Below are 228,458 nucleotides of genomic sequence, written 5' to 3' on the forward strand. Positions count from 1 at the left end.
TACGGCGATGCGGGCAACACGGTGCACTTCCGCCAACTAGTGCCGCTTAGTGGGCGATTGAGTACTGACCGTAGCGGCGGCTCAACTAGAATCGCAAGCAGTCCCAGGGAAATAAATCCCCACGGGTGCTTGCCCCGCCACTTCGGCGCCCTGCACACTGACCGCAACCCGGGAGGTAATCCGACGTGACCGCAGGCCAGTTCATTCGCGGCAACCGCGTATCTACGGTCCTCGCCCGCAAGCTCGGCGGCGAGCTGCTGCAGTTGCGCGACGCGGCCGGCCTCACGCAGCCGCAGGCCGCGGAGGCTCTGTCCGCGACCGCGGCCAAGGTCGCCAAGATGGAGCGCGGTTGGGTGCCCTTCCGTGACCCCGACATCCGGATTCTGTGTGATCGGTACGGCGTGACCGACTCGAAGGCCGTGGAACGGCTGCTGAGCCTCGCGAAGACCGACCGTGAGCGCCGCAAGGCCAAGGGGTGGTGGAACCAGTACCCCGAGCTGCGCTCACTCGTGGAGTACGTGGCGCTGGAGGACATCGCGACCGGCGTCCGCACGTGGCAGGGAGCCTTCGTTCCCGGCCTGTTGCAGACGCCCGACTACGCCCGGGCCCTCGCGATCGGCAATGCCGACTGGGACGACCCGGACGAGATCGAGCGCTTTGTCGAGGCGAAGATCGCGCGACAGGCCCGGCTGACGGACGCAAGCCCCGTCAACCTGTGGGCTGTAGTGGGCGAGGGAGCACTGCGCCAATTGGTCGGCGGTCGTGAGGTCATGCGCGGGCAACTGGCGCACCTGATCGAGGCATCCCGCCAGCCCAACATCAAGCTCCAGGTGGTCCCGTTCCTCGCGGGCTCCCACCCCGGGATGACCAGCGCCTTCAGCGTCGTGTCGTTCGCGGAACCCGGCGCAATGGACGTGGTCTACATGGACACCACCTCGTCTACCCTGTGGCTGGAGAGCGAGGCCGACGCCGCACGTCACAACACGAAGTTCGAACGGATCGCCAGGGCCGGACTCGCTCTTCGCGATTCCGTCGACCTGATCGAACGCATCCGCAAGGAGCTGTGAGCCGTGCCGAACTTCGAGTTCGCGAAGTCCAGTTACAGCAGCGGAAACGGCGAGTGCGTCGAAGTCGCCCGCAACATTCCAGGCGCCGTTGCCGTCCGAGACTCCAAAGACACGGACGGACCGATACTCCAGCTCATACCCGGCGCCTGGACGGCCTTCCTTCGCCTGGTCTCACATCACCGCTGAGGCGCCCTCGGGCGAGGGCGGCACGTCACCGGTCCCGTCGGCGTTCCCGCTACTCGCCCGCTCGAACCCGTTGCTGTGCTCGACCCTGGCGATGTGCAGCGAGTAGCTCGCGTACCAGTGCGCACGGCCGTACGCCTTGGCCGCCCGGTGCTCCGCATGGTCACGCCACTGCTCGATGCCGGCGAGGTCCCTGAAGTAGGCGACGGTGATCGAGAGACCGCCGGGGGTGCGGGCGGAGTCCTCGCCGAGGAACCCGGGGATCTCCTTGACCAGTTCGCCCATGCGCTGGGCGGTCGTGCCGTATCCGCCGTCGCCCTCGGTGCGTACTGAGGTGAACACGACGGCGTAGTAAGGGGGTTCGTGGGCGGGAACGGGCACAGGAATGACAGGTGTCACGTGGTGATCGCTCATGTCACCCACGGTCGGCCCCCGCACCATGCGGCGTCCAGGTTCCTTGCCGAAAGGGATCCCGGAGGGATCCAACTCTTTACCTCCGGTGCGCGGCGCACCCGTCCCGGCCCGGCTGTCAGCCCTCCGGCCGCACCGCCTCCCGCAGCCCCATGACATCCGCCACCGCCATCAGCCAGCGGGCCATCGCCTCGTCGCCTTCGAGTGAGGGGTCGTGCGCGGCGGCCGTCGTCAGCCAGTCGAGGACCAGGGCGTTCGCCTGCGCGCCGGGGAGCACTTCGGGCAGCGCTGCGGCATGGCGGACGCCGCCCGCGCGGACCAGCCTGGCCAGGTACGCGACCGCGCGCGGCCGTACGCCGAGGCCGTCGAGGGTGACGGCGGCGCCGACCGCACCGTCGCCGAACAGCGCGGTGCGCTGCGGGCCGGGGCGGGTGAGGCCGTAGCGGAGCAGCACCGTGAGGTCTCGTTCGGCGAGTTCGGCTTCGGTGCGGGGAGCGGGGGCGGGGGCGGGGTGCGGGGCCATGGCGGGTTACCTCACGGTGACGGTGTAGGTGTAGTAGCGCGGCTGGGGGTCGGTGGTGGTCTGCCGAGGGCTCGCGACGGGTGAGGGGGAGACCGAGGCGCCCGAGCCGACGCAGGTACCGACGGGGCAGTGCAGGATCCGGATCTTCGTGGTGCCTGGCCCCACGGCCTCGAAGTCGAAGGACTTGGTGCCGTCGGTCCCGCCGTCGAGGTCCGATCCGTCGAGGTCCTGGTGCTCGCCGCCGATGCGGACGACCGCGTCGTCGGGGCGGGGGTCCACGCGGTACCACCACTCACCCTGCCCGGGGGAGTACGGGACGGTGATGCTGAACTCCTCCCCGGCCTCGGCCTCGATGGTGCGCGTCTCGGTGTCGTACTCCGCGGGGCCCACCAGGCCGCAGCCGGTGAGCAGGAGTACGGCGGAAGCCGCGGCCGGCAGGAGGAGCCGCCGGAGGCGGGGCGGGCGGAGGGTGCTGGTCATCAGGGGTCCTGGGCTCAGTCGGCGGGTGCTTGGCTCAGTCGGAGGGAAGGTGAACGGCGTAGGCGTCCGGCATGCGGTTGTCCGACGCCTTGCCCATCCGGCCGTTGATGAAGTCGTCCTCACTGATCCAGGTGGTGCGACCCCAGGGGTTGTAGACCTGGAGCATGTCGCCTTCCTGGCCGACGATCATCATCGCGTGGCCCGCGCGTTCACCGTCCGGATACCCCTCGACGCCGATCGGCACCGGCTTTCCTTCGGCAACCGCCCTCTCGATGTCGGGCAGGACATCACGGCGGGCGTCGGCGCTGCGGGTCTCCTGGAACTCGTACGAACTGCCCGTGTGCGGGCTGATCTCCTCGTTGACGATGTCAGTCTTGCCGTCGTTGTCCATGCCGGAGGGAGAGCGACCCCAGGGGAAGTGGTACTCGTAGTTCCCGTCGCCCTCTTCGTGCACCCGTTCCTGCTCCGCCGTCAGGCGCTCGCGGAAGGCCGCGGGGTCGTCCTCCTGACCTGACGGACCGCCGGTCAGCTCCAGTGCGTAGATCGGGTCGACCATGGCGCGGGCGTTCACCGTGGAGGACGGGACGCAGGTGTTGCCGTCCTGGGACCACTTTTTCCCGTTGAAGGTGACCTCGTCGTAGTTGGTGTTCGCACCGTCGGGGTTGAGGCCCTCGTTCTTCATGCTGTCGCCCTGCGTGACCACCGGGGTCAGATGGCGCTGCAGCCAGGCCGGGTCCTTGCCGTGGATCTTGTCGCGGAACTCGCCGAGTTCGTCCATCCCGTATCCGGCGGCGAGGGCCTTCATCAGATACGCGCGTTCCTGCGGCGACTTGGCCTCGGAGAGCATCCGCTCGAACTCCGCCCGGTCCTTCGCGTTCATGCTCTCCATGCGCTTCCCGGACCGCTCCAGATCGGTGGCGGTGAGCAGCTCGTTCCACTCCTGCGGGCCGCCGGGGACGGCGGTGTCGGCGAGGACGAGGCGGTCGGCGGCGGATATCTCGTCGGTGCCGAGCCGGCCGGCGCGCGCTTCGGAGGCGTACTTGTTCAGCTCCCGGGCCGCCGCCCTGGCGGCGTCGTCGGCCGCTTCGGCGGCCTGGTGCATACGCTGCGCGCCGGTGTCGGCGATGGAGCGGGCGCGCAGCCGTTCCGCCTCCTCCTCGTCCTTCTCGATCATGTCGTCGAAGAAGCCGTCCTCCGCGCCGAGGATGGTCAGCGCCTCACGCAGTTGCCCGCGCCCGCCACTGTCCTCGGTGCGGGCCGACTCCAGCGCACCGGAGAGGCGGATCAGCTGGTTTCCCACGGCGCGGAAGGCTATGGCCATCTGGTCGGCGTCCCGATAGGCGGCCGCGACGACCTCGGACGCCTGGGCGCCCGTCTGGCCCACCCATACGCTCGGCAGTCCCTTGGTGCCTACGGCCTTGACGTCGTCGTGGATCTTCTCGGCGTCGTCGGCCTTCTTCTGGTAGGTCACCCCGAGGTCGTTGAGGACTCCCGGGTCGCCGACGGGCGCGGAGATGCCCAGGGCCCTGTTGATCGCCCCGACGAGGTCGTTCTTGCTGTCCGCGCCCGCGATGTCCTTGCGGCAGGCGGCGAGTTCCTCGCGGCGGTCGGTGGTGGATTCCCCGGCGTCGGGCATGGCTGACTGGTACCCCATCGGTGCGGTGGGCAGGAAAGTGGCGGGCGACGTCGGAGCGACGCCGTCCAGGTCGGCGAAGGCCTCGGGCGGCCTCGGGTTGCCTCGGGTGGCCTCGGGTGGGATCCGGCGGTCCAACGGTCCGGCGGGATCCGGTGGTCCAACGGTCCGGCGGGATCCGGTGGTCCAACGGTCCGGCGGAATCCGGTGGTGTCCGCCGGACCTAGTACTCCGGCGGTCCAAGAACTCCGGCATTCTCCGGCAGGATCCGGCGTCTACCCGAAGGGAGAACTCGTCGTCACCGGCACGCCCCCGGCCGGCGCCGGCGTCGGCCCCGCGCCGCTGCCGGCGACAGCCGACCTCAGCCCGGCCACGGCCTGCTGCTCGGCCCCGCCATAGGCCTGGCTGGAGACGCGGACCTTGTCGGCGAGCTCGTGCAGCGCCTCTTCCAGGACCTTCGTCTCGGCCTGCCAGGCAGCGGCGAAGCGGGTGTAGGCCGGGCCGCTGTCGGAGCCGCCGAGGGCGTCCGAGGAGTAGCAGGGGAGTGCGGAGATGGCGGTGCGGATGTTCCCGGTGTCATCACCGGCGCTGTCGAGCTTGTCCGCCTCGCTGCTCATCCCGCTTCGCTGGACGTCGTATCCGCCCGAACCGCTCATGCTGTGCCCCCGCTTCAGCTGCTTGATCGCCGCGTGAGCTTAACATGACAAACCGCAGCTCAAACGCCCTTTGCCCGGCGTCATTTCGACCTGAGCGGGCGCCCGGAACCGCGGCTCACCGCGGCTCAGAACAACTCGTCCTGCACCCCCGCGTCCTGGCTCCTGAACTCCCGTACCGGAAGCGTGAGTTCACTGTCCTCGCTCACCGGAACCAGTTCCCACCCCGCCATCAGCCGCGTGTCGACCACGACCACCCCGCCGCCCGTCTCCACATGAAGATCCGGCCCGGCAGCCGCCACCAACCGCCCGCTCACCGCCCCGCCCGCGACGAGCCCGCTCACCTCACCGACGGCGGCCGGGAGGTCCGCGAGGCCGAAGACCCCCGCGTGGTCCACCGGTTGGCAGGGCTCGCGGTCGAGCGACTCGGGCCAGCCGGGGAGCGCCGCGGCCCGGGCGTGCAGGTCCGCCACCTCGGCCGCCCGCTCCACCGCCGACGCCGGCAGCGCGGACCGTACCGCCCGCTTGTCGCCGTACGGAATCCGGTCCGGCACCCGCAGCGCCGCGCGCAACAGCTCCTCGGTGCGCCGCGCCGCCATCAACGGGCCGACGCCCAGCCAGCTGAAGCAGACCGCGCCCTGCTCCAGCAGCCGTGCCGAGCCGCGCTCAAGAGCGGTGATGCCGACCTTCGTCATGCCGGGGCCGAACCACGCCAGATATACGTGATACGGCCGCGGGTCGTCCGCGATCGTGTCGGCGGCCACCGAGTGCGCCCGATCCAGCCGCGCACACTCCTCGCACCGCGCCCCCGTACTCCGCCCCGGCACGACCGCCCGCACCGGACACGCGTGCCCCCGCGCTCCCACGCATCTCCGCACGCCCCCTTCCGCGACCCCGAAGGCCACCCGTTTCCCCCAGGTCAGCGCCGAGCGCCGCCCACCGTCCCACGCCAGCTCAGGACCGCTCGCCGACCAGCGCAGCCCCTTGCATCTCCATGCCTGTGCCATCGCCCTTCGAGCGTAGGGGCTGCCACTGACAACGGCGCCGCGACAACAGCACCCGCCTCAGCGCCCGGCCTCAGCAGCACCGGCAGCACCGGCAGCGGCAGCAGCACCGGCAGCAGCACCGGCAGCGGGCTCGGGTTTCGCACCCACACGGCCCGCCTCGGACGCCACCGCGACCGCCACGACCCCCGCCGCCGTACGCCGGCCACGCCCCGCCAACCGGCATCCCCAGCAGTCCGGGTGCCCGTCCCGCGCGCTCAGGTCGCGCGTCCCCATCCGCCACTCACCGCGCGGCCGGACGCCCGGCGGCTTGCCCCACCCGGCGAGATGCAGCGCCCAGGTGACCAGGACGCTCGCCGCCAGAATCCCGGTCCCGCCCGCGATGAACACCGCCGAAACCATGCATATCCCCGCGCCCAGCACGGCGGAACCGACGGTCGCGATCGCGGTTCCGGTCCATCCTGCGACCGTATGCCCCTCGTCATACTGGCTCATGTACCTGCTCCCTCCGGACCAAGACCTCTCACCAAGACCTCTCACCTTGTAAGAAATTTAGCGCATAAACCTCTCACTAACTAAGGCAATCTGGAATGCAAGCCAAGCCGCGCCCCGCCGCCTCCCCGGTCCAGGCCCTGACGGCGATGGACGACCTCATCGCGACCGCCATGGTCGGGCAGCAGGAGATCGCCGCGCAGGTCGGCCTCAACGTCACGGACCTCACCTGCTTCGCCTACGTGCTGCAAGCGGGCGAGGACCTGCTCACGGCCGGCGACCTGGCGGCACGCGCCCACGTCACCACGGGCGCGGTGACCGGCATCCTCAACCGCCTGGAACGCGCGGGCTACGTCACCCGCCGCCCCGACCCGACGGACCGGCGCCGTGTACGCGTGGCCGCACTGCCGGACGCGGAGGCCCGTATCCGTGAGATCTACGAGCCGTACTACGCCCGCCTGATGGACCTCTTCGCCGACTACTCACCCGACGAGATCGCCGTCCTGACCGACTGGTTCACCCGCGCCAGCGCGCTGGCGGCGGGCTACCTGGAAGAGCACTGCCGCACGGACTGAAGCACCGGCCGACCCACCGCCCGCCACGCCGCACCTCCTCACCGGCAGGCTCAACGGCCGCGCCCCCGCCCGGGGCCATCCTCCCGGGCGTCGTACGCCACCCGCGCACGCTCGACCTCGCCCAGATTGACCGACCACTCCGACAGCGCGGCGAACAACGGCGCCAGGCTGCGCCCCAGTTCGCTGATCTCGTACTCCACGCGCGGCGGGACCTCGGGGAAATAGGTGCGTACGACCAGCCCGTCCCGCTCCAGCTGCCGCAGCCGCTGCGTCAGCACCTTCGGCGTGATCGTGGCGATACGGCGCTCCAGCTCGACGAAGCGCTGACGGCCGTATTCGTGGAGCGCCCACAGGATCGGGGTGGTCCAGCGGCTGAAGACGATGTCGACGACGGGGGCGATCGGGCAGGCGTTCTCGGGAGCGACCTCGCCCGGAACCCGCTTCATTGTGTCCTCGGTCACAACTACCCCCGCTCGCCAATACTTTCCTCTAGGTACCTACTACCTCCACAACAGTAGCGTCGCCGTACGAGACGAGCCATGAGATCCGAACTCGGAACGGAGACCGAAGATGATCGTGGTGACCGGAGCAACGGGCAATGTCGGACGGCCACTTGTACGGGCCCTGGTGGACGCGGGCGAGCAGGTGACCGCGGTCTCCCGCCGGATTTCCGCGCGGGACGTGCCGGCGGGCGCCCGCCACCACCAGTCCGACCTGACCGAACCCGAGCGCCTGGCGCCCGCGCTCGACGGGGCGGGGGCCCTGTTCCTGCTGACGTCCGGCGACTTCATGGCGGCCGGCGGTGACCTCGGTGCCGTCCTGGACGTCGTACGGGACTCGGGCGTCCGGCGTGTGGTGCTGCTGTCCTCCCAGGGCGTCGGCACCGGGGACCACCCCCCGTTCCTGGAGGAAGCCGTCAAGGCGACGGGGCTGGAGTGGACGATGCTGCGCCCCGGCGGCTTCCACTCCAACACGCTCCAGTGGGCCGACATGGTCCGCACCCGCCGGGAGGTGGCCGCGCCCTTCGGCGACGTCGCCCTGCCGACCGTCGATCCGGCCGACATCGCGGAGGTCGCCGCCGTGGCGCTGCGCGAGCCCGGGCACTACGGCGAGGTCTACGAGCTGACCGGCCCGGCACCCGTCTCGCCCCGGCAGCAGGCGGCCGCGATCGGGGAGGCGCTCGGGGAGGAGGTGCGGTTCGTCGAACTCAGCCGCGCCGAGGCCCGGGAGCGCATGCTCGGGTTCATGCCGGAGCCGGTCGTCGAGAGCACCCTCGACATGCTGGGGGCCCCGTCGGCCGCGCTGCGGAGGGTGAGCCCCGATGTGGAGAAGGTCCTCGGGCGGCCGGCGCGGTCGTTCGCGGAGTGGGCGGGGCGCAGTGCGGGGGCGTTCAAGTAGGGAGCGGCCTGGTGGCCTTCAAGTAGGGCGCGGCGTGAGGGCGTTCGGTAGGGCGCGGTGCAGGAGCCGTGGTGGTGCCTGCCCCACCTTTCTTCCGGCAGGTCACTCCATCGTTTCCACGCGCGGACAACGGAATCGTTGACCTCGGTTGATCCCGGCTGAAGCCCGACTGAGGCAGCGCTGAAGCCGTGCCGGGGTGAGCTGTGGATCCGTCAGAGGTCCAGGTCCGCCCGGAAGGAAACCGCCATGGAGTCGCAGCTCCCGTCGAAGCCGATGCCGTCGACGTCGATGCCGTCGACGCCAGGACCCTCGAAGCCCGGCGCCCTCTCCTCCTTCGTCCGGTTCGTGGTGTGCGGCGGCGGTGTCGGGCTGCTCGCCGGGGCCGCCGTGCCGCTGCTGGCCAGGGCGATGCCCTGGGCGCTGGCGAACGCCCTGATCACCGTCGCCTCCACCCTCCTGTGCACCGAGCTGCACGCCCTGTTCACCTTCGGCACCGGACGCCGCGCGGGACTGCGCCGGCACCTGCAGTCGGCGGGTTCGGCCACCGCCGCCTACCTCGTGACCACGGCCGCGATGCTCATACTCCACGCCGTCCAGCCGTCCCCCTCGCTGCTCCGCGAGCAGGCCGTCTACCTCACCGCCTCCGGCCTGGCCGGCATCGGCCGGTTCCTGGTCCTGCGGCTGTTCGTCTTCGCCGACCGGAAGAAGGAGACGACGGCCCCGGTCCAGCCCCGCGCAGCCCTGTCCACCGACGCCCTCAACACCGGTCCCCAGCTCACCCCGCTGGTCCCGTCCGTCGCATGACCGCTGCCCCTCCGAGGGTGCCCGAGGCGGCTTTCGGGTTTTCGGCGACCACCGCTGCACTCAAGGCCGTTCTCCCCGCGGGGCCGCCCCCGCGAGATAGCCCATGACCCGCTCCAACGGCCACACCTCCCCGATCTTGTGCCGGATGTCGAAGAGGTTCGCCGCGTGCACGTCCGGATCCCGGTCGCCGACCGCGTCCTCCACGACGACCGGGACGAACCCGTGCTGCATCGCGTCGAGCGCGGTGGCTCGCACGCAGCCGCTCGTCGACAGCCCGCCGATGAGGAGCGTGTCGATGCGGTTGGCCGTGAGGTACGCCGCCAGCGACGTGCCGAAGAATGCGCTCGGGTACTGCTTGGTGACCGTCAACTCGTCCGGCGTAGGGGCGAGTCCGTCGATGAAGTCGCCGTACGGACTGCCCTCGGCGAACACCCTCAGCGTCGGCACCTTGCGGAAGAAGACGCCGCCGTCACCGCCGTCGGGTCGGAACCGCACCCGGGTGACGACCACGGGAATCCCCGCCCGCCGCGCCCCCGCCAGCAACGCCCTCATCGCCTCCACGGCCGGTTCGACCCCGGCGTACAGAGGGCAGTCGGGGTCCACATAGGCGCGGGCCGGGTCGACCAGGAGCAGGGCGGGGGAGGTGCCGGGGGTGAGACTGCCGTCCAGGCCGGCCCGCTCGTAGTCGTTCTCCTGCGACTCCTCCCGCACGGCCCGCCGCCGTAACCCGCTCATCCCCGCCGGCACTTCATCAGCGGCTGGATCCGCGTGCCGAAGTTCTCGATGCCCGCCAGGAAGTCGTCGAAGACCAGCATGATCCCCTTCGTGCCGTCGACTTCGGCGACCTCGTCGAGCATCCGCGCCACGCTCTCGTACGACCCCACGAGCGTGCCCATGTTGAAGTTCACCGCGCCCTCCGGCAGCACGATGGTCCGGGCCGTCGAGGAGTCGTCGGCGGTGGTGTCCGAGGCCGACTCGCCCGCCATGTAGGCGAGGGCCGCGTGGTCGGCGTTGTCGTGGTAGTCCCGCCATTTCGCCTGGGCGGCCTCGTCCGTCTCGTCGGCGATGACCATGAAGAGCGAGAGCGCCCCGACGTCCCGGCCGGTCTCGCGCGCCGCGTCCACGAGCGTGGCCGTGGTGTCGGCGAAGGCGAGCGGGGTGTTGACGCCGCTGCCCAGGATGAAGTTGTAGTCGGCGTGCTCGGCGGCGAACCGCATGCCGGTGTTGCTCTGGCCCGCGGCGACGATGTCGATGTGCCCGTTCGCCGGGCGCGGCGACAGCACGCAGTCGTCCATCTCGTAGAACTCGCCCTTGAAGTCGCTGACGCCCTCGCCCCACAGCTCCTTCATGACGGTGACGTACTCGACGGCCCGGTCGTAGCGGTTGCCGAAGTGCTCGTCGCCGGGCCACAGGCCCATCTGGGAGTACTCGCCGGGCGCCCAGCCGGTGACGATGTTGATGCCGAAGCGGCCGGGGGCGATCGAGTCGACCGTCGTGGCCATGCGGGCGACGATCGCCGGGGGCAGCACGAGGATCGGCGTGGAGGCGTACAGCTTGATCCGCTCGGTGACCGCGGCCAGGCCCGCCATCAGCGTGAACGACTCCAGACAGTGGTCCCAGAACTCGGTCTCGCCGCCGAACCCCTTGAGCTTGATCATCGACAGCGCGAAGTCGAGACCGTGCTCCTCGGCCTTCTGCACGATGGCCTTGTTCAGCTCGAAGGTGGGCATGTACTGCGGTGAACTCTTCGATATGAGCCAGCCGTTGTTGCCGATGGGGATGAATACGCCGATGTCCATGCCGCTCCTCAGCGGGTCGGGGGTACCGGGTGATGCTAAGTCGGGGAGGCCAACTCCGCGTTGGATACGGGTGGTTGACGGCCTGTCGAGCAGCGGGAACGGCGGCGTAAGGATCTTGCGAAGCACCGAATCGGTTGAGCCCGGAACGGTAAAGTCCGCAGCATGAACGCTCGGCTGGCACTGCTCGGCACGGTGGCCCCCGGTGTCGCGGAAAGCGAAGTCTTCCGGCTGGCCCTGCAGCATGCGGTGGGCGAGCTGGGCGCGCTCGGCGGGATGATCCATCTGCGTGGCCCGATGTCCGCACTGCGCCTGGTGTCGACGGCCGGGCTGCCGCCCGCCCTCACCCTCTGCTGGGAGATCATCGACCAGGAGGGCCCGCTGGCCCCGGCCCGTGCGCTGCACGAGGGAAGCGGCGTCTGGGTCCCGCTGAGCCCGTCCGGCGCGGTCGACACCCCGGACGCCACCTGGCCCGGCACCGGCCTCGCCGCGCTGCCGATGCACAGCGGCCACCGCAGCACCGGCGCCCTCAGCGTCCTGATGGGCGACCAGGGCGAACCGACGCCCGAGCACTGGGAGTTCCTGCGCGCCCTCATCGCCTGGACCGAGGACCGTATGGTCCAGGCTCCGCCGCCCATCGGACCGGTCCTGCCGGCGAAGAACGGCGAGCGCCTGCGCCAGTCCCTGAAGGAGGTCAGCGTCGGCTCCTGGGACTGGAACATCCGCACCGGCGACCTGCTCTGGGACGAGGCGGCCCTGGAGCTCTACGGCACCCGGCCGCAGGACTACACCGGCAAGGTCGAGAACTGGATGCGGTGCGTCCACCCCGACGACCTCGCGCCGACCCTGGCGGCGGCGGACCGGGCGATCGTCGACGGCGGCGTCTTCGAGGCCGAGTACCGGGTGCGCAAACTGGACGGCACCTGGGGCTGGACGCAGGCCCGCGGCAGGGCGACGTACGACGAGCACGGCGAGCCGCACCGGATGATCGGCGTGGGCTGGGACAGCGACGAGCCGCGCTCCGCCCGCGACGCGCTCGGCCGGGCCCTGCGGCACATGAGCGACGGCTTCCTCGCGATGGACGACGACTGGCGGATCACCTTCGCCAACGTGGAGGCCGAACGCACCCTGGGCTACTCCGAGGAGGAGCTGTTCGGCCGTCTGCTGTGGGACCTGCCCGCCGCCGAGCAGGTGCCCGGCCTGGAGATCCGCTGCCGGCAGGCCGCCGCCGCGGAGAAGTCGGTCAGCTTCGACGTACGGCTGCCCAACGGCCGCCTGTGCCACCTGCGGCTGGTCCCCGGCCCCGATGGCCGCACGATCTACTTCACCGACGTCACCGAGAAGCGCCGCCTGGAGGAGGAGCGCCGGTCCGCCGAGCGGGCCGCCATCGAACGGGCCGCGCGAATAGCGGAGTTGACGACCGCGCTCGCCAAGGCGACGACCTCGAAGGACGTGGTGGACGCGGTCGCCCGCCGGGTGCTGCCGCCGTTCGAGGCGACCGGCCTGGTGGTGCAGACCGTGGAGGGCGACCGGCTGCACACCGTCGGCTCCGTCGGCTACCCGGACGACGTCCTCGCCGCCCTCGACGGCCGTGAACGTACGGAGCCCAGCCCGCTGTGGGACGCGATACTGGCCGGTGCGCCCCTGTTCCTGTCCTCCCGGCAGGAGTTCGTCGCCCGCTACCCCGACGACGCCGACCTGCCCGCCCGCGCCGACAAGCAGGCCTGGGCGCTGCTCCCCCTCACCGCCTCGGGCCACACCTTCGGCATCTGCGCGGTCACCTTCGACCACCCGCGCCGCCTCACCGACGAGGAGCGCACCCTGCTGACCGCGACCAGCGCCCTGGTCGCCCAGGCCCTGGAACGCGCCCGCCTCTTCGACGCCGAGCACACCCGGTCCCGCGAACTGCAGCGCGGCCTGCTCCCCCGCGACCTGCCCACCCTCCCCGCCTGCACGGCCGCGGCCCGCTACCTCCCGGCGGGCCAGGGCATGGACGTCGGCGGCGACTGGTACGACATCATCCCGCTCTCGGGCGGCCAGGTGGCGCTGGTCGTGGGCGACGTCATGGGCCACGGCCTGCCGGAGGCGGCCACCATGGGCCGCCTGCGCACGGCGGTCCACACCCTGGCCGACCTCGAACTGCCGCCCGACGAGATCATGAGCCGCCTCAACGACATCGTCGGGGCCATGGGCGAGGAGTCGTACGTGACCTGCCTGTACGCGCTGTACGACTCCACGACGAGGATCTGCTCCATAGCGAGGGCGGGCCACCCGCCCCCCGCCCTGCTCCACCCGGACGGCACGGTGGTGTTCCCGCCCCTCGCGGCCGACCCGCCCCTGGGCGCGGCGGAGCCCCCCTTCGAGACGACGGAGATCCAGGTCCCCGAAGGCAGCGTGCTCGCCCTCTACACCGACGGCCTGGTGGAGTCGTCGAAACGCGAGATGGACGAGGGCATGGCGGCCCTCGCCGACGTCCTCGCCACCTCCCACACGGACGGCACGGCGAAGGACCTGGAGCTCCTCTGCGAGCGGATCACGACCGCCCTCCTCCCCACCGAGCACCAGGCCGCCGACGACGCGGCCTTCCTCCTCGCCCGCCTCCACGCACTGCCCGCCTCCCGCATGGCCTCCTGGCCCCTCCCCCAGGACCCCAGAGCAGCCGGCCAGGCCCGCGCCCTCATCCGCACCCAACTGGCGGCCTGGGGCCTCGACGCCCTCACCCCCACGACCGAACTGCTGGCCAGCGAACTGGTCGGCAACGTCATCCGCCACGCCAGAGGCCCCCTCCGCCTCCGCCTCCTGCACGGCGCCGACCTGATCTGCGAGGTCTTCGACGGCAGCCTGACGATGCCACGCATCCGCCGGGCGACCGAGACGGACGAGGGAGGCCGGGGGCTGCAACTGGTCACGGCGCTCTCGCAGCGGTGGGGGACGCGGTACACCCCGACCGGGAAGTGCATCTGGACGGAACAGGCGGTACGGGGGGAGGTGGGGGCCGATCCGCTGGAGGGGATGTTCCTCGGGGTGGCGGGGTTGGGGGAGGACTTCGACGGGGACTTCGATGGGGACTTGGACGGGCTGGGCTTCGGGGGCGAGGAGTTGTTCGGGGCCGACCAGGAGTTGTAGGCAGGGCTGGGCGCCGGCGCGGGGCTGGGCCTGAGGATCCGGGCTCGGGCTCGGGGCCCTACCCGGCCGTACGCCGTTGGGCCAACTCCCTGATCTCCTCCGGCAGCGCGTCAGCGGCCAACAGCAGCGGGAGCAGATCCGGTTCGCGGGTGACCGCGCGGAAGGAGACGGCGACGGTCACGTCGTGGTCGGGCCGATGGACGACCTCGACCGGATCGCCGGCCCGGATGTCACCGGGCTCGATCACGCGCAGATACGCGCCTGGCAGGGCGGCCTGCGTGAACCGCTTGATCCAGCCGTCCTGCTCCAGCCACCCCTGGAACGTCCCGCACGGGATCCGCGCGCACGACACCTCCAGCACCACGTCGGCCCCGATGCGCCAACGCTCACCGATCACCGCGCCGTTGACGTCCACCCCGACGGTCGTGAGGTTCTCACCGAAGACACCGTTGGCCAGCGTCCGCCCCAACTCGGCCTGCCACCCGTCGAGATCCTCACGGGCATACGCGTACACGGCCTGGTCGCCACCCCCGTGGTTCCGCACGTCATAGACACGGTCACCCGCGAGTCCCACCGCACCGGTGCCCTTGGGCCCGGGAGCACTGACGGCAACCGGCCCGTCCACGGGCCGCTTGTCGATACCTGTCGCACCGAGCCCCTTCCAGGGGTTGGGGCTGGGATTGCCTACGTTGACGGAGAGCAGCCTCATCCGGACGACGTTACGGGCCTGCCGCGGCTCGCGGCGACATGTTTTCCCCTCCCGGCCGGGAGGGGAACAGCCCCCTCGGGGTGCAGCCGGCTCCACCCTCGATCGGGTGGGCCGCCCCATGGCTGCGCCACGGCAACGACGGCAAGGTTGATGCAACGGAACCCGAACGCAGGGCCCGCGGCCCCACCCGGAAGGCAGTCGGCCACGACATCACTGCCGTCCTCGACGCCCCCCCCCCGCACGACCTGCCCGAGCCGGACCTCACCCCCCTGCTCACCGCCTGGGACCTGGCCCACTCCACCACCGACCCCGAGTGGCGCCACCTCCTGGACAAGCTCGCCCGTCCCCACACCACCGAGGTGTTCCACCGGCTGGCGCGGGCCGCGGCCTGACCGCACGCCCGTCCTAGGCGACGCGGAGCCCTCCCACGCCTCTCTTGTCACGAACATCCCCGCATCCCCCACCACCGTGCGAGGCTGGAGCGAAGCGTCGAGTGAGCGGGACACGGGGGGGGCGAAGGCGCCGTATGGAGCACGGTGGGATCCGTCACCGACGGCTGTGGCTGGCCGTACTGACCACCTGCTGGGTGCTCGTCCTCGGGACGATCGTGTGGGCCGCGAGCGTGCTGGCCGAGGGAGGCCTGAAGCCTCAGGACACCGCCGGGCTGATCGGGCTCGTGGTCGGCGCGATGAGCCTGGTCGCGGCGGTCGCCGCGCTCCGCCGGCGGGCGGGGCAGGAGGCCGACCCCGAAGCCGCGGCCGCACGCCTGAGACACCGGGTCCGGGTCGCCGAAGGCCGCCAGTGGCGTCAACTGCTCGGCGGTGACCGGGCCTTCATCGACCTCCGCTACGACGTTCCGCACTCCTCGTCGCGCAGCGCGAGCCCGCCGCCAGGGTTCGCGGGCCGGATGTCCAGGGCTACCGACGACTTCCTGGTCTTGAGCGACCGGCGGCTGGTGATCACCGGCGCCCCGGGGGCCGGCAAGGCCGTGCTCGCGCTGGCCCTGCTCCTGGGCCTGACCGAGAGGAACGGAACGGACCTGCCCGTACCGGTACGCCTCTCGCTGTCCGGCTGGGACCCCCAGGTCGACTTCGAGGAGTGGCTGGTCGAGCGGCTCGTCCAGGATTACGACCGCGAACCGCGGGTCGCCCGCGACCTGGTCGAGCAGCGGCGAGTGCTCCCGATCCTCGACGGCCTGGACGAAATGGACGAGACAGTAGAAGCCGGCACGGGGCCCGACCCCGCCGACGCGACCCGGGTGGAGACCTCACGCGCCCGCGCCGCGGTCGAACGGATCGACGAGTACCAGGACGGAGCGAGAGGGCTGCCGCTGGTGGTCACCTGTCGCACCGCTTGGTACGAGCGTCTGGAGTCCGTCGGCAGCGGGATTCCCGACGCCCTTCGCATCGAGATCCGGCCCGTCGCCGCCGACCAGGCCCGGGCCTACCTCGCCCACCGGATGCCGCAGGCCCAGGACCGCTGGAGCGGCGTGCTGCGCATTCTCGGCGAAGCCACCGGCTCGGGGCAGTTCCTCGCCCGTGCGATGTCCACCCCGTGGCGACTGACGCTGGCGGTGACGGCGTACGGGGAGCGGGGCGACCCCGGGGAACTCCTCCGCCACGACAGCCCGGCCGCCCTGGACGAAGACCTGTTGCGCCGCTACATCCCCGCCGCGACCCGCCTCCATCCCCCTCGCCGAGGCTCCTGCCGCCCTCACCAGGTGCACCACTGGCTCCGCCAACTGGCCCTGCACGCCCAGCGTCAGGAGGCGTCGGGCGCGTCGCCCGGACTGGCTCCCCATCAACTCTGGCCCCTCGCCGGGCGGCGCCGTGTGCGGGCCGTCGATGCCGCCCTGACCTCGTTGGTCATCCTCGCCGGCGCCGCGGTACTGCTGCTCAAGACGGGCGCGGGACCGGATATGAGGCACCTACCGGCCGCCACCGGGATCGCCGTACTGGTGCTCGTCCTGCTGCTGCGAGCCGGCAGCAGCGGCGTGCCCGCCCCGCAGGGCGGCAAGCTCCGCCGTATCCGTACCCCGGACGGCAGAAGGCTGCTCGTTCACCGGTTGCGCGGCGCGGCCGTCGTCGCCCTGGCCGTACTCGTCTTCCACGGAGTCGCTTCGGGCGGCCTGGTCGCGGTGGTCCTCGCGGTGCTCACCGCCGGTCTCGTGCTCAGCCTCGTCTCCGAACTGGCCGCCGGCACGAGGGAGCGCCACGAACGGAGCGCCTCGCACCCCCGCCAGTTGCTGCGCGACGACATCAACTCCGGGCTCAGCTTCTCGGCCCTGTTCAGCCTCACCTTCGGCACCGTCGTCGGCTACAGCGGTGACTACGTCGTCGGCGTCGGCGCCGGCGTGCTCGGCGGCCTGGCCTGCGGCATGGTGTGGTGGACCGGCGCAGGCCGCCGCTACTTCGCCTTCCTCCTGTGCGCCTGGACACGCCGTCTCCTGCCCTGGCGGCTCGTCCGCTTCCTCGAGTGGGCCTACGGGGCAGGGCTCCTACGTGTGTCCGGCAGCACCTACCAGTTCCGCCACAAGGAACTCCAGACGTGGCTCTTACGGCATCCGACGGCACCGTCCGGCTGAGCAGAGCGGCCACGGGGACGGCGCGTTCAGGGCGCGCGCTTACATACCCGCATGCTTCAGTGCGCCCCTCCATACCGCACCGTTGTCAGCCTCATACTGCCGCCGAGGCGAGCGCGTTGAGGGCGAGGGGGATGTGACGGTGGCCAACGACGACGGCGACACCCGCAGCGGTTCCGAGGACACGTCGAAGGACGGCACGAAGGGAAAGCAGCCGGAGGAGAAGCGGGAGTACCCGAAAATAGACGTGCGACGGCGGAACTACCTCACGAAGTGATCCCATAGGTGTCCGCCGGCGACGAGATGAGCGAGCTCGTCAAGAACCAGCTGGAGATCGTCCGCGCCAGGAGGGCTTCGCTCGAAGGCCGGGCAGTTGCCGTCATCAGCTCCGCGGGAGTGCTGGTCACACTGCAGCTCGCCCTGGTCACCGCCTTTTCCGGCGGCCAGGATCTGTCCGTTTCATCTCGAGTTCTCGTCGGCATTTCGTCGACCTTTCTCGCATTGTCATGCCTCGGGGCAATACTCGTGAATCTGCCGCGTCGGTCTCATGATCTGGACCCTGACAGCATTGAGCGTGCCATTGACTTCGACCACTGGTCCGCGCCGAGCTATCAAGCAAGCAGGGTGATCGTGCGCGCGAGACTCAACGTATTGAGGTCGGAGGACAATGCCGCCCAGCGGCAGGCCCTGTGCCTCATGGCCGCCTTCGCGTGCGAGATGCTGGGCGTCGGGACGGCGTCCTCGGCGGTCGTGACACAGATCTTCACCTGAAGCCGCGGACCACCGCACACACATTGCCAGCCATGCGGTGCCGCCGTCCGCCGCGCACGACGCGGTCATCTGCGTCGGCTACCACTCGCGGGCCGGAGCGCCTGGCGTACTGAGTCGGGGCGAGATCGGGCCGGCCCACGCCACCGTGGCCGTGAGGTACGCGCGGGACCGCTTCGCGGCGGACTGACACACGCTCCCGTGAACACATCTGTAGGAGACCCTGCAATGCCGGAACCTGCCTAGACTCTAAGATCATGTCGACGTCCCCCACGCATGGCCCCGCTGCTCCCGCCCCCACCGCCACAGTCATTTCCTATGCCCAGCGAATCACCCGAAAGGGGCTCGTGCTCGGGGGGATCTTCATGGCGATGGGCGTCCTCTTCGTGGTCCTGGCGGTGATCATCACGGCCGGGCTCAACGGCAACGACCCCCAGCCGGTGGGACTCGTAGCCCTGCTCTTCGCGACCATCGGCTACTCCGGCCTCAAGCTCTTCCGCTCGGCTCTCGCGCTCCGCCCGCAGTCCGTAAGCATCGACGACACCGGGCTTTGGCTGCGCAACAGTGCTGGGCAAAACGTCATTCGCTGGGACAACCTCGCCGGGGTTGCCGTGCATTGGAGCGAGAACGACCGGAATGTCAGACAGTACTCAATCGAGCTGTGTCCGTCCGGCCCTATCGACCGGGACGACCCGGTCCTTTGGGGCCTGGTCCGCGACGACGAGCCCCTCACGCCCGGCCTCCCGCGCCTGCGCTATCGCTTCGTGACCTCGGGCGAGTACGCCAGATACCGGGGCCCCCTGGTGGAGGCGATCCGGAATTACGCCCCCCACCTGTGGCTCGGCGAGACGCAACGCGAGCCGGGCCACTGCGGCTCCCCCGACTACGACGGACACCGGGAACGCACCGCCGGCACCGTGCGCTGAGACTACGGGCCGACTCGTACGAGTGGGTCACCCTGGGCGACTCCTCCGCCGGGGCCATCCCGGACTCGGGCGACGCCTTCGAAGTCCCCCGCGACGGCTGCGAGCGCACCGACCGGCCGTCTCCTGGCGCCCTTCTCCCAGGACCCTGACTACCCGTTCTCTCCGGTGCCCCCAGTCCGCGGCGGCGGGCCCGGCACCGACGTGATTACCGTCGGCGCCGACGGCAACGCCATCAGGTTCGCCGACATCCTGCACACCTGCCTGGAGTTGGGCTCGGGCAGCGGTGGCTTGGGCACCCCGTGCCGGGACAGCCGACCGACGACATCCCCCCCGGCTGGCTGGCCGGCTGACCAAAATGGGCAAGGACTACGACGAGATGCTCACCGTGCTCCGCGACGCCCAGTGAGGCGGTTGTCGTCAAACACTGCCGTCAAGGCATAAAGCAAAGGCCCTGTGGATCACTCCACAGGGCCTTTGACGTGCTGTGCACTCGGCAGGATTCGAACCTGCAACCTTCTGATCCGTAGTCAGATGCTCTATCCGTTAAGCTACGAGTGCTTGTTCTGTTTTCTTCGCCGCTCCCGGCCCTTCCGGCCCGCTCGCGGCGACAGGAAGAACATTACATGACCGGCGCCGCCATGTGAAATCCGTTAGCCGTACCCCTTGTGACCTGCGGAAACGCCTCTGAGGCGGTAGTCGGCAATGAGCCGTCGAACGGCAGCCGGCCAACGACGAAGCCCCGGTCCACAGGACCGGGGCTTCGTGATCGAGCGCGGAGGCGGAGGGATTTGAACCCTCGATGGGCTTTAAGGCCCAAACCGCATTAGCAGTGTGTTGCCTCCCGTCCGACACGGACGGGAGGCAACCCCTCAAAACTCGATCACGCACGTCAGGGGGCGTACCCCACCCGGGCCCGTCGGAACCCATCGGATGCCTTCCCCGCCTCTTGGTGCCATCGCTGTGCCATCAGCCGGAGGCGGGGAGCGGCCTACGAGAGGTCCGTCCTGGCCCCCTGGCCTGGGCGCTTGAAGTCGACGATCGTGGCCGGCTTCCACACGGGCGAGCGACCGAAGACCTTGTCTGGATCGGGCAGCTCCCCGCGGCCACGCGAGCGGTACGTGCGGATCGTCTGGGCACTGACGCCCCAGTATTCGGCGACGTCCGCGATCGTCCAGTAGTCGGCATCCGGGTCGGCCATTCTTCGTCCCCTTGTCAGTCTGGCGTGGACAAAGTCTATGCCGGACCCGACTTCCCGCCGCTTCCACAACCTCGCTCGTTTCATGTTGACAAGGTTGCCCGTCGCCTCCTAACCTTGTCAATGTCAGACGGACAAAGTGAGGGGTGGGGACATGGCTACCAGCAAGAACACCGAGCAGGCGCACTGCCTGCGCTGCGGTCGCCGCCTCTTCAGCACGTCGAGCATCGCCAGCGGCTACGGCCGCAGCTGCCGCGCCAAGGTCAACGCCGCAAGCACCGCCGCCGACCTCACCGACTTCAAGCCGGCTCAGGTCGACTCGGCGCGCGAGCTGATCGAGGACGGGGCGATCGTCCCCCTCCGCGGTCAGGTCTTCGCGGCCGTCTCCTCGGACGGCAACGAGACGTACCTGTCTCACCCGACGAACTGCAACTGCCCCGGCGGCCTGAAGGGGCGGCGCTGCTACCACCAGGCGGCGGCCCGTCTCCTGATCGCCGCGTGAGGAGAACCGCGATGCCCGAGGCCAGCTGGAACGGCCCGACCGTCCGCGAGGCGGCCCGAGAGGACGCCGCCTACTGGGACGACCTCTACGACCAGGACGACGGCGACGACGCCGACGACTAGAAGCACAACGGCCCCGGGGCCGGCGACCCTACCGCCGCCCCGAGGCCTAGATCCGATCCCTTCACCTGCGAGGACTCAGGGAGTCAGACCATGCAGGACACCGTACAGACCGCCCGGGAATCGTCCACCGAGAAGACGCCCGCCCTCGAGCCGCGCACCATCACCTACCCGGTCAAGACCGGTGGGTCGCTGACCACGCCCTGCCCGGCCTGGTGCACGTCGGACCACTCCGACGACGTCGCCCGCGGCATCCACCCCGCCGACCTGCTCCACCAGGGCGAGCCGGTCCGTCTCGACTACAACGCGGACGGCATCCCCGTGAGCGTCCTGCAGGCCCGCCTCGGGCAGTGGCCGTTCTCCGGCGACCCCGAGGAGTCCGTTCCCTACGTCGAGATCACGCCCGAGGTCGGCACTGGCGCGAGCGTCTACTGCCACAACCGGCTCGAGCTCGACGACGAGATCCGGAAGGTGCGCGCCCACCTGCAGGCGCTCATCGACCTGGGGGACCAGCTCGCCGAGGCGCAGGCCGTCGACCACTCCCGCCACGTCACGGACGGCGGCACGGCATGGTCGTCGCTCGGGCGTACCGACGTGCAGTCCCTGCCGATCGCGTACCTGCTGAAGGTGTACGGGGTGAAGGTCGTCGAGACCGAGGACACCGGCCGTAAGGCTGTGGCCGCCCTGTACGGGGAGCCCGGGGCGATGGAGCTGCGCGTCAAGCCGGACATGTCGCAGTACATGCGCGAGGACCAGGCCCGCCGCCTGCTCCTCGACTGGTACGAGGCCCACATCGGTGGTGCGGCGTGAGCGAGCGCGAAGCGCTGGCCCTGGTCCGGCGTCTCCTCGCGGAGGCGCTGGGCCAGCCCGACCAGCCCACCACCTACGTGCGCGACCTGGCCGCCCGGAACGGCGCCCTCAAGGCGTCCATCCGCGCCGCCCTGATCGTCATCGACGCCGCGGGGGTGGACCAGTGACCGCCCGCCGCTGCCCCGCCGCCCACTTCGAGGACCCGACGCCGTGCGATGGTCCGCCCGTCGTGACCGTGCTGGACGCGCAGAACGCGGGTGCGGACGGGTGCGAGCACCACGGCGCCCGGCTGCTCGCCTCGCTGGAAGGTGGCCGCGTGTACGCCCTGCCGGACGCCCCGGCAGGCGCAGCTATCCGAGTGTTCAAGGCCGCCGCCGGCATCCGGCCGTTCCCTTGGATGACGGAGGCTCCGCGGACCGAGCCGTCTCAGCTCAGCCACGCGGAGAATCGCCGCGCTCAGTTGCCCGTGTACGGGCCGACGGAGCCGCTCGGCGACGAGGAGCACACCCCCGACGTGGTCGTCCGGGTCGACTTCCTGATGTCGCGTGAGCAGATCACGACGGCGCTCGGGATCGCCTGGGCCGAGATGGCCGGGGATCGTGACCCGGAGTCGCTCACCGTCCGCGAGGTGCGGCACGAGGTCGAGGCGTACCTGTCCGTGCAGGCGTTCCACGAGCTCGACGCGCAGATGGACCGCGACCGGCAGCGGACGTTCCCGCCCGCCCAGCAGGCCGTGATGCAGCTGCTCGCCGACGCCTTGGAACGGGCCTACCCGCCGCGCCGTGCGCCGGCCGCTGTGCAGGAGCCTCGGTACGGCGAGGGCACGGTGACCCTCACGACCCTCGACCGCGGCGAGATCACCATCCCCGAGCCGGAGTGGTGCACGGGCCATGAGGGCCAGCTCGTCGGCCCGCTTGCGGAGGTGTCGCACGACGGGCCGCACATGACGGCAACCGTCGAGTCGCAGGACGTCGGCCCGGTGCCGCTCATCAGGGCCAACCTCACCCACGCCCCCTACCTCGTACAGCAGCCCGAGCCGCACCCCCTCGCCTACGTGGAGGGCCTCGAGGCCGCATCGTTCGACGCCGCCGGGCTGCGCGCCCTGGTCACCGCGGGCCGCACCTACCTCGACCGTCTCGAGGCCATGGCCGACCAGCTGGACGACCTCGCCGAGGAGGGACCGCAGTGAAGAAGAAATGGCCCGTCCCCCGGCCGACGGAGAACGCCGCGTTACGCGCCATCGACCGCGACAACCGGCACCGTCGCCCCCGCCAACTCGCCCCTGTTCCCGCCCTGATGGCCGCTCTGGTCGACGCTGTCGCCCAGCAGGACCGAGAGGGCATCTGCCTCAGCTCGCACCGTGTGGTGCGGGCCGCCGCCCCGGAGGTGGCTCAGTGAGCACCGAAACGAAATACGAAACGAAACCCCCGACCCGTACCCGCCTCACCAAAGGTCAGCGGATCGTCCTCGGCTCCGCGGCCGGCATCATGGTCGCCGTCGGCGTCGCCGGCGCCGTCGGCACCTTCTCCAACGCGCTCGCCGAGTTCGGCCGTAAGGCCACCGCGGCCGGTGTCGTCGCCGCAGGTGAAGGGCTCACCCTCGTCCTCGCGGTCACCATGCTGGGCCTGACCCTGCTCGGCCAGTCCTCGCCCGTCTGGGTCCGCATCGGGCTGTGGGTCGCTCCTCTCGCCGCGTGCGGGATGGGGCTGTCTCTCGCGAGCAACGTCACCGAGGGCGTGGTCTACGCGACCACCCCGCTCGGCATGAGCGGTGCCGCCGAGGGTCTCGGTCTGATCGCTCGCCGCGTCGTCATCTACACGACCGGTGTGGACGCCGAAGCGCAGCGCCGCAACGCGGACGCCGTGCAGCAGCTGGCATACCACCAGGCCGCCGCCGAACGGCACCCGGACGAGGACACCCGGGCCGCGTCGCTGCGGACGTCGTGGGAGCTCGCCAAGAAGGTCGGTGTCGGCGACCAGGTCCTCGGGGCCGGCCTCGTCGAGGTGCAGCGGGTACGGCTCCGCGAAGGGGCTGATGCGGCCCTCGCCACGATGTACGCCGGACAGACCGACAAGCCGTCGGTCAGTCCCGCCCGTTCGGCCAGCGCGACGGACGTCCTGCGGGCCCGGTTCGCTGGTATGGATCCGGCGGACGCGATCCGGTTCGCATCCGAGGCCCGACCTGATGCGCCCCCGGCCGAGCTCGCTGCGATCCTCGGCACCTACGACGTCCACGTCGACCCCGTCGCCGTCGCACTGGTCCTCGGCCAGCGGCCCGCCGAGTACACCGTCGACCGACCTGATGCGGGCGTTGCGCTGCAGCTCAGCGAGCTGCCCGCGCTCGGCGTGCAAGGCGCCGTCGAGGAGGCCGCAACAGCCCTCGGCGAGGACGCATCGGCCCGCGACATTGCCGAGCACCTGGAGCGGCACCGGCGCCTGGTCGTCCCCGAGAACCACGTCCGCGCGGCCCTGTCGAGGGCCGCGAAGAAGCCCCCCGCCGCCCCTGCCGACGACGAGATGAAGGACGGGTACAACTGATGCGCTACATCCTGATGGGCGTCCTGCTGGGCCTGCTCCTGCTCTTCCCGCAACTGCGCGCCGTCGTGGCCGTCATCATCGCGGCCCTGTTGTCCCAGCCCCTCATCGTCGCTTTCGGCCTCGGCCTGGTGGCTGGCCTCCGGATGCGCGGGATGCGGAGGTGGGCGCGATGAGTGACGAACTCTCGGGCCTGCCGGAGCAGTACCGGCGGTACGCCAACCCGCTGGTCGGCGAGGTGTCCGCCCACCACCGGCCGCCGAACGTGCTGTATGACGAGCAGGGCAGGCCAGTGCACTTCACCATCGGCCAGCCCCTGCCCCCGCCGCCGGTCGTCGTGCAGGCCCCGGTTCAGCAGGGCATGGACCCGGCCCTGCAGCGGCTGATCATCGTCACGTTCCTGATCCTCGCCGTGATCGTCGTCTGCACGGCTTCCGTCTGCGCCGTCGTCGTGATCATGGGCGGGACGCTGATGGGCATCATCGGCGCCGTCGGCCAGAACCTGACCATGCTCACCCTCTGCCTCGTCGGTGCGATCGTCGCCGCCGGATGGGCCGCCTCCAAGATCCGGCCCGCGGTGAAGAGCGAAGGCTCGAAGCGAAAGGGGCGCTGACCATGACCGTCCAGCTCATGCACTTCCAGTGCCCGAAGTGCCAGCCGCGCCTGATCCTCGGCACCACACCCGCCATCTGCGGAGCCACCATCCAGGGCCTCACCCGTGGTCAGCCCGTGAAGAAATGCCCGTCCTGCAAAGCAGCGCTCCGCGACCACAACCGAGGGCACAGGCACTGACCTGCCCTTCCGTCCTCCGCCAGTCGTTGCCCGCTGAGCGACGACTGCGGGGGTGCGGTGGGGCCGGATAGCCCGGCCCGAAACCCGAGGAGGCAGCAGGTGAGCGCAGTGTTCCGACCGCGGACCCGGCAACGGGACGCCCGTGAACGGGAGATCGCCGCCTATGTGCGGCAGCAGCGCGGCATCCACGGCGGGCTCGGCGCCGCCGACGTCGCCCGCCTCGCCCGCCAGGACGGCCGCGACTACACCGAACTCGAAGTCGCCCACGTCATGAGCCTGATGAGCACCACCCTCAGCACCCCGCCAAGGAGGAACCCGTGAACCGCGAAGAAGCCCTCACCGAGGCCCGCATCGCCGCCGGTAAGGCCGAGTCCCTCGCCCGCAAGGCCGAGGCCTCGGCGGAGAACCTCGACCGCAAGCACCTGACGCCCAACCTCGCGGCCGCCGGCGCCCTGTGGGCGGACGTCGCCCGCGCCTACGCCGACATCGCCGCCGCCACGACCGACACGGAGAACTAACCCATGGCCAGCGACCTCAACTTCTCTGACTTCACGCGCGGCGAGAAAGCAGCCATCGCCAGCCTGACGGCCCGCATGGCCCTGCCCCGCGCCAACCTCACCAAGTTGAAGCGCCGGATCGAGCGCATCGAGCAGGACGCGCTCCGCCGCAAGAAGAAGTAGCAACGCCCCGGGGGCGGCGCACCACGACCAAGCAGTCGCCGCCCCCGGGCCTCCCATCCCTCCGCAGAGAGAAGGAAGCACCAGCATGACGGACATCACCAGCCGTCCATCCATCGAGGCCGAGAAGACACCCGAACCGGTGTCGCTCGCTAAGCCCGAACAGCCCGTCGACCAGGCCGAACGCGCTTCGGGGCCCCGCCGCCGTGTTCGCATCGACTCGCTTCGGCGGGTGTTCATCGACGTTCGCCAGAAGCCCACGTACCGGTTCACCGTCCGCCACGGCGCCTACGTGTGGGGCGGCGCACGCATCCTCACCCGCCGCGGCTGGGAGGCCCGCACCACGGCCGTGCACGCCCGGATGATGCGCATCGCCGAAGCCTCCGGGAACGAGGAGCTGCTGCGCACGTGGGAGCAGCGCGCCTACGCCTACCGGTTCGCCCGGCACAAGCGGCGCATGGACCTGCTACAGATGGCGATGAACGCCCCGCGGGCGATGGCCTCCGCAGCCATGGGCTTCGGCGGGCTGCTGCTGATGCTCGGAATCATGCTGGCCGTCTACAACCACGACGTCCGCGACGTCCTCGCCCCGACGAACGCCGTGATCGAGTTCGTCGGCTGGGTGGCGTTCCTCGCCGGCGTCATCTGGGAGCCGCTGCTGTACTCCCTGCCCGTCCTGGCCTTGGGCGGCGCGTGGGCGGTCGGCAAGAACCAGAAGACCGCACCCACCTGGGCCCTGCCCGCAGACACGGGTGAGCAGGGCGTCATCCCCGACGAGAACGCCATCCTGCGCGCACTGGGCAAGCTGTCGATTCCGCAGCTCAACGCGGCCATCAAGGAAGGCTGGCAGCCCCGTTGGGTGCAGCCCACGACCAGGCTCGGCAACGGCTATCACACGCAGCTTCAGCTGCCGATGGGCGTCACTGTCGAGATGGTCAACGCCAAGAAGAACGTTCTTGCGCACAACCTGATGCGCAAGCCCGTCGAGACCTGGCCGACCGAGCCGCCCAACATGCCCGGCGTCCTCGACCTGTGGGTCGCTGACCAGGGCTCACTGAACGGCCCGGTACCCGACTGGCCGCTGCTGCACGAGGGCACCACCGACTACTTCAAGGGCGTCCCCGTCGCCGTCTCCCAGCGCGGCGAACCCATCATCGGCAAGCTCATGGCCGCGAACTGGATCGTCGGCGGCATCATGGGCTCCGGCAAGACGTCCATCGTCGTCTCGCTGCTGCTCGGAGCCATCCTCGATCCGCTGGTCATCGCCGAGGTGTACGTGATGGCCGCGAACGTGGACTACGACCCACTCAGGCCGCGCCTGCGCAACCTGGTCAAGGGCGACGACCCCGAGGAACTGCGGGCTGCCCTGGACGCGCTGCGGGGCCTGGCGAACGAGGTGACCGAGCGCGGCAAGCTGCTGGAGGAACTCGGCGGCGAGTCGACCAAGCTCACGCGCGAACTGGCGCTCAAGGACCCGCGGATGCGGCCGAAGGTCGTCGTCTTTGACGAGTGCCACGAGCTGTTCATGAACAAGGAGTACGGCAAAGAGGCCGCTGAGCTGGCCATTCGCGTCATGAAGAAGGCCCGCAAGGTGGGCATCACCCTCATCTGGGTCACGGTCTCTCCGACTGCGGACAGCATCCCGCGCGACGTCACCCGCAACACCTCCCACCGTGTGGCGTTCGCGGTCGGCGACCAGGTCGCGAACGACGGCCTGCTCGGCTCCGGCAAGTACAAGGCCGGCATCCGCGCCACCGAGCTGGTGCCTGGCCAGGACGTGGGCACAGCGGTCACCTACGGGTTCACCTCGAAGCCGTTCGAGATCATCCGGTCCCACTACGTCCAGCGAGACGCCGAGCGAGGCATCGACGAGGTGACGCCGGTCGTCGAGCGCGCCATGGCGCTGTACGAGGGCGGGCCGGCCGACGCGCCCGCGTTCGCCCCCGTCGACCACCTGGCCGACATCGCGGCCGTCTTGGGGCACGAGACGAAGATGCTCACGCTGGACGTGCTGCGCGGCCTGCAGGACCGCAACGCAGTCGAGTACGGCAGCTGGTCGTTCCGCGATCTGAGGAGCGTCCTCGACGACGCCGGGCACGGCGAGTACAAGACGGGCGGCAAGATGCACGTCAGTCTCGACCGGATTCTCGACGCAATCGCGGCCCGCGAGGACGACCTCGACGACGAGGGAGGCACCGAGGAGTAGGGGAGTTCTCCCTACCCGCCTCCCCACCCTGCCTCCCTATACATGACCTGCGGAAATGGCCAGTCAGGGAGGCAAGGGAGGCAGCGCCGGAGAGACGCGCCGCCCCCGGAAAACGGGGGGCTGGCCTCCCCTCCGCTGCCTCCCTCCCCCACGTCTTGAGAGGACACCTGTGACCGCCATATTCGACTCGCCGGCGGAGACGCTCGGTGAGCACATCGGCCGCCTCGCCGCCATCGAGGGCGAGGCCGACACCGTGCAGGCATGGCAGCCGATGCTCATACCGGGGCTGCTGCAGTCCTACGCCTACGCGTGCGCCGCGATCCACGCGACCGCTCCGGCACTGCCGCTCGAGGTCGTCTCCGAACGAGCCGAGGCACGCCGTCATCGCATCGACCGCCTCGGCCGGCCCGGCGCCCGCAGCGTCGCCGTCATCGTCGACGAGAGCGCCCTGTACCGACCCGTGGGCGGCTACGCAGCACTCGCCGACCAGCTCGAGCACCTGCTTGCCCTCGAGGCGCTCCAGCCGTCGCTGAGCGTGCGCGTGCTGCCGCAGGGCATTGAGGCCCATCCCGGCCTGGCCGGGGCGTTCACGCTGTACCGAGCGGCTGGGCAACGGGCCGTGTTCGTCGAGTCGTTGACGTCTTCCGAGATCACCACCCGCCCGGACGACGTCGCCGCCTACAGTTCCACGTGGGATCGGCTCCGCGGCCTCGCGCTTTCGCCCCAGGAGTCGGTTGAGCTCATCGACGGTACGAGGGAGACACTGTGCCGCAGGCTGCAGAAGAGCCGCTGATCTGGAAGACGTCGACGTACACCGACTCCGGGTCATGCGTGGAATGGGCACGGCCCGCCGCGGGCGTCCTCGTTCGCGACACCAAGGCCCGTGAGCGGGCGCGCGTACCGTTCGGCCCAGCCGCCTGGCAAGGCTTTGTCGACTGGGCGAAGCAGGGCCAATAGGCGCCCTGTTGCTGTCGGCGGACTGCCGCCAGGATGATCCCGACAGCCGTCGACGAGGGGCCCGTACATGGACGATGTGGAAGTGCCTTACCGAACCTTCGAGTACCTGCTGACAGGCTTCGTTCATGGTGAGGCGGTGGACGCTGGCCAGCGCTACACGGGCGGAAACGTGGCCCACCCGGGCGATCCCTTCGGTGACGTGTTCGGCTGGCTGTGGGACAACTGGCGTGACACGGCAGTGTCGTCTTTCGCGCAGCTGCTGGCCACGGCGCGGGACAACGCTCCCGACGGCGTAGAACTGCGGATGGACGCCTTGATCAAGGGCCTTCAATTCGCTTTGCACCGGTCTCGCTTGTCGGATGCCGGAGAGTTCGACGATGTGGAGCGCACACTCCGCGCGAAAATGCCCGAGCACTTCGGCGGCCGAACAGACCTCTAGCTGAACGGCAAACGGCCCCCTGCATGGTCATCGCGACCGAGCAGGGGGCCTTTTCTTGTGTCCCCGCGTGTGCCATATCAGTGCCATCGCTGCCAGAAACCCGCAGGTCAAGGCCATCAAATCGCACACCTTATGCGGTTAGGAGGTCATCCGTGCTCGCCCATCGCCGCGCGAAGCCAGTCGAGGGGGGCCTGCGCCAGAAGCTGGTCGGCGAGCAGCTGGCCGGACTTGGTGACGATCCGGGCGCGGCTGTTGTCGACCCACCGCTGGGCCGCCTCGTATCCCTGGCCCTTGTACTCCAGGCCCTGCAGCATGCACTCCAGCTTGTCCGCGTCGCGTGCGCAGATGGCTTCTGGTGTCTCGCGCGCCTCGTACTCGGCGACGACAGCGCGGACAGCGTCGCGCAGCACCTCGGGCATGCCGGCCGTCTGGTCCGCCGTTACCGCCACCGGGTCGCCCGGGGCCGCGTACTTCTTGCCCAGGTGGTTCACGTCGCCCGTGCGCGTCTCCTGCGAGTCGTGCCACACCGCGAGGTGCGCGGCCCGCGCGGCGTCGGCGCCCTCCAGGGTTGCGATGACCGAGGCGATGACGGACGTGCGCCATGCGTGCTCGGCGACACTCTCGGGGTCACGAACGCCCGCCATCCACCACCCTGTTCGGCGGGCCGTCTTCAGCGTTCCTGCCTCCCACAGGAAGTGAGCTACGTCCGCCAGGTCCTGGTCACCCACGGGTGTCCCCTTTCACGCCTCGGCGAGGCGGATTGCGTACCGGATTCCCTCCAGCTCCCGCCGAGCCTGCGGCGACAGCCCGGAGTCATCCAACATCACCGGGAGGCGTTCGCGTAGGGCATGCCCGGCGGCCGACCGCGCACGCAGCAGGTTCGGGCGGGCGGCCAGCAGCGTCCAAAGGGTGTGGACGTTGAGATCGAAGAAGCCATGCTTCGGTGTGAGGCCCCGGACCAGGTGGGCCATCAGCCGTTCACCGTGCCAGGGTCCGGGCGTCGCCTCGCCGATGAAGTCGTCCGACAGTTGGACGTGCGGGGACTCCCCGATCCAGTACGCCCAGTAGTTCAGGTTCGCCGCCTCGGCCCGGTCGTTGTCGCCGAGGGTGCGGCCGATGAAGTGGGCCATTCGGTCTCGGTCGCCCTGGCGCGCGGCTACGGCGGCCACGGATCGGGAGTTGAGCCACTGCGTCAGCCAGTCGTCCGGCCGCTCGGTCCGCTGCTGGTGCGCCAGCCACTCGGAGGTATCGGCGTCCTGGTCGAACCCGGCGAGGTAGAGGGCCTGCCGGCGCAGAAGGAAGTCCCGGCCGCCTCGGGCCTGCTCGGCGGTCTCCCGCATGCGGCTGAAGAAGCGGCGCCGGTCGACCGTGGGTAGTTCCGGCGCCGTCGGCACCGGGCCGCGGCGCGGGCGAGGGGGAGCCGGGAGTTCGCGCACGGGGCTGGGTGGGACTCCGTTGAGGGGCCAGGTCAGCACCTCGACGAGGTCGCGCTGCATGACCCAGGCGCCGAGCGGGTTGGGCCCGGCGGGCGCCTCGTCTTCCAGCGCGCTGGCCAGCAGCATGTCGGCTTCCATCGCGCGTTCGAGGGCGGCGAGCAGGGCGGGCGCTGTACCCATCTGCATAAGCCGGTGGCGATGCACCAGCATCTGGCCCACCGGCAGGGAGGTGAGCGGCCGGCGCCCCGTCTCCCACCCGGCGATCGTGTCCGGCGCCACCCCGAAAAGCTCGGCGAGGCTGTCCTGCGTGTGCCCCAACTGCTCACGGATGACCCGGAAGACGTAGCCCGAGATGATGCCCGCGCGCCCTCGTCCGGGCGTTCCCTGACCCCCGGTCGGGGTTCCGTTCGCCTGCTGCCCCATGGCGTCCCCTTGCCCGCCCACAGCGGGCCCGTTACCCGTACTCACGGTCACTACAAGCGGTAATCACGACTACCTACTGTCATGGGTGATTACCGGGCAACTCAGCGTAGTGGGAGTGATGCCACCATGACCGCCCCCAGCGGAGAACTCGCGCGCACGGCGGGGACAGACGTGCATCCGCCGGACATCGAGACGATGCGCGCCACTGCAGCCCGAGCCCTCGGCCCGGACGATGGGCCTGACGCCCTCCCGCCAGGCTCCGAAGAGATCGAGATCCTCGACAGCACCCTGCGCGGCCAGCTGGCGCTGATCCTCCCCGAGGTCGAACGGGCAGTCGGCCCGCGGCCCAAGGACGTACAGGCGTACTGCGCCCTCGCCTGCGTCGGCGAAGCGCGCCGGAAGCTGACGGTCACGCCACGCCCTGTGCTCGATGCCCGCGTCGCCCACGCCCGGCGCCTGGCCCGGTCCCTGGCAGCCCTGTGCGACCACTACGAGCGGATCAACGCTGGCACGGCCAGCCATTAGCCCCCCTTCTGCCAGGGGCCGCACGCCTCTGGCAGAAGGGGTCTGCAAGACCCCCGCCCCGGTGTCCACGCCCCTGGACAGGTCGAGCACCGAAGCGGGGCGGCAAGTCCCCGTCAAGAGACCGACCGGCTTTGACCGTAGTCGGCCCGAGCAGCCGAAGGAGGTAGCCATGCGCAGCACTCTGGGAACCGTCGCCACGTGGCCGCCCGTACCCAAGCCCGACGACGACCCGCCCACCCCGCCGCCCAACGACAACCAGTAGGAGCAGCAGGCCATGGCCACTAGTAACAGGTACCGCCCGCCCACACCTCGGGACATCGCCGAGGACGACTGGCAGACCGACCAGGCTCGGGGCCGGCGTTACTGCCCGGTGCACCCCAGCCAGCAGATGATCCCCATGCTGGCCGGACCGGACGTCGACATGTGTCCGCTGCCTCACGGCGAGGACGACTCGGCAAGCTAGAGCCCTGGCTGATCCCGCTCGCCCTCGCTCCAATCCCCCGGAGGGCGGGCGGCCTCGAGAGCCCCGGCCGGTGGGGTGCATCCCGGCCGGGGCTCCTCTACGCGACGTTGGGTCACAGGACAATCACTCACCCTCCGCGCCCTGTGCTCGCCGCGCATGATGCTCACCATCCGCACCATTGGGGGGATTCATGCGCACCCGCACAACTGCCGCAACCGCGGCCCTACTTCTCGCAGTGCTCACCGCCTGCCAGAGCAGCGACGAACCAGCAGCCGGCGACAGTAAGGCCAGCAAGCTGAAGGCCCCGGCCGCCGCAAAGACGAGCGCCGCGCCCAGCCCGACCGAGGACGAGACGAGAGACTTCGGCGAGGTACTCACCTTCAACGACTCCGTCGGCGACGTCACCGTCAACGTCACGGTGCTCAGCTACGAGCAGGGCATCAAGGCGCAGAGCTCCGCAGACCAGGAGTTCAACACTGACGGCTACGAGTGGGCCGCCGTCGAGATCAAGACGTGCATCACGAAGGGCACGGGCGGCACGACCCGCTACCCGTGGACCCTCGCCTACACGGACGGCGCCCGCATCGAGCCGAGCAGCGTCACCTACGGCGACTTCCCCAAGCCGGAGTACCCCTACGAAGCCACCGTGAAGGCCGGCGACTGCGTGCGCGGGAAGACGGTGTTCGCCGTGCCCGGCAACCAGCGTCCGGAACGCGTGCTGTACACGCCTGAGGCGCTCCCTGAGGGCGCCGAGTGGAAGGTCCCCAAGGCGTAACGGCTACGCCTCGCCGAGGGCCTCGCGGGTGCGGCGGGCGGTGTCGGCTGCCGCCCACCGCGGAAAGCGTTCCTCGCTCCACCTGTGGCCGTTCAGGCAGGACATGGGCGACGGATCGGGGTCGAACACGTAGGAGTCGTACACGGCCGCCAGGCCCGACGTGGCGCGGCACTCGGGGCAGGCGATGGGCTGCTCGTCCGGCCCGCTCGCGCCGTCCGGCAGGTGGATCCATCCGGTGTCCCGAGGACGTAGCAGGCCCTCGCCGAGCGGGTGGATGCGGTCGAGGAACTCGGGGTCGTGTTCGAGGGCGCGGCGCAGCATGCCGGCGCCGAGCAGCCGCGGGAAGCACGGCTCGGGCCACAGATGGCCGTCCGGGCAGCGCATGTACGACGGATCCGGCCCGGCGTCCTCGAGGTCGAGGGCCACTGTGATGCCCTCCACGGCGCCGCACGTCGGGCAGCTGAAGCCGCCGCCAGGCAGCGGCCAGTGCACGACGCTGTTCGTCTCCGGCATCAGCGGCGCCTGCCCTTCTGGTACGTGAGGAGGGCGTCGTTGGTCTCCTTGGCGAGGAGGTCGGCAAACGCCTTCCGCTTGGCCGAGCTGGTGAGCAGGTCGTTGCTGGAGACGTTCACCGTCAGATTCACGACGGGCGCCATGGTCGCCGTGGCCGCGCCGCCAGATGCTCCGGGCATCAGGGCCGGCCGGACCCTCAGCCCCGCAGTGTTCCCGGACAGCAGCGTGTCGCCCTTGGCGAGGCGCTTGGTCCAGCCGGCTTCGACACCCATCGCGGAGAACTCGCCGATCGGCTCCATCAGCTTGGCCGGGGACTTGATGCCGAGCGCAGCCTTCAGGCTCTTCTCCATGCCCTTCGCGATGGCCATCATCGCGGCCTCAATCGCCTTCTGCTGCGCCGTCAGGCCCTTGACCAGACCCTCCGCGGCCTTGATGCCAGCCCCGTACATCGCATCGGCCGTGGTGGTCCCGGCCTTGTTCGCCGAGGTCTCCAACTGCTTCTGCAGCTCGTTGATGTGCTTGATCTGCTCGGGGGTGGCCGTGAGGAGTGACTGCGCGGTGGCCATACCGCCGCCGGTGATGCCGGCCCCGGCGATATCCGCGATGGCCGTGGCGTTGAGGCCCTTCGCCTTCAGGGCCTCAAGCTGCTTGGCGAACTCCGTCGTCCGGCCCGCGTCCATGGACAGCTGCTTGATCAGGGTCTCGGGGCTGGTCCCGTATTCCCCGATCTTCGTGATGTTCCCGAACGACACCAGCGACGACGACACGGACGTCTTGAGCTGGTCGAACTTGCCCTTCAAGTCGTCCAGCTTGCCCTTGGCCGACTCCAGCGCCTTGTTGACCCCAGCGAGCTTCTTCTCGTTGGCAAGCAGCGCCTTGCCCGCGCCGTCGAGCTGCTTCAGCAGCTTCGTCTCCGCCGACCCGTGCGTCGCCTTCTTGATCTGATTGCGCCAGTTGTTGAGCGTCCCGACCAGATCGTTGAGGCTGTCCGGGCGCGCCATGTCCCCGGCGAACTCAGTCGTCTTATAGCCCGCCATCTTGCCGAAGTGCGAGATCGTCAGGTCGGGCGTGGCCGACTTGCGGGCGTCCTTCTCCGCCTTCGAGACCTTGCCGCCCTTCGCGAACCCGGCCAGGCGCAGCCGGCCCGCGTTGAGCGCGTCCAGGAAGCCGACGCCGTACTTCGCGACAGCCGCCGCCCGCACCACGTACTCCGTGTTAGAAACCATGGCCGCGGCGCCCGAGCCCATCATCGCGAGGATGCTGTCCGACGTGCTGGTGCCGGGCCCGTCGACGTAGCCGCCGGACGGGAACGCCTGCACATCCCCGCCGGAGGCGTATCCGCGCACACGACCGCCCGAGGCGTAGCGGCCAGACGGGCCGAGGAAGGACGCGCCGTCGCTGCGGTAGTGGTAGGTGATGTTGTGGTTCGTGTACGTGTTCGCGGTCTTGCCGTTGAGGTTGTTCAGCGCCTTCGCGACCGCGGCGATGTCGCCGAGCGACTGCCCGTTCGCAGTGAACACCTCGGTCCGGCCGTCGGGCAACTGTTTCGTCTTCAAGCCCACGGCCTCGAGCGCCTTGATAGCCGCGGCGTTAAGGGTGTCGACCTTGACGCTCTTCGCATTGGGCGTCTTCTTGATCGCGGCCTGCACTTCTTGCAGGCCAGTGATGGCCGCCTGGCGCTCCAGCCTGATGCTCGTCTCGACGCTTTCCGGCGTGCCGAGGAGCCGGTTGACGTACTCGGTTGCGGCCTTCGTGTTGCCCTTGAACCCCTTGGTCGCGAGCTCCATCATCGTGGCGCGGAGCCCCTCAGACTCCGACTTCATCGACGCCATCGAGTCCCCAGCGGCGAGCGCAGACACGATCATCTCGTCATGCCGTTTCGAGACGTTCGACATGGCCTCGCCGTTCCGGCGGCCAGCCTCGGTGTGCTCGTCGAGGGTGGCGCCGTTCTCCTTGAACGACGCGGTCAGGTCGTCGATGCCCTGTTCGAAGGCGAGTTGCGCATCGTAGGCGGACCGGTTGGTGTCGTTGAGGGCAATGAGACTCGCCCGCAGCCCGTCCGCCGCGCTCTTCTGGGCGTCGAGCTTCGCCTTGGTCGCCATGGCCTGCTGCCCGAAGGCACCCATGCCGGCCGCGGCGAGGTCCGCTTCGGCCTTCAGCCCGGCGGCTGCCGCCCGATACCCGGGGAATGCGGCGTTGAACTCCTTGAGGGACATACCGCCCGCGAGCGCCGCCGCCTTGAAGTTGCGGAAGTGTTCGGCTGCCTGGTTGGCGTAGCCGTTGGTGGCCATCGCGGCGAGCTGCTGGTCGACCGCTTTGAAGTCGTCCTTGGTGGCGCCGACGCTTTCCGCGCCGCGCACCAGGTCGTCGAGCTTGGTGATCGCCGTGTCGGTGAAGGCTCCTAGCCCGGAGAACGCCGTGAATGGCTTCGCCTTCTCGAGGGCGGCGGACTCCGTCTTCAGCTTGCCCAGCTTGGCGACGAATCCGTCCATGTCCCCGAACGTGGCCTTCAACTCGCCGGTGAATTTGCCGGTGGTCGCAAGGGTCTTCAGTGCGGTGTTGAGCTTGTCGAGGTCCGGCGGTGCGCCGCGTGACGCTTCCGCCAGCTCGTTGATGGCGAACGCCGCAACACCGAGGACACCGAGCCCGACACTGGCCTTCTGAACCCGGGTCATACTCGCGGCCGTGGCCGACAGCGTCGGCCCCACACCGGCCGTGCGCATCAGCGTGAAGTAGGCGCCGAGGCGGGCGATGGCCGACGAGGTGACGACCGCGTTGACGCCGGCTACGCCGAGGCTCACGAGCTTCAGTGCCGCGTACAGCTCCAGCATGGTCGACAGGACGCTTGTCGGGATTGAGGCGACGAGCTTCGCGAACGCGTTCGCAACGTCCAGGATTCCGACGCCGACGTCCGAGGCGGCGACGAGGAGATGCGCCGCAGCCTTTGCGAGATTGCCGAACGTGTCGGCGACGAGCGGCCCGTTGGCGCGCACGTAGTCCATGAACTCCTGCATGTCGCTGCCGACTTCGCCGCCGTCGAGAGCCTGCGAGAACTTCACCAGGCCGCGGGTGGCGTCGGCTATCGCGCCAGCGGACCATCCGGCGAGCTTGTTCATGAACTGGTCGAAGCCGGGTGTCTGCATGCCGCCGGCTGCGACGTCCATCAGGTGCTGCAGTTCGGCCGAGACGCCGCGCACTGTGGGTGTGAGCTGCGGCAGCATCGCCTGGAACAGGCCGAGCGACTTGGTGACCACGGGCATGGTGTCCGCTGCGAGCGCGTCGGACCAGGCGTTGTACTCGTCCTTCAAGACGGACAGGGAGGCCGCCGCCTGCTGGGTGGCGGCCGGCATCCTCGCGAGAGCGCGCTGCTGCTCGAGGGCAGCCTTCGCGGCCTCGGCCGAGCCCCGCCCGTACTGCTCGACCGCCTCGTTGTACTTCGTCTGTGCCTGCGACGCCTCAGCAAGGTCTTTGATCTGCCCTGCCGCCGCGACCGCGAACGCGGCGACACCCGCGCCGGCCGCTGCCGCCTTCGCCGCAATCGCCGTCAGGCTGGCCGCTACGGGGATGAGCGCGGGGCTGAGGAGTAGCGCGGCCTGCGTGAGCTTCTCGAGGCCCCCGCCACCTCCTCCGCCACCCGAGCCAAGCCCTCCGAGGGAGGGGCGCAGGGCGCCCATGCTTCCGCCGACGCGGCGAAGGCTGCCGTCGAGGTCGTCGAGGTCGCCTCGCAGCGTCCGCGTGTTCCCGGACAGGGTGTTGAGGCGGCCGTCCGCGGTCTGCGCCCGGTTGGCGAACGCGTTCATGGCGGTGCCAGCGCGGGCCGTGGTGTCCCGCAGGTCCCGCATGGCGTCTGCGGTGGCGGCGACCCGTCCACGCAGGGTACGCAGCGAACGGGAGGCGTCGCCAGCGGCGTTGTCGAGGAGCTGCAGCGCGGCTGCGGCGGCTGCGCTGCGGGTTGCCAGCCCGGTGAGCGGGGTGCTGGTACGGCTGGTGTCGTCCCGCAGGTCCCGCATCGCCTGTGCCATGGCGACCAGTTGGGCGGTGTCGCCGCTGAACCGGGCGCGCAGCTGGACGGGGCTCTGCCGCTGAAGGTCCCGGATGGAGTCACGCATCGCGGCAATCCCGGCGCCGGCGCGGTCCTCGAGGTCGGCGCGTAGCCGGATGTTCCCGAGGGCCTTGATGCGGCCGAGCGTGCCCTCGAGCTTCGCGGCCTGCCGGTCGGCACGGTCGAACGCGCGTGCCGCCTCGGGCCCGACCCGCTTCAGCTTGTCGATGAACCGCTCGAGCTCGTCCTTCGCCTCACGCGTATTGGCCGTGACATCGACATGACCGGAGGCGACGAGGAAGCTCATGCTGCGGCCTCCGCGAGCTCGTCACGCCAGAGCAGCCGGTCGAGGGGGACGTCGACCGCCTCGGCGAGCGCGTCGGCGACGTCGACGGGTACGGGCGTGCGGCCTTGCTCGTAGCGGTAGACCTGCCAGCAGGAGCGTCCGACGCGGGTGGCAACGTCGTGGACGGACAGGCCTGCATCGCGGCGAGCGGTCCGCAGGGCAGGGCCAGAGAAGATACGCGGCACAGGGCATCCCAGGGCGTGGCAGCGGAGAGGGCTCGAGGTCTCTCGTCCGGCTCGCATCCCGCGACGGCCCGCGGCATCACGCCGCTCTATCGCCTACCGGTGCCCGCCGTTGTCCCTGTCTGGCGTCCTGCCTGAGCGGACCATCACGGTCCGCCGGGACCTTGGCATGTGGCAGCAACCTCAATTGGCACTGTACGCCAACCCTGCCACTCTGGCCATAGAATCGAAGGCTATTTGGCCGCTGCGTCCAATGATCCTCAGGTGTTCGCATTGCTGCGCCTGCCAGGCGCTACGGTTCGGCCATGCAAGCAGGGGATTGGGCAACCTGGGTGGGGTCGACGGCGGCCACAGTCGCGGCCGTGGCATCCGTAGCGGTGTGGTGGCGGGGGCGCGCCTCCGTCGCATGGCAGCTGCAGCAGGACGGCCGCAGTCGGCATGGGTTCCGCGCCGTGAACATCGGCGATGCGACCGCCAAGTCGGTACATGTGCGCGTGGGTTCCGCATCTGACCCCACGAATGTGGAGGACGAGCGGCGAGCCGAGTCGGTCTCCCCGAGCGAATCGGTTCGGATCCCGGTAGCGACGGACAGCGATTCCCGCGAGGACGTGGCTGTCGTCATCACCTGGGACGGCCGGCCGTGGGGGCGTGAGACCTGGACGTACCCGCTGCGCTGAGAAACCCGGCCGTGCCGCATGCGTGCCAACAGCCAACGAATGCTCAGGTCACAGCGTGCCAACCGCATCACCTATGCGGTTACACCCTTGGCATTCGAGGGGTGTCGGCAGTGGCATACCCCTGCGTGGTCCTCCACACCATGGAGAGAGGCCCCATCCGCACCGCAAGCGGAACCCGCAACCGTGTCGATATCGACACGGTTGGCCCCAGCTATGGGGCAGAGCCCCATACCTGCATTGCGCAGAAGACAACGCAGACACAGCTGCGCCCGGCCACCGTGCGGTGCGGCCGGGCGAAAATCAGCAGGCAGTGAATTCAGGCAGCGGGCGGCGGCTCCTCGACATCCTCGCGGGGTGTCAGCATCCGCTCGGCCGCCCTCCGCGCCCATGCCGGCGTCGGAGGCTGCGCGGCAGTCCTCGCCTCCGCCAGCTCATCCGCCGTGACGCCGTCGCCCGTTACGCGTGATGCCAGCCGCTCAGCCCAGCTCTTCCTATCGGCCACGGTCGGCCTCCTTTCGTCCGATCTTCAACGCCGCGGCCCCCAGGGCCTCGAGCGTGGTCTCGTCCTGCTTCTTGCGGAGCGGTGGCGGCGTCTGCCGCTGCTCGGCTATGGCCAGCAGGCCCTGGCTGCGGAGGCCGCCGAGCTGCTGCTCGTACACGCGCCGAAACTCCGGGTCGTTGCGGCGCCAGGCGCGCACCGTTCTCTCGGTGACGCCGCACAACTGCCCGACCCACTCAGCGGACCGGCCCTGCGCAAGCCACCGCGCGCCCTCGGCCTTCTTCTCCGCGCTGACCCGGGCCATCAGTCGATCCCGTCCGGGAGACTGCCCGCGGCATCCTGCACCAGGCCGATCGCGAACATCGCCGCCTTCTTGCCCGGCGACTCCTGGCCGCGCTCCGCGTTGACCGTCGGCCGGCCATCTCGCACCGACGCGTGTACCGCTGCGTGCCCAGCGGCCTTCCGCAACTCCTGCTCGGCCGCGACGAGATGCTCACGGGCCCGCTCCACGCAGGCGGCGAACCGGGCGTGCGAGTACTGCCGGATCTCCTGGGGGTGCTCGCGGGAGCCCTCGAGCAGCGCCGTGTGCGCCTCGCTGGCGGCTCGGTTGGCCTCGTCGAGCGGCGCCTGCAGCTGGTGCTTGGCGTGCACCGGGGCGACCCGCTGGTCGTTGAACGCGTCGGCCGCCTTCTGGCGCGTCTCGCGGTACGCGGCGAGCAGGGGGCGCAGCTGCTCGGGAAGCTGCTCTTCGGTGATCTCAACTCGGGTCGTCATGTGGTTCCTTCCTGTGGTGGCCACGGTCCATCGCGGTCCGCGGCCGAGGGGTTGTCAGGCGGCGGGAGGCTCCTCGCCGCGACGAACAGCAACGGCGGCACGAGACGCCTTGATGACCGCAGAGGCGTCTCCGACCGACCAACCGAGCGGGCAACTACGCGCGGCCTCGGAAAGGGCCTGCGCCGCCTTCGTGTGCGGGTCCGCCTCCGGCTCGGGCAGAACCACCCCGAGGGCCTTGGCGGCGAGACGCTGAGCGCTGCTCACGGGCCGGCCGGTCACGCCGCACGCTCCGCGTACAGGGTGGGCAGGACCGTCTCGCGGACGTAGCTGGCCGCGAAGCTGGCGGCGTTGCGGGCCGGGTGCTTGCGGGCGGTCGTCCGGTCGTCGACGTCGAGGACCGCTCGGCTGTCCTGGGCGCAGGCGTAAAGGGCTGCGGCCTCGGTCGCCTCCTCGAGGGCGGCGAGGAGTTCGGCCTTGGCGCGGGTGGCCCGCTCGAGGGCGTCGTCGAAGCCGGCGGCGCTGCTGTCGAGGAGAGCGCCGCGGTGCTTCAGGCTGGCGCCGAGCAGGACGTCGAGGGCGTCCCGCTCGGCGTCCTGGGCGGCCCGGGTCTTCTTCTGGAACGCGGCCAGCTCGGGGCCGGTGCCGTGCCCGCAGGTGCGCTCCGCCTCCTTGGCTTCGTCGACCTTGGCGGTGGCGGTCTCGAGCTTGTCGAGGAGCTTGGCGAGGGCGGCGGGGAGGTGGGCGCGGGTGAGCTTGACGCGGATGGCGGAGCGTCCGGCGTGGCTGAAGGTGTGGTCGTAGTCGGTCACGGTTCTCCTCGTTGGTGGGCGTGTTTCTACGTGCGGGAGATTTCTCCCGCTATGCCCCGCTTGCGGCGAGTGTCTCGTTGCTGTCGGGGTCGAAGATGGGGGCGAGTTGCTGCCCGAATTCAGCGAGGCGGCGCAGCTTGGCGGCGTGCCTCTTGGCGAGGCCGGCGGTGCGGGCTGCAGCGAGTTCTTCGCGTTGCTGGCGCTTGCGTTCGGCCTCGGCCTTGGCGCGGGCAATGCGCGCCTGTATCTGCTGCTCGACATGGCTGGTCATGGAGTGACCTCGCTGAATTCGGCGTAGATCGCTTTGGTCTGGTCCGCAAGTTCGGCGAGCAGGCGATACACCGCGCCGAGGTGGTAGTTCGGGACGCTGGTTCGGGGGACGCGGTCGTTCACGTGCAGCCAGTCGGTGACGAGGCTGAGCAGCCGATCGGCGCTGGACGGCTTGCGGTAGATAGGTGCGCCGGCCTCGAGGTCGTCGAGCCAGTCCCGCAGGTCCCGCGCCATGTAGAGCAGGCCGCCGTTCGCGCACGCCCAGCAGGGGCAGGTGTCGTCTCCCTCGCGGTGGCGGACGTCGTGCGTCTGGCAGTCGTCACGGTCGCATTCGAGGGCCTGCCGGATGCCGTCGTCGATGTCGTCGACCTGGTGGTCGAGCATGTGTCGAACCAGCTCGATGGCGTCGTTCCAGAGGGCGGCGATACCGAGAGCGGTTGCCTCGTCGACGTTGGCGATCAGTTTGGGGTCGAGCATGTCGGTCTCCTTCCGGAGGGGGGACGTGAGGGGGGACAGGGGGGACGCTGTTTGTCCCCCCGCCTCTCGCGCGTGATGCGAGTCAGCTAGTAATTGATCTTGATCTCTATATGTGCAGGTCAGAGGCTCGTTTGATCCGTAGACCTTTAGGCGGGTGAACGACTTTCGGTATCGCCCGGGGGAGAGAGGGGGGGACATTCGCTGTCCCCCGTCCCCCCTGTCCCCCCGTCACTCCGGTGCGATCGGGCCCGCAGCAAGGCGTCCGTCCCTGTCGGTGACCCACTCGCGCAACTCGGCGTAGGCGATGGCGTCGTTGATGTGCTTCTTGTCCCGCCCGGAGAACCTGGCCCGGAGCGCCTTGCGGGTGTTCAGCTCGCCGCCCTGGACGTAGTGCGCGATACGCGTAGCGATACGCAGGACCGCCTTGTCGGACCGCTCGTTCTCGGCGCTGATCTTTGCCTGCTCGACGCGGACTTCCTCGAAGATGCGGGCCTGTGTGCGCTTCTCCTGCTCCTCCCGCCACTGCCGCTCGATGTCCTCGAGGACCGCGTCGCGAGTCGCACACGACGCCTGCCAGACCATGTCTGCCAACTGCCAGTCGTCGCCGGTGACATGAAGCCGACCGGTGAGGACCGCCAGGAGCGAAGCCACCTTGACCCGCATCAACGGGGCATGGGAGTCCAGCGGGTTGAGTTCCGCAACGGGGATCTCTCCGCGCGCTTTCGCCAGGTCAGCGCGGCGCAGCTCCGTCCGGATCTCCTCGTCGAAGCTGATCAGGGTGGGCGCCTCGACGTCGACCGCGGTCCGCCAGGCGAGCAGTTCCCCGGGCCACGGCGGCTGCTCGTCAGGGATGGACGGGTCGATGACCTGCAGCCACAGGAAGCGCTGCGGAGTCCCCTCTCCGACCTCCTCGAACAGCGGGGCCACCGTTTCCGGCTGGAAGCCGACCAGGACGCCCATGCTGTACGAGCCTTTGGGGATGTACCTGCTGGTTTCCTTGCTGGCGTTGGTCTGCCCCAGGGTCTGCCCGACGGCTGCGCTCCGCAGGGCCTCGCCCAGCGTCGAACCTGAGCGCTCTTTCATGAGCCGGGTGAGTGAGGCGCCCTCGTCGACGTAGAAGAACGCGTTGTGCCTGACCTGCCTTCGGACGCGATGGGTGATCGCCTTGCCGCGGCTGTTGACCTCGCCCGTTTCTTCCTCGACGACGTCGATGAAGACCTCGGCCATGCCTTCGCCAGATCCGATGGGGAGACCGTCGCGGAAGTCGAGGCCCTGCGGCGTGGGCAGCAACAGCTCGGCGACCTCGACGCCTGTCGACTTGCCGATGCCGGAAGGGCCGATGAGTCCCCCGAACAGGTTGAGGGAGGCGTGCCCGGCGACACCCGTGTCTGCGCGGATGTAGTGGGAGACGAGGGCAGACAATCGGGTGAGCGTGGCAAGGACAGCGACATCCCCTGAGCGGTTGCGGGAGTGCCCGGCCTGACGGATGTGCCGCAGTTCCTCGCGGCGGGCGTAGAACTCTTCCGGCAGCAGCCCGGACGGCTTCGCGGGACCGGCCGACTCGTCCGGCTCGTCCGGTGGTTCGCTCAGGTCGTCCCAGTTGACCCCCTCCTCGAGCCGGGGCGGCTTGACGTCCTCGCGGATGCAGCGGCGGCGGACTTCGTCCAGCACGGTCCCCGGCAGGGAGCCGGCGGCGCCTCGGCTGTCGCGGCCAGCTGCTGCGCGGAGGATGTCGCTGGCGGCTTCGCTGACGTCGCCGCCGTAGTTGAGGTGCGCCCACAGGTTGCCGATGGTGAGCTTCCGCCCGGCTGGCTGGGCGCCGACGGGCAGGTCTGAGCGCTCGGACCAGTTGACGGCGACGTGGTCGTCGCAGAGCAGGCTGTAGGCGCTGCTCGAGGAGTCGCCGCCGACGGTGGGGCGCTTCCACCGTTCGCGGCCGTCGCTGTGGGTTCCCTCGTAGGTGAAGCCGTGGGGCTCGAGGACGTCCGCGAATCGCAGGGTGGCGGCGAGGATGTCGAGGGGCCCGTCGCCGGTCGGCTGCTGCCACCCTGCGGGTCGCGGCCTACGGGGCGCGGGCGCGGGCAGGCCGAGCCGCTGCCGCTTCCGTTCCTGCTTCTCCCGTGCCGCCTGCTCGAGGATTTCCCGTGCGGCGGGCGCGTGTTCGGCGACGAGTGCGGCGACGTCGCGGATGTCGTACACGGTGCCGTCTCCGGGGCCGATGCTGGTCGGCCGCTCGAGGCCTTCTTTGCGGTTGACCGTGCCGGGCAGCTTCATGAGCCGGTCGAGGTTGCCGACCTCGCTGTCCCATGACCAGCCGTATTGGTAGGCCTGCGCGGCGAGGATGGCCTGTACGCCCATGGTCAGTTCCTTGGCACGGGCGCGGTCGTCCTCGTCACCGATGATGTGCGCCTCGGCGAGCAGCCATGCGGGGTTGTAGCCGCCGCCCGAGTTGGTCCACCCGCTCGGGTCGGGCATTGGCGATTCGGCGACGACCTTGACGACGGCGTCGGCGTCGGGCGGTGCGGCCAGGTCGTCCGGCCCGGGCTTGTGGCCGATGGTCCCGAAGTCTCCGTCGGCCCACAGGTAGGTAAGTCCGTGGGCCAGGTCTTCGCCGCCCCGCCCCTGCTTCCCGTCAGGGCCGATCGGGGGGTGCTCGCGCAGGGTGGTTACCTGGGCGTAGATGCCTTGGGGCTTGCGACCGTCGATGCCGACGGCGTATTTGGTGGCGGCCGCAAGGCCGGCTTCGTCGGTGGCGAATCTCCGGCCCGCCCATCCATCGGCGTCGGAGCAGATGCTGACGAAGCCGGGGCAGCCCGCGTACAGGTGCGTGAGCCACGTCCGGATCACGTCCGGGTCCGCGGTCAACGGCGGCTGCTCGGCGGTCACTCGTTCTCCGTGCTGTTGAGGGCGGCGATGACGCCGTCGGCGATGAAGTGGACGTCTCGAACCCAGCGGCGGGCGCAGGCGCGGACGGCGCGCGGGCTCGGCTGTTCGGCGAGGTGTGCGCGGATGGAGCTGATGACGAGTTCGCGGCGGGCGCGTTCACGCATCAGCTGCTCGCGCAGCGGGTCGCTGTGCATGGCGTCTGGCAGGTCTGGCTGTTCGCCTGGTAGCCGCATCGCGGGCCGCACTACACTCGTAGTCGAGGTCGATGTCGTAGCAGGCGTCGGGGTGGGGTCCGGGATGAGCGCCGGGCCCCTTTCTCGTGAGGTCACTTCGCTGTCCGTTCGCGAGGCGAGGCGGTGCGGGTGCCCGAGCTGAGGCCGTCTCGCGAGTGGATGGGGTGAACTAGGCGCCCCGGAGCTGGTGCACGACGCCCGAAGCGGCAGGGGTGCAACCGCATTGAGACTGCGGTTGGTGCACTGTGACCTGCGGCGACTCATCGTGTTGGCACTGCGATGGCACTACCGGGGGAGCCTCGGCGGGGCCGAACAGATAGGCGACGATGTCGACGGTCGGGATCTTGATGCGCCGGCCGAGGCGGAGGACGCGGGTCATCGTCCACTCATTGCGGCGGATCGCGTCGTAGATCGTGTCCTTGTCGACGCCGAGGATCTCGGCGAGGACCGGGACCGCTGTCGTCGGGCCCTGCGCCTCGACAGCCTCACGGGTCCATGCGCCCGTCATGACGCCGACACCTCGGTCCCGGAGATCTGGAGGTAGGCGAGGACTTCCTCGCGGTCGTAGCGCAGGAGGCGCGGGCCGACTCGGCGCGGCTTGGGGCCGATTCCGACGCGCGCCCAGCGCTTGATGGTGTCGGGGTGGACGCGGGCGAGAGCGGCGTACTCGCGCCGAGTTATGCCCGCGTCGCGTTCGCTGAGATGCCGAACATCGGCGGATTCGTTTTCCACAAGCACAAGGGTGCACGTGGGGGTGCAAGGTGTCAACTTCCCCATGTATTGTCATCTCAGAAAACGGTCACGAGGGTGAAGGTGGAGGCGCGTGGAGGCGGAAGAGTGGAAGGCCAGGCTCGTGAAGGGTGTCGCCCAGCAGGTACGCCGCTACCGCCTTGAGCGCGGGATAAGCGTTCAGGGGCTGGCTGACATCTGCACTGAGCAGTACGGCTTGCCCATCAAGCGCTCCGTCCTCGCCAACTTCGAAGGCGGCCGTCGGCCGGCGCTCAGCGTGGTCGAGCTGATCGTTATCGCCCGCATCCTCCGCGTCCCACCCGCGCAGCTGCTGTTCCCTGTTGGCCTTGAGGAGTTGACCGAGGTTCTGCCCGGCCAGGCTGTCGACCCATGGGCGGCTCTCAAGTGGTTCACCGGCGAGGAAGACCGTCTGCCGTTGGACAAGGAGGCCGATCGGCAGGATGCCGAGCCGGTGCAGTTGTTCCGCCGACACGACCAGCTGACGGCTGATTGGCGGGAGAACAACCTGAACCTGCAGAACCTCATGCGCAGCGCGGCAGGCGGATCCGAGCCGCACCTTGCGCAGTTCGCCGCCGAGTCCTTGAAGCGCATCGCGGACACGCTCCGCGAGGTCCGCCAGGAGATGCGCAGCAAGGGGCTCACGCCTCCCCCCATCGAACAGTCCCTGGCGTACATCGACACGCCGGGGCTCGACATCAAGTACGTGGCACTGTCCGAGGAGAGTGATGAATGAAGCCGTACAAGGCCTGCTCGTGCCGGGATCCGGAGACGAAACGGCTACTGGGGAAGAAGTGTTCTGACCTGCCGAAGAAGGGTCACGGCGGCTGGTACGCCCGGTACGAAGCACCACCGTCCGCCGAGGGGAAGCGCCGACAGCCGCGTATCGGGCCGTACACCACCGAGACGGAGTGCAAGAAGGAGCTGGCGAAGGTGCTCGGCACCGCGGCCAGCCCGAAGGCTCACGACGAGCGGAAGACGACGCTCGGCGAGTACCTCGAGCGTCGCTACGCCTGGCGCGTGTCGGAGGCCGAGACCGGCGAGGGCCTGAAGAAGGGCACCCTCGACGCCGAGCGCGAGGCGATCGACCTGTACGGCAAGCCGGGGCTCGGGCACATCAAGGTCGTCGACCTCACTGACGAGCACTTCCGTGAGCTGTACGCGGCGATGCGGAAGATCAACCGGCCGGAGGAACAAGGCGACCGGTCGGAGATCCTGCGCCGCCTGAAGGACGCCCGTGCCACCCGCGGCGGCCGGCGGGTGCATACCCGACCGATCGGCGAGAGCCGTATCCGCCGCGTCCACGCGGTCCTGCACGGCGCCCTGACGGACGCGGTGAAGCTGTCGAAGATCCGCCCGGACAACCCGGCTGACGGGGTTTGGCGGACGAAGGGCGGCAAGCGGAAGCCGGGCCGAGCGAAGCCCCTGCTGTGGACCGACGAGCGTGTCGAGCAGTGGCTGAGGACTGGCGTCGTCCCGGCGAAGGTCATGGTGTGGACGGCGGCCCAGACGGGCAACTTCCTCGACTTCGCGGACGCCTGCGAGGAACGCCTGTACCCGGCGTTCCATCTCGACGCGTACTACGGGCCGCGCCGAGGCGAGTTGGTCGCTGCCGAAGAGCAGAGCCTGAGCCTCGAGCGGGCCCGGCTGCACATTCTTCAGTCGCAGTCCGATGACGAGCTGGACGACACCAAGACGGAGGCGGGATGGCGGCAAGTCCCTCTCGACCCGGAGACGGTGCGCGTCCACAGGGCGTGGCACAAGCGGAAGCTCGAGGAGCGGCTGCGCTGGGGTGAGCTGTACCAGGATTCGGGGCGCGTGTACTGCTACGAGGACGGAACGGCGCTGAAGGCGGAGTACTTGTCGAGCCGCTTCCGGATCCTGATCGAGCGGCACAAGAACCTGCGGGACGGCGTGCGGGAGAAGGGCTGGTCTGTCGAGCGGGCCGCCCGCCACTACCGGACGACGGTCGCGGCCGTTGAGGTCGCCCTACTGATGCCGCTGCCGCCGATCCGTCTGCATGATCTGCGCCACGGTGCGGCGACGATGCTTCTCGCGGCCGGCGTTGACGACAAGTTCGTCAGTGAGGTGCTCGGCCACGCCTCGGTGTCCTTCACGAAGGACGTGTACGCGGTGGTCGCTGAGGAGATGGCGGCCGATGCCACGCGCCGAATCGCTGCCTTTATCCCGCGCCAGAATCGCCTTTCGGCGGTTGGTGCCATCTCTGTGCCATCTGGGGGCTGAAAGTGGCCCTTAACGCGACTCAGGGAGCCCAGCCGTTTCGGGCCGAACTCCCTGGTCAGGTGGCGGAGGCGGAGGGATTTGAACCCTCGATGGGCTTTAAGGCCCAAACCGCATTAGCAGTGCGGCGCCATAGACCGGACTAGGCGACGCCTCCAGCACAGCCGCTCGCGCGAGCGCGATTGGTGCGTGCAGATGATGACACAGTCGAGCGTGGTGTCACCAATCGACGTCCACGGTACTAGGCAGGGAGGCCACAGGGCAAAGCCCTTCCCGGCGCGCTTCGCCGGGTGCGTCGCGGGGCGCAACGTCGGGGGGCGTACGGCGTTAGTCAGGTCATGTTGCAGGTCAACCGTTCCGCCGCGGCCGGGCGCCTCCGGCGGCTTCTCGTCGTCGCCGCCGGATCCCTCGTCGCCGTCGGCTCCGCCACCGTCGCGCCCGCCTCGGCGTACGCCCAGGCCGCGCCCCTCCCCCTGCCACCCCTCCACGAGCCCGGCCGCTCCGACGACCACCTCACCGTCACCGTCCGCGACGCCGGCGGCGGCCACGACGGGACCTACGAGCTGTACTGCCACCCCGACGGCGGCGACCACCCCGACGTGGCCGACGCCTGTGCCGCCCTCGATCGCGGCACCCGGTGGGGCAAGGACGCCTTCGCTCCCGTACCGAAGGACACCCTGTGCACCATGCAGTACGGCGGTCCCGCCACCGCGCATGTCACCGGGACCTGGGCCGGGCGGCCCGTCGACGCGCGGTACGACCGTGGTGACGGGTGTCAGATCGGGCGGTGGGACCGGCTCGTGCCGGTGCTTCCCGATCTGAGGCAGGAGGGGCGGGTGTAGCCCACCTCCCACGGCCCACCTCCCCCCACGGCCGATTTCCCCCCACGGCCGACCTCCCCAACGACCGAATCACCCACACGGCCCACCGCCCACGACCGACGCCCCACCACCCACCGTCTCCGCCCCTCCCCGGAGCCAGGAAGCAGGGGCTCCGGTCCGCGGTCGGACAGTCTTCGTACAGGCTTTCCAAGGGGGAAGCACCGGGTCCGTAAATGTCCCGCGAAGGTCTCGCGAAGTCCGAAGGGTGCTGGAAGGGAGGCTGGCGGGACATCTGCACAGGCGGTCATACGTTCTGGGTCACTTCGTCGTGCGACGTCCCTCTCATCCGGCGTCGCGAGCGCAACCCCAGCCCTTAGACTCCCTCGCGTGACACGTCGCGGGCCGGTTGGCAAGATGGCCCGAGCGGTCGGCAAGGTGCGGTAACAGGGAGGAAGCGTCTCGTGAGCAGCAGGCCATCCCGAGGCGCTGCTCGCCTCGCAGCCATACTCGACGCGCTGCCCGATGCGTTGGTGCTGGTCAACGCCAATGGGACCGTCGTCAACGCCAACACCATCGCCCTGGAGACCTTCGAGGCACCGGGGACCGCTCTGGTGGGGCGGGGGCTGTTGGATCTCCTGCCGCATTTCGACTCCAAGCTGATTCCCGGCTCCATGCGGCGGCCCGATCACATGGACCCGCAGGGGCGGACCAAGCCGACCCGGATGATGGCGCGGCGGACGGACGGGAGCGAGTTCCCGGTCGAGGTCACGTCCGCGAATCTTGAGAACGGGCAACAGGCCTACGACGGCTACGGCTACACGGGCGACGAGCTGCTCATGCTCGTCGTGCGGGACCTCTCCGGGACCGTCGACACCGAGGCCGAGCTGGCGCGTTCGCAGCGGCAGACCGAGATGATCCTGCGGGCCGCCTCCGAGGGTGTGGTCGGGACCGACACCGACGGGCGGATCGTGCTCGTCAACCCGGCCGCAGCTCAGATCCTGGGCTATCGGGCCAGTGACCTCGGCGGACGCGAGCTGCACACGCTCGTCCTGCATTCACGTGCCGACGGGTCGCCCTTCCCGTACGAGGAGTCCCCGCTCGCCGACACCCTGCGCTCCGGACGCAAGCACCGGGTGCGCGGGCAGGTGCTGTGGTCCAAGGGCGGGGACAAGGTGTCCGTCGACCTGACGACCGCGCCCGTGCGCGACGGCGAGCAGCTCGTCGGCGCCGTGATGACCTTCACCGACCGGCGGCCCTACGACGCCCTCGCCGAGGAGAAGGACGCCGCGGAGAAGCAGCACGCCGAGGAGCTGGAGCGGCTCGCCGAGGAGCACGCCTCCGAGCTGACCGCCCTGCGGCAGAAGCACGTGGCTGAGGCCGAGGAGCTTCAGGAGCGGCACCAGGAGGAGCTGGCCGCCGGCGAGGAGCGCTACGCCGCGCTCGGGGAGCGGGAGAAGGACCGGTACGAGGCTCTGGCGGGGCGGCACGAGCAGCTGCTGACGCTGCTCGCGGGCTCGTTGCGCGGGCCGCTCGACGAGCTGCGCCGTGAGCTGGCCGCGCTCGCCGCGGACGACGCCGGGCAGTTGTGGCCCGAGGCCAACCAGGTGCTGCATCACCTCTCCGCCGGGTACTCGCGGATCACGACCCTGATCGACAACGTGCTCCAGTACCAGCGGCTCGACTCCGGTAGTGACGCCGTCTCCCGTACGAAGGTGATGCTCGACGCCGTCGTCGCCGCGGGTGTCGACGGGGCCGTCGAGCTCATCGGGCCCGGGCGGGTGCAGTTCGCCGTGCACGCTCCGCCCATCGAGGCCGAGGTCGACCCACAGCGCCTCGCGACCGCGCTCGCGCATCTCGTCGCGGATGTCGCGGGGGTCGACGCGACCGGCAACTCGCCGGTGTCGGCGGGCGGTTACATGGACAACACCGTGGTCGTCGCGGCGGCGCAGCGCGGTGAGGTCGTACGGATCGAGGTGCGCGGGCCGTACGCCGGGGGAGATCCGGTGCACGAGCCGATCGTGCGGGGGATCGTGCGGGCTCACGGTGGGGTGCTGCAGACGCACGAGGTGCCGGGCATGAGCGGCAGCGCGTTCGTCCTGGAGGTGCCGATCGGGGGTGGGGCCGGGGCTGTGTCCGCCGCTCCCGTCGACTCCCTCCCGGCCGAGGCCGGTGACGTCACCGAGGGTGCCCCCGCAGGGGACGAGCAGGGTGGCGGCAGTGGGCGGCGGCGGGCCCGGCGGGCCTCCGTCGACGCCTTCCTGGAGGGCGACACGCCCGAGGTCGACGGTGCCGACGCCGAGGGTACGGCGCCCACCGGACGGCGCCGCAGGCGCGCGGCCGCTCCGGAGCTCCCCCAGGGGGCACAGGACGGTGGCGGTGAGGCTTCCGGCGGTACGGGACGGCGCCGCGGACGACCGGCCGAGGACGGCGGGGACGGCGGAGACGGTGTCTCCGAGGGCGCCGTTGTGACGGCCGCCGAGCATGCTGCGGGCACCGCGGCCGCCGGGAACGGCCTCGGCGGGACCGTTCCGCCTCAGGGGGTGCCCGCGCCCGGTGGGCGACGTGCTCGGCGGGACGGCGGGGAGCAGCACGCGCTGCCGCCCGCGCTGCCCGCGGGCGGTGACGGCGGACAAGCGCCCTCCGGGGCCGGTACGGCCGACTCGGGTGAGGGTTCTCAGCCGACCGGGCGGCGTCGGCGTGCGCTGGCCGCGGCGTCGGAGCGTGCGGCTGAGCAGGCGCAGGCCCAGGAGGCGGGGCCCCGGAAGGTGTTCGCGCTGCCGCCCGCCGAGGCGGACCGCGGGGTCGCCCCCGGGCCGGAGGGGCGGGGTGGCACTGAGCCGGCTCCGACTCCGGCTGCGGCTGCGGCTGCGGCTGCGGCTGGGATGCCTGCGGGTGCGGCGCCTGGGGGTGCGGTTGTGGCGCCTGCGGGTGCGGCTCCGGCTTCGCCGATTGCTCCAGGGGCGGTTCCGGCGGTTCCGGGGCAGGGCGCTCCCGGTGACGTACTCATGGACGAGGGGCGGCACGACGCCGTACCGCACGATCAGGCCGAGGACCACACCCCGCCGCAGCCGCATCCGACCAGCGCGCCGACCGGGCGTCGCCGACGGGCCGTCGGCCAGCCGGGGGAGGCGGCCGGGACGCCCGCGCAGGGTACGCCCGCCCCGGGCGCTGCGGGGCAGGCAGCGCCGGGGCAGCCTCTGCCGGTGCCCGGCCAGGCCACGCCCGCGCAGCCGGTTCCGGGCGGGCCCCTCCCCGCCGAGACCCCCGGTCACGGGGTCCCCGCGCAGGGCACGCCGGCCCAGGGCGTTCCGGCCCCGCAGCCGTGGCCCGCTGCCGACGGCACCTCCGGCGACGGGATGGCCGTACCGGCGAACGGCGCCGCCACCCCCGTACCGCCGAACCCGAACGCCTCTCAGCAGACCCAGCCCCAGCCCGCCCCCGGCACCCCGGCCGCGGGCACTCCGCTGCCTCCCGAGGCCGCGGCGGCGGGCCCGGCCGCCCAGCAGCAGCGTGCGGCACAGCCCCTCCCGGCCGAAGCCGCCGCTTCGGGCGCACCCGTCGACCCGAACTCCACGCAGGGTCGGGCGATCAGTGTGCGGACGTTGGGGCAGGGCGTGCCCTTCACGCGGCAGGCGGCGCAGGTGCAGCAGCCCGCGCAGGCCCCGCAGCCGGCGCAGCTGTCCCAGGCATCTCAGCTGTCACAGGCATCTCAGTCGACGGCCACTCCTCCCCCGCATCAGACCAACGGCGGACGGCGCCGCAAGCTGGGTACGCCCCCCGACCCCGCCGCGCGGGCGTCCGCCTCGGCGGAGCAGACGGCCCGGCCGCATCCGCCGGCCGAGAAGCCGGTGCCCGCTCAGCCGGTGCCCGCGCAACCGTCGCTCGGCGGGCAGCCCCAGCCGTCGCTGGCGGGGCAGGCGCGGCTGGCGCCGATGACCGAGGGCGCCGGGCGGTCGTACGCCATAGGCGCGCCGGACGAGAACGCCGCCGAGGGGCCGGAGCCGTTGGACGGGCCGGGCGGCGCCATCGAGGTCGCCGACACACCGCGCCCGCAGCCGATGGACGACGAGCTTCCGCCGGAGCCGCTCGACAACCCGCGGCGGCTGCTGGTGTGGCCGGCGCCGGACGTGACGACCCAGCAGGCGCTGAGCGACCGCGGCTACCGGCCGGTCATCGTGCACTCGCGCGAGGAGGTCGACGCGCAGATCGCGGCGTTCCCGGCCGCGCTGTTCGTCGACCCGCTGACCGGGCCGATCACGCGGACCGCGCTGCAGTCGCTGCGGCAGGCCGCCGTCGCCGCCGAGGTGCCGGTGATGGTGACCGCGGGTCTCGGACAAGCCTCGCGAGAGGCGGCCTACGGCGCCGATCCGGCCGTACTGCTGAAGGCGCTCGCGCCCCGGGACACCGAGCAGCACCCGCCGCGCGTGCTGCTCATCGAGGAGCATGCGGAGATCGCGCTGGCGCTGACGGCGACGTTGGAGCGGCGTGGGATGCAGGTGGCGCGGGCCGCGAGCGATGCCGACGCGGTGACGCTGGCGGGCGACTTCCGGCCGAACCTGGTCGTGATGGACCTGATGCAGGTGCACCGGCGCCGGGCCGGCATCGTCGACTGGCTGCGCGCGAACGGGCAGCTCAACCGCACCCCGCTCGTCGTCTACACGGCCGCCGTCGACCAGGCCGACCTGCCGAGGCTGGCCTCCGGCGAGACGGTCCTGTTCCTCGCGGAGCGCTCCACCAGCGCCGAGGTGCAGTCGCGGATCGTGGACCTGCTGTCGCGGATCGGGACCAACTGACTTACGCCCCTCATGGGTGAGAACGTACGCGGCGGCCGGGACGAGTTCGCCTCGTCCCGGCCGCCGCGCGTATGTCAGGGCCGACCGCCCGCTCGACGCGTCAGAGCTGGGTGACGTCCAGGTCGCCCTCGGCGTACTGCCTGCGCAGCACCTTCTTGTCGAACTTGCCGACGCTCGTCTTCGGCACCGCCGCGATGACCGTCCAGCGCTCCGGGAGCTGCCACTTGGCGATCTTGCCCTCCTCGGCGAGGAAGGTGCGCAGGGTCTCGAAGTCGGTGCTGGCGCCCTCCTTGAGGACGACCGTGGCCAGCGGGCGCTCGCCCCACTTGTCGTCGGGGACGGCGACCACGGCGGCCTCGGCGACGTCCGGGTGGGACATCAGCGCGTTCTCCAGCTCCACCGAGGAGATCCACTCGCCGCCGGACTTGATGACGTCCTTGGCGCGGTCGGTCAGGGTGAGGAAGCCGTCGGGGGAGATGATGCCGACGTCGCCGGTCTTCAGCCAGCCGTCCTCGCTGAACTTGTCGGCGGGGCGCAGGGGTTCGGCGTCGGGGCCGTTGTAGTAGGCGCCCGCGATCCAGGGGCCGCGCACCTCCAGCTCGCCGGCCGACTCGCCGTCCCAGGGGAGGCGTTCGCCGCCGGGGCCGGTGAGGCGGGCCTCGACGGAGGTGGGGAAGCGGCCCTGGGTCAGCCGGTACCCGAACTCCTCCTCCGTACCGACCGCGTGGGCCGGCGGACGGGCGACCGTGCCGAGGGGCGACGTCTCCGTCATGCCCCAGGCGTGACAGACCCGCATGCCCAGCTTGTCGAAGGCCTGCATGAGGGAGGGCGGGCAGGCCGAGCCGCCGATGGTGACCTGGCCGAGGGTGGAGACGTCCCGCGGCTTGGCGGTGAGCTCGGCCAGCAGGCCCTGCCAGATGGTGGGCACCGCGGCCGCGTGGGTCGGCTTCTCGCCCTCGATCATCTCGGCGAGCGGCGCGGGCTGGAGGAAGCGGTCCGGCATCAGCATGTTGACGCCGGTCATGAAGGTGGCGTGCGGCAGGCCCCAGGCGTTGACGTGGAACTGCGGGACCACGACGAGCGAAGTGTCCTGGTCCGTCAGACCCATCGACTGGGTCATGTTGACCTGCATGGAGTGCAGGTAGATCGAACGGTGGGAGTAGACGACGCCCTTCGGGTCGCCCGTGGTGCCGGAGGTGTAGCACATGGCGGCGGCCTGCCGCTCGTCCAGCTCCGGCCAGTCGTACGTGATCGGCTTGCCGGTGATCAGGTCCTCGTACTCGTGCACCTGAACGTCGGCGTCGGCGAGTCCGGAACGGTCACCCGGACCCGACACCACCACGTGCTTCACCGTCTTGAGGTGCGGCAGCAACGGGACGAGCAGGGGCAGGAGCGAACCGTTGGCGATGACGACGCGGTCGGCCGCGTGGTTGACGATCCAGGCCAGCTGCTCGGCCGGGAGCCGCAGGTTGAGGGTGTGCAGCACCGCGCCCATGGAGGGGATCGCGAAGTACGCCTCGACGTGCTCGGCGTTGTTCCACATCAGGGTCGCGACCCGCTCGTCGGCGGCCACGCCGAGATCGTCGCGCAGGGCGTGGGCCAGCTGCGCCGCACGCGCACCGACCTCGGCGAAGGAACGGCGGTGCGGCTCGGCCTCGCCGGTCCAGGTGGTGACCTGCGATGTGCCGTGGATGGTCGACCCGTGGGTCAGGATCCTAGAGATCAGCAGCGGTACGTCCTGCATCGTGCTCAGCACGGCGTCCTCCCGGGGGCGACATTGCCTACGCGGTGGTAAGGGTTGCGGAGATTCTGCGCGCATACCGCGCGGTATGTCACTAGGGTCGGGCGATCGATCATGTCACGTTGCGTTCATGCAGCCGTGACGATAACGGGGTACGGGGCAATCGGGAGGTGGCCCCCACACCCCGATGCCGCCCATACCCCCAGGTCAGGGGCGCTCGACCGCCGCCTCACCGCCGGCTCTGCGCCGCCGCTACCGGGCCAGCACCAGCTCAGGGTCCTCGCGCAGCTTGCCCAGCGCACGGGACACCGCCGACTTGACGGTGCCCACGGACACCCCGAGCACCTCTGCCGTCTGCACCTCGCTGAGGTCCTCGTAGTACCGCAGGACGACCATCGCCCGCTGCCGCGCCGGCAGCCGCATGATCGCCCGCCACATGGCGTCGTGCAGCGCCTGCTGCTCCGCTGGGTCGTCGTGGCAGCCCGGCCTGGGCTCCGGCTCGGGCAGCTCTTCGCAGGCGAACTCGTCGACCTTGCGCTTGCGCCACTGCGACGTCCGCGTGTTCAGCAGCGCCCTGCGCACATAGCCGTCGAGAGCGCGATGGTCCTCGATGCGCTCCCAGGCCACGTATGTCTTGGTGAGCGCGGTCTGCAGCAGGTCCTCCGCGTCGCTCGGGTTCGCGGTCAGCGACCGGGCGGTACGCAGCAGCACCGGCTGGCGGGCCCGCACGTACGACGTGAAGGAGGGGTACGTCGCGTTCGGAAAGGCCCGCGTCGCGGCGTCGGAAGCGCTGGTGCAGACGGGTGTGGTCATGGCTCCACGCTATGAGCGACCCCTCCTTCAGCGGATCGGCCGCAGGTGCCGAAGCAGCGTCCGCCTCAGGTTGTAGGGGTGGGGCTGACTCCACCTCCTGAAGGTGGACGAGTGGGGGACAGGTACTGCGGGATTACCCCTGGGGGTCATCCGTCGGCGGCGACGTGGAGGGCCTTCCGTTGGCTGCGGGCTGAGGCATCTGTCGGCGGCGGGGCCGAGGGCGGTCCGTGGGCGGCGAGGGTGGGGCATCCGTGGGCGGGGTAGGCGGAGCACCGTCCGTCGAAGGCGAGGCCGGAGGCACCCGTGGGCGGCGAGGGTGGAGCGCCATCCGTCGGAGGCAAGGCAGAGAACCCTCCGTCGGAGGCAAGGCAGAGAACCCTCCGTCGGAGGCAAGGCCGGAGGCACCCGTGGGCAGCCCTCGGCGGCACAACCGGACTCACTCACCAGCGGCACCACCACGGGCAACGCTCACCGGCAAGGCTGGCGTCACCCATCCGCGGCCAGGACCAGCCCCGACGTCGGCACGCCCGTGCCAGCCGTCACCAGGACCCGTCCCGCCCCGGGTATCTGGTTCACGGACGTCCCCCGCACCTGTCTCACCCCCTCCGCGATGCCGTTCATGCCGTGCAGATACGCCTCCCCCAGCTGACCCCCGTGCGTGTTGAGTGGCAGCCGCTCCTCGGCCACGAAGTCCCCGGCCTCTCCCTTTCCGCAGAACCCGAACTCCTCCAGTTGCATCAGCACGAACGGAGTGAAGTGGTCGTACAGGATCCCCACGTCGATCTCCCCCGGTCCCAGCCCGGCCGTCCGCCACAGTTGCCGAGCCACCACGGCCATCTCCGGCAGGCCGGTGAGGTCGTCCCGGTAGAAGCTCGTCATCTGCTCCTGCCCTCGGCCGGCGCCCTGTGCCGCCGCCGCTATGACGGCCGGCGGATGGGGCAGATCACGGGCCCGGTCGGCGGACGTGATCACGAGCGCCTGGCCGCCGTCCGTCTCCTGGCAGCAGTCCAGCAGCCGCAGCGGCTCGACTATCCAGCGCGAGGCCGCGTGATCGGCGAGGGTGATCGGTCTGCCGTGGAAGTACGCGGCCGGGTTGGTCGCCGCGTACTTGCGGTCGGTGACCGCCGCATGCCCGAACACCTCCGGCGTCAGTCCGTACGCGTGCAGATACCGCTGGGCCGCCATCGCCACCCACGACGCCGGTGTGAGCAACCCGAACGGCAGCGACCAGCCGAGCGCCACGCCCTCCGCCGACGGCTCCCGATGCTGCACGCCCGAGCCGAAACGCCGCCCCGACCGCTCGTTGAACGCCCGGTAGCAGACCACCACCTCCGCGACCCCCGTCGCCACGGCGAGCGCCGCCTGCTGGACGGTCGCGCAGGCCGCGCCACCCCCGTAGTGGACGCGGGAGAAGAAGGACAGCTCACCCATCCCACAGGCCTGGGCCACGGTGATCTCCGGGCTGGTGTCCATCGTGAACGTCACCATCCCGTCCACGTCTCCCGGCGTCAGCCCCGCGTCGTCCAGCGCGGCCCGCACCGCCTCCACGGCCAGCCGGAGCTCGCTGCGACCCGAGTCCTTGGAGAACTCGGTGGCCCCGACACCGACAATCGCCGCCCGGCCGGAGAGGGAGTCCCTTGTGCGCGCGCTCATGCGGCACCTCCCGAGGGAGCGGTGGCTGTCGGCACGGTCACCCTCACCGTGCCGGTCACGTGTCTGCCGATGCCGTTCGCCCCCACGACCCGCACCGTCGCGGTGTCGCCGTCAAGCTCCTCGACCGTGCCCGTCAACACCATGGTGTCTCCCGGGTAGTTGGGCGCCCCTAGCCTTATGGCCACGCTGCGCAGTACGGCCGTCGGTCCGAAGTGGTCGGTGATGTAGCGGCCGACCAGGCCGTTCGTCGTCAGGATGTTCATGAAGACATCGGGGGAGCCCTTCTCGCGAGCCAGCTCCGCGTCGTGGTGCACGTCCTGGTAGTCGCGTGAGGCGATGGCTCCGGCGACGATCAGCATGCGGGTGATCGGGATCTCCAGCGGCAGCAGTTCGTCCCCGGCCTTCATGGGCGTTCCCGCCGCCTGTGCCACCTCCGCCGTCTCCACCACGTCCGTCGCGTCCGATGTCTCCGCCGCGTCCGTCGCGTCCGACGTGGCCACTGTGTCCGTCGCGTCCGACGTATCCACCGCGTCCGACGCCCCCGTCACCTCCGCACCGCCCGTCATGCTCCAGCCCCCTTGATCTCCCGGCTCCTCTGGATCCCCTGGACCTCCCGGATCTCCTGAACCTCCTGGGGTTTCCTGAACCTCCTGCGCCTCCTGAGCCCGCCAGACCGGCAGCACCAGTTCCTCGTCGCAGTCCTGGAACTCCAGCCGTACCGGCAGCCCGATCCGCACCTTGTCGTACGGCACGCCCACCACGTTGCCGATCATCCGCACGCCCTCGGCCAGTTCGATCAGGCCGACCGCGTAAGGGGGGTCGAAGGCCGGGAACGGCGGGTGGTGCATCACGACGTACGAATAGACCGTGCCCATGCCGCTCGCCTCGACCGTGCCCCAGTCCAGGCCGCCGCAGGCGTTGCAGCCGGGGAGCCAGGGGTGCCGCAGGGTGCCGCAGCCGGTGCAGCGCTGGATGAGCAGGGTGCGGCTGCGGACTCCCTCCCAGAAGCCGGCGTTGTCACGGTTGACGACGGGGCGGGGGCGTGCAGGCTTCTCACGCCGGCCTGGCCGACGTATGGGCGCGTACTTGAGGATGCGGAAGCGGTGGGTGCCCGCGAGGTCGGTGCCGACGCGGACGTCCATGCGGGTCGTGACGAAGTACCCCGTGCCGAGCTTCGTCGTCTTCTTCTCCGACACCGACTCGATCACCGAGTCGAAGGTGATCTCGTCCCCCGGCCGCAGCGGCCGCAGATACTCCTGCTCGCAGTCGGTGGCGACCACCGAGGTGTAGCCCGCCTCGTCGAGCAGGGCGAGCAGTTCGTCGTACGCGTGCGTGCCTCTCGTACGGCCGGAGAGGCCGCTCATGGTCCACGCCTGAAGCATGGTGGGCGGTGCGATGGCGTCCGGTCCCGAGTACGCCGGGTTGGTGTCGCCCATCGCCTCGCACCAGTGCCGGATCATGGGCACGTTGATGGGGTCCTTGCCCACACGGGCCACGGCGGCCGACCGCCCCTCGTAGACCTTCAGCCGCGCTGCGAACTCGCTGCCCGTCTCCGCGAACTCGCCGCCCGTCCGCGCTTCATGGCTCACCGTCGACTCGTGGCTCACCGTCGACTCGTAGCTCACCGTCGCCCCCTCGTCTCATCGACCTCGTCGCCCCACGACGCATCGCACTGACACTTCTGGTACACCGCGACCGCCGATCCGGTTCCCACGAGTTTTCGGGAACGTCCACGAGCACGAGGCCCCGCGAGGGTTTCTGACTGTCCGTCAGATACGACTCACTGTCAAGGCCGTCCATGAACGCCCTCGCGACAGCACCAAAACGCCTGCGCGGCGGCACCGAAGTACCGCCGCGCAGACGCGTTACACCCCACAGAGCACACCCGACACAATCCGAGGGGGCCGATGCCTGAGCACCGGGGCACCGACCCCCTCAGCTCACCACCAGAGCGGCGTGAAGTTGACGGCCGCGTTGTCGTTGCCCTGGTTGATGGCCGTGAACGCGGACCCGTTGACCTGGGCGGTGTTGCTCTGGTTGGAGGCGCCCGAGCCGGTCGCCTGCTGCTGGGTGGTGGACGAGGTGCCGTAGTTGTCGCCGCCGACCCCGCTGCCGATCAGGCCCTGGACGGCGTTCGTGACAGCCGCACTTGATCCGTCGTCCGCGAAGGCGCCGTTGTCCGCCGCCGCGACGCCGGTGAACAGAGCGGCGGCGAGCGGGAGGGCGGAGACGGCTGCGATGACGCGGGCGGTACGGATGCTTGCCATGTTTGTTCCTCCAGAACAGGTGCGCCCAGGCTCCCCGCCGGACGCATGGGTGGTGCATGAAGTACTGCTGTTTCCAAGGCAGTTGGCCGACCGCCTCGGAGTTCTGCACGACGTCGCGAGATCAGAGTTGCCCACCGAATCCCCGGCGAACCACCACGGAAGCCCCTATTCGCCCTCAAGCGTGATGACAAGTCGATAAACCCCCTTCGTAGCTCCTAGCTCGCACATGAGGACAGTTCGGAGCGGCACGGGACAGGCCCACCCCAAGCACCACAAGGGATGAAGCGTTCCTGCATCCTTCCGGCCAATCCCCGCCGACCGGCGAGTCGCCGACCGGGTCACCCCTAATCCCCCTTCCTTTTTTCGAACACTCGTACGAACATAGAGGTATGGCCACCACCGACCGGCAGGCCACGACGCTGGCCCTCGCACACGCCCTGTCAGCCGCCGAGCGCGGACTGGCCGTCATCCCCCTGTCCCGGACGAAGCTCCCGGCCCTGCGTTCCCCGCACCGTGACGACCCCGACCCCGCCCCCTGCCACGGCGAGTGCGGCCGCTTCGGGCACGGGGTCTACGACGCCTCCACCGACCCCGCCCGCATCCGAGAACTCTTCGCGGCCGCCCCCTGGGCGACGGGCTACGGCATCGCCTGCGGCCTGCCGCCACACCATCTGATCGGCATCGACCTCGACACCAAATCCGGTACGGACTCCTCGGCCGCCCTGCGCGAACTCGCCCTGCGCCACCTGTTCACGATTCCGCCCACCGTCGTCGTCCTGACCCCGAGCGGCGGCCGCCACCTCTGGCTGACCGGCCCGGCCGGGATCGTCGTCCCCAACTCGGCGGGCCGCCTCGCGCCCGGTATCGACATCCGGGGCGCCGGCGGCTACCTCGTCGGCCCCGGCTCCCGTACCGACCACGGCGTCTACAGCACGGCACCCGGCACGTCCCACATCGCCCCCGCGCCCTGCCCGCGCGCCCTTCTGCGCCTCCTGCTCCCGCCACCCCGCACACACCACCACGCACCCCCGTCGACCGGCGGCCACGGCCAGGGACTCGTCCAGTTCGTGCTCGCCGCGCACGAGGGGCAGCGCAACACCCGCCTGTTCTGGGCGGCCTGCCGCGCCTACGAGGACGGCATCGGCCCCGCCCTCGTCGACCCCCTCGTCGAAGCCGCCCTCAACACCGGCCTGACCGAACGCGAGGCCCGCGCCACGATCGCGTCGGCGGCACGCATGACAGGCCACCGGCCCTGACGCGCGCCGCCGCTCCACAGGCCCCCAGGCCCTGTCCAGGCCCCTGAACAGGCGCTTGCACTGGCCCTTGCACAGGCCTTGAAATTCACGGGAGCTCGATGCACCACCGCCCTAGAGTGCCGACCATGTCGCTGACCCGTGTCGTCCTCACGTCCGGCCGCTCGCTCGACCTCTCCGAACTGCGGCTCTCCTCGACGTACGGCGGAATGCTGGAGGGCTATCCGTGCAAGCCGGTCAACGAGATGAAGATCAAGGGCCTGCTGCTCGCCGCCGAGCGGGCCGATCCCGCCGCTCCGGTGCACCTCGTCGCGCCGCCGCGCGAGTATCCCGACCAGTACGCGGGCGCCTTCGGCCCGGTCGAGGTGCTGCCGCCGGTGGCGTGCGTCGGCGCCTTCCGTTCGACCGCCCTCGACCGCGACCACGACCCGGTCCTCTACCGCTCCGCCCTCACGATCATCTGGTTCCAGTCCACCCCGTACGTGCCGTCCGGCTGTGACGCGGAGGAGGCGTTGCGGGAGGTCCCCTGGGAGGAGCTGGCGCGGGACTACGAGCTCTAGCGGGACAGCGAGGCGCTGGGCCCGAGGAGCGGGCGGGGGCTCGGCGTGACAAAGGGTCGGCGTGTCGGCGGCTCGAAAATCGCCACACTGCTGGACGGTGCACCGAGCCGCCGACGGCACCTGGGTTCCGGACCGGGCGGAGACCGAGCCCGACCCCGTCCCCGTGCCCACGATCGCCTGCGTGAGCCGGCGCATCGGCTGGTGGTGGAGCGTGGCCACCGACCATCTGCGGGGCCGCCCGCCCCGGGAGCGGACGACGTCACCTGGTCCGGCGACGAGACGGCGGCCGTCACGCGGCTGCGCGACCTGCGCACCGACTGGCTTGCGGCACTGGACCGCCTCGACGACCGGGACCTGGACGCCACGGCCGCGTTCCCCTGGCCGAGCGACCCCGGGTACACCGTCGCCCACATGATCGGCTGGGTGAACGCCGAGCTGATGAAGAACGCCGCGGAGATCGGGCAGTTGCGACTGCTGCGGGCCCAGCGGTCGTGACGCCCTTGCGACAAAATGGATGTTATCGCCCGTTTACTCTGCTTGTGCCGGATCGGAGAGTGCTATGAAGGACCTCAAACTTGAACAGAAGCGTTCACTGTCCCGCCTGGAGGCGGCTGATCAGCTCGAGGCGCTCGCGGCCGCGCTGAGGGAGGGCGGGGAGGCCGAACTGGAACTCGACCCCTGGAAGCTCAGCCTGCGGATCCCCTCCGACCTTCGCACCGAGTTCGAGGTCGAGGTCAGTGACGGGGAGATCGAGTTGGAGATCGAGTTGAAGTGGCCGGCCGCATCGGCTGCCCGGACAGCGTCATCGCAGGCCGCGACAGGCGAAGAGAAGGCCGTGAGCGGGCGGAAGAGCACGGCAGCCGCACCCAGGCGAAGCGCCGCCGGTGGAGGCAGGACCTCGAAGCGGACCCCCGCGAAGAAGTCCTGAACCGCGCCGAGGCACGGCCTCATGGCCCGCACAGCGCACGAACCGATTCGGCCACACCGCGCGGCCGGACTGCGAAAGGGGCGCCCGGAAATCCGGACACCCCTTCCCACCTGGCCTTACGTCGCCTGGCAAGCGGTGGGTGTGGGATTTGAACCCACGGTGACATCGCTGCCACGACGGTTTTCAAGACCGTTCCCTTAGGCCGCTCGGGCAACCCACCTCGGCCCCGGCCCACCAGGGGCGGAGCGGGTACAGCGTACCGGCCTCGCGCGTTGTGCGGGGTTCCTGGTCCGGATGGGGCCGGTTGGCCCGTCCTGTACCAGGTGACGTGGCTCATGCGTCAGGTGCCGTCGCTCGGCATCCGGTGTCGCCGCCCACGCGTCAGGTGCCGTCGCCCACGCGCACCCCGTTGACGGCGGCATCGAAGGCCGGGCGGTACTCGTGCCATTGGTCGTCCGGCGCGGACAGGTAGATCACGTACTGGGTTCCGTGGGCGCTCGCGAAGGCCAGCTCCGCGGCCCGGTACTTCCGTGCCCTGCCGTCGAAGGTGAACTCCCAGTACCCAGCGGGCCCTCCCCGGAAGGTCGTCTCGGCCATCCTCACCCGCTCGTATCCGGGGTTGTCGCGAGCGGTCTGTTCCTCCTCCGTCTCGCGCCAGTGCTGCAGCGGATCGGAGCCGGCGAACTCGATGACGTTGACCCTCAGGCCCACGAGGCGCGACGGGTCTATGTAGCCGACTTCGCCGCCGGAGAGCGTCTTGCGGGTCCAGCCGTCCTGCACGGGCACGGAGATGCCGCTGTCCGGACTCTCGAGGTGGTATCCGGCCGGCACCGGCGGCACGGAGGAACTGGAGCCGGGGTCAGAGCCAGACCCAGAGCCGGTGCCGGCGCCAGGGCTGGTGCCCGTCGTGGGCGTCGACGCCTCGGAGCCGGAGGCCTGCCTGCCAGGCCCGTCGGTCCTGCCGTTGAGCCACCACACCGTGCCGCCCGCCAGACAGGCGGCGAGCGTCACGGCCAGGGCCGACAGCACCACCGTACGGCGGCGGTCGGCGCGGCTCTTGGACGCGGGAGGCGTGAGGACGTCGGTACGGTTCGGTCGCGTGGGCGGATCCAGGGGCTCGGTCCCGGTGCTGGTCACGTCGCCCAGGCGGCGTTCGACCTCGTGCACGTCCATGCGCCGGCCCGGGTCCTTGACGAGCAGGCCCTCGATCACCGGGGCCAGCTCACCGGCGTTGCGCGGCGGCTCGTACGGGTCCGTGGCGATGGCGTACGCGGTCTCGATCGCGGTGTCGCGGCGGAACGGGTCGCGCCCCTCGACCGCCTGGTACAGCGTCGCCCCCAGGGCCCACAGGTCACTGGCGGGACCGGTCTCGGGGCGCGCTCCCCGCAGTCGTTCGGGCGCCAGGTAGCCGATGGAGCCGATCAGCTCGCCGGGCTTGGTCAGCGAGGACGTGCCCGACTCCATGGCGATCCCGAAGTCGGTGAGGATGATCCGCCCGTCGTCACCGAGCAGCACGTTGGCGGGTTTGACGTCCCGGTGCTGCACTCCGACGTCGTGGGCGGCGCGCAGGGCGGCGGCCATGGCGCGGCCGATCCGGGCGGCTTCCCCGGGCGGCAGCGCACCCCGCCGCTTCAGTACGTCGCTCAGCGTGACCGAGGGCACGTACTCCATGACGATGCACGGCAGGCCCTCGTCGTCGACCACGTCGTGTACGACGATCACGTTGGGGTGGGTGATCCGGGCGGCGCTGCGGGCCTCGCGGCGGGTGCGTTCGTAGAGCGTGCGGACCTCGTCGTCCTGCAGGTGCGGTGGAATGCGCAGTTTCTTCACGGCGACATGGCGGCCGAGCATCTTGTCCTCGGCACGCCAGACGGTGCCCATGCCGCCGCTGCCCACCCGGTCCACCAGCAGGTACCGGCCGGCGACGAGCCGTCCAAGATCGGACACCGCGAGATTGTCCCCTTGTCTGCTTGCCATTCGCGGCTCTGCTTCCCGTTTGCGAAGAGTCGAGGTCGAGAAGGCACGATAGCCCATTCGATTGCATGGCCACGGTCACCGGTCGACCGGCAACTCCCGGCGCGCACCGCGCAGTCCACACCTGTGTGTGAACGAGGGCCACCCGGTGTGGTGGGACGCGGTACGCCGTGTCCTGGTTCCCTTCACTTCCCGGAATCCCGTTTCGAAGCTTGGTTCCCCTCGCTTCGCAGATCCCCGATTCCCTCACTCCCCGGAACCGGATTCCCTCACTCTCCGGAAAACAGACACGCGCGCGTGGTCGGCCCCTCAAACGGAGCCGGACCTACGCGCGCGTGGCCGTCGAACGTCAGCTGTCGCCCGTGCGGGAGCCCAGGGTCAGTTCGACCGTGCGGGACTTGCCGTCCCGTTCGTAGGTGATCGTGACCTTGTCGCCGGGCTGGTGGGTCCAGATCTCGCCGATCAGGGTGGGACCGGAGTCGATCACCCTGTCGTCGAGCTTGGTGATGACGTCGCCGGGCTGGAGGCCGGCCTTGTCGGCGGGGCCGCCCGCCTCGACCGCGTCCGCGCTGCTGTTGCCCTGGTCGACGATCTTGGCGCCGTCGCTGGTGTCCTCCGTGGAGACGGAGGCGCCGATCTTGGCGTAGACCGGCTCACCGGTCTTGATCAGCTGCTGGGCGACGTACTTGGCCTGGTTGATCGGGATGGCGAAGCCGAGGCCGATCGAGCCGGACTGGCTGGTGCCGCCCAGGCCGTTGGCGGCGGACTGGATCGCGGAGTTGATGCCGATGACGTTGCCCTGCGCGTCCAGCAGCGGGCCGCCGGAGTTGCCCGGGTTGATCGAGGCGTCGGTCTGCAGGGCGCTCATGTACGAGGCGTTGCTGCCGGTGCCGTCGCTGGAGGCCACCGGGCGGTTCTTAGCGCTGATGATGCCCGTGGTGACCGTGTTGGAGAGGCCGAAGGGGGCGCCGATCGCGATCGTCGAGTCGCCCACCGCCACCTCGTCGGAGTTGCCCAGCGTGAGCGGCTTGAGGTCCGACGGGGCGTTCTTGAGCTTGATGACCGCCACGTCGTAGCCCTGCGCGTGGCCGACGACCTCGGCGTCGTACTTCTTGCCGTTCGGGAAGGTGGCCGTCAGCTTGCCGCCGTCGACCGCGTCGGCCACCACGTGGTTGTTGGTCAGGATGTGGCCCTCGGCGTCGAAGACGAAGCCGGTGCCCGTGCCGCCCTCGCCGCTGCTGCTCTCGGCCTGGATGGTGACGGTGCTGGGCAGCGCCTTGGCGGCCACGCCCGCGACGGTGCCCGGGTCGCGCTTGACGGAGCCGCCGCTGTCGGGGGCGGAGACGGTCGTGGAGGAGGTGGTGTCGTCGTTCTTGGCCAGGGTGTAGCCGAGGCCGCCGCCCAGGCCGCCCGCGACCAGCGCGGCGATGAGGACCGCGGCGAGCAGACCGCCGCGGCCGCGGCCGGACTTCGGCGCAGGCTGCTGGTACGTGGCACCCCAGCCGGAGCCCGCACCGGCACCGCCGCCCGCGGCGCCGCCGTCGGCGTACGGCTGCGTGCCGGGCGGCGGCGGGGGCGGCCAGGAGGCATCGGGGGCCGAGCCCTGGGTGACGGGCGGCTGGGGTACGGGCGGCTGGGCACCGGCGCCGTTCGAGGCGACCGGGGCGGCGTACGGCTGTGACCCGTCGGCGGCTCCCGGGGCGGCGTACGGCTGCGTGCCGTCGGCGTTAGCGGGGGCGCCGCTCGGCACCGGCGGGAGCGGCGTGGTCGGGGCGGCGTCGCCCTCGGGGGCCGGGTGCTCCTGGGAAGCAGGAGCAGCGGGAGTATCCACCGGCACGGGGGGTGCGGACGGGGCCGGGGGTACCGCGGCGCCCTCGTTCTCGGTGCTCACAGCTTCTCTCCTCGATCCACGGCTGTTGTCTTCGGTCGCACTCGGTCACGCCCGTTCGCTTGCCACTGCTTGTCGGCGGTCGGTGCGTTTCAGCTGTGCATGCCTTTATGTATGCCGTCAGCTTTTCCCACAGGCCGTCAGAGCACCATAAGCGGTCGCTGTGGGTCCACGGCCAACCTTTATATTGCCCATGTGAGACTAAACGGGCGCAATCCCTGCGCACCCGCTGCTCCTCCGGTCGCACGCCCACCCCGGTGCGGTGGCACCATGACGCGGTGACCCACGCACGGCAGCAGCAGATCCAAGTCGTCGCCCATCGCGGAGCCTCCGAAGACGCTCCCGAGCACACCCTTGCCGCGTACAAGAAGGCGATCGAGGACGGTGCGGACGCCCTCGAGTGCGATGTACGCCTCACCGCGGACGGTCATCTCGTCTGCGTCCACGACCGACGCGTCAACCGTACGTCCAACGGCCGCGGCGCGGTCTCGGCCCTGGAGCTCGCCGAGCTCGCCGCTTTGGACTTCGGCTCCCGGAAGAACCGTGACTCGTGGAAGAACCGGGCCGAGGAGCCCGACTGGGAGTTCCGGCCGGAGGACCCCGAGGACACCTCCGTGCTCACCCTGGAGCGGCTGCTGGAGCTCGTCGCCGACGCCGGGCGGCGGGTGGAGATGGCGATCGAGACCAAGCACCCGACGCGTTGGGCGGGACAGGTCGAGGAGCGGCTGCTGCACCTGCTGAAGCGGTTCGGGCTGGACGCGCCCGCCTCGGCCGAGGAGTCCCCGGTGCGCGTCATGAGCTTCTCGGCGCGCTCGCTGCATCGCGTGCGTGCCGCCTCGCCGACGCTGCCGACGGTCTATCTGATGCAGTTCGTCTCGCCCAGGCTGCGGGACGGCCGACTGCCCGCGGGCGTCCATGTCGCCGGCCCCTCGATCCGGATCGTGCGCAATCACCCGGCGTACGTGGAGCGCCTGAAGGGGGCGGGTCACCAGGTGCACGTCTGGACCGTGAACGAGCCCCAGGACGTCGACCTCTGCGTCGAACTGGGCGTCGACGCCATCATCACCAACCGCCCGCGCGCGGTGCTGCACCAGCTCGGCCGCTGACCACGCGCGTGTGCTCCCGGCGCCGCGCGCTCGAAGCACGCGCGTGTGCCCCGGGTAAGCCGCACACCGGGAAACCCCTAGAACCTCATCAATCCCTGCACAACCTCTTGACCCTGAAGTCCCAGCAGCCTCATCCTCCACTCTCGGCCACACCGATAATTTCCAGCCATCTCGACTACGGGGAGTGCTCCGGCGCGTTCGGTCCGTATTCGATCGTTGTGAATGCGTCGCCAGACATTGGTTGGCCGGTTTCCGGTACAGGCCAATGGGGCATCCACACCGTGGCGTGGGGCAAAGGAGGTCTCGGGGGTGGCGTTGGTGGTGGCACAGGAGGTGCCCACGTCGTCGAGCATGGCCGTACCCCATGGCCCTGCGGGCGTGGGGGAAGCGAGACACCGTATGCGCTCGCAGTTGCGCAGGGGCGGGGTAGCGGAATCGGTCATCGACGATGCCGTACTGATTCTTTCCGAACTCTTGAGCAACGCGTGCAAACACGGCCGACCACTGGGTGACGCACTGTCCGGGGACGGCGACGTCCTGGCCGCATGGCGCGTGGACGCGGGCGGCAGGCTCACCGTGGAGGTGACGGACGGCGGCGGACCCACCCGCCCGGCTCCAGCCACGCCCTCGGTCACCGCGCACGGCGGCCGCGGGCTGAACATCATCACCGCCCTGGCCGACGACTGGGGGGTACGGGACGACGCCCGCGGTGAGGTCACGGTCTGGGTCGTGGTCCACGTCGACGTTCATGATCCTGATGCCGGGCACCGCCGCGACGACTTCGCTACGCGCGTTGCGGCGCCGTCCGTGAGCGCGATACCCGGCCTCGACTTCGCGGACGCCTTCGACGACATGGATTGACGGGCGCTCGGCACCGGAGGCCGTGCCCGGCACGAACCGTGGGTTGTCCACAGGCTCCCGTCGGCCATGGCCTGAACGGCTAGGCTCGCGCCGTACGAGACGAGCCGTAACCGGGAGACAACTCACGATGGCCAAGAAGCGACCCCAGACCCAGGCCAAGCGCCCGCAGCTCAGCGACGGGGAGATCCCGGTCGTCGGCGCACGCGAGCCCTGCCCCTGCGGCAGCGGCCGCCGCTACAAGGCCTGCCACGGCCGGGCCGCCGCACAGGCGGTGACCGAGCTCGTGCACCGCCCGTTCGAGGGGCTGCCGGGCGAGTGCGACTGGGTGGCCCTGCGCGAACTGGTGCCGGCCGCCACCGTCGAACTGCCCCTGAAGGGCGGTCTCCCCGAAGGCGTCCCGTCCGTCACCCTCGCCACCGTCCTGCCGATGGCCTGGCCGGCCCTGCGCCGCGACGACGGCTCGGTGCTGCTCGGCCTGCAGAACGACACGGCGTCGGGCGACATCAGCCGTGACCTCGCCGACACCCTCCAGCAGGCTCTCGCCGCCCAGCCGGGCACCCCGGTCCAGGGCCGCCGCGCCCCGGCCGACGGTCCGCGGCTGCAGGATCTGCTCGACCCCGAAGGCGCGTTCGAGCCAGTTGTGCACCCGGGCTTCGAGTTCTGGGTCCCGGACGCGGAGAACGCCACTCCTGAGGTCTCCGCCTCCCTGGAGCGGGCCAACGCCGCGGCCATCCCCACCGTGAAGCTGACCGGCGTGGACGCCGCCTACTGGTGCGAGACGCCGGAGAAGAACCACCTGCGCTGGGTCATGCCGCACCCCGAGGAGCAGCTTCTGGACGCTCTCGCGCGGCTGCACGCGGCAGGGAAGTCGAGCCTCGGCGAAGGCACCCGGCTCGTCGGTTCCTTCCGCGCTCACGGCCTCACCGTGCCGGTCTGGGACCTGCCGAGCGAGATCGGCGCGGAGGACGTGGAGAAGCCGGCGGCCGAGTTCGCCGAGCGCCTCGCCGCGGCCCTGGCCACCGACGCTCCGCTCACCGCGGACGAGCGCCGCGCGCGTGGCGGCCTGACCAACCGGCAGGTCACGCTCAGCTGACGCACAGGACGGAGATCGGGTTCGGCTGAACGGCGGTTCAGCCGAACCTGCCCTCCCCCGAGGGGTGAATCCCATCACAACTCCCAAGCGGAGCAAGGGAATCCGTGACTGGAAAGCCCAGATCGAATTTGCGAACGGCGGATCTCTTGTTACCGTTCCATTAGCCCGGTTGCTGGTGCATCCCCCGTCGCCAGCAACCGGGTCTTTCCATGTGCGCAGTCATTTACGGAATGACGCCGCGTGTCAACGTCCCGTGGCCGCCTCGGAATTGTCCGGCACGGAGTTGCTCGCGGCGCGCAGCAGCAGCGGCCCGTTCCCGGCCCGCGCGGCGAACTCCGCGACCGCCGTATAGGCGTCCAGGCCTCCCCGAGTGGGCCGCCGGGGCGTCTCACAGGTCCCCGGCTCGTCTCCGGCGCCCCCGGCGCAGCGCATCTGCACCGTGCGCCCGCCGGGCCCCATGAGGCTCAGGACGGAGTCCAGCGCGCCGCCGGTCGCATTGCGGAAGTAGGTGCGCGCCCAGGTCTCCTCGCCCTGCGTGAGGACACAGGTCTGCGCCTCGATGCCCTCCGGGGAGGTGAGCTCGGGGCCGCAGCGGGCGGCGGTGACCAGGCCCAGGCCGAGCAGCAGCGGCGAGTCGCCGGGCTCGGCGGAGGGCCCTTTGTCGTCGGCGGCGGGGGAGGGACGTACCGAAGGGCGCTCGGCCTTGCGTGACGTATGGCCGAGGGCGCGCTCCTCCTCGCCCACGGGTCCTGCGGACGCGACGGCCAGCGGCAGCGCGACCGCGCCCACCACGGCGCCGGTGAGGGCGAACAGACGGATCTTTCCTGAGCCGGGGCGGCGTGTCTCAGCGTGACGGGGCATACAGCGGAATGTAACGACCACGCACGCGTGCGCCGTTCCGCGCGCGCCGTACACCCCTACAACTCGGGTGCGCTCACACCCGTACGAGTGAGGGCCTCGACCACGGCGTCGACCACGGCCTCCACGTCGGGCACCCACGGGGAGGCCGAGCCGGGCAGCGGGGCGCGCTGCCAGCTGATGGGACCCTGGCCCGTCTCGGACGGGGGCAGGGCGAGATAGCCGCCCTCTCCGTGGAAACGCAGGGAGCCCGGGACGAAGTCCTTGGCGTACAGCAGTTCGCCCAGCTGCTCCATGGAGTACGGCTTCACCAGGATCGCCCAGCGGGTGGGCGAGGCGACGACCGGGCCGAGGCGCATGCCCATGCGGTCGAGCGCGGTGAGGGCATGGGCGGCCGGCAGGGCCGGAAGGCTGACCGCGCAGGGCGCCTGGCCGCCGGTGGCGAGGATGATCGGTGCCGCGGGCCGGTTGGACCACCACCAGCGCACCATGCGCTCGTCGGTGGTCGCCGCGAGGAGACCGGGGTCGAAGGGGTGGGCACCGGGCACCGTGCATTCGGGATCCGGACAACCGCAGCGGTCCCGCTTCTGCGAATCCGCCGCCACACCCGGGAGTACGGGCCACTGCCATTGAGTCGCGAAGGTCAGGGCCGCGCTGATCACCTCAGGCCTCCCGTCGCCGCGCAGGAGCCTGCGTCGCTTTCCGAGGATCTCGCGCATGAGCGCTCGTTCCTTTCCGTTGCACCGCTGGCAACACCGTGGGCCACATCACACCATGTGTCGATCACTTCACTGTGCGTACCTAATGGCGCATCACACCCCTGCCCTGGGCAAGGGAAACCCCTATGGGTCGAGCGTTGGCTGCTTCCGCGGCAGCCCCGTCCATACTGCGTCTAGCAAAAGCATGGGCGTGGCGTGGGGTGGCGAAGTCTGGCGTTTTGCTGTCCCGCGTATTTCTCTTCGCCTCCGCCACGGGAGGATGGGGCACGGCCGTCGGTGGCTAAGACGCCCGGGTCCGTCACCAGGTTCCGGGTGGTTGTCAACCGCCCCTGGCCTTCACCGAGTACGTACCCATCACGACCGCTGTGACGCTCCGTGGAGCGAAACCAGTCGACCGCAATACCCCGTTCCCTGCGACAGTTTTAAGCCAACTTTGCCTTTACGCAAGAGATCTACGGCAACTGCTCTGGTTGCCCACGGACACCAGGAATCCCGGCAGGACAATGCTGGACATCCCCTCACGAGTGCGTGTACATGTGGAGGCACTGCTAGCGGCGCAGAATGACATGGGGGTTTGCGATGCTTTTGAGCAATACGCACCGGTCGGAAAGCCGGACGCCATGAACGCTCCCCACCCTCCGAAAGTGGCCGGAATCGATTCGACGGTTCCCTCGCCCGCACACACTGTCGCGCCCGCGCAAGCGGCCTCCGGCGCCTCAGCCGTCCCCCCGCCCAACCCACCGGGAGTGGTGCTCCAGGACCGTCTCGCCGGCTGGGTGTCGGACCTCACGACGCTCCACGAACTCACCGAACGCCTGGCCCGCACGGACACGCTCGCCGAGGCCCTCGAGGAACTCCTGCGCGCCGGATCCGCCCTCGTGGGCGCCCGGCGTGGTCTCGTCGTACTGGAGCCGGCGGACGGGCTGGGCCCCGACACGACCATCGGGCTGGGCCTCGCCCGCGCCGACCTCGGACACATCGAGACCGTGCCGCGCAGCGCGATGTCGTACGGCAAGATCCTCGACGGCCTCCCGGGCGGCGACGGCGAGATCGCCGAGCCCGACCTGCTCGCCGAGGCCAAGCTCGACCCCCGCCACCGCGAGGTGGCCGCCCGCCTCGGCTACGCCGCGAGCTACGCCCTCCCCCTGTCCACCGACGCCGCCGGGCGCCTCGGCGCCGCCGTATGGCTGTACGACGAGCCCGCCGAACCGGCCGAGCGCCAGCGCCACCTCGTCGGCCTGTACACCCGCTACGCCACCGAGCACCTGGCCCGGCTCCTCGAAGTCGAGCGCACGCGCGCGTGCCTGCGGACCATGGCCGAGGAACTGCTCCCCTCCCGGCTGCCCCGCATGGCGGGCGTCCAGCTGGCGGCCCGGCACCGTACCGGCCCGCGCGGGGGCGGCGACTGGTACGACGCGCTGCCGCTGCCGGACGCCGCGCTCGGCCTCGCGGTCGGCTCGGTGACCGGCTCCGGGCCCAGCGCGATCGCCGCGATGGGACGGCTCAGGGCGTCGCTGCGGGCGTACGCCGTCATGGAGGGCGAGGACCCGGTCGCGGTCCTGTCCGACCTGGAACTGCTGCTGCGACTCACCGAGCCCGCCCGTTCCGCCACCGCCCTGTTCGCCTACTGCGAGCCCGCCCTGCGCAAGATCACGCTCGCCGGTGCCGGGCACACCCCGCCGCTGCTGATCGGCGACCGTCGCACGGAGTTCGTGGAGACCTCCGTGTCCGCGCCGCTGGGCATGCTGTCCTGCTGGGAGGCGCCGAGCGTGGAGCTGACGGCCGAAGCCGGAGAGACGGTTCTGCTGTACACCGACGGACTGCTGCACCGCACCGGCGACCCCACCGACCGCGCCTTCTCGCGGCTGCACGCGGCCGCGGCCGGCGTGCCCAGGGCCATCCGGCACGACCCGGACGCCGTCGTCGACCACGTCCTGCGGACCGTGCTGCCGGGCGGGCTGGACCAGGCGGACAGCGAGGAGGACGTCGTCCTGCTGGCGGCTCGCTTCGAGTAGCGGCCCGTGGCCCTCGGTGACCCACCCATAACAGGCGCGTGGCCTGCGCCATAGCAGAGGCGGCGGCTCGTCCTTCGCCCCTCGGCCCTCGCGTGCACGACCGTACGATGGACGGGGTCGAATGCCGTATCGAGGAGGATGACCGTGGCCGACGAGCTCACCCCGGAGACCCCGGAAGAGTCGGAAGAGCCGATCAAGCAGCAGAAGAACGGTCTGTACCCGGGCGTGTCCGACGAGCTTGCCGAGAACATGAAGTCCGGCTGGGCCGACACGGAGCTGCGTGACCTGGCGCCGGTCCCCCAGGCCGCCGAGACCGCCACGCGGCGTGCCGCGCTGTCGGCGCGGTTCCCGGGCGAGCGTCTGGTGATCCCCGCGGGCAATCTGAAGACACGGTCGAACGACACGGAGTACCCCTTCCGGGCGTCGGTCGAGTACGCGTACCTCACCGGCAACCAGACGGAGGACGGCGTACTCGTCCTTGAGCCCGTCGCCGACGGCCACAAGGCGACGATCTACCTGTTGCCGCGCTCCGACCGCGAGAACGGCGAGTTCTGGCTCTCCGGCCAGGGCGAGCTGTGGGTCGGCCGCCGGCACTCGCTCACCGAGGCGGAGAAGCTGTACGGCATCCCCGCGTCCGACGTGCGCGAGCTGACCGGCAAGCTCCGTGAGGCGACGGGTCCGGTGCGTGTCGTACGCGGCTACGACGCCGGCATCGAGGCCGCGCTGACCGACAAGGTCACCGCCGAGCGGGACGAGGAGCTGCGGGTCTTCCTGTCCGAGGCGCGGCTGGTCAAGGACGCGTTCGAGATCGGCGAGCTGCAGAAGGCCGTCGACTCCACCGTGCGCGGCTTCGAGGACGTCGTGAAGGTCCTCGACAAGGCCGAGGCGACCTCCGAGCGCTACATCGAGGGCACGTTCTTCCTCCGCGCGCGCGTGGAGGGCAACGACGTCGGCTACGGCTCCATCTGCGCGGCCGGCCCGCACGCATGCACGCTGCACTGGGTGCGCAACGACGGTCCCGTGCGCTCCGGTGATCTGCTGCTGCTCGACGCGGGCGTCGAGACGCACACGTACTACACGGCCGACGTCACGCGCACGCTGCCGGTCAACGGCCGGTACAGCGAGATCCAGAAGAAGATCTACGACGCCGTGTACGACGCCCAGGAAGCCGGTATCGCGGCCGTGCAGCCGGGCGGCAAGTTCCGGGACTTCCATGACGCGGCACAGCGCGTGCTGGCCGAGCGGCTCGTCGAGTGGGGGCTTGTCGAGGGGCCGGTGGAGCGGGTGCTGGAGCTCGGGCTGCAGCGACGGTGGACGCTGCACGGGACCGGGCACATGCTCGGCATGGACGTGCACGACTGTGCTGCCGCGCGCGTGGAGTCGTACGTCGACGGCACGCTGGAGGCGGGCATGGTGCTGACCGTCGAGCCGGGGCTGTACTTCCAGGCCGACGACCTGACCGTGCCGGAGGAGTACCGGGGGATCGGGGTGCGGATCGAGGACGACATCCTGGTGACGGCCGACGGCAACCGGAACCTGAGCGCTGCGCTGCCTCGGCGGTCGGACGAGGTCGAGAGCTGGATGGCTTCTCTCAAGGGCTGACGTCGGTTTGATGGCCGGGTACCGGAGGGGTGCTCGGCCATCGTTGCGGTCTGCGGGTCGTGGGGGCTTGTAGCGCAGTTCCCCGCGCCCCTGAGGGGGTTGATGTGGACCTGCATGTGGAAGTCACCGCTACCGACGGGCGTCGGGCGGGGCTTGAGCGTTCCCTGCGTGAGGCTGTGCGAGAAGGGCGGCTGGCGCCCGGGGAGCGGTTGCCTGCCAGTCGGCGGCTTGCTGAGGAGCTCGGGGTCTCCCGGAACACCGTGAAGGCCGCCTACGACCAGCTCGTCGCCGAGGGATATCTCACCGCCCGCCAAGGGGCCGGTACGCAGGTCGCCCCGCTGCTCCCGGTCCACGCCGAACCGCCGGAGGCCGCCGCACGCGCGCGTGAGCCGCGTTTCGACCTGCGCCCGGGAAGCCCGGACGTGGGGACGTTTCCGGCTGCCGCCTGGTTGCGGGCGTTGCGCAGGGCGATCGCCACGGCGCCCTCCTTGGCGTACGACTACGGCGATCCGCGGGGCCGTGTCGAGTTGCGGACGGCGTTGTCGGGGTACCTGGGGCGGGCGCGTGGGGTGATCGCGCCGCCGGAGCGGATCGTGATCACCTCCGGGTATGTGCAGGGGCTGGCGCTGCTCACGCGCGTGCTGGCGGGCGGCACGATCGCCATGGAGGACCCCGGGCTGCCGTTCCATCGGGAGGTGGTGCGGCGGGGCGGGGGCGTCGTCGTGCCCGTGCCGGTTGATGAACGAGGTGTGCGCGCGCAGGAGTTGGGGGACTGCGCGGCCGTCGTCGTCACACCCGCGCATCAGTACCCGACCGGCGTGACCCTGCACCCGGAGCGGCGGCGGGCGCTCACCGACTGGGCACGCGCGCGTGGCGGACTGATCGTCGAGGACGACTACGACGGGGAGTTCCGCTACGACCGCCAGCCCGTGGGCGCGCTGCAAGGGATGGCGCCGGGGCGGGTGGCGTATCTGGGCACGGCCTCGAAGACGCTCGGTCCCGCGCTGCGGCTGGGCTGGATGGTGCTGCCGCCGCATCTGGTCGACGCCGTCGCCGACGCCAAGCTGCACAGCGACCATCACACCGAGTCCATCGGCCAGTTGGCGCTCGCCGAGCTGATCGACAGCCATGCGTACGACCGTCACGTACGGGCCTGCCGGCTGCGGTACCGGCGGCGCCGGGATCAGCTCCTGGAGCGGCTGGGTACGGGTCGGGCCGTGCGCGGCATCGCGGCCGGGCTGCACGCGCTGGTGGAGGTCGACGACGAGGCGCGGGTGCTGGAGCGGGCGGAGACGGAGGGGCTCGCCGTGGGGTCTCTGGGGGAGCACTGGCATGCGCCCGGCGGCGGTGCGGGGCGGCAGCAAGGGCTGGTCGTGGGGTACGGGACGCCTCGGGAGCGGGCCTATCCGGAGGCGTTGGACGTGCTGAGGAAGGTGTTGGAGAGCGGCTGAATTGGGCCGGTGAAAAGGTCGCCGATTGGGCCTGATGAAGGCTCCATTGCGTCCTTAGTGTCGTCTGCATGACGAACTCCCCCGTCCCGCCCGCCGGCCCGCAACGCGTCCTGGCCCTGGCCCAGTTGAGCAACTCGATCGGCGACGGCGCCTACTACACGACGTCGGCCCTGTACTTCACCCAGGTCGTGGGCCTCGCCCCCGCGCGCGTAGGGCTCGGGCTCACCGTGGGGTGGGCGGTCGGTTCGCTGGTGGGGGTGCCGCTGGGGCAGCTCGCCGACCGGAGGGGGCCGCGCGGTACGGCGGTGCTGCTGGCGCTGGCGACGGGACTGGCGGTGGCGTCCTTCACGGTCGTACGCGGCTTCTGGCCGTTCGTACTGGCCGCGTGCGTGTACGCCGCGGCGCAGTCGGGGCTCGCGGCGGCCCGGCAGGCCCTGCTGGCGGGGCTGGTGGCCGCCGGGGAGCGGACGAGGCTGCTCGCGCATCTGCAGTCGACGCTCAACGCCGGTCTGGCGGTGGGCGCGGGGCTCGGCGGTCTCGCGTTGCATGCCGGGACGCGGACGGCGTATCTGACGGTGTTCGCGCTGGACGCGGTGAGTTTCCTGGTCTGCGCGTCGCTGCTGCTCCGGCTGCCCTCCATGACGCCTGTGGCGAGCCGGCAGCGGCACGGGGGGCTCGGTGTGCTGCGCGACCGCCCGTATGCGGTGGTCGCGCTCCTCAACACCGTGCTGCTGCTGCGGCTGCCGCTGCTCAGCCTGGTGCTGCCGCTGTGGATCACCCGCAGGACCGAAGCGCCTGCCTGGCTGGTCTCCGCGCTGTTCGTGCTCAACACCGCCGCGGTGATGCTGTTCCAGGTGCGGGCGGCGCGCGGCGTCACGGGGCTTGCCACCGCCACGCGCGCGGTGCGCCGTGCGGGCTGGGTGATGCTCGCCGCGTGCGTGGTGTTCGCGTTGTCGGCCGGTGCGTCCCTGTGGGTGGCCGTCGGGATCCTGGTGGTGGGCGCGGTGCTTCAGGTGGTCGCCGAGATGGGGCAGTCGGCGGGTTCCTGGCAGCTGTCGTTCGACCTGGCCCCGGAAGGCCGCGTGGGCGAGTACCAGGGCCTGTTCGGGACCGGCGTCACCGTCGCCCGCACCCTCGGCCCGCTCCTGCTGACGGCCCTGCTGGTGGAGTGGGGGACGCCGGGCTGGCTGCTGCTGGGCGGGGCCATGCTGGCGGCGTCGTACGCGATGGGACCGGCGGCTCGGTGGGCCGCCGGTCGCCGGGCGCGGGAGGACCGCCTCAGGCAGCCCGCGCTCGTGCCGTGACGGGCAGGGCGTCCAGGAACAGCGCCCCCGCGAGCAGCCCCGCACTCCCCCGCGGGCTCCACGCGCGCGCGTGCAGGTCGGCGTCGAGGGCGGCCAGGGCCTCGGCGCCCGGGCCCGTGGCCGTACCGCCCGCCTCCAGGACGCCACGGGCGCCGGCCTGGACCTGCCGCAGCCCGATGGGGCCCGCGGTGTAGAGGAGTTCGGTGTCCTGGAGGGTGGACATCACGGTGAGCAGGGCGTCCAGGCGGGCCTGCTCCTCCGTGGCGCCGGCCGAGCGGGCCTCGGTGAGCGCGTCCAGCGCCCGCCGTACGTGCGGGAATCCGGCCCGTGCCTCGCCCCGCGCCCCGGCGGCGCCGTACTTCGCGGACACCGAGGAGCCCCGGGAGGGCCTGCGCGGGGCACGCTTGTCGGTGTGGGCGGCGATGCGCTTGGCGGTCGCCGCTACGTCCCGTGCCCCGGCCCCCGGGGCGAGCGCGGCCGCGGCGACCAGCAGGCCGAGCGCCCACAGAGCGCCCCGGTGACCGCCGCCCGCGAGGTGCACCGAGTGCTCGGTGCACCTGCCGATGGCGCCGAGTTCACCGCGGAGCGCGGGCGTCGGCTCGCCCGTGCGCCGGGCGGCCGCGGCCATCGCCGCGAGGCCGGGCGCGAGCGCCTTGGCGGACCAGCGCAGCATGCGGTGGTCCCGGCGGGTGGCGCGGGCACCGAGGTCGCGCGGGTCGGGCAGGCCCGGCTTGGGAGCCAGGGCCAGCTGCCCGGTCAGCGCGGTCACGGCGGCCTGCGCGAGCGTGTCGTCCTCGCGGCTGCTCATGGCCGTGCCCTACGAGGACGCCGTGGCCGACGGGGCGTCGCTGGGCGGGGCGCCGGTCGGGGCGCCGCTCGGCGGCGTACCGCCCTCGCCGCCACCGCCGCCGCTGCCCGCGCCGGTGTTCTCGGCGTCGGGGTCGACACCGATGGTGAGGAAGCCCTTGTAGCCCTTGGAGGGGTCCTTCTTGTGCACGGCCTTGAGGGTGAGCAGGCCGCTGGAGGCGCCGCCGCCGTCGTAGACCATGTCGTTGTCGAGGGTGGTGTAGCTGCCGGAGTGCCTGGAGTAGGGCTCCAGGGTGAAGATCTCCTGGGCGATCTCGTCGTCGAAGAACAGCTGGCCGGTGTAGTTGACCTTGCCGCCCTCGTAGGTGCCGTCCTCCTTCTGGCCGCCCGTGTGCACCTTGAGATGGATGTGGCAGGTGCGCGGGGTGTACCAGCCCGGGAAGATCGTCTCGAACTTGACGACCCCGCCCGCGCCCGCGATCTGGTAGCCGCGCAGGTAGGTCTTGTCGTCGGCGGTCGAGCCGTCCTCGCTCTCGGCGGGCGCGGAGCCGCCGGGGTTGGCCGTGGTGTAGCCGGAGTAGTAGCCCCAGGCGTCGCAGTGCCAGATCTCCACGGCGGCGCCGGGAACCGGGGTGCAGCCGTCGGTGGCGTCGACGACGCTGAGGCGCAGGGTGAGCGGGACGCCGCTCTTGCCCTCGGTGATGTCCTTTCTCACCAGGGCGCCGTCGAGGTAGTACGGGCCCTCGGTGACACTCGACATCAGCGTCATGCAGCTGGAGCTCTCCGAGGCGGTCGCGCCGGCCGTCGCCGCGGCCTCGGTCGTGGTCGTGGTCGTGCCGGTGTCGGCGAAGGCCGCCTGATAGCCCGCGGCGGCGAGCCCGCCCGCCGCGATCGTGCCGCCGGTCACCGCGATGGCACGGCGCCGAGTGATCGACTTGTCCTTGTGGTTTCCCGTCATGGCCAGGAAGTTAGGGACGCCGCCCGTCAGAAGCTTGGGGTGGCGCTGTGCGGTGGCTGTGAGTCCTGAGGAAGCTGAAGTCGACGCCTGTCACCGTCCATTGGCGGGTCCCTCACCCGTGCGTTGGCAGGCCCCTCACCGTGCGTTGGCGGGTCCCTCACCCATAGAGCCCACCGGTTACCCCAAATGCCCCTGTTCCGGTGACTTTCCTCCTCTCCTGGGCAAAGTGAACTGGCCACTTCCGCGATCAGTCCGCCCAGGAGAGCGAAGCCGATGACCCGTTCGCCAGTACGCCCGCTGCGCCCGCGTCCGGCCCGGCCCCTCCGTTCGGTGCTGTCGGCCGTCGCCGCTGTCCTGTCCCTGGTGAGCGCACTCCTCGTCGGCGGGGCGACCCCGGCCGCCGCACTGACCAAGCCGGTCATCAACGGGCCCGTGTTCAACGACCCGCTGGGCACGGCCGCGCAGCAGAAGGCGATCTTCACCCAGCTGGTGCGGCTGATCGACGCGACGCCGACCGGGGCGCAGATCCGCGGCTCGGTCTACGAGTTCCTCGACCAGGAGGTCGCCAACGCGCTGATCGCCGCCCATACGCGCGGCGTCGACGTCAGACTCGTCGTCGACGACTCGACCTACGTGGGCCCCGGCGGCGCCGAGTTCGACAACCCGGCCTACCAGTCCCTCAGGGCCGTGCTCGGGACCAGCACCGCCGCCCGCTCCTGGATCGTCGTCTGCGACGACAGGTTCGAGGACGCGGACGGGGTGGACGACGTCCAGCGCGGCTGCCTGGCGGTGGCCCCGCCCGTACCGGCGTACAACCACAACAAGTTCTTCGTCTTCTCGAGGATCGGGCCCTTCGACGACGGCACGAGCTATTCGGGGGTCGTCTTCCAGACCTCCTCCAACCTCACCGACTGGTACAAGGTCGAGTCCTTCAACGACGCCGTCACCTTCACGAACAGCACGGTGTACAACGCCTACGTCTCCTACCACGAGCAGCAACGCCTGGGCCGCACCCTCGCCCGCGGCAACAACAACGCGTACTTCTCCACACCGACCGGCTCGGCCTACCGGGGCTTCTTCTACCCGCGAGGTGACGCGTCGTACTACAACCCGGCCACGGACACGGTCGTGGGCGCGCTGAACGAGATCAGCTGCGCCTACACCGGCGCGGACGGGCTGCGGCACCAGACCGACATCCGCATCGTGACGCACAGCTTCTTCGGCTCCCGCCGCCAGGTCGCCGACAAACTGGCCCAGCTGCGCGGCCAGGGCTGCTGGATCGACATCGTCTACGCCGACAGCGACTCCGCGATCACCAGCCGGCTGAACGCCGCCGGCATCCAGCACCGCCGATGCCGCATCCCCAACGGGCCCGGAATCGACGTCCGCCCGCACAACAAGCAGATCCTGATCGACGGCGACTACAACGGCGACATCACCCCGCGCGTCTACACGGGCAGCGCCAACCTGACCGGGTCGTCACTGCGGTCGGCGGACGAGGCGATCGTGCGGATCACCAGTGCGGCGTACCACGCGCGGTACCTGAGCGCGTTTTACAGGATCCGCTCCGCTTGCGGTGGTTGATGCCGGCGCGGCGGTGACGGCCGTACACGGTGACGGCGGCGCTACACCGCCACCAGCGGCGTACCCTCGCGCCACTTGAGGATCTTGTCGAAACTCACCACCGCCCCGCTGCGCCCCGGCTTGTTGCCGATCTGGACGTGGTCGGCGAGTTCCGCGATGAGGCAGAGACCCCGGCCGTGCTCGGCGTCGGTGGAGACCGGCCGAGGGGCGCGGGGTGGCGCCGTGAAGCCGGGGCCGGAGTCGGTGACTTCGATGTGGCACTTCTCGCCGTCCAGGTACGCCGTCACGCGATACGCCTGGGGAGAACCGTCCGGCGCACTGTCGCCGCCGTGCTCGACGGCGTTCGCACACGCTTCGCTGAGGGCGACGGAGAGGTCGTACGACACGTCCGGGTCAACGCCCGCGGTCTCCATGGTGCCGATCAGCAACCGCCGGGCGAGCGGCACGCTCGCAGCTTCCCGCCGCAGATGGAGTGACCACCAGATGCTCATGCTCCAGCCTCCTGGCCGCGGCTCGACATACCGTTACGTATTGCCACGAGTGCGGGGGTGTAAGCACATCCTTGACGTGATGCCGCCCATATGGTCGATGCGCCCACGCTTGAATCGGTGTATGTGGGGTCGGCCCACACCAGAGGGTGATCTTCCGGTTTGTACGGTCCCTATCCCCCCGTATGTCCCGAAGCACTCGTTCGTCATCTTGCGGACCTGCCGTATGGCGGTCATAAGGCCAGTGCGATGATGAGCCCGCCATGACTGCCCCCCACCCGCGCACGGTGCGCTCCGGAGGAGATCTCCGGATACTGCGGGCCGCGGTGTTCGCCGCGGTCTGCGTCGTGCTGGCCGGGGTCGGGCACACGCTGGGCTCCTGCGCCACGATCCCGCTGTGGACGCTGGGCGCCGGGTTCCTGGGGGTACTCCTGGTCACGGTGCCGTTCGCGGGGCGGGAGCGCTCGCTGCCCGGTATCGCGGCGCTGCTCGCGGCCGGCCAGACCGTCCTGCACACGCTGTTCGGGCTCGGTCAGCACGGGGCGGCCACCGGGGTCTCCGGCACGGTCACCACCGGCGCCTCCGCCTCCGACGCCGCGCTCGTCGAACAGGCCGCACGACTCGTCTGCGGGACCGCCGCTGCGGCCATCAGCCCCGCCCAGGCCCAGAAGCTCCTCACCGAGGCACGGCTCGCGCCGACCGCCGGAGCGCACACCCCGCACCGGTCGGCGGACGCTGTGTCCACCGTCACCGGCGCCACCGACGCGACCGCGTCGCTCCTGCCGTCCCTGCCCATGGTGCTCGCCCACCTCCTCGCCGCTCTCGTCGCGGGATGGCTGCTGCGCCGCGGGGACCTGGCGCTGCTGCGCGTCGCCGAGATGTCGGCCCTGTCGGCGCACTCGGTCGCCGAGGGGGCGTTCGTACGATCCCTGCGCGGGGCGCTCGCGCTGGTGCGCGCCCTGCGTGCCGGGCTCCCGGGCGCTCCCGAGGCGGGCCCGCTCGTCCAGTGCGCCGACCGGTACGGCCCGCCCGAGCCCCGCACCCTCGCACTCCAGCACACGGTGATCAGGCGCGGCCCGCCTGCCGGTGCCGCACTCGTTCTCGCCGCCTGACACGACGCGACCGCCACTCCACCGAAGTGGGGCTGAGGGGCCGCCGTCGTGCGGCACGCGCGCGTGCCCGGTTCTCCGATCGCGGGACAGCTCTTTCCTGCTCGTGCCCGACCGATCGGACACCCCTGCGCACGCGTACTCCTCATCACCACCGGAATCCCGATCACTACTGGGATCCCGAATCTCACCCACAGTGGAGTGCTCCGTATGAAGACCTCTCGCCTCGCCGCCGCGGGCGCCCTCGCCGGCACGGCCGTCCTCGCCCTGTCCGCGCCCGCGTTCGCCCACGTCAGCGTGCAGCCCGAGGGCACCGCTGCCAAGGGCGGCTACGCGGTCGTCGACTTCAAGGTGCCCAACGAGCGCGACGACGCCTCGACCACCAAGCTCGAGGTGGCCTTCCCGACCGACCATCCGCTGGCCTCCGCGATGCCGGAGCCGATGCCCGGCTGGAAGATCGAGGTCACCAGGTCCAAGCTCGACAAGCCGATCGAGATGCACGGCGAGAAGATCTCCGAGGCGGTCTCCAAGATCACCTGGACTGCCGAGGACAAGGGCGTCGAGCCCGGCTACTTCGAGAAGTTCCCGGTCGCCATCGGCCAGCTCCCCGAGGACGCCGACGAACTCGTCTTCAAGGCGATCCAGACGTACTCCAACAAGGAGGTCGTGCGCTGGATCGAGGTGCCGCAGGAGGGCCAGGAGGAGCCCGACAACCCGGCACCGGTACTCGAACTGTCCGCCGCCGAGGACGGCCACCACGGCTCGTCCTCCTCCGACCAGGCCTCCGACTCCGACGACGCCGAGGCCGCCTCCGCGAAGACCGAGGCCGCCGAACCCGCCGACAGCAGCGACACCACCGCCCGCGTCCTCGGCGTGGTCGGCATCGTCGTCGGCGCGCTGGGCGTGGCGTACGGCGTGCTCGCCGGCCGTCGGCGCACCGACGCCTGACCCACCCCGTACACCCACACCTAGGGACGCCTCCCGTGTCCCGGCCCACCGGTCTCCGGGCCGGGGCCGGGGGCCGTCCCCCGGGAGATTGCAGCAGCATGCGTAAGACAACACTCGCCGCGGCCGCCCTGCTCGCCGCCGCCACCCTGACCCTCTCCGCCTGCGGCAGCGGTGACGACGGCGACAAGCCCGTCACCGTGGTCTCCGAGGAGGCGGGCTCGGACAAGGCCGCCATCGTCCTCGACAAGCCGTTCGAGAAGCCGGACCTGGTCCTCACCGACACCAACGGCAAGAAGTACGACCTCCGCAAGGAGACCCAGGGCAAGCCGACGCTGATCTACTTCGGCTACACCAACTGCCCCGACGTCTGCCCGCTGACGATGAGCAACGTCGCCGTGGCCAAGAAGCAGCTGCCCAAGGCCGAACAGGATGAACTGCGCGTCGTGTTCATCACGACCGACCCGCAGCGCGACACCGCGTCCGCGCTCGGCAAATGGCTCAAGGGCATCGACCCGCAGGTCGTCGGCCTGACCGGGGACTTCTCCACCATCCAGGCCGGCGCCCGCACCCTCGGCATCACCATCGAGCCGCCGCACAAGGACAAGAACGGCAAGATGGTCTCCACCCACGGCACCCAGGTCGTCGCGTTCTCGCCGAAGACCGACGCCGGGTACGTCCTGTACACCGAGGACGCCCAGGTCGACGACTACACCAAGGACCTCCCCAAGCTGATCAAGGGGGAGAAGCCGTGAGGCGGTTCGCCCCGGTGACCGCGGTGATGACCGGAGCCCTCGTCCTGGCGGGCTGCGGCTCCGGCTCCGGCGACTCCCAGGCCGAACTGTCCATCAGCGGCGCCTACATCCCGCAGCCGGTCTCCGACTCCATGGCCGCGGGCTTCCTGACGATCACCAACAAGGGCGGCAGCAAGGACGAGTTGACCTCCATCACCAGCGACATCGGCGAGGTGACCGCTCACGAAACGGTCGACTCGTCGATGCGGGAGGTCAAGGAGGTCGACGTCCCCGCGCACGGTCAGCTCGTGTTCAAGAGCGGCGGCAGCCATCTGATGTTCGAGAAGCTGAAGCGCAAGCCCGAGGAGGGCGAGAAGGTGACCGTGAAGCTCCACTTCGCCGAGTCCGGCACGGTCACCGTCGAGATGCCGGTGAAGTCCGCGACGTACCACCCGACGACCGGACACTGAGGGAGAGATCGCCTTGACCCAGACCATCGCCCCGCGCGTGCGGACCCTGGCGCTGTCGCGTGTCCAGCCCTTGGTGCCGCTGCGTGTCCGGACCCTGGTGCTGCTGCTCCTGGCCGCCACCGGACTGCTCCTCGCCGGTGCCGGGCCGGTCTCCGCGCACGCCGCGCTGACCGGCAGCGACCCGCAGCAAGGGGCGGTGGTGGACAAGGCCCCGACGCAGATCTCACTGACCTTCTCCGAGAAGGTCGCCCTGTCCGACGACTCCCTGCGCGTGCTCGACCCCAAGGGCCAGCGCATCGACCAGGGCGCCCCGGCCAACCTCAGCGGCACGACGTACGCCGTGAAACTCCACAGCGGCCTGCCCGACGGCACGTACACCGTCACTTACCAGGTGGTGTCCGAGGACAGCCATCCCGTCGCCGGCGCCTACACCTTCTCCATCGGCGCCCCCTCGCAGACCAGCGTCTCGGTCTCCGGCCAGGAGGCGGGCGGCGGGGTCGTCGGCCGGCTCTACGGGTTCGGGCGGTATGTGTCGTACGCCGGCTTCATCGTCCTGGTCGGCGGCGCCGCCTTCGTGCTCGCCTGCTGGCGGCGGGGGTCGAGCGTGCGGGCGCTGCAGCGGCTCGTCGTCTCCGGCTGGCTGGCCTTGACCGCCGCCACGCTCGGCCTGCTGCTCCTGCGCGGCTCGTACACCGGCACCGGGAAGGTCGGCGACATCTTCGACCTGGACCTTCTCGGCCAGGTGCTCCAGACCAAGACCGGTGCGGCACTGGTGTCGCGGCTGCTCCTGCTCGCCGCGGCGGCGCTGTTCATCGCGGTGCTGTTCGGGGCCTACGACAAGCGGGAGGACGAGGAGAAGCGGGACCTGACCTTCGGGCTCGCGATCGGCGGGACCGTCGTGGCGGCGGGGCTCGCGGCGAGCTGGGCGATGTCCGAACACGCCTCGACCGGGCTCCAGGCCGGCCTCGCGATGCCGGTCGACATCGTTCACCTGCTGGCCGTCGCGGGCTGGCTCGGCGGGCTCGCCGCGCTGCTCGTCGCCCTCTACCGGACGCCCACGGACACGCCGCTCGAGGCGTCCGCCGTACGACGCTTCTCGCGCGTCGCCTTCGGCAGCGTGCTGGCGCTGGTCGCGACCGGGATCTACCAGTCGTGGCGGCAGCTCGGGTCGTGGTCGGCGTTCACCGGCACACGGTACGGGCAGCTGCTGCTGGTCAAGATCGGGCTCGTACTTCTGCTGGTGGGGATCGCGTGGATCTCACGGCGGTGGACCGCGCGGTTGGCCGACGCGGTCGTGGTGAGGCCGCGGAAGGCCAAGGAGCCGGCCGACGGCCAGGCTGTCGAGGACGAGTCAGCAGAGGAGGAGAAGGCTGCCGAGGACAAGGCTGCCGCCAGCGAGGCAGCCGCGGGCGGGAAGGAGCACGCCACCGCCCACTCCCGCACCTCCTCCGCCGCCACCTCGGCCGCCGGCAAGAAGGGTGCCTCAGCGGCCGTGGCCGACAAGGGCGCCTCCGCCTCCTCATCCGACCAGGGCGACTCCAAGCGCGTCGCCCAGCTCGCCCGGCAGCAGGCCGCGATCGACACGGCACGCCAGAAGCAGCAGCGGGACGCCGACCCGAACCGGTCCGGACTGCGCCGCTCGGTGCTTGCCGAGGCGGGCGTCGCCGTCGTCCTGCTCGCCGTCACCACCATGCTGACGTCGACCGAGCCGGGACGTACGGAGGAGGAGGCCAGGGCGGCCACGTCGTCGTCCGCCGCCGCCGACGGGTCGACGGCCGGGGCGCTGACCCTGGACATGTCCTTCGACACCGGCGGCGAGGATGGCAAGGGCGTCGTACGGATCGACCTCGACCCCGCGCGCGTGGGCGGCAACGAGATGCACGTCTACGTGCAGCGGCCCAACGGCCGCGCCTTCGACATCCCCGAGGTGAAGGTCGCCTTCACCCTGGAGTCCCAGGACATCGGGCCGCTGCCCGTCGTCCCCGACCACATCTCCACCGGACACTGGTCGGCGAGCGGAGTGCAGATCCCCATGGCCGGCGAATGGAAGATCGCCGTGACCGTGCGGACCTCCGACATCGACCAGGCCACCGTCTCCAAGAACGCGCAGATCGGCTGAATCTCACCATGGCTGACCAGTCCATTCCGGAGGCCCGTACTCCTCGGACGCCACGCAAGGGCAAGACGCCGCTCAACGGCAAGACGGCACTTGACGGCGAGACGGAACTTGACGGCGAGACGGAACTTGATGACGGCGTTTCCGAAGGCTCCGCCAAGGGCGCCCTCAAGGAGGGCGTTTCGCGGCGCAGGCTGCTCGGCACCGCCGGTGCCACCGGGCTGGTCCTCGGTGCGGCCGGCGGGGCCGTGGGATACGCCGCCCGGCCCGCCGAGGCGACACCGCTCACCTCGCTGGGCGCCGATCAGGTGATGTTTCACGGGAAACATCAGCCCGGCATCCTCCAGGGACTCCAGGCGCGCGGCCACGTCATCGCCTTCGACCTGGCGGCGGGCGCGGGCCGCAAGGAGGCGGCGGCGTTGCTGCGCCGCTGGTCTCAGACGGCTCGGCGGCTGATGGCGGGCGAGGGGGCGCAGCAGGACGACACGGATGTCGCCCGGGACGCGGGGCCGTCGTCGCTGACGATCACCTTCGGCTTCGGGTACGGCTTCTTCGCCCGGACCGGCCTGGAGAAGCAGCGCCCGGTCGCCCTGGACCCGCTGCCCGACTTCTCCTCCGACCAGCTCGACAAGGCACGCAGCAACGGCGACCTGTGGGTACAGATCGGCGCCAACGACGCCCTGGTCGCCTTCCACGCCCTGCGCGCGATCCAGAAGGACGCGGGCCAGGCTGCCAAGGTGCGCTGGCAGATGAACGGCTTCAACCGGTCGCCGGGCGCCACCGCGCACCCCATGACGGCCCGCAACCTGATGGGCCAGATGGACGGCACGCGCAATCCGAAACCGACGGAGGCCGACTTCGACGAGCGGATCTTCGTGCCGGAGTCCGGCTCGAAGGACCCCGCCTGGATGGCGAACGGCTCCTACGCCGTCGTACGCCGCATCCGCATGCTCCTCGACGACTGGGAGCAGCTCTCGGTCAAGGAACAGGAGGACGTCATCGGGCGCCGCAAGTCCGACGGAGCACCGCTGTCCGGCGGCACCGAGACGACCGAGATGGACCTGGAGAAGACCGACAAGGCAGGGAACCTGGTCGTCCCCATCAACGCCCACGCGCGCATCACCCGGCCCGACCAGAACGGCGGGGCGGCGATGCTGCGGCGCCCGTTCTCGTACCACGACGGCATCGACGCCGACGGACTACCCGACGCGGGCCTGCTCTTCATCTGCTGGCAGGCCGACCCGCTGCGCGGCTTCGTCACCGTCCAGCGCAAGCTCGACCGGGGCGACGCCCTGTCGAAATACGTCCGGCACGAGGCGAGCGGGCTGTTCGCGGTGCCGGGCGGGGCGGCGGAGGGGGAGTACGTGGGGCAGCGGTTGCTGGAGGGGTGACAGTGACGGGTGGAGTGACGGTACCGGCGGGCTGAGGTGCCAGGTGAGGACGGGTGACGGTGCTGGGAGCGTCGTACGGGTTCTGCACAGTCGTACGACAGTGAGGTCGCTCGGGAGTGGCCCACGGCCCAGAGTCGTGCACCGCCTTTCGCAAGGCCCATTAGGGTGAGGTCATGCCAGCGAGCTACGCCTATCTCGGCCCCGAGGGCACCTTCACCGAAGTCGCCCTGCGCACCCTTCCCGAGACCGCGACCCGGGAACTGATCCCCTACGTGTCCGTGCAGTCCGCGCTCGACGCGGTGCGCGCCGGCGAGGCCGAGGCCGCGTTCGTGCCGATCGAGAACTCGGTCGAGGGCGGCATCACCACCACGCTCGACGAGCTGGTCGCGGGCGCGCCCCTCATGATCTACCGCGAGGTGCTGCTGTCGATCACCTTCGCGCTGCTGGTCAGGCCCGGCACCAAGCTGTCGGACATCAAGACGGTCTCCGCGCACCCGGCCGCCCAGCCGCAGGTACGCAACTGGCTGAAGAAGAACCTCCCGGACGCCCACTGGGAGTCGGCCGCCTCGAACGCGGACGCCGCGCGCCTGGTCCAGGAGGGCCAGTACGACGCCGCCTTCGCCGGTGAGTTCGCGGCCGCCCGGTACGGCCTCGAGGCCCTGGAGACCGGCATCCACGACGCGGAGAACGCCCAGACCCGGTTCGTGCTGGTGGGCCGGCCGGCCCGGCCCGCGGCGCCGACCGGCGCGGACAAGACCTCCGTCGTGCTGTGGCAGCGCGACGACCACCCCGGCGGGCTGCGCGACCTCCTGGGCGAGTTCGCCACCCGCGGCATCAACCTGATGCTGCTGCAGTCCCGTCCCACCGGCGCGGGCATCGGCAACTACTGCTTCTGCATCGACGCCGAGGGACACATCTCCGACCGCCGGGTGGCCGAGGCGCTGATGGGTCTGAAGCGGATCTGCCTGGAGGTCCGCTTCCTCGGCTCGTATCCGCGGGCGGACATGAAGCCGGGGGATGTGCAGCCGCCGCGCCTCGGGACGTCGGACGAGGCGTTCGTGTCGGCGTCGGACTGGGTGGCTCGGTGCCAGGACGGGCGGTTCTGAGCGGTTCGGTGCCAGCCGGTTCCGACTGGTTCCGAATGGATCCGGCATGGGTTTCACGCCGGTACTACCAGCTGATTGTCGTTATCCACAGGAGTTATCCACAGGTACTCTTCTCGACCTGGGGACAAGTCGACAAGAAAGCATGAGTCTGTCGACAAAGCGCTCCCCAGGACCCATCGGCGTCCACCATCGCGCAAGTCACCCTTCGTCCACTCTTTTCCTTTGGGCAATCCTTTGGGGCGACCGCTTTCCACTCGAACGTGGGGATACAGAGGGTTTGTCCTGGGAATCCTCGACTCGCGCGGCGCGTTACGGAGTGATCAATTCCGACGTCCACAACCCATCCACACAGCCTGTGGATAACTCTTCAGGGGCTGGGGATTCCTGTGGACAACACGACCTCAAGTCCCGTTCTCCACAAGGGAATCGAGTCAACCGGGCGCCGCACCCCTGCCCCGTTCCAGGGAGTGAGACGCTTTTTATTGACACGTTTCGCAATTCACCCATAACGGAACGTAAGCCGCAGTTCGGAATAGCGGGTCGTGGGCTGTCACCCCGCCCCGGTAGCCTTGAGCGCGTGATTGACCTTCGCCTGCTCCGTGAGGACCCCGACCGAGTGCGCGCCTCGCAGCGCGCCCGTGGAGAGGACGTCGCGCTCGTCGACGCCCTCCTGTCTGCCGACGAGCGGCGCAGGTCGTCCGGCGTCCGCTTCGACGAGCTGCGTTCCGAGCAGAAGAACCTCGGCAAGCTCATCCCCAAGGCCTCCGGCGACGAGAAGGCCGAGCTGCTGAAGAAGGCGAGCCAGCTGGCCGCCGACGTCAAGGCGGCCGACGCCGAGCAGAACGAGGCCGACGAGGAGACCAAGCGCCTCGCGCTCCAGCTCGGCAACCTCGTCCACCCGGACGTCCCCGTGGGCGGCGAGGAGGACTTCGTCGTCCTGGAGACGCACGGCACCATCCGCGACTTCGGTGCCGAGGGCTTCGAGCCCAAGGACCACCTGGAGCTCGGCGAGGCGCTGGGCGCCATCGACGTCGAGCGCGGCGCCAAGGTGTCCGGCTCCCGCTTCTACTACCTCACCGGTGTCGGCGCCCTGCTGGAACTGGCCCTGGTGAACGCGGCGATCGCGCAGGCCACCGAGGCCGGCTTCATCCCGATGCTCACCCCCGCGCTGGTCCGCCCGCGCGCGATGGAGGGCACCGGCTTCCTCGGCCAGGCCGCGGAGAACGTGTACCACCTGGAGAAGGACGACTACTACCTGGTCGGCACCTCCGAGGTCCCGCTCGCCGCGTACCACATGGACGAGATCCTCGACGCGGAGAAGCTGCCGCTGCGCTACGCGGGCTTCTCGCCGTGCTTCCGCCGCGAGGCCGGCACGTACGGCAAGGACACGCGCGGCATCTTCCGCGTGCACCAGTTCGACAAGGTCGAGATGTTCTCGTACGTCACCCCCGAGGACGCGGAGAACGAGCACAAGCGGCTCCTGGAGTGGGAGAAGCAGTGGCTCACCGGCCTCGAGCTGCCCTTCCAGGTCATCGACGTCGCCTCGGGCGACCTGGGCGCGTCGGCGTCCCGCAAGTTCGACTGCGAGGCGTGGATCCCGACCCAGGGCAAGTACCGCGAGCTGACCTCGGCCTCCAACTGCGACAGCTTCCAGGCCCGCCGGCTGTCGGTGCGTCTGCGCGACGGCAAGAAGGTGCAGCCGCTGGCCACGCTCAACGGCACGCTGTGCGCCGTCCCGCGCACGATCGTGGCGATCCTGGAGAACCACCAGCAGGCCGACGGCTCCGTCCGGGTGCCCGAGGTGCTGCGCCCGTACCTGGGCGGCCGGGAGGTCCTGGAGCCGGTGGCCAAGTGAGCGGCACGGCTCCTGCCGGGGATCCCGAGGGCTCCTCGGGAGGCTTCCCGGACAACTCGGGCGGCTTCCCCTACCGGCTGATCGCGACCGACCTCGACGGAACGCTCCTGCGCTCCGACGAGTCGGTCTCACGCCGCACCCGTGACGCCCTCGCCGCGGCCACCGCGGCGGGCGCGGCGCACATCGTCGTCACGGGGCGCGCGGTGCCCTGGACCCGCCACGTCCTCGACGACCTCGGCTACCAGGGTCTGGCCGTGTGCGGGCAGGGCGCGCAGGTGTACGACGCCGGCGAGCACCGCCTGCTGACCTCGGTCACCCTGGACCGCCAGCTGGCCGGCGTGGCCCTGGCCAAGATCGAGGCGGAGGTCGGCCCGCTGTTCCTGGCGGCGAGCCGCGACGGCCTGGACGGCGACGTGCTGGTGGGCCCCGGCTACGCGGTCACGGGCAAGCTCCCCGCGACCCCCTTCACGGACGCGTCGGATCTGTGGACGGCCCCGCTGAACAAGATCTACATCCAGCACCCGAGCCTGTCGGACGACGAACTGGCCGAGGCCGCCCGCCAGGCCGCCGGCGGTTTCGTCACGGTGGAGATGGCGGGTGAGGGCATCGTGGAGCTCCTGCCGCTGGGCCTGTCGAAGGCGACGGGCCTGTCCCTGGCCGCCCGCCGGCTGCGCCTGAAGTCCGCCGACACGATCGCCTTCGGCGACATGCCGAACGACATCCCGATGTTCGCCTGGGCGGCCCGCGGTGTGGCCATGGCCAACGCCCACAAGGAACTCAAGGCCGTGGCGGACGAGGTGACGGCCTCCAACGAGGAGGACGGGATCGCGGTGGTGCTGGAGCGGTTGCTCGGCTGAGGGCTGCCAGTCGGCTCGGCCGAGGGCCTGCAGCGCCGGGTGCCTCATCAAGGCACCCCAACCCCTGCAGGCCGGCCAAGCCCCAGTGGCAACGTCTCGCGGAGGATGCACGAATCGAACGTGCGCGGGCTCTCAGACCCGACCACGGTTTAGCAAACCGGTGCCTTACCACTCGGCCAATCCTCCGGGTGGGCGGCCCACGCGAGAGCGACATCGCGTGCTCGAAGCGGCCGCCCCGGGCAGCTCCCCGTGCGGTACGGACTCGTCGGAGGGGTAGCGATTACTCCGGAGTCCGCCGCCGACTGCCCTGAAGGGAGCTGGACGTACTGTCGTGCATGGACATCGTCCGGCTCCTCTCCCAGAACGTGGCGCCGGACTCACCGTCCGGCGATGTGGACACAACCACTGTGCCTGTACGGAAAGTTGGACGCCACTGATTAAGAGGTCCCAAAAAGGCGGCGTACGTCCCCTACCGGCGGCGCCACTTGCGTCGGCGCCCTTTGCTGAAGAACCATCCCGCCGGCGGTTCGTCGGAGCGCCACGGCTGCGGCTCGGGTTCCTCACGGCGCCAGCGGGCGGCCAGCATGCGGGCGCGGGCGGACGGTTCGGCGGTCTCCGCGGACCGTATGAAGTCCTCGTCCAGGACGAGGTCGTCCCAGTCGTCTGCCATCCCCGGTCCTCTCAGCCCGCTCAGCAGGACGTCCCCCTTTTGCCCAGTGTGCCCGGACGGAGGTGAAGCCGCCGTCAGGAGCGAGCCCGGTCAGGGGCCCGCTCCTTTACTTCTCACCGGCGCCCCTACTCCTCACCGGCGAGCGTCAGCGACCGCAGTTTCTGGCCCGCGTACCAGGTGGCGACCACGGTGACCACGGCCAGCAGCACCGTCGCCGTGGTCAGCCCGACGTCCGACGTCACCATGTCCCCGCCGGCGACCTTCTGCGCCACCGCCAGCGACCACTGCTGGACGCTCAGCGTGCGCGCACCCGCCACCAGGGAGCCGAACAGGGCCTCCCAGACGAGCGCGTAGACGAGCCCGAAGACCACCGCGTGCCGGGACACCGTGCCGAGCAGCAGGAAGATCGCCGCGTACGCGATGGAGGCGACCAGCGCGGCCACCGTGTAGGCGACGGCGATCTGCTGGCCGTTGCCGTTGAGGATGAATCCGGCGATGAAGGTGGGCAGCGCCGAGAACACCATCGTCACGGCGATCGCCACGATCAGCTTGGTGAAGATGATCGTCGGCCGTTTCACCGGCTTGGACAGCAGATACACCACGGAGCCGTCGTCGATCTCGGGCCCGATCGCGCCCGTGCCGGCGATGACGCCGATGATCGGCACCATGGTGGCGAGCGCCAGCCCGCCGAGCAGGTCCGACGCCGTCTGGTCGTCGGCTCCGGCGAGGACGCGCACCAGCACGGAGATGACGATGAGCAGCAGCGGCAGCGCGCCCAGGATGAGGGCCCGGCGACGGCCGAGCAGGGCCCGGTAGGTGAGCCGGGCGACTGTGGGGTCGTACATCTTCGGCCTCCTACGCCGCGACGAGATACGAGAAGACGGACTCGAGGGACTCGTCGGACGGCGAGACCGTGAGCAGGCGGATGCCGTGGTCGCGTGCCACCCTCGGCAGCAGGGCGGTGAAGCGGCCGAAGTCGACGGCCTGGATGTGCAGCGCGCCCTCGGCCAGGTCGACCTCGATGCCCGACGTCGACGGGTCGGCGATCAGCGCGGCCGCGAGGGCGCGGTCGTCGCTGGAGCGCACCAGGTAGCGGTGCGGGCGGTCGGTCATCAGGCGGCGGATCTTGCGGAAGTCACCGCTGGCCGCGTGCCGTCCGGCGACCACGACCTCGATGTGCCAGGCGAGTTGCTCGACCTCTTCGAGGATGTGCGACGAGAACAGCACCGTGCGTCCCTCGTCGCCCATGCGTCGCAGCAGGTCCATGAGCTGCATGCGCTGGCGCGGGTCCATGCCGTTGAAGGGCTCGTCGAGCAGGAGCAGCGACGGGTCGTGCACGAGGGCACTCGCCATCTTCACGCGCTGGCGCATGCCCTTGGAGTACGTCGAGATCTTGCGGTCCTGCGCGTACTCCATCTCGACCGTGGCCAGGGCCTTCTGTGCGGCCTTGGCGCCCAGGCCGTGCAACTCGGCGTTGGCGACGACGAATTCGCGGCCGGTGAGGAAGTCGTACATCGCCTCGCGCTCGGGGACGATGCCGATGTGCCGGTAGATGGACTCGTTGCGCCACACCTGCTGTCCGTCGAGGGTGACGGTGCCGGTGGAGGGGGCCAGGAAGCCGCCCATCATGTTGATGAGGGTGGACTTTCCGGCGCCGTTCGGGCCGAGCAGGCCCGTGACGCCGGGGCCGATCGTCATGGTGATGTCGTTGACGGCGACCACGTTGCCGAACCAGCGGGAGACGTGGTCGATGGAGAGCGTGGTCACAGTCCGACCTTTCGGTAGCGGCGCATCAGGAGGCCGTAACTGGCGGCGATCAGACCCAGGGTGAGAAGGACGTAGACGACGCCTTCGCCGTTGCTCGGGCCCACCCCGCCCGGGAACGCGGAGCTCGCGCCCAGGAAGGCGGACTGCACGCCGTCGATCAGCGTGATGGGCGAGAACAGGCCGATCCAGGCGATGGCGCCGCTGCTGCCTTCGCCGTCGAGGGACTGGGCGTCGGCGATGGCCTGGAGTGTGGACACCGAGCCGTAGGAGATGGTCAGTACGGCGATCACGGCCGCGATGCCGAAGCCGCGGCGCGGGGTGAACGACGCGATGACGAGGCCGATGCCGGCGAACAGCAGCGAGAGCAGTGCCACGGAGACGAGCCCCTGTGCGAATCCCTTGGTCTGGTCGGCGAAGTCGAGCTTGGCCAGCAGCGCGCCCACGTAGAGCACGAGCAGCGGGGCCGCGGTGAGGAGGAACAGCGCGGAGGCCAGCGCCGCGAACTTCGCCCGGACGTAGTCGGCGGTCTCGATGGGCCGCGAGAAGTACAGCGGCACGGTCTTGAAGCGCAGGTCGCGGGAGACGGACTGGGGCGCCTGCGAGGCGACGTAGAGGCTGATCACGGCCTGCATGACGATCGCGTAGCGCGTGTAGTCCACGGGCAGGTCGCTGGCCTTGGTGGCGACCGCGACGGCGACCATGATGGCCGCGGGCACGCACATCACCACGAACAGCAGCATCGGCAGCACCTTGGACTTCACCGAGCGGCCGAGGCCGTAGGCGCCGCGCAGGGACTGCGAGTAGAGCGAGCGGGTGGCGTAGGAGCGGCCGAGGCGGGGGCCGTCGTAGGCGCGGTAGCCGATGTTGTGGATGCGGGTCTGGTCACCCGACTTCGTTGCTACGGGCTGCTCAACCGCCATGGCCGACCGCCTCCTTCCGCTGTGCGTCGGTGCTCTGCTCGCTGCCCTGGTCGCTGTCGGTGAAGACCTCGGAGATGTGGTGCCGGCGCTGTTCCATGCGCACCAGGCCGAGGCCGAGGTCGGCGACCACGTCGCGCACCAGGTCGTAGGTCTGCTCGCCCTGCGCGGTGAGCAGCAGGATGTGTCCGGCGCCCGGGAGGCCTCCGCTGCCGTCGAGAACGTCCACCCCGCGCGCGTGGAGCGCGTCGCGCACCGCGCGGGTGCCGTCCGGGTGGTCGTCGGTGTCGGTGACCTCGATGGCGAGGGTCGTCGTGGTCTGGGTGAAGTCGGTGGTGGAACTGGAGCGCAGGAGCTTGCCGCCGTCGATGACGACGACGTGGTCGCAAGTGCGCTCCAGTTCGCCCAGCAGGTGCGAGGTGACCAGGACCGAGATGCCGAAGTCCGTGTGGATGCGGCGGATCAGGCCGAGCATGTCGTCGCGGCCGACCGGGTCGAGGCCGTTGGTCGGCTCGTCCAGGAAGACCAGCTGCGGGTCGTGCACCAGGGCCTGCGCCAGCTTCACGCGCTGCTTCATGCCGGTCGAGTAGCCGCCGATGGGGCGGTAGCGCTCCTCGTACAGACCGACGTGGCGCAGGGTGTCCGCGGTGCGCTCGCGGGCGGCGGCGGGCGGCAGGCCGGACATGCGGGCCATGTGCACGACGAACTCGGTGGCCGAGACGTCGGGCGGCAGGCAGTCGTGCTCCGGCATGTACCCGACCCGCTCGCGGATGGTGGCGCCCTTGGTGGCGACGTCGAGTCCGAGCACTTCGGCTCGGCCCTCGGTGGCGGGGGACAGACCCAGCAGGATCTTGATCAGTGTGGACTTGCCGGCTCCATTGGCTCCGACGAGTCCGGTCACACCGGGCCCGACGTCCACGGAGAGCCGGTCAAGCGCGGTCACCCTGGGGAACCGCTTGCTCAGGCTTTCGGTCGCGATCACAGTCACGCTTCGAAGGTAGTGACGCGGGCCACGCCGGTCGTCACCCCGCAGAGCTGTCTTGAAGTCAGACTCCAGATGTACGGGCACCTAGGGGTCACCCTGAGGTCGAACAACGACGCCCATGTTTTCCACATCGGCAAGGTTTTCCACAGCCCGAGGCAGGCCTATTGACGCAGCCTCTAACAACTGTCACATTCGCCAGTGTCAAGTTACGGACACGTACCGCAGTCAGTGTGGACAAAGTGGGGCGGTGGCATGACTACGGCGGTGACAGGCGAACTCCGTGCGGAATCCGCGGAACTGCAGGGATTCAGACGGGTCCAGCGGCTGGCGTACGAGTGCGCGGAGGCCGTCGCGGCGCAGCTGGAGCCGGGCATCACCGAGCGCGAGGCGGCGCGTATGCAGCGCGAGTGGCTGCGTGAGCGCGGGGTGCGGGACTGGTTCCATCTGCCCTTCGCCTGGTTCGGGGACCGCACGGCGTTCGTGAAGTTCCGGATTCCGCTGCAGTTCTTCCCGACCAACCGCCGCCTGGAGCCCGGGATGCCGTTCATCCTGGACATGGCCCCGGTGTTCGACGGCTACACGGCCGACATCGGCTACTCGGGCTCACTCGGCATCAACCCGGTGCAGGACAAGCTGATGGCCGACCTGGAGGCGCACCGGGAGCTGATCCTGCGCGAGGTGCGCGAGCGGCGGCCGCTGCGGGAGATCTACGAGAACGTGGACCGCCTCATGGTCCGCCAGGGCTATGCCAACCGGCACCGCGCCTATCCCTTCGGCGTGATCGCGCACAAGGTCGACCGGGTCCGGCAGCGCCGCTGGTCGGCGCATGTCTTCGGGTTCGGCACGCAGTCCCTGAAGGGCCTGGCGAGCGACGCGCTGCACGGCCACCGCGAGGGCTGGTCCCCGTTGTGGTCGCCGTACCGCTTCTCCGACCATCCGCCGCAGCCGGGCCTGTGGGCGGTCGAACCGCACCTCGGATTCCGGGGTACGGGCGCGAAGTTCGAGGAGATCCTCGTCGTCACCGACTCCGCGGATCCCGAGGAGAGCGCCTTCTGGCTGGACGACGATCTGCCGCATGTGCGGCGCTGGGCGGAGGAGAAGTGACAGTGCCGGTGACGCTTCAGGACGCGCGCGAGCGGCGGGTGCGGACCGGCGGGGTCGAGCTGTGCGTCGCCGAGCTGGGCGATGCCGGACAGCCGACGGTGATCCTCGTGCACGGCTATCCGGACAGCAAGGAGGTGTGGTCCGAAATCGCGCCGCGGCTCGCCGACCGCTTCCACGTCGTGCTGTACGACGTCCGGGGCCACGGCCGGTCCACCGCGCCGCGGCCGCTGCGGGGCGGGTTCACGCTGGAGAAGCTGACGGACGACTTCCTGGCCGTCGCGGACGCGGTCAGCCCGGACCGGCCCGTGCATCTGGTGGGCCACGACTGGGGCTCCGTGCAGGCCTGGGAGTTCACCACGGTCGAGCGCACCGAGGGGAGGATCGCCTCCTTCACCTCGATGTCCGGGCCGTCCCTCGACCACTTCGGTCACTGGATCAACACCCGCCTGAAGCGCCCCACCCCACGCCGGGTGGGTGAGCTGCTCGGACAGGGCGCCAAGTCCTGGTACGTCTACGCGCTGCACACGCCCGTCCTGCCCGAACTGGCCTGGCGCGGCCCCCTCGGCAAGCGCTGGCCGAGGCTGCTGGAGCGCTTCGAGAAGGTGCCCGGCGACGGCTATCCGACCTCGTCCCTGCCGACGGACGCGGCGCACGGGTCATGGCTGTACCGCGACAACGTACGGTCCCGGCTGCGCCGGCCGCGCCCGGACGCGTACGCACACGCGCCCGTGCAGCTCATCACGCCCCTCCAGGACGCCTTCCTGTCGGAGAAGCTCTACGACGAACTGGAGTTGTGGGTTCCGCAGTTGACCCGCCGCACGCTGGCCGCGAAGCACTGGATCCCGCGCAGCCGCCCCGACCAACTGGCGGCGTGGATCACGGAGTTCGTGACGTCCGTGGAGGGCGGGCGGCCGGACGGGGTGACGGCGACCGGGAAGTACGCCGATCGCTTCGGCGGGCAGCTCGTGCTGGTCACCGGCGCCGGCAGCGGCATCGGCCGGGCGACGGCGTACGCGTTCGCCGAGGCGGGCGCGCGCGTGGTGGCCGTCGACCGGGATGCCGAGGCCGCCGCCCGCACCGCCGAGATGTCCCGTCTGATCGGCGCGCCCGAGGCCTGGGCGGAGACCGTCGACGTCTCCGACGAGCAGGCCATGGAGAAGCTCGCCGAGAAGGTCGCCAGGGACTACGGCGTGGTGGACGTCCTGGTGAACAACGCCGGGATCGGCCTGTCGGGCTCCTTCTTCGACACCACGCCGGAGGACTGGAAGAAGGTCCTCGACGTCAACCTCTGGGGCGTCATCCACGGCTGCCGGCTCTTCGGCAGGCAGATGGCCGAGCGCGGACAGGGCGGCCACATCGTCAACACCGCGTCGGCGGCGGCGTACCAGCCCTCGAAGGCGCTGCCCGCCTACAGCACCTCCAAGGCGGCCGTTCTGATGCTGAGCGAGTGCCTGCGCGCGGAACTGGCCGGTCAGGGCATCGGCGTGACCGCGATATGCCCCGGCTTCGTCAACACCAACATCACCTCGACCGCGCACTTCGCCGGAGTCGACGCCGAGGAGGAGAAACGGCGCCAGAAGAAGTCCGCGCGGCTGTACGGGTTGCGGAACTACCCGCCGGAGAAGGTCGCCGACGCCATCCTGCGGGCGGTGGTGCGCGGGGAGGCCGTCGTTCCGGTGACGCCTGAGGCACGCGGGGCATATCTCATGTCGCGGTTCACGCCGAAGGCGCTGCGCAGGATCGCGCGGTTGGAGCCGCCGCTGTGATCGGGGGCGGCGACGGTCAGGAGGGGTACGCGGCGCTCACGCAGCCACCACCGTGGGCAAGTTGGAACTGACGGTACGACAGCGGGCGGAGGCGGCCGAGGATGGAGCAGGCGTACCGGATCGAGGATCTCGCGCATCTCAGCGGGGCGACCGTCCGCACCATCCGCGCCTACCAGGACCGCGGACTGCTCCCCCGTCCCGTGCGCCGTGGCCGCGCCAACGTCTACTCGGACGCCCACCTCGTCCGCCTGCGCCAGATCGCCGGCCTCCTCGACCGCGGCTACACCCTGGCCTCCATCAAGGAGCTCCTGGAGGCCTGGGACGCCGGTCGCGGCCTCGGTGGTGTGCTCGGGCTGGTCGCCGAGGTGGACGGGCCGTGGACCGACGAGGAAGCGGTACGGATCTCGCGCGCCGAGCTGGACGAGCGCTTCGGCGGCACCCCGGACGACGCCGCGGTGGCCGATGCCGTGGAGCTCGGCGTGCTGGAGCCGGTCCCCGGGGATCCGGACTCCTTCCTCGTGCCGAGCCCTCAAGAGCTCGCCGTGGCCGTTGAGTTGCATGCGGCCGGGGTCCCCCTTTCCGCGATCTCCGACCACCTAAGGGAGTTGAGAGGCCAGGTCGAGCACATCGCCGCCCGTTTCCTGGAGTTCACCACCGAGCACGTCTTCGCCCGCTACCTCGACGGTCCGCACCGCCCGACGGACGCCGAAGCGGCCGAGGCGGCCTCACTCGTACGCCGGTTGCGCCCGCTCGCCCAGCAGACGGTGGACGCGGAACTGGCGCGCGCGATGCGACTGTTGGCGGTCCGGCACCTGCGTCAGCGACTAGGAGCGGACGAGGAGCCGGATCCTCGTAAAAACACTCAAACCGTGCCGATATCCGTCGAGACAATGCAGGCCGTGGAGAAACTGGTTGGCCCGAAGCAGGCGGCGGAGTTCGTCACATTGGCCGTCGAACGGGAAGTGCGGGCCCGGTCCTTGGACCGGCTCGCGGCAAATCACAGTTCATCAGCTGATCTTGACGAAACCCCTTGAAACGACGGCTCGTTGTCCACAGAATCGCCAATTCCCCTGTGGATAACACTACTTGGTTGTGGATCAAACATCCGCAGCGAAATCATTCGCGTGATTCGTGTCGCTCCCGGCAGGCTGGTGGCATGGACGAAAGACGCACCGTGAAGGTGTCGAAGTACCTATCGAAGCACCTGCGCCACCAGCCCGAGCGCATCGGGCTGGTCCTCGACGAGGGCGGCTGGGTCGAGATCGACACGCTGATCGCCGCCGCGGCCGCGCACGGATTCCGCTTCACCCGGGAAGAGCTGGACCACGTGGTCGCCGCCAACGACAAGAAGCGCTTCGCGATCGAGGGCACCCGCATCCGCGCCAGCCAGGGCCACAGCATCGAGGTCGACCTCGGACTGCCCCCGGCGACACCGCCGCCGTACCTGTACCACGGCACCGTGGCGCGCAACCTGGACGCGATCCGCAGCGCGGGCCTCAGGCCCATGAACAGGCACGATGTACACCTCTCGGCCGATCGCGAGACCGCGACCCGAGTCGGCGCCCGGCGCGGACGTCCCGTGGTGCTCTCCGTGGACGCCGACGCCATGCACCGCGACGGCCATGTCTTCCACGTCAGCGCGAACGGGGTGTGGCTGACGAAGGCCGTGCCGCCGGAGTACCTGCGCTTTCCCGAGTCGCGCTGATCACTGTCGTGGGCGTGGAGCGCCCCGGTGATCGGCTTTACTCCGCTGATCAGCCTCACTGCGTGGCTGAGCAGCCGCGTGCGGTGACCGTTTCACGTGAAACCCGTTCGGCCGCTTAGGCTCGAAACATGAGTCTGCGCCTGAGCACCGTGATCCTCCCGTACCGCCGCTGGTCCGAGGGGGGCCGCGAGGCATGGCAGCGCGCGGAGCAGCTCGGCTTCCACGGTGCGTACACCTACGACCACCTCTCCTGGCGCAGCTTCCGGGACGGCCCGTGGTTCGGTGCCGTGCCGACGCTGACCGCCGCCGCGGCCGTCACCGACCGGCTGCGGCTGGGCACCCTGGTGACCTCGCCGAACTTCCGGCATCCGGTGCCCTACGCCAAGGAGCTCATCTCTCTCGACGACGTCTCCGACGGCCGCTTCACGCTCGGTATCGGTGCGGGCGGCGCCGGGTTCGACGCGACCGTGCTCGGCCAGGAGCCGTGGACCCCACGTGAGCGCGCCGACCGGTTCGCCGAGTTCGTCGCACTGCTTGACCGGCTGCTGAGCGAGGACTCGGTGTCGTACGAGGGTGACTTCTACGCGGCGCACGAGGCACGCAACATCCCGGGCTGTGTGCAGCGCCCCCGGCTGCCCTTCGCGGTCGCGGCGACCGGCCCGCGCGGGCTACGGCTCGCGGCGCGGTACGGACAGGCTTGGGTGACCACCGGCGACCCCAAGCTGTACGAGAACGGCACTCCTGAACAGTCGGTTCAAGCCATTCGTGGACAGGCCGAGAAGCTGGCGGACGCCTGCGCGGAGATCGGCCGGGAGGTGACCGGGCTCGACAAGATCCTGCTCACCGGTTTCACGCCGGACCGCACCCGCCCCCTGGAGTCCCTCGACGCGTTCGTGGACTTCGCGGGGCGCCACCAGGAGCTGGGATTCACCGAGATCGTGATCCACTGGCCGATCCCCGACTCGGACTTCGCGGCCGACGAGAAGGTCTTCGAGCAGATCGCCATGGAGGCGGCCGCACAGCTGCGGTGAGGCGGGCAGGCGCAACGGTGCTGGTGAAGGGGCTGTCGGCGGTGTTCTCAAGGGCGTTTTCTGCTCAGGCGCGGCCTCAGATGTGCGGACTGCCGCACGGCCGTGCAGGCATATGCGGGAGAATGACCCGGTGACCTCAGCGACTCGACAGCCCCAGACCCCGGCTTCCCCCCAGCTCTCGACTTCGCCCGAGCAGGGCGGCACGCCCGTGGTCCGCCCGCGGCTCATCGCCACCGACCTGGACGGCACCCTGCTGCGGGACGACAAGTCGGTCTCCCCGCGCACGGTCGCCGCGCTGGCCGCGGCCGAGGAGGCGGGCATCGAGGTCTTCTTCGTCACCGGCCGCCCGGCCCGCTGGATGGATGTCGTCAGCGACCACGTCCACGGTCACGGTCTGGCGATCTGCGGCAACGGCGCCGCGGTGGTCGACCTGCACGGCGGCCCCGGCACCCACAAGTTCGTGAAGGTGCGGGAGCTGGCGCGGGAGAACGCGCTGGATGCCGTACGGCTGCTGCGTGAGGCGGCGCCGGGCACCGTGTACGCGGTGGAGCAGACGTACGGCTTCTACCAGGAGCCGGACTACCCCAAGCTGCACATGGAGATACCGGACGAGCTCGCGCCGGCCGAGGACCTCCTGGCGCCGGACGCCCCCGGGGCCGGCGAGCCGGTGCTGAAGATCCTCGCCTACCACCCCACCCTCGACCCCGACGGCTTCCTCACCCTCGCCCGCCTCGCCATCGGCGACCGCGCCAATGTCACCCGCTCCAGCCCCAGCGCCCTGCTGGAGATCAGCGGGCCCGGCGTCTCCAAGGCCAGCACGCTGGCGCTGTGCTGCGCCGAGCGCGGCATCTCGCACGAGGAGGTCGTCGCCTTCGGCGACATGCCGAACGACGTGGAAATGCTGACCTGGGCGGGCCAGTCGTACGCGATGGGCAACGCCCACCCGGATGTCATCGCTGCCGCGTCGGGGCGGACGGTCGCCAACAACGAGGACGGTGTGGCGGTCGTGATCGAGCAGCTGCTGGCGGAACGGCGCTAGCGGCCGCGGCGGATCAGCCCCGGGCCTACCCGAGCCGCACTCCCCGCTTGGTCAGCCACGGCACCGGATCCACGGCCGAGCCCAGCTCCGCGGTGACCCGCACCTCGAAGTGCAGGTGCGGGCCGGTCGAGTTGCCGGACGTGCCCGACTGGCCGATCCACTGACCGGTGTCGATCCGCTCGCCCTGGTCGACGGCGACGGCGGCGAGGTGGGCGTACTGCGTGTAGTAGCCGTCGGCATGCAAAAGCACGACCTCCATGCCGAAGGCGCCTCCGCACGAGACCCTGACCACGCGCCCGTCCCCGACCGCCCGCACCGGCGCGCCGATCGGCACCGCGAAGTCCTGTCCGGTGTGCAGGTTCGCCCACCGCAGCCCGCCGCTTCCGAACACCGCGGACAGCTCGTACGACTCCAGCGGAGCGACCCACTCGCTCGTGAGGTCCGTCTTCGGCTGGTCGAGCCGGACGGCACCACTGCAGGCCCCGGCGGCCACGGAGGCGTCGGCCTGCCCCTGCAACTGCCAGCGCGCCTGTTCGAGTTTCTGCTCGATGCCCTCCTTCAGCTCGGCGAGTTCGGCGTTGCGCTTTTCCAGGTTCTGCCAGGCCGCCGCGGCCCTGGCCTCGACCTTGGCAAGCCGGGCCTCGGCACGCCGGCTCTTCTCGATGGCGTTGCCGACGGCCATGTTCGTCTGGGAGAAGGCGTGCTGACCGCGCATCAGCTCGTCAGGGTCCTTCGCGAGGATGATCTGCGCGGTGAGCGGCATCCCACCGCCGCTGCGGTACTGGGCGCGTGCGATCCGGCCCAGGTCCTCGTGCAGCACGCCGATCTCCCGCCGCTCCCGTTCGAGCAGCGCCTCGGCCCGCTGTGCCTTGGCCCGCTGCGACTCGGCCTCCCGCCGGCCCTTCTCGTACCGCTGAGTCGCCCTGGCCGCGTCCGCGTACAGCTTCACCACCCGGGCGCTGAGAACGGAGTCACCACCGGTCCCGGTGCCATTGCGGCCCCGAGCGCCCTTCCCGTCGCCGACGGCACCGGCGGGCAGGGCCGCGAGGAGGGCGAGCGCGCACAGCAGCGCCGGAACGAGGAGGAGACGTCGGCGATATGAACGCATGTCAGCGATCCTGGCCCGCGGGCCGGGTCACGGTCCTGTTCAGGTCGTACGCCTGGGGGACGGGTTGCTGCGGACGGGTCAGTACTGGTGTTGACGCGGGCGCCGACAGGGGCGCTACGCCGTCCCCACCAGAAGGTCCGCCTGCTCCTCCCGCGCCAGCATCCCGCGCAACGGCCCGTCCGCAGCGGCCAGCTCCGCGAACGTGCCCCGCTGCACCACACGCCCCTCGTCCAGGACGACCACCTCGTCCACTGCCGCCAGCCCGGCCAGCCGGTGGGTGATCAGCAGGGTCGTTCGGCCCTCGGTCGCCGCCAGCAGATCGGCGGTGAGGGCGTCCGCGGTCGGCAGGTCCAGGTGCTCGGCGGGCTCGTCGAGGACGAGGACGGGGAAGTCGGCGAGCAGGGCGCGGGCCAGCGCGAGCCGCTGCCGCTGCCCGCCCGACAGCCGTGCCCCGTGCTCGCCCACAAGCGTGTCGAGCCCGTCGGGTAGACCGTCGGCCCAGTCGAGCAGCCGGGCACGCTCGAGGGCGTCGCGCAGCGCGTCCTCGGTGGCGTCCTTCCTGGCGAGGAGCAGGTTCTCCCGTACGGAGCTGTCGAAGAGGTGCGCGTCCTGGGCGCACAGCCCGACGAGCCGCCGTACGTCGTCGCCGTCCAGCGCGTACGCGTCCACGCCACCCAGCGTGTACGAGCCCGCATCGGCGTCCAGGAAGCGCAGCAGCGTCTGCGCCAGCGTCGTCTTGCCGGACCCGGACGGCCCGACCACGGCGATCCGGCGGCCTTCCTCCAGGGTCAGGTCGAGGCCGGCGAGCGCGTCCCGGTCCTGCCCCGCGTGGCGGGCCGTCAGGCCCCTGACGGCGACCGGGAAGGGCGACGCGGGCGCCTGCCGCGGCCGCTCGGGCTCCCGTACGGGTTCGGGGGCGTCCAGGACCTCGTACACGCGCTCCGCGCTCTTGCGCACCCGCTGCCGGTACTGCACGGCGAGCGGCAGGCTCAGAACGGCCTCGAAGGCGGCCAGCGGGGTGAGGACGACGACCGCCATCGTCACGCCGCCCAGGCGCCCGTCGGCGACCGCCTGGGCGCCCACGAGGGCGGTGGCGGCAACGGTGAGCCCGGAGATCAGTGCGGTGAGTCCGTCGCCGAGCGCGGTGGCCGTGGCGGCGCGCTCGGCGATCCGGGTGAGCGTCCGGTCGGCGCGCCGCGCTTCGGCCGTACGGCCGGGCAGGGCGCCGGCCACGGTCAGCTCGGCGGTGCCGGTGAGCAGATTCGTCACGCGTGTCGCGAGCACTCCCCGGGCGGGGGCCAGCCTGCGCTCGGCGCGGCGGGCGACGGCGCCGGTGACGAGCGGGACTCCGGCACCGGCCGCCAGCAGCCCGACGGCGAGCACGGCACCGGCCTCGGGCAGCAGCCAGGCGGTGAAGCCGACGGCACCGGCGGACACGACGGTCGCGGCAGCGGCGGGCAACAGCCACCGCAGCCAGTAGTCCTGCAGCGCGTCCACATCGGCGACGAGCCGTGAGAGCAGATCGCCCCGCCGTGTGCTCCGCAGCCCGGCGGGCGCCAGGCTCTCCAGCCGCCGGTACACGGCGACCCGGGTGTCGGCCAGCATCCGCAGCACGGCGTCGTGCGACACCAGCCGCTCCGCGTACCGGAACACGGCCCGCCCGATACCGAAGGCCCTGGTCGCCGTCACAGCCACCATCAGGTAAAGCACAGGCGGCTGCTGCGAGGCCCGCGAGATGAGCCACCCCGAGGTGGCCATGAGCCCGACAGCGCTGCCGAGCGCGAGGCTTCCGAGCAGCAGCGCGAGGGCGAGGCGGCCACGCCGGGGACCGGACATGGCGCGGACACGGGCGAGGACACCCTGGGCGTCCGTCGTGAGCGACATGGCCTCGGCGTCATCCGCGGCCGAACCGCCGTGCACGCCCTGCTCGATCGGCCGGGCAACGGACACCTTGGGCAGGCCTTCCGCCGGCACAGGTGCCTCGGCTTCCGCGAGCCGTACGACGCGGTCCGCCACCCCCAGCAGGGCCGGCCGGTGCACCACCAGCAGCACAGTCCGCCCCACCGCCAGCCTCCGCACGGCCTCCACGACCTCGGCCTCGGTGGCCCCGTCGAGCGCGGCCGTCGGCTCGTCGAGCAGCAGGACAGGCCGGTCAGCGAGGAACGCCCGGGCCAGCGCGAGCCGCTGCCGCTGCCCCGCCGACAGCCCGGCCCCGTCCTCGCCCAGCACGGTGTCGACGCCCTGGGACAACGCGTCCACGAACTCCAGCGCCCCGGCGTCCCCCAGCGCCTGGCGCACGGCGGCGTCGTCCGCGTCCGGGCGCGCCAGCCGTACGTTCTCGGCGATCGTCCCGGCGTACAGGTGCGGCCGCTGCGGCACCCAGGCGATCCGCGAGCGCCACTCCTCCAGATCGACCTCGGCGAGATCGGCTCCCCCGACCAGCACACGCCCCTCGGCCGGCCGAACGAACCCCAACAGCACGTTCAGCAGAGTCGACTTGCCCGCGCCGCTCGGCCCGACGAGTGCGACCGTCTCCCCGGGCGCGACGGCGAAGGACACGTCCGACACGGCCTCGGCGGACCGCCCGGGGAAGCGGACCGAGACGCCCTCGAACCCGAATGACACCGTCCCCGCCGGCACCGCCGCGGTACCCGCCACCGGCACCGGAGTCTCCAGCACTTCGAAGATCTCCTCGGCGGCCGACAGCCCTTCGGCCGCCGCGTGGTACTGCGCACCCACCTGGCGCAGCGGCAGATAGGCCTCGGGGGCCAACACGAGGATGACCAGGCCGTCGTACAGATGCATCTCGCCATGGACGAGCCGCATGCCGATCGTCACGGCGACCAGTGCCACGGAGAGCGTCGAGAGCAGTTCCAAGGCGAAGGAGGAGATGAAGGCGATCCGCAGCGTCTTCATGGTGGCCTTGCGGTACTCGCCGGTGATCCGCCGGATCGACTCGGCCTGCGCCTTGGCCCGCCCGAACACCTTCAGGGTCGGCAGCCCGGCGACCACGTCCAGGAAGTGCCCGGACAGCCGGGACAGCAGCCGCCACTGGTGATCCATGCGGGACTGCGTGGCCCAGCCGATCAGCATCATGAAGATCGGAATGAGCGGCAGGGTGCCGACGATGATGGCCGCCGAGACCCAGTCCTCGGTCACGATCCGCGCCAGCACCGCCACCGGCACGACCACGGCGAGCCCCAACTGCGGCAGATAGCGCGAGAAGTAGTCGTCGAGGGCATCGACTCCCCGCGTGGCGAGGGCGACCAGCGATCCGGTCCGCTGTCCGCTCAGCCAACCGGGCCCCAGCTCGGCCGCCCGCTCCAGCAGCCGCCCCCGCAGCTCCGACTTCACGGCCGCGCCGGCACGGTGTGCGGCGAGCTCGGTGAGCCACGCGACCACTGCGCGACCGACCGCGACGGCCGCCAACAGCAGTAGGGGAGTGCTCAGTTCAGCGGCGGACATCCCGTGTTGGAACGCCCCCACCACCGCCTCGGCGATGAGCATCGCCTGGACGATGACCAGCCCGGCACTTACGGCGCCCAGGCCGACGACCGCGATCAGGAAGAGGCGAGTGGCTCGGGCGTAACGGAGGAGGCGCGGATCGATCGGTTTCACGTGAAACATGCCCTTCGGTCCAGGGCGGGGTGTTTCACGTGAAACAACGTGAACCACCCCGCTACAGCGGACTCAGTGCGCGGATCCCGCAGCGGCGTCCGCGGCGATGTGCTGCGTGCCGATCCGCTTGCGGAACACCCAGTAGGTCCAGCCCTGGTAGAGCATGACGATCGGCGTGGCGATGACCGCGCACCACGTCATGATCTTCAGGGTGTACGGGCTCGACGAGGCGTTGGTGACCGTGAGGCTCCACGCGTCATTGAGCGAGGACGGCATGACGTTCGGGAAGAGCGTCAGGAACAGCATCGCCACGGCGGCCACAATGGTGACGCCGGAGAAGGCGAACGACCATCCCTCACGCCCGGCCTGGTTCGCCGCCAGCGCCGCCACCAGCGCGACGACAGCGACCACGAGCGCGACCAGACTCTGGCCGTCACCGTTCTCGACCTGCGTCCAGAGCAGGAAGACCAGCGCCAGCACCGCGGTGGCGAGGCCGACGAACAGAGCCAGCCTCCGCGCCCGCTCCCGGATCTCGCCGACGGTCTTGAGTGCGGTGAACACCGCGCCGTGGAAGGTGAACAGCGTCAGTGTCACCAGACCGCCGAGGAGCGCGTACGGGTTGAGCAGGTCCAGGACGGTGCCGACGTATTCATGATTCTGGTCGATCTTCACGCCCCGCACGATGTTGGCGAAGGCCACACCCCACAGGAACGCCGGAATCAGCGAGCACCAGAAGATCGCGTGCTCCCAGTTGCGCTGCCAGTTCTCCTCGGGCCGCTTCGCCCGGTACTCGAAGGCGACGCCCCGGACGATCAGGCAGACCAGGATGAGCAGCAGCGGGAGATAGAAGCCGGAGAAGAGCGTGGCGTACCACTCGGGGAAGGCGGCGAAGGTGGCACCGCCGGCCGAGAGCAGCCACACCTCGTTGCCGTCCCACACAGGACCGATGGTGTTGATCAGCACCCGCTTCTCGGGCCGGTTACGGGCGAGCAGCTTGGTGAGGACACCGACCCCGAAGTCGAAGCCCTCCAGGAAGAAGTAGCCGATCCACAGGACGGCGATCAGGACGAACCAGACGTCGTGAAGTTCCATGACTGTGCAGCTCCCTCGGCCTAGTACGAGAAGGCCATCGGCTTGTCGGCGTCACGGGAGTCGCCGCCGATCTTCGTGGGCGGGTTCAGGTCGGCTTCCGTCAGCTCGGGCGGGCCGGCCTTGACGTACTTCGCGAGGAGCTTGACCTCGACGACGGCGAGGATGGCGTAGAGCGTGGTGAAGACGATCATCGAGGTGAGGACCTCGCCCTGGGAGACGCCGGGGGAGACCGCGTCACGAGTGCGCAGGACGCCGTAGACGACCCAGGGCTGACGGCCCATCTCGGTGAAGATCCAGCCCCAGGAGTTGGCAATCAGCGGGAAGGCAAGCGTCCAGATCGCGATGCGCCAGTACCACTTGGTCAGCTTCGGGCCGAGCGCCTTGTTCGGGAGCAGAACCAGATGCGGCACCTCGTCGTCGCCGACCCTCAGGTGCTGCGGCAGCATGAACTTCTTGCGGGTCAGCCAGAGTCCGATCAGGCCGATGGTGAACGACGCCATGCCGAAGCCGATCATCCAGCGGAAGCCCCAGTAGGCGACGGGGATGTTGGGCCGGTAGTCGCCGGGGCCGTACTTCTCCTGCTCGGCCTTGTTGACGTCGTTGATGCCGGGGACGTACGAGGAGAAGTCGTCCTTGGCCAGGAAGGACAGCAGGCCCGGAATCTCTATCGCGACCTTGTTGTGGCCCTTGTCGACGTCGCCGACGGCGAAGACCGAGAAGGGCGCCGGCTCCTCTCCGTCCCACAGCGCCTCGGCCGCGGCCATCTTCATCGGCTGCTGCTCGTACATGATCTTGCCGAGGACATCGCCGCTGATCGCGGTGAGCATGCCGCCGATGACCACGGTGACCAGGCCGAGCCGCAGCGAGGTCTTCATGTCGCCGATGTGCTTCTTGCGGAGCAGGTGGAAGGCGGAGATGCCGACCATGAACGCGCCGCCGGTGAGGAAGGCCGCCGACAGGGTGTGGAAGGCCTGGGCGAGCGCGGTGTTCTGGGTCAGCACGAGCCAGAAGTCGGTGAGCTCAGCCCGCCCCTTCGCCTCGTTGATCCGGTAGCCGACGGGGTGCTGCATCCACGAGTTGGCCGCGAGGATGAAGTACGCCGACAGAATGGTGCCGATGGAGACCATCCACATACAGGCCAGGTGGATCTTCTTGGGCAGCTTGTCCCAGCCGAAGATCCACAGGCCGATGAAGGTGGACTCGAAGAAGAAGGCGATCAGAGCCTCGAAGGCGAGCGGGGCGCCGAAGACGTCACCGACGAAGCGGGAGTAGTCGGACCAGTTCATGCCGAACTGGAACTCCTGCACGATGCCGGTGACCACACCCATCGCGATGTTGATCAGGAAGAGCTTGCCCCAGAACTTCGTCGCTCTGAGGTACTTCTCCTTCTCCGTGCGCACCCACGCGGTCTGCAGCCCGGCCGTGAGGGCGGCCAGGGAGATCGTCAGAGGGACGAACAGAAAGTGGTAGACGGTGGTGATACCGAACTGCCAGCGCGCCAGAGTCTCCGGCGCCAAAGCCAGGTCCACGTCGCCGCTCCTTACCTACGCTTGTGAAAGCGTTCACATTCACAAGCAATTATGCAGCACCGGTACTCCGGCCCACGAGGGGGGGTCCCTCCCGACATCAACCCCTTGGCGCGAACTTCAACATATTGTTGAATCGAGGGCATGCAGACACACCGACCACAGCAGATCCGAATCTCCTGGCCGGCGGGACACCTCACCGCAACCCTCGACGACACCCCGACCACGCAGGCCCTCGCCAAGGCCCTGCCCCTCGCCTCCACCGCCCGCACCTGGGGCGAGGAGGTCTACTTCGACACGGGCGTCACCGTTCCACGTGAAACCAACGCCCGGCAGGTCGTCGACCCCGGCACGGTCGCCTTCTGGACGGACGGCGACGCGCTCGCCCTCCCCTACGGGCCCACGCCGATCTCGCGGGGCGACGAATGCCGCCTCGCGAGTCCGTGCAACGTCCTGGGACGCCTCGACGGCGACCCCCGGGTCCTGGCCACGGTGCGCGACGGTGACCCCGTACGCGTGGAACTCGTAGACGCCTGACCCTGCTCGCGGAGTCCTACAGCTCCTTCTGGAACCCTTCCGCCACCTTCAGGAAGATGTCGTTCGCCTCGACCTCTCCGATCGTCACCCGCACACCCTCGCCCGGGAACGGCCGGACCACCACGCCGTGCTGCTCGCACGCGGCCGCGAAGTCGACCGTGCGCTCCCCCAGTCGCAGCCACACGAAGTTGGCCTGGGTCTCGGGCACCGTCCAGCCCTGGGCACGCAGCCCGTCGACCACGCGGCTGCGCTCGCCCACCAACGAGCCGACCCGTCCGAGCAGTTCGTCCTCCGCGCGCAGCGAGGCGATGGCCGCGTCCTGCGCGAGCTGGCTCACCCCGAAGGGCACCGCCGTCTTGCGCAGCGCCGCGGCGACCGGCTCCTGGGCGATCGCGAAACCGACACGGAGACCGGCGAGGCCGTATGCCTTGGAGAACGTCCGCAGGACGCACACGTTCGGCCGCTCACGGTAGATCTCGACACCGTCCGGCACCTCGGGATCACGAATGAACTCGCGGTACGCCTCGTCGAGCACCACCAGCACATCGCCGGGCACCCGGTCGAGGAACCGCTCCAGCTCGGCCCGCCTCACGACGGTGCCCGTCGGGTTGTTGGGGTTGCAGACGAAGATCATCCTGGTGCGGTCGGTGATGGCGGCGGCCATCGCGTCCAGGTCGTGCACATCACCCGGCGTCAGCGGGACCTTCACCGAGGTGGCGCCGCTGATCTGCGTGATGATCGGGTACGCCTCGAAGGACCGCCAGGCGTAGATGACCTCGTCGCCGGGCCCGGAGGTGGCCTGGATCAGCTGCTGCGCGACACCGACCGAACCGGTGCCGGTGGCCACATGGGAGGCCGGGACGCCGAAGCGCTCGGCCAGCTCGTTCATCAGCCCCGTACACATCATGTCCGGGTAGCGGTTGAACGACGAGGCGGCGGCCGTCACGGACTCCATCACGCCGGGCAGCGGCGGATAGGGGTTCTCGTTCGAGGACAGCTTGTAGGCCACCGGACCACCCGCCGCGGCAGGCTTGCCGGGCTTATAGGTGGGGATCCCCTCCAGCTCGGCGCGCAGCTTGGGGCTCGTCTCGCTCACCGCAGTCCTCCTCGCGACCACCGGCGGCCCGTCATCACCGCCGGCTCCAATACTCCTCACCTTATGAGGATTCCCCGCCGATGCGTACAGGTGAGACGCCTTCGACTGCGGACCCCTTCTGTCACACCTGCATCAGGGGCATCACCGTACGAAGCTGTACGAATTAGGGGGCGCATCACACATATATCTACGCGCCGGTGGCTCACTCCGTGGCGCGCATCCCTCGTGAAGGTGAGTTGAGACCTCTTCGAAACATCGGGCACTTGGCAGGCCCATACGTGCCGACAAGTCAGGTCCTACTATTGGATCGTTCAACTCCCTTGCTTTCCAAGGACTTTGACGCCCCATGACCTTGCAGAAACGTGCCTGTCAACGCGTGCATATGCGTCCGCACTACCCCACCGGATGAGCCCTACTATCGGCTCGCCATGACAGCAGCAGGGAAGCACCAGGTGAGCCGCGCGGAAACCTCACGCCGAGGCAGTCGGCCCGGGCGGGCGGGGATCAGAGACGTGGCCGCCGCTGCCGGGGTCTCCATCACAACCGTCTCCGACGCCCTCAACGGCAAGGGTCGGCTCCCCGACGCCACCCGACGCCACGTCCGCGAGGTCGCCGACCGACTGGGCTACCGGCCCTCGGCCGCGGCCCGCACACTCCGTACCGGCAAATCAGGCCTCATCGGCCTGACCGTGACGACGTACGGGGATGAACCTTTCACCTTCACCGAGTTCGCGTACTTCGCCGAGATGGCCCGTGCGGCCACCTCGGCCGCGCTCGCCCGCGGCTACGCCCTCGTGATCCTCCCCGCGACCTCGCGCCACGACGTGTGGTCGAACGTCGCCCTCGACGGCACGGTCGTCATCGACCCGTCCGACCAGGACCCCGTCGTCAGCGAGCTGGTCAGACAGGGTCTGCCGGTCGTCTCCGACGGCCGCCCGGCCGGCTCGCTCCCGGTCACCGCCTGGGTCGACAACGATCACGAGGCCGCCGTACTCGGCATCCTCGACCACCTGGCCGACGCGGGCGCCCGCCGGATCGGTCTGCTGACCGGCACCACGACGGACACGTACACCCATCTTTCGACCACCGCCTACCTGCGCTGGTGCGAGAGGGTCGGCCAGGACCCGGTGTACGAGGCCTACCCGGCACATGATCCGTGCGCCGGAGCCGTCGCCGCCGACCGGCTGCTCGCCCGCCCGGACCGGCCCGACGCCGTCTACGGCCTGTTCGACCCGAACGGCACCGATCTGCTCGCCGCCGCGCGCCGCTACGGCCTGCGCGTGCCGGACGACCTGCTGCTGGTCTGCTGCAGCGAGTCGGTCGTCTACGCCAACACCGAGCCGCCCATCACCACGCTCTCCCTCAAACCGCGCCGCATCGGCACGGCCGTGGTCCAGCTCCTCATCGACGCCATCGAGGGAGTGGACTCGGACCGGCCGGTCGAGCAGGTGATACCGACCGAACTGATCGTGCGTACCTCGTCCCAGCGACGGCCGCCGCGTACGACGGTCAGCCCGCCGCGGTCGCCGGAGGAGCGCTAGCGGGAGGCCGGGGGCGGCAGACGCGGGCCGGGGGAGTCGGCCGACGCAGGCCGGGCGAAGGTGAAACGCAGGTCCGAGAGCGCCGGAGACGAGTCAGGGAGCGACGGCGAACACGGTCATCGGACGGCCGAAGCCCGGCCCAATCGGGGCGAAAGCCGCGGTGAACAGGAGTCCTGCTCCGATTCACCACCCCTGGGTCATCACATGGCGCGATCGGCATTCCTATGATGGGCCCACGACACCCGCGGGCCGCTGCGACCAGGCAGTCCGATGCGGTGCAGCTGCGGCGCGATGGTGGAGGGGTCTGATGACTCAGGGGGCCGGTCAGGGACCCGAGGTGGAGCGGACGGCGACGTTGCGCGACTTCCGGGTGCCCGCTTACGTCCACGAGACCGGTCCGTACGGCCACAGCACACACCCGGGTGACGTCGCGCCGCCCGTAGGCGAGGCCTATCCGGAGGGATACACGCCGACGCAGCGCGACCTGCCCGTCATCAATCGCGGTGACACGGTTCAGGTGCAGGTCGACCCGGCCTCCCTGCCCGCCCCGGCGTCCGGAGGCGGTGTCGGCCCGCTGTTCGTCGTCGGCGACGTGCACGGCTATCTCGACGAGCTGGTGGCCGCCCTCCAGGAGAAGGGCCTCATCGACTCGGCGGGGAACTGGAGCGCGGGCACCGCCCGGCTGTGGTTCCTCGGCGACTTCACCGACCGCGGCCCGGACGGCATCGGCGTCATCGACCTCGTGATGCGTCTCTCCGCGGAGGCGGCGGCTGCCGGCGGCTACTGCAAGGCCCTCATGGGCAACCACGAGCTGCTGCTGATCGGTGCCAAGCGGTTCGGCGACACCCCCGTCAACTCCGGCGCGGGCACCGCCACCTTCCAGGCGGCCTGGCTGCTCAACGGCGGCCAGAAGACCGACATGGACCGTCTCCAGGACCACCACCTGCAGTGGATGTCGCGGCTGGACGCCGTGGAAGAGGTCGACGGCCACCTGCTCGTGCACTCGGACACCACCGCCTATCTCGACTACGGCGACTCGATCGAGGCGGTCAACGACACCGTCCGCGAGACGCTCGCACGCAACGACGCCGACGAAGTCTGGGATCTCTTCCGCAAGTTCACCAAGCGCTTCTCCTTCCGCGACGAGGGCGGCGCCGACCATGTGCGCTCCCTGCTCGATACGTACGGCGGCACCCGCATCGTTCACGGCCACAGTCCCATCCCCTACCTCCTGGGAGAGGTCGGCTCCGACGAGGGCGAGGACGACAGCAGGCCCTTGGTCGAGGGACCGCACGTCTACGCCGAAGGCCTCGCCATCGCGATGGACGGCGGCGTGACCATGGCCGGAAAGCTGCTGGTCCAGCAACTTCCCCTGGATATCTGACCGTTCACGGGGCAGACGTCGCCCCAGGAGGCAGTGACGGCAGACGGCGCAGGCCAGGGCCCAATTTTTGGAAACCCCCTGTCACCGTGTGCCGTCACCGCTCTACCATCGGCTTATCCGTAGCAGGCTCCCCTCCGTTTCTGCCCGACGGCTCGTTGCCATGCGAGCCCCAAGCCCTACGGAGCATCGGGGGATGCACATGAACAGCGTTCCGCAGCACCTGTACAGCGAGGACCGCCAGGATTACGAGCGGATCCTCGACGAGGCGCTGCGCTCCGCACCACACCGCCCGGAACTGACCGCTGTCGGACAGCGGCTCAACCCCGAACAGCTGCGCACCATGGCGCTCAACGCCACCGCACTCATCACGGCGGCCGCGGCGACCGAGTACCAGCACTACGTGAAGGTCCGCGAGGAACTGCGCCAGCCGGCGCCGTCCACCCCGTCGTCCGCCCGCGAGTCCGGCTCCACCGAGTCGGGCACGGGTGCGATGGGGCTCGCCACCACCATGGGAGAAGTCGCCGAGACAGCCGGCCCGGGCGTCGTCGCCGTGCTCGCCGTCCTGGCACCCGTCCTCGCCGGCACCGCCGCGGCGATCTTCCTGCTCGTCGGCTACATCCTGAAGATGTTCGACCCCGAGCCGGCGTTCGCCACGACGATGCTCACCACCGGCTGGGTGTTCGGTGCCGTGGCGGCGGCCGCGATCCTGGTCGCCGCCGTCGGCCTTCTGCTCACCGCCCTGCGCAACCGGCCCGCGTTCGACGCCGGACCGTACGGCGAACTGAGCGAGGAGGTCTCCCGGGCCAGGGAAGCCTGGCGTGGGGCCCTGCTGGAGCGCGGCATCCTGCCCTTCCTTCGGGAGGCACTCGCCGACCCCGGCACGGCATCGGCACTGCACCGCACGCCACCGTCGACACCCGCGGGCCGCATTCCGAACCTCGGCTACGCCCGCCCGGGTTTCAGCAGCCCGGACGACGGTGCCTCGCGGGGCGCACGGCCGAGCTTCTCGAGCCCGGACTACACCAGCCCGGACTTCGGAGGGCCGGAACACCAGCCGGAGTAGCCCCTCGGCTTGCGCCTCCGCGTAGGAGAGCCCCGCCAGGGGAACTCCACCTCGACGGAACCCCGGGGAGACCCCTCGGGGAGGCGCAAGCCGAACAGCCGGGCAGCACGCCGGCGCCCGGACGTGCGCCGGACAACCGGACACGCGCCGGACACCAGGGCACGGCGCCCTGGGTCAGGACGTCGACGTCAGTCCGCGATCGGCAGGTACACCCGGTTGCCCGCCGCCGCGAACTCCTTCGACTTCTGAGCCATGCCCTCCTCGATGTCCTCCCGGGACTCGCCGTGTTGGCGGCGGATGTCCTGGGAGATCTTCATCGAGCAGAACTTAGGCCCGCACATGGAGCAGAAGTGAGCCGTCTTGGCGGGCTCGGCCGGAAGGGTCTCGTCGTGGAACTCCCGTGCCGTGTCCGGGTCGAGGGCGAGGTTGAACTGGTCCTCCCACCGGAACTCGAAGCGGGCGTCGGACAGCGCGTCGTCCCACTCCTGCGCACCGGGATGCCCCTTGGCGAGGTCGGCCGCGTGGGCGGCGATCTTGTAGGTGATGACGCCGGTCTTGACGTCGTCACGGTTGGGCAGGCCCAGGTGCTCCTTGGGCGTGACGTAGCAGAGCATCGCCGTGCCCCACCAGGCGATCATCGCGGCACCGATGCCGGACGTGATGTGGTCGTACGCTGGCGCGACGTCCGTGGTCAGCGGGCCGAGCGTATAGAACGGAGCTTCATCGCAGATCTCCTGCTGAAGGTCGATGTTCTCCTTGATCTTGTGCATCGGGACATGTCCCGGGCCCTCGATCATGGTCTGTACGTTGAAACGCTTGGCGATCGTGTTGAGTTCCCCGAGCGTCCTCAACTCAGCGAACTGAGCCTCGTCGTTGGCGTCCGCGATCGAGCCGGGCCTGAGGCCGTCGCCCAGGGAGTATGTGACGTCGTAGGTCGCGAGGATCTCGCAGAGCTCCTCGAAGTTCTCGTACAGGAAGCTCTCCCTGTGGTGCGCCAGGCACCACGCGGCCATGATCGAGCCGCCGCGCGAGACGATGCCGGTCTTGCGGTTGGCGGTGAGCGGCACGTACGGCAGGCGCACGCCGGCATGGACCGTCATGTAGTCCACGCCCTGCTCGGCCTGTTCGATGACCGTGTCCTTGTAGATCTCCCAGGTCAGCTCCTCGGCGCGGCCGTCGACCTTCTCCAGCGCCTGGTAGAGCGGCACCGTGCCGATCGGCACGGGGGAGTTGCGCAGCACCCACTCGCGGGTGGTGTGGATGTTGCGGCCGGTGGACAGGTCCATGACCGTGTCGGCGCCCCAGCGAGTCGCCCAGGTCATCTTCTCGACCTCCTCCTCGATGGAGGAGGTGACCGCGGAGTTGCCGATGTTGGCGTTGACCTTCACCAGGAACCGCTTGCCGATGATCATCGGCTCGATCTCCGGGTGGTTGACGTTGGCGGGCAGCACCGCCCGTCCCGCCGCGATCTCGTCGCGGACCACTTCGGGAGAAACGTTCTCCCGGATGGCCACGAACTCCATCTCGGGCGTGATCTCGCCCCGACGGGCGTAGGCGAGCTGCGTGACCGCCTTGCCGTCGCGGCTGCGACGCGGCTGGCGCGGCCGCCCGGGGAAGACCGCGTCGAGGTTGCGCAGACCGCCACGCGGCGACGTGTGCTTGATTCCGTCGTCCTCGGGACGCACGGGACGGCCCGCGTACTCCGCGGTGTCGCCGCGGGCGATGATCCAGTTCTCCCGTAGCGGGGGCAAGCCCCTGCGGACGTCCGTCTCGGCCAATGGATCGGTGTACGGGCCCGACGTGTCGTACAGCGTGACCGACTGCCCGTTGGTGAGGTGCACCTGGCGGACCGGCACCCGCAGATCGGGGCGTGAGCCCTCGACATACGCCTTGTGCCAGCCGATGGACTTTCCGGCCTCCTGGGACTTCTCGCCCTGGACGGAGGCAGGCGTGCGTGCGTCCTCGTTGGTCATGAGACCTACTCCCTACGCCGGCATTACCCGGTAACAGGTTCGGCGGTCGACGCAGCGGTTTCCGTCTGCCGACGTTTCGTGTGAAACATCACTCGCGATGGGTGATGTTTCATGTGAAACATCGCTGGGACGGAGGTCAGCGCCCTCTCAGCCCGGTGCTCCGAGCTCCCGCGTGTACAAAGGTGGCACCACGCTAGCGTCAATTCGGGCGCGGTGAACAGGGGGCCCCGGTCGTTCTTGCGATGATCGGTCGGTGACCTCGACGCATGAACCTCCGTACCCACCGCCTGAGCGGCCCCGTGGATCCGGCACCGGAAACGGCCCCGGGCGGGGCAACGGCCGTACAGACGGCCGGGGTTCGGGGGTTCCCGCGAGCAGATACGACGGTGGGTACGGCCGTGGTCCCGCAGGCGGCCACGACGATCACACGGCCGGCACCGGCGGTTGGCACGAGCACGGATCTGGGGCGGGTGGGATGCAGGAGCCTGGGAGCAGGGGCGGTGGCAGACACGAGGGCGGGCCGGGATCCGGAGGACTGAACGACCACCGTCCCGGCTTCGGTGGGCCGCACGAGCGCGGCCCAGGATCCGGTGGCTCGCCACGGCAGGGGCCCGGCCCAGGTGACGGACACGGGCACGGTTCCGGTGGTGATCACGGACACGGCCACGGGTCCGGCGGCTCGCGTGGCGGCGGTGATGGTGGCGGGTACGGGCACTCGCACAGTCACGCCCACGGTCCTGCGGCCCCCGTCTCCCAGCACCTGCGCAAGGTCATCGCAGCGATCCTGATCCCGTTCGCCGCGGCGGTGGTGGTGGGGCTCGTGGTGCTGTGGCCGGGCGGTGCCCCGTCGCACGAACGCACGGGCGTCGGCTTCGACCGGCAGACACAGCAGGCCACGGTCACCAAGGTGGTCGAGGTGAGCTGCAAGGACGTGGGCGCCTCTGGGGTGCCCCCGACCGGCGGCACCTCCACCGCCGAGGGTTCCTCCGCCGTGCAGCAGGAGAACGGCACCTGCAAGAAGGCGACGATCACCGTCGACACGGGCAAGGACAAGGGCCGTACGTTCACGGAGATCGTGCAGCCCGATCAGTCGCGGCAGTTGGAAGAGGGCCAGAAAGTCGTGGTCGCCTACGAGCCCTCGGCGCCCAAGGACCTGCAGTACTCGGTCACCGATGTGAACCGTAAGTTCCCGATGGCGCTGCTCGCCGGCATCTTCGCACTCGCGGTCGTCGTGGTGGGCCGGATGCGCGGTGTCATGGCGCTCGTCGCGCTGGCCATCAGCTTCCTGGTGCTGACCTTCTTCATCCTGCCGGCGATCCTGCAGGGCTCGAATCCCCTGGTCGTGGCCGTGGTCGGGGCCAGCGCCATCATGCTGATCGCCCTCTACATGTGCCACGGCCTATCGGCCCGTACGTCCGTGGCGGTCCTCGGCACACTGCTCTCGCTGCTGCTGATCGGGCTCCTGGGCTCGGGGTTCATCGACTGGGCCGCCCTGACCGGCAACACGGACGACAACACCGGCCTGATCCACGGGCTGTACCCGTCGATCGACATGAGCGGTCTGCTGCTCGCCGGCGTCATCATCGGTTCCCTCGGTGTCCTCGACGACGTGACGGTCACCCAGACGTCCGCTGTCTGGGAGCTGCACGAGGCCAACCCGACGATGGGCTGGCGCGGCCTGTACCGCGCGGGCATCCGCATCGGCCGCGACCACATCGCGTCGGTCGTCAACACGCTCGTCCTCGCCTATGCGGGCGCCGCGCTGCCGCTACTGCTGCTCTTCTCGATCGCGCAGAGCGGCGTCGGCACGGTCGCCAACAGTGAGCTGGTGGCGGAGGAGATCGTGCGCACGCTGGTGGGCTCCATCGGCCTGGTCGCCTCGGTGCCGGTCACCACCGCGCTCGCGGCCCTGGTGGTCTCGGCCGACCGGCCGGAGAAGGGGACGGCACCGACAGGTGCCCAGCCGGTCCCGGCGGGCGCACAGCCGGCGCCGGGGCGCGGAGGACGGGGACGACGGCGGAAGCGGTGAGACGACGGCGGACGCGCTGAGGTGACGGCGATGACGCTGGGGTGACGGCGATGGCGCTGGGGTGACGGCGATGGCGCTGGGGTGACGGTGGTGGCGCTGGGGTGACGGTGGTGGCGGTGCGGCGGCCGCTGAAGGAGTGAGCCGGCTGTGGAACGGGTGAGAGGTACGCCCGCCGATCCGACACGGCCGGCCTCGCCCATCCGGCGCAATGCGGAGCCCGCCCGGCGAGGAAGAGCTCCCACGCACGCCGTTTGCGCCTGGCGAAGCGTTACGCCACCGCCACCGTGGCTGCCGTGACTCCTCACCCCGCGCTCTGCTCCTCGGCCAGGATGCGGTCCAGGGCCTCGTCGAGATGGGCGTCGAAGTCGGCGAGCGCGCCCTCCTGCCCGAGCGGCACCAGCTTGTCGGTGCGGTCGAGGAAGGCCACGAGCGGTGCCACCGAGGAACGGAACAGCGCCTGGTCGGCGCCGACCTGAAGCCGGATCAGCACATCGCCGAGTGTCTCGGAACCGGCCGGCGAGACCCGTACGTCGCCCTCGCCGCAGGGCCTGCCCACCCCGTCGACCAGCAGTTCGCGGCCGAATGCCCAGGTCACCGGGGCATCGCCGGGCAGGTGGAAGGTCAGCCGCACGGCATAGGGATCACAGGTCTCGTAGCGCAGCTCTACCGGGATGCGGAAGGACAGCTCCTCGGACACGAGAAAGCTCATCATGACCTCTGCCTGTACGGACTCGCGCATCGCCTACCCCGTCGTTTGCCGGTCGACTGGCCGGGAACGGACCCCGACACTGGTGGAATCTTGCTGAACGTACACGAGAGATCACAAGGAGTGAGTTTTCACATACTGATAGAGATCGAGAGTGACCCCAGGAGCCGCCCGACCTCGTCCTGCAGCTGGTGTGCCGCCGACAGCAGCCGGTCGGCCTGGTGAACGGGCAGGGAGATGGCGATCGTCGCGGCCGTACTGCCCACCGTGATCGGGATCGCCGCGCACACCGTGCCCAGCGCGTACTCCTGGCGCTCGGTCACCGGCTCCATCCGGCGGATCCGTTCGAGGCGGCGCAGCAGGGTGCGGCTGTCACGCACCGTGTACGGGGTGATGGCCTGCACGGGATGGCGGTCGAGATGGTCCCGGCGGGCGTCCTCCCCCAGCTGGGACAGCAGGCACTGGCCGATGGCGTGCGCGTGGCCGGTCTCACGGAAGTCGGCCCATTCCTCGACGGCCGGATTGCCCGGGGTGTCGGAGACGCCCATGACCTCGATCTCGCCGTCGCGGTACAGGGCGTAGTACACGGGCAGGCCGAGGGCGTCACGGCAGTGGGCGAGCGCGTCGGCGACCGTGCTGCGACGTTTCTGCTCGGCTCCGCTGCTGCTCAGCCGCACAGCGGCGTCACCCAGGAAGAACAGCCCTCTGTCGCGGCGCAGATAGCCCTCGTGCACCAGGGTGCGCAGCAGGTGGTACGCGGTGGGCAGCGCCAGGCCCGTCTCACGGGCGAGTTGCTTGGCGGGAGCGCCGTATTCGTGCCCGGCGACGCATTCCAGCAGGCGCATCGCACGTTGGACGGATCCGATGAGCGTCGCTGAGTGCGGCTGCTCGGGGGGTGTCGGGGACGCCTGTCGCGGTACCTGGGGACTTGAGGACCGCGGTCGTCCGACGGATGCGTGGGGGTCTGAGGGTGCGGTGTCAACCGTGGCCAAGGGTCACTCCCTGAGCGCGAGGGGGGAGCCCGTGCGGGGGAACACGGGAGGGGTGCACGCCGCTCGCGGGGGCGTCCCCGCGTCGATTTCCGGACTCTATTGGCCCGTCACCGCTCGCTGACGCCCTGCCGGGAAAACTTCCCTCGGCCGAGGGAACCGGTGATTCCTGTTACCGCCCACCGGTCCCCACAGTCCCCACGGCCCTCACCAGTCGCTGCGCGACGAGGAGCTCGAGGTGAACTTCCTTACGACGTAGATCAGTCCACCGACCAGTGCCACGAAGACCAGCACCTTGAAGAGCAGTCCGATGACGAACCCGACGACGCTGGCTATCAGCCCGCCGAACACGACCAGAGCGATGACCGGCACCGCGATCCACTTCACCCACCACGGCAGTCCTGCGAAGATCTCACGCATCGCCCTCGTCCTTACCTCTCCGGCCCGTCACTGTGCCGGGTCCTGATCCTTCGAACCTGCCGATTCATTCGAACCCGCGGATTCCCTGCACTCGATGCTAGGGCGGGCAGGTGCCCGTGCGGGGGCCTCGCAGCCCTTGTCCTCCCCTGATCGATCCCCTAGGGAACCCTGACGCCAAGGGTCAGCTCTCGGGCGGAGAGAACACCACGAGCACCCGCAGATCCTCGCTGATGTGGTGGAACTTGTGGGCGACGCCGGCCGGCACGTAGACGACGCTGCCGCGCGCCACCTGGGTCGTCTCCATGCCGACGGTGATCTGGGCGCGGCCGCTCACAACGAAGTAGACCTCGTCCTGATTGTGCGGCTTCTGTGGATCATGCTCGCCTGCGTTGAGCGCGTACAGCCCGACCGACATGTTCCGCTCACGCAGAAACTGCAGGTAGGCGCCCTCGTTGGCGGCGCGCTCCGCCTCCAGTTCGTCCAGCCGGAATGCCTTCATCGCTGTTGTCCGCCCTCATCCCAGTGCTCATGGCCGATTCCGTCTGCCACGATCAGACACATGAAGAATTTCGTAGTCAAGACGATCGCCAACGCGGGCGCCCTGGCGGTCGCCGTCTGGCTGCTCGACAAGATCACCCTCACCGGTGACAGCACGGGCAAGAAGGTCGGCACCCTGCTCCTCGTCGCGCTGATCTTCGGCGTGGTGAACTTCCTGGTCAAGCCAATAGTCAAGCTGCTGAGCCTGCCGCTGCTCATCCTGACGCTCGGCCTGTTCACACTGGTCGTCAACGCGCTGATGCTGCTGCTGACCTCGTGGCTCGCCGACACGTTCGACCTGAGCTTCCATGTCGAGGGCTTCTGGACCGCGGTGCTCGGCGGCCTGATCATCTCGATCGTCTCCTGGGCGCTCAACGTCGTCCTGCCCGACGGGGACTGAGTACCTCATGACCTACCGCGTCTGCTTCGTCTGCACCGGCAACATCTGCCGCTCGCCGATGGCCGAGTCCGTCTTCAGAGCCCGGGTGGCGGAGGCCGGGCTCGACGGCCTGGTCGAGATCGACAGCGCCGGCACCGGCGGCTGGCACGAGGGCGACCCCGCCGACCCGCGCACCGTCTCCGTCCTCGAGGAGCACGGCTACGACGGCGGCCACACGGCCCGACAGTTCCAGCCGTCCTGGTTCGCCCGTCTCGACCTCGTCATCGCGCTCGACGTGGGCCACCTCAAGGCCCTGCGCCGCCTCGCACCCTCGCCGGAGGACGCGGCGAAGGTGCGGCTGCTGCGTTCCTACGACCCCGCCGCGGACGACGAACTGGACGTGCCGGACCCGTACTACGGCGGCCGGGACGGCTTCGAGGAGTGCCTGGAGATGGTGGAGGCGGCAAGCACGGGCCTGCTCACCGCGGTCCGCGAGCAGGTGGAGGGGCAGGCGGCATGAGCGACGCGCGGACGCAGGGGCTGCCCTCCGGTGACGGGGACGGTACGCGCGCGGTGCGGGCCGGGCTGCCCGAGCCGGTCAAGTACGAGCCCACTCTGCCGGGCCCGGTGTTCGCCGCCCACTACCACCTGCCGGGCGAGCCCACGGGGTCGTACACCTACGGGCGCGACGAGAACCCGACCTGGTCCCACCTCGAGCGTGCCATCGGCGAGTTGGAGGCGCCGGGGGAGGACGGCGTCGAGACGCTGGTCTTCGCGTCGGGCATGGCCGCGACCTCGTCGGTGCTCTTCTCCCAGTTGCGCGCCGGGGACGCGGTCGTCCTGCCCAGCGACGGCTACCAGGCACTGCCCCTGGTGCGTGCGCAGTTGGAGGCGTACGGCATCGAGGTGCGCACGGCGCCGACCGGCGGGGACGCCCAGCTCGGCGTCCTGGACGGCGCGAAGCTGCTGTGGATCGAGACCCCGTCGAACCCCGGCCTCGACGTGTGCGACATCCGGCGGCTCGTCTCGGAGGCACACGCGCGTGGCGCCCTCGTCGCCGTCGACAACACGCTCGCGACGCCCCTCGGGCAGCGGCCGCTGGAACTCGGCGCCGACTTCTCGGTGGCCAGCGGCACCAAGCAGCTCACGGGACATGGCGACGTGCTGCTGGGATACGTCACCGGCCGCGGCGCCGAGGCCATGGCCGCCGTACGGCGCTGGCGCAAGATCGTCGGGGCGATTCCGGGGCCCATGGAGGCCTGGCTGGCGCACCGTTCCCTCGCCACGCTCCACCTGCGCGTCGAGCGGCAGAACGCCAGTGCCCTGGCGGTCGCCGAGGCGCTGCGGGACTGGCCGGAGGAGCTCGGAGTGCGCTATCCGGGGCTGCCCGGGGACCCTTCGCACACGATCGCCTCGCAGCAGATGCGGCGCTATGGGTGCGTGGTGTCCTTCACGCTGCCCACGCGCGCGCGTGCCGAGCGTTTCCTGGACGCCCTGCGGCTCGTCGACGACGCGACCAGCTTCGGCGGTGTGCGGTCCACGGCCGAGCGGCGCGGACGCTGGGGAGGCGACGCCGTGCCGGAGGGCTTCATTCGCATGTCGGTCGGCGCGGAGGATCCCGAGGACCTGGTGGCGGATGTGCTGAGTGCACTGGACGCTTCGGCGAAGTGACCGGAGTCTTGTCCGCGTCCGTTGCCGTCGTCGGTGTCCTCATACATAGAACGGGCGGTCCGAGCCTCCCCCCTCGTGGCTCGGACCGCCCCCGGTTCCGCGCGCGAAGAACCGCGCGAACAAGGCTAGTTGACTCTCTGTCAGTGTCCAATCACAGTAGCGACAGCGACCTATCGACTTATTTATAGTTGGGCCCTGCCTGCCCTGGGGGTGAGGAGAAGGGCGGGGAAGGGGAGGGTGTCGCATGGATCTGGCCTTGTTGCGCACCTTTGTGACCGTGCACCGGGCCGGTTCCTTCACTCGCGCCGCCGCGCTGCTCGGACTCTCCCAGCCGGCGGTGACCTCACAGATCCGCACCCTGGAACGACAGTTGGGCCGCCCTCTCTTCCTGCGCCAGGCCCGCGGAGTGACGCCGACGACCATAGGCGACGAACTCGCCCACAAGGCCGCGCCGCATCTCGACGCCCTGGTGGAGATAGCCGAGACCGGTATCGACGACGACTTCTCGTTACGAACCCTGCACCTGGCCGGCCCGCCCGAGTTCACCGCCGAGCGAGCGCTGCCCGCGCTCACCGAGCTGACCGGCGAGGACAGCCAGGGACTCGCGCTGCGCGCATCCTTCGGCAACGCCGAGGAGACCTTGGAAGGGCTTGCCGCCGGGCATCACGATCTGGCCATCAGTACGGCCCGTCCGCGCGGCGCTCTGCTCACCGCGACTCCGCTCTGCGACGAGGAGCACGTACTCGTCGCCGCTCCCCGCTGGGTCGACCGGATCGGCGCGGGGCAACTGCGCCACAAGGGAGCGCACGCGCTGGAGGACGTTCCGGTGGTAGAGGTCCACGAGTCCCTCCCGTTCGTCTCCCGGTACTGGGCTTCGGTCTACGACTCCCGCCCCGCCGCCCCGGGCACCGCGATCGTCCCGGACCTGCGCGCGGTCCTCGCCTGCGCGGTCGCGGGGGCAGGGCTCGCGGTACTGCCCCGCTATCTGTGCGCGGACGCGCTGGAGCGCGGTGACGTCGTCGCCCTGCATGATCCGCCAGTGCCACCGCTGCGGACGTACTTCCTGGTGGTCCGCACGGGCACGCTGGCGATGCCGCATATCGCGCGGGCCCACGAGTGGCTGCTGAGAGCGGCTTCCGACTGGGCTTGAGCCGGCTTCCCACGGGGCCTGAGCAGCGGCTTCCGAGCAGGCCTGAACTGGGCGTTCGGGTCCGTCACGGCCTGAGCTCGACCGGTGACGTCTCGCGATGTTTCACGTGGAACCAGCCGGGCCACATTTCTCCCATGACCGTCCGACCCGTGGTCAAGCGCACCGCACGCGCCGTTCTGCTGGATGGCGACGACCTGATCCTGATCAAGCGCACCAAGCCTGGTGTGGATCCCTACTGGCTCACTCCCGGTGGTGGGGTCGAGCCGACGGACACGACTGTTGTCGACGCCCTGCACCGTGAGGTGTACGAGGAGCTCGGCGCCAAGATCATCGACGTTGTGCCCTGCTTCGTCGACACCGTCGAGCACATAGGCGAGGACGGCGGCGCGACCGGCGTGAAGGTGCAGCACTTCTTCGTCTGCCGCCTGGAGTCGATGGACACCTCCTTGCGGCACGGGCCCGAGGTGGACGAGCCCATCGGCGAGTACGAGATCGTGCGGGTGCCGTTCACCCGGGTCGGGATCGCCTCGGTCCATCTCGTACCGCTGTCGCTGCGGCACTACCTGGACGGCAACATCGAGGGCGTCCGCGCGATGCACGCCCCGGACCTGGGCTGATCCGACCGAAGGTCAGCTCCCTGTGACGACGAGTTCCTCCACCGAGTCGTGCCGTATGCGCTCGGACGGGATGCCGATGTCTCGCAGCGCGTCCACGCCGCTGCGAATCATGCCGGGCGGTCCGGAAACGTAGGCGTCGTACTCCCTCCAGGGCTGCCCGTACTCCCGTATGGCGTCGGGAAGCTGGAGGAGTCCGTGCCGGTCCACCACCGGGCGGACCTCCAGCCAGGGGTGGGACTGCTGGAGGCGGAGCATCGTGTCGATGTCGTAGAGGTCCTGATTGCTGCGGGCGCCGTAGAAGACCTCGACCGGTCGGCGTTCGCCGTGTTCGGCCACGTCCTCGACGAGTGCCTTGATGGGCGCTATGCCGGTGCCTCCGCCCAGACAGAGCAGGCCACTGTCCGTGGTGTGGTCCACGGTCATCGAACCGCTCGGCGGGCCGAGCCGGATGATGTCCCCCGGCCGGGCGCGGTGCACCATCGCGTTGGAGACCCAGCCGGCGGGCACGGCCTTCACATGGAACGTCAGCAGTCCGTCGGAGCGGGGCGCCGAGGCGAAGGAGTAGTGCCGCCAGATCCTCGGCCACCAGGGCGTCTCGAGGCTCGTGTACTGCCCGGCGAGGAAGGGATAGGGCTGGTCGGGACGGACGGTGACGACCGCTACGTCCCGGGTCCTGAGATCGTGCGACACGACCTCCGCGTACCACCAGGCCGGGGCACGTAGTTCGTCCGCCGCAGCCGCGTCGATCATGACCTGCGAGATCGTCGTGTACGCCCGGACCCAGGCGGCCTCCATCTCCCCGTTCCAGACACCGGCGCCGTACTTGCTCAGCGCGCCGATGAGGCACTCGCCGACCGCCGGGTAGTGCTCGGGCCGGGTGCCGTACTTGCGGTGGCCGCGGCCGAGGTTCTGGAGGTAGTCGACGAGGACGGGCTTGTTGTCGATGTGCTCGGCCGCGGTGAGCAAGGCCTTGAGCAGCCGGTCCCGCTGGGTGTCCATCGCGGCCGGGAACAGGGACCGCAGGTCGGGGTGGCGCACGAAGAGCAGCGCGTAGAAGTACGAGGTGACCTTGTCGGCGACGGGGCCCACCTCGGCCATCGTCCGGCGGATCAGGATGGCGTCCGGAGACGCGGCTTGGGGCGGGGTGGGGCGCTGGGTCGGGACGTGCACTTGGGGGGAGGCCGGGGATACGGGGGTGCTGCTCGATATCGCCTGGTGGGCCGTGGCGGCCCGGGTGGCGGCGGCCTGAACGGGAGTGGGGGGCGCCTGGCCCGGGGACTGGGGCGAGGCGAAGGCGGGGACGGGCGGCTCCTGGCCTGGAGCCGGGTCGACGGCTGGGGCACCTTGGCCTGTGGCCGAGGCCGGCTGCCCGGACAGCGGAGGCGATATATGGCTCGGGGCGGTGGCGGCTGGAGTCGGTATCGCGGCCGGTACGCCTCGTTCCGGGGCGGGATGTGCGACGGGGTCCGGCGCGCCGGGACCGGAGCCGACATCCGCGGGGGCCGACGGCGCCGGGACGTCCGTCGTGGCGGGCTGTGTGCCGTCCTGGGGCGGCGGGCCCGTGCCCGCGCCCGTCGCTGTCCTGCCGACCGGGCGCATCGCGGCCAGACGGCGGCCCTCGGCCGTCTCCTGTTCGGTGCCCGGTGTCGCCGCCGGCTGCTTGCGCGGCGTGAACCAGCCGCCCCCGCCGCCGGAAGTGCCGTTGTCGGCCGACGTGGTGGTCGGAGCGTCCATGGTGTGCCTCGCCTCGAACATCTTTCGGTCGGTCTGCGCACTTCCTCGATCGGAAGGTGCCTGCTTCCCCCGCGACGGCTTGCTCTTCCCCGTTCGTTGCCGTGGCCAATGCGGCCACATACAACCCGTATTCACGCTCAGTACGGACAAGTAAGGCGACAGTGTGACATTGGCCGCAGTACTCCCACCGAAGCATCCCACCGCGTGTGAGCGCCCCGGCCGCATACCCGAGAATGCGGGTCTTCGATCTCTCCGTCCCATTAGGCTGCTTTGCCTTGCGGCCGGTCCGGGCTGGGAGTCCGCATCACAGCTCGGACACGAACCGGAGTCGACCCTACCGGCCGACGCCCCGATCACAAGTCCCCCCTTCCTCTCTCACGAATCGGGCGCGGCGGCGAACGAGCAATTCCTTCAATTACCGGCCGCTGCGCACCAATTCATAGGCTTCCCATAGATCCATCCCCATGTAGGAGTGGGTCGCGAGTCCGGCCAGATGACGATCCGCATTGACAGCGACGGAAACCGGGACGGCTCCGAACAGGTCCTTGTCCGACAGTGAATCGCCATAGGCGACGCAGTTGGCCCGTGTCACCCCGAACTCCTCGCAGAGCCGGTCGGCAATCAGGACCTTGGCCGCGGCACTGAGCGCTCCTGCCGGGTCCACGGGCTCGGTGAACGGCACGGCTGGAAAGCGGGACCCGTACGCCGCGTGCGCTCCCCAGCCCGTCAGCCGCTCCACGAAGAAGGACGGTGAGAGGGATACGACGGCGCAGTACTCGCCCTGTCCCCTGATCTCCGCCCAGACGTCACGGATCCGGGCCAGCCAAGGAGCGCCCTCGAAAGCGGCCACCACATGGGCCTCGGTGAGATCCGCCCAGAGCGCGTGCACCCGCGTCGCGTACTCCGGTGGCCCGATCAGCCCCGCCGAGATCTCCCGGTCGAGCGCCACGGTCTCCGCTTCCAGCCCGAGTTGCCGTGAGATCTCCACGGGGGCGGATGTTCCGTGCAGGAGCGTGCCGTCGAGGTCGAAGAGGTGAAGTCTCGCCATGGGCCTTGAGGCTAACGGGACGGCTGATGCTCCCCTGTTTCGGCATGAACGCTCACCGAAAGCCCTTGACGGTCGCCTGCTGATGGACGCTCGCCGTTCGTCCATGTTTCACGTGAAACACCCGGCGTCAGTCGGCACGCTGTGCGGTGGGCCATGACATGGCCAAAAGCTCGTACGTCTCCCCGGAAACGGCTGGACGATCAGGGCAGTCGTCAGACAGCCTGACCTGCGTGCCGACTCCTTCCCTCGCCGCTCTGCCCATCCGCCGTCTGACGCTTCGCGACCTCACCTCCTGCGCCGACTTGTCCGAGGATCGAGGTTGGCCCCGCGAGGAACACAAGTGGGGGTTCCTTCTCACGGCCGGGAAGGGTTACGGCATCGACGACCCCGAGGGCGGTCTCGTCAGCGCCTGCGTGGTCACGGAGTACGGATCTCTCGGCCGTCCCGATCTGGGGGCCATCGGCATGGTCCTGGTCGCCGAACGCCATGCCCGACGGGGCGTCGGCCGCCGGCTGATGCGTCACGTCATCGCCGCGATGGGCACTACGCCGCTGACCCTGCACGCGACGCCGAACGGCCGACCGCTCTACGAAGAGCTCGGCTTCAAGGCCACCGGCCGGGCGGAGATGCTGCGCGGACACTTCCGCCCCGGCCCCTCGGCGCCCGGTGTCGCCACGCGCGCGGCCACCGCAGAGGACCTGACCGCGATCGTGCGGCTCGACGATGAGGTGTTCGGCGCGGACCGCACGCACATCATCACGCGGCTCCCCGCTTTCACCGACCAGCTGCGTGTCGCCGAGGTGAGCGGCCGCATCGTCGGCTACGCGGGAGCTTGGCCCAACATGGACACACAGGTCGTGGGCCCGCTGATCGCCCGTGACACGGAGACCGCGAAGGCGCTCATCGCCTCCCTCGCCGCCCACACCGATCGTCCGTTGCGCACTGACATCGACGTACGCCACGAGGAGCTGCTGGCGTGGGTGAAGGAGCACGGTCTGGGCTCCGTCGCCTTCAACGCGGTCATGACGTACGGCATCGCGGAACTGCCCGGCGATTGGACCCGGCGGTTCGCCCCGCTGACGGTGGCGGCGGGCTGAGGCTCGCGGCTGCGGGCTTGCTGTCAGCCGAGTGCCTCGATCGCGGCCGTCGCCAATCGGTGGTCCTGCTCGGGCGCGCCACCGCCGACCCCGATCGCGCCGACCAGCCGGCCGCCCCGATGGATCGGCGCACCCCCCGCGATGAAGAGCAGCGGCCGATCGAGCGCGGTGGGCAGGGTGTGGAAGAGGCCACCAGGCTGTACGGCGTCGACGAGATCCGCGGTGGGGGCGTCGAGCTGGAGTGCCGTGTAGGCCTTGCGGGTGCTGGTCTCCCCGGAGATCAACACGGCTCGGTCGTCACGCCGGAAGGCGAGCAGGTGGCCTCCGGCATCCAGGACCGTGACGCTGACGGTCACCCCTGCGGCCTCGGCGGCCTGATGGGCGGTGGCGACGAGGGCGTCGGCGTCCTGGGTGGTCAAGGGGGCGATGGCGGTGACGGCGGTGGTGGCAGTGGCGGTGCTCATTGAGGGTTCTCCTTGCGGTGTGGTGCTGAGGTGGCCGGTCACGGGGCCGTAGGTGCGGGGGCGGCCCTGACCCCGCACACGGATCGGCTCAGTACGGATCGGCTCAGTGGTGAACGGCAGCTCGCTGCCCGGCGGGCGCGGTACTCGTGACGACGGTGCTGGGGGATGCTCCGTCGCGGCGCTCCAGCGCTGCCGACACGAACGCGAGCAGCAGCGCGGCGGCGGCGAGGGCGGCGCCGACCCAGTTGGGGGACGTGTAGCCGAACCCGGCCCCGATCACGATGCCGCCTAGCCAGGCTGACAGGGCGTTGCCGAGGTTGAAGGCGCCGATGTTCACGGCCGAGGCCAGCGTCGGGGCACCGTGCGCCTGGTCGAGGACGCGCTTCTGCAGCGGTGGGACGGTGGCGAAGCCCAGGGCACCGATCAGCGCGATCGTGACCGCAGCGAGGATCTTGTTCTGCGCGGTGAGTGTGAAGAGCGCGAGCACGACGGCGAGGGCGCCCAGAGAGACGTACAGCAGGGGCATCAGCGCGCGGTCGGCGTACTTGCCGCCGATCAGGTTGCCGCCGACCATGCCGAGCCCGAACAGGACCAGCAGCCAGGTGACGGAGCCGTCGGCGAAGCCGGCGACGTGGGTCATCATCGGCGCTATGTAGGTGATGGCCGCGAAGACGCCGCCGAAGCCGAGGACCGTCATCGCCATGGCCAGCAGGACCTGGGCGTTCTTGAAGGCCGCCAGCTCGTGGCGCAGGCGGACGCCCTGTGGCTTGGGCATGTCCGGGACGAGCTTGGCAATGCCCGCCAGGCCGACGACGCCGAGTGCGGCGACGATGCCGAACGTGACGCGCCAGCCGAGGGACTGCCCGACGAACGTGCCCAGCGGGACGCCGACGACATTGGCGACGGTCAGGCCGGTGAACATCATCGCGATGGCCCCGGCCTTCTTGTCCGGGGCGACCAACTCGGCCGCCACGACCGAGCCGATGCCGAAGAAGGCACCGTGGGCGAGTGAGGCGACCACTCGGCCGATCAGCATGACGGCGAAGGCGGGAGCGACCGCGGACAGCAGGTTGCCCGCGATGAACAGCCCCATGAGCAGCATCAGCATCCGCTTGCGGGTGACCTTGGTGCCCAGCACGGTCATCAGGGGAGCGCCCAGGACCACCCCGAGCGCGTAGCCGGTCACCAGGAAGCCGGCGGTGGGGATGGAGACCCCGAAGTCGCCCGCGACCTCGGGCAGCAGGCCCATGATCACGAACTCGGTCGTTCCGACTCCGAAGGCCCCGATCGCGAGGGCCAGAAGCGCGAGAGGCATGTAGGGGTACACCTTCCCAGAGATTGCAGGAGCGCTTTACGCGTGACGACAATACTTGCAGACGCTGCATACTTGCAAGCGCAGACTATTTCGACCCGGCGCTACTCTTGCTTCAGTCGCTCCAGGACGGAGGAAACGCCATGACAGCGACGGACCCCGCGCTGACCGCCCTCGCCCAGGGCTGGTGCGCCCTCTCCCTGCTGCACGGCAGGATCGAGGCACACATCGAGCGCGCCCTGCAGGCCGGCCACGACCTCAGCGTGCGCGAGTACTCCCTGCTCGACGTCCTCAGCCGCCAGCACGACGGCGAAGGCGGCCACCTGCAGATGAAACAGGTCGCCGACGCGGTCGTCCTCAGCCAGAGCGCCACCACCCGCCTCGTCACCCGCCTCGAGGACCGCGGCCTGCTCTCCCGCTACCTCTGCCCCACCGACCGCCGCGGCATCTACACCGACGTCACCCCAGCAGGCCTCACACTCCTCGAAGAAGCCAGGCCCACGAATGACACAGCCCTGCGCGAGGCCCTCGACGAGGCCGCGAAGAACCCCGAACTCGTCCCCCTGGTCCGGGTCGTGGAGTCGCTCCCGGCGCCCGCATAGGGTGCGGGCATGGGAGATCTTGAGATACGCCCCGCGGTCGCCGAGGACATCCCCGCGATCGTCGGCATGCTCGCGGACGATCCGCTGGGCGCCCAGCGTGAGTCACCGGATGACGTGACCCCCTACCTGGCCGCCTACGAGCGGCTCAACAGCGACCCGAACCAGCATCTGGTCGTCGCCGTCCGCGAGAGCCGTGTCGTCGGCACGCTCCAGCTCACGGTCATTCCCGGACTGTCGCGGCGTGGCTCCACCAGGTCGATCATCGAAGGCGTACGCATCCACGCCGACGAGCGCGGCAGCGGCCTGGGCACACAGCTCATCGAGTGGGCGATCGAGGAATCCCGCCGGCAGAACTGCCAGTTGGTGCAGCTGACCTCCGACAACAGCCGCACGGACGCCCACCGCTTCTATGAGCGGCTCGGCTTCACGGCCTCACACGTAGGATTCAAGATCCAGCTGTGAGACGACGAAGCGCCTGTTTCACGTGAAACAGGCGCTCACCCGGCCGTCAGAAGGATTTGCTGCCACGCCACCCATCGGGATCCACACCGCCCGGCACGGCAGCCCCCTCTTCGTACGGCTGACGCGTGAAGACGAACGACCCTAGATCCAGATGGTCCACGGCCCCGTCCGGCCGTCGTACGGCCTTCAGGAGCTCCCCGGCGTAGTAGCCCTCCAGGCCCGTCCATGTACCGTCCCCGTTGGCACGGAATCGCGAACGGCGACCCTTGCCGGACAGCGGCTCCAGCGAGACAAGCCCGTCGGCGGTCAGCCGCAGGGCGAAGGCGTGCGTCCCCCAGTACCACTGACCCGCCAGCTCAAGAACCGCGGCCTCGACTTCAGGCAGCGGACGCCAGGGTTCGGGAATCCGCGGCTCGGCCTCGGCGACGATGCGGACGAGGTCGGCGGCGACGAGGGAGACCAGCGGACCTGAGGTGCAGTTGGTCAGCACCACGGCCGCGACATCGTCCTCCACGCTGATGGTCAGACTCGCCAGGAATCCCGGCAACGATCCACCGTGCCCCACGAGGAGCCGTCCGTCCCTGTGCTGGATCTGCATACCGAGGCCGTACGCCGCACCATCGGCCACGTCGGCGGCCTCGGGCGGCGCGGCGGGCGTCCGCATCTCCCGTACGGTCCCGGCACTCAGCACCCGGTCGTCACCCCTGGCCAGGAAGACGGCGAACCGCGCCAAGTCATCAGCTGTCGACCAAAGTTGACCCGCCGACGCCATCCGGCCCAGGTCTTCGACAGGCTCGGGAAGCATCACATCGGCCCAGGGATGCACCGCCCAGCCTCCCGCGTGCGGCGCCTGCGCTCGCGTACTCGTGCGCTTCAGGCCCAGGGGTTCGAGCACTTCACGCCGGAGTACGTCCTCCCACGGAGCCCCACGCAGCTTCTCGACCAGCGCGCCCAGGAGCGTATAGCCGGGATTCGAGTAGTGGAACCGGCGGCCGGCCGGATGCAGGATGGGCTGCTCACCCAGGACGTCGGAGAGCTCGGGCCGCAGGGATCCGGAAGTCCGCTCCCACCACGGCCCGGGCGACTCGGCCGCCAACCCACCGGTATGGGCGAGCAGTTCGGCAATGGTGGCCTCCCCCGCACCCGTGCCCGGCAGATGCTTCTCCAGCGGGTCACCGAGGTCGAGTAGACCTTCGTCGCGCAGCCGCAGGACGAGAACGGCGGTGAAGGTCTTGGTGATCGAACCGATCCGGTACTGCACGTTCCCGTCCGGCCCGTGCCCGTCCACCGAGGTGCGCGAGCCATGCCACACGGTCCTGCCCTCCCGCACGACCGCGGCGACCAGCGAGGGCGCGCGCCCTTCGGCCTGGGCCACGGCGATACGGTGCAGCAGTGCCCGGCGCGTGGCGGGGAGCAGCTCTTCCTGGGAAGTCGTCATGCCCCCAGTCCACCCCGGCGGACGCTCGGGAGTCGAGCGCATATCCCCCGTGTGAAGCGGATCAGGTCTGCGCCATGTCCACGAACCGCGAGTAGTGGCCCTGGAAAGCGACCGTGATCGTCGCCGTCGGACCATTACGGTGCTTGCCCACGATGATGTCCGCCTCGCCCGCGCGGGGCGACTCCTTCTCGTAGGCGTCCTCACGGTGCAGCAGGATCACCATGTCGGCGTCCTGCTCGATGGAGCCGGACTCACGCAGGTCGGAGACCATCGGCTTCTTGTCCGTGCGCTGCTCGGGGCCACGGTTCAGCTGCGAGAGCGCGATCACCGGGACCTCCAGCTCCTTGGCCAGGAGCTTGAGGTTACGGGACATGTCCGAGACCTCCTGCTGGCGGCTCTCGGATCGCTTCGACCCGCCGGCCTGCATCAGCTGCAGATAGTCGATGATCACGAGCTTGATGTCGTTGCGCTGCTTCAGCCGACGGCACTTCGCTCGGATCTCCATCATCGACAGGTTCGGTGAGTCGTCGATGTACAGCGGCGCGGCCGAGACCTCGGGCATCCGGCGCGCCAGACGCGTCCAGTCCTCATCCGTCATGGTGCCGGAGCGCATGTGGTGCAGGGCCACACGGGCCTCGGCGGACAGCAGGCGCATCGCGATCTCGTTGCGCCCCATTTCGAGGGAGAAGATCACGCTTGCCAGGTTGTGCTTGATCGACGCCGCCCGGGCGAAGTCCAGCGCGAGCGTGGACTTACCCATGGCGGGACGGGCCGCGATGACGATCATCTGGCCCGGGTGCAGGCCGTTGGTGAGCGAGTCCAGGTCGGTGAACCCCGTGGGCACACCGGTCATCTCCCCGCTGCGGGAGCCGATCGCCTCGATCTCGTCGAGCGCGCCCTCCATGATGTCGCCGAGCGGCAGATAGTCCTCGCTGGTGCGCTGCTCGGTGACCGCGTAGATCTCGGCCTGGGCTCGGTTGACGATCTCGTCGACGTCGTCGTCTGCCGCGTATCCCATCTGTGTGATGCGGGTGCCGGCTTCGACCAGGCGGCGCAGCACGGCCCGCTCATGGACGATCTCCGCGTAGTACTCGGCGTTCGCCGCCGTCGGCACCGTCTGGACCAGGGTGTGGAGATACGAGGCACCGCCGACCTTGTTGATCTCGCCGCGCTTGGTGAGCTCGGCGGCGATGGTGATGGGGTCGGCCGGCTCGCCCTTCGCGTAGACGTCCAGGATCGCCTGGAAGATCGTCTCGTGCGCGGGCTTGTAGAAGTCGTGGCCCTTGAGCACCTCGACGACGTCGGCGATGGCGTCCTTGGACAGGAGCATGCCGCCGAGGACAGACTGCTCGGCATCGAGATCCTGCGGGGGTACCCGCTCGAAGGTCGAGCCGCCGCCGTCCCACTCCCCGTTCTCCCGGCCGCGGTCATGCTGCTCGTCGCGCCCTCGACCACCGTCACCACGTCGGCGGGAGGCAGGCAGACGATCACTTGGACCGCTGTCGGCCCACGGGTCGTCCAAGGGCTCGGAAATGCTCACCGAGCCACCTCCTCCCGTCCGCCGAGCGGACCTCGGCGTGCCCCTCAGTTCTACGGCACGCCACTGACAAATGAGAGGCCCAACTCCGGTTGTGGCACGTCGGCTTTGTGACGGTTTCCCTGCCGACAGACGGAGTGGGCGCCGGACCACGGTAGGCCTGCGGGCACCGTCAGCCAATCTGGTTATCCACAGGCCATGTGGACGACGGCCCCGATGCTGTGGAGAACTCCGCAAAACCTGTGCACGACACGGTGGACAGCCCTGTGAACAAGCTCCCGGCGATTCCCGGACGCCGACTCTGACCTGCGCCTTTGCCATCCACCGGCTGTGCAGAAGAAAAACTTTCCCAGTCGGACCAAGATCGCTTCGAACGGTGCACGGAAGCGCACACCACGAGACGGTAAGTAAGGGTCACTACTCCATTGCATCTCTTACCTGTGGACGATTAGATTGGTGGCCATGACACAGGCTCCCGCGACCACCAAGGCCACCCGGCGACAGCACGACCGAGAGATCGTCGCACTCGCCGTCCCCGCCTTCGGCGCACTTGTCGCCGAGCCTCTGTTCGTCATGGCCGACAGCGCGATCGTCGGCCATCTCGGCACCTCACAACTCGCCGGACTCGGGGTCGCCTCCGCCCTCCTCATGACGGCCGTCAGTGTCTTCGTTTTCCTCGCCTACGCCACCACAGCGGCCGTTGCCCGACGCGTCGGCGCCGGCGACCTCCAGGCCGCCATCCGCCAGGGCATGGACGGCATCTGGCTGGCGCTCCTCATAGGCGCCGCGGTCATCGCGGTCGTCCTTCCCACGGCACCATTCCTCGTGGACCTCTTCGGTGCCTCGGACACCGCCGCCCCATACGCGACCACCTATCTACGGATCTCGGCACTCGGCATCCCAGCCATGCTCGTCGTGCTCGCAGCCACCGGCGTTCTGCGCGGCCTGCAGGACACCAGGACGCCCCTCTACGTCGCCATCGCGGGCTTCGTCGCCAACGCCGCCCTCAACGTGGGTCTCGTCTACGGCGCCGACCTCGGCATAGCGGGTTCCGCCTGGGGAACCGTCATCGCCCAGTGCGGAATGGCTGCGGCTTATCTCGTGGTCGTCGTCCGCGGTGCCCGTGAACACGGCGCGTCCCTGCGTCCCGACGCGGCGGGGATAAGGGCCTCGGCACAAGCCGGAGTGCCCCTGCTGGTCCGCACTCTCTCGCTGCGGGCCATCCTCATGATTGCCACGGCTGTCGCAGCCCGCCTCGGGGACGCCGACATCGCGGCGCACCAGATCATCCTGTCGCTCTGGAGCCTGCTCGCCTTCGCGCTGGACGCCATCGCCATCGCCGGGCAGGCCATCATCGGGCGGTATCTCGGCGCCGACGACGCCGAGGGCGCCCGGGCCGCCTGCCGCCGCATGGTGCAGTGGGGCATCGCGGTCGGCGTCGTTCTGGGACTGCTCGTGGTGGTCTCCCGCCCGGCCTTCCTGCCGTTGTTCACGAGCGATTCCTCGGTCAAGGACACCGCCCTGCCCGCCCTGGTGATCGTGGCGCTCTCCCAACCGATCTGTGGCGTCGTCTTCGTCCTGGACGGCGTCCTGATGGGAGCGGGCGACGGCCCCTACCTTGCCTGGGCCATGGTGCTCACCCTGGCGGCGTTCGCTCCGGTCGCGCTGCTCGTCCCCGTGCTCGGTGGCGGACTCACCGCGCTCTGGGGAGCGATGACGCTGATGATGACGGTGCGCATGATGACGCTCTGGCTACGTGCCCGTTCGGGCCGCTGGATCGTCACGGGAGCGACCCGTTGACCGTTTCACGTGAAACAGCGTGTTTCACGTGAAACGAACTCGATCCGCTCCCACACGGAGAACCCGCAGCGAAGGGGCCGTACCCAACGGGTACGGCCCCTTCATTCAGCTGTTCAAGCCGAGCGCGGCAATCAGGCCGCGATGACCTCGATGTTGACCTTGGCGGCAACCTCGGGGTGCAGACGCACGGACGTCTCGTGGGCGCCCAGGGTCTTGATGGGCGAACCCAGCTCGATGCGGCGCTTGTCGACCTCGGGGCCACCGGAAGCCTTGATCGCGGACGCGATGTCGGCCGGGGTGACGGAACCGAAGAGACGACCGGCGTCGCCGGAGCGGACGGCCAGACGGACCTTCACACCCTCGAGCTGGGCCTTGACAGCGTTGGCCTGCTCGATGGTCTGGATCTCGTGGATCTTGCGAGCACGACGGATCTGCTCGACGTCCTTCTCGCCACCCTTGGTCCAGCGGATAGCGAACTTCCGCGGGATGAGGTAGTTGCGAGCGTAACCGTCCTTGACGTCAACAACGTCGCCCGCGGCGCCGAGGCCGGAGACCTCGTGGGTGAGGATGATCTTCATGTGTCGGTCACCCTTCCCTTATCGCGCGGTGGAGGTGTAGGGCAGCAGCGCCATCTCACGGCTGTTCTTGACGGCCGTGGCGACGTCACGCTGGTGCTGCGTGCAGTTGCCGGTCACGCGGCGGGCACGGATCTTACCGCGGTCGGAAATGAACTTCCGCAGCATGTTCGTGTCCTTGTAGTCCACGTACGTGACCTTGTCCTTGCAGAATGCGCAGACCTTCTTCTTAGGCTTGCGCACAGGCGGCTTCGCCATGGTGTTTCTCCTGTGTGATCAAGAAGTTTGGGTACGACCCGCCCTCGACCGGATCAGGCCCGGAAAGCCGGGCCCGAAGGCCTAGAAGGGGGGCTCGTCCGAGTAGCCGCCGCCACCGCCGCCGCCGGAGTTTCCACCCCAGCCGCCGCCACCGCCGCCGCCCTGCTGGCCACCGGCGGGAGCGCCGGTCGCCCACGGGTCGTCGGCAGGAGCGCCGCCGCCCTGCTGACCGCCGCCGGAGCCACCGCCCCAGCCGCCGCCACCCTGGCCGCCACCGCCGCCGTAACCGCCCTGGCCCTGCCCACCGCGGCCGGCGGTCTTGGTGACCTTGGCCGTGGCGTTGCGCAGGCTGGCGCCGACTTCCTCGACGTCCAGTTCGTAGACCGTGCGCTTGACGCCCTCACGGTCCTCGTAGGACCGCTGCTTCAGTCGGCCCTGCACGATGACGCGCATGCCTCGCTGGAGCGACTCCGCGACGTTCTCCGCCGCCTGACGCCAGACCGAGCAGGTGAGGAAGAGGCTTTCGCCGTCCTTCCACTCGTTCGTCTGGCGGTCGAAGGTGCGGGGCGTGGACGCGACACGGAACTTCGCGACCGCCGCACCGGAGGGGGTGAAGCGCAGCTCGGGGTCATCGACAAGATTGCCGACGACCGTGATGACGGTCTCGCCTGCCATGGGGGAACCTCTCGGCGGGTTTGCTGCTGGCTGCTTGGTGCTGCTGCTACTCGAATCCCGAGATCAGCTGAGCGGGATGCTCAGTGGGTCTCGGGGCGGAGGACCTTGGTCCGGAGGACCGACTCGTTCAGGTTCAGCTGGCGGTCGAGCTCCTTGACGACCGCAGGCTCGGCCTGCAGGTCGATGACCGAGTAGATGCCCTCGGGCTTCTTCTTGATCTCGTACGAGAGACGACGACGGCCCCAGGTGTCGACCTTCTCGACCTTGCCGTTGCCCTCACGGACGACGGAGAGGAAGTTCTCGATCAGGGGGGCGACAGCGCGCTCCTCCAGATCGGGGTCGAGGATGACCATCACCTCGTAGTGACGCATGTGGAACCCACCTCCTTTGGACTCAGCGGCCACGGTCGTTCCGTGGCAGGAGGGTCGTGATGCGTACGCAACGGTATCGGCCACCACTGACAATCGGGGGCCGGCTGGCGGCTTTCCCACTTGGACTGGGCGGACTCCCTGGCATGGCCTGGGCAGACACCGGTGCAGACGGTACAGAGTACCCGCACACGTGCTTCCGGTTGAAATCAGCCCCCAGGGCCCGTCAATCTGTACACATCGGGTGTGTATGGCGCTACGATGCGCCGCCTTTCGCAGGAGGTGCCCTATGGCACAGGCATTGCGACCCAACACCGTCGGAGGCCTCTTCGCCACGGACGGAAAACCCCACCCTCTCCAGGACACCCTGCTCGCGGTGACCCTGGTGCTGGGGATCACGTCTTTCGTCACGGCGATGTTCCACAGCCTGCATCTGCTCAGCTCCTGGACCGGCCTGGTGGGCATCCTCACCGGCGCCTACGGCCAGTGGGTCTCGGAGACGACCCGCGAGCGCTTCGGACTGATCATCGGTCTCGGCGCCTCGGCGGTCGGCTTCTTCCTGGGCATGGCGCACGGCGGTCTCTTCGGCGGGGTCTTCTGACGCCAGGGGCACCGTCCTCCCCACGCCGGCATCGGAGGAAGTCCCCCGGACACCGGTAAAACACCGAATAGAACGGCACCGAACGTCTCGGCGGCCCGCAGGCCGAGGCGAAGGTGACGTACGCCCAGGCGGGGCGCTCTCAAGGCGCAGTAGGCTTCCGCGAGAGCCGGAGCCCCTGTACCCATGGGGACACACCAGCCCGAGGAGCGCCCCGAATGAGCCTGACCCTGAGGACGATCAGTCGCGAGCAGCATCTGGCATACATCCAGAGCCTGCCGTCGGCGAGCCACATGCAGGTTCCGGCCTGGGCGGACGTCAAGGCGGAGTGGCGCTCGGAGAGCCTCGGCTGGTTCGACAAGAGCGGCGAACTCGTCGGCGCAGGCCTCGTCCTCTACCGGCAGCTGCCCAAGATCAAGCGCTACCTCGCCTACCTGCCCGAGGGCCCGGTCATCAACTGGTTCTCGCCAAATCTGAACGACTGGCTGGAACCGATGCTCGCGCATCTGAAGCACCAGGGCGCCTTCTCCGTGAAGATGGGCCCGCCGGTGATCATCCGCCGTTGGGAGGCCACCTCCATCAAGGCGGGCATCCAGAACCCGGACGTGAAGCGGCTGCGCGACATCGAGGCCGACTTCATCGAGCCGCGCGCCTTCGAAGTCGCCGACAAGCTCCGTCGTATGGGCTGGCAGCAGGGTGAGGACGGCGGCGCCGGATTCGGCGATGTCCAACCTCGGTACGTCTACCAGGTGCCGCTGGCGAACCGCTCCCTGGAAGAGGTCCACAAGAACTTCAACCAGCTGTGGCGCCGCAACATCAAGAAGGCCGAGAAGGCCGGTGTCGAGGTCGTCCAGGGCGGCTATCAGGACCTCGAGGAATGGCAGCGCCTGTACGAGATCACCGCCGTGCGCGACCACTTCCGGCCGCGCCCGCTGTCGTACTTCCAGCGCATGTGGACGGCTCTCAACACCGAGGACCCCAACCGCATGCGGCTGTACTTCGCCCGCCACGACGGTGTGAACCTGTCGGCGGCGACGATGCTGATCGTCGGTGGGCACGTCTGGTACTCCTACGGCGCCTCCGACAACATCGGCCGTGAGGTCCGGCCCTCGAACGCGATGCAGTGGCGCATGCTGCGCGACGCCTACGCGCTCGGCGCGACCGTCTACGACCTGCGCGGCATCTCCGACTCGCTGGACGAGACCGACCACCTCTTCGGCCTGATCCAGTTCAAGGTGGGCACGGGCGGCCAGGCCGCCGAGTACCTCGGCGAGTGGGACTTCCCGCTGAACAAGCTGCTCCACAAGGCGCTCGACATCTACATGTCGCGTCGCTGACCTCGCGCTCCCTGCTTCGATACCGTCAATTGCTGCACCGTCGATAGCTTCCATATCTCTGATACACCGCAGCCACGAGAAAGGTTCCAGGTCCGGCCATGGCGCTCACGCTCTACGTCGACACCGCGCGCTGGCGGGCGCACCACAAGCACGTGCAGGAGCTGTTCCCGGGACTCGTCCCGGTCTGCAAGGGCAACGGCTACGGGTTCGGGCACGAGCGGCTGGCGGAGGAGGCCACTCGGCTGGGCTCCGAGGTGCTCGCCGTCGGCACGACGTACGAGGCCGCGCGCATCAAGGACTGGTTCGGCGGTGATCTGCTGGTGCTGACGCCGTACCGGCGCGGTGAGGAGCCGGTACCGCTGCCCGACCGGGTCATCCGCTCGGTGTCGTCGGTGGACGGCGTGTACGGCCTCGTCGGTGCCCGCGTCGTCATCGAGGTGATGTCCTCGATGAAGCGGCACGGCGTGAGCGAGCGAGACCTGCCGCAGCTGCACGCCGCCATAGAGAACGTCCGGCTGGAGGGCTTCGCCATCCACCTGCCGCTGGACCGCACCGACGGCTCGGACGCCGTCGAGGAGGTCATCAGCTGGATGGACCGGCTGCGTGCGGCCCGGCTGCCGCTGCACACGATGTTCGTCAGCCACCTCAAGGCAGAGGAACTCGCCCGCCTGCAGCAGCAGTTCCCGCAGACGCGCTTCCGCGCCCGTATCGGCACGCGGCTGTGGCTGGGGGACCACGACGCCACCGAGTACCGCGGCGCGGTCCTGGACGTCACCCGCGTCTCCAAGGGCGACCGGTTCGGCTACCGGCAGCAGAAGGCGGCCTCGGACGGCTTCCTGGTCGTCGTGGCGGGCGGTACGTCACACGGGGTGGGCCTGGAGGCCCCCAAGGCCCTGCACGGCGTCATGCCGCGCGCCAAGGGCGTCGCCCGGGCCGGCCTCGCCACGGTCAACCGGAACCTTTCTCCGTTCGTCTGGGGCGGCAAGCAGCGCTGGTTCGCGGAACCGCCGCACATGCAGGTCTCGATCCTGTTCGTCCCCGCGGACGCTCCCGAGCCGAAGGTCGGCGACGAGCTGGTCGCCCATCTGCGGCACACCACCACGCAGTTCGACCGCCTCGTCGACCGCTGAACGACTGCCGCGCGGCAACGCCGTAATCGGCAAAGGCCGTACACGGACTCTTCCGTGTACGGCCTTTTGCGTGCCCTTCCTACGCTCTGTTCGCTCAGAGCGAACCGTCGGTCGCCTCTCGGCTGCCCCACTCCACCTGCACCCCGTCGAAATGGGCCGCGTGCCGCGGTGGATGAGCCGCGGGGCCGAGCACGAAGACGTCCTCCGCCCGGTCGAGCACACCTCCCGAGGGATCGTCGTCGCCGGCCCTGCGTACCGGGTCCCGATCGGGCATGAGGATGTCCCGTACGACGACGGCGCACAGGTACAGCGTGCCCAGCAGGTGCGCGCCGATCGCCCAGTGGTAGCCATCGGGCGGCAGTCCCTTGTGGGCGTCCCCGCTGGTCGTGTACGCGAGGTACATCCAGATCCCCAGGAAGTACGCCACCTCGCACGCCTGCCAGATGAGGAAGTCACGCCACCTCGGCCGGGCCAGCACGGCCAGGGGCACGAGCCACAGGACGTACTGCGGCGAGTAGACCTTGTTGGTGAGGATGAACGCGGCGACGATCAGGAAGGCCAGTTGGGCGAAGCGCGGGCGGCGCGGCGCGGTGAGCGTGAGGGCGGCGACGCCGGCACAGCACAACAGCATCAGCAGGGTGGCGAGCGTGTTCACGGTCTCGGTGCTCAGCGGGTCGGTCGAGTTCTGGGCCAGGATCAGCCAGAAGGACCCGAAGTCGACGCCCCGTTCCTGACTGAACCGGTAGAACTGCGACCACCCGTCCCAGGCGAGGAGCATCACCGGAAGGTTCACGACCAGCCAAGCGAAGACCGTGCCGCCCAGCGCCTTGCCGAAGTCCCGCCACTTGCCCGCGCGCCAGCACAGCACGAACAGTGGACCGAGCAGGAAGACGGGATAGAGCTTCGCGGCCGTGGCAAGCCCCAGCAGGACCCCGAAAGCGAGCGAGCGGCCGCGCGACCACATCAGCATCGCCGCGGCCGTCAGGGCGACAGCCAGCAGGTCCCAGTTGATGGTCGCGGTCAGCGCGAAGGCGGGGGCCAGGGCGACCAGCAGGCCGTCCCAGGGGCGCCGGCTGTGCGTGCGGGTCACGCAGACGGCGATGACGGCCGCGCACACCATCAGCATTCCGGCGTTGACCATCCAGTACCACTGCTCCTGGTCCTGGATGCTGCCGCTGCCCGGCGTGAGCCAGGAGGCGACCTCCATGAACACACCGGTCAGCACCGGGTACTCGAGGTACTCCATGTCACCGGCGAGCTTGTCGAAGTACGGCACGAGCCCGTCGGCGAAGCCGCGTCCCTGGTAGAGATGCGGGATGTCCGAGTAGCAGGCATGCGTGTACTGCGAGCTGGCACCGAAGAACCAGGCGCCGTTGTAGCAGGGCGCCTTCTGGACCAGGCCGAGGGCGAACATACCGATCGCGACCAGCGCGATGATCCGCACGGGAGTCCACCAGGACGTCCCGAGCAGGGCACGCCGCCCGATGGGGCCACCGATCAGCTCACTCCCGCTCGCGGCGACCTCGTCCTCCTTGGTCGGCCGCACCGGGTCCGACTCGTGCACGCTCGTGGGTGTCGTCTCTGCGCTGGGCATGGGGGACATCCTGCCGTACGTCCCTGAGACGTCCCCAAGACTCCGACAAACGTTGGGTGCGGGTGTGCCGATCGGGCCGCCGCCCCCCAACGAAGAGTCATGCACCTGTCCCGAGGAGGGTCCGGAAGCTGAGTGTTTCACGTGAAACCGACGTTTCACGTGAAACAGTCCTGCGTCCGAGGCACCCCCAGGGAGCGGAAAGGCCAGTGGCCGGCACCCACAAGCGGGGTGCCGGCCACTGGCCTTCGTGCGCCTGGTGAGCCTCGGTCAGCCTGACGGCCCGCCGAAGATGCCTCCGTTTCCGTTGCCATTGCCGTTGCCGTCGGTCTCCGTCTCCGTGGGAGTCGGTGACGACGTCACGCCCCCGTCCGTGCCGCCGTTGTCCGCACCGCCGTTACCGGGGCACTGGAAGCCGAAGCAGGTCTCGGTCGGCGTGGGCGTCGGCGAGATCAGCGACTCGCTGGGCGTCGGGCTCGGGGACGGGCTGGCTTCCTCGGTCTGGGTGGGCGTAGGAGTGGGCGTCGGGGTCGGAATGTCGTTGACGATCTCACCGACGGGCTCCGGCGTCGGGAACGGCTTCGGCTCCGTTCCCTTGAGCGCCTGCTCCATGTAGTCGTGCCAGATCTCGGCCGGGAACGAGGCACCGTGGATCTTCTCCTGGCCACCCGTTCCGAACATCTTCAGGAACTCACGGTTCTGGTTCTTCTCGTTGTCGTCCATCCGGAACATCGAGATCGCCGTGGACAGCTGTGGGGTGTAGCCCACGAACCAGGCGGACCGGTTGCCGTCCGTGGTACCGGTCTTGCCGGCCACCTCACGGCCGGTCAGCTGGGCGTTGGTGCCGGTGCCCTCCTCGACCACCGTCTTCAGCACGTCCGTGACGTTGTCGGCGACCGGTGCGGTGAAGGCGTCCTTGGTCACGGTCTCGTGGGTGAAGACATCGCCGTCCTTGCTCTTCACCTCCGTTACGGAGAACGGAGCACGCTGCTTCCCGCTGGCCGCGAAGGTGGCGTACGCGCCCGCCATGCGGATCGCGCTGGGCTGAGATGTACCGATGGAGAAGGAGGGGTAGTCGGTACCGGTCAGACTGGGTTCGAGGATGCCCGAGTCCATGGCCGCCTCCTTCACCTTGTCCAGCCCGACGTCCATGCCGAGTTGCACGAAGGCGGAGTTCACCGACTCTCGCATCGCCTCACGGAGATCGATCCGGTAGTTCGGGGGAGTGCCGTACGACTGATCGCCGTCGTTGACCTGGTTCCACTCCTCCCCCTTCTCGTTCCGCCAGATGTCGCCCTTGTAGTCCTTGATCTTGAGCTTGTTCTTGCCGCTGAAGAAGCTCTTCGGGGAGACCTTGGTGCGCTCGTCCTGCGCCTGGTCAGCTTCGAGTTCCGGGTTCCGTACGCCCCACTTCATCGCGGCCGCGAGAACGAAGGGCTTGAACGTCGAACCGACCTGGGCACCGGTCACGTCGCAGTTGTTGGTGAAGTGCTTGGTCGCGTCCGAGCCTCCGTAGCACGCCCTGATCGCACCCGTGGCCGGGTCCACGGAGGCCCCGCCGAACTGGACGTGGGTGTCGGTCTTGGGTCGCTCCTCGGGCTTGATGTTGGCCTTGTACACCTTCGTCACCGCGGACTGGAGCTGCTTGACCTGCTTCTTGTCGAAGGTCGTGTAGATCGAGAGACCACCCTCGCGCAGCTTCTTCTCGGTGATCGTGGTCTTGTCGCTGTTGTTGACCAGGTAGCTGTTGGCAAGGTCGACGAGGTAACCGACCTGGCCGCTCAGCGCGGTGTTGAAGCGAGGGTTCTGCCACTCGGGCAGCTTGGTGTACTTGGCCCGCACATCGGGGCTCAGATGCCCGTACTCGACCATCTTGTTGAGGGTGTCCTGCATCTGGATCAGGGCCCGCTTCTGATTTGCCGCAGGCGTGGCCGCAGGGTCGATGGAGACCGAGCCCGCCGGGTCGTAGTACGTGGCGCCCTTGAGCATGGCCGCCAGGAAGGCGCACTCACCCTCGTTCAGGTCGATGGCGTTCTTGTTGAAGTACGCACGGGCGGCGGCCTGGATCCCGTAGGCGTTGCGCCCGTAATAGCCGGAGTTCAGGTAGCCGGCCATGATGTCGTCCTTCGACACCGTGGTGCCCACCTTGACCGAGACGAAGATCTCCTTGAACTTCCGGGAGATCGTCTGTGACTGGTCGTTCAGCATCGCGTTCTTGACGTACTGCTGGGTGATCGTCGAACCGCCCTGCGTCTCACCGCCACTGGCCATGTTGAACACGGCACGGGCGATGCCCTTGGGGTCGATCCCGCTGTCGCTGCGGAACGTCTTGTTCTCCTGCGAGATCACCGCGTTCTGCATGGCCTTGGGAATCTGAGACAGATTGATGATCTGCCGGTTCGTCTCACCGCCCGTGGAGACCATCTCGTCCCCGTTGGACCAGTAGTAGACGTTGTTCTGCGCCTCGGCAGTCTCATCGATCTTGGGTACGCCCACCATGGCGAACCCGATGCCCGCCACGGCCACCAGGCTGCCCATGAAGCCGATGAACATGCCCATCACGAGCTTCCACGACGGCACCCAGCGCCTGACGCCGTACTTGCCGGCCCGCGGATAGTCGATGAACCGCTTCTTTCCAGGAGGAGCGGCCCGCCCTCGGCCCCGACCGGGACCGTTCGGACCGCCCGGAGCGGCACGGCGGCCACCCCTGCCCGGCGGCTCGGCCGCTCTGCGACGGCCCCCACTTCTCTGTGCCGCGCGTCGTGCCTCGGCGCGGCCGCCGTACTGACGTTCCTCGCCTCCCGAACCGGTGGGTTCCGACCCGTACGAGTCGGAAGGAGATCCGGTGGCGCCTCGCGGTGCCGCTCGGCGGCCTGAGGACGAGCCGGACTGGCCGCGTCGGGCCGCGGCACGTCCGCCTCCCTGCGGCTGCGGCGGTTTGCGACGGTGCTCGCTCATCGAACGACTACTCCTCGGGCAGGCGCTCCCCAGGGCGCCCGGCAACGACGGCTGTTTTCCGGTCCCCCCGAAGTACGGATGCGGTCGGTTCCGCATTCACCCGTACTGCACCAAGGATGACGACGCCCTCGGACGTCACTCGGTTCCCGGTGGTGTGCATGGCGCACACACTACGCACCGTCAAAGCCCCTCTAGCTCCGAACTTCACCCCAAATCAGGCAACTCGCTCCACATGAATCGTTGATGTGATCCCGTTCACCGTTCCCCCACTTGTCGCGCCCGGGAGGTCGTTCTATCGTCTTGATGTATCGAGTCGATACATCAGCGCGAGATAAGTCGAGGAGGCGAGAGGATGAGCCGACGTTCCGGGATCCTTGAGTTCGCCGTCCTCGGACTGCTCCGCGAATCCCCGATGCACGGCTATGAGCTGCGCAAACGACTCAATACGTCGCTGGGCGTGTTCCGTGCCTTCAGCTACGGCACGCTCTATCCCTGCCTCAAGACGCTGGTCGCCAACGGCTGGTTGATCGAGGAACCGGGGAACACCGCCGAGGACACGCTCGCCGCGCCACTCGCCGGGCGCCGCGCGAAAATCGTCTACCGATTGACCGCGGAAGGTAAGGAGCACTTCGAGGAACTGCTCTCGCAGACCGGCCCCGATGCGTACGAGGACGAGCACTTCGCTGCCCGATTTGCTTTCTTCGGCCGCACGCCGCAGGACGTACGCATGCGCGTGCTGGAGGGCCGTCGCAGCCGGCTGGAGGAGCGCCTGGAGAAGATGCGCGCCTCTCTGGCACGCACCCGGGAGCGCCTCGACGACTACACGCTTGAGCTCCAGCGCCACGGGATGGAGTCCGTGGAGCGCGAAGTGCGCTGGCTGAACGAGCTCATCGAGAGCGAGCGGGCCGGGCGGGACCTGAACGGTTCCGCCTCCGGGGGGTCTGCTCAGCAGGACACCACATCTGGAGCGCCGGGCGATCTGCCCCGTCCCGGGGACACCCCCGGGACGGATTCGTCCGGCGACACCGCCACGTGAGAGCCAAGTCAGGGCCTCACTCGTACACACAGGGAGCAACCGGAATGGGTTCGGTTCGCGTAGCCGTCGTCGGCGTGGGCAACTGCGCCGCGTCGCTGGTTCAGGGAGTCGAGTACTACAAGGACGCCGACCCGGCGTCCAAGGTCCCCGGACTGATGCATGTGCAGTTCGGCGACTACCACGTCCGGGACGTCGAGTTCGTCGCCGCCTTCGATGTCGACGCGAAGAAGGTCGGCCTCGACCTCGCGGACGCCATCGGCGCCAGCGAGAACAACACCATCAAGATCTGCGACGTGCCGAGCACCGGCGTGACCGTCCAGCGCGGCCACACCCTCGACGGCCTCGGCAAGTACTACCGCGAGACCATCGAGGAGTCCGCCGAGGCCCCGGTCGACGTCGTCCAGGTCCTCAAGGACAAGCAGGTCGACGTCCTCGTCTGCTACCTGCCCGTCGGCTCCGAGGACGCGGCGAAGTTCTACGCCCAGTGCGCCATCGACGCCAAGGTCGCCTTCGTCAACGCCCTGCCGGTCTTCATCGCCGGCACGAAGGAGTGGGCGGACAAGTTCACCGAGGCGGGCGTCCCGATCGTCGGTGACGACATCAAGTCCCAGGTCGGCGCCACCATCACGCACCGCGTCATGGCGAAGCTGTTCGAGGACCGCGGTGTCGTCCTGGACCGCACGATGCAGCTGAACGTCGGCGGCAACATGGACTTCAAGAACATGCTCGAGCGTGACCGCCTCGAGTCCAAGAAGATCTCCAAGACGCAGGCCGTCACCTCGCAGATCCCCGACCGGGAGCTCGGCGAGAAGAACGTCCACATCGGCCCGTCCGACTACGTCGCCTGGCTCGACGACCGCAAGTGGGCCTACGTCCGCCTCGAGGGCCGCGCCTTCGGTGACGTCCCGCTGAACCTGGAGTACAAGCTCGAGGTCTGGGACTCCCCGAACTCCGCCGGCGTCATCATCGACGCCCTGCGCGCCGCGAAGATCGCCAAGGACCGCGGCATCGGCGGCCCGATCCTGTCCGCGTCCTCGTACTTCATGAAGTCCCCGCCGGTCCAGTACTTCGACGACGAGGCCCGCGAGAACGTCGAGAAGTTCATCAAGGGCGACGTCGAGCGCTAGCGAGACACAGCTGCGCACTGAAGCAGAACAGCGGCGCAGCGCCGCACCAGAACGCTCCTGCCAGAGCTGCCGAGGGTCCCCGGGTTGTACCGCCCGGGGACCCTTCCCATATGTGAGGCTGTGCCCCATGTCCGTCGTACGCGACCTGCGGGTCCTGCTGCGCTTCCGGAACTTCCGGCGCCTGCTCTCCGTACGCCTGCTCTCGCAGGGCGCCGACGGCGTCTACCAGACCGCGCTCGCCACGTACGTCGTCTTCTCCCCGGAGAAGCAGACCTCGGCCGCCGCGATCGCCTCCGCGATGGCGGTATTGCTCCTGCCGTACTCCCTCGTGGGCCCGTTCTCCGGCGTCCTGCTGGACCGCTGGCGCCGCCGCCAGGTTCTCCTGTGCGGCAGCCTGCTGCGCACCGTTCTGGCCTCGGCCACGGCCCTCCTGATCATCACCGAGGTCCCGGACTGGCTCTTCTACGTCTCCGCCCTGTGCGTCACCGCCGTCAACCGCTTCGTCCTGTCCGGCCTGTCCGCCGCCCTCCCGCGCGTGGTCGACGAAGAGCGCCTCGTGATCGCCAACTCCCTGTCCCCGACCGCGGGAACGCTCGCGGCGACCGTGGGCGCCGGTCTGGCCTTCGTCGTACGGCTGTTGGTCTGGGACTCCGATGCCGCCGTGGTGCTGCTGGGGGCCGCTCTGTACCTGTGCGCGGGGCTGGCGTCACTGCGTATGTCACGGGAACTGCTGGGCCCTGACCGCGTGTTGGCGCAGCCACGCCTGCGAGCGGCCCTCTCCGGCACCGCGCACGACCTCGCGGCAGGCGTGCGCCATCTCGCCACTCCGCCGCGCCGGGAGGCGGCCTGGGCGCTGCTCACCATGACCCTGATGCGCTTCTGCTACGGCGCCCTGCTGGTCATGCTGCTGATGCTCTGCCGATACGCCTTCGCCTCGAACGCCGATGACGGACTCGCGCTGCTGGGGCTGGCGTTGGCCATCTCGGGCGCGGGATTCTTCGCCGCGGCCGTGGCAACCCCTTGGTCGGCGGGACGACTTGGCCCGGGCCGCTGGATCGTGGTGTGCGCCGCGGCAGCGGCCGTCCTGGTCCCCGCGCTCGGCCTCCCGTTCGCCGCAACTCCCATGCTGGTGGCGGCATTCGTTCTGGGTCTGACGACGCAGGGGGCGAAGATCGCGACCGACACGATCGTGCAGACGTCGGTCGAGGACGGCTTCCGTGGCCGGATCTTCTCCGTCTACGACGTGCTGTTCAACGTCGCGTTCGTCAGCGCCGCGGGTGTGGCCGCCCTGATACTGCCGCCGGACGGCCGCTCGGCACCTCTCCTGGTCACAGTCACCGTTATCTACGCGGCAGTTGCTGCGGCAATGGCCCGCTATGAACACCGCACCGTGTCACATCAATGACACAGAGTCCCCCTCGGTTACAGGGCTGTCAGTGGTGGCCGGTAACTTACGTGCGTCTTATTACGCGCATTGCTCGCGTCACGCATCCATGTTCTAGGGGGACCCCCAAGTGACAACTCCGCCGCCCCAAGGCAACCCGTACGCCCAGGGCCAGAACCCGTACGCCCAGCAGGCCCAGCAGGCCCAGCAGCCCTACGGCCAGCCCCAGGGTCAGGCCCCGTACCCGCCCCAGGGCGGGTACCCGCAGCAGCCGGGCCAGTCGGGCTTCCCCCCGCAGGGGGCGGCGCCGTACGCACCGGTTCCGCCGCAGCAGCCGGGCCGCAGGTTCAACTTCAAGACGATCAAGAACGTCGGCGCTGCCGTGATCGTCGCCATCATGATCGTCGTCGGCTACATAATGAGCCAGGACGACGCAAAGAACGCCGAGGCGGGCGACTGCCTCAAGGCTCCGTCGTCGTCGGTCTCGGACGACAAGCTGGAGGTCGTGGACTGCACCTCCTCCGAGGCCGAGGTGAAGGTACTCAAGAAGATCAAGGGTCACTACACCGCGATCACCGCCGACACCGAGTGCAGGAAGGTCGAAGGGGCGACGAGCGTCTACACCGAGACGATGAAGACAGGAACCAGCGACGACGAGTTCCTGCTGTGCCTCAAGGACCTCTGATCGGTCGTTGTTTCACGTGAAACAACGAAGGGCGGCGCCATGTTTCACGTGAAACATGGCGCCGCTCTTCGTCTGGCGGCTCGACTCAGGCCTCTGGCTCCTGCGCCCACCACTCCTTGAGCGCGGCCACCGCCTCGTCGTGCTCCATCGGCCCGTTCTCCAGCCGCAGCTCCAGCATGTGCTTGTACGCACGGCCGATGACCGGCCCGGGACCGACGCCGAGGATCTCCATGATCTGGTTGCCGTCGAGGTCGGGGCGGATGGCGTCCAGTTCCTCCCGCTCCTGGAGCTGCGTGATCCGGTCCTCCAGGCCGTCGTAGGCACGGGACAGGGCGGCCGCCTTGCGTTTGTTCCGCGTTGTGCAGTCCGAGCGGGTCAGCTTGTGGAGGCGGTCCAGGAGCGGGCCCGCGTCCCGGACGTAGCGGCGGACGGCGGAGTCGGTCCACTCGCCGGTGCCGTAACCATGGAAGCGCAGGTGGAGCTCGACCAGACGCGAGACGTCCTTCACGAGCTCGTTGGAGTACTTGAGTGCCGTCATACGCTTCTTGGTCATCTTCGCGCCGACCACCTCATGGTGGTGGAACGAGACCCGGCCGTCCTTCTCGAACCGGCGCGTGCGCGGCTTGCCGATGTCATGCAGCAGCGCGGCCAGCCGCAGGGCCAGGTCGGGCCCGCTCTCCTCCAGCGCCATCGCCTGCTCCAGGACGATCAGCGTGTGCTCGTAGACGTCCTTGTGCCGGTGATGCTCGTCGCTCTCCAGGCGCAGGGCCGGCAGCTCCGGCAGCACATGCGTGGCCAGCCCGGTGTCGACCAGCAGCGTCAGGCCCTTGCGCGGATGAGCGGAGAGGATCAGCTTGTTCAGCTCGTCCCGCACCCGCTCCGCCGAAACGATCTCGATACGCCCGGCCATCTCCGTCATGGCCGTCACGACCTCGGGAGCCACCTCGAAGTCGAGCTGCGCCGCGAAGCGCGCCGCCCGCATCATGCGCAGCGGGTCGTCCGAGAAGGATTCCTCGGGGGTGCCCGGAGTGCGCAGCACACGCTCCGCGAGGTCCTCCAGCCCACCGTGCGGATCGATGAACTCCTTCTCCGGCAGCGCGACGGCCATCGCGTTCACCGTGAAGTCGCGCCGGACGAGGTCCTCCTCGATGGAGTCGCCGTACGAAACCTCGGGCTTGCGGGAGGTCCGGTCGTAGGCCTCCGACCGGTAGGTCGTCACCTCGATCTGAAAGTTCCGGTCAGCGGCTCCGTCGCGGGCACGCTTCTGCGCACCGACCGTGCCGAAGGCGATCCCGACGTCCCACACGGCGTCGGCCCACGGGCGCACGATCTTCAGTACGTCCTCGGGGCGGGCGTCGGTGGTGAAGTCCAGGTCGTTGCCGAGCCGACCCAGCAGCGCGTCCCGTACCGATCCGCCGACCAGCGCGAGTGAGAACCCGGCGTCCTGGAAGCGGCGGGCAAGATCGTCGGCGACAGGGGCGACCCGCAGCAGTTCACTCACCGCGCGGTGCTGCACCTGACTCAGGACACTGGGCTTGTCTTCGTTGGCGTTCGGCACAACAGAAGAGGGTACGTGGCCCCGGCGGCCGCGAGCTCCTCCATTAAACGTGCACACTGCGTGCACGGACACGTCTGTCCATACGTGCACAAGGACTGCTCTTGAGGCGCAGGGAAACGCTCCGCTTTATACCTACACATAGGGGACAGGCCGACGGCACGGCCCGATCTGGCGGAGCACTCCGCGGCACTTCCCCTCAGCGCACATCGTTACCATGCGTGGACGCACATTCCGACGACCACTGACGACGACGAGGGACGGGCGAGCGCGTGGCCGAGGCGGCAGACTTCCAGGGGACGAGTCCCTCACCTGCCCGCCGGTGGCTGCGGCGGACAGGAGCACTGTTCGCCGGAGCACCTCTGCTGGCCGGCCTGCTCCAGCTGCCCGCCGCCGGGCCCACGCACGCCGCCGGGCAGAACTCCCTGAAGGCCGCTTCCGGCTCCGGAACGGTGGCCGTGGCTGTGGACTCGCTCACTCCGACCGTTCCCGGCGAGGGCGACACGCTGACCGTGTCCGGCACGGTGACCAACAAGGGCAAGCAGGCGGTCACGGACGCGCAGGTGGACCTGCTCCTGGGCCCCGCCCTGAACACACGCTCCGAGATCGACACGGTCGCCGAGCGCACCGACTACCAGGCGGGCCTCGACGGGTCGCCGGTGGGCGGGAAGTACGTCAAGGAGTTCTCCAAGCTCACGCCGGGCGTCGCCCAGCGCTTCAGCATCTCTGTGCCGGTCGACAAGCTGGATCTCGGCCGGGACGGGGTCTACCAGTTCTCCGTCTCGCTGTCGGGCGAGACGTCCGCGCGGCCTTGGGAGCAGGTGCTGGGCATCCAGCGGACGTTCCTGCCGTGGCAGCCCGACGGGGCCGATACGAAGACCCGGACGACCGTTCTGTGGCCGCTCGTCTCCACCTCGCACATGACGGCGCAGACGGGCTCCAACGAGGAGCAGACTCCGGTCTTCCGTGACGACGCCCTCGCCGAGGAGATCTCCGCGGGCGGTCGGCTGCAACAGCTCGTGTCGCTGGGCAAGGAGCTCGATGTCACCTGGGTGATCGACCCCGACCTGCTGGCCTCCGTGGACGCGATGACGGAGAGCTATCGCGTCCAGGGCGAGGGCGACACGACCACGGCGGGCGCCCACCGCGAGGTCGCCAGGCAGTGGCTGGCCGAGTTGCAGGAGGCGGTGCGGGACAAGGAAGTCGTCGCCCTGCCCTTCGCCGATCCCGACGTGGCCTCCCTGGCTCACAACGGCACGAACGTCACCGGCTCGCTGAGCCACCTCAAGGAGGCCACCGACGTCGCCGCCGACACGGTCGACTCGGTCCTCCACGTGCAGCCGACCACCGACTTCGCCTGGCCCGTCAACGGCGCCGTCGACCCGTCCATCGTCAAGGTGGCCACATCCGCCGGCGCGGACAAGGTGATCGCCCGCAGCGACAGCCTCGTGGAGACCGGCGGCCTGCCCTACACGCCCTCCGCGGCCCGCCCCATCGGCGGCGGCACGACAGCGGTGGTCGCGGACGCACGGATGTCGACGTTGTTCCAGGGGAACCTGGCAAGGGCGTCGAGCTCGACGCTCACCGTGCAGCGGTTCCTCGCCCAGAGCCTGGCCCTCAACCTCCAGGTGGACAAGCAGCGCAACATCGTCGTAGCCCCGCAGCGGATGCCGACGGCGAGCCAGGCCCGGGCGATGGCCGAGGCGGTGAAGGCGCTCCAGGGCGGCACATGGTCGGAGTCCCAGGAGCTCACGGCCGCCGCCGTGGCCACGCCCGACTCGGGTGCCACCACGAAGGTGCCGGCAGCATCCGCGTATCCCTCCTCCCTGCGCAAGCAGGAGCTGCCGCACGCGGCCTTCGAGCAGATCGCGACCACGCAGGACAAGCTCGACAGGTTCAAGGTGATCCTCAGCAAGGAGTCCCGCGTGGTGACCCCCTTCGGGCGGGCCATGAACCGCGAGATGTCCACGTCGTGGCGCGGCCGCTCTGGCGAGGCAGCCGACTACCGCAACGGCATCGAGGCGTACATCGACTCCCTGGCCGGCCAGGTCACGCTGATCGAGAAGTCCGACACCAAGCTCTCCGGACGCAGCGCCACGATCCCCGTGACCGTGCAGAACAACCTGGTCCAGGGTGTCGAGCACCTGGTGCTCCGGCTCACCTCGGAGAATCCGAGGCGCCTCGAGATCGACGGCGAGCGCTATTACGAACAGCCCGTCGAGGTCTCCGGCGGGCACAGCCAGACGGTGAAGTTCACCACGTCGGCTCAGGCCAACGGTCAGGCGGCGGTGGTCGCCCAGCTGTTCACGGAGGACGGCCAGCCGTACGGTGCACCGGTCACCTTCGACGTGAAGGTCACCGAGTTCACGGCCACCGTGATGCTGGTCATCGGCGGCGGTTTCCTCCTGCTCGTCCTCGCCGGATTCCGTATGTACACGCAGCGCAAGCGCGCGGCCGCCCGCGAAGCCGAGCGGGACGCCTCCCAGGAGGCGAGTGAGACCGACGGCGACCCGGAGAACCCGGAAGGCCCCGACGGCCGTCTCACGCCCGAGGACCTCCTCGAGGAGGAGTCCGTCACCCGAACCCGGGCAGACGCCCCGGAGCAGCAGAGTGACCCGACACCGGACACCCCAGCGGAAAGCGCCGACCCGTCCGGCACGGGTGAGAGAGTGGACCGTTGAGCGATGTCGTGGCTAGTGGGCCCGGGACTATGAGGTGGGGTAACCATGAACGCGCCGTACGACGGTGACCGCGGCCAGGCCGCGGGCAGCTCGGGGCACCCCGAGGGCCCGCCGCCCGAGCAGGGCCAGGTACCGCCGCAGCACCCCGCGGACATGTACCTCCAGGACGCCTACGACCAGGACCCCTACCGGGCGCAGGACCTCTCCGCCCAGGACCCGGTCGCCGAGGCGCTCTACGACCGTGCCGCGCACCCGCCGCCCCCGCCGGGCACCTACCAGCAGCCGCAGCAGCTGTACGCCCAGCCGCCCCAGTCGCCGTACGCCCCCGACCCGCAGGTGTGGGCCCAGACCCCGGCTCCTGAGCCGGACGGCCCGAACCAGTACATGCCCTACGGCGACGACCCCCGTACGACCCAGTACGTGGGCGTCGACGACCTCGTCACGCACTCCACCGAGGGCCACCAGGAGCACGACGCCTTCGCTCACCTCTTCCGGGACCAGCAGCAGGGCGGTCATCCGCAGTACCAGCAGCCCCCGGCGGTTCCGGGCCCTTCGCCGGCGCCCGCCCCGGGCCCGTACCAGGCGTCCACTACGCCGCCGCCCGCCGATCCCCCCGCGCCCGCTCCGGAACCCGCTCCAGCCCCGGCCGCCAAGAAGAGCGGACGGGTCGGCGGTCTGCTGAAGTCGAGCGCGGTGATGGCCGCGGGCACGCTGGTCTCCCGGCTCACCGGCTTCGTCCGCTCCATGATGATCGTCTCGGCACTGGGCCTCGGCCTGCTCGGCGACTCCTTCCAGGTCGCCTACACGCTGCCGACGATGATCTACATCCTGACCGTCGGCGGCGGCCTCAACTCCGTCTTCGTGCCGCAGCTCGTACGCGCCATGAAGGACGACGAAGACGGCGGCGAGGCGTACGCGAACCGACTGCTGACCCTGGTGATGGTGGCGCTCGCCGCACTCACCGCCCTCGCGATGGTCGGCGCGCCGTATCTGGTCCGCGCACTGTCCAACCCCGTGGCCGGCGACCCCGCGGCCAACGACGTCGCCGTCACCTTCACCCGCTACTTCCTGCCCTCGATCTTCTTCATGGGCGTCCACGTGGTGATGGGGCAGATCCTCAACGCCCGTGGCCGCTTCGGCGCGATGATGTGGACGCCGGTCCTGAACAACATCGTCATCATCGTGACGCTCGGCGCGTTCCTGTGGGTGTACGGCACGGCCGAGCACTCCGGCATGAAGGTCACGAACATTCCGCCGGAGGGCCAGCGGCTCCTCGGCGTCGGCGTTCTCCTCGGCCTGGTCGTCCAGGCCCTGGCGATGATCCCTTACCTGCGCGAGACCGGCTTCCGGCTGCGCCTGCGCTTCGACTGGAAGGGCCACGGCCTCGGCAAGGCGGCCATGCTGGCCAAGTGGACGATCCTGTTCGTCCTGGCCAACCAGGCGGGTGCCCTCGTGGTCACCCAGCTGTCCACCTCCGCCGGAATCGACTCCGGCGTCGACGGCACCGGCTACGCCGCCTACGCCAACGCCCAGCTCATCTGGGGCCTCCCGCAGGCCATCATCACCGTCTCTCTGATGGCCGCCCTGCTGCCACGTATCTCGCGTTCGGCCGCCGAGGACGACGCGGGCGCCGTACGCGACGACATCTCCCAGGGCCTGCGCACCACAGCGGTCGCGATCGTGCCGCTCGCCTTCGGCTTCCTGTCGCTGGGCATCCCGATGTGCACGCTGATGTTCGGCTCCTCCGGCACGAGCGAGGCCACGAACATGGGCTTCATGCTGATGGCCTTCGGCCTCGGCCTGATCCCCTACTCGGTGCAGTACGTCGTGCTCCGCGCCTTCTACGCCTACGAGGACACCCGGACCCCCTTCTACAACACGGTCATCGTGGCGGCCGGCAACGCCGCCGTCTCGGCCGTCTGCTACTTCGTGCTCCCGGCCCGCTGGGCCGTGGTCGGCATGGCCGCCGCGTACGGCCTGGCCTACGCGATCGGCGTCGGCGTCGCCTGGAACCGACTGCGCAAGAAGCTCGGCGGCGACCTGGACGGCGCCCGGGTGATGCGGACGTACGCCAGACTCTGCATCGCGTCGGTGCCCGCGGCACTGCTGAGCGGTGCGGCCTGCTACGGCATCGGCCGGACCCTCGGTCAGGGCGTCCTCGGCTCCTTCGCCGCTCTGCTGGGCGGTGCGGTCGTGCTGTTCGGGGTCTTCTTCGTCGCCGCCCGCAAGATGCGCATCGAGGAACTGAACTCACTGGTCGGCATGGTCCGCGGGCGGCTGGGTCGCTGAAGCTGGGGTACGCGCACAACCATCGTCCGCCACCGTGTGTCGTGCATAGCGGCGGACTGTGGGCACAATTGGTTTCGGCGTCGGACGGCGCGCACGAAGTCGTACGGCGCGCAATGGATGGGGAGGCAGGAACGACGGTGGCGGAACGGAGCACGGCTGCCGTCGACGTGGCAGACAACAGCGGCGACGAGCCGCTGACCGCACAGGCGGACCAGTCCACGGCCGACGGGGTGGCCAAGAATCGGGAGCGGGACACGGACACCGACGAGGCACAGGGGAGTGGCGGGACCGAGAGTCCCGGAAAGGCCTCACCACCCGAACTGCACAGCGGTCACAAACTCGCCAGACGCTACCGCCTCGAGGAGTGCGTCACCCGTCTGGACGGTTTCAGCAGCTGGCGCGCGGTCGACGAGAAACTCCGTCGCGCCGTCGGCGTGCACATCCTGCCGGCGGACCACACACGGGCCCGTTCCGTTCTGGCCGCGGCCCGCTCCTCGGCGCTGCTCGGCGACCCCCGCTTCGTCCAAGTCCTCGACGCCGTCGAGGAGAACGACCTGGTCTACGTCGTCCATGAGTGGCTCCCCGACGCCACCGAGCTGAGCACGCTCCTCGCGTCCGGCCCTCTGGAGGTGTACGAGGCCTACCAGATGGTCACCCAGGTGTCCGCCGCCATGGCCGCCGCCCACCGCGAGGGTCTGGCCCATCTGCGTCTCAACCCGAACGCCGTGCTGCGCACCTCGTCCGGTCAGTGGCGCATCCGCGGCCTCGCGGTGAACGCCGCCCTGCGCGGCATCAACTCCGAAACCCCGCAGCGCACCGACACGGAAGCCATCGGCGCACTGCTGTACGCCGCGCTCACCCAGCGCTGGCCCTACGAGAGCGACGCCTACGGCCTGTCCGGGCTGCCCAAGGACGTCGGTCTGATCGCCCCCGACCAGGTACGCGCCGGCGTTCACCGCGGCCTGTCGGAACTCACCATGCGCGCACTGGCCAACAACGGCGCGACCGCCTCCCGGCACGAGTCCGCGTGCACGACGCCGGAGGAACTGGTGAAGGCGATCGGCGAGATGCCCCGCATCCGTCCGCCGGAGCCTTCGTTCACGGCCCCTCCGGACTATCAGCGCACGACCTACCAGCAGGGCACGTACGGCCGCCAGACGCAGCACCCTGGTGCCACCCAGCCGGTGCCGACCCCGCCGCCCCCGCTGCAGAGCCGCACCGGCAAGGCCCTGAAGTGGGCCGTGTCGGCCCTCCTGATCGCCGCCCTGGGCCTCGGCAGCTGGCAGTTGGCGGATGCGCTGATGGACCAGGGCAACAAGTCCGAGGACCCCAACCAGTCACAGACGACGGACGACGACGACAAGGGCCCGACGAAGCCTGCCAGCGGGCCCATCGCCATCAGCGGCGCCCGGGACTTCGACCCGTTCGGCGACGGCTCGGAGAAGCCCACCGACATAAGCAAGATCTACGACGGCTCTGCGAGCACGTACTGGCAGACGGACTACTACTTGAGTGCCGACTTCGGTCGGCTGAAGTCCGGAGTAGGTGTCATCCTCGACCTCGGCAAGGTCCAGCAGGTCGGGAAGGCGACCATCACCTTCCAGGGAGATACGTCCGTCGAGCTCCTCGCCGCCTCCAGTGACACAGGTTCGGAACCCACGTCCTTCAACGCCTTCTCGAAGGTCGCCGAAGGCTCCGGTACGACCGTGACGCTCAAGCCCAACGAGTCGGTCAAGTCCCGCTACCTTCTGGTCTGGCTGACCAAGTTGCCGCTGACCGAGAACAACGAGTACCGCGGTCGCGTGGCGGACATCAAGGTGAGCAGCTAAGGCTGAGGGGAGGGGGTTCGATGGCCGAGGGTGCCGGATACGACGGAGTGAGCGATCAGGACCTGCTCGCCCGCCACGTCGACGGCGACCCCGATGCCTTCGGTGAGCTCGTACGGCGTCACCGCGACCGGCTCTGGGCGGTGGCCCTGCGAACGCTCGGGGACCGCGAGGAAGCCGCTGACGCCGTCCAGGACGCCCTCGTCTCCGCCTACCGGGCCGCCCACACCTTCCGGGGCCAGTCGGCCGTCACGACGTGGCTGCACCGGATCACCGTGAACGCCTGTCTGGACCGCGCCCGCAAGGCGGCCTCCCGGAAGACCTCCCCCGTCGACGACACCGAGCGCCTCGAGCAGCTGCTGGAGCCGCACGAGTCCGCTTCGGCGCCCGCTGAGCGCAATGATCTGCATCGCCAGCTCCTGGAGGCGCTCGGCACGCTGCCGCCCGACCAGAAGGCGGCGCTCGTCCTGGTGGACATGCAGGGCTACCCCGTCGCCGAAGCGGCCCGCATCCTCGACGTGCCGACCGGCACCGTCAAGAGCCGCTGTGCGCGCGGCAGAGCCAGACTCCTGCCTCTCCTCACCCACCTGCGGCCGGAAAACGCCAAAGACGGCAAGGACTCCGGCGAGAGGCGGAACCGGACGCAGGGGACATCCGTCCCACCGGCAGCGGGTCCACCTGCCACGGGGACACAAGCAAGGGATCCGCGCGATACCGGGCCGAGTGATTCAGCTGCAGTGAAGGGCGGAGGTGGGCGAGCGTGACATCCACGACGGACACGGCCGGGCACCCGGACGTCGCCGAGATCTCCGACCTCACCGAGGGCCTTCTCCCCCCGTCCAGGACCGCCGACCTACGACGGCATCTGGAGGAGTGCGAGCTGTGCGCGGACGTCCACGCATCGCTTGAGGAGATCCGAGGGCTGCTCGGCACGCTGCCCGGCCCGGCACGCATGCCCAACGATGTAGCCGAACGCATCGACGCCGCCCTCGCCGCAGAGGCTCTGCTGAACGCCACGGCGCCCGACGACATCGACCAGCCGAAGCTCGTCGGCCCTGCCCCCTCGGCTTCCGGTGGGGACGACCATGCGCATGTTTCACGTGAAACATCGGCAGCACCAGGACGTCCGGCGGGACACGCCCGCTCCTCGACCACCGGCCCCGGCCGCAAGAACCGCAAGAAGGCCGGACGGCGGAGGGTCGCCGTACTGAGCGCCGCGTTCACGGCCGCCGCCCTGGGACTCGGTTCAGTGCTGCTGACCTCATTGATGGGCGGCGCAGGGTCCGGTCCGTCGGCCGAGGGGGGCCAGAGCGGCGCCGACACCTTCTCGGCGGCGAAGCTGGAGAATCAGGTCTCCGATCTCCTCGCCAAGAGCGAGAGCTCCGCCGGTAGCTCCAAAAAGCCGGACCGCAGCCTGGGCGCGGTGGGCGAGCCAGACACCCCGAGCCCCAAGGTCTTCCGCGAGATCACGGTGCCCGACTGCATCCGCAAGGGCATCGGCCGCAACGACCCGGCCCTTGCCGCCGAGGAAGGCGTCTACAAGGGCAAGGATGCTCTCCTCGTCGTGCTGCCCGACGCCTCTGACATCAGCCGAGTCACCGTCTACGTCGTGGACGCGACCTGCGTGAAGCATCCGTCGTCCACGACGGCCGAGGTCCTCCTGACGGACTCCTACGCTCGCCACTGAGAGGCCGGCAGCTCGTCTCTGTCCGAAGCGGCAACCCCCGCAGTGTGGCGTCACCGTGTGCCCGGACACAGTGGGAATGCGCGCCCCTTAGGATCCGTTGGGTGGGGTGAGAGTTCTGAAAGGGGCTCCCACCGGTCCGACGAGGTATTCCAGAGACGAGGAATCAAGCCGTGAGCGACGTCCGTAACGTGATCATCATCGGCTCCGGGCCCGCCGGCTACACGGCGGCGCTCTACACCGCGCGCGCGTCGCTGAAGCCGCTGGTGTTCGAGGGCGCCGTCACCGCCGGTGGCGCGCTCATGAACACCACCGAGGTGGAGAACTTCCCGGGCTTCCAGGACGGGATCATGGGCCCCGAGCTCATGGACAACATGCGCGCCCAGTCCGAGCGCTTCGGAGCCGAGCTCGTCCCGGACGACATCGTCAACGTCGACCTCACCGGTGAGATCAAGACCGTCACCGACACCGCGGGCACGGTCCACCGTGCGAAGGCCGTCATCGTCGCCACCGGCTCGCAGCACCGCAAGCTCGGCCTGCCGAACGAGGACGCCCTCTCCGGCCGCGGGGTCTCGTGGTGTGCCACCTGCGACGGATTCTTCTTCAAGGACCAGGACATCGCCGTGATCGGCGGAGGCGACACCGCTATGGAAGAGGCCACCTTCCTCTCCCGCTTCGCCAAGTCCGTGACGATCGTCCACCGCCGCGACACCCTCCGCGCCTCCAAGGCGATGCAGGACCGCGCCTTCGCCGACCCGAAGATCAAGTTCGTCTGGGACAGTGAGGTCGCCGAAGTCCAGGGCGACCAGAAACTCTCCGCGCTGAAGCTGCGCAACGTCAAGACCGGCGAGCTCTCGGACCTGGCGGTCACCGGCCTGTTCATCGCGATCGGCCACGACCCGCGCACCGAGCTGTTCAAGGGCCAGCTGGAGCTGGACGAGGAGGGCTACCTCAAGGTCGACGCCCCCTCCACGCGCACCAACCTGACCGGCGTCTTCGGCGCCGGCGACGTGGTGGACCACACCTACCGCCAGGCGATCACCGCGGCCGGCACCGGCTGCTCCGCCGCCCTCGACGCTGAGCGTTTCCTCGCCGCCCTCGCGGACGAGGAGAACGCCGAGCCCGAGAAGACCTCTGTCTGACCCCCACCCGCCCCACGCACCAAACAGTTAAGGAGCCCGCCGTGGCCGGCACCCTGAAGAATGTGACCGACGACTCCTTCGAGCAGGACGTCCTCAAGAGCGACAAGCCCGTCCTGGTGGACTTCTGGGCCGCCTGGTGCGGACCGTGCCGCCAGATCGCGCCGTCCCTCGAGGCGATCGCCGCCGAGCACGGCGACAAGATCGAGATCGTCAAGCTCAACATCGACGAGAACCCGGGTACGGCCGCCAAGTACGGCGTCATGTCCATCCCGACGCTGAACGTCTACCACAACGGCGAAGTCGCCAAGACCATCGTCGGCGCCAAGCCGAAGGCCGCGATCCTCCGCGACCTTGAGGACTTCATCGCCGAGTGACGTTTCACGTGAAACACGAATGGGCCAACCCAAGCGGGTTGGCCCATTTGCTTGGGACAGACACCAGAGAACTGCGTCGGCCTCAGAGAGGCCGCAAGGCCGGCTCCTTCTGCACGGCCCCCAGCAGCCGATCGATCGCCATCTCCACGTCTTCCTTCCAGGACAGCGTCGTCCGCAGTTCCAGACGCAGACGCGGAACGGTGGGATGCGGGCGCACCGTCTTGAAGCCCACGGCCAGGAGATGGTCTGCCGGCAGCACACACGCCGGCTCCTTCCAGCGCACGTCGCCGAAGGCCTCGATCGCCTTGAAGCCCCGCCGCAGCAGATCCTTGGCAACCGTCTGGACCATCACCCGGCCCAGTCCCTGGCCTTGGTAGCCCGGCATGATGAACGCGGTCATCAGCTGCACCGCGTCCGGTGAGACAGGGCTCGTGGGAAACGCCGTCGCACGGGGGACATAAGCCGGAGGCGCGTACAGCACGAAGCCGACCGGCACGTCGTCGACGTAGACGACTCGCCCGCAGGATCCCCAGTCCAGCAGTACGGCGGAGATCCACGCTTCCTTCTCGAGGGCGGGCGTCCCCGCCTTTACCGCGGCTTCACCGCTGACCGTGTCCAACTCCCAGAAGACACACGCGCGGCAACGCTTGGGAAGGTCCTGAAGGTTGTCCAGCGTGAGCGGTACGAGCCGACGCCCCATGAAGGCTGTTCCTCGCTTCCTTCGCCCGCGGCGTCGCGAGCGGCTGTCAGGGCGCTACGTTCCCTGAGCAGGCTGCCGACGAACCCGCCGACCGCGCCCAACCCAAGACCCGCGCTCACCAGTCCGGTGCGGCTCACCGTTCGCATGGACCCCGCCTCCCCTAAGAGGTCTGCCAGGTGGATGCGCCATACCCAAACGCATCGTATCCACGATGGGTTTCCATCGACACCAGCCAGAAAGCAAAGAGCGGGCCGTGTTCCGGTACACACCGGAACACGGCCCGCGCAGACAGGTCAGGAGGCGAACCCGACCCACCGGGCGTCAGCCCTCGGAGTCCTCCGCGTCATCGTCCAGAAGACTCTTCTGAAGAGCCAGCTTCTCGCCCGGAGCGAGCGTGCTGAGGATTCGCTCGAGGTCATCCGGAGAGGCGAACTCGACGGTGATCTTGCCCTTCTTCTGGCCCAGCTCGACCTTCACCCGTGTCTCGAAGCGATCGGAGAGCCGGGTCGCGAGGTCGGACAGCGCCGGAGAGGGCACCGAACCGGCCCGCGGCCCCCTGGCACGCTGAGTCTTCTGCGGGCGCGAGCCCATCAGCGTCACGATCTCCTCGACGGACCGCACCGACAAGCCCTCGGCCACCACCCGGTAAGCCAGCCGCTCCTGCTCCTCCGGATCCTCGACAGAGAGGAGCGCGCGCGCATGCCCGGCGGAGAGAACTCCCGCGGCCACCCGGTTCTGGACCTTCGGCGAAAGCTTCAGCAGTCGCAGGGTGTTGGAGACCTGCGGCCGGGAACGGCCGATGCGGTCCGCCAACTGGTCGTGCGTGCAGTTGAAGTCCTTCAGCAGCTGATCGTAAGCAGCGGCCTCTTCGATCGGGTTCAGCTGAGCGCGGTGCAGGTTCTCCAGGAGCGCGTCCAGGAGGAGCTTCTCGTCGTCCGTAGCCCGCACGATCGCGGGGATCGCATCGAGGCCGGCCTCACGGCAGGCCCGCCAGCGCCGCTCGCCCATGATGAGCTCGTAGCGTGCGGTGCCGATCTGCCGTACGACGATCGGCTGGAGGAGACCGACTTCCTGGATGGAAGTGACGAGCTCCTGCAGCGCGTCCTCGTCGAAGACCTCACGGGGCTGCCGCGGGTTCGGCGTGATCGCATCGAGGGGGATCTCCGCGAAGTGCGCGCCCATGGGAGCCGCGGGCGCCTCCACGGCGCCGCCCAGCAAGGGCTCCTCGGTTTCATGTGAAACATGCGGCAGCGTGGCCACCTTGGCTGCGGCCACCCCACGCTCGGACAGCACCGGGACAGCGGCCGGGGACGTGGGGGTAGCGCCCCCCACGGGGGCCGGAGCCACCGTCTTCTCCGTCGGTGCTGCAGGGATCAGTGCGCCGAGACCACGGCCCAACCCCCTCCGTCGCTCGCTCACTGGATCCCCTCCACCATGCTCGGGTTGCTCTGGGCGCCGATGTGGGCATGCGTCGGGTCGTAACTGACACCGACACCCTTCAGCGCGATTTCTCGTGCCGCCTCAAGATAAGACAGGGCACCGCTCGACCCCGGATCGTAGGTCAGCACCGTCTGTCCATAGCTCGGCGCCTCGGAGATACGGACCGAGCGCGGAATGCTCGTCCGCAGCACCTCGTCGCCGAAGTGGCTGCGCACCTCGTCCGCGACCTGTGACGCAAGCCGCGTCCGGCCGTCGTACATGGTGAGCAGGATCGTCGATACATGCAGGGCAGGGTTGAGGTGCCCCCGCACGAGGTCGACGTTGCGCAGCAACTGGCCCAGGCCCTCCAGCGCGTAGTACTCGCACTGGATCGGGATCAGGACCTCCTGCCCCGCCACCAGCGCGTTGACCGTCAGCAGGCCGAGCGAGGGCGGGCAGTCGATCAAGATGTAGTCCAGCGGCTGCTCGTAGGCCTGGATCGCCCTCTGCAGTCGGCTCTCACGTGCCACCAAGGACACCAACTCGATCTCCGCACCGGCGAGATCGATCGTGGCCGGGGCACAGAAGAGACCCTCGACATCGGGGACCGGCTGGACGACTTCCGCGAGCGGCTTACTCTCGACCAACACGTCATAGATGGAGGGAACTTCGGCGTGATGGTCGATCCCCAGAGCAGTGGACGCGTTGCCCTGCGGGTCGAGGTCGATGACCAGCACACGGCCGCCATGCAGGGCCAGCGACGCGGCAAGGTTGACGGTCGTCGTCGTCTTGCCCACGCCACCCTTCTGGTTGGCAACCACCATGACGCGGGTCTGCTCGGGCCGTGGCAGGCCCTCGCCGGCACGGCCTAGAGCCTCCACTGCCAGTTGGGCAGCACGACCGATGGGAGTGTCGTCCATCGGGGGCGGTGTTTCACGTGAAACATCCTCCCCCATCGACTCGGTACGGGGACCGGGGACCGGATCGGTCATCGGTCCCGCGATGTTGGCGTCGGACCGCAAGGATTCACTCTCCTCGACTTCAGGCTCGCAATGAACAGAGCCTCCCATGTCTTCGGGGTCGTGAACCAGTGAGGCCTGTTGTTCTGTGGAGAAATCCACCTCTGTGGAAAACTCCGTGCCCCTCCAGGAGGACGGAGCGTCACCGGATGGACCGTCTCCGAGAGAACCGAGGGGCTTTCGGTCGCGAGGTTCGGCCGCAGCGCGGCCACGGCTGATGATGCCATGCAGCAGTGAGCGACGTTTCACGTGAAACACGATGCACAGCAGATGGAGCCGAACTGTCGCGACACTCCGGCATGCATAGGTTTGCCAGCTTGTGTGGAGTACGTCTCGTCGTCAGGACGGATCAGCGGCGCCGACGAGCACGCCCCGTCCTGGCGGCCTTCGCTCGCTTCGCAGCGAAGCGCACACCGCCCGGACTCTCCCCGACCTCGACGCGCACGACCGTGGACATGGGATCCACGACGCCCTCCCCGACATGCAGGATCGACGTCTCGACCGCGCCCAGCTTGCTCAGAGCCGTCGCAGCACTCTTCAGCTCCTCCTCCGCGGTGTCGCCCTTCAGTGCCAGCATCTCGCCGTACGGGCGCAGCAACGGGATCCCCCACGTGGCCAGCCGATCCAGCGGAGCCACCGCACGCGCGGTCACGACATGCACCGGCGGCAGCTTCCCCATGACCTCCTCAGCGCGCCCACGGACGACCGTCACATGGTCCAGCCCCAGCAGCTCCACGACTTCCGTCAGAAAGTTCGTACGCCGCAGCAGGGGCTCCAGCAGCGTGATCTTCAGGTCCTCCCGGACAAGCGCCAGGGGAATGCCGGGCAGGCCGGCACCCGAGCCGACGTCGCACACCGTCACACCCTCGGGGACAACCTCGGAGAGCACCGCACAGTTCAGCAGATGCCGCTCCCACAGGCGGGGCACCTCACGCGGGCCGATCAGGCCACGCTGCACACCCGCCTCGGCGAGCAGTTCGGCATAGCGGACCGCATCAGCGAAGCGATCGCCGAACACCTCACGTGCCTTCTCGGGCACAGGGGGAAGCTCCGCTGCCTCCGTCACGGGGGACCGTCCTTCCGTACGGCGCCGGCGCACCCGGCGCCGACACCAGAACCACCAGAACTATCAGGCTGACAAAGTTCGGCCCCGCCTGCGGGCAGACGGGGCCGGGAGAACCTAAGGGCCGATCAAGCGGGCAGCACGACGACGAACCGCTGCGGTTCCTCGCCCTCGGACTCGCTTCGCAGGCCCGCCGCCTTGACCGCATCGTGCACGACCTTGCGCTCGAACGGCGTCATCGGCTTCAGCTTCACAGGCTCGCCGGTGTTCTTCACATCGGCAGCGGCCTTGGCGCCCAGCTCGGAGAGCTCGGCACGCTTCTTGGCCCGGTAGCCCGCGATGTCCAGCATCAGGCGGCTGCGGTCCCCGGTCTCCCGGTGCACAGCCAGGCGCGTGAGCTCCTGCAGTGCCTCCAGCACCTCGCCGTCACGACCGACCAGCTTCTGCAGGTCTCGGCCGCCCGCGTCGCTGATGATCGAGACAGCGGCGCGGTCGGCCTCGACGTCCATGTCGATGTCGCCGTCGAGATCGGCGATGTCGAGCAGACCCTCGAGGTAGTCCGCCGCGATCTCACCCTCCTGCTCCAGGCGGGTCAGGGTGTCTGCACCCTCGGAAGCGGCGGAGGTGGTGCCTTCCGTCACGGGATGGGCTCCTTCTTACTTCTTGGACGGGGACTTGGGGCGCTGCGGGCCGCCCTTGCGCTGCCCGGACTGGGCCTTGCTGCGGGTGCTGCCACCAGGCTTCTGAGCGGCCTTCTTGGCAGCGTCGGGCTTGGCGTCCTCGGGCTCGTCGTCGGACTTCTTGAGCGACGTCGGCTCATCGGCGTGCTTCGCACCGCCGGACTGACGCTGGGACTTGCTCTGGCGCTTCGGCTGCTGACGCTTGGGAGCAGCCGCAGTGGTCGGCGTACCGTCCTCGGCCAGGGTGGCGACAGCACCCTCGCTCTTGATCACGCTGCCGTCGGCCTGCGCCGCGAGACCCGCCTTGTTCAGGCCGTTGATGAACTTGCGCTCGAACTCGTTACGGTCGCGGCCCTTGGCCACGATCGCCTTGACGATGGCCTTCTCACCGCGACCACGCGTCTTGCCGTGGTTCGTGACGTGCTTGTGCAGGCGCTCCAGGTACGCGGCCTGAGCCTTGGAACCCGGGGTCGGGTTGTTGTGGATGACGTACATCTGCTGACCCATGGTCCACACGTTCGTGGTCAGCCAGTAGACGAGGACACCGACCGGGAAGTTGATGCCGAAGACGGCGAACATGACCGGGAAGATGTACATCAGCATCTTCTGCTGCTGCATGAACGGCGTCTTCACCGTGGTGTCGACGTTCTTCGTCATCAGCTGGCGCTGCGTGTAGAACTGCGACGCCGACATCAGGACGATCATGACCGCGGTGACGATGCGGACGGTGGTCAGCGAGGCATTGAGCTCGGCGACGTCAGCAGCGCTGTCGGTGAACTTCGCGGCCAGCGGAGCCCCGAAGATGTGCGCCTGCTGCGCGCTCTTCAGCAAGCTCTCGTTGATCACACCGATGGTGTCGTTGTTCGCGATGCTGTTGAGCACGTGGTACAGAGCGAAGAAGAACGGAGACTGCGCCAGGATGGGAAGGCACGAGGAGAGCGGGTTGGTACCCGTCTCCTTGTACAGCTTCATCATCTCTTCGGACTGACGCTGCTTGTCGTTCTTGTAGCGCTCCTGGATCTTCTTCATCTCGGGCTGGAGCGTCTGCATGGCCCGGGTCGCCTTGATCTGCTTCACAAAGAGCGGGATCAGGCAGATACGGATCAGAATCACCAGGGACACGATGGACAGGCCCCAGGCCCACCCGGTGTCAGGGCCGAAGATGGCGCCGTACACCTTGTGGAACTGGACGATGACCCAGGAAACGGGTGTCGTGATGAAGCTGAAGAGGCTGGCAATCGTGTCCACTAATCATGCTCCTTGCGCATGGGACGAGGTCTCTGCGGCCGGGCTCGAAGGAACATTCTCCTCGGTGGCCGTTTCGGCGGCGGAGGGCCCGCCCTTCCGTGCACGCCACGCATTGCGCAGCAACTCGTGCCACCGCGGACGCTTGCGCGGCGGGACATGGTCCACACCACCCAGCGACCACGGGTTGCACCGCAGGATGCGCCAGGCGGTGAGCGCCGTGCCCTTGATCGCACCGTGCCGGTCGATGGCCGTATAGCCGTAGTGGGAACACGACGGGTAGTACTTGCACACCGGCCCGAGCAGCGGACTGATCGTCCACTGGTACAGCTTGATCAGAGCCAGTAGTGGGTACTTCATCGCGCGCCCCCTCCCAGCAGCCGCTGCAGAGCGGCATCCAGGTCTCGGGCCAGCTGTGCATGGTCGGCGTCACCCGCACCGGGCAGCGCTCGTACGACTACCAGGCTACCGGGGGGCAGCCGGTCGACTCGGTCGCGCATCAGATGGCGAAGCCTGCGCTTCACCTTGTTCCGCACGACCGCGCCTCCCACAGCCTTGCTCACGACGAAACCCGCACGCGTCGGGGGAGCGCTCTCCCCAGGCGCGTGCGGGTCCGTGGCACCGCTACGAAGGTGGACGACGAGGTGCTGGCGTCCTGCCCGGCGTCCTCGTCGAACCGCGGTCGCGAAGTCCTCGCGCCGCCTCAGCCGGTTCTCGGTGGGCAGCACGACGGCATGACCTGACCGGAATCAGGCGGACAGGCTGGCGCGACCCTTGGCACGACGGTTCGCGAGAATCGCGCGACCGGCACGGGTACGCATCCGCAGGCGGAAGCCGTGGGTCTTCGCGCGACGACGGTTGTTCGGCTGGAAGGTGCGCTTGCTCACTCGGGGGCTCCAGAAATAAATCGGGGTTTGCGGGTGCCGTCCTGGCTGTCACCGTGCGCCCACGAGTAGCTCGCGTTACGCCCGAGTGCACCGCTTACCGATCACCTTTACGCGATCTGTGCCCATCGGAGGCAGGCGGCAGCAGCCATCGACAACTCGACCTGGTTACGGTACGCGCGGCTACGCCATCCGGTCAAACCAGAGGCCACCGGGAGACACTATCCACAGGCTGGGGACAACAACTTGAACCGCACCCGCCGCCCTGACTACCGTGACTGAACTCCGATTCGTTCCCTTGTCCCCCTGATTCAGGCTCCACCCGTTTGAAACCCGACCCGTCCCACAATCACACGTTCGTGGGACCCGTGAGAGAGCGTGCCCTGTGGCTGACGTACCTGCCGATCTTGCCGCAGTGTGGCCACGAGTACTGGAGCAGCTCCTCGGCGAGGGCCGCGGACAGGGTGTCGAGGTCAAGGACGAGCACTGGATCCGGCGCTGCCAGCCCCTCGCGCTGGTCGCCGACACCGCCCTGCTCGCCGTACCGAACGAATTCGCGAAGGGCGTACTGGAAGGCCGTCTGGCCCCCATCGTCAGCGAGACCCTGAGCCGCGAGTGCGGCCGCCCGATCCGCATCGCGATCACCGTCGACGACTCCGCCGGCGAACCCCCGGCCCCCCCGGTGCCCTCCGCCCCCAAGCACGCAGCTCCGTACGAGCAGGGGGGACACCCATCGCCCCAGTCCCGCTACGAGGAGCCCGAGCTCCCCTCGTACGAGGGCTACGGCCGCCACCGCGCCGACGACCAGCTGCCCGGCGCCCCCGCCGACCCGCTGCCCACCGCGCGCCCGGCCTACCCGAACGAGTACCAGCGCTCCGAGCCCGCCCCCGGCAGCTGGCCGCGACCGACGCAGGACGAGTACAGCTGGCAGCAACAGCGCCTCGGCTTCCCGGAGCGGGACCCCTACGCCTCGCCGTCGCAGGACTCCTACACACAGGACTCCTACGGCTCCCCCGCCCAGGACTACCGCCCGCAGCCGATGGAACGGCCGTCCTACGACACACGCCGCTCCGACTACGACGGACACCGCTCTGACTACGACCAGCAGCGGCCCGACTACGACCAGCCGCGCGGTGACTACGACCAGGGCAGCCGCCGCGAGCGGCCCGAACCGCCCTCCGGTCACGGCCATGTGCACCGCGGCGGCCCCGTCGGCGCCAACCTGCCGACCACCGGCGCACCCGGCCCGCTGGCCGCGCAGCCCGCACCGGCACCCGGACCCGGCGAACCGACCGCGCGGCTGAACCCGAAGTACCTCTTCGACACGTTCGTCATCGGCGCCTCCAACCGCTTCGCCCACGCCGCCGCGGTCGCCGTCGCCGAAGCACCGGCGAAGGCATACAACCCCCTCTTCATCTACGGGGAGTCCGGCCTCGGCAAGACACACCTGCTGCACGCGATCGGCCACTACGCGCGCAGCCTCTACCCGGGCACGCGCGTGCGCTATGTGAGCTCCGAGGAGTTCACCAACGAGTTCATCAACTCCATCCGCGACGGCAAGGGCGACAGCTTCCGCAAGCGCTACCGCGAAATGGACATCCTGCTCGTCGACGACATCCAGTTCCTCGCGGACAAGGAGTCGACGCAGGAGGAGTTCTTCCACACCTTCAACACGCTCCACAACGCCAACAAGCAGATCGTGCTCTCCAGCGACCGGCCGCCCAAGCAGCTGGTCACGCTGGAGGACCGGCTGCGGAACCGTTTCGAGTGGGGCCTGATCACCGACGTCCAGCCGCCGGAGCTGGAGACGCGTATCGCGATCCTCCGCAAGAAGGCGGTCCAGGAGCAGCTGAACGCCCCGCCGGAGGTCCTGGAGTTCATCGCCTCCCGCATCTCGCGCAACATCCGCGAGCTGGAGGGCGCGCTGATCCGGGTGACGGCGTTCGCGTCGCTCAACCGGCAGCCGGTCGACCTGGGCCTGACGGAGATCGTCCTGAAGGATCTGATCCCCGGCGGCGACGACGCGACGCCGGAGATCACCTCGACGGCCATCATGAGCGCCACTGCCGACTACTTCGGCCTCACGGTCGAGGACCTGTGCGGCAGCTCCCGCGGCCGCCAGCTGGTCACCGCCCGCCAGATCGCCATGTACCTCTGCCGCGAGCTGACGGACCTGTCGCTGCCGAAGATCGGCGCGCTGTTCGGCGGCCGCGACCACACCACGGTGATGCACGCCGACCGCAAGATCCGCAACCTGATGGCCGAGCGACGCTCCATCTACAACCAGGTCACCGAGCTGACCAACCGCATCAAGAACGGCTGACGGAGCCGGCCGCCAGGACGGCCGGACACGCCAGTCCTACGACGCCGAGGGCGCCCACGGAGGAGATTCCGGGGGCGCCCTTCGTCATGTCGCGGACGTCGGCTGTTCGAATACGTGCCGCGTTACGGCCACTCTCCACAGATTCGGTGACTTTTTTGCGTCCACACCCTGGGGACTGGGAAGTTGTCCAGACTGTGTCCACAGGAGCCGCGGTTGAAAGACCATCAGACCAGGTCACCCGGGTGTGGATTCGTGGACGAACGATCTCCACAGACTGTGGACAGAGCGGAGATCCACAGGCTGTGCAGAAAGTTGTCCACGGGCAACCCACAGGCTGGGGCCAGTTGTCCCCAGCGATCCCCAGCTTCTCCACATGCCTGTCCACTGTTCGGCAACGCGACGCGCCTCATCACCGGGTCGAGTGAAAGGCGTCACACAAAGCTGCCGGGTTGGGCTGTGGGAAAGATGGGTAAAGCTGGGGACGGCGTTGGGGAGAAGTCGCCTCGGCCTGTGCATGGGGTGTGCAGAACTTTCCGTTCTCCACAGAAACGCTCGGTTGTCCACCGCCTTCGCCCACAGCCCCCGTGGACAAAATCTCCGCTCTGACCTGGGCAAACAAGGTTATCCACGGTATCCACAGGCCCTACTACTACTCCCAACTAGAGAGAGCTGGGAATCCGTTTCGAAGAGGGCCCTGTGCACAACTCGCTGTCCGGCTCCCGGCTGCCCCTCGTCACGACTTGACCCCGAGAGGCACCTACTGTCAGTGGGGTGCGTCAGACTGTTCCCCGGTGTCCTTCCCGTCACAGGGGCCGACGACACCGAGACAGACGACGAAGCCAGGCAGGCCGAAGAAGCGCCGGCAACAGCAGGAGGCGGCAACAGTGAAGATCCGGGTGGAACGCGACGTACTCGCGGAGGCAGTGGCCTGGGCGGCGCGCAGCCTCCCGGCCCGTCCGCCGGCGCCTGTCCTCGCCGGCCTCCTGCTGAAGGCCGAGGACGGTCAGCTGAGCCTGTCCAGCTTCGACTACGAGGTCTCCGCGCGTGTGAGCGTCGAGGCGGAGGTCGACGAGGAGGGCACTGTCCTCGTCTCCGGGCGGCTTCTCGCGGACATCTCCCGCGCTCTCCCAAACCGTCCGGTGGAGATTTCCACAGACGGTGTACGGGCGACCGTGGTCTGCGGTTCCTCGCGGTTCACACTCCACACGCTGCCTGTGGAGGAGTACCCGGCGCTCCCGCAGATGCCGAACGCGACCGGCACGGTCCCCGGCGAGGTCTTCGCGTCCGCCGTGCAGCAGGTGGCCATCGCGGCCGGCCGTGACGACACGCTGCCCGTCCTCACCGGTGTGCGGATCGAGATCGAGGGCGACACGGTGACGCTGGCGTCCACCGACCGCTACCGCTTCGCGGTCCGTGAGTTCCTGTGGAAGCCGGAGAACCCGGAGGCGTCCGCCGTCGCCCTGGTGCCCGCCAAGACCCTCCTGGACACCGCCAAGGCGCTGACCAGCGGTGACAGCGTCATTCTGGCGCTGTCCGGCTCGGGTGCGGGCGAGGGCCTGATCGGCTTCGAGGGCGCCGGTCGTCGTACGACGACCCGTCTGCTGGAGGGCGACCTCCCGAAGTACCGCACGCTGTTCCCGACGGAGTTCAACAGCGTCGCCGTGATCGAGACCGCCCCGTTCGAGGAAGCCGTCCGGCGCGTGGCCCTGGTCGCCGAGCGCAACACCCCGGTGCGGCTGAGCTTCGAGCAGGGTGTGCTGATCCTGGAGGCCGGCTCCAGCGACGACGCACAGGCTGTGGAAAGGGTGGACGCACAGCTGGAGGGCGATGACATCTCGATCGCCTTCAACCCGAACTTCCTGCTGGACGGCCTGAAGGAAATCGGCTCCCCGGTGGCCCAGCTGGCGTTCACGACGTCCACGAAGCCGGCGCTGCTGAGCGGCAAGCCCGCGGTGGACGCCGAGGCGGACGAGGCCTACAAGTACCTGATCATGCCGGTGCGCCTGAGCGGCTGAGCGGCCGGAGTTGTCCACAGGCCGTGGAGAAAGAGGGCCCGGCCTGTGGGGAAACCTGCAGGTGAGGGCGTACGAATGAGCGCGTATGCCCACAGCTGTGCGTGAGCGTCCGGGTTTAGGCTCGTACGTGGGTACGAAAGTGCCTCACACGCCTCAGCGACCTAAGGAACACAACTGATGGAGCTCGGTCTCGTCGGCCTCGGCAAAATGGGCGGCAACATGCGCGAGCGGATCCGCCGCGCGGGCCACACCGTCGTCGGATACGACCGCAACCCTGACCTCGCGGATGTCCACAGCCTGGAAGAGCTTGTGGGCAAGCTTTCGGGCCCGCGCGTCGTCTGGGTCATGGTCCCGGCGGGTGCGCCGACCCAGGCGACCATCGACGAGCTGGCCGAGCTGCTGGAGCCCGGTGACGTCGTGGTGGACGGCGGCAACTCGCGCTGGACGGACGACGAGAAGCACGCCGAGGAGCTGGCGGCCAAGGGCATCGGCTTCGTCGACTGCGGGGTCTCCGGCGGCGTCTGGGGCCTGGAGAACGGCTATGCGCTGATGTACGGCGGCGACGCGGAGAACGTCGCGAAGGTGGAGCCGATCTTCGACGCCCTCAAGCCGAAGGGTGACTTCGGTGCGGTGCACGCGGGCAAGGTCGGTGCGGGGCACTTCGCGAAGATGGTCCACAACGGTATCGAGTACGCGATGATGCAGGCCTATGCCGAGGGCTGGGAGCTGTTGGAGAAGGTCGACTCCGTGACCGACGTCCGGGAGGTCTTCCGTTCCTGGCAGGAGGGCACGGTCATCCGTTCCTGGCTGCTGGACCTGGCGGTGAACGCCCTCGACGAGGACGAGCACCTGGACAGGCTGAAGGGTTTTGCACAGGACTCGGGTGAGGGACGCTGGACTGTGGAAGCCGCCATAGACAACGCGGTGCCGCTGCCGGCGATCACCGCGTCGCTGTTCGCGCGGTTCGCGTCCCGCCAGGAGGACTCTCCGCAGATGAAGATGATCGCGGCGCTGCGGAACCAGTTCGGCGGCCACGCGGTCGAGACGAAGTGACCGTAGTGACCGTCGGGAAAGTAGCGACGGTCGGCAACGAGCAGAAGTAATCCACACCCTGGGGATGGCACCCTGGCACCCTCGGGAGTGACCCGGTTGTCCACAACTGGGGAAAGTTGACGCACACGTTGGGGGAGGTCGGCGAACGACCATGCACGTCACGCATCTGTCGCTGGCCGACTTCCGCTCGTACGCCCGGGTCGAAGTTCCACTGGACCCGGGCGTCACCGCTTTCGTCGGCCCCAACGGTCAGGGCAAGACGAACCTCGTCGAGGCCGTCGGCTATCTCGCCACCCTCGGCAGCCATCGCGTCGCCTCCGACGCCCCTCTGGTGCGCATGGGTGCAGAGCGGGCGATCATCCGGGCGCAGGTGCGGCAGGGCGAGCGGCAGCAGCTGGTCGAGCTGGAGCTGAATCCGGGCAAGGCGAACCGGGCTCGTATCAACAGGTCGTCGCAGGTCAGACCGCGTGACGTTCTCGGCATCGTCCGTACGGTCCTGTTCGCGCCGGAGGATCTCGCTCTGGTCAAGGGCGATCCGGGTGAGCGGCGCCGTTTCCTCGACGAGTTGATCACCTCTCGCTCCCCGCGCATGGCGGGTGTCCGCTCCGACTACGAGCGGGTTCTCAAGCAGCGCAACACCCTCCTGAAGACGGCGGCGCTGGCGCGTCGGCACGGTGGCCGCACGATGGATCTGTCCACGCTGGACGTCTGGGACCAGCATCTCGCGCGTGCGGGTGCCGAGTTGCTCGCTCAGCGCCTCGATCTGATCGCGACGATCCAGCCGCTGGCCGACAAGGCGTACGAGCAGTTGGCTCCCGGCGGGGGTCCCGTCGCGCTGGAGTACAAGCCGTCGGCTCCCGGTGAGGCGCACACCCGTGAGGATCTTTTCGAGCAACTGATGGCGGCGCTCGCCGAGGCCCGTAAGCAGGAGATCGAGCGGGGCGTGACGCTCGTGGGCCCTCATCGGGACGATTTGCTTCTCAAACTCGGTCAGTTGCCCGCCAAGGGATACGCGTCCCACGGTGAGTCCTGGTCCTATGCGCTGGCGTTGCGTCTGGCGTCGTACGACCTGCTGAGGGCGGAGGGCAACGAGCCGGTGCTGGTTCTCGACGACGTCTTCGCCGAGCTGGACGCCCGCCGTCGGGAGCGGCTGGCCGAGTTGGTGGCGCCCGGTGAGCAGGTCCTGGTGACGGCCGCGGTCGACGACGACGTACCGCATGTGTTGGCTGGGGCGCGGTACACGGTGTCCGAGGGGACGGTGGAGCGCGTATGAGCGAGAAACCGTCCGAGAGCCCGTCGGAGAATCTGTCCGGGAGTGTGCCCAAGAAGGCTCCCGAACCTTCTGGCGTCGACCTCGCGCGCGTGGCGTTGCGTGCGGCCAAGGAGCAGGCACGCGCGCGTGGGGACGCGGCGCGGCAGAAGAAGCAGGCGCGCAGAGGGGGTCTGCGCTCGGGCGCGCGGGCTGACGGCCGTGACCCCATGGCGCTGGGTTCTGCCATCAACCGCTTGATCACCGAGCGGGGGTGGGAGACGCCGGCCGCGGTGGGCGGTGTGATGGGGCGCTGGCCGCAGATCGTCGGCGATGACGTCGCCAAGCACTGTGTGCCGGAGAAGTACGACGAGGACGAGCGGGTCCTGGTCGTGCGCTGTGACTCGACGGCCTGGGCGACGAACCTGCGGCTGCTGGCCCCGACGCTGGTCGCCCGGCTCAACGAGGACCTGGGCCATGGCGCGGTGCGGCAGATCAAGGTGAACGGGCCTGGTGGCCCTGCCCGCCGTTACGGCCCGCTGCGCGCGCCCGGCAGCACGGGTCCCGGCGACACCTACGGGTGATCACCCGCGGCTGATGACCTACGGCTGATCGGCCCGGCGTGGGGGTGGTGAGCGGCCGTGCGGCAGCGGGTGGATCGGGCTTGCCCTGCGGCCGTCACAGCGGTCCCCGGAGCCCCGTCGGCCACAGGTGACGGACATCACATCAGTAGCCGCAGGGGGTCACGGCGTGCCGCCGGCGGCCTCCTCCTCGTACAACCGCACGCGGTTGCGAATCGCGACCTGACTCCGAAGTAGCCAAGGGTTGACGGCCGGAAGCGCTGAGTGGCTCCGTGAGCCTCTTGGAGCCCCCATCCGTATATCGGGAGTCGGCCGAGCCGGGTTCAGGGCGGCACATGCGGACTCAGGTACCGGCAAACCCCCATCACTGTCGGCGCTACCGGTAGACTGGAGGCCAATCCCGCCCCAAACGTGGGGACCGCCGGGAAAAGCTGAGCAACGCTGATCAAGGCTTACCAACGCAACATGCCGCAGCCGCTCCGGCAACCCGCCGACGAGCCTGGCTCGTGCTGTGCCAGAAAGGGCGCTTCGTGGCCGATTCCGGCAACCCCAACGAGAACATCCCGTCCACCGACGCCGGCGCCAACGGCGCGATGACCTCGTCGAACGGCGAGGTCACCGCCTCGTACGACGCCAGCGCCATCACCGTCCTCGAGGGTCTGGACGCGGTCCGCAAGCGACCCGGTATGTACATCGGTTCGACCGGCGAGCGCGGCCTGCACCACCTCGTGCAGGAGGTCGTCGACAACTCCGTCGACGAGGCGCTGGCCGGGCACGCGGACACGATCGACGTGACGATCCTCGCCGACGGCGGTGTACGGGTCGTGGACAACGGCCGTGGCATCCCGGTGGGCATCGTGCCGTCCGAGGGCAAGCCGGCCGTCGAGGTCGTGCTGACCGTGCTGCACGCCGGCGGCAAGTTCGGCGGCGGCGGCTACGCGGTCTCCGGTGGTCTGCACGGCGTCGGCGTGTCCGTGGTGAACGCCCTGTCGACGAAGGTCGCTGTCGAGGTCAAGACCGACGGCTACCGCTGGACGCAGGACTACAAGCTCGGCGTCCCGACGGCCCCGCTGGCCAAGCACGAGGCCACCGAGGAGCACGGCACCTCGGTCACCTTCTGGGCCGACCCCGACATCTTCGAGACCACCGACTACTCCTTCGAGACGCTCTCGCGGCGTTTCCAGGAGATGGCGTTCCTCAACAAGGGTTTGAGGATCAAACTCACTGACGAGCGCGAGTCGGCCAAGGCGACGTCGGGCGCGGACGAGGCGGGCGCCGACGAGAAGGCCGAGGTCAGGTCGGTCGACTACCACTACGAGGGCGGCATCGTCGACTTCGTGAAGTACCTCAACTCCCGCAAGGGAGACGTGGTGCACGCCACCGTGATCGACCTGGAGGCGGAGGACAAGGAGAAGCTCCTGTCCCTCGAGGTCGCGATGCAGTGGAACAGCAGCTACACCGAGGGTGTCTACTCCTTCGCCAACATCATCCACACCCACGAGGGCGGTACGCACGAAGAGGGCTTCCGCGCCGCGCTGACCTCGCTGATCAACAAGTACGCGCGCGACAAGAAGCTGCTGCGCGAGAAGGACGACAACCTCACGGGTGACGACATCCGCGAGGGTCTGACCGCGATCATCTCGGTGAAGCTGAGCGAGCCGCAGTTCGAGGGCCAGACGAAGACCAAGCTGGGCAACACCGAGGTGAAGACCTTCGTGCAGAAGGTCGTCTACGAGCACCTGGCGGACTGGCTGGACCGCAACCCGAACGAGGCGGCGGACATCATCCGCAAGGGCATCCAGGCGGCCACCGCGCGCGTGGCGGCCCGCAAGGCCCGTGACCTGACGCGTCGTAAGGGCCTGCTGGAGACGGCGTCCCTGCCGGGCAAGCTCTCCGACTGCCAGTCGAACGACCCCACCAAGTGCGAGATCTTCATCGTCGAGGGTGACTCCGCCGGCGGCTCGGCCAAGTCCGGCCGTAACCCCGAGTACCAGGCGATCCTCCCGATCCGAGGAAAGATCCTCAACGTCGAGAAGGCGCGGATCGACAAGATCCTGCAGAACCAGGAGATCCAGGCGCTGATCTCGGCCTTCGGCACCGGAGTCCACGAGGACTTCGACATCGAGAAGCTGCGCTACCACAAGATCATCCTGATGGCGGACGCCGACGTCGACGGCCAGCACATCAACACCCTGCTGCTGACCTTCCTGTTCCGCTTCATGCGGCCGCTGGTCGAGGCCGGGCACGTGTTCCTGTCGCGTCCCCCGCTCTACAAGATCAAGTGGGGCCGGGACGAGGTCGAGTACGCCTACTCCGACCGCGAGCGCGACGCACTGATCGAGATGGGCCGGCAGCGCGGCAAGCGCGTTCGTGAGGACTCGATCCAGCGCTTCAAGGGTCTCGGCGAGATGAACGCCGAGGAGCTGCGCATCACGACCATGGACCAGGAGCACCGCGTCCTCGGCCAGGTCACCCTCGACGACGCCGCCCAGGCCGACGACCTGTTCTCGGTGCTCATGGGTGAGGACGTCGAGGCCCGTCGCCAGTTCATCCAGCGCAATGCCAAGGACGTCCGCTTCCTCGACATCTGAGTCGGTCTCAGCTGACCGCACCAGGAAGGACCTTCACCAGCAATGACCGACGAGAACACTCCCGTCACTCCTGACGAGGGACAGACTCTGCGTGTCGAGCCCGTCGGGCTCGAGACGGAGATGCAGCGCTCGTACCTCGACTACGCGATGTCCGTCATCGTCTCGCGTGCGCTGCCGGACGTCCGCGACGGCCTCAAGCCCGTCCACCGCCGCGTCCTGTACGCGATGTACGACGGCGGCTACCGCCCCGAGCGCGGCTTCTACAAGTGCGCGCGCGTGGTCGGCGACGTCATGGGTAACTACCACCCCCACGGCGACTCCTCGATCTACGACGCCCTGGTGCGTCTCGCCCAGCCGTGGTCGATGCGCATGCCGCTCGTCGACTCCAACGGCAACTTCGGCTCTCCGGGCAACGACCCGGCGGCGGCCATGCGCTACACCGAGTGCAAGATGGCGCCGCTGTCGATGGAGATGGTCCGTGACATCGACGAGGAGACCGTCGACTTCACGGACAACTACGACGGCCGCTCCCAGGAGCCGACCGTCCTGCCGGCCCGCTTCCCGAACCTGCTGATCAACGGCTCGGCCGGTATCGCGGTCGGTATGGCCACCAACATCCCGCCGCACAACCTGCGCGAGGTCGCGGCCGGAGCCCAGTGGTACCTGGAGAACCCGGAGGCCTCGCACGAGGAGCTCCTGGACGCGCTCATCGAGCGCATCAAGGGCCCCGACTTCCCGACCGGCGCGCTCGTCGTCGGCCGTAAGGGCATCGAAGAGGCCTACCGCACCGGCCGCGGCTCCATCACCATGCGCGCGGTCGTCGAGGTCGAGGAGATCCAGAACCGCCAGTGCCTGGTGGTCACGGAGCTGCCCTACCAGGTCAACCCCGACAACCTCGCGCAGAAGATCGCCGACCTGGTGAAGGACGGCAAGATCGGCGGCATCGCGGACGTCCGCGACGAGACGTCGTCCCGCACCGGTCAGCGCCTGGTCATCGTGCTCAAGCGCGACGCGGTCGCCAAGGTCGTCCTGAACAACCTGTACAAGCACACGGACCTGCAGACGAACTTCGGCGCCAACATGCTGGCGCTCGTCGACGGCGTCCCGCGCACCCTCTCGCTCGACGCGTTCATCCGTCACTGGGTGACGCACCAGATCGAGGTCATCGTCCGCCGTACGCGCTTCCGACTGCGCAAGGCCGAGGAGCGGGCGCACATCCTGCGCGGCCTGCTGAAGGCCCTGGACGCCATCGACGAGGTCATCGCGCTGATCCGGCGCAGCGACACCGTCGACATCGCGCGCACGGGCCTGATGGAGCTCCTGGAGATCGACGAGATCCAGGCCAACGCCATCCTCGAGATGCAGCTGCGCCGACTGGCCGCCCTGGAGCGCCAGAAGATCATCCAGGAGCACGACGAACTCCAGGCGAAGATCACCGAGTACAACGAGATCCTCGCCTCGCCGGTCCGCCAGCGCGGCATCGTCAGCGCGGAACTCGCCGCGATCGTCGAGAAGTACGGCGACGACCGCAAGACCATGCTGGTGCCCTACGACGGCGACATGTCCATCGAGGACCTGATCGCCGAGGAGGACATCGTCGTCACGGTCTCGCGCGGCGGTTACGTCAAGCGCACCAAGACCGTCGACTACCGGGCGCAGAAGCGCGGTGGCAAGGGCGTACGCGGCACGAAGCTCAAGGAAGACGACATCGTCGACCACTTCTTCGTCTCGACGACGCACCACTGGCTGCTGTTCTTCACCAACAAGGGCCGCGTGTACCGGGCGAAGGCGTACGAGCTGCCGGACGCCGGTCGTGACGCGCGTGGACAGCACGTCGCGAACCTGCTGGCTTTCCAGCCGGACGAGGCGATCGCCGAGATCCTCGCCATCCGCGACTACGAGGCGGCGCCGTACCTGGTGCTCGCCACGAAGGCCGGACTTGTGAAGAAGACCTCGCTGAAGGATTACGATTCGCCTCGCTCCGGCGGTGTGATCGCGATCAACTTGCGTGAGCGCGAGGACGGTTCGGACGACGAACTGATCGGCGCCGAACTCGTCTCGGCCGACGACGATCTGCTTCTGATCAGCAAAAAGGCACAGTCGATCAGGTTCACGGCCACGGACGAGTCGCTGCGTCCCATGGGCCGCGCCACCTCGGGCGTCAAGGGCATGAGCTTCCGCGAGGGAGACGAGCTGCTCTCGATGAATGTTGTTCGAACCGGTACGTTCGTGTTCACTGCCACCGACGGCGGGTACGCGAAGCGGACCCCCGTCGACGAGTACCGCGTCCAGGGTCGCGGTGGCCTCGGAATCAAGGCCGCCAAGATCGTGGAGGACCGCGGATCGCTGGTCGGTGCGCTGGTGGTCGAGGAGACCGACGAGATCCTCGCCATCACGCTGGGCGGCGGTGTGATTCGTACGCGAGTCAACGAGGTCAGGGAGACGGGCCGTGACACCATGGGCGTCCAACTGATCAACCTGGGCAAGCGCGATGCCGTAGTCGGTATCGCTCGTAACGCCGAGGCGGGACGCGAGGCGGAGGAGGTCGACGGCGACATCGCCGCCGACGAGACCGCCGAGGGTGCCGCCACGACCATCGGCACGGACGAGGGTGACGCACCCTCGGCCGAGTAGCACGAGGAGAGAGTCATCGTGAGCGGAGCCACGGGCGCCGGATCGTCCGGTACCTCGACCGGTTCTACGGCCGGTAAGGACACGGACGGCGGCGGCCGTGGCTCCGCCGCGCGTGCGGCGGACCCGCACACCACCCAGCTGAAGGCGATCAAGCCGTCCGCGAAGAACCCGTCCTCGCCCGACGCACCTGGATCCCAGGGGGGACCCGTGACGGACACCCGAGGCCCGCAGGCCCAGCAGTATGGGCCCGGGGTGGCTCCGGGCGCCCAGCCGCAGCCCGCGCCCGCAGGGGCGCAGCAGGCGGCCCAGGCGCCGCCGACGTCGCCGCTGCCCGGGGAGCGCCAGCCGCAGCAGCCCGCGGGGCCCTACCACCCGCCGCAGGCCTACCAGACGGATGCTCCGGCCGCTTCGGTCCGCCGGCCGCGCACGGGGGCGCGTACGGCGCCCCGCACCCGCAAGGCGCGCCTGCGCGTGGCCAAGGCCGACCCGTGGTCGGTGATGAAGGTCAGCTTCCTGCTCTCCATCGCGCTGGGCATCTGCACGATCGTCGCGGCCGCGGTGCTGTGGATGGTCATGGACGCGATGGGCGTCTTCTCGACGGTCGGCGGCACGATCTCCGAGGCGACCGGCTCCAACGAGTCGAACGGCTTCGACCTGCAGTCCTTCCTGTCGCTGCCGCACGTCCTGATGTTCACGTCGATCATCGCGGTCATCGACGTCGTCCTCGCGACGGCGCTGGCGACGCTCGGCGCCTTCATCTACAACCTTTCCGCCGGCTTCGTGGGCGGCGTGGAGCTGACACTCGCGGAGGACGAGTGACCTGCCGCTAAACCGCGGCTGACGGTCCTCCGACAACCGATTTTGGGACTGCCCCAGTCGTGCGCTAATCTTCAGGAGTCAGCGCGCGGGACACACACCGCAGAGCGCGGCGGGGCTATAGCTCAGTTGGTTAGAGCGCATCCCTGATAAGGATGAGGCCACAGGTTCAAATCCTGTTAGCCCCACCAGCGAAAAGACCCTCGGTCCACACGGACCGGGGGTCTTTTGCATGCCCGGTTGTCAGTACCGGATGAGAGCCTGGCGGCATGATCGTCGAACGGGCATACGCGCATGTCGCCGAGGGCGAGCTGAGGGAAGACGAGGAGGGCGGGGAGGACGGCCCGTGGCCGTGGTCGGTTCCGTGCGTGCGCCAGCTGCTGGACGACGGCCTGAGATTCACCGCGCCGGTCACGTTCCTGGTGGGGGAGAACGGCTCGGGCAAGTCGACGCTGGTCGAAGCGCTGGCCGAGGGGTTCGGGCTGGACTCCTGGGGCGGATCCGCGGGCTACAAGTACGCCAGTTGGCGCGAGCCGTCGGCGCTGGGCGGGCGGATACGCTTCGAGGCGACCGCGACCGGCCGCCGTATGTTGCAGGGGCCTCGCACGCGCCGCAGGGGCTTCTTCCTGCGGGCGGAGACCGCGCTGGACGCGCTGGGCCGGGAGCAGCAGACGGGAAGGCTGTCCGGGGCCGTGGACGAGATGAGCCACGGCGAAGGCTTTCTGATGGCCTTCCGCGAGCGGTTCCGGGAGCCGGGGCTGTACGTCCTGGACGAGCCCGAGGCCGCGCTGTCCTTCGCTTCCTGCCTTCAACTCGTCGCGCTGCTGCATGAACTGGGGCGCTCCGGTGCGCAGATCATCTGCGCCACGCACTCACCCGTGCTGACGGCGCTGCCCGGCGCCGAGATCATCGAGGTGGGCGACCACGGAATGCGTCCCGCCGACTGGCGGGATCTGGAACTCGTCGACCACTGGAGGCGTTACCTCAACGACCCGTGGGCCTATCTCCGACACATCGTCGAAGCGGGATGAGGTTCGCCGTAGGGGCCTTCGTCATGAGGGTTACGGCATCAAAGGGTGCTGCTCTGCGGTACGGCATGAGCGTGCTGCTCGGTGGTGCGGTAAACGCGTGCTGGTCAGCGGTGCTGTGTACGCAAGCTCGCTGTGTCGGTGCGGTGGGACAAGAGGTGGTGCTGCTTCAGGAGAGACGTGACGGCTCGGGGCGAGTCGTCGGTTCAGCGCTGGTGCGGGACCAGGGGCCGGTCCGGGGCGTCGACCGAGTCGCACGCTCCGGTGGACGAGGTGGCCGTCGCCGCTTCCGATTCCGTGAGCGGGCGGTGCCTGCAGCTGGGGGTTCTGCCATGGGCCTCGGCGCGGATGCGCTGCTTCATCGTGGGAGGCAGTGATCTGGCATAGGACCAGGCCCATTGGGGCATCGCCGGCACCGTCAACTGCATCGTGTTGCGGTCGCCGTCGTCGCTGTCGCTCCTGCGCGTCGTCTCGGTGTTCGGTACGGCCGCGGCGGCGCTGGTGGTGACGAATCCGAGCGCCGTGAACAGCGCGAGGAAGGCAGTAACGATGCTGGTCCACAGGTTCATGACCTTGTTCCTGGCCATGGCCCCTCACTTTCGGGTTGGGCGATTTGCGTACTTTCCTCATGATGTGTATGGGGGCCGCGAAGTCATGGACCGACGCCCGTGGCGCGTCGATCTTCAGATGAACACCACCCGGATGGGCGTAAGAAGCCTGGAAAGTCAGGGAAAGCGCGGTAGATAAGGGGAAGGGGAGAAAGTCACCGTCTGTCGAGGTGTGATCACCCTCCGATCGGAGCGGTGCGGTCCGCTTCTACTGCGCTGTCACGAACGGCAGTTGAGCCCCGACGCAGGTCACCGATCGATATCGGTCGGTGTGTATAGTCGGGCGCCAGAGGTCCCTTACGTCAAGAAAGACGAGGTCGCGCGGTGAAGAAGCTTCTCCTGGTCGCACTGGCCGCCATCGGCGGGCTCCTCGTGTACCGCCAGATCCAGGCGGATCGCGCCGAGCAGGATCTGTGGACGGAGGCGACTGACTCCGTGCCCACGGGTTCGTGAGCCATCACATCGGAATCTGAAGCAGACCCCGGCCGCCTCGCGGTCGGGGTTTTGTGTGCTCTGGGCGCGCAGCGCTGGAGATCCCGGCCGTGCAGTGCCGTCGCGTCGTGCCGTCGGGTCGAGTTGCGGGAGCGATCCGGATGCCTTAGAGCCGGGCGTTTCGGACGATCGTGCGGATTGCGTGGGTGACGCGCGGCCGCGCTGGGCAGGATGGCCGACGTCCATGGTCCGGTGACGACAGGAGTGGCGCGTGATGGGGCGGCGTACGGCGCGGTGGCGCCGCGAGAGGGCGCGGCGTGGTCATCGCGAGCGCTCGGTACGCGCGCGTGCGGCCCTCGTCGGCGCGGCCTTGCTGCTGTGTACGACAGCTGCCCTGCCGGCCCAGCCCGCACTCGCGGCAGGAACGCCCAGCCCCTACGCCTTCGCACCGGACGCGCGCCCGGTCACGGGCACGACGAGCACCAGCGGCGCCGCGGCCCTCACGCCCGGATCGACGTACAAGAGCTCCCTGCCGAGCAGCGGCCAGATCCACTACAGCCTCGACCTCGACGCCACCTCTGACGCGTACGTCTCCGTGACCGCGATCCCCACCCCCGGCAGCACCTTCACCGCTCGCGACGGCATCAGGGTGTCCGTGGAGGACCCCGACGGCCGTTCGTGCTCCCTCGAAACCGAGACCTTGGACGCCGTCCGCAGCGCGCGCCCGATCGCGGTGTGGGGCGTGCGCGAAGTCTCCGCACACCGGACTCGCTGCAACAGCGCGGGCACCTACCACGTGATCGTCGAGCGCGTCCGTGCGGCGGACTCCGCGCCGGACACCTGGGACCTGGAGCTCTTCGCCACCTCGGAGCCGCCCCTGCGACAGACCGGCGAGACAACCGCCCCCGAAGCCTGGAACTCCGCCTCTCCGGCCCCCCTCACCGACGAGGACGTGCCCCGCGAAGGCGGCTCCGGCTTCACCTCGGCGGTATCCGCAGGCCAGGGCGTCTGGAGTTCCGCCATCGAACCCGGCGGAACGCTCTTCTACAAGGTGCCCCTCGACTGGGGCCGCCAGCTGTACGCCACCGCCGAACTGGGCGGCCCCAGCGGCGACGGATACACGGTCGGCGCCCTCAACCTCGCGCTCTACAACCCCGCGCGCGGCCTCGTCGACGACACGAGCGCCAACTACAGGGGCAAACGGACGGCCGCCGAACTCGCCCCCCTCCCCCCGGTCGCGTACGAGAACCGGTACGCCAAGGCCGAACGGTTCCGCGCCATGCGGTTCGCCGGGTCCTACTACCTCGTGATCCACCTCGCTGCCGGAATCGCCGAGAGGTACGGCGACGGGCCGTTCGAGCTGACATTGCGCGTGCGGGTGGGGGGCGAGGAGGCGGCCGGTCCCGGTTACGCGGGGGAGTCCGAGCCCAGAGGTCTCTTCCAGGTTGCGGCGAGCGACCGGGAAGCGGCCGCGGGGAACGGGCCTGCGGACGGGACCGGGGGCGGCGGTGACGCTGCGATGACCGTGCTCGCGGTGAGCGGGATCGGGGCGGGGACTCTGGTGCTGGTGGTGCTGGGGGTGTGGGCGGTGGTGGCTCGGCGGAGGGTTGGGGCCTGGTAGGGCCGGGGGACAGGCGATCACGGCTTCGCAGGGGGCGGGACCGTGTGCGTACGGGCCCGCGGTGAGCGATGTCAGATGTGGGCCAGCGCCCAGAACCCCACGGCGTAGCAGGCCAGCGCCAGCAGCAGGAGTGGTACCGCCACCTTGGCGGGCGGGCCTGGGCGGCGTGCGAGGTCCTGGGTGGCCCGGCGGGCGGCGCGATGGCTGCCGCGGCGGTGCTGCTGCGGAATTGGGGGCGCCGAAGGTGGAACCTGCGGGCTCTGAGCGGTGTACGAAGCAGTAGAGGCATCGACGAGCTGGTGTGGCGTCGGCGTCGGCGTAGGTGTCGGCGTCTGCGTCGATGGCTGGGCCGGGTACTGCGGGGCGTGCGCAGGAGGGGAGGACAGGACGTGAGTGGTGTCGTAGGGGGAGACGTGAGCGGAGTGGTACCGCGCGTCCTGGTGTGCCTGTGCCTGTGCCTGTGCCTGGGGCTGGCCTTGAGCTTGCTCTGGCTGTCCCTGGCCGTGCGCCTGCGGGTGGAGCGGTGCCTGTACCGGGTACGGCTGCGGAGAGGGCGTTCGAGTCTGAGGGGAGGAGCCGGTGTCCTGAGGCGGCGGCAGATGGAAGCTGCCGGTGTCCGACATGCTCTGGGCCCCGCTGCTGTCGCCGGACCGCGGGGGGACGGACGACTCCCGGGCGGCGGACGGTTGGGGCCCCGGCGGCGGCATGTGCGGGGTTGGCGGCATGTGCGGCGTACGCCAGGACTGGGACGCCGTGACGTCAGCAGCAGGAACCGGCCCGGCGACGCCACGGCGTGGATCGCTCGATGCGATGCCGGCGGACCCGGTGTCTGTCCGCGAGTAGCCGGCACCCAAGCGTCCAGAGTCGTCGCCCCTCGATCCGGACCCGGTGACATCCGCCCCCACCGTGCCCGCCCCGAACTGCCGGGAGCCACCCCTGCCCCCTTCGACTCCCGGAGCCGGTTTGAGCGGCCCGCCCGGCCCGTACCCCGGTGGCAGTGGCCCGAGTTGGTCGAAGATCTCGATCAGTTCGTCGTCGGGACCGGCTTCCGGCAGAAGCTCCGCGGCCGAGGCGAGAGCCTTGCGCGCACCCGTGGCCGTGCGGAACCGCGCATGCGGATCCGGCTGCAGCAGCGAGGCCACCACCTGCCACAGCGGTTCGGGAATTCCCTTGGGCGCACCGGGAGTTCCGTGCTCGGCGAAGTACTGGATGAGCGCCTTGGAATCAGGCTTGGCGCCCTCCAGCAGATACAGCGCGACCAGTCCTACCGCGAACAGGTCGGCCGGGAAGTCCGGTTCCGCGCCCATGAGTTGCTCGGGCGCGAGGTAACCGGGCGTTCCCACCACGAGGTTGGTCTCGGTCAGGCGCGGCTCGCCCAGCCGCATCGCGATACCGAAGTCGGACAGGCGCAGCCGCGGGCGCGCTGTGCCGGTGGCCTCGAGGAGCAGGTTGGCCGGCTTGACGTCCCGGTGGACGACACCCTCCGCGTGCACCGCGGCCAGACCCGCGAGGAGCTGGTCGAGGAGCGTGCAGACGAAGGAGGGTGGCAAGGGGCCGTAGTCCCCGATGAGATGGACCAGCGAACCACCGGCCACCAGGTCCATGGTGAACAGGACCTTGTCGTCGTCGGCGGCCCAGCTGGCGGGCGCGAGCACATGGGGATGATCGATCCGCAGGGCCTGCTCGCGGACGAACCGCAGCAGCGAGTGCGCGTCGCTCTGCTGCAGCACCTTGGCAGCCACGTACCTGCGGCGGCGGTGGTCCCAGGCACGCCAGACGGCGCCGACGCCTCCGCGTCCGATCGGGTCGACCAGTTCGTACCGGCCGGCGAAGACCTCACCCATGGTTGCGCGTCGCTCCTCCCCCTTCGGTTACCCCCTTGCTTCCCCCTCGACGAGCGATACGACTCCCCCTCGCCGGCCTCCTTCACCCCCGGACGGATTCCTCCCAGGACTCCTGCGGCCGGCTCCCCCGTCACCGACTCCCGGCCCGACCCCCTCGCCGAGCTACACGCCCCCGTCGTGCAGCTCACCGCGAACGTGTCGGCCAGACGCCCGTGTGACCTCGCCGCTGAGCCGCACGACCCCCTCGTGCCGCTCAGAACGCAGGCCGTCGGCCCGGCTGCCGAACCCCCTTCGGCGACCGGGGCCTCAGGGTCAGTTCTGGTGGGACTGGTAGTGCGCGACCGCGTCGGAGGTACGGCCGGCGCCGTACACCCGGAGGAACTCTGCCAGTTCCGGGTGGCTGGAGGCGAGGGTGTCCGCAGCCTCGATGATGTCTCCCGCGGCCGCCACCGAACGCAGCAGCGACTGGATCTCGCGAACCACCCGCTTGACCGTGGGCGCCCCCGAACTGCTCGTCGTCTGTGTCGTGTTGCTGAGCACCGAGCCCCCCTGCGACTTCTTGATCTCCTCCATGCGTTCGGTGGCCTCGGCCGCGCTCACGCTGCCGTCCGCGACCTGCCCCGCCAGGTCCTGCAGCAGCTGCACCCGCTGGACCACGGCGGGATTGCCGATCTTCGCCCGCTGGCCGCTCATCAGCTGCGACAGCATCGGTGCGGACAGTCCCAGTACCCCCGCGAGACGAGCCTGGTTGAGACCAAGATCGTCGATGAGCTTACGGAAGAGCGCCCCCAGCGGCTCCCCGTACCAGTTCCGCTGCAGTTCCCGCGCTCTTGCGGTGGCTTCCTGCTGTGCGGCGTCCATTGCGTCTCCCCATCGCTTCCCCAAAAACCGTGGTTCGCTGTAGCGAACCACGCCGAGCATCTTACGGAGAGTGGTCGTTCATCGGGACCCCCAATCTTTTTGCGAGATACGGGGGGCGACCCGGTACTCTGGTCTGCGGCGCCCGTCGGAGTGTGGTTCTTCCGGCTGGACGTTCGTCTTCCGGGGCCTTAGCTCAGTTGGTAGAGCGCTGTCTTTGCATGGCAGATGTCAGGGGTTCGACTCCCCTAGGCTCCACTCCTCGGACCGGTCAGACGCCCAAGCGGGCTCTGGCCGGTTTCTGCATTCCCTGGTCCCCACGCCACGGTCCCTGATGGGCCACTCCCCGGGTGACCTGTGTCACGTGACGGGAGACAGTTGCGTTGCAGATGTTTGCGCAAACGGGTCGGGTGAATCCAGTCCGCGAGCTCATTGGGCAGGAGGCCGATACGGCGCCAGGGCGGCGTGCCGCAGAGCGGAAGCCGTGTGTGAGCTGGCACAAAAGCGGCTGGGTAATCAGAATGATGCGTTCCGTTAAGGAAATCTGTGCGGGACGTGCACACATGGGCCGTTGCAAACGTCATCGTAGGCGGAGTGCGTAAACACGCGCCGTCCCGGCGTGACGGGGGCAGGGCGTGAGTCAGGACCCGCCGTGGCCGCCGCCCTCGAGCAGTTGTCGAAGGCATGGAACGCCGTACTGTCCAAGGAGAACTCGCCCACTGCGCCGGGCGCATCGGGCAACTACCGACGCGTCAGATGGACCCACTCCGCCCGCACTTCGAGCTCCGCCGGAGCACGGCAGCGGGCTCGGTCCCTGCCATCACGCCGACAGACCCACAGCCCGGCTCACACCACAGCCGAGAGCCTGCCGGCGATGTTCCACGTGAAACATCGCCGTGGGGCGGAAGACCCTCAAGTCTCCCGCCCCACAGCCGAGTTCCCCGGGCCGGCCGCCGCCGGCCCTCACATCACCGGCCCTCGTCGCGCCGGGCCGCCTCTTCCTCGGCTTCCTTCGCCTGGACCTCCGGATCCAGGTCGGACTGGCCACTGCCATCCACCGAAGCGAGACGGCCCGACTCGGGCACCTCGGTCGCGGCGGGAGGCTCGACCAGCCAATCCGGATTGGCCTGCTTGTCCCACCACTTCCAGGCCGCGAAGGCGGCGCCCGCCAGGACACCGACCACCGCCAGCACCTTCGCGGCACTACCCGCTTTGGCGCGCCTCTCGTGCTTGCGGACCAGCCTCTGGACGTCCTTCGGCGAGACCTGCCCGCGCAGCGCCGCCAACGCGGCGGCACTACGCGCGGCCGCCTCGTCCCTGACGGGCCCTGCCGCGGCCACAGCCTGCTCGATCCTCGGCCTGGAGTAGTCGGCGGCCTGCCGGGCAGCCTTACGCGTACGGGCGGCAGCCTCATGAGCGGCGTGGTCGACCTTCGGCGGCACATGGGAACGGGCCTGCTCCAGACGCGGCGCGACATGCGCCCCGTACTGCAGAAGAGCCTGCGCGCGGGCCTGCTCGGTGGCCTGCGTCACCACGGGCGCGAGTCGTACGCGTGCCTCGTGCGCATACTGCGCGGCCCGGTCCTTGGCGGTGTCGGCGTAGGGCGCCACCACTTCCGCGGCGTGCAGCACGCTGTCCTTCGCCGAGCCGGTCGCGGCGCGCACGCTGTCAATGCGGGTCACGGGATCCTCCTCCTCGGTGGCGTACGGTTTTCGACTTTCCACCCTTTTACGGATCATGCCTGCCAGAACGAACCTCGGCATGTGAGGGCGGGCATATGGGTGCCGATCGACTAGATCAAGTGCAATAACGGATTAATGCGGGTCAACGCGGGCTTGTCGTCGACAATGCCACGGTTCGCCGCTTCGCGCCCCCGCCACGGGCCTTCTCGACCGGTTTTCTGCAAGCGATCGCCACGGTTGCGGGCCGGTGAACGGGTGCCGGGCGACGTAAGCCGCCGTCCATGCGAGGATCAGGGGGTCACAGGAAGACAACGGAAGGCAGATCGTGGCCGAGCAGCTCTACGCCACCCTGAAGACCAACCACGGCGACATCGAGGTCCGGCTCCTCCCGAACCACGCGCCGATCACGGTCAAGAACTTCGTCGAGCTCGCCAAGGGCGAGCGGGAGTGGACGAACCCCGCCACCGGAGAGAAGTCCACCGCCAAGCTCTACGACGGCACGGTCTTCCACCGGGTCATCAGCGGCTTCATGATCCAGGGCGGTGACCCGCTGGGCAACGGCACCGGCGGCCCCGGCTACCAGTTCCAGGACGAGTTCCACCCGGACCTCTCCTTCGACAAGCCCTACCTGCTGGCCATGGCCAACGCCGGCCCGGGCACCAACGGCTCGCAGTTCTTCATCACGGTCTCCCCCACGACCTGGCTGAACCGCAAGCACACCATCTTCGGCGAGGTCACCGACGCGGCCAGCCAGAAGGTCATCGACACCATCGCGACCATCCAGACCAACCCGCGCACCGACCGACCGCTCAATGACGTCGTCATCGAGTCGGTCGTCGTCGAGACCCGCTGAGGCCGAGTCCGACACCTCCCACAGGGAACCAAACGCCCCGCTCGTCCGTAAGGAAGAGCGGGGCGATGCATGAGGACGTGCATCGCGTACGACGACCTAGGGGACCTCATGGACCAGCCGACCGGCAGCTCACAGGATGCCCAGAGCCTGCCCGTCTGCTACCGACACCCGGACCGCGAGACCGGCATCCGCTGCACCCGCTGCGAACGCCCGATCTGCCCCGACTGCATGGTCAGCGCCTCCGTCGGCTTCCAATGCCCCGACTGCGTACGCGGCGGCTCCGGCACCGGACACGCCCCCGACGCCGCCCGCCCCCGCACCATCGCCGGCGGCACCATCACCGCAGACCCCCGCCTGCTCACCAAGATCCTCATCGGGATCAACCTCGCGATCTTCATCGCCGTCCAGACCAGCGACGCCCTGCGCAACGACCTCGTCCTCCTCGGCGCCTGGCCGCCCGCCTCCCTCAACCCCACCGAAGGCGTCGCCGGAGGCGAGTGGTACCGCCTCGTGACCTCGATGTTCACCCACGAGGCCCCCTGGCACATCGCCTTCAACATGCTCAGCCTGTGGTGGCTCGGCGGCCCCCTAGAAGCCGCCCTCGGCCGCGCCCGCTACCTCACGCTCTACCTCTGCTCCGGCCTCGCCGGCAGCGCACTGGCCTACCTGCTGGCCTCCCCGACCACCGCCACGCTCGGCGCCTCCGGCGCCATCTTCGGCCTCTTCGGTGCCACCGCGGTCCTCATGCGCCGCCTCAACTACGACATGCGGCCGATCATCGCGCTGCTGGTCATCAACCTGATCTTCACCTTCAGCCCCGGATTCAACATCTCCTGGCAGGCCCACATCGGCGGCCTCGTCGCGGGCGTCATCATCGGCTACGCCATGGTCCACGCACCGCGCCGGCGTCGAGCCCTGGTTCAGTACGGCACCTGCGCGTTGGTCCTGGCCGTGATTGTCCTGGTGACCGTGCTGAGGACGCTGCAGCTCACCTGAGCCCCACGGTTATCCACGTGAGCGGCACTGTTGTCCACAGTCTGTGGCGGATCTTGTGCGCACTGTGCGGGGATAGGTTCGCCCCCTGTCTGTAACCGTTGTTTTCGCAGGTCAGACAGGGGGCGTACATACATTCGGGTTGGCGCCGGGGGGCCGGTGTGGCAGTCATACCGGCGTCAACGCTCGATGGGTTATCCACAGATCGTCGTCTTTTCCCCAGTCAGCTTGTGGAAATTGCTGCAAGGCTGTGGATAACTCAGCGGATAGCCCTGGGCAGAGCTGTGTTCACCGCGACGTGGCCGTCGCGTCGACCGCTACTTCCACTGGGTGGAGACGCCGAATCCCGCCGCGATGAAGCCGAAGCCCACCACGATGTTCCAGTTGCCGAGGGCGTCGATGGGCAGCGAACCGTCGGTCACGTAGAAGACGACGATCCATGCGAGGCCGATGACGAACATGGCCAGCATCACGGGCGCGACCCAGGCGCGGCTGTTCAGCTTGATGGACGTCGTCTGCTTCGACGGCGGCGGCGTGTAGTCGGCCTTCTTGCGGATACGTGACTTCGGCACGAGGGTCTCTCCTGTCGATGCGCTGCGTGGCCGCGCAGGGAACTGTGGCTGGCTCCGGGGCAGCGTACAAGGGGACTCTGATGGCTCCCCCGGGCGTCCGTTAGCGTAGTGCTTCCGCGGCGCCGAAGGAGATAAGGGTACGTTGAGCAATTCTGCCGACTCCCCCGGGACTGGATCCAGTCCTGTCCGCGGCCGTTTCCGGCCGGTGCGGGTGCTCACCGGGGCTGTCTTCGCTCTCGCGGGGCTCATCTTCTTCACGAGTTTCAACACGGCCAAGGGCACCGACATCCGTACGGACGCCTCGTTGCTGAAGCTCTCGGACCTCATCCAGGAGCGCAGTCACGAGAACGGCCGGCTGAACGAGGCCAATGGCGCCCTGCGTGACGACGTGGAGGCGTTGGCGGAGCGGGACGACGGCAGTACGAAGGCCGAGGACGACAAGCTGGCGGCGCTGGAGCGGAGTGCGGGTACGCAGAAGGTGACGGGTGAGGCGATCACGGTCACGCTCAATGACGCCCCGCCGGATGCCACCGCCAAGCTGCCCGGGTATCCGGAGCCGCAGCCGGACTATCTGGTGATTCACCAGCAGGATCTGCAGGCGGTGGTCAATGCGCTGTGGCAGGGCGGTGCCAAGGGCATCAAGGTCATGGACCAGCGGCTGATCTCCACCAGTGCCGTGCGTTGTGTGGGGAACACGCTGATCCTGCAGGGGCGGGTCTATTCGCCGCCGTACAAGATCACGGCGGTGGGTGATCCGGAGGTGTTGCAGAAGGCGCTGGCGGCGTCGCCGGCGATCCAGAACTACATGGTGTACGTCAATGTGTACGGCCTCGGCTGGAAAGTCACCGAGGACGGGACGGTGACTCTGCCGGGCTACTCGGGCACAGTGGATCTGCAGTACGCCAAGCCCGTGGAGTGACTCCTCTCTGGAGCTGCCGGTGCGTGTTGTCGTCAGGACCGTCAGCGAACTGTGCATCACCTTCGGGGCGGTGATCGTCCTTTTCGTCGTCTATGTACTGTTCTGGACCGGCGTGAAGGCGGACAACGTCATGGACGACCAGATCGATCAGCTGGAGGAGCAGTGGGCGCAGGGGGCGGTACGGCCGACCGCCGGGGCGCCTGACGGTTCGGCGAGTCCGGGTGCGACCGCGAGTCCGCCCAGGCCGGCCCCGTATGCCGCGGACGAGCCCTTCGCGATCATGTACATCCCGCGCCTTGGTTTCACGTGGAACAAGCCGGTTCTCGAAGGGACCGCCACCAAGACCCTCAAGAAGGGGCTCGGCCACTACGCGAACACCGCCCAGCTGGGTCAGAAGGGCAACTTCTCGGTGGCCGGTCACCGGCGTACGTACGGCGATCCCTTCAAGGACTTTCCGAAGCTGCGCCCCGGTGACGCCGTGGTCCTGACCGACGGGACTACCTGGTTCACGTATCGGATCGACAAAGGCCCCTACAAAACCCTGCCCACCGACATTGAGGTGATCGACGCTGTGCCCCGTAAGTCGGGGTACACGCGTGAGGGCCGCTATCTGACCCTGACCACGTGTGATCCGGAGTGGGGGCACAGTCATCGGTTGATCGTGTGGGCTCATCTGGACTCCACGCAGCCTGTGGAGGCCGGGAAACCGGAAGCGTTGCGCCGTTAGTCTGTTGGCTGTACGGCGTGAGTCTGGTGCCGTGGTGCGACGGAAGGGACGGCATGTACGGCTGGATCTGGCGGCATCTGCCGGGGAATGCGTGGGTGAGGGCGCTGATCTCGCTCGCTCTGGTCGTGGCCGTGGTCTACGTCCTGTTCAACTACGTCTTCCCGTGGGCCGAACCGCTGCTGCCCTTCAACGATGTGACGGTGGACGACCAGTGAGCGCGCGCATTCTCGTCGTGGACAACTACGACAGCTTTGTCTTCAACCTGGTGCAGTACCTGTATCAGCTGGGCGCCGAGTGCGAGGTGGTGCGCAACGACGAGGTGTCGACGGCGCACGCCCAGGACGGTTTCGACGGTGTGCTGCTGTCCCCGGGTCCGGGTACGCCTGAGGAGGCCGGGGTGTGCATCGAGATGGTGCGCCACTGTGCCTCGACCGGGGTGCCGGTGTTCGGTGTCTGTCTCGGCATGCAGTCGATGCAGGTGGCGTACGGCGGTGTCGTGGACCGTGCGCCGGAGCTGCTGCACGGCAAGACCTCGCTGGTCGAGCACGAGGGCAAGGGTGTCTTCGCGGGCCTGCCGACGCCGTTCACGGCGACGCGCTATCACTCTCTCGCCGCCGAGCCGGAGACGGTGCCGGCCGAGCTGGAGGTGACCGCGCGTACGCACGACGGGATCATCATGGGCCTGCGGCACCGTGAACTGCGGGTCGAGGGTGTGCAGTTCCACCCTGAGTCGGTGCTGACCGAGCACGGTCATCTGATGCTGGCCAACTGGCTGGTGGAGTGCGGTGACCAGGGTGCGGTGGCGAGGTCGGCGGGGCTCGCCCCGGTGGTGGGCAGGGCCACGGCGTGACCGCGCTGCGCCCCGAGCGCGAGTCCGGCGCCGCATACGGGGAGTCCTTCACGGACTCTCACGGCGGCGCCGGCGACCAGGGCACCTCGTACGGGCAGCAGCCGTACGAGGCGTCCGGTGCGCTCGGGGAGTGGTACGGCGGGGACGACCAGGTCGCGCAGGGGCGGGGTGCCGGGGGATATGGCGCCGAGGGGCATGCCACCGACGGTTACGGCGGCGAGGGCTACGAGGGCTACGGCGCTGAGGCTTACGGGACCGAGGGGTACGGGGCCGAGGCGTACGAGGCCGACGGTCATGGCACCGGCGGTCACGGCACCGGCGGGCACGGTCGCGAGGATTTCGGTCGCGAGGGTTACGGCGCCGGCGGCCTCGGTGCGGAGGGGGTCGGCGCGTCCCAAGAGCCGTACGTGGAGCCGTACATACCGCCGCCGGACGACGAGACGGTGGCGCTGCGGATAGCGGAGCCGCCCGCAGGCGAGTCCATATCGGCTTCTGCCGCCTCTTCCGCCACGTCGGCCACCGGAACCCCTACGGGTGGCCGTGCGGCCCGCAGAAAGGCCGCCAAGCGGCGTCACGGGCGTCATGGCGGGGCACGTCAGGCGTCGGAGGCCGTGGAGAGCGGTTCGGAGGCCTCGCAGGCTCCCCTCTCGCGAGTGGAGGCGCGCAGACAGGCACGGGCGCGCAGGCCCAGCCCGGGCGTGCTCGCCAGCCGGGCGATCGGTGAGGTGTTCATCACCACCGGCGTGCTGATGCTGCTGTTCGTGAGCTACCAGCTGTGGTGGACGAATGTCCGGGCGCATGCGCAGGCGGACAAGGAGGCGAGCAGCCTTCAGGACGACTGGGCGAGCGGTAAGCGCGCCCCGGGAAGCTTCGAGCCGGGGCAGGGCTTCGCCATCCTGCACATTCCGAAGCTGGATGTCGTCGTGCCGATCGCTGAGGGCATCAGCAACAAGCAGGTGCTGGACCGGGGCATGGTGGGGCACTACGGCGAGGGCAAGCTGAAGACGGCGATGCCGCAGGACAAGGCCGGTAACTTCGGGCTGGCGGGTCACCGCAATACTCATGGTGAACCGTTCCGGTACATCAACCGGCTCGCCCAGGGCGACGCGATCGTCGTCGAGACGCAGGACAAGTACTACGTGTACAAGATGGCGTCGATCCTGCCGGTGACGTCGCCGAGCAACGTGAGCGTGTTGGACCCGGTTCCGCGGGACGCCGGTTTCACCAAGGCGGGCCGCTACATCACACTCACCACGTGCACGCCGGAGTTCACCAGTAAGTACCGGTTGATCGTCTGGGGCAAGATGGTCGAGGAACGGCCGCGCAGCAAGGGCAAGCCGGATGCGCTCGTCAGTTAAGGGCAGATGAACGTGGCAGCGACCACCGACGACACCGAGCACGATCGGCGCACCGACGCGCCCGGGTCCCCGCGCAGGCCGGCGCGCCGTCGCATGGGCAGAATCGCGATGGCGGTCAGCGTCTTCGGTGAACTCCTCATCACGGCGGGCCTGGTGCTCGGTCTGTTCGTCGTCTACTCCCTGTGGTGGACGAACGTCGTCGCCGACCGGGCGGCGGCCGAACAGGCCGACAAGGTTCGCGACATCTGGGCCCACCAGGACGAGGGCTCCGACCGTCCGGCCGAGTTCGACTCCAAGAACGGCATCGGCTTCCTGCACGTGCCCGCGATGAGCGACGACGACATCCTGGTCGAGAAGGGCACGACGTCGAAGATCCTCAACGACGGCGTCGCCGGCTACTACACCGACCCGGTCAAGGCGACCCTGCCCACGTCGGGCAAGAAGGGCAACTTCTCCGTCGCCGCCCATCGCGACGGGCATGGCGCCGAGTTCCACAACATCCACAAGATCGAGAAGGGCGACCCGATCGTCTTCGAGACGCAGGACAAGTGGTACGTCTACAAGGTCTACGCCGTCCTTCCCGAGACGTCGAAGTACAACGTCAAGGTCCTCTCCGCGATTCCGAAGGAGTCGGGCAAGACGAAGGCGGGGCACTACATCACGCTGACGACCTGCACGCCGGTGTACACGAGTCGGTACCGGTACATCGTGTGGGGGGAGTTGGAGCGGGTGGAGAAGGTGGATGAGGAGCGGACGGTGCCGGAGGAGCTACGCGGCTGACCGAGGTCCTTGGAGGACCTCGGTCGCCTAGCATGGCGGAGGCCCGAAGCCGCAACCATCCTTTGCGGCTTCGGGCCTCTGTGGTCTTGCCGTGCCTACTCCAAGACCCTCAGCGGCTCCCCGGCGCTCCACTCCTCCAGCACTCCACGGTGTACGGCGGTGATGCCGGCCTCGGCGGCGATGCTCAGGGCCTCAGGGGTGAAGGGGCATGTCGCTACATAGAGCGCCACGTCCGCACCGTGGAGAACCTTCGCCGACCCGATGAACTTCTGGACTTCCGGGCTGGTGATGGAGAGGTAGGGCGCGAACCTCTTGCACTGGACGACGAGGCGCCGTCCGTCGGCCGTGAGCGCGATGATGTCGACGCTCCGGTCGCCGTGACCGCCCTGTACGACGACGTTCGTGCAGCCGTCGCGGCGCAGGAGTTTGGCGATGTGGTGCTCGAACGTGCGGCCGTGCATGGCGTCCATGGCGGCCATGACCCCGACGGCGGGCCTGTCGTCTCGTACGCCCTCGAGCCTCTGCAGCCGGGCGTGGTGCTGGTGGAGCCGTCGCTCGATGCGCTGGACACCTGCGCGGAGGGCGATCAGCTCCCTGCTGTGCTCGCCCGACGTTTCGATCAGGGCGTTGAACATGGGGACGACGGTCTTGCCGAGGATGTGGGTGATGCGCTGGTCGATGCGGTCGTCGAGGGAGGTGACCTCAGCGGCGGCCGGGTTTTCCACAGGCTGTGTGCGGGCCCGGTACTCCATGTCGAGGAGGTAGACACGCACCTGACGTGCGATTTCGCTGTCTCGGAGGAGCATGGCGACGTTGAGGACGGCTCGGCGGGAGAAGAGGGCGAGCGCTTTGGCGCGTGACTGGATCCCACTGGCCCTCTTAAAGAGGGCCAGTCGCGTACCTGTCAGGACTTGGTAGCCATTGGCTGCCAACTCTTCCTGGTGGTCCTCCACGACTGACTCGAGCGTCTTCACGGCGACCTCGAAGTACGCCGCCACCATCGCCGTAGTCACATGCATCCCGTCCGGCAGCAACGACAGCGCCTTCACCCGGTCAAGCACGTCGGTTCGTTCCAGCACGCTGTCGCGCAGGTGCTTCGACTCCAGCAGCGCCGATTCGTTGATCACGTTCTGCCCTTCACTTGTGGTGTGGCCCTGAGGCCGGAGCAGAGTTCTGAGTCCCCGCCCCACCCGATCAACGAGTCATGAAATAAGAAGACACGATCGAGGAAGGAATGAATGTCCGATAGCGGTGCGCGGCCGCGGGAGCCGGACATGGCTGAGCCCCGGCGCCCTGTTCCGGGCACCGGGGCTCACTCACGTGCGTCGGTGTCAGTCCTCCGTACGGGCCGCCGTTCCGGTCACGCCGCCGAAGATCTGGCCGCCGTCGTTGCCGCCGTTGTTGTTGCCGCCCTGGTCGACGGCGACAAGGTTGACCGCGGTGCCCGGGGCGACCGGGGTGTTCGGCTGGGGGTCCTGGGCGAGGACGACCGCGTTGTCGTCCTGGGAGCCCTGGATGTTGCCGACCGTCAGGCCCGCGCCCTCGATGGCCTTCCTGGCGTCCTTCAGGGACAGCTGGGTCACGCTCGGCACGGCCACCTGCTGCTGCTCGGCAGCCTTGCCGATCTGGATGTCAACCGAGGAGTTCTTGTCGGCCGTGCTACCCGCCGTGGGCGTGGTGGCGATGACCTTGCCGACCTGGTTCGGGTCCTGGGTCTCCACTTCGGAGCAGTTGCCGACCAGATCGTTCGCCGTCATCTGGGCCTTGGCCTCGTCGCAGGTCTTGCCGAGGACGTCCGGGACGGTGGACTTCGCCGCCTCCTTGGCGACGGTGAGGGTGATCGTCGAGCCCTTCTCCTGCTCGGTGCCCCCCTCGGGGTCCTGGCTGATGACCACGCCGGGGGTCCGTTCGGACTCCTCGGTCTTCTGCTCGACTTCGAAGCCCTTGTCCTCGAGGTCGGCCTTGGCCTCCTTGTACTGCTGGCCCTCCACGTCCGGCACGCTGACCTTCGGGGCGCCGGTCGAGACCACGACGTTGACGGTGGTGCCCTTCTTGACCTTCTCCCCGAACGCCGGGTCCTGCGAGCAGATCTTGCCTGTGCTCTGGTCTTCGCAGGGCTTCTTCGTCGGGACCAGTGTGAGGTCGCTGTTGGACGCCTGTTTCTCGGCCTCGCTCAGCGTCTGGCCCCTGAAGTTCGGCACCGGCACCGTGTCATTGGCCACGCCGTCGCCGTCGAACACCCACTTGCCGATCAGCACCGCGCCCACGAGGACCAGCACCGCGGCGACGACCAGCAGGACCGTCGAGGTGTTGGACTTCTTCTGGCGGCGCCGGTCCACGCGGTCGTCGTAGCCGTAGCCGCCGTCGTCCGGGTTCATGGGCGGCAGCATCGACGTGGCGCCGGCGTCCGTGGCGCGCAGGGCCGTGGTCGGCTGGTCGTCGGGGTAGCCGCCGTAGCCCACCGAGCCCATCGCGGCCGTGGCGGCGACGGGCTGGCCGTCGAGGCAGGCCTCGATGTCGGCGCGCATCTCGTCGGCCGACTGGTAGCGGTAGTTCGGGTCCTTGACCAGTGCCTTGAGGACGATGGCGTCCATCTCGGGCGTGATCTCGGGGTCGAAGACCGACGGCGCCTGCGCCTCTTCACGCACGTGCTGGTAGGCGACGGCCACCGGGGAGTCGCCCACGAACGGTGGGCGGACCGTCAGGAGCTCGTAGAGGAGACAGCCGGTCGAGTACAGGTCGGACCGGTTGTCGACCTGCTCGCCCTTCGCCTGCTCCGGAGAGAGGTACTGGGCGGTGCCGATGACGGCCGCGGTCTGGGTCATCGTCATGCCGGAGTCGCCCATGGCGCGGGCGATGCCGAAGTCCATCACCTTGACCTGGCCGTTGCGCGTCAGCATGACGTTCGCCGGCTTGATGTCTCGGTGGACGATGCCGCTGCGGTGGGCGTACTCCAGGCCCTGGAGGATGCCGATGGTCATCTCCATGGCCCGCTCCGGCAGCAGCTTGCGACCGGAGTGGAGCAGCTCGCGGAGCGTGGACCCGTCTACGTACTCCATGACGATGTACGGGATCGACACGTTGTCGATGTAGTCCTCGCCCGTGTCGTAGACCGCGACGATCGCGGGATGGTTGAGCGAGGCGGCCGACTGGGCCTCCCGGCGGAACCGGGCCTGGAAGGACGGGTCGCGCGCAAGGTCCGCGCGCAGCGTCTTCACCGCCACGGTGCGGCCGAGGCGGGTGTCATGCGCGAGGTAGACCTCCGCCATGCCACCACGACCGAGCACCTGGCCCAGTTCGTACCGGCCGCCGAGGCGACGCGGCTCTTCCATAAGCTACCTACCAGCCCTCTCCGTCGGTCCCGACCTCACCCTTGTGGGTGCGTCGGTGTGCCGTCCGGGCATACCGTACCCGGCTCATCTTGTGTGACCTGGCCAAGCCCGTAACCCGATACAGGACCGGTATCGCAACGTGCACCGATGTGAAAGGGACGTGAGCGGGGTCACTTCTTGCTGTTGATGACCGCCTCCATGACGCTCTTGGCGATGGGGGCCGCGAGACCGCCACCGGAGATGTCGTCGCGGACCGCCTTCTCGTCCTCGATCACCACGGCCACGGCGACCGGCGAGCTGCCGTCGTCGGCCTTGGCGTAGGAGATGAACCACGCGTACGGGTTCTCGCTGTTGTCCACGCCGTGCTGGGCGGTACCGGTCTTGCCGCCCACCTTGACGCCGTCGATCTGTGCGTTCTTGCCGGTGCCGTCCTCGACGACCGTCTCCATCATCGACTGCAGGATCTGCGCGTTCTCCGCCGACAGCGGCTTGCTCAGCTCCTCGGGGTCGGTCTTCTCGAGCGGGTCGAGGTTGTGCGTCTGGACCTCGTCGACCATGTACGGCTTCATCAACGTGCCGTCGTTGGCGACGGCCGAGGCGACCATGGCCATCTGCAGCGGGGTGGCGGCGGTGTTGAACTGGCCGATGGAGGACAGCGCGGTCTCCGAGGGGTTCATGTCTTCGGAGAAGACCGAGGCGCTGGTGCGGATCGGCGTGAACTGCTCCTCGGTGAAGCCGAACTTCTTGGCCTCTTCCAGCATCTTCTCGTTGCCGAGGTCGGAGCCGACCTTGCCGAAGACGGTGTTGCAGGAGTACTGCAGGGCGACTCGCAGGGTCGCGTTCTCGCAGGGGATGTTCCCCTCGTTCTTCAGCACGGTCGTGGTGCCCGGCATGGTCCACGGCAGGGGCGTCTTGGTCTTCTGGTCGGCCTCCGTGTAGAGGCCGTTCTCCAGCGCCGCGGCCGCGGTGACGACCTTGAAGGTCGAGCCGGGCGGGTAGACCTCGCGCAGGGCCCGGTTGAGCATCGGGTCGTCCGGGTTGGTCTTCTTCTGGAGCTTCGCCCAGGCCTCTTCGTCGGAGGTGCTGCCGCCGGCGATGGTCGACGGGTCGTACGACGGGAAGGAGGCCAGCGCCAGGATCTTGCCGGTGGTCGGCTCGATGGCGGCGACGGCACCCTTGCCGCCCTGCTTCTTCAGGCCGTTGTAGGCGGCCTTCTGCGCGGCGGCGTTGAGGGTGGTGACGACGTTGCCGCCCTCCTTCTCCTTCCCCGTGATCATGTCGAGGGTGTTGCGGAAGAAGAGCCGGTCGTCGGTGCCGCTGAGGATGCCGTCGTTGATGGACTCGAGCTGGTTGGCGCCGTAGGCCTGCGAGACGAAGCCGGTGACGGGCGCCCACATCGCGCCGTCCTTGTAGGTGCGCTTGTACTTGAAGTCGCCCTTGGTCTCCGTGTACCCGGTGATCGGGTTGCCGCCGACGATGATGTCGCCGCGGGGTGTGGCGTAGCGGGCGATGAGGACGCGGCGGTTCTTGGGGTCGTCCTTGAGGCTGTTCGCCTTGACGTACTGGAGCCAGTTGTCCCGGATGAGCAGGGTGAGGATCAACAGGCCGCAGAAGACGGCGATCCGGCGCAGTGGCTTGTTCACGGTCGGACCACCTGCGTCATCTCGGCGTCAGGGTTGGGGGCGGGGGCGGGGGCCGGACGGCGGGCGGTGTCGCTGATGCGCATCAGGATGCCGATGAGGGCCCAGTTGGCGAGCACCGAGGAACCGCCGTAGGCCAGGAAGGGCATGGTCATACCGGTCAGCGGGATGAGGCCCATGACACCGCCGGCCACGACGAAGACCTGGAGTGCGAAGGCGCCGGACAGGCCGACGGCCAGCAGCTTGCCGAAGGGGTCGCGGGCGGCGAGTGCGGTGCGTACGCCGCGTTCCACGATCAGGGCGTAGATCAGCAGGATCGCCATGACGCCGGCCAGGCCCAGTTCCTCGCCGAAGGTGGCGAGGATGAAGTCGGAGTTGGCGGCGAAGCGGATGAGCTCGGAGTGGCCCTGGCCCCAGCCGGTGCCCAGGGTGCCACCCGAGCCGAAGGCCCACAGGGCCTGCATGGCCTGCTCGGAGTGGAGGATGCCGTCGTTGCTCCCGTTGCGGCTGAGCATGTACTCGCGCATCGGATCGAGCCAGGCCTGGACGCGTGTCTGGATGTGGGGTTCGAAGCTCGCCACGCCGACGGCGCCCACGGCGGACATCAGCAGACCGAAGACGATCCAGCTGGTCCGCTCTGTGGCGACGTACAGCATGATGACGAACATTCCGAAGAACAGCAGCGACGTGCCGAGGTCCGTCTCGAAGACCAGGATGAGGATCGAAATCGCCCAGACGACCAGGATCGGGCCGAGGTCGCGGCCACGCGGCAGGTACAGGCCCATGAAGCGGCGGCTGGCGAGGGCGAGGGCGTCGCGCTTGACCATCAGGTAGCCGGCGAAGAAGACCGCGAGGACGATCTTCGCGAACTCACCGGGCTGGACGGAGCCGAGGCCGGGGACGCGGATCCAGATCTTGGCGCCGAAGACGTCGGCTCCGAGTCCGGGCACCAGGGGCAGCAGGAGCAGCACCAGAGCGACGAACATCGAGATGTAGGTGTAGCGCTGGAGGGCGCGGTGGTCCTTCAGGAAGATCAGAACCACAACGAACATGGCGATGCCCAGCGCGGTGTAGAGCAGTTGGCGGGGCGCGGCAGTGACGTAGTTGGGCAGCGACTGCAGCAGCTTCGACTGGTCCAGCCGCCAGATGGCGACCAGCCCGAGACCATTCAGCAGCGTCGCCAGCGGCAGCAGCAGCGGGTCCGCATACGGTGCGAACTTGCGTACGACGAGATGGCCGATGCCGGCCAGCAGGCCGAGGCCTATGCCGTAGCTGAGGAGGCCGGCCGGCACCTCGTCGTTGATCGCCAGGCCCACGTTGGCGTAGGCGAACACCGGGATGACAACCGCGAACACCAGCAGCGCGAGTTCGGTGTTGCGCCGGCTCGGCGCGCCGATCGCGCCGATGGTGGACGTGTGGTGGGTCGGCGAGTTCGTAGTACTGCTCATCGTGTGACGGGGCCTCTCACGGCTTGCCTACTGCGTACCGCAGTTCGTGACGACCTTCTGCTCTTCCTCCGAGAGTGTGGGGCCGGGGCTTGGGGTCGCAGTCGGTGTCGGGGAGGTGGAGGGGGGCGGGGTGGTCGAGGGCTCGGAGGCCGAGGGGTTCGGCGTCGATGTCGCCTTGGACGTAAGGGAGGTACGGCTGGTTCCCGTGGTTCCTCCGGCCTCGCCTTCGCCGGTCCCGGCGTTCTTGTCGCTCTCGGCGGACTGCTGCGCGGACCGCTTCTTGCATGCGGAGGCCTGCACGGAGAGCTCGTCGATTTTCTTCTGGGCGTCCTTCAGGCCGCCCTCGGCGATGGTCGCCTCGACCGACTTCTGCCAGACCGGCGGCAGGTACTTGAGTTCGATCTCGGGGTGGTCCTTCTCCACCTCCGACAGCGACACCCAGGCCAGGTCCTGGCTGATGCCCTGGTAGAGGGCGACGTGGTCGCCGTTGACGCCGACGTAGTACTGCGTCTGCGTCCAGCGCCAGCCGCCGTAGAGGCCGCCGCCGATCACACCGAGTGCGAGGGCGATGTAGAAGGATCTCTTCAGCCACTTGCGGCCCTTGCGGGGTTTGACGAAGTCGTCGTCGGTGTAGTCGCCGAAGCTTCCCGCGGGGATGTAGCCGGTGGTGTCGCCGGAGCCGGGCGGGCCGAACTCGCCGCCTCCGCCGCCCTGTCCGGGCACCTGGCGGCCGAGCCCGGAGGCGCGGCCGGCCGGGGTCTGCATGATGCCGTTGTCGTGCAGGTGGTGCTGCTGGTTCTCGGCGACCGCGCCGACCACGACGGGGGTGTCGGACAGCTGGCCGGCGAGGGTGTCACCGGTGTCCAGGTCGAGGACGTCGGCGACGATCACGGTGATGTTGTCGGGGCCGCCGCCGCGCAGCGCGAGCTGGATGAGTTCCTGGACGGTCTCCTGGGGGCCCTGGTAGCTGGCGAGGGTGTCCTCCAGGGTCTGGTGGGACACGACGCCGGACAGGCCGTCGGAGCAGATCAGGTACCGGTCGCCGGCGCGGACCTCGCGGATGGACAGGTCGGGCTCGACGTGGTCGCCGCTGCCCAGCGCGCGCATCAGCAGGGAGCGCTGCGGGTGGGTGGTGGCTTCCTCTTCGGTGATGCGGCCCTCGTCGACGAGGCGCTGCACCCAGGTGTGGTCCTGGGTGATCTGCGTGAGGACGCCGTCGCGCAGGAGGTAGGCGCGGGAGTCGCCGACGTGGACGAGGCCGAGGCGCTGTCCGGTCCACAGCAGGGCGGTGAGCGTGGTGCCCATGCCTTCGAGCTGGGGGTCTTCCTCGACCATCGAGCGCAGCTGGTCGTTGGCGCGCTGGACGGCCGTACCGAGCGAGGTGAGGACGTCGGAGCCGGGGATGTCGTCGTCGAGGGCGACGATGGTGGAGATGGCCTCGGAGGAGGCGACCTCGCCCGCGGCCGCGCCGCCCATGCCGTCGGCGATGGCGAGCAGGCGGGGTCCGGCGTATCCGGAGTCCTCGTTGCCCTCGCGGATCATGCCTTTGTGCGATCCGGCGGCGAAGCGCAGTGACAGACTCATGCGCACCTCGCCCGTCGGCTCCGGGTACATCCGCACGGTGCCCACCCTCCGGTCGGGAGCGCGCCGGGGCCCGTGGTGTGGGCCACCGCTGCGTGCTCGCTCCGCTCGCTCATTGTCGTACTACTTCCGCAGCTCGATGACGGTCTTGCCGATGCGGATCGGCGCGCCCAGCGGAATCGGTGTCGGGGTCGTCAGCCGCGTTCGGTCGAGGTACGTGCCGTTGGTGGAGCCGAGGTCCTCGACGATCCACTGGCCGTCGCGGTCCGGGTAGATCCTGGCATGCCTGCTGGAGGCGTAGTCGTCGTCCAGCACGATCGTGCTGTCGTGTGCCCGGCCCAGAGTGATGGTCTGGCCCTGGAGCGCGACGGTGGTGCCGGTGAGGGTGCCCTCGGACACGACCAGCTTGGTGGGGGCGTTACGGCGCTGGCGGCCGCCGCCCTGCTGGCCGCGCTGCTGAGGCGGTGCCGCCTGGCGTGCGGCCTGCTGCGGTCGGGCGGCCTCGCGGCGCGCGCCGCGCTGGGTGACGCGCGTACCGAACAGGTCGCTGCGGATGACCTGCACGGCCACGATCACGAACAGCCACAGGACGGCCAGGAAACCCAGCCGCATGACCGTCAGGGTCAGCTCTGACATTGCCCCCGCTTCACCCTTCGGCTTGCCGGTAAATGATGGTGGTACTGCCCACGACGATCCGCGAGCCGTCGCGGAGCGTAGCGCGGGTGGTGTGCTGCCCGTCCACCACGATGCCGTTGGTGGACCCGAGATCCTGGATCGTCGAGGGCGTTCCGGTCCGGATCTCACAGTGCCGGCGGGAGACGCCGGGGTCGTCGATCCGCACGTCGGCCTCGGTGCTGCGACCCAGCACCAGCGTCGCGCGGGAGATCTGATGGCGTGTGCCGTTGATCTCGATCCAGTAGCGGGTGCGGCCGCCGGCCGCGGGCGCGGCGGGAGGACGCTGGCCGCCCGCGGGCTGCGGGTAGCCGTAGCCGCCGGGGCGGCCGCCGGGTGGCGGCGCGGCCGGCATGGGCGGGGCGCCGGTGGGCGCGGCGGCCGGCGGGTAGCCGTAGCCGCCCTGGCGCTGGGCACCTCCGGGCCGCCCGGCCGGGGCGGCGGGAGCCTGCGGGCTCTGCTGGTCGGTGGAGCCGGCGAGGGTGCGGCTGCGTACGCGGTACAGGCCGGTGTCGAGGTCGTCGGCCTTCTCCAGGTTGACCTTGATCGGGCCCATGAAGGTGTAGCGCTGCTGCTTGGCGTAGTCGCGCACCATGCCGGCGAGCTCGTCGCCGAGCTGGCCGGAGTAGGGGCTCAGCCGCTCGTGGTCCGGTGTGCTCAGTTCCACGATGAAGTCGTTGGGGACGACCGTGCGGTCGCGGTTCCAGATCGTGGCGTTGTTGTCGCACTCGCGCTGGAGTGCTCCCGCGATCTCCACGGGCTGGACCTCGGACTTGAACACCTTGGCGAAGGTGCCGTTGACCAGACCTTCGAGACGCTGCTCGAACTTCTTCAGGACTCCCATGAGGCACCTCCTCCGTCGTTGCCTTCGTCGTGCATCCCGCCGGGCGGGCACTGCCTTACCTGGTACTGCTTACTGATCGTATCCACGCGCCGGTAAATCGGCTGGTTCCCCCTGTCGGCCCGGTCGACGGGTGTCGACGCCCTCGAAGTTCCCTTCGGAGCTCCCCTTCGAACTCCTCACGGACACAGTCTTGCCATGGATCGTAGAGGCGGCCGCAAACCAGTGTCCCGCACCTGACTGTGGACCCCGACCGGCTCCTGGGGAGATGTGCGTTACCGGTACGAGGTTGATACGTGAACAGGTACTCGTTGATACGGAGCGGAGGGCGCCGTGGGTTGCCCGTGGCCCGGGGCGGGTCCTCGGGGCGGGCGCCGACTGTGCTGGTGGGCGGCGACGGGGCGGCAGCCCAGGGACGCAGGGGCGGCTGCCCAGGGATAAGGGATGTGAACCCACCCTGGCCGGCGTGCTAATGTTCTGGATGTCGGAAGGCGCCAAACCCCAAGGGGCACAGGCCGGAAGGCACACCCAATGCGCGGGTGGCGGAATAGGCAGACGCGCTGGATTCAGGTTCCAGTGCCCGCAAGGGCGTGGGGGTTCAACTCCCCCCTCGCGCACTCTCGAAGAGGCGGCATCGTAGACACGATGCCGCCTCTTCTGTTTGTTCTGTTGTGTTCGACACATGAGGTCGGTACAGCGCCCTCGGTGGCCGTGACCTGTGATGAAGCTCTCAGGTCACGGCAGCGGGCCTAGCCTGCCGCGATGACCGTGGCGAGCGTCACGGCGGCGGGCAGCGCCTGGGCGAAGAGGATGCGGCGGTTGGCGGTGGCCGCGCCGTAGACGCCGGCGACGACGATGCAGGACAGGAAGAAGATCTGGACCCGGTAGCCCGTCGGGTCGTCGGCGATCAGCCCCCAGATCAGGCCCGCGGCGAGGAAGCCGTTGTAGAGGCCCTGGTTGGCGGCCAGCGCCGCGGTGGAGCGGGCCATTTCGGCGTCGAAGCCGGAGAAGCGGCGGCCCGGGCCGCGCTGCCACAGGAACATCTCCAGGATCAGGATGTAGACGTGCAGCAGCGCCATGAGGGCGACGAGGACGACGGAGATCAGATGCATGCGGTGATTGTGCCGGTGCCGGCGGCGGGGTCGTGACCGTGGTCCGTCAACCGGTTGGCCGTTCGCCGTTCGTCGTTAGCTGTTCGGTGGTCGACGTTCGTCGGACTTTCGGCTGAGCCGCTGGTTTCGGGGGCCGTGAAAGGTGGCCGTTCGGCCGAGGTGGCCGGTGTGGCCTCGGCGCGAGATTGGAGCTCCCCTTCCCCAGGAGCCCACCGATGCCACCCGAATCACTCACCCCCGCCGCCGGGGCCCGGCCCGGCGGTTCCGTCCTTGCCCTCGCGCGGCAGGAGCCCTTCAGGGTGGCCGTGAGCCGTCCCGCCGAGTTCTCCGGGTGCGCCAGGACGTGTCGTTCTGGCTCGGGTGCGCGGGCTTCGCTCTGACGCTGGCTGTGGTGACGACGCTCACCCGCACCGGATCTGGGGCGTCTGCGCGGCCGTCGGGTACGCCGTCGCGGCGGAACTCGCCCGCCGCTCGCCGCGCCCCTGGGGCCGGCGCGGTGCGGTCGCCGCGCTGCTCGGATCCGTCGTGGCACCGCTGGCGCTGATGGTCACGGTGGGCGCCGGGCAGTCGGAGGTGCACGTCGTCGAGCGCGCCGGGAGCCTGCTGCTGGACTCCGGCAGCCCCTACCTGCCGCACCCGGCCGATGTCGACGACTACAACCCCTACCTGCCCGGCATGGCGCTCTTCGGAATACCCCACGCGCTGTTCGGCGGTACGCCGCTCGCGGATGCCCGGGTGTGGTTCTGCGCGGCGTTCCTGGCGTGCATGGTGGTCTCGGCCATGAGGTCGGGGCGTAACGGCCTTTGGCGGGACTGGGCTTCGGGCGGTGGGTTGGCACGCGGGACATCGGGCAGGGCCCTCGCGCACGGGATCTCCGGCAGCACGGCAGGCGCAACGTCGAGCGTGAACGCCGTGCTGCCCTTCGCGGCCTTTCCGGCCGTCGCGCTGCCGCTGGCCGTCGGCGGGGTCGACCTGCCGGTGATCGGGCTGATGTGCCTGGGGCTGGCGCTGGCCGGCCGGGGCGGGTCCGGTACATCGGTGGGGCTGGCGATGGGTGCCGCGGCCGCGCTGAAGTGGACCGCCTGGCCGCTGCTGCCGGTGGGGCTGGTGCTGCTCGCGGTGACGGCGGGGTGGCGGGCGGCCGTACGGGCCGGGGTCGTCGCCGTGCTGGTGGCCGCGCCGGCCGTGGTGCCGGTGGCCCTGGCGAACCCGCACGCCTTCGTCGAGCACGTGGTGCTCTTCCCGCTCGGCGAGGGCGGGGTGCGCTCGCCGGCGACCAGCCCACTGCCCGGCTGCCTGCTGGCCTCGTACGTCCCCGGGGGCTCCGTCCTCGCCATGGCCGCCCTCGCGGCCGCCGCGGTCGGCGTGGCGGTGTCGTTGGCGGTACGCCCGCCTCGGACCGTCGTCGCCGCGGCGGACCGGCTGGCGATCGGGTCGGGGCTGGCGATGTGCCTGATACCGGCGACGCGGTTCGGGTACCTGGTCTATCCGCTGGTGCTGGCCGTGTGGTTCCGGCGCACGGAGCTGGTGATGGCTGTCCGGCGGGTGGGGCGGCTGGTGCGGGGTGGGCGGAAGGTGAAGGGCGGGCCGAGGGTGGGGCAGGAGCGGCGCGTGGATGCGCGTTTGGTGGAGGAAGAGCGTTTGGTGGGGGTTGGGTGTGGGTGAGGGGCGGGGGTGCGTCTCGGGGGAGTGCGGGTGGTGCTTGAGCGCCGGGACGCCTGTCTGGTGCGGGTCACCGTGCTCGCGGTGGTCGGGCTCGTCGTGGCGCTGCTTCTTCCGTCGACGGCGGGGCAGCGGCCGGCCGGGGATCTGCCGGGAGCCTCAATCGGTGCGTCGGTGCGGGAAGGCGGCGCGACTGCGGGCGAGGCGTCGTAGCGGGGGCTTCGCGGCAGGCGGCCTGTCCGGCTTCCCGCCGCGCGTACCCCCGGTCGCCGACCCGCTGACCCGCTGAGCGCCCGAGGTGCCGGCCGCCGACCCGTCGACCGCCCGAGGTGCCGGCCGCCGACCCCCGCAGCACGGGCCTACGCGCGCGTGCGGCCCGACCCGCGCTACGCCGCGAGCCGCTGTGCCAGGCGCTTGGCCTTCGTGGTGGCCTCGTCGAGGGCGCGTTCGCGGGAGGCCTCGAAGAGGGGGACGAGGTCGGTCATCTCCGGGTTGACCGGGGCCATCGTGAGCTCCGGGACGATGAAGTCGAGGTCGGCGCCGAGGAAGTCGGCGAGGACCGCGGACAGGTAGTTCTGCACGTACTCGTAGCCCTCACGCGGCGTGCCCGGCCCGTACGCGCCGCCCCGGCTGGCGACCACGGTGACCGGGGTGCCCTTGACCGACTGGGCATTGCCCGCCGTACGGCCCATCAGGACCACGTTGTCCAGCCACGCCTTCAGCGTCGACGGGATCGTCAGGTTGTACATCGGGGCGCCGATCAGCACGGCGTCCGCGCGCTCCAGTTCCTCGATCAGCGTCAGCCGCTGCGCGAAGGCCGCGGCCTGCTCGGGGCTGTGCGTGGCCGGATCGGAGAAGCCGGCGGTGTGGGCGTGGGCGGTGATGTGGGGCACGGGGTTCGTGGCGAGGTCGCGGTGGATCACCGTGCCCTGCGGGTGCTGTTCCCGCCAGGTGCGGCGGAAGGCGTCGGTGACGGCCCGGGAGGAGGAGGCGTCGGCCGGGAAGACCGAGGAGTCGATGTGCAGGAGCGTTGCCATGGGGGTCTCCAGAGGGGAGGGCGTGGACGGGCGCACCAGCTGAGGCCCGGTACACGCCGCCGAGCGGACTGAAAATTCGTACTCGACTATGGATAACACAGTCACTTACTTTTTTTCATCCCCATACGGCAGGGCAGTACCCTGGGCGCATGGCGGCGGGTGAGCAGAAGCACGACGTAGCGGCGTGCAAGCGGGTCGACGAGGGCATCAACCGCGTCTTCCAACTCCTCGGAAAGCGCTGGACCGGCCCGATCGTGTCCGTCCTGACCGCGGGGCCCGCGTACTTCGTCGCCCTGCGCCGGGCGATCCCCGGCATCAGCGAGCGCATGCTCTCCGACCGGCTCACCGAGCTCGCGGCCGCGGGGCTGGTGGTGCGTGAGGTGTACGAGGGGCCTCCGCTGCGGGTGGTGTACCGGCTGACGGAGGCGGGTGCGGCGCTGGGGCCTGCGCTCACGGAGCTCGGGGAATGGGCGAGGAAGCATCTGCCGGACGGGGGGCGGGGCGAGGGCTGCTGAGGCCGGGCCTCCGTGGGGTGACCATGGGGTTGTTCAGGCCGGGCATTCGAGGGGCTTTCAGGCAGGCATCCGAGGCTGCTGCTCAGGCAGCCGGCCGGTGCTGCTGGGGGCGGGCTTGCGCCGTGCGGGTTTTCCACAGGCGCGGAGTTGTCCACAGGGTCTGACGAGTTTCGGCCACCGGTTGTAACGTCGGCACGAGTTGATGTTCGTGCGTGAGCGGGGGAGGCGATCGGTATGACCGAGGTCGGTGCGGAGACTGCGGCGGGTGCCGAGACCGCGGCGGAGACGGCTGCGGCGGAGGTGGCTGCGGTGGATACGGCTGCGGTGACGTCGGATTCGCCGTCGAAGTCCGTGGCGCGTCGGCTGCCCCGGGTCGGCGGCTTCGCGGAGTGGCCCGGTGGTGGGTCGCCCAAGGAGGAGGGCAAGGCGCTGCGCAGGCGAGTCCCGCGTGGCGATCACGCGGTCCTCGATCTGGACGCCGCCCGCCCCGACGCGGTGGCCGCCGTCGAGGAGTCCAACCTGGGCCGCCTGCCCGAGCTCACCCCGATAAGGGTCGGCCGGATGGCGGCGACGCCCTTCGCGTTTCTGCGCGGCTCGGCGGGGCTCATGGCCTACGACCTCGCCCGCACCCCCATGACCCGGATCCGCGCCCAGATCTGCGGCGACGCGCACGCGGGGAACTTCGGCCTGTACGCGGACGCGCGCGGCGGCCTGGTCATCGACCTGAACGACTTCGACGAGACGCTGTCCGGCCCCTGGGAGTGGGACCTCAAGCGGCTCGCCGCCTCGCTCGTACTGGCGGGCCGGGAAGCCGGCGCGGACGAGGAGCGGTGCCGCAAGGCGGCCAACGACACGGTCGGTGCCTACCGGCGCACCATGCGACTGCTGTCCAAGCTTCCGGTGCTGGACGCGTGGAACGCGATCGCGGACGAGGAGCTCGTCTCCCACACCGACGCCCATGACCTGATCGGCACGCTGGAGCGGGTCGCGGAGAAGGCACGGGCCAACACCAGCGGGCGCTTCGCGGCGAGGTCGACCGAGCCGACCGAGGACGGCGGCCGCCGCTTCGTCGACGCACCGCCGGTGCTGCGCCGGGTCCCCGACGAGGAGGCGGCCGCCGTGGCGGCGTCGCTGGAGAGCTACGTCACCACGCTCTCCGAGGACCGCCACCCCCTCCTGTCCCGCCACGCGGTGCACGACGTGGCGTTCCGCGTGGTGGGTACGGGCAGCGTGGGCACACGCTCGTACGTCGTGCTGCTCCTGGACCACCGGGGCGAGTCGCTGGTCCTCCAGGTGAAGGAGGCCCGGTCCTCGGCGCTCGTCCCGCACTTGGTGACGGCCGGTTTCGAGGCGCCGGAGGTGGAGCACGAGGGGCGGCGCGTGGTGCTCGGCCAGAAGCGGATGCAGGTGGTCAGCGACATCCTGCTGGGCTGGACGACGGTCGACGGACTCCCCTTCCAGGTACGCCAGTTCCGCAACCGCAAGGGCAGCGTCGACCCGGCCGCGCTGGCCGCCGACCAGATAGACGACTACGCCCGCATGACCGGCGCCCTCCTGGCCCGGGCCCACTCCCACAGCGCCGACCCCCGCCTGATCTCCGGCTACTGCGGAAAGAACGAGGAGCTGGACGAGGCGATCGCCGCATTCGCCGTCGCCTACGCCGACCGCACGGAAGCGGACCACGCGGCACTGGTGGCAGCAGTGCGGGCCGGGCGGATCGCGGCTGAGATGGGCGTGTGAGCAGCGGCTCGCTCCTGGCGAGCGTCGGTGGCGTGCGGCGAGCTTGACGGCGGGTCCGGCGACCGGGGGTCCAGCAACGGTGTCCGTCGACGCCGGGTTCGATGGGCTGAACCGGAAGCGTCGGCCCGCTCACTGATCCTGCGCGGTCACCGATCTCGCCCGGTCACCGATCTCCCCCGGTCACCGGTTTGGCCGCCGGTCTGGCCCGGCTACCCATCGGCCTGGCCGCCCGGCCGCCTGGCCGCTCCCGAACGGGACGCCCATCGTGATCAAGTGGGTGCCGGAGTGTACGAAGAGCCGGGCGGGGTGTGGCCTACGCTGGTCGGGTGACGACGCCGGAAGCTGAGCAGTCCCAGGCCGAGCCCGCTGGTGCGGGGACGCGGGGCGGTGCCGAGGTGCCCGCCGGTGGAGCCGAGCAGGGTGGTGAGGCGCAGGTGACGGCCGAGGGCGATGGGGCCGGTCGGCCCGAGGAGCGGCTGGAGCGGGCCGTGCGGGCCGCCGAGCAGGCGTTGATCGAGTACGAGATCGCGGTGGAGACCTTCCGCGTCGAGGTGGAGAACTTCTCCCGGCTGCACCACCAGAAGCTCGGCCCGATGTACGCCCGCCTCGACGAGCTGGACGCCTGTATCGCCGAGGCCACGGCCGCCCGCACCGGCGACCCCGAGGACATCCGCAAGGCCGACGAGGCACGTGCGCGTGTGATGCCGATGCCCGGCGTCGAGGAGCTGTTCCACGGCTGGATGGACGGCAGCGGGCTGTTCCCGGAGGCCGAGGCGATGCTCACGGACCAGCCGGTACGGCCGCCGCAGCGGGTGCGCCCCAGCGACGAGGCCCGCAAGCTCTACCGCGAGCTGGCCCGCAAGGCCCACCCCGATCTCGCCCAGGAGGATGCCGAGCGTGCTCGGCGCGAGGAGTTCATCACCCGCGTCAACGCGGCCTACGCCCGCGGCGACGAGGTGCTGCTGCGGGAGCTGGCCGAGGAGTGGGCCGCCGGGCCCGCGCCCAAGGAGCAGGGCCCGACGCCCGCCGAGGAGCTCTACGCCCGCCTCGAATGGCTGGCCCAGCGCAAGGAGATGCTCACCCTGGTCGCGAAGGAGCTGGAGGAGAGCGCGATCGGCGCGATGCTCCGCCTCGCCCCGGACGACCCGGACCGCCTGCTGGACGAGATCGCCGAGCAGCTCCTGGCCCAGGTCGCGGAGCGGGAGGCGGCGTTGGCGGCGCTGCGCGGATAACGCAGGAGAGGCGGACGGCATCGCCTTGAGGGGCGCTGGGCTGCATCGATGTGCGGCTCCGCCGCGTGGGCGCGACCGGCCGCGACGAACCCGCAGCCTCCACAGGGCGGACCTACCCTCTCTCCGAGGAGCCCCCAACACACCCTGCAGGTCAGGTAGCGTCGGAGCCATGCATTTCGGATCTGGCGTGCCCACGGTCGAGGTCGCGGACCTCAAGGACGACGATTTCCTCCTGGACGTCCGGGAGGACGACGAGTGGCAGGCGGGCCACGCCGAAGGGGCCCTGCACATCCCCATCAGCGAGTTCGTGGCCCGGTACGGCGAGCTGACCGAGGCCGCCCCGCAGGACGGCAAGATCAATGTGATCTGCCGTTCCGGCGGGCGTTCGGCGCAGGTTGCGATGTACCTCGTCCAGCAGGGCATCGACGCCGTGAACGTCGACGGCGGCATGCAGGTGTGGGCGGCTGCGGGACGCCCCGTGGTGACGGACGAGGGCAAGCAGGGCTTCGTCCTCTGAGCCCGCCGCCCGCCGGGGCTCAGCCCAGCGGATGTGCCGCCAGCAGCTCTCCCAGCGCCTCCTCGTGCGCTGCCGCCGGGCCGAGCGCCAGCTCCAGGTGCTTGGCCCAGGCGTGGTAGCGGTGCAGCGGATAGTCGACATCGGCCCCGAAGCCGCCGTGCAGATGCTGGGCGGTCTGCACGACCCGGCGTACGCCCTCCGAGGCCCAGATCTTGGCCACGGCCACGTCCCCGGAGGCGGGCAGCGCGCCCGGCGCCCCCGACGCGATCCGCCACGCGGCCTGCCACAGCGTGGCCTCCATCGCACGCAGGTCGATGTAGCGGTCGGCGGACTGCACGGCGACCGCCTGGAACGTGGCGATCGGATACCCGAACTGCTCCCGCTTGCTCGCGTACTGCGAGGTCATCCCCAGCACCCGCTCACCCAGCCCGAGCGCCAGCGCACAGGTCCCCGTGGCGAGCAGCTCCCGCAGCCACTCCCACGCCCCCTCGGCGTCGATGACCTCGCGCCCCGCGAGCCGCACCGACTCCAGCCGCAGCTCCCCCAGCCGCTCCCCACTGGTCGAGAACTGCTCGCCGAGCGAGGCCCCCTCCGCCCCGCGCGGCACCAGCGCGAGGACGGTCCGGTCGACGGCCGTACGGGCCGGCACGACGACGAGATCGGTGTCGTACGCCCAGGGCACCGCGGTCTGCACGCCGTCCAGCACCCACCCGGCACCGTCCTGCCGAGCGGTCACCGCGAACTCGGCCGGGTCGTGGCCGGTGCGGCCGTGCGCGGCGACCGTCAGCACGGCTTCCCCGCGTCCCGCCCGCGCGAGCAGCTCGGCCTTCAGTTCAGGGCTGCCGTACGCCTGGACGGCCGCCATCGCCGCGCTGCTCTCCAGCAGCGGCACCCGGGCCAGCACCTTCGCGGACTCGCGCAGCACCAGGCACAGCGCGACGGCGTCGAGGCCGGCCCCGCCGTACTCCTCCGCGAGCAGCAGGCTCAGCAGGTCCGCGTCCGCCAGGCGACGCCACAGCGGGCGGTCGAAGTCGTCGGCGACGGCACCCGGGGTGAGCGAGGGAGAGGGCACCGCGTCCGGCGCGACCCCGGCGAACACCCCCCGCGCCGCCTCGGCCGCCGCCTGCTGTTCCTCGGTGAAGGTGAAGTCCACGGTCCCTGCCCTCCCACACACACGGCGATCTGACGGAGCGTCAAGATAGAACAGGTTCTAGAAGAAGGGAATGCTCCTCGTAGGGCCGTGTGTGAGGGTCTCGTAGGGCACCCCTGTGACCCCCCTGGGATCCTCCGTCACCCCCGTATGGTGTGGGCAACGACGCCCGACAGGGGCTGTGCCCGGCGGGTTGGCCTGAGTACCGTTCCCGTGCGAGCGCCGAGGGAAGACGGACGACGGACCGGAATCGGGGAACGAAACGGAAATGGCAGACGCGCAGGACGCAGGCTCGGGCGCCCGGCACGGGCCGGAGCAGGAGCCGCAGGACGTCTCGCCTGCAGCCGTGCCCGCTCCTGTCGTAATGCCTTCTCCCGCCGCTGTGGCCTCGCCCACCGCAGTGGTCTCGCCCGCCCCTCCCGCCTCTCTCGCTTCGCCCGCTCCACCCGTCCCGTCGCCCTCCCCCGAGGCCCGAACCGGCGTGGCCGCGCTCTCCCTGCGGTACCAGATCGGCGCGGCGCTCGCCCTCGCGGTCGTGGCGGTCGCCGTCTGTGTCCATATCGGCATGGTCTTTCTGCACGTGGCACCGCCGAACACGGTCACCAAGCAGCACGGCAAGGCGATCGACGACTGGATATACCCGGAGTTCGAACAGAACTGGAAGCTGTTCGCCCCCAACCCGCTGCAGCAGAACATCGCGGTGCAGGTCCGGGCCGAGATCGACGTGGCGGACGGCGGCGTGCGCACCACCGGCTGGTACGACCTGTCCGCCCAGGACGGCCGGGCCATAGACGGCAATCTGCTGCCCAGCCACACCCAGCAGAACGAGCTGCGCCGGGCCTGGGACTTCTTCGTCGCCACGCACGACGCCCAGAACCGGCCCGTCGGCCTGCGCGGCGCCCTGTCCGAGACATATCTGCGGCACATAGTGCGGCTGCGCCTCGACCGTGTGAACGCGGTCGGCGAGGGCGACGTCGTCGAACGCGTCCAGGTCCGCTCGCGCACCACCAATGTGCGCCCGCCGACGTGGAGCGACGAGCAGGTCTCGGACGAGGCGACCTACCGCGTGCTGCCCTGGTGGTGGATCCCGGGCGACGACCAGGACGCCACCGCGGGAGGCGCCCGGTGAACCGCTTCTCCCTCGCGATCTCCTCCGGCATCGCCCGCGTCACCGAGTCCGCGCTCGGCCCCTACCAGACGGCCGTCATCCGCATCGGCTTCACCGCGACCTGGCTGCTGTTCCTGCTGCGCGAGTTCCCCCACCGCCAGGAGATGTACGGCCCCGACGGACCCTGGGGCCTCGACCTCGCCCAGCAGCTGATCAAGACGAACGGTGCCTTCACCGCCCTGATCTGGTCCGGCGGCCAGTTCTGGTTCGAGGCCGTCTACGCCTTCGCCGTCCTGACCAGCGTGCTGCTGCTGATCGGCTGGCGGACCCGCACGATGTCCGTGCTGTTCATGGTCGGCGTGCTCTCGCTGCAGAACCGGTCCATCTTCATGGGCGACGGCGGCGACAACGTCCTGCACCTGATGTGCGTCTATCTCGTGTTCACGCGGTGCGGCCAGGTCTGGTCGCTGGACGAGCGCCGGGCCCGGCGCACACGAGAGGCACGCGCGCGTGGAGAGCTGGTCGCGCCGGACCGGGTCGGTCCGGCCCTGTGGAGCGTGCTCGGGTTCGCGCTGATCGCGGTGACCGCGGCCGGTCGCCTGGCCGGCGACCTGACCGTGCCGGTGATCCTGTGGGGGGTCTGGCTGGCGCTCGGTGTGTGGTGGACGGTGCGCCGACGTGCGCGGACCGCCCAGCCCCGCGTCCTGCTGGACGTGGTCGGCAACATCGTGCACAACGGCGCCCTGCTGGTGATCATGGCCGAGGCGTGCCTGATCTACGCGACCGCCGGCTGGTACAAGATCCAGGGCTCCCGCTGGCAGGACGGCACGGCCGTCTACTACCCGCTGCACCTGGACTACTTCTCGCCCTGGCCCGCCCTCGCCGACCTGCTGTCGTCCAGCGGCACGATGGTGCTGCTCATCACCTACGGCACCGTCATCGTGCAGGTCGCCTTCCCGTTCACGCTGTTCAACCGGCGGGTCAAGAACGTCCTGCTCGCCGCGATGATCACCGAGCACGCCGTGATCGCGGTGGTCCTCGGCCTGCCGTTCTTCTCGCTGGCGATGATCGCGGCGGACGCGGTCTTCCTGCCGACGTCGTTCCTGCGCCGCCTGGGCGAGTGGGCCGCACGCGCGCGTGGCCGCCTGTCACGTCTGGTCCGGCGTGACGACGACCCCGCGGACCTCCTCGGGCCGCGCACCCCGGAGAACCCCGAGCACGCGCGCGTAGGCTTCACGGCATGACCGTGACCTCCTGGAACCGGCTCGCCGGGACCTCCGTCCTGCTCGACGGCTTCCACGCCCTCAAGCACGCCGTGCGCTTCGGAGCCGAGGTCCCGATGGCGGTCGCCGTGGACCGGCAGGCGGCGCTCGCCCTCGCCGAGGAACTGGCGCCGGACGTACGGGACGCGCTGGACGCGCTTCTGACGGAGGTCCCGGAGTCGACGTACACCTCGCTCGTCGCCCGCCCGCATCCGACCGCGGTGGCCGCCTTGGCGGTACGTCCGTCCCGCGCGGCCAACCTCGAGAAGCTGGCGCACACCCCCCGCAGCGCCCCGGTCGTGGTCCTCGACAACCCGCGCAACCTCGGCAACGCGGGCGCCGTGATCCGTCTGGCCGCCGGCTTCGGCGCGACCGGCGTGGTCACCACCGGCACCCTCGACCCCTGGCACCCCACGGTCGTACGCGGCGGAGCGGGCCTGCACTTCGCGACGGCCGTGGAGCGCCTGGCGGTGGACGAGTTGCCGCCGGGCCCGCTGTTCGCCCTCGACCCGGAGGGCGACGACATCCGGGGCAGCAAGCTCCCGGACGACGCCGTCCTCGCCTTCGGCTCCGAGCGCAGCGGGTTGTCCGCGGAACTACGCGCGCGTTCCGACCATTTGGTGTCCCTGCCGATGCACCCCCAGGTCTCCAGTTACAACCTGGCGACCAGCGTGGCGATGACGCTGTACCACTGGAGTCTCAGCGGGGGCACTTGCGGGGCCGCTTTCGGGGCCTAGGCCTGCCGAGTCAGGGCTCAGGCCTCCCGGCGCACCTCGACGACCCGGAACCGGTTGGCGACGAACGCCCCGTCGCACAGCGCCGAGTTGGCCGCCGGGTTGCCACCCGAGCCGTGGAAGTCGGAGAACGCGGCCGTCTGGTTGACGTACACCCCACCCGTGAGGTTCAGCGACAACTGGGCCGCCTCCTCCAGGCAGACCTCCTGGATCGCCTGCTCGACCTCGCCGTCGGTCGTGTACGCCCCGACCGTCATCGCGCCCTTCTCCCGCACGGTCCGCCGCAGCAACTCCACGGCGTCCGCGGCCGAGTCGACCGCGACGGCGAACGACACCGGCCCGAAGCACTCGCTCATGTAGGCGGCCTCGTCATCCGGCTTGGCCCCGTCCAGCTTCACGATCACCGGCGTGCGGACCACCGCGTCCGGGAACTCCGGGTTGCTGATCTCCCGCGAGGCGAGGGCGACTTCGCCCAGCCCTGCCGCGGCCTCCAGGCGGGCCTTGACGTCCGGGTTGACGATCGCGCCGAGCAGCGCGTTCGCGCGGGCGTCGTCGCCGAGGAGGCCGTCGACCGCGCGGGCGAGGTCGGCGGTGACCTCGTCGAAGGTCCGGGGGCCCTCCTCGGTGCGGATGCCGTCGCGGGGGATGAGCAGGTTCTGCGGGGTGGTGCACATCTGGCCGCTGTACAGGGACAGCGAGAAGGCCAGGTTGGACAGCATCCCCTTGTAGTCGTCCGTGGAGTCGACGATCACCGTGTTGACGCCGGCCTTCTCCGTGTAGACCTGCGCCTGGCGGGCGTTGGCCTCCAGCCAGTCGCCGAACACGGTCGAGCCGGTGTAGTCGATGATCCGGATCTCGGGGCGGGTGGCCAGGGTCTTGGCGATGCCCTCGCCGGGGCGCTCGGCGGCCAGCGCGACCAGGTTGGGGTCGAAGCCCGCCTCGGCCAGCACCTGCCGCGCGACCTGCACGGTGAGCGCGAGCGGGAGCACCGCGCGCGGGTGGGGCTTGACCAGGACCGGGTTGCCGGTGGCCAGGGAGGCGAACAGGCCGGGGTAGCCGTTCCAGGTCGGGAAGGTGTTGCAGCCGATGAGCAGGGCGATCCCGCGCGGGACCGGCGTGAACTGCTTGGTCAGGGCCAGCGGGTCGCGCTTGCCCTGCGGCTTGGTCCACTCCGCGGTGTCGGGCGTGCGGACCTGCTCGACGTACGCGTACGCCACCGCCTCCAGGCCGCGGTCCTGCGCGTGCGGGCCGCCCGCCTGGAACGCCATCATGAAGGCCTGGCCGGAGGTGTGCATGACCGCGTGCGCGAACTCGTGGGTGCGGTCGCTGATCCGCTTGAGGATCTCCAGACAGACCACCGCGCGCATCTCCGCGCCGGCGTCCCGCCACGCCCGCTGACCGGCCTTCATCGCCGGCAGCAGGACGTCGATGTCGGCGTGCGGATACTCGACGCCCAGCTCGATGCCGTACGGGGAGGCCTCGCCGCCCACCCAGCCGTCCGTGCCGGGCTGGCCGAGGTCCAGGCGGCCGCCGAGGAGGGCGTCGAACGCGGTCTTGCCCGCCGCCGCGTCCAGGCTGCCGTTCTCGCCGTAGGCCTTGGGGTGCTCGGGGTGCGGAGACCAGTACGCGCGCGTGCGGATCGCTTCCAGCGCCTGGTCGAGGGTGGGCCGGTGCTTCGCGATCAGCTCGTGGGCGGTCAGTTCGGCGGCCATGCGAGACCAACTCCTAGTTTCCAGAGCTCTCCGTCGAGCTCATGACCTGGGCAGAAACATGGGCAGAGACAGCCAGTTAGAGTTAGGGTAACCGAACGATCGGTCGGGACAAGGGGGTCCGCCGCATCTGTGGAAAACCCCGTGCGGGAGGATCGCGCACATGACAGCAATCGACCTCAGCAGCCCCGTGGCCGTCGTCGGCACCGGCACCATGGGCCAGGGCATCGCCCAGGTCGCATTGGTCGCGGGCCATCCCGTACGGCTGTACGACGCCGCTCCCGGGCGCGCCCAGGACGCGGCCGACTCGATCGGCGCGCGTCTCGACCGGCTCGTCGAGAAGGACCGTCTCACCGCCGCCGATCGCGACGCGGCCCGCGCGCGGCTGCTGCCCGCCGAGTCGCTCGCCGACCTCGCGGACTGCGCCCTGGTCGTGGAAGCCGTTCTGGAGCGCCTCGACGTCAAGCAGGAGCTCTTCCGCGAGCTGGAGGGCATCGTCGGCGAGGACTGTCTCCTCGCCACCAACACCTCGTCCCTGTCCGTCACCGCGATCGGTGGCGCCCTCGCGAACCCCGGCCGCTTCGTCGGCCTGCACTTCTTCAACCCCGCCCCGCTGCTGCCGCTGGTCGAGGTCGTCTCCGGGTTCGCCTCCGACGTCACGTCGGCCACGCGCGCGTACGAGACGGCACGCGCCTGGGGCAAGACCCCGGTCGCCTGCGCCGACACCCCCGGATTCATCGTCAACCGCATCGCCCGGCCCTTCTACGCCGAGGCCTTCGCGGTCTACGAGGCGCAAGGAGCCGACCCGGCCACCATCGACGCCGTCCTGCGGGAGTGCGGCGGCTTCAGGATGGGCGCGTTCGAGCTCACCGACCTCATCGGGCAGGACGTCAACGAGTCCGTCACGCACTCCGTGTGGCAGTCCTTCTTCCAGGACGTGCGCTTCACGCCCTCGCTCGCCCAGCGCCGCCTGGTCGAATCGGGCCGGCTCGGCCGCAAGAGCGGACACGGCTGGTACGACTATTCCGACGGAAACGGGGCCGCCGAGCGCGACGAGCCGCACACCGCGGAGAAGCGGCCGCAGCCCGCCTACGTCGTCGCCGAGGGCGACCTGGGCCCCGCCGCCGAGCTGCTCGCGCTGATCCGCGAGGCCGGTATTCCGGTGCGCGAGGAGGACGAGGACCACGGCACCCGCCTGGTGCTGCCCGGCGGCGGCCAGCTGGCCCTCGCCGACGGCCAGACCTCGGTGGAGTTCCGGGACGTCGTGTACTTCGACCTGGCCCTCGACTACCGCCGGGCCACCCGCGTCGCCCTGTCCGCCTCCCAGGACACCTCGTCGCAGACCCTCACCGAGGCCATCGGCCTCTTCCAGGCGCTGGGCAAGGACGTCAGCGTCATCGGTGACGTGCCAGGCATGATCGTCGCCCGCACGGTCGCCCGGATCGTCGACCTCGCGCACGACGCCGTCGCCAAGGGCGTGGCGACCGAGGAGGACATCGACACGGCGATGCGGCTGGGTGTGAACTATCCGCTCGGCCCCTTCGAGTGGAGCCGCCGGCTCGGCCGTAACTGGGCGTACGCCCTCCTCGACGACCTGCACCTGCGCGACCCCTCCGGGCGCTACGCGCCGTCCCTCGCGCTGTACCGCCACGCGTACGCCTCCGACAAGCGGGAGGGCAACACCTCATGACCACCGCCAAGCGCGACACGTACACCCCGGAGACGCTGCTCTCCGTCGCCGTGCAGGTCTTCAACGAGCGCGGCTACGACGGCACCTCCATGGAGCACCTCTCCAAGGCGGCCGGCATCTCCAAGTCGTCGATCTACCACCACGTCACGGGCAAGGAGGAGCTGCTGCGCCGGGCCGTCAGCCGGGCGCTCGACGGGCTCTTCGAGATCCTCGACGAGGAACCCGCGCGCGTGGGACACGCCGCCGACCGTCTGGAGTACGTCGTACGGCGCATGGTCGAGGTGCTCATATCCGACCTGCCGTACGTGACGCTGCTGCTGCGGGTGCGCGGCAACACCGACACCGAGCGGTGGGCGCTGGAACGGCGCCGCGACTTCGACCACCGGGTCGCCGACCTCCTGAAGGCGGCCGCCGCCGAGGGGGAGGTGCGCGCGGACGTGGAGGTGCGGCTGGCCACCCGGCTCGTCTTCGGGATGATCAACTCGATCGTGGAGTGGTACCGGCCGGACGGGCGCGGCATGAACGAGCGCGAGGTCGCGGACACGGTGGTGCGGCTGGTCTTCGGGGGACTGCGACAGGCGGGCTGAGCGCCACTCGATGCGACGCGCGCCTGAGCACGCGCGCGTGGGCGGTTGAGATATGTCGCCCGATGTCCCCGGTCGGTACCGGCTGCTGGGCTGTGCCGCATGACCCGGAACGACCTACGGCCCTCCGATGCCATGTGGATGACCGCGGCCTGAGCGGCGGGGCCGGCGCTCAGCCCTGCGGCTCCAGGTCCTCCTCCTCGAACACCAGCAGCGTGCGGGTGCTGAGCACCTCGGGGATGGCCTGGAGGCGGGTGAGGACCAGCTCACGCAGGGCGCGGTTGTCGGGCGTGTGCACCAGGAGCAGGACGTCGAAGTCGCCGCCCACCAGCGCGATGTGGGAGGCGCCGGGCAGCTGTCGGAGCTGTTCGCGCACCGTGCGCCAGGTGTTCTGGACGATCTTGAGGGTGATGTAGGCCGATGTGCCGTGGCCCGCGCGTTCGTGGTTGACGCGGGCGCCGAAACCGCGGATGACGCCGTCCTCGACGAGGCGGTTGATACGGGCGTAGGCGTTGGCGCGCGAGACATGGACCCGTTCGGCGACCGACCTTATCGACGCGCGGCCGTCCGCCTGGAGCATCTGCAGGATGTCCTGATCGATGGCGTCGAGCGGACGCGCCGGCGGCAGGGGGGTGCCGCCGTCCGGGCTTTCGGCCATTTGTTCAGGCGCCATGTCCCCCCACCTTCCCGCCGTGGACGTACTGCGTTCATTGGAGGCTGTGGAGAACCGTTTGTCCACAGCCTGAGGGGGCCTGTAGCCAAAATGTGCCGACGACCGAACAATCGGTAGGTGAGGCGCGTCACCGAAGCCGCGCCTCCCGTAGCCGCTCCCACGAGGAGGTGCCGTCATGACGGTCATGGAGCAGCGGGGCGCGTATCGGCCATCGCCGCCGCCCGCCTGGCAGCCCCGTATGGACCCCGCGCCGCTGCTGCCCGACGCCGAGCCCTACCGCGTCCTCGGCACCGAGGCGGCCGCGAAGGCCGATCCCGGCCTGCTGCGCCGGCTGTACGCCGGGCTGGTGCGGGGCCGTCGGTACAACGCGCAGGCGACCGCGCTCACGAAGCAGGGCCGCCTCGCGGTGTATCCGTCCAGCACCGGCCAGGAGGCCTGTGAGATCGCCGCCGCGCTGGCCCTCGAGGAGCGCGACTGGCTCTTCCCGAGCTACCGCGACACCCTCGCCGCCGTCGCACGCGGCGTGGACCCCGTCGCGGCCCTGACCCTGCTGCGCGGCGACTGGCACACCGGCTACGACCCGCACGAGCACCGCGTGGCCCCCCTGTGCACGCCGCTCGCCACCCAGCTCCCGCACGCCGTCGGCCTCGCGCACGCCGCCCGCCTCAAGGGCGACGACGTGGTCGCGCTCGCCATGGTCGGCGACGGCGGCACCAGCGAGGGCGACTTCCACGAGGCGCTGAACTTCGCCGCCGTGTGGCAGGCGCCGGTCGTCTTCCTGGTCCAGAACAACGGCTTCGCGATCTCCGTGCCGCTCGCCAAGCAGACCGCGGCCCCCTCGCTGGCCCACAAGGCCGTCGGCTACGGCATGCCCGGCCGCCTGGTCGACGGCAACGACGCGGCCGCCGTGCACGAGGTGCTGAGCGACGCCGTACGGCACGCGCGCGCGGGTGGCGGACCGACGCTGATCGAGGCGATCACCTACCGCATCGACGCCCACACCAACGCCGACGACGCGACCCGCTACCGCGGCGACTCCGAGGTCGACACCTGGCGCGGGCACGACCCGATCGCGCTCCTGGAGCACGAGCTGACCGAGCGCGGCCTCCTCGACGAGGCCGGCAAGCAGGCCGCCCGGGACGCCGCCGAGGCCATGGCCGCCGACCTGCGCGAACGCATGAACCAGGACCCGGCGCTCGACCCGATGGACCTGTTCACGCACGTGTACGCCGAGCCCACCCCGCAACTGCGCGAACAGCGTGACCAGTTGCAGGCCGAGCTCGACGCCGAGTCGGAAGGCCCGCACCGATGACCACCGTCGCCGTCAAGCCGGCCACCATGGCACAGGCCCTCACGCGCGCGATGCGCGACGCCATGGCCGACGACCCCACCGTGCACGTCATGGGCGAGGACGTCGGCACCCTCGGCGGTGTCTTCCGCGTCACCGACGGGCTCGCCAAGGAGTTCGGCGAGGACCGCTGCACGGACACCCCGCTGGCCGAGGCGGGCATCCTGGGCACCGCGGTGGGCATGGCCATGTACGGCCTGCGCCCGGTCGTGGAGATGCAGTTCGACGCGTTCGCCTACCCGGCGTTCGAGCAGCTCATCTCGCACGTGGCGCGCATGCGCAACCGCACCCGCGGCAAGATGCCGCTCCCGATCACCGTCCGCGTCCCCTACGGCGGCGGCATCGGCGGCGTCGAGCACCACAGCGACTCGTCCGAGGCGTACTACATGGCGACTCCGGGGCTCCATGTCGTCGCGCCCGCGACCGTCGCCGACGCCTACGGGCTGCTGCGCGCCGCCATCGCCTCCGACGACCCGGTCGTCTTCCTGGAGCCCAAGCGGCTGTACTGGTCGAAGGACTCCTGGAACCCGGAGGACCCGCAGACCGTTGAACCGATTGGCCGCGCGGTGGTGCGGCGCTCGGGGAGGAGCGCCACGCTCATCACGTACGGACCGTCCGTGCCCGTCTGCCTCGAAGCCGCCGAGGCGGCGCGGGAGGAGGGCTGGGACCTGGAAGTCGTCGACCTGCGCTCGCTGGTGCCGTTCGACGACGAGACGGTCGCGGCCTCGGTACGGCGGACCGGGCGAGCGGTCGTCGTACACGAGTCGGGCGGGTTCGGCGGCCCGGGAGGGGAGATCGCGGCCCGCGTCACGGAGCGCTGCTTCCACCACCTGGAGGCACCGGTGCTGCGCGTGGCCGGGTTCGACATCCCCTACCCGCCGCCGATGCTGGAGCGTCACCACCTGCCCGGCGTGGACCGGATCCTGGACGCCGTGGGGCGTCTGCAGTGGGAGGCCGAGAGCTGATGGCACAGGTGCTTGAGTTCAAGCTCCCCGACCTCGGGGAGGGGCTCACCGAGGCGGAGATCGTCCGCTGGCTGGTGGAGGTCGGTGACGTCGTCGCCGTCGACCAGCCGGTCGTCGAGGTCGAGACGGCCAAGGCGATGGTCGACATCCCCTGTCCCTACGCCGGCGTGGTCACGGCCCGCTTCGGCGAGGAGGGCGCGGAGCTGCCCGTCGGCGCGCCGCTGCTGACGGTGGCCGTGGGGGCGCCCGCATCCGGCGGTCCGGCCGAGGCGCCGGGCGGCAGCTCGGACGAGGGCTCGGGCAACGTCCTCGTGGGCTACGGCACCGGTGCGCCCCCGGAGCGGCGCAGGCGGGTGCGGCCTGCCGTGCCGACGACGTCGACGGGTCGGCCGTCGGGTGGGGCGGCGAACGGGGCCGCTCCGCGCGAGGCCGCTCCGGCCGCCGAGCACGCCGCCACCGGCGTGGCACGCCCCGTCGGCACGGGCGCCGCGGCGGGGCACGGCCCCGTCGGGCACAGCCATGACACCGCCCCGGCCGACGAGGAGACCCGCAGCGAAGGCCCCGTGCCCGTGATCTCCCCCCTCGTCCGCCGCCTCGCCCGCGAGCACGGCCTGGACTTGCGGGAGCTGCACGGCTCCGGGCCGGACGGGCTGATCCTGCGCGCCGACGTGGAGTACGCGCTGCGGGCCGCCGAGGTGCACGGACGCACGGCACAGCCGTCGGCCGAGCCGCACATGCGCATGACGCCGACGACCCCGGCCGCCTCCGCGCCCGTCCCGCCCGCGCAGACCCCCGTCCGCTCCTCCGCCCCGCCCGCCGGCATCCGCACCCCCCTCAAGGGCATCCGCGGTGCCGTCGCCGACAAGCTCTCCCGCAGCCGGCGGGAGATCCCGGACGCGACGTGCTGGGTGGACGCCGACGCGACGGAGCTCATGCGGGCGCGCACGGCGATGAACGCCGCCGGCGGGCCGAAGATCTCCCTGCTCGCCCTGCTGGCCCGTATCTGCACGGCCGCCCTGGCCCGGTTCCCCGAGCTCAACTCCACGGTCGACATGGAGGCCAGGGAGATCGTCCAGCTCGACCACGTGCACCTCGGGTTCGCCGCGCAGACCGAGCGGGGACTGGTCGTCCCGGTCGTGCGGGACGCGCACGCACGGGACGCGGAGTCGCTGACCGCGGAGTTCGCCCGGCTGACCGAGGCGGCCCGCACGGGCACCCTCACGCCCGCGGAACTCACCGGCGGCACCTTCACGTTGAACAACTACGGCGTGTTCGGCGTCGACGGCTCCACGCCGATCATCAACCACCCCGAGGCCGCGATGCTCGGCGTCGGCCGCATCATCCCCAAGCCCTGGGTGCACGAGGGCGAGCTGGCGGTGCGGCAGATCGTGGAGCTCTCGCTCACCTTCGACCACCGGGTCTGCGACGGCGGCACCGCGGGCGGCTTCCTGCGCTACGTGGCGGACTGCGTGGAACAGCCGGCGGTGCTGCTGCGCACACTGTGACGGATGCGCCACCGGCCCC

212 protein-coding genes, 7 tRNA genes and 3 pseudogenes are annotated in these 228,458 nt (G+C 69.7%); 126 read left to right on the forward strand and 96 right to left on the reverse strand.

Features of this window, described 5'->3' with window-relative positions; translation table 11 throughout:
• The first annotated feature begins 185 nt into the window (after positions 1–185).
• Positions 186–1,067: a helix-turn-helix domain-containing protein gene (locus tag EJ357_RS22450; RefSeq protein ID WP_228473133.1), complete on the forward strand. Its 882-nt coding sequence runs from the start codon at positions 186–188 to the stop codon at positions 1,065–1,067.
• A gap of 3 nt (positions 1,068–1,070) precedes the next feature.
• Positions 1,071–1,253, forward strand: coding sequence for a DUF397 domain-containing protein (locus tag EJ357_RS22455; protein WP_126393370.1), 183 nt, complete (start codon positions 1,071–1,073; stop codon positions 1,251–1,253).
• On the opposite strand, the gene EJ357_RS22460 is transcribed toward EJ357_RS22455, so the two are convergent.
• From EJ357_RS22460 to EJ357_RS22490, 7 genes are all read right to left on the reverse strand, one after another.
• Positions 1,239–1,664, reverse strand: coding sequence for an antibiotic biosynthesis monooxygenase family protein (locus tag EJ357_RS22460; protein ID WP_228473134.1), 426 nt, complete (start codon positions 1,662–1,664; stop codon positions 1,239–1,241). The genes EJ357_RS22455 and EJ357_RS22460 overlap by 15 nt on opposite strands.
• 115 nt (positions 1,665–1,779) lie before the next feature.
• Positions 1,780–2,184, reverse strand: a complete 405-nt coding sequence (locus EJ357_RS22465) for a hypothetical protein (protein ID WP_126393371.1) — start codon at positions 2,182–2,184, stop codon at positions 1,780–1,782.
• 6 nt (positions 2,185–2,190) lie between these two features.
• Positions 2,191–2,664, reverse strand: coding sequence for a protease inhibitor I42 family protein (locus EJ357_RS22470; RefSeq protein ID WP_126393372.1), 474 nt, complete (start codon positions 2,662–2,664; stop codon positions 2,191–2,193).
• Between the two features lie 34 nt (positions 2,665–2,698).
• The gene (locus EJ357_RS22475) at positions 2,699–4,300 is read right to left on the reverse strand and encodes a cysteine peptidase family C39 domain-containing protein (protein ID WP_126393373.1); all 1,602 of its coding nucleotides are present in this window, start codon (positions 4,298–4,300) and stop codon (positions 2,699–2,701) included.
• A 272-nt stretch (positions 4,301–4,572) separates the two neighbouring features.
• Positions 4,573–4,953 (reverse strand): WXG100 family type VII secretion target, encoded by a 381-nt coding sequence (locus EJ357_RS22480; protein ID WP_126393374.1) that lies wholly within the window; start codon positions 4,951–4,953, stop codon positions 4,573–4,575.
• Between the two features lie 125 nt (positions 4,954–5,078).
• Positions 5,079–5,957 (reverse strand): DUF2797 domain-containing protein, encoded by an 879-nt coding sequence (locus tag EJ357_RS22485; protein ID WP_126393375.1) that lies wholly within the window; start codon positions 5,955–5,957, stop codon positions 5,079–5,081.
• Between the two features lie 57 nt (positions 5,958–6,014).
• Positions 6,015–6,449 carry an HGxxPAAW family protein gene (locus EJ357_RS22490; protein WP_228473135.1) on the reverse strand — a complete coding sequence of 145 codons (435 nt, stop codon included), beginning with the start codon at positions 6,447–6,449 and terminating at the stop codon, positions 6,015–6,017.
• 95 nt (positions 6,450–6,544) lie between these two features.
• Between EJ357_RS22490 and EJ357_RS22495 the strand changes: the two genes are divergently transcribed.
• Complete coding sequence (locus tag EJ357_RS22495) at positions 6,545–7,021, forward strand: MarR family winged helix-turn-helix transcriptional regulator (RefSeq protein WP_126393376.1); 477 nt, start codon at positions 6,545–6,547, stop codon at positions 7,019–7,021.
• A 50-nt stretch (positions 7,022–7,071) separates the two neighbouring features.
• On the opposite strand, the gene EJ357_RS22500 is transcribed toward EJ357_RS22495, so the two are convergent.
• A complete protein-coding gene (locus EJ357_RS22500) occupies positions 7,072–7,467 on the reverse strand; it encodes a winged helix-turn-helix transcriptional regulator (protein WP_126399827.1) in 396 nt (131 codons plus the stop codon).
• Positions 7,468–7,591: 124 nt separating this feature from the next.
• On the opposite strand from EJ357_RS22500, the gene EJ357_RS22505 reads away from it, so the two are divergent.
• Together EJ357_RS22505 and EJ357_RS22510 are read left to right on the forward strand one after the other, a co-directional pair.
• A complete protein-coding gene (locus EJ357_RS22505) occupies positions 7,592–8,419 on the forward strand; it encodes an NAD(P)H-binding protein (RefSeq protein WP_126393377.1) in 828 nt (275 codons plus the stop codon).
• A gap of 246 nt (positions 8,420–8,665) precedes the next feature.
• On the forward strand, positions 8,666–9,223 hold the full coding sequence (locus tag EJ357_RS22510; RefSeq protein ID WP_407698507.1) for a GtrA family protein: 558 nt from the start codon (positions 8,666–8,668) through the stop codon (positions 9,221–9,223).
• A 60-nt stretch (positions 9,224–9,283) separates the two neighbouring features.
• On the opposite strand, the gene EJ357_RS22515 is transcribed toward EJ357_RS22510, so the two are convergent.
• Together EJ357_RS22515 and rutA are read right to left on the reverse strand one after the other, a co-directional pair.
• A complete protein-coding gene (locus EJ357_RS22515) occupies positions 9,284–9,958 on the reverse strand; it encodes an isochorismatase family protein (RefSeq protein WP_126393378.1) in 675 nt (224 codons plus the stop codon).
• A complete protein-coding gene (rutA, locus tag EJ357_RS22520) occupies positions 9,955–11,022 on the reverse strand; it encodes a pyrimidine utilization protein A (RefSeq protein ID WP_126393379.1) in 1,068 nt (355 codons plus the stop codon). The genes EJ357_RS22515 and rutA overlap by 4 nt, the downstream gene beginning before the upstream one ends.
• 162 nt (positions 11,023–11,184) lie before the next feature.
• Here rutA and EJ357_RS22525 point away from each other — a divergent pair, with 162 nt between their 5' ends.
• Positions 11,185–14,145: a SpoIIE family protein phosphatase gene (locus tag EJ357_RS22525; protein ID WP_126393380.1), complete on the forward strand. Its 2,961-nt coding sequence runs from the start codon at positions 11,185–11,187 to the stop codon at positions 14,143–14,145.
• 58 nt (positions 14,146–14,203) lie between these two features.
• On the opposite strand, the gene EJ357_RS22530 is transcribed toward EJ357_RS22525, so the two are convergent.
• Entirely contained in the window at positions 14,204–14,854 is a 651-nt protein-coding gene (locus EJ357_RS22530) for an MOSC domain-containing protein (RefSeq protein ID WP_126393381.1), read from the reverse strand.
• Between the two features lie 80 nt (positions 14,855–14,934).
• Here EJ357_RS22530 and EJ357_RS50540 point away from each other — a divergent pair, with 80 nt between their 5' ends.
• The 6 genes and pseudogenes from EJ357_RS50540 (at position 14,935) to EJ357_RS22555 (ending at position 19,129) form a co-directional block, all read left to right on the forward strand.
• A complete protein-coding gene (locus EJ357_RS50540; RefSeq protein ID WP_323378045.1) occupies positions 14,935–15,246 on the forward strand; it encodes a hypothetical protein in 312 nt (103 codons plus the stop codon).
• 134 nt (positions 15,247–15,380) lie between these two features.
• Positions 15,381–17,438, forward strand: a complete 2,058-nt coding sequence (locus EJ357_RS22540; protein ID WP_126393382.1) for an NACHT domain-containing protein — start codon at positions 15,381–15,383, stop codon at positions 17,436–17,438.
• A gap of 139 nt (positions 17,439–17,577) precedes the next feature.
• On the forward strand, positions 17,578–17,712 hold the full coding sequence (locus tag EJ357_RS50255; RefSeq protein WP_267132854.1) for a hypothetical protein: 135 nt from the start codon (positions 17,578–17,580) through the stop codon (positions 17,710–17,712).
• An 8-nt stretch (positions 17,713–17,720) separates the two neighbouring features.
• Complete coding sequence (locus EJ357_RS22545) at positions 17,721–18,206, forward strand: SAM-dependent methyltransferase (protein WP_126393383.1); 486 nt, start codon at positions 17,721–17,723, stop codon at positions 18,204–18,206.
• Positions 18,207–18,261: 55 nt separating this feature from the next.
• Positions 18,262–18,390 (forward strand): annotated as a pseudogene (locus EJ357_RS50775) (M55 family metallopeptidase); the annotation flags it as partial.
• A 70-nt stretch (positions 18,391–18,460) separates the two neighbouring features.
• The gene (locus EJ357_RS22555; RefSeq protein WP_126393384.1) at positions 18,461–19,129 is read left to right on the forward strand and encodes a hypothetical protein; all 669 of its coding nucleotides are present in this window, start codon (positions 18,461–18,463) and stop codon (positions 19,127–19,129) included.
• A 485-nt stretch (positions 19,130–19,614) separates the two neighbouring features.
• On the opposite strand, the gene EJ357_RS22560 is transcribed toward EJ357_RS22555, so the two are convergent.
• Both EJ357_RS22560 and EJ357_RS22565 read right to left on the reverse strand, forming a co-directional pair.
• Positions 19,615–19,687 (reverse strand) — tRNA-Arg (locus EJ357_RS22560).
• Between the two features lie 430 nt (positions 19,688–20,117).
• A complete protein-coding gene (locus EJ357_RS22565) occupies positions 20,118–20,327 on the reverse strand; it encodes a helix-turn-helix transcriptional regulator (RefSeq protein WP_126393385.1) in 210 nt (69 codons plus the stop codon).
• A 151-nt stretch (positions 20,328–20,478) separates the two neighbouring features.
• On the opposite strand from EJ357_RS22565, the gene EJ357_RS22570 reads away from it, so the two are divergent.
• The 15 genes from EJ357_RS22570 (at position 20,479) to EJ357_RS22625 (ending at position 29,360) form a co-directional block, all read left to right on the forward strand.
• The gene (locus EJ357_RS22570) at positions 20,479–20,826 is read left to right on the forward strand and encodes a DUF6011 domain-containing protein (RefSeq protein ID WP_126393386.1); all 348 of its coding nucleotides are present in this window, start codon (positions 20,479–20,481) and stop codon (positions 20,824–20,826) included.
• 212 nt (positions 20,827–21,038) lie between these two features.
• Entirely contained in the window at positions 21,039–21,755 is a 717-nt protein-coding gene (locus EJ357_RS22575) for a DUF6907 domain-containing protein (RefSeq protein ID WP_126393387.1), read from the forward strand.
• A complete protein-coding gene (locus EJ357_RS48390; protein WP_175647478.1) occupies positions 21,752–21,922 on the forward strand; it encodes a hypothetical protein in 171 nt (56 codons plus the stop codon). Before EJ357_RS22575 ends, EJ357_RS48390 begins: the two co-directional genes overlap by 4 nt.
• Positions 21,919–22,944 (forward strand): DUF6907 domain-containing protein, encoded by a 1,026-nt coding sequence (locus EJ357_RS49460; protein ID WP_228473136.1) that lies wholly within the window; start codon positions 21,919–21,921, stop codon positions 22,942–22,944. The genes EJ357_RS48390 and EJ357_RS49460 overlap by 4 nt, the downstream gene beginning before the upstream one ends.
• On the forward strand, positions 22,941–23,153 hold the full coding sequence (locus tag EJ357_RS22585) for a hypothetical protein (protein ID WP_126393388.1): 213 nt from the start codon (positions 22,941–22,943) through the stop codon (positions 23,151–23,153). Before EJ357_RS49460 ends, EJ357_RS22585 begins: the two co-directional genes overlap by 4 nt.
• The gene (locus EJ357_RS22590; RefSeq protein WP_126393389.1) at positions 23,150–24,292 is read left to right on the forward strand and encodes a hypothetical protein; all 1,143 of its coding nucleotides are present in this window, start codon (positions 23,150–23,152) and stop codon (positions 24,290–24,292) included. Before EJ357_RS22585 ends, EJ357_RS22590 begins: the two co-directional genes overlap by 4 nt.
• Complete coding sequence (locus EJ357_RS48395; protein ID WP_175647479.1) at positions 24,292–24,465, forward strand: hypothetical protein; 174 nt, start codon at positions 24,292–24,294, stop codon at positions 24,463–24,465. Before EJ357_RS22590 ends, EJ357_RS48395 begins: the two co-directional genes overlap by 1 nt.
• Positions 24,462–24,902 (forward strand): hypothetical protein, encoded by a 441-nt coding sequence (locus EJ357_RS22595; protein WP_126393390.1) that lies wholly within the window; start codon positions 24,462–24,464, stop codon positions 24,900–24,902. The genes EJ357_RS48395 and EJ357_RS22595 overlap by 4 nt, the downstream gene beginning before the upstream one ends.
• Before the next feature lie 278 nt (positions 24,903–25,180).
• Positions 25,181–25,402 carry a hypothetical protein gene (locus EJ357_RS22600; protein ID WP_126393391.1) on the forward strand — a complete coding sequence of 74 codons (222 nt, stop codon included), beginning with the start codon at positions 25,181–25,183 and terminating at the stop codon, positions 25,400–25,402.
• A complete protein-coding gene (locus tag EJ357_RS22605) occupies positions 25,399–25,599 on the forward strand; it encodes a hypothetical protein (protein WP_126393392.1) in 201 nt (66 codons plus the stop codon). Before EJ357_RS22600 ends, EJ357_RS22605 begins: the two co-directional genes overlap by 4 nt.
• 3 nt (positions 25,600–25,602) lie before the next feature.
• The gene (locus EJ357_RS48400; RefSeq protein ID WP_175647480.1) at positions 25,603–25,761 is read left to right on the forward strand and encodes a DUF6257 family protein; all 159 of its coding nucleotides are present in this window, start codon (positions 25,603–25,605) and stop codon (positions 25,759–25,761) included.
• Positions 25,762–25,846: 85 nt separating this feature from the next.
• A complete protein-coding gene (locus EJ357_RS22610; protein ID WP_126393393.1) occupies positions 25,847–27,964 on the forward strand; it encodes a zonular occludens toxin domain-containing protein in 2,118 nt (705 codons plus the stop codon).
• A 169-nt stretch (positions 27,965–28,133) separates the two neighbouring features.
• Positions 28,134–28,757: a DUF5753 domain-containing protein gene (locus tag EJ357_RS22615; protein WP_126393394.1), complete on the forward strand. Its 624-nt coding sequence runs from the start codon at positions 28,134–28,136 to the stop codon at positions 28,755–28,757.
• A complete protein-coding gene (locus EJ357_RS22620) occupies positions 28,730–28,921 on the forward strand; it encodes a DUF397 domain-containing protein (protein WP_228473137.1) in 192 nt (63 codons plus the stop codon). The genes EJ357_RS22615 and EJ357_RS22620 overlap by 28 nt, the downstream gene beginning before the upstream one ends.
• A 67-nt stretch (positions 28,922–28,988) precedes the next feature.
• A complete protein-coding gene (locus EJ357_RS22625) occupies positions 28,989–29,360 on the forward strand; it encodes a hypothetical protein (RefSeq protein ID WP_126393395.1) in 372 nt (123 codons plus the stop codon).
• A 146-nt stretch (positions 29,361–29,506) separates the two neighbouring features.
• Here EJ357_RS22625 and EJ357_RS22630 read toward each other — a convergent pair whose 3' ends face one another.
• Entirely contained in the window at positions 29,507–30,088 is a 582-nt protein-coding gene (locus EJ357_RS22630) for an HD domain-containing protein (RefSeq protein WP_126393396.1), read from the reverse strand.
• 12 nt (positions 30,089–30,100) lie between these two features.
• Positions 30,101–31,219, reverse strand: coding sequence for a helix-turn-helix domain-containing protein (locus tag EJ357_RS22635; protein ID WP_126393397.1), 1,119 nt, complete (start codon positions 31,217–31,219; stop codon positions 30,101–30,103).
• Positions 31,220–31,345: 126 nt separating this feature from the next.
• On the opposite strand from EJ357_RS22635, the gene EJ357_RS22640 reads away from it, so the two are divergent.
• The 3 genes from EJ357_RS22640 to EJ357_RS22650 all read left to right on the forward strand — a co-directional run bounded on the left by EJ357_RS22640 (position 31,346) and on the right by EJ357_RS22650 (position 32,982).
• Positions 31,346–31,744 carry a DUF6415 family natural product biosynthesis protein gene (locus EJ357_RS22640; RefSeq protein ID WP_126393398.1) on the forward strand — a complete coding sequence of 133 codons (399 nt, stop codon included), beginning with the start codon at positions 31,346–31,348 and terminating at the stop codon, positions 31,742–31,744.
• A gap of 274 nt (positions 31,745–32,018) precedes the next feature.
• Complete coding sequence (locus EJ357_RS22645; RefSeq protein ID WP_126393399.1) at positions 32,019–32,207, forward strand: hypothetical protein; 189 nt, start codon at positions 32,019–32,021, stop codon at positions 32,205–32,207.
• Positions 32,208–32,397: 190 nt separating this feature from the next.
• Complete coding sequence (locus tag EJ357_RS22650; protein WP_126393400.1) at positions 32,398–32,982, forward strand: hypothetical protein; 585 nt, start codon at positions 32,398–32,400, stop codon at positions 32,980–32,982.
• 3 nt (positions 32,983–32,985) lie between these two features.
• Here the strand turns inward: EJ357_RS22650 and EJ357_RS22655 are convergent, their stop codons facing one another.
• From EJ357_RS22655 to EJ357_RS22665, 3 genes are read right to left on the reverse strand one after another with little or no spacing between them, the layout of a single operon-like run.
• Positions 32,986–33,495 carry a hypothetical protein gene (locus EJ357_RS22655; RefSeq protein WP_126393401.1) on the reverse strand — a complete coding sequence of 170 codons (510 nt, stop codon included), beginning with the start codon at positions 33,493–33,495 and terminating at the stop codon, positions 32,986–32,988.
• The gene (locus EJ357_RS22660; protein WP_126393402.1) at positions 33,495–37,844 is read right to left on the reverse strand and encodes a phage tail protein; all 4,350 of its coding nucleotides are present in this window, start codon (positions 37,842–37,844) and stop codon (positions 33,495–33,497) included. The genes EJ357_RS22655 and EJ357_RS22660 overlap by 1 nt, the downstream gene beginning before the upstream one ends.
• Complete coding sequence (locus EJ357_RS22665; protein ID WP_126393403.1) at positions 37,841–38,068, reverse strand: helix-turn-helix domain-containing protein; 228 nt, start codon at positions 38,066–38,068, stop codon at positions 37,841–37,843. The genes EJ357_RS22660 and EJ357_RS22665 overlap by 4 nt, the downstream gene beginning before the upstream one ends.
• 359 nt (positions 38,069–38,427) lie before the next feature.
• Between EJ357_RS22665 and EJ357_RS22670 the strand changes: the two genes are divergently transcribed.
• Complete coding sequence (locus tag EJ357_RS22670; RefSeq protein ID WP_126393404.1) at positions 38,428–38,742, forward strand: hypothetical protein; 315 nt, start codon at positions 38,428–38,430, stop codon at positions 38,740–38,742.
• Between the two features lie 491 nt (positions 38,743–39,233).
• On the opposite strand, the gene EJ357_RS22675 is transcribed toward EJ357_RS22670, so the two are convergent.
• From EJ357_RS22675 to EJ357_RS22715, 9 genes are all read right to left on the reverse strand, one after another.
• Positions 39,234–39,545, reverse strand: a complete 312-nt coding sequence (locus tag EJ357_RS22675) for a hypothetical protein (RefSeq protein WP_126393405.1) — start codon at positions 39,543–39,545, stop codon at positions 39,234–39,236.
• Entirely contained in the window at positions 39,545–40,015 is a 471-nt protein-coding gene (locus EJ357_RS22680) for a hypothetical protein (RefSeq protein WP_126393406.1), read from the reverse strand. Before EJ357_RS22680 ends, EJ357_RS22675 begins: the two co-directional genes overlap by 1 nt.
• Before the next feature lie 275 nt (positions 40,016–40,290).
• On the reverse strand, positions 40,291–40,824 hold the full coding sequence (locus EJ357_RS22685) for a hypothetical protein (protein ID WP_126393407.1): 534 nt from the start codon (positions 40,822–40,824) through the stop codon (positions 40,291–40,293).
• A 49-nt stretch (positions 40,825–40,873) separates the two neighbouring features.
• Positions 40,874–41,095, reverse strand: a complete 222-nt coding sequence (locus EJ357_RS22690; protein ID WP_126393408.1) for a hypothetical protein — start codon at positions 41,093–41,095, stop codon at positions 40,874–40,876.
• Positions 41,092–41,571, reverse strand: a complete 480-nt coding sequence (locus tag EJ357_RS22695; RefSeq protein WP_126393409.1) for a hypothetical protein — start codon at positions 41,569–41,571, stop codon at positions 41,092–41,094. The genes EJ357_RS22690 and EJ357_RS22695 overlap by 4 nt, the downstream gene beginning before the upstream one ends.
• 228 nt (positions 41,572–41,799) lie before the next feature.
• The gene (locus tag EJ357_RS22700; protein WP_126393410.1) at positions 41,800–44,457 is read right to left on the reverse strand and encodes a hypothetical protein; all 2,658 of its coding nucleotides are present in this window, start codon (positions 44,455–44,457) and stop codon (positions 41,800–41,802) included.
• A complete protein-coding gene (locus EJ357_RS22705; RefSeq protein WP_126393411.1) occupies positions 44,454–44,651 on the reverse strand; it encodes a hypothetical protein in 198 nt (65 codons plus the stop codon). The genes EJ357_RS22700 and EJ357_RS22705 overlap by 4 nt, the downstream gene beginning before the upstream one ends.
• 208 nt (positions 44,652–44,859) lie before the next feature.
• Entirely contained in the window at positions 44,860–45,198 is a 339-nt protein-coding gene (locus tag EJ357_RS22710; protein ID WP_126393412.1) for a helix-turn-helix domain-containing protein, read from the reverse strand.
• Positions 45,195–45,422 carry a helix-turn-helix transcriptional regulator gene (locus EJ357_RS22715; RefSeq protein ID WP_228473138.1) on the reverse strand — a complete coding sequence of 76 codons (228 nt, stop codon included), beginning with the start codon at positions 45,420–45,422 and terminating at the stop codon, positions 45,195–45,197. The genes EJ357_RS22710 and EJ357_RS22715 overlap by 4 nt, the downstream gene beginning before the upstream one ends.
• A gap of 91 nt (positions 45,423–45,513) precedes the next feature.
• Here EJ357_RS22715 and EJ357_RS22720 point away from each other — a divergent pair, with 91 nt between their 5' ends.
• Both EJ357_RS22720 and EJ357_RS22725 read left to right on the forward strand, forming a co-directional pair.
• Entirely contained in the window at positions 45,514–46,173 is a 660-nt protein-coding gene (locus EJ357_RS22720; protein ID WP_126393413.1) for a helix-turn-helix domain-containing protein, read from the forward strand.
• A complete protein-coding gene (locus EJ357_RS22725; RefSeq protein ID WP_126393414.1) occupies positions 46,170–47,681 on the forward strand; it encodes a site-specific integrase in 1,512 nt (503 codons plus the stop codon). The genes EJ357_RS22720 and EJ357_RS22725 overlap by 4 nt, the downstream gene beginning before the upstream one ends.
• Positions 47,682–47,741: 60 nt before the next feature.
• Here the strand turns inward: EJ357_RS22725 and EJ357_RS22730 are convergent.
• Positions 47,742–47,835 (reverse strand) — tRNA-Ser (locus EJ357_RS22730).
• Between the two features lie 181 nt (positions 47,836–48,016).
• Here EJ357_RS22730 and EJ357_RS22735 point away from each other — a divergent pair.
• Both EJ357_RS22735 and EJ357_RS22740 read left to right on the forward strand, forming a co-directional pair.
• A complete protein-coding gene (locus EJ357_RS22735) occupies positions 48,017–48,520 on the forward strand; it encodes an SSI family serine proteinase inhibitor (RefSeq protein WP_126393415.1) in 504 nt (167 codons plus the stop codon).
• 440 nt (positions 48,521–48,960) lie between these two features.
• Positions 48,961–53,292, forward strand: coding sequence for a hybrid sensor histidine kinase/response regulator (locus EJ357_RS22740; RefSeq protein WP_126393416.1), 4,332 nt, complete (start codon positions 48,961–48,963; stop codon positions 53,290–53,292).
• A gap of 100 nt (positions 53,293–53,392) precedes the next feature.
• On the opposite strand, the gene EJ357_RS22745 is transcribed toward EJ357_RS22740, so the two are convergent.
• The 5 genes and pseudogenes from EJ357_RS22745 to EJ357_RS22765 form a co-directional block, all read right to left on the reverse strand.
• Positions 53,393–55,036: a long-chain fatty acid--CoA ligase gene (locus EJ357_RS22745; protein ID WP_126399838.1), complete on the reverse strand. Its 1,644-nt coding sequence runs from the start codon at positions 55,034–55,036 to the stop codon at positions 53,393–53,395.
• A gap of 249 nt (positions 55,037–55,285) precedes the next feature.
• A complete protein-coding gene (locus EJ357_RS22750; protein WP_126393417.1) occupies positions 55,286–55,846 on the reverse strand; it encodes a SigE family RNA polymerase sigma factor in 561 nt (186 codons plus the stop codon).
• Positions 55,847–56,332: 486 nt separating this feature from the next.
• Entirely contained in the window at positions 56,333–57,499 is a 1,167-nt protein-coding gene (locus EJ357_RS22755) for a lipid-transfer protein (RefSeq protein ID WP_126393418.1), read from the reverse strand.
• 644 nt (positions 57,500–58,143) lie between these two features.
• A pseudogene (locus EJ357_RS49475) lies at positions 58,144–59,025 on the reverse strand (bifunctional MaoC family dehydratase N-terminal/OB-fold nucleic acid binding domain-containing protein); the annotation flags it as partial.
• 414 nt (positions 59,026–59,439) lie between these two features.
• Complete coding sequence (locus tag EJ357_RS22765) at positions 59,440–59,766, reverse strand: hypothetical protein (protein WP_126393419.1); 327 nt, start codon at positions 59,764–59,766, stop codon at positions 59,440–59,442.
• A 389-nt stretch (positions 59,767–60,155) separates the two neighbouring features.
• Between EJ357_RS22765 and EJ357_RS22770 the strand changes: the two genes are divergently transcribed.
• From EJ357_RS22770 to EJ357_RS22785, 4 genes and pseudogenes are all read left to right on the forward strand, one after another.
• The gene (locus EJ357_RS22770) at positions 60,156–61,022 is read left to right on the forward strand and encodes a bifunctional DNA primase/polymerase (protein ID WP_126393420.1); all 867 of its coding nucleotides are present in this window, start codon (positions 60,156–60,158) and stop codon (positions 61,020–61,022) included.
• Between the two features lie 125 nt (positions 61,023–61,147).
• A complete protein-coding gene (locus EJ357_RS22775; protein WP_126393421.1) occupies positions 61,148–61,579 on the forward strand; it encodes a hypothetical protein in 432 nt (143 codons plus the stop codon).
• An 85-nt stretch (positions 61,580–61,664) separates the two neighbouring features.
• Positions 61,665–62,074 (forward strand): annotated as a pseudogene (locus EJ357_RS22780) (DinB family protein); the annotation flags it as partial.
• Positions 62,075–62,138: 64 nt separating this feature from the next.
• Positions 62,139–62,507, forward strand: a complete 369-nt coding sequence (locus EJ357_RS22785; RefSeq protein WP_126393422.1) for an amphi-Trp domain-containing protein — start codon at positions 62,139–62,141, stop codon at positions 62,505–62,507.
• Positions 62,508–62,640: 133 nt separating this feature from the next.
• On the opposite strand, the gene EJ357_RS22790 is transcribed toward EJ357_RS22785, so the two are convergent.
• The 3 genes from EJ357_RS22790 to EJ357_RS22800 all read right to left on the reverse strand — a co-directional run bounded on the left by EJ357_RS22790 (position 62,641) and on the right by EJ357_RS22800 (position 66,372).
• Positions 62,641–62,727 (reverse strand) — tRNA-Ser (locus tag EJ357_RS22790).
• Between the two features lie 161 nt (positions 62,728–62,888).
• Entirely contained in the window at positions 62,889–64,454 is a 1,566-nt protein-coding gene (locus EJ357_RS22795; RefSeq protein WP_126393423.1) for a serine/threonine-protein kinase, read from the reverse strand.
• Between the two features lie 376 nt (positions 64,455–64,830).
• Positions 64,831–66,372, reverse strand: a complete 1,542-nt coding sequence (locus EJ357_RS22800) for a S1C family serine protease (protein ID WP_126393424.1) — start codon at positions 66,370–66,372, stop codon at positions 64,831–64,833.
• 275 nt (positions 66,373–66,647) lie between these two features.
• Here EJ357_RS22800 and EJ357_RS22810 point away from each other — a divergent pair, with 275 nt between their 5' ends.
• The 3 genes from EJ357_RS22810 (at position 66,648) to EJ357_RS22820 (ending at position 69,429) form a co-directional block, all read left to right on the forward strand.
• Entirely contained in the window at positions 66,648–67,475 is an 828-nt protein-coding gene (locus EJ357_RS22810; RefSeq protein ID WP_126393425.1) for a glycerophosphodiester phosphodiesterase, read from the forward strand.
• Positions 67,476–67,697: 222 nt separating this feature from the next.
• Positions 67,698–68,336 carry an ATP-binding protein gene (locus EJ357_RS22815; protein ID WP_126393426.1) on the forward strand — a complete coding sequence of 213 codons (639 nt, stop codon included), beginning with the start codon at positions 67,698–67,700 and terminating at the stop codon, positions 68,334–68,336.
• Positions 68,337–68,463: 127 nt separating this feature from the next.
• Complete coding sequence (locus EJ357_RS22820; RefSeq protein ID WP_126393427.1) at positions 68,464–69,429, forward strand: DUF5926 family protein; 966 nt, start codon at positions 68,464–68,466, stop codon at positions 69,427–69,429.
• Between the two features lie 243 nt (positions 69,430–69,672).
• Here EJ357_RS22820 and EJ357_RS22825 read toward each other — a convergent pair whose 3' ends face one another.
• Positions 69,673–70,290, reverse strand: coding sequence for a hypothetical protein (locus EJ357_RS22825; protein WP_126393428.1), 618 nt, complete (start codon positions 70,288–70,290; stop codon positions 69,673–69,675).
• Between the two features lie 56 nt (positions 70,291–70,346).
• Positions 70,347–71,006, reverse strand: a complete 660-nt coding sequence (locus EJ357_RS22830; protein WP_126393429.1) for a bifunctional DNA primase/polymerase — start codon at positions 71,004–71,006, stop codon at positions 70,347–70,349.
• Positions 71,007–71,509: 503 nt separating this feature from the next.
• Here EJ357_RS22830 and EJ357_RS22835 point away from each other — a divergent pair.
• The 4 genes from EJ357_RS22835 to EJ357_RS22850 all read left to right on the forward strand — a co-directional run bounded on the left by EJ357_RS22835 (position 71,510) and on the right by EJ357_RS22850 (position 77,378).
• Entirely contained in the window at positions 71,510–73,021 is a 1,512-nt protein-coding gene (locus EJ357_RS22835; protein ID WP_175647481.1) for a PP2C family protein-serine/threonine phosphatase, read from the forward strand.
• Between the two features lie 144 nt (positions 73,022–73,165).
• Complete coding sequence (locus tag EJ357_RS22840) at positions 73,166–74,623, forward strand: aminopeptidase P family protein (protein ID WP_126393431.1); 1,458 nt, start codon at positions 73,166–73,168, stop codon at positions 74,621–74,623.
• A 104-nt stretch (positions 74,624–74,727) separates the two neighbouring features.
• Positions 74,728–76,074: a MocR-like pyridoxine biosynthesis transcription factor PdxR gene (gene pdxR, locus EJ357_RS22845; protein WP_126393432.1), complete on the forward strand. Its 1,347-nt coding sequence runs from the start codon at positions 74,728–74,730 to the stop codon at positions 76,072–76,074.
• Between the two features lie 68 nt (positions 76,075–76,142).
• Positions 76,143–77,378, forward strand: coding sequence for an MFS transporter (locus EJ357_RS22850; RefSeq protein ID WP_126393433.1), 1,236 nt, complete (start codon positions 76,143–76,145; stop codon positions 77,376–77,378).
• Here EJ357_RS22850 and EJ357_RS22855 read toward each other — a convergent pair.
• Positions 77,353–78,186, reverse strand: coding sequence for a triphosphoribosyl-dephospho-CoA synthase (locus tag EJ357_RS22855; protein WP_126393434.1), 834 nt, complete (start codon positions 78,184–78,186; stop codon positions 77,353–77,355). The two genes, EJ357_RS22850 and EJ357_RS22855, sit on opposite strands and share 26 nt — an antisense overlap.
• Positions 78,187–78,195: 9 nt before the next feature.
• The gene (locus EJ357_RS22860; protein WP_175647482.1) at positions 78,196–79,143 is read right to left on the reverse strand and encodes an intradiol ring-cleavage dioxygenase; all 948 of its coding nucleotides are present in this window, start codon (positions 79,141–79,143) and stop codon (positions 78,196–78,198) included.
• A gap of 273 nt (positions 79,144–79,416) precedes the next feature.
• Between EJ357_RS22860 and EJ357_RS22865 the strand changes: the two genes are divergently transcribed.
• Positions 79,417–80,727, forward strand: coding sequence for a phospholipase D-like domain-containing protein (locus EJ357_RS22865; RefSeq protein WP_126393435.1), 1,311 nt, complete (start codon positions 79,417–79,419; stop codon positions 80,725–80,727).
• A gap of 41 nt (positions 80,728–80,768) precedes the next feature.
• On the opposite strand, the gene EJ357_RS22870 is transcribed toward EJ357_RS22865, so the two are convergent.
• On the reverse strand, positions 80,769–81,218 hold the full coding sequence (locus tag EJ357_RS22870) for an ATP-binding protein (RefSeq protein WP_126393436.1): 450 nt from the start codon (positions 81,216–81,218) through the stop codon (positions 80,769–80,771).
• 260 nt (positions 81,219–81,478) lie between these two features.
• Between EJ357_RS22870 and EJ357_RS22875 the strand changes: the two genes are divergently transcribed.
• From EJ357_RS22875 to EJ357_RS22915, 9 genes are all read left to right on the forward strand, one after another.
• Positions 81,479–82,327: a hypothetical protein gene (locus tag EJ357_RS22875; RefSeq protein WP_126393437.1), complete on the forward strand. Its 849-nt coding sequence runs from the start codon at positions 81,479–81,481 to the stop codon at positions 82,325–82,327.
• 207 nt (positions 82,328–82,534) lie between these two features.
• Positions 82,535–83,272 carry a YcnI family copper-binding membrane protein gene (locus EJ357_RS22880; protein ID WP_126393438.1) on the forward strand — a complete coding sequence of 246 codons (738 nt, stop codon included), beginning with the start codon at positions 82,535–82,537 and terminating at the stop codon, positions 83,270–83,272.
• Between the two features lie 98 nt (positions 83,273–83,370).
• The gene (locus tag EJ357_RS22885; protein WP_126393439.1) at positions 83,371–84,024 is read left to right on the forward strand and encodes an SCO family protein; all 654 of its coding nucleotides are present in this window, start codon (positions 83,371–83,373) and stop codon (positions 84,022–84,024) included.
• Positions 84,021–84,473 carry a copper chaperone PCu(A)C gene (locus EJ357_RS22890; RefSeq protein ID WP_407698508.1) on the forward strand — a complete coding sequence of 151 codons (453 nt, stop codon included), beginning with the start codon at positions 84,021–84,023 and terminating at the stop codon, positions 84,471–84,473. The genes EJ357_RS22885 and EJ357_RS22890 overlap by 4 nt, the downstream gene beginning before the upstream one ends.
• 13 nt (positions 84,474–84,486) lie before the next feature.
• Positions 84,487–86,592 (forward strand): copper resistance CopC/CopD family protein, encoded by a 2,106-nt coding sequence (locus EJ357_RS22895; RefSeq protein ID WP_407698509.1) that lies wholly within the window; start codon positions 84,487–84,489, stop codon positions 86,590–86,592.
• 8 nt (positions 86,593–86,600) lie between these two features.
• Positions 86,601–87,980 carry an iron uptake transporter deferrochelatase/peroxidase subunit gene (gene efeB, locus EJ357_RS22900; protein WP_126393440.1) on the forward strand — a complete coding sequence of 460 codons (1,380 nt, stop codon included), beginning with the start codon at positions 86,601–86,603 and terminating at the stop codon, positions 87,978–87,980.
• A gap of 173 nt (positions 87,981–88,153) precedes the next feature.
• Entirely contained in the window at positions 88,154–89,086 is a 933-nt protein-coding gene (pheA, locus tag EJ357_RS22905) for a prephenate dehydratase (protein ID WP_126393441.1), read from the forward strand.
• 577 nt (positions 89,087–89,663) lie between these two features.
• The gene (serS, locus tag EJ357_RS22910) at positions 89,664–90,941 is read left to right on the forward strand and encodes a serine--tRNA ligase (RefSeq protein WP_126393442.1); all 1,278 of its coding nucleotides are present in this window, start codon (positions 89,664–89,666) and stop codon (positions 90,939–90,941) included.
• Positions 90,938–91,798: an HAD family hydrolase gene (locus tag EJ357_RS22915; RefSeq protein WP_126393443.1), complete on the forward strand. Its 861-nt coding sequence runs from the start codon at positions 90,938–90,940 to the stop codon at positions 91,796–91,798. The genes serS and EJ357_RS22915 overlap by 4 nt, the downstream gene beginning before the upstream one ends.
• 99 nt (positions 91,799–91,897) lie before the next feature.
• Here EJ357_RS22915 and EJ357_RS22920 read toward each other — a convergent pair.
• The 6 genes from EJ357_RS22920 to EJ357_RS22945 form a co-directional block, all read right to left on the reverse strand.
• Positions 91,898–91,984 (reverse strand) — tRNA-Ser (locus EJ357_RS22920).
• A gap of 283 nt (positions 91,985–92,267) precedes the next feature.
• Entirely contained in the window at positions 92,268–92,468 is a 201-nt protein-coding gene (locus tag EJ357_RS22925; protein ID WP_126393444.1) for an SGM_3592 family protein, read from the reverse strand.
• Positions 92,469–92,593: 125 nt separating this feature from the next.
• Complete coding sequence (locus EJ357_RS22930) at positions 92,594–93,313, reverse strand: ABC transporter permease subunit (protein WP_126393445.1); 720 nt, start codon at positions 93,311–93,313, stop codon at positions 92,594–92,596.
• A 10-nt stretch (positions 93,314–93,323) separates the two neighbouring features.
• Positions 93,324–94,235: an ABC transporter ATP-binding protein gene (locus EJ357_RS22935; protein ID WP_126393446.1), complete on the reverse strand. Its 912-nt coding sequence runs from the start codon at positions 94,233–94,235 to the stop codon at positions 93,324–93,326.
• Complete coding sequence (locus EJ357_RS22940) at positions 94,232–95,155, reverse strand: ABC transporter permease (RefSeq protein WP_126393447.1); 924 nt, start codon at positions 95,153–95,155, stop codon at positions 94,232–94,234. The genes EJ357_RS22935 and EJ357_RS22940 overlap by 4 nt, the downstream gene beginning before the upstream one ends.
• Entirely contained in the window at positions 95,145–96,134 is a 990-nt protein-coding gene (locus EJ357_RS22945; RefSeq protein ID WP_126399857.1) for an ABC transporter ATP-binding protein, read from the reverse strand. The genes EJ357_RS22940 and EJ357_RS22945 overlap by 11 nt, the downstream gene beginning before the upstream one ends.
• Before the next feature lie 255 nt (positions 96,135–96,389).
• Here EJ357_RS22945 and EJ357_RS22950 point away from each other — a divergent pair, with 255 nt between their 5' ends.
• From EJ357_RS22950 to EJ357_RS22975, 6 genes are all read left to right on the forward strand, one after another.
• Positions 96,390–97,241: a M24 family metallopeptidase gene (locus EJ357_RS22950; RefSeq protein ID WP_126393448.1), complete on the forward strand. Its 852-nt coding sequence runs from the start codon at positions 96,390–96,392 to the stop codon at positions 97,239–97,241.
• Positions 97,242–97,249: 8 nt separating this feature from the next.
• The gene (locus EJ357_RS22955) at positions 97,250–99,007 is read left to right on the forward strand and encodes an SDR family oxidoreductase (RefSeq protein ID WP_126399859.1); all 1,758 of its coding nucleotides are present in this window, start codon (positions 97,250–97,252) and stop codon (positions 99,005–99,007) included.
• Positions 99,008–99,108: 101 nt separating this feature from the next.
• Positions 99,109–100,041 carry a MerR family transcriptional regulator gene (locus tag EJ357_RS22960; RefSeq protein ID WP_126393449.1) on the forward strand — a complete coding sequence of 311 codons (933 nt, stop codon included), beginning with the start codon at positions 99,109–99,111 and terminating at the stop codon, positions 100,039–100,041.
• Positions 100,042–100,163: 122 nt separating this feature from the next.
• Positions 100,164–100,712, forward strand: coding sequence for an RNA 2'-phosphotransferase (locus EJ357_RS22965; RefSeq protein WP_126393450.1), 549 nt, complete (start codon positions 100,164–100,166; stop codon positions 100,710–100,712).
• 128 nt (positions 100,713–100,840) lie between these two features.
• Complete coding sequence (locus EJ357_RS22970; protein WP_126393451.1) at positions 100,841–101,743, forward strand: LLM class flavin-dependent oxidoreductase; 903 nt, start codon at positions 100,841–100,843, stop codon at positions 101,741–101,743.
• A 112-nt stretch (positions 101,744–101,855) separates the two neighbouring features.
• Positions 101,856–102,782 (forward strand): HAD hydrolase family protein, encoded by a 927-nt coding sequence (locus EJ357_RS22975; protein WP_175647483.1) that lies wholly within the window; start codon positions 101,856–101,858, stop codon positions 102,780–102,782.
• A gap of 25 nt (positions 102,783–102,807) precedes the next feature.
• On the opposite strand, the gene EJ357_RS22980 is transcribed toward EJ357_RS22975, so the two are convergent.
• From EJ357_RS22980 to EJ357_RS22995, 4 genes are all read right to left on the reverse strand, one after another.
• Positions 102,808–103,890 carry a M23 family metallopeptidase gene (locus EJ357_RS22980; RefSeq protein ID WP_126393453.1) on the reverse strand — a complete coding sequence of 361 codons (1,083 nt, stop codon included), beginning with the start codon at positions 103,888–103,890 and terminating at the stop codon, positions 102,808–102,810.
• A gap of 114 nt (positions 103,891–104,004) precedes the next feature.
• Positions 104,005–107,517, reverse strand: coding sequence for a thiol reductant ABC exporter subunit CydD (gene cydD, locus EJ357_RS22985; RefSeq protein ID WP_228473139.1), 3,513 nt, complete (start codon positions 107,515–107,517; stop codon positions 104,005–104,007).
• A 63-nt stretch (positions 107,518–107,580) separates the two neighbouring features.
• Complete coding sequence (gene cydB, locus EJ357_RS22990) at positions 107,581–108,600, reverse strand: cytochrome d ubiquinol oxidase subunit II (RefSeq protein ID WP_126393454.1); 1,020 nt, start codon at positions 108,598–108,600, stop codon at positions 107,581–107,583.
• A 20-nt stretch (positions 108,601–108,620) separates the two neighbouring features.
• Positions 108,621–110,129, reverse strand: a complete 1,509-nt coding sequence (locus EJ357_RS22995; protein ID WP_126393455.1) for a cytochrome ubiquinol oxidase subunit I — start codon at positions 110,127–110,129, stop codon at positions 108,621–108,623.
• A 141-nt stretch (positions 110,130–110,270) separates the two neighbouring features.
• Here EJ357_RS22995 and EJ357_RS23000 point away from each other — a divergent pair, with 141 nt between their 5' ends.
• A complete protein-coding gene (locus EJ357_RS23000; RefSeq protein ID WP_126393456.1) occupies positions 110,271–110,663 on the forward strand; it encodes a cyclophilin-like fold protein in 393 nt (130 codons plus the stop codon).
• 16 nt (positions 110,664–110,679) lie between these two features.
• On the opposite strand, the gene hisC is transcribed toward EJ357_RS23000, so the two are convergent.
• Positions 110,680–111,759, reverse strand: coding sequence for a histidinol-phosphate transaminase (gene hisC, locus EJ357_RS23005; protein WP_126393457.1), 1,080 nt, complete (start codon positions 111,757–111,759; stop codon positions 110,680–110,682).
• A 428-nt stretch (positions 111,760–112,187) separates the two neighbouring features.
• Here hisC and EJ357_RS23010 point away from each other — a divergent pair, with 428 nt between their 5' ends.
• From EJ357_RS23010 to EJ357_RS23020, 3 genes are all read left to right on the forward strand, one after another.
• Positions 112,188–113,300, forward strand: coding sequence for a LacI family DNA-binding transcriptional regulator (locus EJ357_RS23010; RefSeq protein WP_126393458.1), 1,113 nt, complete (start codon positions 112,188–112,190; stop codon positions 113,298–113,300).
• A 307-nt stretch (positions 113,301–113,607) separates the two neighbouring features.
• Positions 113,608–114,684, forward strand: a complete 1,077-nt coding sequence (locus EJ357_RS23015) for a metallophosphoesterase (RefSeq protein WP_126393459.1) — start codon at positions 113,608–113,610, stop codon at positions 114,682–114,684.
• A 193-nt stretch (positions 114,685–114,877) separates the two neighbouring features.
• On the forward strand, positions 114,878–115,747 hold the full coding sequence (locus EJ357_RS23020) for a hypothetical protein (protein ID WP_126393460.1): 870 nt from the start codon (positions 114,878–114,880) through the stop codon (positions 115,745–115,747).
• Between the two features lie 188 nt (positions 115,748–115,935).
• Here the strand turns inward: EJ357_RS23020 and thiC are convergent, their stop codons facing one another.
• Positions 115,936–117,720, reverse strand: a complete 1,785-nt coding sequence (gene thiC, locus EJ357_RS23025; RefSeq protein ID WP_126393461.1) for a phosphomethylpyrimidine synthase ThiC — start codon at positions 117,718–117,720, stop codon at positions 115,936–115,938.
• A 475-nt stretch (positions 117,721–118,195) separates the two neighbouring features.
• Between thiC and EJ357_RS23030 the strand changes: the two genes are divergently transcribed.
• Positions 118,196–119,749, forward strand: a complete 1,554-nt coding sequence (locus EJ357_RS23030; protein ID WP_407698510.1) for a YibE/F family protein — start codon at positions 118,196–118,198, stop codon at positions 119,747–119,749.
• 301 nt (positions 119,750–120,050) lie between these two features.
• Here the strand turns inward: EJ357_RS23030 and EJ357_RS23035 are convergent, their stop codons facing one another.
• The 4 genes from EJ357_RS23035 to EJ357_RS23050 form a co-directional block, all read right to left on the reverse strand.
• Positions 120,051–120,488, reverse strand: a complete 438-nt coding sequence (locus EJ357_RS23035; RefSeq protein WP_062707976.1) for an SsgA family sporulation/cell division regulator — start codon at positions 120,486–120,488, stop codon at positions 120,051–120,053.
• Between the two features lie 98 nt (positions 120,489–120,586).
• On the reverse strand, positions 120,587–121,300 hold the full coding sequence (locus EJ357_RS23040; RefSeq protein WP_126393462.1) for an IclR family transcriptional regulator: 714 nt from the start codon (positions 121,298–121,300) through the stop codon (positions 120,587–120,589).
• Positions 121,301–121,651: 351 nt separating this feature from the next.
• The gene (locus EJ357_RS23045; RefSeq protein ID WP_030048440.1) at positions 121,652–121,864 is read right to left on the reverse strand and encodes a DUF5326 family protein; all 213 of its coding nucleotides are present in this window, start codon (positions 121,862–121,864) and stop codon (positions 121,652–121,654) included.
• Positions 121,865–122,045: 181 nt separating this feature from the next.
• A complete protein-coding gene (locus EJ357_RS23050) occupies positions 122,046–122,363 on the reverse strand; it encodes a cupin domain-containing protein (protein ID WP_019755167.1) in 318 nt (105 codons plus the stop codon).
• A 60-nt stretch (positions 122,364–122,423) separates the two neighbouring features.
• On the opposite strand from EJ357_RS23050, the gene EJ357_RS23055 reads away from it, so the two are divergent.
• The 5 genes from EJ357_RS23055 to EJ357_RS23075 all read left to right on the forward strand — a co-directional run bounded on the left by EJ357_RS23055 (position 122,424) and on the right by EJ357_RS23075 (position 126,218).
• Entirely contained in the window at positions 122,424–122,801 is a 378-nt protein-coding gene (locus tag EJ357_RS23055; RefSeq protein ID WP_126393463.1) for a phage holin family protein, read from the forward strand.
• A 7-nt stretch (positions 122,802–122,808) separates the two neighbouring features.
• Positions 122,809–123,300: a low molecular weight protein-tyrosine-phosphatase gene (locus EJ357_RS23060; protein WP_126393464.1), complete on the forward strand. Its 492-nt coding sequence runs from the start codon at positions 122,809–122,811 to the stop codon at positions 123,298–123,300.
• Complete coding sequence (locus EJ357_RS23065; RefSeq protein WP_126393465.1) at positions 123,297–124,451, forward strand: cystathionine gamma-lyase; 1,155 nt, start codon at positions 123,297–123,299, stop codon at positions 124,449–124,451. The genes EJ357_RS23060 and EJ357_RS23065 overlap by 4 nt, the downstream gene beginning before the upstream one ends.
• Positions 124,452–124,695: 244 nt before the next feature.
• Complete coding sequence (locus tag EJ357_RS23070) at positions 124,696–125,601, forward strand: LysR family transcriptional regulator (RefSeq protein WP_126393466.1); 906 nt, start codon at positions 124,696–124,698, stop codon at positions 125,599–125,601.
• A 134-nt stretch (positions 125,602–125,735) separates the two neighbouring features.
• Complete coding sequence (locus tag EJ357_RS23075; protein ID WP_093907682.1) at positions 125,736–126,218, forward strand: NUDIX domain-containing protein; 483 nt, start codon at positions 125,736–125,738, stop codon at positions 126,216–126,218.
• Positions 126,219–126,230: 12 nt separating this feature from the next.
• On the opposite strand, the gene EJ357_RS23080 is transcribed toward EJ357_RS23075, so the two are convergent.
• A complete protein-coding gene (locus EJ357_RS23080) occupies positions 126,231–127,973 on the reverse strand; it encodes a globin domain-containing protein (protein ID WP_126393467.1) in 1,743 nt (580 codons plus the stop codon).
• 394 nt (positions 127,974–128,367) lie between these two features.
• Positions 128,368–129,000, reverse strand: coding sequence for an HAD family hydrolase (locus EJ357_RS23085; RefSeq protein WP_126393468.1), 633 nt, complete (start codon positions 128,998–129,000; stop codon positions 128,368–128,370).
• Between the two features lie 230 nt (positions 129,001–129,230).
• Between EJ357_RS23085 and EJ357_RS23090 the strand changes: the two genes are divergently transcribed.
• A complete protein-coding gene (locus EJ357_RS23090) occupies positions 129,231–130,097 on the forward strand; it encodes a GNAT family N-acetyltransferase (RefSeq protein ID WP_126393469.1) in 867 nt (288 codons plus the stop codon).
• A gap of 23 nt (positions 130,098–130,120) precedes the next feature.
• Here EJ357_RS23090 and EJ357_RS23095 read toward each other — a convergent pair whose 3' ends face one another.
• Together EJ357_RS23095 and EJ357_RS23100 are read right to left on the reverse strand one after the other, a co-directional pair.
• On the reverse strand, positions 130,121–130,561 hold the full coding sequence (locus tag EJ357_RS23095) for a GlcG/HbpS family heme-binding protein (protein ID WP_126393470.1): 441 nt from the start codon (positions 130,559–130,561) through the stop codon (positions 130,121–130,123).
• A gap of 103 nt (positions 130,562–130,664) precedes the next feature.
• A complete protein-coding gene (locus EJ357_RS23100) occupies positions 130,665–131,876 on the reverse strand; it encodes an MFS transporter (protein ID WP_126393471.1) in 1,212 nt (403 codons plus the stop codon).
• A 140-nt stretch (positions 131,877–132,016) separates the two neighbouring features.
• Between EJ357_RS23100 and EJ357_RS23105 the strand changes: the two genes are divergently transcribed.
• Complete coding sequence (locus EJ357_RS23105) at positions 132,017–132,475, forward strand: MarR family winged helix-turn-helix transcriptional regulator (RefSeq protein WP_126393472.1); 459 nt, start codon at positions 132,017–132,019, stop codon at positions 132,473–132,475.
• Positions 132,476–132,484: 9 nt separating this feature from the next.
• The gene (locus EJ357_RS23110) at positions 132,485–132,937 is read left to right on the forward strand and encodes a GNAT family N-acetyltransferase (protein WP_126393473.1); all 453 of its coding nucleotides are present in this window, start codon (positions 132,485–132,487) and stop codon (positions 132,935–132,937) included.
• A gap of 46 nt (positions 132,938–132,983) precedes the next feature.
• On the opposite strand, the gene EJ357_RS23115 is transcribed toward EJ357_RS23110, so the two are convergent.
• Together EJ357_RS23115 and dnaB are read right to left on the reverse strand one after the other, a co-directional pair.
• Positions 132,984–134,375: a serine hydrolase domain-containing protein gene (locus EJ357_RS23115; RefSeq protein ID WP_126393474.1), complete on the reverse strand. Its 1,392-nt coding sequence runs from the start codon at positions 134,373–134,375 to the stop codon at positions 132,984–132,986.
• 61 nt (positions 134,376–134,436) lie between these two features.
• Complete coding sequence (dnaB, locus tag EJ357_RS23120) at positions 134,437–135,915, reverse strand: replicative DNA helicase (protein WP_126393475.1); 1,479 nt, start codon at positions 135,913–135,915, stop codon at positions 134,437–134,439.
• A 459-nt stretch (positions 135,916–136,374) separates the two neighbouring features.
• Here dnaB and EJ357_RS23125 point away from each other — a divergent pair, with 459 nt between their 5' ends.
• Positions 136,375–137,712 carry an MATE family efflux transporter gene (locus EJ357_RS23125; protein ID WP_126393476.1) on the forward strand — a complete coding sequence of 446 codons (1,338 nt, stop codon included), beginning with the start codon at positions 136,375–136,377 and terminating at the stop codon, positions 137,710–137,712.
• Between the two features lie 131 nt (positions 137,713–137,843).
• Here EJ357_RS23125 and rplI read toward each other — a convergent pair whose 3' ends face one another.
• The 4 genes from rplI to rpsF all read right to left on the reverse strand — a co-directional run bounded on the left by rplI (position 137,844) and on the right by rpsF (position 139,591).
• Complete coding sequence (gene rplI / locus EJ357_RS23130; protein ID WP_126393477.1) at positions 137,844–138,290, reverse strand: 50S ribosomal protein L9; 447 nt, start codon at positions 138,288–138,290, stop codon at positions 137,844–137,846.
• An 18-nt stretch (positions 138,291–138,308) separates the two neighbouring features.
• Positions 138,309–138,545 (reverse strand): 30S ribosomal protein S18, encoded by a 237-nt coding sequence (rpsR, locus tag EJ357_RS23135; protein ID WP_003949403.1) that lies wholly within the window; start codon positions 138,543–138,545, stop codon positions 138,309–138,311.
• A gap of 81 nt (positions 138,546–138,626) precedes the next feature.
• Positions 138,627–139,220 (reverse strand): single-stranded DNA-binding protein, encoded by a 594-nt coding sequence (locus tag EJ357_RS23140; protein ID WP_126393478.1) that lies wholly within the window; start codon positions 139,218–139,220, stop codon positions 138,627–138,629.
• 80 nt (positions 139,221–139,300) lie between these two features.
• Positions 139,301–139,591 (reverse strand): 30S ribosomal protein S6, encoded by a 291-nt coding sequence (gene rpsF / locus EJ357_RS23145; protein ID WP_007383258.1) that lies wholly within the window; start codon positions 139,589–139,591, stop codon positions 139,301–139,303.
• A 286-nt stretch (positions 139,592–139,877) separates the two neighbouring features.
• Between rpsF and EJ357_RS23150 the strand changes: the two genes are divergently transcribed.
• The 3 genes from EJ357_RS23150 (at position 139,878) to EJ357_RS23160 (ending at position 142,653) form a co-directional block, all read left to right on the forward strand.
• Complete coding sequence (locus tag EJ357_RS23150; RefSeq protein WP_126393479.1) at positions 139,878–140,189, forward strand: hypothetical protein; 312 nt, start codon at positions 139,878–139,880, stop codon at positions 140,187–140,189.
• Positions 140,190–140,404: 215 nt separating this feature from the next.
• Positions 140,405–141,523 (forward strand): peptidoglycan bridge formation glycyltransferase FemX, encoded by a 1,119-nt coding sequence (femX, locus tag EJ357_RS23155; RefSeq protein ID WP_126393480.1) that lies wholly within the window; start codon positions 140,405–140,407, stop codon positions 141,521–141,523.
• Positions 141,524–141,621: 98 nt separating this feature from the next.
• Positions 141,622–142,653 carry an alanine racemase gene (locus EJ357_RS23160; RefSeq protein WP_126393481.1) on the forward strand — a complete coding sequence of 344 codons (1,032 nt, stop codon included), beginning with the start codon at positions 141,622–141,624 and terminating at the stop codon, positions 142,651–142,653.
• A 94-nt stretch (positions 142,654–142,747) separates the two neighbouring features.
• Here the strand turns inward: EJ357_RS23160 and EJ357_RS23165 are convergent, their stop codons facing one another.
• Together EJ357_RS23165 and EJ357_RS23170 are read right to left on the reverse strand one after the other, a co-directional pair.
• The gene (locus EJ357_RS23165) at positions 142,748–144,247 is read right to left on the reverse strand and encodes a glycosyltransferase family 87 protein (RefSeq protein ID WP_175647487.1); all 1,500 of its coding nucleotides are present in this window, start codon (positions 144,245–144,247) and stop codon (positions 142,748–142,750) included.
• A 267-nt stretch (positions 144,248–144,514) separates the two neighbouring features.
• Entirely contained in the window at positions 144,515–147,202 is a 2,688-nt protein-coding gene (locus tag EJ357_RS23170; protein ID WP_126393483.1) for a transglycosylase domain-containing protein, read from the reverse strand.
• A gap of 352 nt (positions 147,203–147,554) precedes the next feature.
• Between EJ357_RS23170 and EJ357_RS23175 the strand changes: the two genes are divergently transcribed.
• From EJ357_RS23175 to EJ357_RS23190, 4 genes are all read left to right on the forward strand, one after another.
• Positions 147,555–148,238, forward strand: coding sequence for a PadR family transcriptional regulator (locus EJ357_RS23175; protein WP_126393484.1), 684 nt, complete (start codon positions 147,555–147,557; stop codon positions 148,236–148,238).
• A 44-nt stretch (positions 148,239–148,282) separates the two neighbouring features.
• Entirely contained in the window at positions 148,283–149,365 is a 1,083-nt protein-coding gene (locus EJ357_RS23180; RefSeq protein ID WP_126393485.1) for an inositol-3-phosphate synthase, read from the forward strand.
• A 127-nt stretch (positions 149,366–149,492) separates the two neighbouring features.
• Positions 149,493–150,770: an MFS transporter gene (locus EJ357_RS23185; RefSeq protein WP_126393486.1), complete on the forward strand. Its 1,278-nt coding sequence runs from the start codon at positions 149,493–149,495 to the stop codon at positions 150,768–150,770.
• Between the two features lie 109 nt (positions 150,771–150,879).
• Positions 150,880–151,434 carry an LppU/SCO3897 family protein gene (locus EJ357_RS23190; RefSeq protein WP_126393487.1) on the forward strand — a complete coding sequence of 185 codons (555 nt, stop codon included), beginning with the start codon at positions 150,880–150,882 and terminating at the stop codon, positions 151,432–151,434.
• Positions 151,435–151,519: 85 nt separating this feature from the next.
• Here the strand turns inward: EJ357_RS23190 and EJ357_RS23195 are convergent, their stop codons facing one another.
• Complete coding sequence (locus tag EJ357_RS23195; RefSeq protein WP_126393488.1) at positions 151,520–152,992, reverse strand: CCA tRNA nucleotidyltransferase; 1,473 nt, start codon at positions 152,990–152,992, stop codon at positions 151,520–151,522.
• Positions 152,993–153,261: 269 nt separating this feature from the next.
• Between EJ357_RS23195 and EJ357_RS23200 the strand changes: the two genes are divergently transcribed.
• The 7 genes from EJ357_RS23200 (at position 153,262) to trxA (ending at position 162,985) form a co-directional block, all read left to right on the forward strand.
• Positions 153,262–155,670, forward strand: a complete 2,409-nt coding sequence (locus EJ357_RS23200; protein ID WP_126393489.1) for a DUF6049 family protein — start codon at positions 153,262–153,264, stop codon at positions 155,668–155,670.
• Positions 155,671–155,715: 45 nt separating this feature from the next.
• Positions 155,716–157,959: a murein biosynthesis integral membrane protein MurJ gene (murJ, locus tag EJ357_RS23205; protein WP_126393490.1), complete on the forward strand. Its 2,244-nt coding sequence runs from the start codon at positions 155,716–155,718 to the stop codon at positions 157,957–157,959.
• 137 nt (positions 157,960–158,096) lie between these two features.
• Positions 158,097–159,788 carry a protein kinase family protein gene (locus tag EJ357_RS23210; protein WP_126393491.1) on the forward strand — a complete coding sequence of 564 codons (1,692 nt, stop codon included), beginning with the start codon at positions 158,097–158,099 and terminating at the stop codon, positions 159,786–159,788.
• A 20-nt stretch (positions 159,789–159,808) separates the two neighbouring features.
• Positions 159,809–160,549 carry an RNA polymerase sigma factor SigM gene (sigM, locus tag EJ357_RS23215; RefSeq protein ID WP_126393492.1) on the forward strand — a complete coding sequence of 247 codons (741 nt, stop codon included), beginning with the start codon at positions 159,809–159,811 and terminating at the stop codon, positions 160,547–160,549.
• Positions 160,546–161,472, forward strand: a complete 927-nt coding sequence (locus tag EJ357_RS23220) for an anti-sigma factor family protein (RefSeq protein ID WP_126393493.1) — start codon at positions 160,546–160,548, stop codon at positions 161,470–161,472. Before sigM ends, EJ357_RS23220 begins: the two co-directional genes overlap by 4 nt.
• Positions 161,473–161,642: 170 nt before the next feature.
• A complete protein-coding gene (gene trxB, locus EJ357_RS23225) occupies positions 161,643–162,611 on the forward strand; it encodes a thioredoxin-disulfide reductase (protein ID WP_126393494.1) in 969 nt (322 codons plus the stop codon).
• A gap of 41 nt (positions 162,612–162,652) precedes the next feature.
• Positions 162,653–162,985, forward strand: a complete 333-nt coding sequence (trxA, locus tag EJ357_RS23230) for a thioredoxin (RefSeq protein WP_031484651.1) — start codon at positions 162,653–162,655, stop codon at positions 162,983–162,985.
• 82 nt (positions 162,986–163,067) lie between these two features.
• On the opposite strand, the gene EJ357_RS23235 is transcribed toward trxA, so the two are convergent.
• The 9 genes from EJ357_RS23235 to rpmH form a co-directional block, all read right to left on the reverse strand.
• Positions 163,068–163,685 (reverse strand): GNAT family N-acetyltransferase, encoded by a 618-nt coding sequence (locus tag EJ357_RS23235; protein WP_126393495.1) that lies wholly within the window; start codon positions 163,683–163,685, stop codon positions 163,068–163,070.
• Between the two features lie 321 nt (positions 163,686–164,006).
• On the reverse strand, positions 164,007–165,104 hold the full coding sequence (locus tag EJ357_RS23240) for a ParB/RepB/Spo0J family partition protein (RefSeq protein WP_126393496.1): 1,098 nt from the start codon (positions 165,102–165,104) through the stop codon (positions 164,007–164,009).
• Positions 165,101–166,174 carry a ParA family protein gene (locus EJ357_RS23245; protein ID WP_079051223.1) on the reverse strand — a complete coding sequence of 358 codons (1,074 nt, stop codon included), beginning with the start codon at positions 166,172–166,174 and terminating at the stop codon, positions 165,101–165,103. Before EJ357_RS23245 ends, EJ357_RS23240 begins: the two co-directional genes overlap by 4 nt.
• A 298-nt stretch (positions 166,175–166,472) precedes the next feature.
• Positions 166,473–167,189 (reverse strand): 16S rRNA (guanine(527)-N(7))-methyltransferase RsmG, encoded by a 717-nt coding sequence (gene rsmG / locus EJ357_RS23250; protein WP_126393497.1) that lies wholly within the window; start codon positions 167,187–167,189, stop codon positions 166,473–166,475.
• Positions 167,190–167,314: 125 nt separating this feature from the next.
• The gene (locus tag EJ357_RS23255; protein ID WP_126393498.1) at positions 167,315–167,827 is read right to left on the reverse strand and encodes a Jag family protein; all 513 of its coding nucleotides are present in this window, start codon (positions 167,825–167,827) and stop codon (positions 167,315–167,317) included.
• A gap of 15 nt (positions 167,828–167,842) precedes the next feature.
• The gene (gene yidC / locus EJ357_RS23260; protein WP_126393499.1) at positions 167,843–169,114 is read right to left on the reverse strand and encodes a membrane protein insertase YidC; all 1,272 of its coding nucleotides are present in this window, start codon (positions 169,112–169,114) and stop codon (positions 167,843–167,845) included.
• Positions 169,115–169,117: 3 nt separating this feature from the next.
• Complete coding sequence (yidD, locus tag EJ357_RS23265; RefSeq protein WP_126393500.1) at positions 169,118–169,471, reverse strand: membrane protein insertion efficiency factor YidD; 354 nt, start codon at positions 169,469–169,471, stop codon at positions 169,118–169,120.
• Positions 169,468–169,839, reverse strand: a complete 372-nt coding sequence (gene rnpA, locus EJ357_RS23270; protein WP_007492554.1) for a ribonuclease P protein component — start codon at positions 169,837–169,839, stop codon at positions 169,468–169,470. The genes yidD and rnpA overlap by 4 nt, the downstream gene beginning before the upstream one ends.
• Positions 169,840–169,860: 21 nt before the next feature.
• Positions 169,861–169,998, reverse strand: a complete 138-nt coding sequence (gene rpmH / locus EJ357_RS23275; RefSeq protein WP_015659252.1) for a 50S ribosomal protein L34 — start codon at positions 169,996–169,998, stop codon at positions 169,861–169,863.
• A 382-nt stretch (positions 169,999–170,380) separates the two neighbouring features.
• Between rpmH and dnaA the strand changes: the two genes are divergently transcribed.
• The 10 genes from dnaA to EJ357_RS23330 all read left to right on the forward strand — a co-directional run bounded on the left by dnaA (position 170,381) and on the right by EJ357_RS23330 (position 184,288).
• Entirely contained in the window at positions 170,381–172,318 is a 1,938-nt protein-coding gene (gene dnaA / locus EJ357_RS23280; protein ID WP_126393501.1) for a chromosomal replication initiator protein DnaA, read from the forward strand.
• Between the two features lie 884 nt (positions 172,319–173,202).
• Positions 173,203–174,333 carry a DNA polymerase III subunit beta gene (gene dnaN, locus EJ357_RS23290; RefSeq protein WP_126393503.1) on the forward strand — a complete coding sequence of 377 codons (1,131 nt, stop codon included), beginning with the start codon at positions 173,203–173,205 and terminating at the stop codon, positions 174,331–174,333.
• Between the two features lie 177 nt (positions 174,334–174,510).
• The gene (gene gnd, locus EJ357_RS23295; protein WP_126393504.1) at positions 174,511–175,386 is read left to right on the forward strand and encodes a phosphogluconate dehydrogenase (NAD(+)-dependent, decarboxylating); all 876 of its coding nucleotides are present in this window, start codon (positions 174,511–174,513) and stop codon (positions 175,384–175,386) included.
• A 151-nt stretch (positions 175,387–175,537) separates the two neighbouring features.
• Positions 175,538–176,659 carry a DNA replication/repair protein RecF gene (recF, locus tag EJ357_RS23300; protein WP_126393505.1) on the forward strand — a complete coding sequence of 374 codons (1,122 nt, stop codon included), beginning with the start codon at positions 175,538–175,540 and terminating at the stop codon, positions 176,657–176,659.
• Positions 176,656–177,219, forward strand: coding sequence for a DUF721 domain-containing protein (locus EJ357_RS23305; protein WP_126393506.1), 564 nt, complete (start codon positions 176,656–176,658; stop codon positions 177,217–177,219). The genes recF and EJ357_RS23305 overlap by 4 nt, the downstream gene beginning before the upstream one ends.
• 527 nt (positions 177,220–177,746) lie before the next feature.
• Entirely contained in the window at positions 177,747–179,807 is a 2,061-nt protein-coding gene (gene gyrB / locus EJ357_RS23310; protein ID WP_175647488.1) for a DNA topoisomerase (ATP-hydrolyzing) subunit B, read from the forward strand.
• Positions 179,808–179,849: 42 nt separating this feature from the next.
• The gene (gyrA, locus tag EJ357_RS23315) at positions 179,850–182,441 is read left to right on the forward strand and encodes a DNA gyrase subunit A (RefSeq protein ID WP_126393508.1); all 2,592 of its coding nucleotides are present in this window, start codon (positions 179,850–179,852) and stop codon (positions 182,439–182,441) included.
• Positions 182,442–182,459: 18 nt separating this feature from the next.
• Complete coding sequence (locus EJ357_RS23320; RefSeq protein WP_126393509.1) at positions 182,460–183,260, forward strand: DUF3566 domain-containing protein; 801 nt, start codon at positions 182,460–182,462, stop codon at positions 183,258–183,260.
• A gap of 111 nt (positions 183,261–183,371) precedes the next feature.
• Positions 183,372–183,448 (forward strand) — tRNA-Ile (locus EJ357_RS23325).
• Between the two features lie 78 nt (positions 183,449–183,526).
• Complete coding sequence (locus EJ357_RS23330; protein WP_126393510.1) at positions 183,527–184,288, forward strand: AAA family ATPase; 762 nt, start codon at positions 183,527–183,529, stop codon at positions 184,286–184,288.
• A gap of 203 nt (positions 184,289–184,491) precedes the next feature.
• On the opposite strand, the gene EJ357_RS23335 is transcribed toward EJ357_RS23330, so the two are convergent.
• On the reverse strand, positions 184,492–184,872 hold the full coding sequence (locus tag EJ357_RS23335) for a DUF6344 domain-containing protein (RefSeq protein ID WP_126393511.1): 381 nt from the start codon (positions 184,870–184,872) through the stop codon (positions 184,492–184,494).
• Between the two features lie 345 nt (positions 184,873–185,217).
• On the opposite strand from EJ357_RS23335, the gene EJ357_RS49480 reads away from it, so the two are divergent.
• Together EJ357_RS49480 and EJ357_RS23345 are read left to right on the forward strand one after the other, a co-directional pair.
• Positions 185,218–185,346 carry a DLW-39 family protein gene (locus EJ357_RS49480; RefSeq protein WP_003999697.1) on the forward strand — a complete coding sequence of 43 codons (129 nt, stop codon included), beginning with the start codon at positions 185,218–185,220 and terminating at the stop codon, positions 185,344–185,346.
• A gap of 253 nt (positions 185,347–185,599) precedes the next feature.
• On the forward strand, positions 185,600–186,946 hold the full coding sequence (locus EJ357_RS23345; protein WP_126393512.1) for a hypothetical protein: 1,347 nt from the start codon (positions 185,600–185,602) through the stop codon (positions 186,944–186,946).
• A 71-nt stretch (positions 186,947–187,017) separates the two neighbouring features.
• Here the strand turns inward: EJ357_RS23345 and EJ357_RS23350 are convergent, their stop codons facing one another.
• Both EJ357_RS23350 and EJ357_RS23355 read right to left on the reverse strand, forming a co-directional pair.
• Complete coding sequence (locus EJ357_RS23350; RefSeq protein ID WP_126393513.1) at positions 187,018–188,790, reverse strand: serine/threonine-protein kinase; 1,773 nt, start codon at positions 188,788–188,790, stop codon at positions 187,018–187,020.
• Positions 188,791–189,102: 312 nt separating this feature from the next.
• Positions 189,103–189,651, reverse strand: coding sequence for a helix-turn-helix domain-containing protein (locus tag EJ357_RS23355; protein ID WP_126393514.1), 549 nt, complete (start codon positions 189,649–189,651; stop codon positions 189,103–189,105).
• A 182-nt stretch (positions 189,652–189,833) separates the two neighbouring features.
• Here EJ357_RS23355 and EJ357_RS23360 point away from each other — a divergent pair.
• A tRNA-Ala gene (locus EJ357_RS23360) sits at positions 189,834–189,906 on the forward strand.
• 710 nt (positions 189,907–190,616) lie between these two features.
• On the opposite strand, the gene EJ357_RS23365 is transcribed toward EJ357_RS23360, so the two are convergent.
• A complete protein-coding gene (locus tag EJ357_RS23365) occupies positions 190,617–191,330 on the reverse strand; it encodes a DUF5324 family protein (protein WP_126393515.1) in 714 nt (237 codons plus the stop codon).
• Positions 191,331–191,655: 325 nt separating this feature from the next.
• Here EJ357_RS23365 and EJ357_RS23370 point away from each other — a divergent pair, with 325 nt between their 5' ends.
• A complete protein-coding gene (locus EJ357_RS23370; protein WP_126393516.1) occupies positions 191,656–192,183 on the forward strand; it encodes a peptidylprolyl isomerase in 528 nt (175 codons plus the stop codon).
• Between the two features lie 108 nt (positions 192,184–192,291).
• Positions 192,292–193,179, forward strand: coding sequence for a rhomboid family intramembrane serine protease (locus tag EJ357_RS23375; RefSeq protein ID WP_126399866.1), 888 nt, complete (start codon positions 192,292–192,294; stop codon positions 193,177–193,179).
• Between the two features lie 314 nt (positions 193,180–193,493).
• On the opposite strand, the gene crgA is transcribed toward EJ357_RS23375, so the two are convergent.
• Complete coding sequence (gene crgA, locus EJ357_RS23380) at positions 193,494–193,748, reverse strand: cell division protein CrgA (RefSeq protein WP_126393517.1); 255 nt, start codon at positions 193,746–193,748, stop codon at positions 193,494–193,496.
• 142 nt (positions 193,749–193,890) lie between these two features.
• Here crgA and EJ357_RS23385 point away from each other — a divergent pair, with 142 nt between their 5' ends.
• From EJ357_RS23385 to EJ357_RS23410, 6 genes are read left to right on the forward strand one after another with little or no spacing between them, the layout of a single operon-like run.
• Positions 193,891–194,667 (forward strand): DUF881 domain-containing protein, encoded by a 777-nt coding sequence (locus tag EJ357_RS23385; RefSeq protein ID WP_126393518.1) that lies wholly within the window; start codon positions 193,891–193,893, stop codon positions 194,665–194,667.
• A gap of 19 nt (positions 194,668–194,686) precedes the next feature.
• Entirely contained in the window at positions 194,687–195,394 is a 708-nt protein-coding gene (locus tag EJ357_RS23390; RefSeq protein ID WP_126393519.1) for a class E sortase, read from the forward strand.
• A 17-nt stretch (positions 195,395–195,411) separates the two neighbouring features.
• Entirely contained in the window at positions 195,412–195,609 is a 198-nt protein-coding gene (locus tag EJ357_RS23395) for a hypothetical protein (protein ID WP_175647218.1), read from the forward strand.
• Positions 195,606–196,244, forward strand: a complete 639-nt coding sequence (locus tag EJ357_RS23400) for an aminodeoxychorismate/anthranilate synthase component II (protein ID WP_126393520.1) — start codon at positions 195,606–195,608, stop codon at positions 196,242–196,244. Before EJ357_RS23395 ends, EJ357_RS23400 begins: the two co-directional genes overlap by 4 nt.
• A complete protein-coding gene (locus EJ357_RS23405) occupies positions 196,241–197,602 on the forward strand; it encodes a class E sortase (RefSeq protein WP_126393521.1) in 1,362 nt (453 codons plus the stop codon). The genes EJ357_RS23400 and EJ357_RS23405 overlap by 4 nt, the downstream gene beginning before the upstream one ends.
• Before the next feature lie 6 nt (positions 197,603–197,608).
• Positions 197,609–198,382, forward strand: coding sequence for a class E sortase (locus EJ357_RS23410; protein WP_407698511.1), 774 nt, complete (start codon positions 197,609–197,611; stop codon positions 198,380–198,382).
• Between the two features lie 95 nt (positions 198,383–198,477).
• Here the strand turns inward: EJ357_RS23410 and EJ357_RS23415 are convergent, their stop codons facing one another.
• From EJ357_RS23415 to EJ357_RS23450, 7 genes are all read right to left on the reverse strand, one after another.
• On the reverse strand, positions 198,478–199,509 hold the full coding sequence (locus tag EJ357_RS23415; RefSeq protein ID WP_126393523.1) for a restriction endonuclease: 1,032 nt from the start codon (positions 199,507–199,509) through the stop codon (positions 198,478–198,480).
• Between the two features lie 204 nt (positions 199,510–199,713).
• A complete protein-coding gene (gene pknB / locus EJ357_RS23420) occupies positions 199,714–201,714 on the reverse strand; it encodes a Stk1 family PASTA domain-containing Ser/Thr kinase (RefSeq protein ID WP_126393524.1) in 2,001 nt (666 codons plus the stop codon).
• Positions 201,715–201,884: 170 nt separating this feature from the next.
• Positions 201,885–203,357 (reverse strand): peptidoglycan D,D-transpeptidase FtsI family protein, encoded by a 1,473-nt coding sequence (locus EJ357_RS23430; RefSeq protein WP_126393525.1) that lies wholly within the window; start codon positions 203,355–203,357, stop codon positions 201,885–201,887.
• Positions 203,354–204,802, reverse strand: coding sequence for an FtsW/RodA/SpoVE family cell cycle protein (locus tag EJ357_RS23435; protein WP_126393526.1), 1,449 nt, complete (start codon positions 204,800–204,802; stop codon positions 203,354–203,356). The genes EJ357_RS23430 and EJ357_RS23435 overlap by 4 nt, the downstream gene beginning before the upstream one ends.
• Before the next feature lie 27 nt (positions 204,803–204,829).
• Positions 204,830–206,416 (reverse strand): Stp1/IreP family PP2C-type Ser/Thr phosphatase, encoded by a 1,587-nt coding sequence (locus tag EJ357_RS23440; RefSeq protein WP_126399872.1) that lies wholly within the window; start codon positions 206,414–206,416, stop codon positions 204,830–204,832.
• A 90-nt stretch (positions 206,417–206,506) separates the two neighbouring features.
• Positions 206,507–207,019, reverse strand: coding sequence for an FHA domain-containing protein FhaB/FipA (locus EJ357_RS23445; RefSeq protein WP_062721291.1), 513 nt, complete (start codon positions 207,017–207,019; stop codon positions 206,507–206,509).
• Between the two features lie 10 nt (positions 207,020–207,029).
• Entirely contained in the window at positions 207,030–207,899 is an 870-nt protein-coding gene (locus EJ357_RS23450) for an FhaA domain-containing protein (protein WP_126393527.1), read from the reverse strand.
• A 530-nt stretch (positions 207,900–208,429) separates the two neighbouring features.
• On the opposite strand from EJ357_RS23450, the gene EJ357_RS23455 reads away from it, so the two are divergent.
• A tRNA-Leu gene (locus EJ357_RS23455) sits at positions 208,430–208,513 on the forward strand.
• Positions 208,514–208,645: 132 nt separating this feature from the next.
• Here the strand turns inward: EJ357_RS23455 and EJ357_RS23460 are convergent.
• Positions 208,646–209,008, reverse strand: a complete 363-nt coding sequence (locus EJ357_RS23460) for a DUF1304 domain-containing protein (protein WP_126393528.1) — start codon at positions 209,006–209,008, stop codon at positions 208,646–208,648.
• Between the two features lie 360 nt (positions 209,009–209,368).
• Here EJ357_RS23460 and EJ357_RS23465 point away from each other — a divergent pair, with 360 nt between their 5' ends.
• Both EJ357_RS23465 and EJ357_RS23470 read left to right on the forward strand, forming a co-directional pair.
• A complete protein-coding gene (locus EJ357_RS23465) occupies positions 209,369–210,673 on the forward strand; it encodes a glycosyltransferase 87 family protein (RefSeq protein ID WP_228473140.1) in 1,305 nt (434 codons plus the stop codon).
• 30 nt (positions 210,674–210,703) lie between these two features.
• A complete protein-coding gene (locus EJ357_RS23470; protein ID WP_126393529.1) occupies positions 210,704–210,883 on the forward strand; it encodes a hypothetical protein in 180 nt (59 codons plus the stop codon).
• 173 nt (positions 210,884–211,056) lie between these two features.
• Here EJ357_RS23470 and EJ357_RS23475 read toward each other — a convergent pair whose 3' ends face one another.
• Complete coding sequence (locus tag EJ357_RS23475) at positions 211,057–211,707, reverse strand: FMN-dependent NADH-azoreductase (protein WP_126393530.1); 651 nt, start codon at positions 211,705–211,707, stop codon at positions 211,057–211,059.
• Between the two features lie 149 nt (positions 211,708–211,856).
• Between EJ357_RS23475 and EJ357_RS23480 the strand changes: the two genes are divergently transcribed.
• The 4 genes from EJ357_RS23480 to EJ357_RS23495 all read left to right on the forward strand — a co-directional run bounded on the left by EJ357_RS23480 (position 211,857) and on the right by EJ357_RS23495 (position 215,711).
• Entirely contained in the window at positions 211,857–212,222 is a 366-nt protein-coding gene (locus EJ357_RS23480) for a winged helix-turn-helix transcriptional regulator (protein WP_126393531.1), read from the forward strand.
• 234 nt (positions 212,223–212,456) lie between these two features.
• Positions 212,457–213,962 carry a DUF2252 domain-containing protein gene (locus EJ357_RS23485; RefSeq protein ID WP_126393532.1) on the forward strand — a complete coding sequence of 502 codons (1,506 nt, stop codon included), beginning with the start codon at positions 212,457–212,459 and terminating at the stop codon, positions 213,960–213,962.
• Between the two features lie 326 nt (positions 213,963–214,288).
• The gene (locus EJ357_RS23490) at positions 214,289–215,194 is read left to right on the forward strand and encodes a J domain-containing protein (protein WP_126393533.1); all 906 of its coding nucleotides are present in this window, start codon (positions 214,289–214,291) and stop codon (positions 215,192–215,194) included.
• Positions 215,195–215,381: 187 nt separating this feature from the next.
• Complete coding sequence (locus EJ357_RS23495; RefSeq protein WP_126399875.1) at positions 215,382–215,711, forward strand: rhodanese-like domain-containing protein; 330 nt, start codon at positions 215,382–215,384, stop codon at positions 215,709–215,711.
• A 19-nt stretch (positions 215,712–215,730) separates the two neighbouring features.
• On the opposite strand, the gene EJ357_RS23500 is transcribed toward EJ357_RS23495, so the two are convergent.
• Positions 215,731–216,864 (reverse strand): acyl-CoA dehydrogenase family protein, encoded by a 1,134-nt coding sequence (locus EJ357_RS23500; protein ID WP_126393534.1) that lies wholly within the window; start codon positions 216,862–216,864, stop codon positions 215,731–215,733.
• Between the two features lie 265 nt (positions 216,865–217,129).
• Between EJ357_RS23500 and EJ357_RS23505 the strand changes: the two genes are divergently transcribed.
• Genes EJ357_RS23505 through EJ357_RS23515 form a run of 3 tightly spaced genes read left to right on the forward strand, consistent with a single transcriptional unit; the run spans position 217,130 to position 219,968 of the window.
• Positions 217,130–217,990: a DUF5819 family protein gene (locus tag EJ357_RS23505; RefSeq protein WP_126393535.1), complete on the forward strand. Its 861-nt coding sequence runs from the start codon at positions 217,130–217,132 to the stop codon at positions 217,988–217,990.
• Positions 217,987–219,213, forward strand: coding sequence for an HTTM domain-containing protein (locus EJ357_RS23510; RefSeq protein WP_126393536.1), 1,227 nt, complete (start codon positions 217,987–217,989; stop codon positions 219,211–219,213). Before EJ357_RS23505 ends, EJ357_RS23510 begins: the two co-directional genes overlap by 4 nt.
• On the forward strand, positions 219,210–219,968 hold the full coding sequence (locus EJ357_RS23515) for a TrmH family RNA methyltransferase (protein WP_126393537.1): 759 nt from the start codon (positions 219,210–219,212) through the stop codon (positions 219,966–219,968). The genes EJ357_RS23510 and EJ357_RS23515 overlap by 4 nt, the downstream gene beginning before the upstream one ends.
• 17 nt (positions 219,969–219,985) lie before the next feature.
• Here the strand turns inward: EJ357_RS23515 and paaN are convergent, their stop codons facing one another.
• Positions 219,986–221,677 (reverse strand): phenylacetic acid degradation protein PaaN, encoded by a 1,692-nt coding sequence (gene paaN, locus EJ357_RS23520; RefSeq protein WP_126393538.1) that lies wholly within the window; start codon positions 221,675–221,677, stop codon positions 219,986–219,988.
• 160 nt (positions 221,678–221,837) lie between these two features.
• Between paaN and EJ357_RS23525 the strand changes: the two genes are divergently transcribed.
• Together EJ357_RS23525 and EJ357_RS23530 are read left to right on the forward strand one after the other, a co-directional pair.
• The gene (locus EJ357_RS23525; RefSeq protein WP_126393539.1) at positions 221,838–223,364 is read left to right on the forward strand and encodes a 3-hydroxyacyl-CoA dehydrogenase; all 1,527 of its coding nucleotides are present in this window, start codon (positions 221,838–221,840) and stop codon (positions 223,362–223,364) included.
• Complete coding sequence (locus EJ357_RS23530; RefSeq protein WP_126393540.1) at positions 223,361–223,951, forward strand: TetR/AcrR family transcriptional regulator; 591 nt, start codon at positions 223,361–223,363, stop codon at positions 223,949–223,951. The genes EJ357_RS23525 and EJ357_RS23530 overlap by 4 nt, the downstream gene beginning before the upstream one ends.
• Positions 223,952–224,120: 169 nt before the next feature.
• Here EJ357_RS23530 and EJ357_RS23535 read toward each other — a convergent pair whose 3' ends face one another.
• Positions 224,121–224,606, reverse strand: coding sequence for an Lrp/AsnC family transcriptional regulator (locus tag EJ357_RS23535; RefSeq protein WP_126399877.1), 486 nt, complete (start codon positions 224,604–224,606; stop codon positions 224,121–224,123).
• A 190-nt stretch (positions 224,607–224,796) separates the two neighbouring features.
• Here EJ357_RS23535 and pdhA point away from each other — a divergent pair, with 190 nt between their 5' ends.
• From pdhA to EJ357_RS23550, 3 genes are read left to right on the forward strand one after another with little or no spacing between them, the layout of a single operon-like run.
• Positions 224,797–225,933, forward strand: a complete 1,137-nt coding sequence (gene pdhA, locus EJ357_RS23540; RefSeq protein ID WP_126393541.1) for a pyruvate dehydrogenase (acetyl-transferring) E1 component subunit alpha — start codon at positions 224,797–224,799, stop codon at positions 225,931–225,933.
• Complete coding sequence (locus tag EJ357_RS23545; protein ID WP_126393542.1) at positions 225,930–226,934, forward strand: alpha-ketoacid dehydrogenase subunit beta; 1,005 nt, start codon at positions 225,930–225,932, stop codon at positions 226,932–226,934. The genes pdhA and EJ357_RS23545 overlap by 4 nt, the downstream gene beginning before the upstream one ends.
• Positions 226,934–228,439 carry a dihydrolipoamide acetyltransferase family protein gene (locus EJ357_RS23550; protein WP_126393543.1) on the forward strand — a complete coding sequence of 502 codons (1,506 nt, stop codon included), beginning with the start codon at positions 226,934–226,936 and terminating at the stop codon, positions 228,437–228,439. The genes EJ357_RS23545 and EJ357_RS23550 overlap by 1 nt, the downstream gene beginning before the upstream one ends.
• Positions 228,440–228,458 lie beyond the last annotated feature (19 nt).

It is taken from the genome of Streptomyces cyaneochromogenes (assembly GCF_003963535.1).
In the GTDB taxonomy this organism is placed as follows: Bacteria; Actinomycetota; Actinomycetes; order Streptomycetales; family Streptomycetaceae; genus Streptomyces; species Streptomyces shaanxiensis.

Bases quoted from the DNA above. Each gene is read 5' to 3' on its own strand.
- EJ357_RS22680 (WP_126393406.1), bottom strand. From the start codon at position 40,015: ATGACGACCCGAGTTGAGATCACCGAAGAGCAGCTTCCCGAGCAGCTG.
- EJ357_RS23515 (WP_126393537.1), top strand. From the start codon at position 219,210: ATGACCGTGACCTCCTGGAACCGGCTCGCCGGGACCTCCGTCCTGCTC.
- EJ357_RS22785 (WP_126393422.1), top strand. From the start codon at position 62,139: ATGAAGGACCTCAAACTTGAACAGAAGCGTTCACTGTCCCGCCTGGAG.
- yidD (WP_126393500.1), bottom strand. From the start codon at position 169,471: ATGAAGTACCCACTACTGGCTCTGATCAAGCTGTACCAGTGGACGATC.
- EJ357_RS22705 (WP_126393411.1), bottom strand. From the start codon at position 44,651: ATGCACAGCGACCCGCTGCGCGAGCAGCTGATGCGTGAACGCGCCCGC.
- EJ357_RS23545 (WP_126393542.1), top strand. From the start codon at position 225,930: ATGACCACCGTCGCCGTCAAGCCGGCCACCATGGCACAGGCCCTCACG.
- EJ357_RS23345 (WP_126393512.1), top strand. From the start codon at position 185,600: ATGGGGCGGCGTACGGCGCGGTGGCGCCGCGAGAGGGCGCGGCGTGGT.
- cydD (WP_228473139.1), bottom strand. From the start codon at position 107,517: ATGTTTCACGTGAAACCGATCGATCCGCGCCTCCTCCGTTACGCCCGA.
- EJ357_RS22770 (WP_126393420.1), top strand. From the start codon at position 60,156: ATGGCCACCACCGACCGGCAGGCCACGACGCTGGCCCTCGCACACGCC.
- EJ357_RS23030 (WP_407698510.1), top strand. From the start codon at position 118,196: ATGCAGGAGCCTGGGAGCAGGGGCGGTGGCAGACACGAGGGCGGGCCG.
- EJ357_RS22565 (WP_126393385.1), bottom strand. From the start codon at position 20,327: ATGGCCGACCCGGATGCCGACTACTGGACGATCGCGGACGTCGCCGAA.
- EJ357_RS23435 (WP_126393526.1), bottom strand. From the start codon at position 204,802: ATGAGCAGTACTACGAACTCGCCGACCCACCACACGTCCACCATCGGC.
- EJ357_RS22480 (WP_126393374.1), bottom strand. From the start codon at position 4,953: ATGAGCGGTTCGGGCGGATACGACGTCCAGCGAAGCGGGATGAGCAGC.
- EJ357_RS22755 (WP_126393418.1), bottom strand. From the start codon at position 57,499: ATGAGCGCGCGCACAAGGGACTCCCTCTCCGGCCGGGCGGCGATTGTC.
- EJ357_RS22950 (WP_126393448.1), top strand. From the start codon at position 96,390: ATGACTACGGCGGTGACAGGCGAACTCCGTGCGGAATCCGCGGAACTG.
- EJ357_RS22645 (WP_126393399.1), top strand. From the start codon at position 32,019: ATGGCCACTAGTAACAGGTACCGCCCGCCCACACCTCGGGACATCGCC.
- EJ357_RS23060 (WP_126393464.1), top strand. From the start codon at position 122,809: ATGACCTACCGCGTCTGCTTCGTCTGCACCGGCAACATCTGCCGCTCG.
- EJ357_RS23075 (WP_093907682.1), top strand. From the start codon at position 125,736: ATGACCGTCCGACCCGTGGTCAAGCGCACCGCACGCGCCGTTCTGCTG.
- EJ357_RS23235 (WP_126393495.1), bottom strand. From the start codon at position 163,685: ATGGGGCGTCGGCTCGTACCGCTCACGCTGGACAACCTTCAGGACCTT.
- EJ357_RS22610 (WP_126393393.1), top strand. From the start codon at position 25,847: ATGACGGACATCACCAGCCGTCCATCCATCGAGGCCGAGAAGACACCC.
- EJ357_RS22555 (WP_126393384.1), top strand. From the start codon at position 18,461: ATGTCGACGTCCCCCACGCATGGCCCCGCTGCTCCCGCCCCCACCGCC.
- EJ357_RS22970 (WP_126393451.1), top strand. From the start codon at position 100,841: ATGAGTCTGCGCCTGAGCACCGTGATCCTCCCGTACCGCCGCTGGTCC.
- EJ357_RS22980 (WP_126393453.1), bottom strand. From the start codon at position 103,890: ATGCGTTCATATCGCCGACGTCTCCTCCTCGTTCCGGCGCTGCTGTGC.
- EJ357_RS22870 (WP_126393436.1), bottom strand. From the start codon at position 81,218: ATGAGCATCTGGTGGTCACTCCATCTGCGGCGGGAAGCTGCGAGCGTG.
- EJ357_RS22540 (WP_126393382.1), top strand. From the start codon at position 15,381: ATGGAGCACGGTGGGATCCGTCACCGACGGCTGTGGCTGGCCGTACTG.
- EJ357_RS23480 (WP_126393531.1), top strand. From the start codon at position 211,857: ATGGCGGCGGGTGAGCAGAAGCACGACGTAGCGGCGTGCAAGCGGGTC.
- EJ357_RS22940 (WP_126393447.1), bottom strand. From the start codon at position 95,155: ATGGCGGTTGAGCAGCCCGTAGCAACGAAGTCGGGTGACCAGACCCGC.
- EJ357_RS23305 (WP_126393506.1), top strand. From the start codon at position 176,656: ATGAGCGAGAAACCGTCCGAGAGCCCGTCGGAGAATCTGTCCGGGAGT.
- EJ357_RS23525 (WP_126393539.1), top strand. From the start codon at position 221,838: ATGACAGCAATCGACCTCAGCAGCCCCGTGGCCGTCGTCGGCACCGGC.
- EJ357_RS22880 (WP_126393438.1), top strand. From the start codon at position 82,535: ATGAAGACCTCTCGCCTCGCCGCCGCGGGCGCCCTCGCCGGCACGGCC.
- EJ357_RS22690 (WP_126393408.1), bottom strand. From the start codon at position 41,095: ATGACCAGCCATGTCGAGCAGCAGATACAGGCGCGCATTGCCCGCGCC.
- EJ357_RS23015 (WP_126393459.1), top strand. From the start codon at position 113,608: ATGACTCAGGGGGCCGGTCAGGGACCCGAGGTGGAGCGGACGGCGACG.
- EJ357_RS23440 (WP_126399872.1), bottom strand. From the start codon at position 206,416: ATGTACCCGGAGCCGACGGGCGAGGTGCGCATGAGTCTGTCACTGCGC.
- EJ357_RS22865 (WP_126393435.1), top strand. From the start codon at position 79,417: ATGACCCGTTCGCCAGTACGCCCGCTGCGCCCGCGTCCGGCCCGGCCC.
- EJ357_RS22640 (WP_126393398.1), top strand. From the start codon at position 31,346: ATGACCGCCCCCAGCGGAGAACTCGCGCGCACGGCGGGGACAGACGTG.
- EJ357_RS23065 (WP_126393465.1), top strand. From the start codon at position 123,297: ATGAGCGACGCGCGGACGCAGGGGCTGCCCTCCGGTGACGGGGACGGT.
- EJ357_RS22525 (WP_126393380.1), top strand. From the start codon at position 11,185: ATGAACGCTCGGCTGGCACTGCTCGGCACGGTGGCCCCCGGTGTCGCG.
- EJ357_RS23535 (WP_126399877.1), bottom strand. From the start codon at position 224,606: ATGGCCGAAAGCCCGGACGGCGGCACCCCCCTGCCGCCGGCGCGTCCG.
- EJ357_RS23245 (WP_079051223.1), bottom strand. From the start codon at position 166,174: ATGGGAGGCTCTGTTCATTGCGAGCCTGAAGTCGAGGAGAGTGAATCC.
- EJ357_RS23550 (WP_126393543.1), top strand. From the start codon at position 226,934: ATGGCACAGGTGCTTGAGTTCAAGCTCCCCGACCTCGGGGAGGGGCTC.
- gnd (WP_126393504.1), top strand. From the start codon at position 174,511: ATGGAGCTCGGTCTCGTCGGCCTCGGCAAAATGGGCGGCAACATGCGC.
- EJ357_RS23040 (WP_126393462.1), bottom strand. From the start codon at position 121,300: ATGCGCCTGCTGGAATGCGTCGCCGGGCACGAATACGGCGCTCCCGCC.
- EJ357_RS23350 (WP_126393513.1), bottom strand. From the start codon at position 188,790: ATGGGTGAGGTCTTCGCCGGCCGGTACGAACTGGTCGACCCGATCGGA.
- EJ357_RS22650 (WP_126393400.1), top strand. From the start codon at position 32,398: ATGCGCACCCGCACAACTGCCGCAACCGCGGCCCTACTTCTCGCAGTG.
- EJ357_RS22575 (WP_126393387.1), top strand. From the start codon at position 21,039: ATGCAGGACACCGTACAGACCGCCCGGGAATCGTCCACCGAGAAGACG.
- EJ357_RS22655 (WP_126393401.1), bottom strand. From the start codon at position 33,495: ATGCCGGAGACGAACAGCGTCGTGCACTGGCCGCTGCCTGGCGGCGGC.
- efeB (WP_126393440.1), top strand. From the start codon at position 86,601: ATGGCTGACCAGTCCATTCCGGAGGCCCGTACTCCTCGGACGCCACGC.
- EJ357_RS22465 (WP_126393371.1), bottom strand. From the start codon at position 2,184: ATGGCCCCGCACCCCGCCCCCGCCCCCGCTCCCCGCACCGAAGCCGAA.
- EJ357_RS22475 (WP_126393373.1), bottom strand. From the start codon at position 4,300: ATGCCCGACGCCGGGGAATCCACCACCGACCGCCGCGAGGAACTCGCC.
- EJ357_RS22495 (WP_126393376.1), top strand. From the start codon at position 6,545: ATGCAAGCCAAGCCGCGCCCCGCCGCCTCCCCGGTCCAGGCCCTGACG.
- EJ357_RS22595 (WP_126393390.1), top strand. From the start codon at position 24,462: ATGAGTGACGAACTCTCGGGCCTGCCGGAGCAGTACCGGCGGTACGCC.
- EJ357_RS23070 (WP_126393466.1), top strand. From the start codon at position 124,696: ATGGATCTGGCCTTGTTGCGCACCTTTGTGACCGTGCACCGGGCCGGT.
- EJ357_RS23165 (WP_175647487.1), bottom strand. From the start codon at position 144,247: ATGCCCAGCGCAGAGACGACACCCACGAGCGTGCACGAGTCGGACCCG.
- EJ357_RS22765 (WP_126393419.1), bottom strand. From the start codon at position 59,766: ATGGCAAGCATCCGTACCGCCCGCGTCATCGCAGCCGTCTCCGCCCTC.
- EJ357_RS22750 (WP_126393417.1), bottom strand. From the start codon at position 55,846: ATGACCACACCCGTCTGCACCAGCGCTTCCGACGCCGCGACGCGGGCC.
- EJ357_RS22745 (WP_126399838.1), bottom strand. From the start codon at position 55,036: ATGCAGGACGTACCGCTGCTGATCTCTAGGATCCTGACCCACGGGTCG.
- rutA (WP_126393379.1), bottom strand. From the start codon at position 11,022: ATGGACATCGGCGTATTCATCCCCATCGGCAACAACGGCTGGCTCATA.
- EJ357_RS22500 (WP_126399827.1), bottom strand. From the start codon at position 7,467: ATGAAGCGGGTTCCGGGCGAGGTCGCTCCCGAGAACGCCTGCCCGATC.
- EJ357_RS22710 (WP_126393412.1), bottom strand. From the start codon at position 45,198: ATGACGGGCGCATGGACCCGTGAGGCTGTCGAGGCGCAGGGCCCGACG.
- EJ357_RS22835 (WP_175647481.1), top strand. From the start codon at position 71,510: ATGCTGGACATCCCCTCACGAGTGCGTGTACATGTGGAGGCACTGCTA.
- EJ357_RS22965 (WP_126393450.1), top strand. From the start codon at position 100,164: ATGGACGAAAGACGCACCGTGAAGGTGTCGAAGTACCTATCGAAGCAC.
- EJ357_RS22875 (WP_126393437.1), top strand. From the start codon at position 81,479: ATGACTGCCCCCCACCCGCGCACGGTGCGCTCCGGAGGAGATCTCCGG.
- EJ357_RS22735 (WP_126393415.1), top strand. From the start codon at position 48,017: ATGTTGCAGGTCAACCGTTCCGCCGCGGCCGGGCGCCTCCGGCGGCTT.
- rplI (WP_126393477.1), bottom strand. From the start codon at position 138,290: ATGAAGATCATCCTCACCCACGAGGTCTCCGGCCTCGGCGCCGCGGGC.
- EJ357_RS22885 (WP_126393439.1), top strand. From the start codon at position 83,371: ATGCGTAAGACAACACTCGCCGCGGCCGCCCTGCTCGCCGCCGCCACC.
- EJ357_RS23175 (WP_126393484.1), top strand. From the start codon at position 147,555: ATGAGCCGACGTTCCGGGATCCTTGAGTTCGCCGTCCTCGGACTGCTC.
- EJ357_RS23085 (WP_126393468.1), bottom strand. From the start codon at position 129,000: ATGGCGAGACTTCACCTCTTCGACCTCGACGGCACGCTCCTGCACGGA.
- EJ357_RS22860 (WP_175647482.1), bottom strand. From the start codon at position 79,143: ATGACGGGAAACCACAAGGACAAGTCGATCACTCGGCGCCGTGCCATC.
- EJ357_RS22830 (WP_126393429.1), bottom strand. From the start codon at position 71,006: ATGCGCGAGATCCTCGGAAAGCGACGCAGGCTCCTGCGCGGCGACGGG.
- EJ357_RS23160 (WP_126393481.1), top strand. From the start codon at position 141,622: ATGGCGCTCACGCTCTACGTCGACACCGCGCGCTGGCGGGCGCACCAC.
- EJ357_RS22570 (WP_126393386.1), top strand. From the start codon at position 20,479: ATGGCTACCAGCAAGAACACCGAGCAGGCGCACTGCCTGCGCTGCGGT.
- rpsR (WP_003949403.1), bottom strand. From the start codon at position 138,545: ATGGCGAAGCCGCCTGTGCGCAAGCCTAAGAAGAAGGTCTGCGCATTC.
- EJ357_RS48400 (WP_175647480.1), top strand. From the start codon at position 25,603: ATGGCCAGCGACCTCAACTTCTCTGACTTCACGCGCGGCGAGAAAGCA.
- EJ357_RS22635 (WP_126393397.1), bottom strand. From the start codon at position 31,219: ATGGGGCAGCAGGCGAACGGAACCCCGACCGGGGGTCAGGGAACGCCC.
- rpsF (WP_007383258.1), bottom strand. From the start codon at position 139,591: ATGCGTCACTACGAGGTGATGGTCATCCTCGACCCCGATCTGGAGGAG.
- EJ357_RS22530 (WP_126393381.1), bottom strand. From the start codon at position 14,854: ATGAGGCTGCTCTCCGTCAACGTAGGCAATCCCAGCCCCAACCCCTGG.
- EJ357_RS23475 (WP_126393530.1), bottom strand. From the start codon at position 211,707: ATGGCAACGCTCCTGCACATCGACTCCTCGGTCTTCCCGGCCGACGCC.
- recF (WP_126393505.1), top strand. From the start codon at position 175,538: ATGCACGTCACGCATCTGTCGCTGGCCGACTTCCGCTCGTACGCCCGG.
- EJ357_RS23110 (WP_126393473.1), top strand. From the start codon at position 132,485: ATGGGAGATCTTGAGATACGCCCCGCGGTCGCCGAGGACATCCCCGCG.
- EJ357_RS23355 (WP_126393514.1), bottom strand. From the start codon at position 189,651: ATGGACGCCGCACAGCAGGAAGCCACCGCAAGAGCGCGGGAACTGCAG.
- EJ357_RS23170 (WP_126393483.1), bottom strand. From the start codon at position 147,202: ATGAGCGAGCACCGTCGCAAACCGCCGCAGCCGCAGGGAGGCGGACGT.
- EJ357_RS22975 (WP_175647483.1), top strand. From the start codon at position 101,856: ATGCGGGAGAATGACCCGGTGACCTCAGCGACTCGACAGCCCCAGACC.
- EJ357_RS23485 (WP_126393532.1), top strand. From the start codon at position 212,457: ATGACCGAGGTCGGTGCGGAGACTGCGGCGGGTGCCGAGACCGCGGCG.
- EJ357_RS23115 (WP_126393474.1), bottom strand. From the start codon at position 134,375: ATGACGACTTCCCAGGAAGAGCTGCTCCCCGCCACGCGCCGGGCACTG.
- EJ357_RS23010 (WP_126393458.1), top strand. From the start codon at position 112,188: ATGACAGCAGCAGGGAAGCACCAGGTGAGCCGCGCGGAAACCTCACGC.
- EJ357_RS22660 (WP_126393402.1), bottom strand. From the start codon at position 37,844: ATGAGCTTCCTCGTCGCCTCCGGTCATGTCGATGTCACGGCCAATACG.
- EJ357_RS22490 (WP_228473135.1), bottom strand. From the start codon at position 6,449: ATGAGCCAGTATGACGAGGGGCATACGGTCGCAGGATGGACCGGAACC.
- EJ357_RS22470 (WP_126393372.1), bottom strand. From the start codon at position 2,664: ATGACCAGCACCCTCCGCCCGCCCCGCCTCCGGCGGCTCCTCCTGCCG.
- EJ357_RS22515 (WP_126393378.1), bottom strand. From the start codon at position 9,958: ATGAGCGGGTTACGGCGGCGGGCCGTGCGGGAGGAGTCGCAGGAGAAC.
- EJ357_RS22855 (WP_126393434.1), bottom strand. From the start codon at position 78,186: ATGAGCAGCCGCGAGGACGACACGCTCGCGCAGGCCGCCGTGACCGCG.
- EJ357_RS22820 (WP_126393427.1), top strand. From the start codon at position 68,464: ATGGCCAAGAAGCGACCCCAGACCCAGGCCAAGCGCCCGCAGCTCAGC.
- EJ357_RS23445 (WP_062721291.1), bottom strand. From the start codon at position 207,019: ATGTCAGAGCTGACCCTGACGGTCATGCGGCTGGGTTTCCTGGCCGTC.
- EJ357_RS23150 (WP_126393479.1), top strand. From the start codon at position 139,878: ATGGCACAGGCATTGCGACCCAACACCGTCGGAGGCCTCTTCGCCACG.
- pheA (WP_126393441.1), top strand. From the start codon at position 88,154: ATGCCAGCGAGCTACGCCTATCTCGGCCCCGAGGGCACCTTCACCGAA.
- EJ357_RS22825 (WP_126393428.1), bottom strand. From the start codon at position 70,290: ATGCCCCGTCACGCTGAGACACGCCGCCCCGGCTCAGGAAAGATCCGT.
- EJ357_RS22625 (WP_126393395.1), top strand. From the start codon at position 28,989: ATGGACGATGTGGAAGTGCCTTACCGAACCTTCGAGTACCTGCTGACA.
- EJ357_RS23105 (WP_126393472.1), top strand. From the start codon at position 132,017: ATGACAGCGACGGACCCCGCGCTGACCGCCCTCGCCCAGGGCTGGTGC.
- EJ357_RS22505 (WP_126393377.1), top strand. From the start codon at position 7,592: ATGATCGTGGTGACCGGAGCAACGGGCAATGTCGGACGGCCACTTGTA.
- EJ357_RS23055 (WP_126393463.1), top strand. From the start codon at position 122,424: ATGAAGAATTTCGTAGTCAAGACGATCGCCAACGCGGGCGCCCTGGCG.
- paaN (WP_126393538.1), bottom strand. From the start codon at position 221,677: ATGGCCGCCGAACTGACCGCCCACGAGCTGATCGCGAAGCACCGGCCC.
- EJ357_RS23505 (WP_126393535.1), top strand. From the start codon at position 217,130: ATGGCAGACGCGCAGGACGCAGGCTCGGGCGCCCGGCACGGGCCGGAG.
- EJ357_RS23180 (WP_126393485.1), top strand. From the start codon at position 148,283: ATGGGTTCGGTTCGCGTAGCCGTCGTCGGCGTGGGCAACTGCGCCGCG.
- EJ357_RS23020 (WP_126393460.1), top strand. From the start codon at position 114,878: ATGCACATGAACAGCGTTCCGCAGCACCTGTACAGCGAGGACCGCCAG.
- EJ357_RS22775 (WP_126393421.1), top strand. From the start codon at position 61,148: ATGTCGCTGACCCGTGTCGTCCTCACGTCCGGCCGCTCGCTCGACCTC.
- EJ357_RS23035 (WP_062707976.1), bottom strand. From the start codon at position 120,488: ATGCGCGAGTCCGTACAGGCAGAGGTCATGATGAGCTTTCTCGTGTCC.
- EJ357_RS22460 (WP_228473134.1), bottom strand. From the start codon at position 1,664: ATGAGCGATCACCACGTGACACCTGTCATTCCTGTGCCCGTTCCCGCC.
- EJ357_RS22725 (WP_126393414.1), top strand. From the start codon at position 46,170: ATGAAGCCGTACAAGGCCTGCTCGTGCCGGGATCCGGAGACGAAACGG.
- gyrA (WP_126393508.1), top strand. From the start codon at position 179,850: ATGACCGACGAGAACACTCCCGTCACTCCTGACGAGGGACAGACTCTG.
- EJ357_RS22960 (WP_126393449.1), top strand. From the start codon at position 99,109: ATGGAGCAGGCGTACCGGATCGAGGATCTCGCGCATCTCAGCGGGGCG.
- thiC (WP_126393461.1), bottom strand. From the start codon at position 117,720: ATGACCAACGAGGACGCACGCACGCCTGCCTCCGTCCAGGGCGAGAAG.
- EJ357_RS23000 (WP_126393456.1), top strand. From the start codon at position 110,271: ATGCAGACACACCGACCACAGCAGATCCGAATCTCCTGGCCGGCGGGA.
- EJ357_RS23450 (WP_126393527.1), bottom strand. From the start codon at position 207,899: ATGGGAGTCCTGAAGAAGTTCGAGCAGCGTCTCGAAGGTCTGGTCAAC.
- EJ357_RS23095 (WP_126393470.1), bottom strand. From the start codon at position 130,561: ATGAGCACCGCCACTGCCACCACCGCCGTCACCGCCATCGCCCCCTTG.
- EJ357_RS23100 (WP_126393471.1), bottom strand. From the start codon at position 131,876: ATGCCTCTCGCGCTTCTGGCCCTCGCGATCGGGGCCTTCGGAGTCGGA.
- EJ357_RS23050 (WP_019755167.1), bottom strand. From the start codon at position 122,363: ATGAAGGCATTCCGGCTGGACGAACTGGAGGCGGAGCGCGCCGCCAAC.
- sigM (WP_126393492.1), top strand. From the start codon at position 159,809: ATGGCCGAGGGTGCCGGATACGACGGAGTGAGCGATCAGGACCTGCTC.
- EJ357_RS22675 (WP_126393405.1), bottom strand. From the start codon at position 39,545: ATGGCCCGGGTCAGCGCGGAGAAGAAGGCCGAGGGCGCGCGGTGGCTT.
- EJ357_RS23330 (WP_126393510.1), top strand. From the start codon at position 183,527: ATGATCGTCGAACGGGCATACGCGCATGTCGCCGAGGGCGAGCTGAGG.
- EJ357_RS23530 (WP_126393540.1), top strand. From the start codon at position 223,361: ATGACCACCGCCAAGCGCGACACGTACACCCCGGAGACGCTGCTCTCC.
- cydB (WP_126393454.1), bottom strand. From the start codon at position 108,600: ATGGAACTTCACGACGTCTGGTTCGTCCTGATCGCCGTCCTGTGGATC.
- EJ357_RS23375 (WP_126399866.1), top strand. From the start codon at position 192,292: ATGGACCAGCCGACCGGCAGCTCACAGGATGCCCAGAGCCTGCCCGTC.
- EJ357_RS23185 (WP_126393486.1), top strand. From the start codon at position 149,493: ATGTCCGTCGTACGCGACCTGCGGGTCCTGCTGCGCTTCCGGAACTTC.
- EJ357_RS22925 (WP_126393444.1), bottom strand. From the start codon at position 92,468: ATGGCAGACGACTGGGACGACCTCGTCCTGGACGAGGACTTCATACGG.
- EJ357_RS23080 (WP_126393467.1), bottom strand. From the start codon at position 127,973: ATGTTCGAGGCGAGGCACACCATGGACGCTCCGACCACCACGTCGGCC.
- EJ357_RS48395 (WP_175647479.1), top strand. From the start codon at position 24,292: ATGCGCTACATCCTGATGGGCGTCCTGCTGGGCCTGCTCCTGCTCTTC.
- femX (WP_126393480.1), top strand. From the start codon at position 140,405: ATGAGCCTGACCCTGAGGACGATCAGTCGCGAGCAGCATCTGGCATAC.
- EJ357_RS23410 (WP_407698511.1), top strand. From the start codon at position 197,609: ATGAACGTGGCAGCGACCACCGACGACACCGAGCACGATCGGCGCACC.
- EJ357_RS22930 (WP_126393445.1), bottom strand. From the start codon at position 93,313: ATGTACGACCCCACAGTCGCCCGGCTCACCTACCGGGCCCTGCTCGGC.
- EJ357_RS23460 (WP_126393528.1), bottom strand. From the start codon at position 209,008: ATGCATCTGATCTCCGTCGTCCTCGTCGCCCTCATGGCGCTGCTGCAC.
- EJ357_RS22815 (WP_126393426.1), top strand. From the start codon at position 67,698: ATGCGTCGCCAGACATTGGTTGGCCGGTTTCCGGTACAGGCCAATGGG.
- EJ357_RS22695 (WP_126393409.1), bottom strand. From the start codon at position 41,571: ATGCTCGACCCCAAACTGATCGCCAACGTCGACGAGGCAACCGCTCTC.
- EJ357_RS23045 (WP_030048440.1), bottom strand. From the start codon at position 121,864: ATGCGTGAGATCTTCGCAGGACTGCCGTGGTGGGTGAAGTGGATCGCG.
- EJ357_RS23125 (WP_126393476.1), top strand. From the start codon at position 136,375: ATGACACAGGCTCCCGCGACCACCAAGGCCACCCGGCGACAGCACGAC.
- pdhA (WP_126393541.1), top strand. From the start codon at position 224,797: ATGACGGTCATGGAGCAGCGGGGCGCGTATCGGCCATCGCCGCCGCCC.
- EJ357_RS22510 (WP_407698507.1), top strand. From the start codon at position 8,666: ATGGAGTCGCAGCTCCCGTCGAAGCCGATGCCGTCGACGTCGATGCCG.
- EJ357_RS23335 (WP_126393511.1), bottom strand. From the start codon at position 184,872: ATGGCCAGGAACAAGGTCATGAACCTGTGGACCAGCATCGTTACTGCC.
- EJ357_RS22850 (WP_126393433.1), top strand. From the start codon at position 76,143: ATGACGAACTCCCCCGTCCCGCCCGCCGGCCCGCAACGCGTCCTGGCC.
- EJ357_RS23140 (WP_126393478.1), bottom strand. From the start codon at position 139,220: ATGGCAGGCGAGACCGTCATCACGGTCGTCGGCAATCTTGTCGATGAC.
- murJ (WP_126393490.1), top strand. From the start codon at position 155,716: ATGAACGCGCCGTACGACGGTGACCGCGGCCAGGCCGCGGGCAGCTCG.
- EJ357_RS22485 (WP_126393375.1), bottom strand. From the start codon at position 5,957: ATGGCACAGGCATGGAGATGCAAGGGGCTGCGCTGGTCGGCGAGCGGT.
- pknB (WP_126393524.1), bottom strand. From the start codon at position 201,714: ATGGAAGAGCCGCGTCGCCTCGGCGGCCGGTACGAACTGGGCCAGGTG.